This is a genomic window from Paenibacillus naphthalenovorans (assembly GCF_001465255.1).
GTDB classification, from domain to species: domain Bacteria; phylum Bacillota; class Bacilli; order Paenibacillales; family NBRC-103111; genus Paenibacillus_G; species Paenibacillus_G naphthalenovorans.
Genome location: NZ_CP013652.1, coordinates 2,756,979 through 2,987,664 on the forward strand (window position 1 = coordinate 2,756,979; position 230,686 = coordinate 2,987,664).

The 230,686-nt window shown below is 51.5% G+C and carries 205 protein-coding genes, 3 pseudogenes, 2 riboswitches and 2 other annotated features (2 of these 212 only partly in view); of the genes and pseudogenes, 30 read left to right on the forward strand and 178 right to left on the reverse strand.

Features of this window, described 5'->3' with window-relative positions:
• From IJ22_RS13640 to IJ22_RS27060, 19 genes and pseudogenes are all read right to left on the reverse strand, one after another.
• Positions 1–72, reverse strand: the 5' end (the start) of a protein-coding gene (locus tag IJ22_RS13640) for a tyrosine-type recombinase/integrase (RefSeq protein ID WP_235594129.1). It extends 1,599 nt beyond the left edge of the window; 72 of the gene's 1,671 nt are visible here — the first part of the coding sequence; it begins with the start codon at positions 70–72; the stop codon falls past the left edge of the window.
• Positions 50–2,287, reverse strand: coding sequence for a tyrosine-type recombinase/integrase (locus IJ22_RS13645; RefSeq protein ID WP_062409214.1), 2,238 nt, complete (start codon positions 2,285–2,287; stop codon positions 50–52). Before IJ22_RS13645 ends, IJ22_RS13640 begins: the two co-directional genes overlap by 23 nt.
• A 10-nt stretch (positions 2,288–2,297) precedes the next feature.
• Complete coding sequence (locus IJ22_RS13650; RefSeq protein ID WP_062409215.1) at positions 2,298–3,455, reverse strand: tyrosine-type recombinase/integrase; 1,158 nt, start codon at positions 3,453–3,455, stop codon at positions 2,298–2,300.
• A 616-nt stretch (positions 3,456–4,071) separates the two neighbouring features.
• Positions 4,072–4,416, reverse strand: a pseudogene (locus IJ22_RS13655) (AAA family ATPase); the annotation flags it as partial.
• 237 nt (positions 4,417–4,653) lie between these two features.
• Entirely contained in the window at positions 4,654–5,406 is a 753-nt protein-coding gene (locus tag IJ22_RS13660; RefSeq protein ID WP_062409217.1) for a tRNA threonylcarbamoyladenosine dehydratase, read from the reverse strand.
• Between the two features lie 31 nt (positions 5,407–5,437).
• Complete coding sequence (gene aspS / locus IJ22_RS13665; RefSeq protein ID WP_062409218.1) at positions 5,438–7,222, reverse strand: aspartate--tRNA ligase; 1,785 nt, start codon at positions 7,220–7,222, stop codon at positions 5,438–5,440.
• Positions 7,223–7,266: 44 nt separating this feature from the next.
• Positions 7,267–8,526 (reverse strand): histidine--tRNA ligase, encoded by a 1,260-nt coding sequence (gene hisS, locus IJ22_RS13670; protein ID WP_062409219.1) that lies wholly within the window; start codon positions 8,524–8,526, stop codon positions 7,267–7,269.
• Positions 8,527–9,022: 496 nt separating this feature from the next.
• Entirely contained in the window at positions 9,023–10,981 is a 1,959-nt protein-coding gene (locus tag IJ22_RS13675) for an FAD-dependent oxidoreductase (RefSeq protein ID WP_062409220.1), read from the reverse strand.
• A gap of 119 nt (positions 10,982–11,100) precedes the next feature.
• Positions 11,101–12,636, reverse strand: a complete 1,536-nt coding sequence (locus tag IJ22_RS13680; RefSeq protein WP_062409221.1) for a coproporphyrinogen III oxidase — start codon at positions 12,634–12,636, stop codon at positions 11,101–11,103.
• Positions 12,637–12,739: 103 nt separating this feature from the next.
• Positions 12,740–12,922 (reverse strand): hypothetical protein, encoded by a 183-nt coding sequence (locus IJ22_RS13685; RefSeq protein ID WP_054819007.1) that lies wholly within the window; start codon positions 12,920–12,922, stop codon positions 12,740–12,742.
• Between the two features lie 106 nt (positions 12,923–13,028).
• Complete coding sequence (dtd, locus tag IJ22_RS13690) at positions 13,029–13,475, reverse strand: D-aminoacyl-tRNA deacylase (RefSeq protein WP_062409222.1); 447 nt, start codon at positions 13,473–13,475, stop codon at positions 13,029–13,031.
• A 40-nt stretch (positions 13,476–13,515) separates the two neighbouring features.
• On the reverse strand, positions 13,516–15,708 hold the full coding sequence (locus IJ22_RS13695) for a RelA/SpoT family protein (RefSeq protein WP_062409223.1): 2,193 nt from the start codon (positions 15,706–15,708) through the stop codon (positions 13,516–13,518).
• A gap of 231 nt (positions 15,709–15,939) precedes the next feature.
• Positions 15,940–17,004 (reverse strand): CotH kinase family protein, encoded by a 1,065-nt coding sequence (locus IJ22_RS13700; protein ID WP_054819008.1) that lies wholly within the window; start codon positions 17,002–17,004, stop codon positions 15,940–15,942.
• Between the two features lie 161 nt (positions 17,005–17,165).
• On the reverse strand, positions 17,166–17,678 hold the full coding sequence (locus IJ22_RS13705) for an adenine phosphoribosyltransferase (protein ID WP_062409224.1): 513 nt from the start codon (positions 17,676–17,678) through the stop codon (positions 17,166–17,168).
• On the reverse strand, positions 17,675–20,107 hold the full coding sequence (gene recJ, locus IJ22_RS13710; protein WP_062409225.1) for a single-stranded-DNA-specific exonuclease RecJ: 2,433 nt from the start codon (positions 20,105–20,107) through the stop codon (positions 17,675–17,677). Before recJ ends, IJ22_RS13705 begins: the two co-directional genes overlap by 4 nt.
• Positions 20,108–20,124: 17 nt before the next feature.
• Entirely contained in the window at positions 20,125–21,069 is a 945-nt protein-coding gene (locus tag IJ22_RS13715) for a cation diffusion facilitator family transporter (protein WP_054819010.1), read from the reverse strand.
• A 76-nt stretch (positions 21,070–21,145) separates the two neighbouring features.
• Positions 21,146–22,057 carry a protein translocase subunit SecF gene (gene secF, locus IJ22_RS25775; protein WP_082660809.1) on the reverse strand — a complete coding sequence of 304 codons (912 nt, stop codon included), beginning with the start codon at positions 22,055–22,057 and terminating at the stop codon, positions 21,146–21,148.
• Positions 22,047–23,279: a protein translocase subunit SecD gene (gene secD / locus IJ22_RS25780; protein WP_082660810.1), complete on the reverse strand. Its 1,233-nt coding sequence runs from the start codon at positions 23,277–23,279 to the stop codon at positions 22,047–22,049. Before secD ends, secF begins: the two co-directional genes overlap by 11 nt.
• Before the next feature lie 113 nt (positions 23,280–23,392).
• A complete protein-coding gene (locus IJ22_RS27060) occupies positions 23,393–23,911 on the reverse strand; it encodes a post-transcriptional regulator (protein WP_335338475.1) in 519 nt (172 codons plus the stop codon).
• Between the two features lie 182 nt (positions 23,912–24,093).
• Between IJ22_RS27060 and spoVB the strand changes: the two genes are divergently transcribed.
• Positions 24,094–25,653, forward strand: a complete 1,560-nt coding sequence (gene spoVB / locus IJ22_RS13730; protein ID WP_062409226.1) for a stage V sporulation protein B — start codon at positions 24,094–24,096, stop codon at positions 25,651–25,653.
• 16 nt (positions 25,654–25,669) lie between these two features.
• Here the strand turns inward: spoVB and IJ22_RS13735 are convergent, their stop codons facing one another.
• Complete coding sequence (locus IJ22_RS13735) at positions 25,670–26,344, reverse strand: DUF421 domain-containing protein (protein ID WP_062409227.1); 675 nt, start codon at positions 26,342–26,344, stop codon at positions 25,670–25,672.
• A 242-nt stretch (positions 26,345–26,586) separates the two neighbouring features.
• Between IJ22_RS13735 and IJ22_RS13740 the strand changes: the two genes are divergently transcribed.
• Entirely contained in the window at positions 26,587–26,946 is a 360-nt protein-coding gene (locus tag IJ22_RS13740; protein ID WP_062409228.1) for a TIGR04086 family membrane protein, read from the forward strand.
• Between the two features lie 87 nt (positions 26,947–27,033).
• On the opposite strand, the gene yajC is transcribed toward IJ22_RS13740, so the two are convergent.
• The 10 genes from yajC to IJ22_RS13790 form a co-directional block, all read right to left on the reverse strand.
• A complete protein-coding gene (gene yajC / locus IJ22_RS13745; protein WP_062409229.1) occupies positions 27,034–27,351 on the reverse strand; it encodes a preprotein translocase subunit YajC in 318 nt (105 codons plus the stop codon).
• A gap of 39 nt (positions 27,352–27,390) precedes the next feature.
• Positions 27,391–28,524, reverse strand: a complete 1,134-nt coding sequence (tgt, locus tag IJ22_RS13750) for a tRNA guanosine(34) transglycosylase Tgt (protein ID WP_062409230.1) — start codon at positions 28,522–28,524, stop codon at positions 27,391–27,393.
• A 33-nt stretch (positions 28,525–28,557) separates the two neighbouring features.
• The gene (gene queA / locus IJ22_RS13755; RefSeq protein WP_054819013.1) at positions 28,558–29,607 is read right to left on the reverse strand and encodes a tRNA preQ1(34) S-adenosylmethionine ribosyltransferase-isomerase QueA; all 1,050 of its coding nucleotides are present in this window, start codon (positions 29,605–29,607) and stop codon (positions 28,558–28,560) included.
• 10 nt (positions 29,608–29,617) lie between these two features.
• Entirely contained in the window at positions 29,618–31,774 is a 2,157-nt protein-coding gene (locus IJ22_RS13760) for a SpoIID/LytB domain-containing protein (protein WP_235594130.1), read from the reverse strand.
• A gap of 48 nt (positions 31,775–31,822) precedes the next feature.
• Positions 31,823–32,827: a Holliday junction branch migration DNA helicase RuvB gene (ruvB, locus tag IJ22_RS13765; protein ID WP_062409231.1), complete on the reverse strand. Its 1,005-nt coding sequence runs from the start codon at positions 32,825–32,827 to the stop codon at positions 31,823–31,825.
• 61 nt (positions 32,828–32,888) lie between these two features.
• Positions 32,889–33,527, reverse strand: coding sequence for a Holliday junction branch migration protein RuvA (ruvA, locus tag IJ22_RS13770; RefSeq protein ID WP_062409232.1), 639 nt, complete (start codon positions 33,525–33,527; stop codon positions 32,889–32,891).
• A complete protein-coding gene (gene ruvC / locus IJ22_RS13775) occupies positions 33,524–34,027 on the reverse strand; it encodes a crossover junction endodeoxyribonuclease RuvC (RefSeq protein WP_062409233.1) in 504 nt (167 codons plus the stop codon). The genes ruvA and ruvC overlap by 4 nt, the downstream gene beginning before the upstream one ends.
• A 183-nt stretch (positions 34,028–34,210) precedes the next feature.
• Positions 34,211–34,879, reverse strand: a complete 669-nt coding sequence (locus IJ22_RS13780; protein WP_062409234.1) for an HNH endonuclease — start codon at positions 34,877–34,879, stop codon at positions 34,211–34,213.
• A 141-nt stretch (positions 34,880–35,020) separates the two neighbouring features.
• Complete coding sequence (locus IJ22_RS13785) at positions 35,021–35,677, reverse strand: hypothetical protein (RefSeq protein ID WP_062409235.1); 657 nt, start codon at positions 35,675–35,677, stop codon at positions 35,021–35,023.
• A gap of 117 nt (positions 35,678–35,794) precedes the next feature.
• Complete coding sequence (locus IJ22_RS13790) at positions 35,795–36,499, reverse strand: BofC C-terminal domain-containing protein (protein WP_062409236.1); 705 nt, start codon at positions 36,497–36,499, stop codon at positions 35,795–35,797.
• A gap of 133 nt (positions 36,500–36,632) precedes the next feature.
• On the opposite strand from IJ22_RS13790, the gene lepB reads away from it, so the two are divergent.
• Positions 36,633–37,181 carry a signal peptidase I gene (gene lepB / locus IJ22_RS13795; RefSeq protein WP_062409237.1) on the forward strand — a complete coding sequence of 183 codons (549 nt, stop codon included), beginning with the start codon at positions 36,633–36,635 and terminating at the stop codon, positions 37,179–37,181.
• Between the two features lie 148 nt (positions 37,182–37,329).
• Here lepB and IJ22_RS27275 read toward each other — a convergent pair.
• From IJ22_RS27275 to IJ22_RS13845, 9 genes and pseudogenes are all read right to left on the reverse strand, one after another.
• A pseudogene (locus tag IJ22_RS27275) lies at positions 37,330–37,762 on the reverse strand (transposase); the annotation flags it as partial.
• Positions 37,763–37,919: 157 nt separating this feature from the next.
• A complete protein-coding gene (locus tag IJ22_RS13810) occupies positions 37,920–38,564 on the reverse strand; it encodes a DUF6518 family protein (protein ID WP_062409239.1) in 645 nt (214 codons plus the stop codon).
• A 177-nt stretch (positions 38,565–38,741) separates the two neighbouring features.
• Positions 38,742–39,770 carry an IS1595-like element ISPana1 family transposase gene (locus IJ22_RS13815; RefSeq protein ID WP_062409240.1) on the reverse strand — a complete coding sequence of 343 codons (1,029 nt, stop codon included), beginning with the start codon at positions 39,768–39,770 and terminating at the stop codon, positions 38,742–38,744.
• A 156-nt stretch (positions 39,771–39,926) separates the two neighbouring features.
• A complete protein-coding gene (locus IJ22_RS13820; RefSeq protein WP_062409241.1) occupies positions 39,927–42,404 on the reverse strand; it encodes a LysM peptidoglycan-binding domain-containing protein in 2,478 nt (825 codons plus the stop codon).
• A gap of 204 nt (positions 42,405–42,608) precedes the next feature.
• On the reverse strand, positions 42,609–43,487 hold the full coding sequence (gene ilvE, locus IJ22_RS13825; protein ID WP_062409242.1) for a branched-chain-amino-acid transaminase: 879 nt from the start codon (positions 43,485–43,487) through the stop codon (positions 42,609–42,611).
• A gap of 6 nt (positions 43,488–43,493) precedes the next feature.
• Positions 43,494–44,378 (reverse strand): prephenate dehydratase, encoded by an 885-nt coding sequence (gene pheA / locus IJ22_RS13830; RefSeq protein WP_062409243.1) that lies wholly within the window; start codon positions 44,376–44,378, stop codon positions 43,494–43,496.
• Positions 44,375–45,355, reverse strand: coding sequence for a homoserine kinase (gene thrB / locus IJ22_RS13835; RefSeq protein ID WP_062409244.1), 981 nt, complete (start codon positions 45,353–45,355; stop codon positions 44,375–44,377). The genes pheA and thrB overlap by 4 nt, the downstream gene beginning before the upstream one ends.
• Positions 45,356–45,479: 124 nt before the next feature.
• Positions 45,480–46,766: a homoserine dehydrogenase gene (locus IJ22_RS13840; RefSeq protein ID WP_062409245.1), complete on the reverse strand. Its 1,287-nt coding sequence runs from the start codon at positions 46,764–46,766 to the stop codon at positions 45,480–45,482.
• A 17-nt stretch (positions 46,767–46,783) separates the two neighbouring features.
• Entirely contained in the window at positions 46,784–47,257 is a 474-nt protein-coding gene (locus IJ22_RS13845; protein WP_054819709.1) for an ACT domain-containing protein, read from the reverse strand.
• A 144-nt stretch (positions 47,258–47,401) separates the two neighbouring features.
• On the opposite strand from IJ22_RS13845, the gene IJ22_RS13850 reads away from it, so the two are divergent.
• Both IJ22_RS13850 and IJ22_RS13855 read left to right on the forward strand, forming a co-directional pair.
• Positions 47,402–47,905: an NUDIX domain-containing protein gene (locus IJ22_RS13850; RefSeq protein ID WP_054819708.1), complete on the forward strand. Its 504-nt coding sequence runs from the start codon at positions 47,402–47,404 to the stop codon at positions 47,903–47,905.
• Positions 47,906–48,001: 96 nt separating this feature from the next.
• On the forward strand, positions 48,002–48,787 hold the full coding sequence (locus IJ22_RS13855; RefSeq protein ID WP_062409246.1) for an ABC transporter ATP-binding protein: 786 nt from the start codon (positions 48,002–48,004) through the stop codon (positions 48,785–48,787).
• Positions 48,788–48,859: 72 nt separating this feature from the next.
• Here the strand turns inward: IJ22_RS13855 and IJ22_RS13860 are convergent, their stop codons facing one another.
• The 20 genes from IJ22_RS13860 to IJ22_RS13955 all read right to left on the reverse strand — a co-directional run bounded on the left by IJ22_RS13860 (position 48,860) and on the right by IJ22_RS13955 (position 67,477).
• A complete protein-coding gene (locus tag IJ22_RS13860; RefSeq protein WP_062409247.1) occupies positions 48,860–49,915 on the reverse strand; it encodes an anthranilate phosphoribosyltransferase in 1,056 nt (351 codons plus the stop codon).
• Positions 49,916–49,982: 67 nt separating this feature from the next.
• Entirely contained in the window at positions 49,983–52,112 is a 2,130-nt protein-coding gene (nasC, locus tag IJ22_RS13865) for an assimilatory nitrate reductase catalytic subunit NasC (RefSeq protein ID WP_062410986.1), read from the reverse strand.
• A 42-nt stretch (positions 52,113–52,154) separates the two neighbouring features.
• Complete coding sequence (locus IJ22_RS13870; protein ID WP_054819706.1) at positions 52,155–53,387, reverse strand: MFS transporter; 1,233 nt, start codon at positions 53,385–53,387, stop codon at positions 52,155–52,157.
• A 307-nt stretch (positions 53,388–53,694) separates the two neighbouring features.
• Complete coding sequence (gene obgE, locus IJ22_RS13875) at positions 53,695–54,996, reverse strand: GTPase ObgE (protein ID WP_062409248.1); 1,302 nt, start codon at positions 54,994–54,996, stop codon at positions 53,695–53,697.
• Positions 54,986–55,627: a Spo0B domain-containing protein gene (locus IJ22_RS13880; RefSeq protein WP_235594132.1), complete on the reverse strand. Its 642-nt coding sequence runs from the start codon at positions 55,625–55,627 to the stop codon at positions 54,986–54,988. Before IJ22_RS13880 ends, obgE begins: the two co-directional genes overlap by 11 nt.
• Positions 55,628–55,823: 196 nt before the next feature.
• Complete coding sequence (gene rpmA, locus IJ22_RS13885; RefSeq protein ID WP_054819705.1) at positions 55,824–56,135, reverse strand: 50S ribosomal protein L27; 312 nt, start codon at positions 56,133–56,135, stop codon at positions 55,824–55,826.
• 19 nt (positions 56,136–56,154) lie between these two features.
• Entirely contained in the window at positions 56,155–56,481 is a 327-nt protein-coding gene (locus IJ22_RS13890; protein ID WP_054819704.1) for a ribosomal-processing cysteine protease Prp, read from the reverse strand.
• Positions 56,482–56,487: 6 nt separating this feature from the next.
• On the reverse strand, positions 56,488–56,799 hold the full coding sequence (rplU, locus tag IJ22_RS13895; protein WP_054819703.1) for a 50S ribosomal protein L21: 312 nt from the start codon (positions 56,797–56,799) through the stop codon (positions 56,488–56,490).
• Positions 56,800–56,810: 11 nt separating this feature from the next.
• Positions 56,811–56,897 (reverse strand) — a sequence feature (ribosomal protein L21 leader region).
• Between the two features lie 51 nt (positions 56,898–56,948).
• Positions 56,949–58,187 carry an Rne/Rng family ribonuclease gene (locus IJ22_RS13900; protein WP_171005939.1) on the reverse strand — a complete coding sequence of 413 codons (1,239 nt, stop codon included), beginning with the start codon at positions 58,185–58,187 and terminating at the stop codon, positions 56,949–56,951.
• A gap of 36 nt (positions 58,188–58,223) precedes the next feature.
• Positions 58,224–59,129: a M50 family metallopeptidase gene (locus IJ22_RS13905; protein WP_062409249.1), complete on the reverse strand. Its 906-nt coding sequence runs from the start codon at positions 59,127–59,129 to the stop codon at positions 58,224–58,226.
• Positions 59,122–60,000, reverse strand: a complete 879-nt coding sequence (locus IJ22_RS13910; protein WP_054819700.1) for a M23 family metallopeptidase — start codon at positions 59,998–60,000, stop codon at positions 59,122–59,124. The genes IJ22_RS13905 and IJ22_RS13910 overlap by 8 nt, the downstream gene beginning before the upstream one ends.
• Before the next feature lie 258 nt (positions 60,001–60,258).
• Positions 60,259–61,410: an FtsW/RodA/SpoVE family cell cycle protein gene (locus IJ22_RS13915; RefSeq protein ID WP_054819699.1), complete on the reverse strand. Its 1,152-nt coding sequence runs from the start codon at positions 61,408–61,410 to the stop codon at positions 60,259–60,261.
• 6 nt (positions 61,411–61,416) lie between these two features.
• Positions 61,417–62,214 (reverse strand): septum site-determining protein MinD, encoded by a 798-nt coding sequence (gene minD, locus IJ22_RS13920; protein WP_062409250.1) that lies wholly within the window; start codon positions 62,212–62,214, stop codon positions 61,417–61,419.
• A 19-nt stretch (positions 62,215–62,233) separates the two neighbouring features.
• Positions 62,234–62,899 (reverse strand): septum site-determining protein MinC, encoded by a 666-nt coding sequence (gene minC, locus IJ22_RS13925; RefSeq protein ID WP_062409251.1) that lies wholly within the window; start codon positions 62,897–62,899, stop codon positions 62,234–62,236.
• Positions 62,900–62,969: 70 nt separating this feature from the next.
• A complete protein-coding gene (gene mreD / locus IJ22_RS13930) occupies positions 62,970–63,494 on the reverse strand; it encodes a rod shape-determining protein MreD (RefSeq protein WP_054819698.1) in 525 nt (174 codons plus the stop codon).
• Positions 63,491–64,348: a rod shape-determining protein MreC gene (mreC, locus tag IJ22_RS13935; RefSeq protein WP_082660814.1), complete on the reverse strand. Its 858-nt coding sequence runs from the start codon at positions 64,346–64,348 to the stop codon at positions 63,491–63,493. Before mreC ends, mreD begins: the two co-directional genes overlap by 4 nt.
• Positions 64,349–64,391: 43 nt before the next feature.
• Positions 64,392–65,426, reverse strand: coding sequence for a rod shape-determining protein (locus IJ22_RS13940; RefSeq protein ID WP_054819697.1), 1,035 nt, complete (start codon positions 65,424–65,426; stop codon positions 64,392–64,394).
• Between the two features lie 285 nt (positions 65,427–65,711).
• A complete protein-coding gene (gene radC, locus IJ22_RS13945; protein WP_054819696.1) occupies positions 65,712–66,401 on the reverse strand; it encodes a RadC family protein in 690 nt (229 codons plus the stop codon).
• Positions 66,402–66,458: 57 nt separating this feature from the next.
• Positions 66,459–67,070 (reverse strand): Maf family protein, encoded by a 612-nt coding sequence (locus tag IJ22_RS13950; protein WP_074727148.1) that lies wholly within the window; start codon positions 67,068–67,070, stop codon positions 66,459–66,461.
• Between the two features lie 164 nt (positions 67,071–67,234).
• The gene (locus tag IJ22_RS13955; protein WP_062409252.1) at positions 67,235–67,477 is read right to left on the reverse strand and encodes a DUF4321 domain-containing protein; all 243 of its coding nucleotides are present in this window, start codon (positions 67,475–67,477) and stop codon (positions 67,235–67,237) included.
• A 158-nt stretch (positions 67,478–67,635) separates the two neighbouring features.
• On the opposite strand from IJ22_RS13955, the gene IJ22_RS13960 reads away from it, so the two are divergent.
• Positions 67,636–68,934 (forward strand): N-acetylmuramoyl-L-alanine amidase, encoded by a 1,299-nt coding sequence (locus IJ22_RS13960; protein ID WP_235594134.1) that lies wholly within the window; start codon positions 67,636–67,638, stop codon positions 68,932–68,934.
• A gap of 137 nt (positions 68,935–69,071) precedes the next feature.
• On the opposite strand, the gene IJ22_RS13965 is transcribed toward IJ22_RS13960, so the two are convergent.
• From IJ22_RS13965 to IJ22_RS26360, 7 genes are all read right to left on the reverse strand, one after another.
• Positions 69,072–70,373, reverse strand: coding sequence for a hypothetical protein (locus tag IJ22_RS13965; RefSeq protein WP_062409253.1), 1,302 nt, complete (start codon positions 70,371–70,373; stop codon positions 69,072–69,074).
• 140 nt (positions 70,374–70,513) lie between these two features.
• A complete protein-coding gene (murC, locus tag IJ22_RS13970; protein ID WP_054819255.1) occupies positions 70,514–71,899 on the reverse strand; it encodes a UDP-N-acetylmuramate--L-alanine ligase in 1,386 nt (461 codons plus the stop codon).
• 8 nt (positions 71,900–71,907) lie between these two features.
• Entirely contained in the window at positions 71,908–73,287 is a 1,380-nt protein-coding gene (locus IJ22_RS13975; RefSeq protein WP_054819254.1) for a bifunctional folylpolyglutamate synthase/dihydrofolate synthase, read from the reverse strand.
• Positions 73,288–73,294: 7 nt separating this feature from the next.
• Positions 73,295–75,967: a valine--tRNA ligase gene (locus tag IJ22_RS13980; RefSeq protein WP_062409254.1), complete on the reverse strand. Its 2,673-nt coding sequence runs from the start codon at positions 75,965–75,967 to the stop codon at positions 73,295–73,297.
• Between the two features lie 107 nt (positions 75,968–76,074).
• Positions 76,075–76,330 (reverse strand) — a binding site (T-box leader).
• A gap of 154 nt (positions 76,331–76,484) precedes the next feature.
• Positions 76,485–77,594: a LysM peptidoglycan-binding domain-containing protein gene (locus IJ22_RS13985; RefSeq protein ID WP_062409255.1), complete on the reverse strand. Its 1,110-nt coding sequence runs from the start codon at positions 77,592–77,594 to the stop codon at positions 76,485–76,487.
• A 104-nt stretch (positions 77,595–77,698) separates the two neighbouring features.
• Positions 77,699–78,571: an RluA family pseudouridine synthase gene (locus IJ22_RS13990; protein WP_062409256.1), complete on the reverse strand. Its 873-nt coding sequence runs from the start codon at positions 78,569–78,571 to the stop codon at positions 77,699–77,701.
• A complete protein-coding gene (locus IJ22_RS26360; RefSeq protein ID WP_160327385.1) occupies positions 78,568–78,735 on the reverse strand; it encodes a hypothetical protein in 168 nt (55 codons plus the stop codon). Before IJ22_RS26360 ends, IJ22_RS13990 begins: the two co-directional genes overlap by 4 nt.
• 201 nt (positions 78,736–78,936) lie before the next feature.
• Here IJ22_RS26360 and IJ22_RS13995 point away from each other — a divergent pair, with 201 nt between their 5' ends.
• On the forward strand, positions 78,937–80,403 hold the full coding sequence (locus IJ22_RS13995; RefSeq protein WP_062409257.1) for a phosphodiester glycosidase family protein: 1,467 nt from the start codon (positions 78,937–78,939) through the stop codon (positions 80,401–80,403).
• 128 nt (positions 80,404–80,531) lie between these two features.
• On the opposite strand, the gene hemL is transcribed toward IJ22_RS13995, so the two are convergent.
• The 15 genes from hemL to lonB all read right to left on the reverse strand — a co-directional run bounded on the left by hemL (position 80,532) and on the right by lonB (position 99,269).
• Positions 80,532–81,833 (reverse strand): glutamate-1-semialdehyde 2,1-aminomutase, encoded by a 1,302-nt coding sequence (gene hemL, locus IJ22_RS14000; protein WP_062409258.1) that lies wholly within the window; start codon positions 81,831–81,833, stop codon positions 80,532–80,534.
• Positions 81,834–82,001: 168 nt separating this feature from the next.
• On the reverse strand, positions 82,002–83,420 hold the full coding sequence (gene hemG, locus IJ22_RS14005) for a protoporphyrinogen oxidase (RefSeq protein ID WP_062409259.1): 1,419 nt from the start codon (positions 83,418–83,420) through the stop codon (positions 82,002–82,004).
• 4 nt (positions 83,421–83,424) lie between these two features.
• Entirely contained in the window at positions 83,425–84,369 is a 945-nt protein-coding gene (gene hemH / locus IJ22_RS14010) for a ferrochelatase (protein ID WP_054819249.1), read from the reverse strand.
• Between the two features lies 1 nt (position 84,370).
• Entirely contained in the window at positions 84,371–85,444 is a 1,074-nt protein-coding gene (gene hemE, locus IJ22_RS14015) for a uroporphyrinogen decarboxylase (RefSeq protein ID WP_062409260.1), read from the reverse strand.
• A gap of 280 nt (positions 85,445–85,724) precedes the next feature.
• On the reverse strand, positions 85,725–86,720 hold the full coding sequence (gene hemB / locus IJ22_RS14025) for a porphobilinogen synthase (RefSeq protein WP_054819247.1): 996 nt from the start codon (positions 86,718–86,720) through the stop codon (positions 85,725–85,727).
• Between the two features lie 31 nt (positions 86,721–86,751).
• Positions 86,752–88,293 carry a uroporphyrinogen-III C-methyltransferase gene (cobA, locus tag IJ22_RS14030; protein ID WP_062409262.1) on the reverse strand — a complete coding sequence of 514 codons (1,542 nt, stop codon included), beginning with the start codon at positions 88,291–88,293 and terminating at the stop codon, positions 86,752–86,754.
• A 13-nt stretch (positions 88,294–88,306) separates the two neighbouring features.
• Positions 88,307–89,251 carry a hydroxymethylbilane synthase gene (hemC, locus tag IJ22_RS14035; protein WP_062410990.1) on the reverse strand — a complete coding sequence of 315 codons (945 nt, stop codon included), beginning with the start codon at positions 89,249–89,251 and terminating at the stop codon, positions 88,307–88,309.
• A 145-nt stretch (positions 89,252–89,396) separates the two neighbouring features.
• Positions 89,397–90,161, reverse strand: a complete 765-nt coding sequence (locus IJ22_RS14040; RefSeq protein WP_062409263.1) for a precorrin-2 dehydrogenase/sirohydrochlorin ferrochelatase family protein — start codon at positions 90,159–90,161, stop codon at positions 89,397–89,399.
• Positions 90,162–90,175: 14 nt separating this feature from the next.
• Complete coding sequence (gene ccsA / locus IJ22_RS14045; protein WP_062409264.1) at positions 90,176–91,000, reverse strand: cytochrome c biogenesis protein CcsA; 825 nt, start codon at positions 90,998–91,000, stop codon at positions 90,176–90,178.
• 15 nt (positions 91,001–91,015) lie between these two features.
• On the reverse strand, positions 91,016–92,416 hold the full coding sequence (gene hemA / locus IJ22_RS14050; RefSeq protein ID WP_062409265.1) for a glutamyl-tRNA reductase: 1,401 nt from the start codon (positions 92,414–92,416) through the stop codon (positions 91,016–91,018).
• A gap of 310 nt (positions 92,417–92,726) precedes the next feature.
• Complete coding sequence (gene speD, locus IJ22_RS14055; RefSeq protein WP_062409266.1) at positions 92,727–93,131, reverse strand: adenosylmethionine decarboxylase; 405 nt, start codon at positions 93,129–93,131, stop codon at positions 92,727–92,729.
• A gap of 408 nt (positions 93,132–93,539) precedes the next feature.
• Positions 93,540–94,127 carry a hypothetical protein gene (locus IJ22_RS14060; RefSeq protein WP_054819245.1) on the reverse strand — a complete coding sequence of 196 codons (588 nt, stop codon included), beginning with the start codon at positions 94,125–94,127 and terminating at the stop codon, positions 93,540–93,542.
• A 278-nt stretch (positions 94,128–94,405) separates the two neighbouring features.
• Positions 94,406–95,050: a ribosome biogenesis GTP-binding protein YihA/YsxC gene (yihA, locus tag IJ22_RS14065; protein ID WP_062409267.1), complete on the reverse strand. Its 645-nt coding sequence runs from the start codon at positions 95,048–95,050 to the stop codon at positions 94,406–94,408.
• A gap of 78 nt (positions 95,051–95,128) precedes the next feature.
• Entirely contained in the window at positions 95,129–97,459 is a 2,331-nt protein-coding gene (gene lon / locus IJ22_RS14070; protein ID WP_062409268.1) for an endopeptidase La, read from the reverse strand.
• Between the two features lie 106 nt (positions 97,460–97,565).
• Positions 97,566–99,269 carry an ATP-dependent protease LonB gene (gene lonB / locus IJ22_RS14075; RefSeq protein WP_062409269.1) on the reverse strand — a complete coding sequence of 568 codons (1,704 nt, stop codon included), beginning with the start codon at positions 99,267–99,269 and terminating at the stop codon, positions 97,566–97,568.
• Between the two features lie 195 nt (positions 99,270–99,464).
• Between lonB and IJ22_RS14080 the strand changes: the two genes are divergently transcribed.
• On the forward strand, positions 99,465–100,223 hold the full coding sequence (locus IJ22_RS14080; RefSeq protein ID WP_062409270.1) for an N-acetylmuramoyl-L-alanine amidase family protein: 759 nt from the start codon (positions 99,465–99,467) through the stop codon (positions 100,221–100,223).
• 127 nt (positions 100,224–100,350) lie between these two features.
• Here IJ22_RS14080 and ispG read toward each other — a convergent pair whose 3' ends face one another.
• The 7 genes from ispG to IJ22_RS14110 form a co-directional block, all read right to left on the reverse strand.
• A complete protein-coding gene (gene ispG / locus IJ22_RS14085; protein ID WP_054819244.1) occupies positions 100,351–101,460 on the reverse strand; it encodes a flavodoxin-dependent (E)-4-hydroxy-3-methylbut-2-enyl-diphosphate synthase in 1,110 nt (369 codons plus the stop codon).
• A 131-nt stretch (positions 101,461–101,591) separates the two neighbouring features.
• Complete coding sequence (gene clpX / locus IJ22_RS14090; protein WP_062409271.1) at positions 101,592–102,857, reverse strand: ATP-dependent protease ATP-binding subunit ClpX; 1,266 nt, start codon at positions 102,855–102,857, stop codon at positions 101,592–101,594.
• A 15-nt stretch (positions 102,858–102,872) separates the two neighbouring features.
• Positions 102,873–103,463, reverse strand: coding sequence for an ATP-dependent Clp endopeptidase proteolytic subunit ClpP (gene clpP / locus IJ22_RS14095; protein ID WP_054819243.1), 591 nt, complete (start codon positions 103,461–103,463; stop codon positions 102,873–102,875).
• A 40-nt stretch (positions 103,464–103,503) separates the two neighbouring features.
• Positions 103,504–103,635 (reverse strand): hypothetical protein, encoded by a 132-nt coding sequence (locus tag IJ22_RS27015; RefSeq protein WP_256380561.1) that lies wholly within the window; start codon positions 103,633–103,635, stop codon positions 103,504–103,506.
• Positions 103,636–103,902: 267 nt separating this feature from the next.
• Positions 103,903–105,192: a trigger factor gene (gene tig, locus IJ22_RS14100; protein ID WP_062409272.1), complete on the reverse strand. Its 1,290-nt coding sequence runs from the start codon at positions 105,190–105,192 to the stop codon at positions 103,903–103,905.
• Between the two features lie 151 nt (positions 105,193–105,343).
• Positions 105,344–106,252, reverse strand: a complete 909-nt coding sequence (locus tag IJ22_RS14105) for a hypothetical protein (protein ID WP_062409273.1) — start codon at positions 106,250–106,252, stop codon at positions 105,344–105,346.
• A 181-nt stretch (positions 106,253–106,433) separates the two neighbouring features.
• The gene (locus IJ22_RS14110; RefSeq protein ID WP_054819242.1) at positions 106,434–106,775 is read right to left on the reverse strand and encodes a hypothetical protein; all 342 of its coding nucleotides are present in this window, start codon (positions 106,773–106,775) and stop codon (positions 106,434–106,436) included.
• A 308-nt stretch (positions 106,776–107,083) separates the two neighbouring features.
• On the opposite strand from IJ22_RS14110, the gene asnB reads away from it, so the two are divergent.
• Positions 107,084–108,928: an asparagine synthase (glutamine-hydrolyzing) gene (gene asnB, locus IJ22_RS14120; protein ID WP_062409275.1), complete on the forward strand. Its 1,845-nt coding sequence runs from the start codon at positions 107,084–107,086 to the stop codon at positions 108,926–108,928.
• A gap of 80 nt (positions 108,929–109,008) precedes the next feature.
• Here asnB and IJ22_RS14125 read toward each other — a convergent pair whose 3' ends face one another.
• The 3 genes from IJ22_RS14125 to IJ22_RS14135 all read right to left on the reverse strand — a co-directional run bounded on the left by IJ22_RS14125 (position 109,009) and on the right by IJ22_RS14135 (position 111,598).
• The gene (locus tag IJ22_RS14125; RefSeq protein ID WP_062409276.1) at positions 109,009–109,647 is read right to left on the reverse strand and encodes an XTP/dITP diphosphatase; all 639 of its coding nucleotides are present in this window, start codon (positions 109,645–109,647) and stop codon (positions 109,009–109,011) included.
• Complete coding sequence (gene rph / locus IJ22_RS14130; RefSeq protein WP_062409277.1) at positions 109,628–110,389, reverse strand: ribonuclease PH; 762 nt, start codon at positions 110,387–110,389, stop codon at positions 109,628–109,630. Before rph ends, IJ22_RS14125 begins: the two co-directional genes overlap by 20 nt.
• A 174-nt stretch (positions 110,390–110,563) precedes the next feature.
• Positions 110,564–111,598: a GerMN domain-containing protein gene (locus IJ22_RS14135; RefSeq protein WP_062409278.1), complete on the reverse strand. Its 1,035-nt coding sequence runs from the start codon at positions 111,596–111,598 to the stop codon at positions 110,564–110,566.
• Positions 111,599–111,823: 225 nt separating this feature from the next.
• Between IJ22_RS14135 and IJ22_RS14140 the strand changes: the two genes are divergently transcribed.
• The gene (locus IJ22_RS14140) at positions 111,824–112,339 is read left to right on the forward strand and encodes a phosphatidylglycerophosphatase A family protein (protein WP_054818994.1); all 516 of its coding nucleotides are present in this window, start codon (positions 111,824–111,826) and stop codon (positions 112,337–112,339) included.
• A gap of 76 nt (positions 112,340–112,415) precedes the next feature.
• Here the strand turns inward: IJ22_RS14140 and IJ22_RS14145 are convergent, their stop codons facing one another.
• The 4 genes from IJ22_RS14145 to IJ22_RS14160 form a co-directional block, all read right to left on the reverse strand.
• On the reverse strand, positions 112,416–112,967 hold the full coding sequence (locus tag IJ22_RS14145) for a hypothetical protein (RefSeq protein ID WP_062409279.1): 552 nt from the start codon (positions 112,965–112,967) through the stop codon (positions 112,416–112,418).
• A gap of 3 nt (positions 112,968–112,970) precedes the next feature.
• Positions 112,971–114,053 (reverse strand): Ger(x)C family spore germination C-terminal domain-containing protein, encoded by a 1,083-nt coding sequence (locus tag IJ22_RS14150; protein WP_054818992.1) that lies wholly within the window; start codon positions 114,051–114,053, stop codon positions 112,971–112,973.
• Between the two features lie 137 nt (positions 114,054–114,190).
• Positions 114,191–115,183 (reverse strand): MBL fold metallo-hydrolase, encoded by a 993-nt coding sequence (locus tag IJ22_RS14155; RefSeq protein ID WP_062409280.1) that lies wholly within the window; start codon positions 115,181–115,183, stop codon positions 114,191–114,193.
• A 1-nt stretch (position 115,184) separates the two neighbouring features.
• A complete protein-coding gene (locus tag IJ22_RS14160; protein WP_054818991.1) occupies positions 115,185–115,922 on the reverse strand; it encodes a class I SAM-dependent methyltransferase in 738 nt (245 codons plus the stop codon).
• A gap of 168 nt (positions 115,923–116,090) precedes the next feature.
• On the opposite strand from IJ22_RS14160, the gene IJ22_RS14165 reads away from it, so the two are divergent.
• Entirely contained in the window at positions 116,091–117,302 is a 1,212-nt protein-coding gene (locus tag IJ22_RS14165) for an ROK family protein (protein WP_062409281.1), read from the forward strand.
• Between the two features lie 74 nt (positions 117,303–117,376).
• Here IJ22_RS14165 and IJ22_RS14170 read toward each other — a convergent pair whose 3' ends face one another.
• The 6 genes from IJ22_RS14170 to IJ22_RS14195 form a co-directional block, all read right to left on the reverse strand.
• Positions 117,377–118,549 carry a DNA sulfur modification protein DndB gene (locus tag IJ22_RS14170; protein ID WP_054818990.1) on the reverse strand — a complete coding sequence of 391 codons (1,173 nt, stop codon included), beginning with the start codon at positions 118,547–118,549 and terminating at the stop codon, positions 117,377–117,379.
• On the reverse strand, positions 118,549–119,724 hold the full coding sequence (locus IJ22_RS14175) for a DNA sulfur modification protein DndB (protein WP_054818989.1): 1,176 nt from the start codon (positions 119,722–119,724) through the stop codon (positions 118,549–118,551). Before IJ22_RS14175 ends, IJ22_RS14170 begins: the two co-directional genes overlap by 1 nt.
• Positions 119,725–120,094: 370 nt before the next feature.
• Positions 120,095–120,964, reverse strand: a complete 870-nt coding sequence (locus IJ22_RS14180; RefSeq protein ID WP_062409282.1) for a YitT family protein — start codon at positions 120,962–120,964, stop codon at positions 120,095–120,097.
• On the reverse strand, positions 120,961–122,196 hold the full coding sequence (locus tag IJ22_RS14185) for a cation:proton antiporter (RefSeq protein ID WP_062409283.1): 1,236 nt from the start codon (positions 122,194–122,196) through the stop codon (positions 120,961–120,963). The genes IJ22_RS14180 and IJ22_RS14185 overlap by 4 nt, the downstream gene beginning before the upstream one ends.
• Positions 122,197–122,198: 2 nt before the next feature.
• Complete coding sequence (locus IJ22_RS14190) at positions 122,199–122,696, reverse strand: cation:proton antiporter regulatory subunit (protein ID WP_062409284.1); 498 nt, start codon at positions 122,694–122,696, stop codon at positions 122,199–122,201.
• Between the two features lie 74 nt (positions 122,697–122,770).
• Positions 122,771–123,109 (reverse strand): hypothetical protein, encoded by a 339-nt coding sequence (locus tag IJ22_RS14195; protein ID WP_054818987.1) that lies wholly within the window; start codon positions 123,107–123,109, stop codon positions 122,771–122,773.
• 191 nt (positions 123,110–123,300) lie between these two features.
• On the opposite strand from IJ22_RS14195, the gene IJ22_RS14200 reads away from it, so the two are divergent.
• Positions 123,301–123,930, forward strand: a complete 630-nt coding sequence (locus IJ22_RS14200) for a C40 family peptidase (RefSeq protein WP_062409285.1) — start codon at positions 123,301–123,303, stop codon at positions 123,928–123,930.
• A 33-nt stretch (positions 123,931–123,963) separates the two neighbouring features.
• Here IJ22_RS14200 and IJ22_RS14205 read toward each other — a convergent pair whose 3' ends face one another.
• The 10 genes and pseudogenes from IJ22_RS14205 to IJ22_RS14245 form a co-directional block, all read right to left on the reverse strand.
• Positions 123,964–124,731, reverse strand: a complete 768-nt coding sequence (locus tag IJ22_RS14205) for a divergent polysaccharide deacetylase family protein (protein ID WP_235594135.1) — start codon at positions 124,729–124,731, stop codon at positions 123,964–123,966.
• 187 nt (positions 124,732–124,918) lie between these two features.
• Positions 124,919–126,604, reverse strand: coding sequence for a methyl-accepting chemotaxis protein (locus IJ22_RS14210; RefSeq protein WP_062409286.1), 1,686 nt, complete (start codon positions 126,602–126,604; stop codon positions 124,919–124,921).
• Between the two features lie 309 nt (positions 126,605–126,913).
• Positions 126,914–127,006: pseudogene (locus tag IJ22_RS26780) on the reverse strand (LuxR C-terminal-related transcriptional regulator); the annotation flags it as partial.
• Positions 127,007–127,022: 16 nt separating this feature from the next.
• Positions 127,023–128,681 (reverse strand): recombinase family protein, encoded by a 1,659-nt coding sequence (locus tag IJ22_RS14220; RefSeq protein WP_062409287.1) that lies wholly within the window; start codon positions 128,679–128,681, stop codon positions 127,023–127,025.
• Between the two features lie 85 nt (positions 128,682–128,766).
• Complete coding sequence (locus tag IJ22_RS26365; RefSeq protein ID WP_160327386.1) at positions 128,767–128,934, reverse strand: hypothetical protein; 168 nt, start codon at positions 128,932–128,934, stop codon at positions 128,767–128,769.
• A gap of 168 nt (positions 128,935–129,102) precedes the next feature.
• A complete protein-coding gene (locus IJ22_RS14225) occupies positions 129,103–129,465 on the reverse strand; it encodes a DUF779 domain-containing protein (RefSeq protein WP_054818982.1) in 363 nt (120 codons plus the stop codon).
• A 13-nt stretch (positions 129,466–129,478) separates the two neighbouring features.
• Entirely contained in the window at positions 129,479–130,999 is a 1,521-nt protein-coding gene (gene adh / locus IJ22_RS14230; protein ID WP_062409288.1) for an aldehyde dehydrogenase, read from the reverse strand.
• Positions 131,000–131,182: 183 nt separating this feature from the next.
• The gene (locus IJ22_RS14235) at positions 131,183–132,613 is read right to left on the reverse strand and encodes a sigma-54-dependent transcriptional regulator (RefSeq protein WP_062409289.1); all 1,431 of its coding nucleotides are present in this window, start codon (positions 132,611–132,613) and stop codon (positions 131,183–131,185) included.
• Positions 132,606–133,898, reverse strand: coding sequence for a sensor histidine kinase (locus IJ22_RS14240; RefSeq protein ID WP_062409290.1), 1,293 nt, complete (start codon positions 133,896–133,898; stop codon positions 132,606–132,608). Before IJ22_RS14240 ends, IJ22_RS14235 begins: the two co-directional genes overlap by 8 nt.
• The gene (locus IJ22_RS14245; protein WP_062409291.1) at positions 133,898–135,058 is read right to left on the reverse strand and encodes an iron-containing alcohol dehydrogenase; all 1,161 of its coding nucleotides are present in this window, start codon (positions 135,056–135,058) and stop codon (positions 133,898–133,900) included. Before IJ22_RS14245 ends, IJ22_RS14240 begins: the two co-directional genes overlap by 1 nt.
• A 233-nt stretch (positions 135,059–135,291) precedes the next feature.
• Here IJ22_RS14245 and adhP point away from each other — a divergent pair, with 233 nt between their 5' ends.
• Positions 135,292–136,305, forward strand: a complete 1,014-nt coding sequence (adhP, locus tag IJ22_RS14250; protein WP_062409292.1) for an alcohol dehydrogenase AdhP — start codon at positions 135,292–135,294, stop codon at positions 136,303–136,305.
• A gap of 252 nt (positions 136,306–136,557) precedes the next feature.
• A complete protein-coding gene (locus IJ22_RS14255) occupies positions 136,558–138,333 on the forward strand; it encodes a sigma-54-dependent Fis family transcriptional regulator (protein ID WP_145862537.1) in 1,776 nt (591 codons plus the stop codon).
• Here IJ22_RS14255 and IJ22_RS26785 read toward each other — a convergent pair.
• The 16 genes from IJ22_RS26785 to IJ22_RS14335 all read right to left on the reverse strand — a co-directional run bounded on the left by IJ22_RS26785 (position 138,308) and on the right by IJ22_RS14335 (position 152,865).
• Positions 138,308–138,625, reverse strand: a complete 318-nt coding sequence (locus tag IJ22_RS26785) for a helix-turn-helix domain-containing protein (RefSeq protein WP_235594349.1) — start codon at positions 138,623–138,625, stop codon at positions 138,308–138,310. The two genes, IJ22_RS14255 and IJ22_RS26785, sit on opposite strands and share 26 nt — an antisense overlap.
• A 162-nt stretch (positions 138,626–138,787) precedes the next feature.
• A complete protein-coding gene (locus tag IJ22_RS14265) occupies positions 138,788–139,636 on the reverse strand; it encodes a sugar phosphate isomerase/epimerase family protein (RefSeq protein ID WP_054818981.1) in 849 nt (282 codons plus the stop codon).
• Between the two features lie 36 nt (positions 139,637–139,672).
• The gene (locus IJ22_RS14270; protein ID WP_062409293.1) at positions 139,673–140,899 is read right to left on the reverse strand and encodes an ROK family transcriptional regulator; all 1,227 of its coding nucleotides are present in this window, start codon (positions 140,897–140,899) and stop codon (positions 139,673–139,675) included.
• Positions 140,900–140,993: 94 nt separating this feature from the next.
• Complete coding sequence (locus tag IJ22_RS14275) at positions 140,994–142,136, reverse strand: Gfo/Idh/MocA family protein (RefSeq protein WP_062409294.1); 1,143 nt, start codon at positions 142,134–142,136, stop codon at positions 140,994–140,996.
• Positions 142,137–142,185: 49 nt separating this feature from the next.
• Positions 142,186–143,016 carry a carbohydrate ABC transporter permease gene (locus IJ22_RS14280; RefSeq protein ID WP_062409295.1) on the reverse strand — a complete coding sequence of 277 codons (831 nt, stop codon included), beginning with the start codon at positions 143,014–143,016 and terminating at the stop codon, positions 142,186–142,188.
• Positions 143,013–143,897 carry a carbohydrate ABC transporter permease gene (locus IJ22_RS14285; protein WP_054818997.1) on the reverse strand — a complete coding sequence of 295 codons (885 nt, stop codon included), beginning with the start codon at positions 143,895–143,897 and terminating at the stop codon, positions 143,013–143,015. The genes IJ22_RS14280 and IJ22_RS14285 overlap by 4 nt, the downstream gene beginning before the upstream one ends.
• 63 nt (positions 143,898–143,960) lie before the next feature.
• A complete protein-coding gene (locus tag IJ22_RS14290) occupies positions 143,961–145,349 on the reverse strand; it encodes an ABC transporter substrate-binding protein (RefSeq protein WP_062409296.1) in 1,389 nt (462 codons plus the stop codon).
• Positions 145,350–145,380: 31 nt separating this feature from the next.
• On the reverse strand, positions 145,381–146,418 hold the full coding sequence (locus IJ22_RS14295) for a zinc-dependent alcohol dehydrogenase family protein (RefSeq protein ID WP_062409297.1): 1,038 nt from the start codon (positions 146,416–146,418) through the stop codon (positions 145,381–145,383).
• A 14-nt stretch (positions 146,419–146,432) separates the two neighbouring features.
• Positions 146,433–147,263, reverse strand: coding sequence for a sugar phosphate isomerase/epimerase family protein (locus IJ22_RS14300; protein ID WP_062409298.1), 831 nt, complete (start codon positions 147,261–147,263; stop codon positions 146,433–146,435).
• A 391-nt stretch (positions 147,264–147,654) separates the two neighbouring features.
• Positions 147,655–148,281, reverse strand: a complete 627-nt coding sequence (locus IJ22_RS14305; protein WP_062409299.1) for a DedA family protein — start codon at positions 148,279–148,281, stop codon at positions 147,655–147,657.
• Positions 148,278–148,862, reverse strand: a complete 585-nt coding sequence (locus IJ22_RS14310) for a class I SAM-dependent methyltransferase (protein ID WP_062409300.1) — start codon at positions 148,860–148,862, stop codon at positions 148,278–148,280. Before IJ22_RS14310 ends, IJ22_RS14305 begins: the two co-directional genes overlap by 4 nt.
• Positions 148,863–149,000: 138 nt before the next feature.
• A complete protein-coding gene (gene mscL / locus IJ22_RS14315; RefSeq protein WP_201023636.1) occupies positions 149,001–149,468 on the reverse strand; it encodes a large conductance mechanosensitive channel protein MscL in 468 nt (155 codons plus the stop codon).
• 210 nt (positions 149,469–149,678) lie between these two features.
• Complete coding sequence (locus IJ22_RS14320; RefSeq protein WP_054818970.1) at positions 149,679–150,440, reverse strand: CAP domain-containing protein; 762 nt, start codon at positions 150,438–150,440, stop codon at positions 149,679–149,681.
• Positions 150,441–150,614: 174 nt separating this feature from the next.
• Positions 150,615–151,286, reverse strand: a complete 672-nt coding sequence (locus IJ22_RS14325; protein ID WP_062410994.1) for a YcnI family copper-binding membrane protein — start codon at positions 151,284–151,286, stop codon at positions 150,615–150,617.
• A gap of 86 nt (positions 151,287–151,372) precedes the next feature.
• On the reverse strand, positions 151,373–152,041 hold the full coding sequence (locus tag IJ22_RS14330) for a response regulator (RefSeq protein WP_062409301.1): 669 nt from the start codon (positions 152,039–152,041) through the stop codon (positions 151,373–151,375).
• Positions 152,038–152,865 carry a sensor histidine kinase gene (locus tag IJ22_RS14335; protein ID WP_062410995.1) on the reverse strand — a complete coding sequence of 276 codons (828 nt, stop codon included), beginning with the start codon at positions 152,863–152,865 and terminating at the stop codon, positions 152,038–152,040. Before IJ22_RS14335 ends, IJ22_RS14330 begins: the two co-directional genes overlap by 4 nt.
• 306 nt (positions 152,866–153,171) lie before the next feature.
• Here IJ22_RS14335 and IJ22_RS14340 point away from each other — a divergent pair, with 306 nt between their 5' ends.
• The 5 genes from IJ22_RS14340 to IJ22_RS14360 all read left to right on the forward strand — a co-directional run bounded on the left by IJ22_RS14340 (position 153,172) and on the right by IJ22_RS14360 (position 156,604).
• Entirely contained in the window at positions 153,172–154,176 is a 1,005-nt protein-coding gene (locus tag IJ22_RS14340; RefSeq protein WP_062409302.1) for a ketoacyl-ACP synthase III, read from the forward strand.
• A gap of 173 nt (positions 154,177–154,349) precedes the next feature.
• Positions 154,350–154,643 carry a nucleoside-diphosphate sugar epimerase gene (locus tag IJ22_RS14345; RefSeq protein ID WP_235594136.1) on the forward strand — a complete coding sequence of 98 codons (294 nt, stop codon included), beginning with the start codon at positions 154,350–154,352 and terminating at the stop codon, positions 154,641–154,643.
• 29 nt (positions 154,644–154,672) lie between these two features.
• The gene (locus IJ22_RS14350; protein WP_054818968.1) at positions 154,673–154,981 is read left to right on the forward strand and encodes an alpha-helical endospore appendage domain-containing protein; all 309 of its coding nucleotides are present in this window, start codon (positions 154,673–154,675) and stop codon (positions 154,979–154,981) included.
• A gap of 31 nt (positions 154,982–155,012) precedes the next feature.
• Positions 155,013–155,309 carry a hypothetical protein gene (locus tag IJ22_RS14355; RefSeq protein WP_054818995.1) on the forward strand — a complete coding sequence of 99 codons (297 nt, stop codon included), beginning with the start codon at positions 155,013–155,015 and terminating at the stop codon, positions 155,307–155,309.
• A gap of 161 nt (positions 155,310–155,470) precedes the next feature.
• Complete coding sequence (locus IJ22_RS14360; RefSeq protein WP_062409303.1) at positions 155,471–156,604, forward strand: YheC/YheD family endospore coat-associated protein; 1,134 nt, start codon at positions 155,471–155,473, stop codon at positions 156,602–156,604.
• A gap of 103 nt (positions 156,605–156,707) precedes the next feature.
• On the opposite strand, the gene IJ22_RS14365 is transcribed toward IJ22_RS14360, so the two are convergent.
• Both IJ22_RS14365 and IJ22_RS14370 read right to left on the reverse strand, forming a co-directional pair.
• The gene (locus IJ22_RS14365) at positions 156,708–161,183 is read right to left on the reverse strand and encodes a WIAG-tail domain (RefSeq protein ID WP_062409304.1); all 4,476 of its coding nucleotides are present in this window, start codon (positions 161,181–161,183) and stop codon (positions 156,708–156,710) included.
• Between the two features lie 219 nt (positions 161,184–161,402).
• Entirely contained in the window at positions 161,403–161,975 is a 573-nt protein-coding gene (locus IJ22_RS14370; RefSeq protein ID WP_062409305.1) for a DNA-3-methyladenine glycosylase I, read from the reverse strand.
• Between the two features lie 86 nt (positions 161,976–162,061).
• Here IJ22_RS14370 and IJ22_RS14375 point away from each other — a divergent pair, with 86 nt between their 5' ends.
• Positions 162,062–162,886, forward strand: coding sequence for an EcsC family protein (locus IJ22_RS14375; RefSeq protein WP_082660820.1), 825 nt, complete (start codon positions 162,062–162,064; stop codon positions 162,884–162,886).
• Between the two features lie 144 nt (positions 162,887–163,030).
• Here the strand turns inward: IJ22_RS14375 and IJ22_RS14380 are convergent, their stop codons facing one another.
• The 10 genes from IJ22_RS14380 to IJ22_RS14425 form a co-directional block, all read right to left on the reverse strand.
• The gene (locus IJ22_RS14380; protein WP_062409306.1) at positions 163,031–163,987 is read right to left on the reverse strand and encodes a ComEC/Rec2 family competence protein; all 957 of its coding nucleotides are present in this window, start codon (positions 163,985–163,987) and stop codon (positions 163,031–163,033) included.
• Positions 163,984–165,105: an ABC transporter ATP-binding protein gene (locus IJ22_RS14385; protein WP_062409307.1), complete on the reverse strand. Its 1,122-nt coding sequence runs from the start codon at positions 165,103–165,105 to the stop codon at positions 163,984–163,986. The genes IJ22_RS14380 and IJ22_RS14385 overlap by 4 nt, the downstream gene beginning before the upstream one ends.
• A 3-nt stretch (positions 165,106–165,108) precedes the next feature.
• A complete protein-coding gene (locus tag IJ22_RS14390; RefSeq protein ID WP_062409308.1) occupies positions 165,109–165,975 on the reverse strand; it encodes an ABC transporter permease in 867 nt (288 codons plus the stop codon).
• Complete coding sequence (locus tag IJ22_RS14395) at positions 165,972–166,820, reverse strand: ABC transporter permease (RefSeq protein ID WP_062409309.1); 849 nt, start codon at positions 166,818–166,820, stop codon at positions 165,972–165,974. Before IJ22_RS14395 ends, IJ22_RS14390 begins: the two co-directional genes overlap by 4 nt.
• Positions 166,821–166,843: 23 nt before the next feature.
• Positions 166,844–168,052, reverse strand: coding sequence for an extracellular solute-binding protein (locus tag IJ22_RS14400; RefSeq protein WP_201023559.1), 1,209 nt, complete (start codon positions 168,050–168,052; stop codon positions 166,844–166,846).
• A 158-nt stretch (positions 168,053–168,210) separates the two neighbouring features.
• Positions 168,211–168,924, reverse strand: a complete 714-nt coding sequence (locus tag IJ22_RS14405) for a GntR family transcriptional regulator (protein WP_074727100.1) — start codon at positions 168,922–168,924, stop codon at positions 168,211–168,213.
• A 78-nt stretch (positions 168,925–169,002) separates the two neighbouring features.
• Complete coding sequence (locus IJ22_RS14410) at positions 169,003–170,355, reverse strand: hypothetical protein (protein ID WP_054819522.1); 1,353 nt, start codon at positions 170,353–170,355, stop codon at positions 169,003–169,005.
• Positions 170,356–170,569: 214 nt separating this feature from the next.
• Positions 170,570–172,219 (reverse strand): b(o/a)3-type cytochrome-c oxidase subunit 1, encoded by a 1,650-nt coding sequence (locus IJ22_RS14415; RefSeq protein ID WP_062409310.1) that lies wholly within the window; start codon positions 172,217–172,219, stop codon positions 170,570–170,572.
• A gap of 31 nt (positions 172,220–172,250) precedes the next feature.
• On the reverse strand, positions 172,251–172,721 hold the full coding sequence (locus IJ22_RS14420; RefSeq protein ID WP_062409311.1) for a cytochrome c oxidase subunit II: 471 nt from the start codon (positions 172,719–172,721) through the stop codon (positions 172,251–172,253).
• Between the two features lie 21 nt (positions 172,722–172,742).
• On the reverse strand, positions 172,743–172,913 hold the full coding sequence (locus tag IJ22_RS14425; protein WP_375256439.1) for a cytochrome c oxidase subunit 2A: 171 nt from the start codon (positions 172,911–172,913) through the stop codon (positions 172,743–172,745).
• Positions 172,914–173,152: 239 nt separating this feature from the next.
• On the opposite strand from IJ22_RS14425, the gene IJ22_RS14430 reads away from it, so the two are divergent.
• Positions 173,153–173,953, forward strand: a complete 801-nt coding sequence (locus IJ22_RS14430) for an SDR family oxidoreductase (RefSeq protein WP_062409312.1) — start codon at positions 173,153–173,155, stop codon at positions 173,951–173,953.
• Between the two features lie 44 nt (positions 173,954–173,997).
• Here the strand turns inward: IJ22_RS14430 and tenA are convergent, their stop codons facing one another.
• From tenA to IJ22_RS14450, 4 genes are read right to left on the reverse strand one after another with little or no spacing between them, the layout of a single operon-like run.
• Entirely contained in the window at positions 173,998–174,660 is a 663-nt protein-coding gene (tenA, locus tag IJ22_RS14435) for a thiaminase II (protein ID WP_062409313.1), read from the reverse strand.
• Between the two features lie 47 nt (positions 174,661–174,707).
• A complete protein-coding gene (locus IJ22_RS14440) occupies positions 174,708–175,502 on the reverse strand; it encodes an energy-coupling factor transporter transmembrane component T family protein (protein ID WP_062409314.1) in 795 nt (264 codons plus the stop codon).
• A 6-nt stretch (positions 175,503–175,508) separates the two neighbouring features.
• Positions 175,509–177,017 (reverse strand): ABC transporter ATP-binding protein, encoded by a 1,509-nt coding sequence (locus IJ22_RS14445; protein WP_062409315.1) that lies wholly within the window; start codon positions 177,015–177,017, stop codon positions 175,509–175,511.
• On the reverse strand, positions 177,014–177,607 hold the full coding sequence (locus IJ22_RS14450; RefSeq protein WP_062409316.1) for an ECF transporter S component: 594 nt from the start codon (positions 177,605–177,607) through the stop codon (positions 177,014–177,016). The genes IJ22_RS14445 and IJ22_RS14450 overlap by 4 nt, the downstream gene beginning before the upstream one ends.
• A gap of 111 nt (positions 177,608–177,718) precedes the next feature.
• Positions 177,719–177,824, reverse strand: a riboswitch (TPP riboswitch).
• Between the two features lie 173 nt (positions 177,825–177,997).
• On the opposite strand from IJ22_RS14450, the gene IJ22_RS25790 reads away from it, so the two are divergent.
• From IJ22_RS25790 to IJ22_RS14460, 3 genes are all read left to right on the forward strand, one after another.
• Positions 177,998–178,210 (forward strand): hypothetical protein, encoded by a 213-nt coding sequence (locus tag IJ22_RS25790; RefSeq protein WP_235594137.1) that lies wholly within the window; start codon positions 177,998–178,000, stop codon positions 178,208–178,210.
• A gap of 148 nt (positions 178,211–178,358) precedes the next feature.
• Positions 178,359–179,150: an archaetidylserine decarboxylase gene (asd, locus tag IJ22_RS14455; protein WP_062409317.1), complete on the forward strand. Its 792-nt coding sequence runs from the start codon at positions 178,359–178,361 to the stop codon at positions 179,148–179,150.
• Positions 179,151–179,186: 36 nt separating this feature from the next.
• A complete protein-coding gene (locus IJ22_RS14460; protein WP_062409318.1) occupies positions 179,187–180,443 on the forward strand; it encodes an MFS transporter in 1,257 nt (418 codons plus the stop codon).
• A 65-nt stretch (positions 180,444–180,508) separates the two neighbouring features.
• Here the strand turns inward: IJ22_RS14460 and IJ22_RS14465 are convergent, their stop codons facing one another.
• On the reverse strand, positions 180,509–181,318 hold the full coding sequence (locus IJ22_RS14465) for a DUF2797 domain-containing protein (RefSeq protein ID WP_062409319.1): 810 nt from the start codon (positions 181,316–181,318) through the stop codon (positions 180,509–180,511).
• 185 nt (positions 181,319–181,503) lie between these two features.
• On the opposite strand from IJ22_RS14465, the gene IJ22_RS14470 reads away from it, so the two are divergent.
• Positions 181,504–182,601 carry a PRK06851 family protein gene (locus IJ22_RS14470; RefSeq protein ID WP_062409320.1) on the forward strand — a complete coding sequence of 366 codons (1,098 nt, stop codon included), beginning with the start codon at positions 181,504–181,506 and terminating at the stop codon, positions 182,599–182,601.
• Between the two features lie 81 nt (positions 182,602–182,682).
• Here the strand turns inward: IJ22_RS14470 and IJ22_RS14475 are convergent, their stop codons facing one another.
• The 9 genes from IJ22_RS14475 to IJ22_RS14515 form a co-directional block, all read right to left on the reverse strand.
• A complete protein-coding gene (locus IJ22_RS14475) occupies positions 182,683–183,348 on the reverse strand; it encodes a class II aldolase/adducin family protein (RefSeq protein WP_062409321.1) in 666 nt (221 codons plus the stop codon).
• 126 nt (positions 183,349–183,474) lie between these two features.
• Complete coding sequence (dhaL, locus tag IJ22_RS14480; protein ID WP_062409322.1) at positions 183,475–184,131, reverse strand: dihydroxyacetone kinase subunit DhaL; 657 nt, start codon at positions 184,129–184,131, stop codon at positions 183,475–183,477.
• A 46-nt stretch (positions 184,132–184,177) separates the two neighbouring features.
• Positions 184,178–185,179: a dihydroxyacetone kinase subunit DhaK gene (locus tag IJ22_RS14485; RefSeq protein WP_062410998.1), complete on the reverse strand. Its 1,002-nt coding sequence runs from the start codon at positions 185,177–185,179 to the stop codon at positions 184,178–184,180.
• A gap of 72 nt (positions 185,180–185,251) precedes the next feature.
• Positions 185,252–186,277 (reverse strand): ABC transporter permease, encoded by a 1,026-nt coding sequence (locus tag IJ22_RS14490; RefSeq protein ID WP_082660823.1) that lies wholly within the window; start codon positions 186,275–186,277, stop codon positions 185,252–185,254.
• Entirely contained in the window at positions 186,274–187,782 is a 1,509-nt protein-coding gene (locus IJ22_RS14495) for a sugar ABC transporter ATP-binding protein (protein ID WP_062409323.1), read from the reverse strand. The genes IJ22_RS14490 and IJ22_RS14495 overlap by 4 nt, the downstream gene beginning before the upstream one ends.
• Before the next feature lie 76 nt (positions 187,783–187,858).
• Positions 187,859–188,911 carry a sugar ABC transporter substrate-binding protein gene (locus IJ22_RS14500; protein ID WP_062409324.1) on the reverse strand — a complete coding sequence of 351 codons (1,053 nt, stop codon included), beginning with the start codon at positions 188,909–188,911 and terminating at the stop codon, positions 187,859–187,861.
• Positions 188,912–189,084: 173 nt separating this feature from the next.
• Positions 189,085–190,095 (reverse strand): LacI family DNA-binding transcriptional regulator, encoded by a 1,011-nt coding sequence (locus tag IJ22_RS14505; protein ID WP_062409325.1) that lies wholly within the window; start codon positions 190,093–190,095, stop codon positions 189,085–189,087.
• Between the two features lie 202 nt (positions 190,096–190,297).
• Positions 190,298–191,587 (reverse strand): nucleobase:cation symporter-2 family protein, encoded by a 1,290-nt coding sequence (locus IJ22_RS14510; RefSeq protein WP_062409326.1) that lies wholly within the window; start codon positions 191,585–191,587, stop codon positions 190,298–190,300.
• A 1-nt stretch (position 191,588) separates the two neighbouring features.
• The gene (locus tag IJ22_RS14515) at positions 191,589–192,197 is read right to left on the reverse strand and encodes a xanthine phosphoribosyltransferase (protein WP_062409327.1); all 609 of its coding nucleotides are present in this window, start codon (positions 192,195–192,197) and stop codon (positions 191,589–191,591) included.
• Between the two features lie 170 nt (positions 192,198–192,367).
• A riboswitch (purine riboswitch) is annotated at positions 192,368–192,471 on the reverse strand.
• Between the two features lie 499 nt (positions 192,472–192,970).
• Between IJ22_RS14515 and IJ22_RS14520 the strand changes: the two genes are divergently transcribed.
• Together IJ22_RS14520 and IJ22_RS14525 are read left to right on the forward strand one after the other, a co-directional pair.
• Complete coding sequence (locus IJ22_RS14520; protein ID WP_062409328.1) at positions 192,971–194,188, forward strand: cation:proton antiporter; 1,218 nt, start codon at positions 192,971–192,973, stop codon at positions 194,186–194,188.
• Positions 194,189–194,209: 21 nt separating this feature from the next.
• The gene (locus IJ22_RS14525) at positions 194,210–194,698 is read left to right on the forward strand and encodes a cation:proton antiporter regulatory subunit (protein ID WP_054818933.1); all 489 of its coding nucleotides are present in this window, start codon (positions 194,210–194,212) and stop codon (positions 194,696–194,698) included.
• 203 nt (positions 194,699–194,901) lie between these two features.
• On the opposite strand, the gene IJ22_RS27215 is transcribed toward IJ22_RS14525, so the two are convergent.
• The 10 genes from IJ22_RS27215 to nfsA form a co-directional block, all read right to left on the reverse strand.
• Positions 194,902–195,150: an ABC transporter permease subunit gene (locus tag IJ22_RS27215; protein WP_074727087.1), complete on the reverse strand. Its 249-nt coding sequence runs from the start codon at positions 195,148–195,150 to the stop codon at positions 194,902–194,904.
• Positions 195,131–195,643, reverse strand: a complete 513-nt coding sequence (locus IJ22_RS14530; protein ID WP_082660824.1) for an amino acid ABC transporter permease — start codon at positions 195,641–195,643, stop codon at positions 195,131–195,133. Before IJ22_RS14530 ends, IJ22_RS27215 begins: the two co-directional genes overlap by 20 nt.
• Positions 195,644–195,964: 321 nt before the next feature.
• Positions 195,965–196,909, reverse strand: coding sequence for a cysteine synthase A (cysK, locus tag IJ22_RS14535; protein WP_062409330.1), 945 nt, complete (start codon positions 196,907–196,909; stop codon positions 195,965–195,967).
• A gap of 73 nt (positions 196,910–196,982) precedes the next feature.
• On the reverse strand, positions 196,983–198,776 hold the full coding sequence (locus IJ22_RS14540) for an ABC transporter ATP-binding protein (RefSeq protein WP_418007122.1): 1,794 nt from the start codon (positions 198,774–198,776) through the stop codon (positions 196,983–196,985).
• A gap of 7 nt (positions 198,777–198,783) precedes the next feature.
• Positions 198,784–200,547, reverse strand: coding sequence for an ABC transporter ATP-binding protein (locus tag IJ22_RS14545; RefSeq protein WP_062409332.1), 1,764 nt, complete (start codon positions 200,545–200,547; stop codon positions 198,784–198,786).
• A gap of 29 nt (positions 200,548–200,576) precedes the next feature.
• Entirely contained in the window at positions 200,577–202,409 is a 1,833-nt protein-coding gene (locus IJ22_RS14550) for an ABC transporter ATP-binding protein (RefSeq protein WP_082660825.1), read from the reverse strand.
• Positions 202,406–203,014, reverse strand: a complete 609-nt coding sequence (locus IJ22_RS14555) for a PadR family transcriptional regulator (RefSeq protein ID WP_062409333.1) — start codon at positions 203,012–203,014, stop codon at positions 202,406–202,408. Before IJ22_RS14555 ends, IJ22_RS14550 begins: the two co-directional genes overlap by 4 nt.
• A gap of 172 nt (positions 203,015–203,186) precedes the next feature.
• A complete protein-coding gene (locus IJ22_RS14560) occupies positions 203,187–204,161 on the reverse strand; it encodes an aldo/keto reductase family protein (protein WP_062409334.1) in 975 nt (324 codons plus the stop codon).
• 42 nt (positions 204,162–204,203) lie between these two features.
• A complete protein-coding gene (locus IJ22_RS14565) occupies positions 204,204–205,565 on the reverse strand; it encodes an LLM class flavin-dependent oxidoreductase (protein WP_062409335.1) in 1,362 nt (453 codons plus the stop codon).
• Positions 205,566–205,704: 139 nt separating this feature from the next.
• A complete protein-coding gene (gene nfsA / locus IJ22_RS14570; RefSeq protein WP_054818935.1) occupies positions 205,705–206,457 on the reverse strand; it encodes an oxygen-insensitive NADPH nitroreductase in 753 nt (250 codons plus the stop codon).
• Positions 206,458–206,690: 233 nt separating this feature from the next.
• Between nfsA and IJ22_RS14575 the strand changes: the two genes are divergently transcribed.
• Positions 206,691–207,839: an NAD(P)-binding domain-containing protein gene (locus tag IJ22_RS14575; RefSeq protein WP_062409336.1), complete on the forward strand. Its 1,149-nt coding sequence runs from the start codon at positions 206,691–206,693 to the stop codon at positions 207,837–207,839.
• Between the two features lie 23 nt (positions 207,840–207,862).
• Here the strand turns inward: IJ22_RS14575 and IJ22_RS14580 are convergent, their stop codons facing one another.
• From IJ22_RS14580 to IJ22_RS14650, 15 genes are all read right to left on the reverse strand, one after another.
• A complete protein-coding gene (locus tag IJ22_RS14580) occupies positions 207,863–209,233 on the reverse strand; it encodes an ABC transporter substrate-binding protein (protein ID WP_062409337.1) in 1,371 nt (456 codons plus the stop codon).
• 41 nt (positions 209,234–209,274) lie between these two features.
• On the reverse strand, positions 209,275–210,597 hold the full coding sequence (locus IJ22_RS14585) for an LLM class flavin-dependent oxidoreductase (RefSeq protein WP_062409338.1): 1,323 nt from the start codon (positions 210,595–210,597) through the stop codon (positions 209,275–209,277).
• Positions 210,598–210,619: 22 nt separating this feature from the next.
• Positions 210,620–211,999, reverse strand: a complete 1,380-nt coding sequence (locus IJ22_RS14590; RefSeq protein ID WP_082660826.1) for an ABC transporter substrate-binding protein — start codon at positions 211,997–211,999, stop codon at positions 210,620–210,622.
• Between the two features lie 102 nt (positions 212,000–212,101).
• The gene (locus IJ22_RS14595) at positions 212,102–213,418 is read right to left on the reverse strand and encodes an LLM class flavin-dependent oxidoreductase (protein ID WP_062409340.1); all 1,317 of its coding nucleotides are present in this window, start codon (positions 213,416–213,418) and stop codon (positions 212,102–212,104) included.
• A 24-nt stretch (positions 213,419–213,442) separates the two neighbouring features.
• Positions 213,443–214,759, reverse strand: a complete 1,317-nt coding sequence (locus tag IJ22_RS14600) for an LLM class flavin-dependent oxidoreductase (RefSeq protein ID WP_062409341.1) — start codon at positions 214,757–214,759, stop codon at positions 213,443–213,445.
• A 22-nt stretch (positions 214,760–214,781) separates the two neighbouring features.
• Positions 214,782–215,714: a carbohydrate ABC transporter permease gene (locus IJ22_RS14605; protein WP_306274332.1), complete on the reverse strand. Its 933-nt coding sequence runs from the start codon at positions 215,712–215,714 to the stop codon at positions 214,782–214,784.
• 63 nt (positions 215,715–215,777) lie between these two features.
• Positions 215,778–216,644 (reverse strand): carbohydrate ABC transporter permease, encoded by an 867-nt coding sequence (locus IJ22_RS14610; protein ID WP_054818923.1) that lies wholly within the window; start codon positions 216,642–216,644, stop codon positions 215,778–215,780.
• Positions 216,641–218,911, reverse strand: a complete 2,271-nt coding sequence (locus IJ22_RS14615) for a DUF5696 domain-containing protein (protein ID WP_062409342.1) — start codon at positions 218,909–218,911, stop codon at positions 216,641–216,643. Before IJ22_RS14615 ends, IJ22_RS14610 begins: the two co-directional genes overlap by 4 nt.
• On the reverse strand, positions 218,908–221,061 hold the full coding sequence (locus IJ22_RS14620) for a YIP1 family protein (protein ID WP_235594138.1): 2,154 nt from the start codon (positions 221,059–221,061) through the stop codon (positions 218,908–218,910). The genes IJ22_RS14615 and IJ22_RS14620 overlap by 4 nt, the downstream gene beginning before the upstream one ends.
• A 14-nt stretch (positions 221,062–221,075) precedes the next feature.
• Positions 221,076–221,879 (reverse strand): carbohydrate ABC transporter permease, encoded by an 804-nt coding sequence (locus IJ22_RS14625; RefSeq protein ID WP_082661008.1) that lies wholly within the window; start codon positions 221,877–221,879, stop codon positions 221,076–221,078.
• 48 nt (positions 221,880–221,927) lie between these two features.
• Positions 221,928–222,824 (reverse strand): carbohydrate ABC transporter permease, encoded by an 897-nt coding sequence (locus tag IJ22_RS14630; RefSeq protein ID WP_062409344.1) that lies wholly within the window; start codon positions 222,822–222,824, stop codon positions 221,928–221,930.
• Positions 222,814–225,789, reverse strand: a complete 2,976-nt coding sequence (locus IJ22_RS14635; RefSeq protein ID WP_062409345.1) for an extracellular solute-binding protein — start codon at positions 225,787–225,789, stop codon at positions 222,814–222,816. The genes IJ22_RS14630 and IJ22_RS14635 overlap by 11 nt, the downstream gene beginning before the upstream one ends.
• A 37-nt stretch (positions 225,790–225,826) precedes the next feature.
• Entirely contained in the window at positions 225,827–226,936 is a 1,110-nt protein-coding gene (locus IJ22_RS14640; protein ID WP_062409346.1) for an ABC transporter ATP-binding protein, read from the reverse strand.
• A gap of 95 nt (positions 226,937–227,031) precedes the next feature.
• A complete protein-coding gene (locus tag IJ22_RS14645; RefSeq protein WP_062409347.1) occupies positions 227,032–227,991 on the reverse strand; it encodes an aldo/keto reductase in 960 nt (319 codons plus the stop codon).
• 208 nt (positions 227,992–228,199) lie between these two features.
• Complete coding sequence (locus tag IJ22_RS14650; protein ID WP_054818916.1) at positions 228,200–228,382, reverse strand: YezD family protein; 183 nt, start codon at positions 228,380–228,382, stop codon at positions 228,200–228,202.
• A gap of 907 nt (positions 228,383–229,289) precedes the next feature.
• On the opposite strand from IJ22_RS14650, the gene IJ22_RS14655 reads away from it, so the two are divergent.
• Both IJ22_RS14655 and IJ22_RS14660 read left to right on the forward strand, forming a co-directional pair.
• Positions 229,290–230,624, forward strand: a complete 1,335-nt coding sequence (locus IJ22_RS14655) for an LLM class flavin-dependent oxidoreductase (RefSeq protein WP_062409348.1) — start codon at positions 229,290–229,292, stop codon at positions 230,622–230,624.
• Position 230,625: 1 nt separating this feature from the next.
• Positions 230,626–230,686: the start of a hypothetical protein gene (locus tag IJ22_RS14660; RefSeq protein WP_062409349.1), read on the forward strand. Its footprint extends 293 nt past the window's final position; 61 of the gene's 354 nt are visible here — the first part of the coding sequence; the start codon lies at positions 230,626–230,628; its stop codon lies beyond the right edge, outside the window.

A 230,686-nucleotide genomic window follows, 5' to 3' on the forward strand; every position in this document is an offset into this window, starting at 1 on the left:
TTTTTGCTTTAACTGTTGACGTAAGGTATCTGTATATAAAGGTGTTATTTTAGCAATCTGCTGGTTTTTCAATTTTCATCCCTACTTCCCTTGCTTTTTCTTCTGACTTTTTGATTGCAGTATCGTATAATGACAATCGTTCTTTTTGACGCTGGTACTCGATATAATTTTCATAGTCGGTAATGTTTCTTGCCTTATAATCGTTTTCCATATCCTTCAAATAATCCGCCTGTTCTTTCCGAGACCGATATAAATTTGGTAAATATTGAGGTCCAGTGGTGAGAAATCGACAGCCCATACAACTTTTCTTCACACAAGGACCAAACGAAATATGTTTGATACAAATACCGTTTTTCTCAGGCGTTTCCCGTGAACCTAGTTTAATTTCTTGTATTAACGCTTTTTTCTCTTCTGGCGAAAAAGCCTCTAATACTTCAGGTTCAGTCATATCATTGAACATAATCTCAAAGAATCCAGCGTCCAGCTCTGCGATTTTTTCTAGCTGCATATCGTTATAATGCCTTTCAGTGGTTCTTGTACTTAAATGACCAATGAAATCGGCAACTTCTTCGAGCGTAGCCCCTTTAGAAATAAGTTCAGTAGTCACCGTTTTGCGACATTGATGGTGGGTATAATGATACACATTGCCGAAATTATCTCTAATTTGGTGCTTTTCAATCAGATTATTAATATGGTTAGCAATCCACTTCGGACTGTATCGGGTAATTCGGTTGTGCTTCTCGGTAATAAATATCTCTTTAATACCGCTTTTTTGTCTCAATGCCTTCGTCTGTTCGATTTGATTTATAATACATTGAACTAAGACTTCCTTTGCAGGGATAGTATGATACTTGTCCAATCCTTTTCGCTCTCGATGTTTCAAGTTTTTAAAGGGAATGTATCTCAACATTAAATGATTTAATTCTTCGTCAAAATATAAACAATCTTCTTCAAGAGCAAGCGCTTCGGAAACTCTCATTCCAGAGTGCATCATAATAACCCAAATATTTTTAACGTGTTCTGGCAACTCGTCCAATTTACTCTGCATTGCCTCAATCACTTCTTCAGGAATATAATTTGTTTTTTCTGAAAACGAGGAAACGTTATGAAATTGAATTTTCATAAATGGATTGGATTGGGGTGAATTAGATTCTTCCAACAACCATTGATAAAACAATTTCATCTCCGTAATTGTCTCTTTAATTGTGGTAAGTCTATATTTTCGATCCCCATCTTCTTTACGAACATTTTGCAGAGCATCAAAAATATGCTGTACGTGGGCAAAGTTTAAATCTAAAAATGAATTGATTTGATAAGGCGTTTGGTTAAATACCTCCATAAATCGCCTGATGCAAAGCAGTCTAGCCCGTATGCTTTTATGCGTTTCTGATGTTTTTAATAATGACTGACAATATTGTTTAACTTCTTTTTTAAGTTGATAGTCGAAATAGGAAAAGTCCAGCGTAACCGTATTGATAATTTGTAATTGAGTCGAATACAACTTCCATTCGTCATCTTCAAAGCGATATTTCCATTTTTTTGATTCTTGATGTTGAATAGCATAAATTTCGAGTGATTTCTTTCGGAAAATATTATCGTTATTATCCAAATACTTCTTAACTCGATTATTTGAAATATAAGGCTCCATACTACCGTTAAAAACGTAGTTATATAAACCTAAATATCCAACCAAGACTCTGTGACGAATAAAATCTTTCCCACACTCGTCAATGAATGTCTCAAAGTCTTCTTTGTAGTTGGTCAAAAAATACTCACATAACTCTGCTTCCGAAATACGGTCTCCAACCGCCTCACATAATTTCCAAAAATACTCTTTTTCTTTGTTTTTCAGAGCAAGTGTCAATTTATTTAACAACTTATCTATAAAAGGTCCAACAACTTCTACAATGGTCTGGGTATAATGGCGACTAGGGAAAGCATATTGCTTTTCACCGTCTAAATGGTCCCGCAAGAAATTGTAAACATTCACATTAGAAATCCGCTTTCCGTTGCTAAACATCCATTCGCAAACTGTTTCCAGAAACTTTTTATACTCTTCTGAAAATATCTGGTAAGAAATATTGAAGATATTCGTGTCCTGAGTTGTTTTCATTAACTCTTGAAATCCCTTTATATTCAGTTCAATTAGTACAGAATGAAGCTGTTTTACCAATTGTTCTAACTCCTGAACTTCATTCAATTTCCAACATAACTTGATTTCCTTTTCGTTTATAAGAAACCAATTGGCTCCTCCTCCAACCTTTCTAAGAGCTTGTACAGTAATCATTTCTAACACCTCAACAATTTTCCGAATCTTCAGTCTTTTCATAAGACAACAATTCAACAGTTTTAAGTTTTTGCTTAGAAGATGCTTTATCTGTGTAATGTTTTAGGGTATCACTGCTCGACCAACCCATAATATCCAAGATAATTTGTTCTGAAATTTTTCCTTCATACAGCAGCTCAACTAAAGTTTGTGCTTTGGTGCTTCTGCCACTGTGAGTCCGAATTTTCTTTGTATCTAAACCACATTTATTAGCTGCGCTTTTTAGGATCCTTAAAAAGTTCCTTCTCTTTAAAGGCTTCCCTTTATAAGGACCCTGAAGATTGATAAATAAATAAGGGCTAAATTCCACATTGGCAGGAATATATTCTGCACGAATGTAATTTTCAATGTCCTCTACCAAACTATCAGAAATCGGCAGGTCACGGTCCATCGTCTTTGCCAACGACTCGTTTTCAACATTAAGATGTCGTCTAACCCTCAGTATTTTCTCAAAAGAATCGAAGTCAATTTCACGTAAGCCCAAAATCTCTCCGATGCGCATTCCTGTTTCAATGCTAATTCTGAAAATGACTTTATCCCTTTGGGTAGGTAAATGTTTGATAATCTCCTGTATTTGTTCTTGCGTATACCATTTGATATGGTCACGCTTTTCTTTATATTTTAGTTTTTTTGTCAGTTGGTTCTCGTCTATATTAAAATCCCAAATTTGTCCGTAAAGGAATTTAGTTTTGAGAAACCTTTTGTCTTGTTTATTCTTCTGATTGCCATACTTTACTGGATTGCTTTCAATTTCACCGTTATCTTCAAGCCAGTTATAAAAGTTTTTCACAACACTTATATGAAATTTTATAGAGTTAATACTTTTCTTCCCTTCAAAATCAACAACTTCTTCGCCGCTATAACCCATAAGGTATTTTACATAATGCTCAATGGTCTTTTTGTTTGTTACCTCTCTGTAATGAATATTCAGTTGTTTTAGAAAGCGTAGATAAGTAAGCATTGCATATGCATATCTCGCCCCCGTGAGATAACTATTGAAGCTGTTTAGGTCTAACCAACGATTGACTTCTGCAAGAGGGATATAATCCTCTGTGATAATGTAACGGATAACAAATTCTGTCTCAGAGTTATCTAAAGGAACTTTGGCTTTTTTAACTTGTAAACTCATTTGTTATGACCTCCCTTGTTGCAAAACCATATACAATTGGATATGCAAATTTTTGCATACTATTATTATAACAACCTAGCTATAAAATGCGTTTTGCCTATAAATTGTTTTAGTTTGGTTGGTGTTGTCATTATATAAACAAATGTAAAAAGGCGCAAATTAAACAATATATTTTTTACTTCGTGAATATACAAGAATATTCAGGTATCTATCCGTGTATACGCTATTGTTTTGTATTTTTATACTAATCACATTGGTTTTTATGCGTTATTATAGATTTGATTATTGTTAATTGGGGTACATTTATTGTGTAAAAAAATTTTTTGAAGTAAGTAACTGAATATTTATGAAGGTTATACAGAGGGTATCTTGTGGTTATCTTCGACTTTTGAGGATAGAGTTAATTAAAAAATCTACCTCCCGCCCCTTCGGTTGGGCTACGTCCACCTCCCTAAAACATACTATTTCAAATTCATTTCTCTCTTAAAATCTATTTAATAAACAAAAAAATCGTGAACAGATTAATAGACTGTTCACGATTGATAGATTTAGAGCTGATAAGGCTTGAGTTGAATAGTGTTAATGATATTAATTGTTTACATTTTGATAACAGAACGTCCAAAAACAGAATCGTTTTTTTGCCGTACAATGACCGATTACGCTTGGCCTGATCGATCACTTCACGGACATCTTTGACACTGGCATCCACTGCGTTCAGCTTGACGAAGATGCCGGAGGTACGGCGGGAAATAATATGGGCAAGTGTCGTTTTTCCCGTCCCGGGCGGACCGTAGAGCAGAATGGAAGTCACTTGATCGGCCTCGATCGCTCGGCGGAGCAGTTTGCCCGGTCCTACGATATGCTCCTGTCCGATATATTCCTCTAACGTCACCGGACGCATCCGGTCGGCAAGCAGCTTGCCGGACGAATTTTGTTCGGCCGCCATCGTAAACAAATCCATATCCATTCACAACACAACCTCTTAGCTTCATTTGCCTTATCGCATCGATAAATTCAAACTTTACCGTTTGCTGTTTATTATATCAAAAATCCCTCTCATGAGCACACCCGCCAGACCGTCACGCCCGCGACGCGCGGCGCAAACCGATGCCGCCTTGTTTATCGCATTCCAAATATTGCAAAAAAAGCAGCCCTGAGTTTGTTAGGCTCAAGGTTGCTTTTTCAGTCGAGCGATGTTTTACTTGATGCCGGCTTTCTCCAGCAGTTCCTTCACCACGACACTCACCATGATCAGTCCGACAACGGGCGGCACAAAGGAATTGCTGGCCGGAGGCTGCTTGGCTTTGCGGATATCCGGCGCATTCTCCGGAACGATTTTTTGAGTCACGTCCACTCTCGGCTTCACCGGCTCCTCCGTAGAGAAAACCACCTTTACACCTTTCTTGATGCCTTCCTTGCGCAGCTTGTGCCGGATGACACGGGCAAGCGGATCGACGGAGGTCTTGGAGATGTCGGCCACCTGAAAGCGGGTCGGGTCCATCTTGTTGGCTGCGCCCATACTGGAAATGATCGGAATCTTGCGCTGCAAGCACTGTTTGATCAAATGAATCTTATAGCTGATCGTATCCGATGCGTCAATCACATAATCAAGCGGGTACTCAAATAACTTCTCATATGTTTCTTCTGTGTAAAACATGCGCAGAGCGACAGCATCGCATTCCGGATTGATCTGAAGAATACGGTCTCTCATCAGCTCCGCCTTCGGCTGGCCAACGGTCGACATCAGCGCGTGAATTTGGCGGTTGATGTTTGTAATATCGACGACATCCTTGTCGATCATCACGACCCGGCCAATGCCGGTGCGGGCCAACGCTTCGGCGGCGATCGAACCGACGCCTCCGATACCCAGTACCGCTACCGTACTGTTCTTCATGACCTCAAGCCCTTCCGGACCGATAGCGAGCTCCGTTCGGGAAAATTGGTGCAGCATGAGGGAAGCTCACACTCCTTTTCCAATTCGTTTATTTGTTTGTCGGCGGCTTTAACGCCAATCGTATCGAAAGCTGCTCCAATTGCTTGTCGTCCACCGCTCCCGGCGCATCGGTCAGCAGATCCGTCGCGCTGGCTGTTTTCGGGAATGCGATGGTCTCACGCAGGTTGCTGCGTCCGGCAATCAGCATAACCAGGCGGTCGAAACCGAAGGCGATCCCCCCGTGCGGCGGTGTGCCGTACTCGAAAGCCTCCAGCAGGAAGCCGAATTTTTCTTGAGCGTCTTCTTTGGAAAAGCCCAGAGCCGCGAACATTTTCTCCTGCACTTCCCTTTGATAGATCCGCATGGAGCCGCCGCCCACTTCGTAGCCGTTCAGCACGAGGTCATAGGCTTGAGCGCGAATTTGGCCCGGGTCCGTATCGAAATAGTGCAGATCCTCTTCCTTCGGACGTGTAAACGGATGGTGCTCGGCCACATAGCGCTTCTCTTCTTCGTCATAGCTGAGCAGAGGGAAATCAACGACCCAAGCGAATTTGAACTGGCTGTCGTCGATCAGCCCAAGCTGGCGTCCGATTTTGAGACGCAGGTTGCCCAGCACATCCGCGACTACTTTCTTCGTATCGGCGGAGAACAGCAGCAAGTCTCCTTCTTCGGCTTCCAGACGTTCCTTCAGGGCTTCAAGCTCCTGCTCGCTGAAAAACTTAACGATCGGCCCTTTCAGCTCGCCTTCCTTGTACGTCATCCAGGCAAGGCCCTTGGCACCGTAGCGGGCCGCAAACACACCCAGATCGTCGATCTCCTTGCGGCTCCATGTTGCGCATCCCTTAGCGTTCAGCGCCTTCACCTGGCCGCCCTTCTTAATGACGCTCGCGAAGACCTGAACGCCCGAATCGGCAACAATGTCAGACACGTCCTTCAGTTCAAGTCCGAAACGGAGATCGGGCTTGTCGGAGCCGTACTTGCCGATCGCGTCCGCATAGCTGATGCGCTGGAACGGAGCGGGAATTTCCACACCGGCCGTTTCGCGGAACAGCCTTACAATCAGCTGCTCCATCAGTTCAAGCAGTTGATCCTGCGACAAGAAGGACGTCTCGATGTCCACCTGCGTAAATTCCGGCTGGCGGTCGGCGCGCAGGTCTTCGTCGCGGAAGCAGCGTGCGATCTGATAATAACGCTCCAAGCCGCCGACCATCAGCAGCTGCTTGAAAATTTGCGGCGACTGCGGCAGCGCGAAAAATTCTCCCGGATGAACGCGGCTTGGCACAAGATAGTCACGCGCTCCTTCCGGCGTGCTCTTCGTCAATATCGGCGTTTCGACGTCAATAAACCCATTCTCGTCAAGGAAGTCGCGGAATACCTTGGCCGCCTTGGAACGGAGCATTAAGGTGCGCTGCATTTCCGGACGGCGCAGATCCAGATAACGGTATTTGAGACGCAGCGATTCATCGATTTCGATGCCGTCTTCGATGAAGAACGGAGGATTTTTGGCCGCATTCATAATCTCGATCTCCGTGATCTGCACTTCGATCTCGCCTGTCGGAATATTCGGATTCACCGTCTCTGCATCCCGCTCGACGACTTTCCCGCGAACCGCCAAAACATATTCGTTGCGCACACGGTCGGCCACAGCCAAGGCATCTCCTGAAAAAGCAGGATTGAACACGATTTGCACGATACCGCTGCGGTCGCGCAGGTCGATGAAGAGCACGCCGCCCAAATCGCGGCGGCGCTGCACCCAACCGTTCAGAATGACCGTCTCTCCGACGTTTGCCTTGCTCAATGTTCCGCAATGATGCGTTTTTAACATCTGGGTCATGTTGATTTCTACCTCCAAGTTTAATAAAAAATAAGCTGATGCAACTATGATCGAATCCGGCTCTGCAGCGTTTGAACAAAGCTGGAAAGCGGCAGCGTTTCCTGTTCTCCGGTAGCCATCGTCTTCACGGTGATTTCACCGCGTGCAAGCTCGTCGTCTCCCAGAATGGCTACATAGGTCGCATGATACCGGTCGGCCGATTTCATCTTCGCCTTGATCTTGCGGCCGAGGTAATCCTTCTCCGCCGCCAGACCGGCAAGGCGCAAGCTTTGCAGCAGCTTGACACACTCCTTCTCCGCCGCATCGCCCAGACCGATGACATACACGTCCAGCGGTTTCGCCGCCGGAATGTCAATCCCCTGCGCCTGCAGCACAAGCAGGATGCGCTCTATCCCGAGACCCAACCCCACGCCAGGCTGGTCGCTTCCCCCGATCTGTCCCACGAGACCGTTGTAACGTCCTCCTCCTCCGATCGTATCGATCGCGCCGATCCCCGCCGCTTTGTATTCAAAGGCAGTATGCGTATAGTAATCCAATCCTCTGACAAGCCGCGGATTAATGCGGAACGGGATATCCATCGCCTGGAGATGGTCCTGCACCGCCTGAAAATGCGCCGAACATTCTTCATCCAGATGCTCCAGAATGGTCGGAGCGCCTTCACAGTACTTTTGATCGATTTTGCAATCGAGAATGCGCATAGGGTTGCGGTCGTAACGGGATTGGCAATCTTTGCAGAGCTGATCCTTCACCGGAGCGAAAAATCTCTGCACGTGCTCGCGGTAGACCTCCCTCACCGCAGGATTGCCGACGGAGTTGATCTCCACGGTCACGTCTTTGAGCCCCAGTTCCTTGTAAAAGGTGAACCCAAGCGCGATGACCTCCGCATCCAGCCCGGGATCCACAGAGCCGAATGCCTCGATGCCGAACTGGTGGAACTGGCGGTAGCGCCCCGCCTGCGGCTGTTCATACCGGAACATCGGCCCGATATAATACAGCTTGCTGATATCCGGTTCGCCGTAAAGCTTATTTTCGACGTAAGAGCGAACGACACCGGCCGTTCCTTCAGGACGAAGCGAGATGCTGCGGTCGCCCTTGTCCAAAAACGTATACATTTCTTTTTCGACAATATCCGTCGTTTCCCCTACCCCGCGCTTGAACAGCTCGGTATGCTCAAAAATCGGCGTACGGATTTCACGGTAATTGAAACGCAGACACAGCTCTCTGGCCTTGGACTCGATATACTGCCATTTCTCGATCTCGCCGGGGAGTAGATCTTGCGTACCTTTCGGTTTTTGAATACTCATCTATCGACCGCTCCTTTCTTTATCGACCACAAGAAAACGCCTTTCTATAATAAAAAACTCCCGCCCCTGAATTTGATTCAGGGACGAGAGATTCACCAACCGTTTGATCTCCCGCGGTGCCACCCACGATTTGAACGAATCCTGCGGCGCATGGCCTTACGGCAGCCTGGCCCACAAGCTCCATTCACACTTCAGCAGCGGATAACGCCCGCCTGCGCAAGAACGGCTACTGTCCGAATAAGATTCCTGCAGCCAAGGTACGTTTTTCCGCTGCTCTTATTCCGGTGTTCCCCGCTTGTCCTCCGGGAGGTCTGTTCGTCCGATTCGCATAAGGAAGCTTGCAGCCGCGGCTTCCCTCTCTGACTATGCAAGATTCGAAGTACTTTGTCCCTTCAACGGATCATGGAATATGACTCAATCGACTACGTTATATTCTAATCATGAAGATTTCCAAAGTCAAGCCAAAACTAACTCTGTATCGAACGAATTCGACAAGTTATTTCAAATCCTTTACGGCATTGTACACATCCCTGATCATCAAGTAAGTGTCACCGTTCGTAAGCTCCTGTTTATTCGCAATGGCCTCGACCGTTTCCGGCTTCAGGAAGCCTCTGCTTTGCAGAACTTCAACCGCGTTTTCCCGGGTGGCATCCACCTTGAGCATCAGAGCAACCATATATGCCGCTTGCTCGATGGAAACCGGCAGATTTTTCGGATCCGTGTCTTTTCCTAAAGCAGCCGAAGGGCTGCCGGACAGCGTCTCCGGCTTGAATTTGCGCATACCCTCCAGCATATTCGCCACCCTTTGCTGGTTGCTTTTGTCGTCCAGGGCAAAATTGTTATCATACCCGCCGGTAGCAAGCCCCAGCGAAACCGCAACCTTCAGTCCGTCATACGCTTTGTGCTCCATGAAGGGCTGCGGCTTGATGCTGAAAGGCTGAAGCACCATGCCTTGGTTGTTCAACGTTTCCTGCAGCAGCGTGATCGCATCTTTATTCGCAGCCATTTGCCGGAACGTGAGTCCCTTTTCTTTGGCAATCTTCACTGCGGCTCCCGCTGCTTCACCGGTAGCCATCCCGACAGGAATCACGCGGGCCGTACCGTGCGGAAGCGTATCGAAGCTTGCCGAGCGTCCGACGACCAGCAATCCGTCCACCTTGAGCGGAACGATGCTGCGGAAAGGAACGGCATACTGCTGCGGTACGGTTACCACAGCTCCGGTATCCGCAGGCGACATGCGCTGGATATCAACCGGATAGGAGCCGAAGGCGATCCGGTCCCATTGATCGCGGTTCTCCAGCACGTCAATGATGCTCAGCCTGTATTCTCCCTGAATATGCCTCGTCTCACGAACATACAGCTCAGGGGCAGTCGCGTCCAGCTCGATGCCGGCAAACTCGGGATACTTCTTTTTCATATAATCAACGATATGCGGAAGCTCTTCCTTGCCAAGTTGAAACGCTTCTTCCTTCGATTTCGGATCCGTGCCGTCGATTCCAAAAATTTGCAATGCGTTGATCAGCATCGTACCGTCGTTCTGCCTGCCGATATTGAGCCCGCGCATCGCGACCCGTTCCTTGTTCATCGGCGGGTAATCCTTCATATCCTTGTAACCCCAAGCGCTCATTTCGTTGATGCCCGTTCCGGGATCATTGTCGTTTTGCAGCCGCTGCGCCATCTTCTGCCAAACCTCAGGCGTGATATTTTTCAAACGGAACACAAGCGTAACGGCCATGCGCGACTTTTGATCGCCCAAATCCTCCCGGCCCGTGGTGTAAGGTACGCCGGCTGCCGCGGCCATATCCGCATCCTGGGTCGCATCGATCAGAGCCTTGGTCTGAACCGTTTTGACGGTGCCGTCAGCCAAGGTGATCTTCAATCCTGTGACGGTAGACGTCGATCCCGACTCGCTGACTACCGGCTCCATCTCTTTCACCTTGAGCAGCACATCCACGTTCTTCTCATTGGCCACAAGCTCATTGAAGGCGTTTGCCGCCGTAATCACATCAAAAGAATCGCCTTCGATTTTGGCATACCACTCTGCAAAAATACCTTTATTCAAAATCTCTCTTTTATGAAGCACCCCTTTATCGGGCTCATAATTCATATCAAGGCTGTTCAGCCAACCCAGGGACATCAAACCACCGAGAATTTCCCGGTTGTGCCCATCGACAAGCAGTGTTTTCAACCCGTTGCGGGATGCGGAAACCGCTGCTGCAACACCTTCAGGATCCGTGCCGGCCACAATGACGTCATAACTGTCTTTAGGAACCTCCACCGTTTTCACATCAGTAAGCTTTTGGGGTACGCCTGTACGGCCTTCGTACGCCTTCGTGCTTTCCGATTTCCACCAATACAAACCGCTGGCTCCTGCCGCAATCAACACCATCAGCGCCAGTAACAAAACATATCCTTTTGCGCTGCCGCCATTGGAAATTCTCGCTTTTACCGCCATACAACACCTCTTAATCATGTAATAAAGAAAATGTAAGTTCCAAATTATGCCTCGGAAGTCAGCCATAGGGGGACAGACAGTGCGTTTATACGTAAACGGGCGCAAATGGTTTCAAAAAATTACACCTTTTTCACCGCAACATCGTAAGCTTCATTCAAAAGTCGAATTTTTTTGCCGATATATTCCTTATAGGCCTGATTATAGACAGACGGCTCTTTCGGATTTGGGAAACGCTCGATACGCTGCTCGAAGCCGTCCTCGTGTGCTACCTTGGGAAACAACACCTTGCTTACCGCTCCGCAGCCAAGCCCGATAATGGTCTGCCGCTCTTCCATCATCAAAATATTGTACAAGCTTTCAAAGCCCTCCAAAGAATAACCTACATTTTCTTGGTTGCCGAGAATATTTTTTTGCCGATACATGTAATACGGCTTATAACCGTTACGCTCCGTCCACTCCGAAGCAGCCCGGATCATTTCAGTAATCTCGTCTCGCTTGGCCACCTCATAATCGTCCTTGTTCTTGGTCATCCGGGAAGCGCGCTTGAACGACAGCGTGTGCACCGTAAGCGACTCCGGCATCAGCTTCGCCGTTTCATCCAACGTCCGCTGCAGCTCATTCATTCCTTCATTGGGCAGCCCGATAATCAGATCCATATTGATGTTGTTCATGCCGAGCTTACGGGCCAGCTTGAAGGTGTCAATCGTTTCTGTCACGGTGTGATGACGCCCGATCGTGTCCAGTGTCGCCTGGGTGAAGCTCTGCGGGTTGATACTGATCCGGTTTACCTTCCAGCGCTTCATCACCTCGATCTTGTCCTCGGTAATCGTATCGGGACGTCCCGCCTCGACGGTCAGTTCACGCACTTTATCAATCGCGGGAAACGCTTCATGCATCGCAACGAACAACGCGTCCATCTGCTCGGCGGTAATGCTCGTCGGAGTGCCCCCGCCCCAATATATCGTAGTGATCGCAACACCGGCTTCGCGCATCCAGCGTCCCATTTCGTGAATTTCATAGTGCAGCCCCTCCAGAAAAGCTTCGACAGATCCGTTGCTGCCCCGGATGTCATAAGCCGGAAAAGTGCAGTAAGCGCATTTGGTCGGGCAAAAAGGGATGCCGATATAAATGCTCACCTCGCGTTCCAGACGGAACAAATCCGGAATCACCCTAAGCTGACGTTCGGCAATGCCTGCAAGCAGTTCCACCTTAGCCTCCGAAACCAAATATTCGTCACGCAGGATCTGCTTGCAGCTCTCGATGCTTTTGGTCATCATCATGTTGTGCATCAGCTTTGTAGGTCTAACGCCGGTAAGCGTCCCCCAGGCCTGTTCCATCCCCGTATAATCGCCAAGCACTTTCAGGAGGCCATAGCCGATGGCCCGCTTCACGGAACGTTTAACCCCTTCGTCACCGGACTTTATCGCCCGGCTGTGCCGGTTTTCATAGGTTTGTCCGCCGATTCTGTCGACCATCCGAACGTAGGCCGTCATCATCCCGTCCGACGTATCCGCTTGCACCTGGATGAGCATGTGCAGCCGCGCATCGGACGCAGGCTCGTATACCGCCTCGACTTCATCAAAGAACAGCTTACAGATATGGAATATCTCCGTCGTCTGCCCTTCAAAGCCAATCCGTTCAAATTCGATCTTCATCCATCATCCCCCTGCCATGATGAAATATTGACAAAACAAAAGCCCCATCCGGAGCCCTTTTTCGTTTGCTTTAGTTCTGGAATACGCCCGCGGTTTCGAAGGGTTAGCGGGAAGTTTTGCGCATGGTCCGCTTAAGCTGCTCGCTTACGGAAGAAAAGGCTGAGCCCGCTTCGCCATCAGCAAGCCCGGAAGGCAGCAGCGCAGCCGCTTCTTCCGTACGTCCAGAACCCAAACTCAATTGGAGCTCGGGCAATAACATCCGTTGTTCTTTTGGAGATCGGTACATGGTATGGAGTCAGCTCCTTATTAGATACGAATCGGCAACATCTACGCCATGTCCCCATTTTCCCCAAAACCTTACGGACTTATCCTTCCTGCCCGGCAAAGCGCGGTTAGGCTTGCCTGCTTTCCACAATCAAAGTCACCGGCCCGTCATTCACGAGCGATACATCCATCCTCGCTCCAAAGCGTCCTGTTTCCACCTGAAGCCCCCGCTCCCGCAGCAAATCGTTAAACCGGTCGTACAGCGGCTCGGCGTGTTCGGGACGCGCAGCTCCCATAAAATTCGGGCGGCGTCCTTTGCGGCAGTCCCCGTAAAGGGTAAATTGCGAAATCGAAAGCACCTGCCCTCCCGTCTCCAGCACGGAAAGATTCATCCTGCCGGCCTGATCGTCAAAAATACGCAATCCGGCCACTTTCTCCGCGATATAGGCGGCATCCTGTTCGGTATCGCCGTCGGCAATTCCGACGAGCAGCACCAGCCCGTGAGAAATCTTGCCCACGGTTTGGCCGTCCACGGTTACCGCGGCGTTCTTGCTGCGCTGCAATACGACTCTCATGTATCAACAATCTCCGTTTCCTATCGTAGTAGATCGCGGGTCAAGCCTGCATAATGCGCTGAACCGAGTATACATCCTTGATCCGCTTGATTTTCTCGACAACCGAATGCAAATGATCAATGTTCTTGATCAGGATCGTCATGTGGATCATCACCATCTTGTTCTTGTCCGAGCGCCCGGATACGGCGGATATCGTCGTTTTGCTCTCGGACACGACCTGCAGCACTTCGTTGAGCAAGCCGCGCCGGTCATGGCCGGTAATTTCAATCTCCACGTTATAGTTGGCTTCGACATCCTCCACCCACTCGACCTCAATCACGCGGTTTCCTTCATCGCTGAACTCGGGTGAAGGAATATTCGTACAGTCATCCCTATGGACGGAGACCCCGCGGCCGCGGGTAATATATCCGATAATCCTGTCGCCCGGAACCGGATTACAGCAGCGGGCAAAACGGACAAGCAGGTTGTCCACGCCCTTGACCCGAACTCCGTTCGTCGGACGGCCTTTGCGCTCCTTCTCCGCAGGAGCTTTCATCTCCTTGACTTCGGAGGTGAGCAGCGCTTGCTGCTGCGCTTCCTGGGCCTCTTTGCGGATCTTCTCCGTCAAGCGCGTAACGATTTGCGCCGCCGTAATCCCGCCGAAGCCGACAGCAGACAGCATATCCTCTACTTCCTGGAAGTTGAATTTGTGGGCAACCTCCAGCATCTCATCGTCTTTCATCAGCGCGGATGGCTCCAAACCAAGCCGCTTCAGCTCGCGTTCGATCATCTCCCGGCCCTTTAAGACATTTTCCTCACGCCGCTCCTTCTTAAACCATTGGCGGATTTTCGAGCGCGCATGAGACGATTGGGCCAGCTTTACCCAGTCCTGACTCGGGCCGTACGAATGCTTGGAGGTGAGAATTTCCACAATGTCGCCTGTTTTAAGCTTATGATCCAGAGGCACAATTCTTCCGTTCACCTTGGCACCGATCGTCCGGTTGCCGACCTCCGTATGGATCCGGTAAGCAAAATCCAGCGGTACGGATCCCGCGGGCAGCTCGATGACTTCCCCTTTCGGCGTGAAAACGAAAACCAAATCGGAGAAAAAGTCCATTTTGAGCGATTCTACAAACTCCTGGGCATCCTGCGTCTCGTTTTGCAGCTCAATAATCTCACGAATAAAATGCATTTTATCTTCATAGCTGCCCGACGGTACGTTTGTGCCCTCCTTATACGCCCAGTGAGCCGCAACCCCGTATTCGGACGTACGGTGCATTTCGAATGTACGGATCTGCACCTCCAACGGTTCGCCTTTGGGGCCAATGACCGTCGTGTGCAGCGACTGGTACATGTTCGGCTTCGGCATCGCGATATAGTCTTTAAACCGGCCCGGCATCGGCTTCCAGAGCGTATGAATAATGCCTAGCGTCGCATAACAGTCCTTAATATTGTCCACGATGATCCGCAGAGCAAGCAAATCGTAGATCTCGTTGAACTGCTTGTTTTTTACGGTCATTTTTTTATAAATGCTGTAGATGTGCTTCGGCCGGCCGGAAATATCTCCATCGATCCCCATCTCATGCAGTTTGTCGCGTACCGTGGAAATCACGTCATTGATATATTGTTCCCGTTCGGCCCTCTTCTTCTGCATCAGGTTGACGATCCGATAGTACTGCTGCGGATTCAAGTAGCGCAGTGCGATGTCTTCCATCTCCCACTTGATCGCCGATATGCCGAGCCGGTGCGCGATCGGGCAAAAAATCTCCAGCGTTTCGTCGGCAATGCGCCGCTGCGCTTCCTCCGACTGATGCTTCAGCGTACGCATGTTATGCAGCCTGTCCGCCAGCTTGATCAAGATGACGCGAATATCCTGAGCCATGGCGACGAACATCTTGCGATAATTTTCATTCTGATGCTCTTCCTTGCTTTTGAACTTGATCTTCTCCAGCTTGGTCAGCCCGTCAACGATCATCGCACATGTCGCGCCGAACTTCTCATGTACAACTTCCAAAGAAACGGTCGTATCCTCCACCACGTCATGAAGCAGTGCGGCAATCACCGAAGTCGTATCCATCTGCATATTGACGAGAATGTCAGCCACCGCGAGCGGATGCAAAATATAGGGCTCCCCGGATTTGCGCACCTGCCCGTAATGGGCCTGATCGGCAAACTCGTAAGCCTCGCGTATCCGGTTCAAATCATACTCTTTTAAATATGTGGATGCCTTCTCAAGAAGCTGCTCTATCCCCATCCGTCCATCCATTCCCTTAAATTGATTTTAATCCATTATGCCCTTGGAATAGGCTCTCCGTCAAGAAAATACGGGACAAACCGACATTTTGCGCGCCAAATAGAACCAGCTTAGCCGTTTTCTCTTAAACGCAAGCGATTTCAATGGCAATGAAGGCCATGCATCCTGCTTTTTTTCGGGCACAAAAAAACAGCTCACTGTCTTCTGACGGTGCGCTGTCTGCCGTTTGGGTCAAAGCTCTTTTATCGCCTCGGTCACCAGGGTACGACGCTCTTCGATATATTTGCGAATGAACTGCATTTCCCCGTCAAACACATGAATAGGCCATTTCCTTACCGGCTCCCATTTCATATAAGGCTTGATTTGGTTATGCATGGATTCGGCAGCCGGAAGAATCCGGGATACGGTAAACTCGGTTTGCAGCAGCTTGACCAACAGCCGTTTGTATTTCCTGCGTACTTCAGCATATTGCAGCAGCTTGCGTGTCAGCCGATTATAGCCCGTAATTCGTACCAAATCACTGCCGCAAGGCTTTCCGTAACAGTTGCGGCCCCATGTTCCCTCATAATCCCATGGAATCATCCTGTATTTTTGCGCAGCCCTATGACGATATATCGCATAGTTTTGTTCGAATCCGTCGTAATTCCCCGTCAGCACAGCTCCGGCAAGCCATCGCAGATAATTATCGATATCGATTCTGCGATACAGATAAGCCTTCAGTTCATGGGCGCCTTTCGTTGTATTCAGCCGATGGATGAACCTTTTCAGCTTCCGCCTGTCCGCAGGGTTGCCCATGATTTGCTGATAGCCCGAGAACAGCTCCGCCTTCCTCCGTTTCGATCCGGGCTTTAGCAGATCGAAATTCGCATGATCGTTCACCGCATAAAAGAGCGATTGAACAGAGATTCCCCGCTTGCGAAAGAACGACCGGTCCACCCCCTCGATTTCGAGGTAAACGCCTAAGCACACCCCGTTAACAAAAAGCAAGCAGTGCTTCGTCGCCGGGCCCGGAACACCAATCCAATTGAAAAACCGGAAAGAAAGCGCATTGCGAATCAGGGAGGGATCGTCATATTCCGCGTTGTAATGATACGTTTTGCCTCCGCGTATTACCTCGTACGAACGCTTCGGGTACTCCCGCGTATGTCCGCCCCGATAACGGATTTGTATGTTCGCCTTGTTCCCGCCCGCCGTCATGACCGCTTGAACATACCGGTCGCTCCATACATTCTTTTGCAGCTGCTTCAGCTGCTGACTTCCGATCACAATATGCTTTGCCGGCAATTCCCCAGCCATCCTTTAGTTCCGCCTTTCCTTGGGAAAGACAAAAAACCTATTCGTAAGGAATAGGCTTTTTGTGCTGCTTTAGGATATTCGCCCTGAAGAACTTCTGCCACGGCATCTGTCACGCCCGGCGCGATTTCAAGGATGGCGAATGGATGGACACGCTGTTTATATCAATATTGCACCAGCGAGAGCACTTCGATGCCCTCCAGCTTCTCTCTTCCCTTCAACTCCAGCAGTTCAATCAGAAAAGCCGCGCCGACAACTTCGCCGCCAAGCTGCTTGACCAGATTTATCGAAGTCGCGATTGTGCCGCCCGTAGCGAGAAGATCGTCTGCAATCAGCACTTTTTGTCCCGGCGCAATGGCATCTTTATGCATGGACAATTTGTCTTTGCCATATTCAAGTGCATAATCCGCCTCGATCGTTTCACCCGGCAGCTTTCCGCTTTTGCGGATCGGGATAAAGCCTACGCCCAGCGCCACGGCCAAAGGAGCTCCAATGACAAATCCGCGCGCTTCCGGGCCGGCAATACAATCGATCTGAACGCCTTCCAGACGTCTTGTCATTTCGGCGATCACTTCCCTGTATACCTTTCCGTCCTTTAGCAAAGTGGTAATATCCTTAAAGCTGATCCCCGGCTGAGGAAAGTCCTCAATCACTCGAATATGTTCCTTGAAATTCATATGATTCCCTCCAACATGGTTTGGGTTTGCTTATGCCGGGCAAAGAGCCTTGACAGCAGTTCCTTTGCTGACGAGTACATCAGTTCCTGCTCCACATCCTGCCGCTTCATCCGGCTTTGATAAAGTAAAGAAGCGGTCAAATCCTTCTTCTCCGTTGACTCAATGATCCTATAGCCGTCACCCAGAGATTCCATCAAGTCCAATTCTGTAAATACATCCAATATGAAACGGGTCAGCGGAAGCGGCACTCCGGAACGCCTGGCTGTCCATTCTGCGCTCGCGGGTTTCGGCTTCAATGCCATGACCGCGCCGTAAACCGATTTAAACATATCCCGGCCGGGTAAGATCCCGGATTGCTTATCTTCTTCCGTGCCGCCGAAAGCGGCGTAATACCGTTGAACCGATGCGGCCTCCGCCGCCAGAGCGTCAAGCTGCTCCATTCGTTCCGGCAGCGAATACAGCATCACATCGTGGGCCTCGGATAATGCGTTGTCCTTGGCGGCCTCATTGCACGGACGGAACTGGCCGTGCAATGAGGCACACCAGAGAGCAAAGCCGGCTCCGGACAGTTTCAGGTTAGGGGGCGGTTCCGGACCGAACACCACCACGGCCGGCGGCCGTCCAGATCCCTGAGGGTGCCGTTTAAGCCGTCCGCACAGCTCCGACAGCTTCCGGTCAGGCCTTGGCGTCCCGCGCCAATCAAACAATTGGACGCGATGAACCCCCAAGTCTTGAATCATGATCTGAGGCCGCTGCACCCCGTTCCATTCGTTGACGGACAGCTCGCCAAGAACGTCGATGGAGGCGGTTGGGGAAATCCATTCAGCCAGCCGCCCTTTGCCGAAGCCGACGGCATCTACAGCAGCGGCCGTCTCGTTTCTTGCGCACTGCAAGGACAGCTTCAAGTGCTGCTGTTCTTTCCCTATCGTACGCATATCTTTTAGCGCCAGTTCCTTGAATACGAACCGGGGTGAAGGATTGCCCATGCCAAACGGACCGAGCAGCTCCAATTGGCGGATGCTTTCCAGATCGACCTCGCTAAATTCACAAAGCATGTCCGCATGCATCACGGGAATAAAATCCTCCGGAGCGAGCCACTCCATCGCCAATGCCGACATTCGCCGCGCAAGCTCAGGCAGATGCTCCCGCGCCAGCGTCATTCCGGCAGCCATTTGGTGGCCCCCGTAATGCTCCATCAGATCCTGGCAATGGGTAAGCGCCCGGTACATATCGAACCCGGCTATCGAACGTGCAGAGCCTTTCGCCATCCCCGTTTCTTTGTCGATCCCCAGTATGATTGTCGGAAGGTAATATTTGTCGACGATTTTCGAAGCAACAATACCGATGACGCCGACATTCCAATCCTCCTGGGCAAGCACAATCGCCTTGGGGAGTTCTCCGTCCACGCTGCGCTGCTCTTCGACCATCGCAACGGCCTGTTTTGCCATCTCGTCCACGATGCGCTGCCGTTCTTTGTTCAACTGGTCCAATTCAACCGCAAGTTCTTCCGCTTCCTGCTCGCTGGTCGCCGTAAGCAGTCTTACGGACGTATCCGCACTGAGCAGACGCCCGCTTGCATTAATGCGCGGAGCAAGAGCAAAACCGATATGAGTGGAATTTACGTCCTTCAGCGGGATTCCCGCCACACGAAAAAGCGCCCGGATACCAAAATTCGCAGTCTGCCGCATCCGCTCCAGTCCTTGCTTGACAATGATGCGGTTTTCTTCCGTCAGCGGCATCAAATCAGCTACTGTCCCAATCGCCGCAAATTCCAGCAGCTCTTCCGGCCAACGTCCCAAGACCGCTTGCGCCAGCTTCAGCGCCACGCCCACGCCTGCAAGCTGCTTGAACGGATAAGGACACCCGGGCTTCTTGGGATTGATGATAGCATACGCCGGCGGCAGCACATCCGGCGGTTCGTGATGGTCGGTGACCACCACATCAAGACCAATCGAATTGGCATATGCAATTTGCTCCACAGCGCTGATCCCGGTATCCACGGTTACGATCAGCTTGACTCCCTGCTCTTTAGCCGCGTCCAACGCGGCGATATTCAGTCCATATCCTTCATAGATCCGATGGGGTATGTAATAGTCAAAGCGGCAGTTCATTTGTCGCAGCAGATGAACCATCAGTGTCGTGCTGCTTACTCCGTCCGCGTCGTAATCACCGTACACACGGATCTTCTCGCCGGACTCCATGGCCCGGCGAATACGTTTTACAGCATCGGCCATACCATCTAAAAGGAACGGATCATGGGTCTGATCCGTTCCTCCATGTAAAAATCGGGCGGCATGTCCGATATCCGTCAAGCCTCGTACCGCAAGCAGACGGGCAATGAGCGGCGAAACATTCAATGCTTGGGAAAGCGCATCTGCCGCTTTTGGATCTACGCTGCCGATACTCCATCTGGCTTTTGTTGGTAGCATGCCTTCCCTCCCATCATTTAGTGAAGCAGTGTAGGCATTTCGTCGGCCTGCAAGTCATGATTTTTGTATGGATATCCGGGATCGTACGGGCTCACATGAACAAAAACGTCAGATACATGAATAAAACGCTTCATCAGTGTAAATTTGATAATCTTCGCGATATCGTGGCCTTCCTGAATGCTGATTCGGGGGTTTACGCTGATTTTGATCTCGACGATGACGTAATGGCCGTGTTCCCTTGCGCGCAAATCATCGATCGTGATGACTCCCTTCACGCGCTGAACCGTATCAAGCATCTCCGCCGAATCCTCTTGATGCAGCTCATGGCCGTGCTTGTCATGTAACGATTCTATCAGAAGTTGATATCCCGTGCGAACGATAAGCCCCCCAATGACCAGCCCGGCCAGCGGATCAAGATAATAAAGCGCAGTATTTCCCAGGTAATAGCCAAGCAGCGCACCCGAGACACCGATAAACGCGGCAATGGAGGCATACAAATCAGAGCGGTGCTTGCTTGCGCCGGAGGTTCGTTCATGTCCGGAAAGCTTTTTGTCCCTCCGGTATTTAAATTGAAACAGTGCTTCCTTAACCGCAATAGAGATAACGATAATGATCAGAGCGAAGGCCTCAGGCGCCTTGTCGACACCGTAATAAACCGATTTTATGGAAGAAATACCCGTTTCCAGGCCCAAAATAAGCAGCAGTACCGCGATCAGGATTGACCCTTTCGATATGGCTTTGATCTGCCCGTAATCAAGGTCTCCATCCGAAAACCTTTTGGCGGCGGGGCGTAAACCCGCGATGGAGCTGAATGCATCCGATGCGGAATGGAGCGCGTCCGCAATCAACGCTTTACTTTGTGACAAATATCCTGCCGTGCCCTTCAAGACCGCCAAGGCGAGATGGCCTGCTATACCGATCCGCACGTGGGCGGCCGCTTGTTTGCTTCGTTCTTCCGTCATGGGGCCACTCCTCCATGATATTGATAGAAAGGCCGCCGAAACTCGCCGTTTCGCGCGGCCGCGCTTGCTAAACCGCTTAAGCTGCGGCTTTCTTGTTAGCACCTAACGTCTTGGATTTCAATACCAGCCAGATCGGGCTTGCGATAATGATGGAAGAATACATACCGCTTATAAGCCCGATAATCATGGCAAGCGAGAAAAGGCGAATGGATTCGCTTCCCATAACGAACAGCAGCACCGCCGCAATCAGGACGGTCAGCACCGTATTGATAGAACGAGTCATCGTTTGCCAAATACTGCGGTTAACGATCTGGGACAAATCGTCAAAGGTCTTCACCTTGGCAAACCGCATGTTTTCACGAATTCGATCGAAAATAACGATCGTATCGTTAATAGAGTAACCGATAACGGTCAGTACGGCCGCGACAAACGGCAAATTGACCTCTAACTGGAAAATGGAGAATATAGCTATGACCATAAACGCATCATGAAGCAGTGCGGCGATCGCTCCAACAGCAAAACGCCATTCAAAACGAATGCTTACATAAAGCATAATCCCCAAGCTGGCAATCAATACCGCATAAATAGCTTTCAGCGCCAGTTCTTTGGCTAATTCCGTATCCACCGTGTTTTCTTCCTTGGAAATTTGATCCCCGAATGCCGTTTTGAAGCTGGCCTCGATCTGATCGATTTCCTGGGTAGTGAGCACCTTATCGAAACGCAGCGTGACCCGGTCCCCGGCCGCTCCTCCAACAACGGGGGGTGTCGCTGTCTCCAGACCGGCGCTTCTGACGAGTTCAACAGCTTGCGACTGCTGAATCGCCTTGCCTCCCGTTGAGATATCAAGCGTCGTACCCGCTTTGAAATCGACCCCGAGGTTCAAACCGAATATCAGCATCATAACGATTCCGATGACGGTGATGGCTATTGAGATGCCAAAAAATTTCCTGCGGTGCTTCATTAAATCATATTTGGCGTTATAGAGCATTGATTTCGGACTCCTTTACCCCAAAATAAGCTGGTTTTTTTACAATGTTGCTGCGTACGAGAAGGGTTAACAGCCATCTTGAGAAGAAGACGTTCGTCAATACGCTCACCAAAATGGTAAAAATCAGTGTCAGTGCAAACCCTTGAATCGCGCCCGTTCCAAGGAAATAAAGTACAGCTCCGGCAAGAATTGTCGTAAGATTGGCATCCAGTATGGTACGGAACGAGTGACGGGAGCCCGCTTTCAGCGAGGACATAATGCTCTTGCCGCTGCGCAGTTCTTCCCTGATCCGCTCATAGGTAATAATGTTGGCGTCCACCGCCATTCCGACCCCCAGAACAAATGCGGCGATGCCCGGAAGCGTCAATGTGGCCTTCATCAGGTAGGTGACAAGCAGCATTAACCAGATAAAAGTCACGATGGTGATGGATGCAACCAATCCGGGCACCCGGTAATACACGATCATGAACAAAACGATCAATATGGATGCGATGATGCTCGCTTTAACGGTTTGCTGCAGCGACAGCTGACCAAGCGATGCCCCGACGGATTGCGTATACTTTTCCGTAAGCTTTAGCGGAAGCGCGCCGAGGTTGATCGTGTCGGCAATTTTCTTTGCTTCTTCGTACGTGTAGTTGCCGCTGATCGTGGCCGTGCCGTCCGTCAGTACCTGGCGTACGATCGGAGCCGATAGCTCCACCTCGTCCAAATAGATCGCAAGCGGCTTCCCAAGCAGCTTCTGCGTCACCTGACGAAATTTCTCGGGATCTTTTACTTTAATATTAACGAGCGGTCTGTTCGCCTCGTCGAAGCCGAGTTTGGCGGCACCGACTTCAAAGTCGCTTCCGACCATTTCCTTGGTGCCATCCGGACCGCGGAAAGACAGCTCCGCAGGCTTCTTCAATATCTCCCGGACCTCGGCTTCATTCTCAATACCGGCGAGCCGCACACGAATCCGGTCTTTTCCCTCCGTAGTCACTTCTGGCTCGCTTACCTTCTGAGCGTTTGCCCTCTGTTCGATGCTCCGGGCGGTTTCAAGCAGCGACTCCTTGGTCACCTGCTGTCCCGGTTCAACCGGTTCGGCAACGTACAGGATTTCAAAACCGCCTTTTAAGTCAAGACCCAACTTTATATTGCTTACAAGATGAGGACTCGTCCAAATGGCTGCAGCGAAGACGATCGCTACACTCACGAAAAACGCCACGATTCTTTTGATGTCCATAGCTATCTCCTTCCAAACTCAATATTCCTATTATACCTACCTGCGAAAATCGAGTCAATTTAAGGAGAGCTGTAGCAGATAGGGGGAGCAGTGCAAAAAAAGAAGCCCATTTATCATCGAAAATGGGCGTTGTCCTTATATATGCTCATCGTCATCCAATTCATAAATTGCGTCACTTTGAGAGACAGGATATCGTTCACGATCCGGTGCAGCGGCGGGATGCCGGTCTTGTTGTATTTGTCGCTTACGCATTCCCAAATTTCCTGGCCGGTCACATGCTCGTAACCGAGCATACGGAATTCCTGAGCTTTACTGCGGCATAGATCTTCAATCACCCGGTTCAATTCCTCGTCTTCCCCGGTTCCTTCTTCTCCGGTACCGGAGCTGCTCGCATCTGATTCTTCCTTTTCTGCTTCCGCGTCTTCGGACGACGGCCGTTTTGTATCGTGCTCCGCCATTTCTTGCTCCCCGGCTTCCGCTCCGGCTGCGGCCGCCATGTAATGAAGCTCCATATAAGGCACCATGCTTTCGGCCTTCCTTTCGGAAGCCGAATCCGCCGCTTCCTCCGGACCTTGTTCATCCGGTTTCGGGTCTATGCCGCTATGACCCGGCTTCCATTCGTCTTTATCCATCCAGCATCCCTCCCGCATGCGAAGCCTTGTCTTAACTACCTATTCGCTGCCGCCGTTCGTTTTCCTGCCGCCGCCGGTATTTCCGCACTCAGAAAAATTGTTGCATGCGCAAGGACAGGTTATGCATATCCATTTAGTAACACCAGGGTCCAAGCCCATGGGAAAGAAAGAAGGTCATTCCCTTGACAAAACAATCGTTTATCAAAGGTACGCTCATATTGCTTGCAGCCGGTATCATTAACCGTATCCTGGGGTTTATTCCGCGGATAGCCCTTCCCAGGGTCATAGGTCCCGAAGGCATCGGTCTCTATCAAATGGGCTGGCCATTCCTCGTGGTTATACTTACCGTCGTAACGGGCGGGATCCCGATTGCGGTGGCCAAGCTGGTCGCCGCCGCCGAAGCGGAAGGAAACGAGGCGCGTGCCAAAAGCATATTTCGCTTGGCCCTTGCCGTGGCTCTCTTACTCGGCATCCTGTTTACGGCAGTGATCTTCTTTGGCGCGCGCTGGATCACCGACCACCTGTTTACCGACCCGCGCGTATACTTTACGTTCCTGTGCATGACGCCAATCGTTCTCTTTGTCGCTGTATCCTCTGTCTTTCGCGGATATTTTCAAGGACGCCAAGATATGATTCCGACAGCGCTCTCTCAAGTCATGGAAACCATCGTTCGGATCATAACCGTTCTGGCCTTCGCTTATTGGATGCTTCCTTACGGGATCGAATACGCCGCTGCCGGAGCGATGGTCGGGGTGGTGGCGGGAGAAATTTGCGCCCTGCTCGTCCTGATCCTGTATTACCGCCAGAGCCGCAAGCAGCGCACGCCCCGCGGACAAATCGGTTCCCACCGCTCGCTTTCACGTATCGCCAATCTGAAGCAGATCTTTAAGCTGGCTGTCCCCATCACCGGGAGCAAGCTGGTGGGCTCGGGTTCATACTTTCTGGAATCAGTTCTGATCGTCCAAAGCCTGGCCATGGCCGGTATCGCCACAGGGCTCGCGACAGCGCAATACGGAGCGCTGCAAGGGATGGTCATTCCCGTACTCATGCTGCCGAGCGCCCTTACTTTCTCGCTTGCCGTATCGCTGGTGCCGTCGTTATCGGAAGCCGCCGCCAAAAACGATATGCTCACCATTCATATGCGGCTGCACCAATCGCTAAAGCTCGCTTTGGTAACGGGCGCCCCCTTCGCGGTATTAATGTACGTTCTGGCCGAACCGATATGCTTATATATGTACGGTCAGCCCGGAGTCGGTTCCATGCTGAAGATGATGGCCCCGGCTGCCCTGTTCATTTACTTCCAGGCCCCACTTCAGGCCGCCTTGCAGGCGCTCGAAAGACCCGGAAGCGCTCTAATGAATACGCTCATCGGGTCAGCAGTCAAGCTGTCGCTGATCTATTTTCTGGCCAGCCGTCCTGAATACGGAATCTTGGGTGCCGTCATTGCCATTACGGTCAATATTATGCTCGTTACAACCCTGCACTGGCACAGCATCGTACGGCTTCTGCATTTCCGGATGCAGCTTTCCGATTTCATAAAAGCAGCCTTCTGCATGGCGGGCACGGCATTCGCAAGTCACACCGTCATGCAATCGAATTGGATCTCAGATGGTTTTGCCCGCTTTTTTGCCGCATGTATCATCGGTATGATCATCTATCTGCTTTTGGCCATCCTGGTGAGGCTCATCGACCGAAATGATTTGTTCCGTGTCATCTGGCTCGGCAAAAGGTTCGTAAAGTAAAGCTGTACGCCGCATTTTATTTTTTTTTATCGATAAACCATTTGCCCCGATGATCGATCGAGCAAAAAAATACTTCTTTAAAATCCTTTACCCCTAGAGACTGCAGCTCATGCTTCAGCCAAAACCTTGTTTTTCCCAGCTTCTGAAGACTCTCGTCCTGCACTTTTCCATCCATGATCAGCGGAAGCGGCAGGCCTTCATAACGAATGGATGCCTGTCCTGTCGAGGAGCGATCCAGATGATCTTTCTTTTCCGAGATCGTCAGCTTGCCCGAAGGCTCCAGAACGGCAAATTCCACATCGGCCACGTTCATCACCTTATTCTCACGAAGCTGAAGCAGCAGATCGTCAAGATTGTAACGCTGCTTGCGCATCTCTTCACGGTTCAGCTTGCCGCCGTCAATGATGGCCGACGGCTTGCCTTCAAACCACCGGCGTAATTTCTCGCTTTTCAATGAAATATACGCAATGAGAAGCTGGACAGCCACGAGCGTCACCATGGGAAGAATCCCTTCCAGCATCGGCTTGTTCAAGTCCTCCAGCACGAACACGGCAATCTCCGCGATCATAATGGAAATGACAAGGTCGAAAACAGACAGCTTGCCTATTTCCCTTTTCCCCATAATCCGCATCATCAAGAACACGATCAGATAGACCAAGACTGTTCGAACAAATAATGTCCATATCTCCATTGGCTCTTCCTCCCGGTTACTCTTCAGGGAATATTTTGACCTTGGCCGCTGCTTGTCATGCGGGAGAATTGTTGGTAATTGCCTGAGGAACCTGTACTATTTTCTGGTACATGCCCATACAATGGGAGTGAAGCAGCGAGCTTGCGGTGCAGCGCCTCTTGTCCCGGCGAGCAGGAGCGAGCTTGCAGCCCTGAACCATACTTCAGGGGATCACGGATCGGATTAGGAGGAATGAGGTGACTATGAAAAAATCACCCTTGTTATCCGGATTAACGTATGCTGTCGGTGTTATGCTGATCGGCACGCTGATCGCCTCGCTCATCTTGCTCGCAACCGATATTCCGGAAGACTCTTGGCGCAAAACAACCTGGATGATTCATAGTTTGGCCATGCTGATCGGAGGGATGGTATCCGGAAAGCGAAGCGGCAGCAGAGGCTGGTATCAAGGCATACTGCTCGGAGCCTTGTACGTCGCCGTGGTTTGGCTGGTCGGCTTTTTGGCTTATGACTCGGGACTTACAAAGGACACGTTGATTTTGGCGGGATTGGCGGTGCCGTCCGGAGCCATCGGCGGTATGATCGGGGTGAATTTGAAACGGTGATTTAAATTAAATAAAAGCCCGTGCCTCGCGTCAATCGCGATAGAACGGGCTTTTATTTGCGGCGGGATATCCCGCTGCCAAGTTGTTTTATTCCGCCGAACCTGACGAGCTCTGTACGGTGTTCACCGCAGAACGTTCGAATGTCAGCTTTGTCACGTCATTGACGCGCAGGATGACCGTATCGTCCGTCAGTTCGATAATCGTACCATGCAAACCTCCGATGGTAACGACCTTGTCCCCTTTTTTCAAATTGCTCAGCATCATATTGCGTGCCTTCTGGCGTTTTTGCTGAGGACGAATAAGTAAAAAGTACAGGACGACAAACATCAAAACAAGCGGACCGTAAGTAACCAAGTATCCCTCGATTCCCGGTGCCGCTGCAGCATCACTTGCCGCTAACCACATTAACTTTTCCCCTTTCTTGTAATATCTATGTAATATTGGTTAAAACCCTTTGCTGTTTTCGTCGATTCCGTATCGGGCGAAGAACTCGTCGCGAAAATCAAGCAGCCGGTCCTCGCGAATCGCCTGGCGCACCCCACGCATCAACTCTAATAAAAAATGGAGGTTATGATACGTCGTAAGCCGGATACCGAACGTTTCATCGGCCTTAATCAAGTGACGGACGTAGGCGCGGGAATAGTTGCGGCAGGTGTAACAGGAACATTCCGGATCAAGCGGGCCGAAATCTTCCGCAAATTTGGCATTTCGGATCACAAGCCTTCCAGAGCTGGTCATCACGGTCCCGTTACGGGCAATGCGCGTCGGAAGAACGCAATCGAACATATCGATGCCGCGAATGGCGCCTTCTATCAGCGCATCCGGGGAACCTACACCCATCAAATAACGGGGCTTGCCGAAAGGCAGCAGAGGAACAGTATAATCCAGCACCTCAAACATCAGATGCTTCGGTTCGCCCACACTCAGCCCTCCAATAGCATACCCCGGGAAATCCATGGAAGTCAACTCGGCGGCGCTTTGTTTGCGTAAATCTTCGTACATGCCCCCTTGAACGATAGCAAAAAGCCCTTGCTCCTCCGGCTGGCTGTGCGCTTTCAAGCAGCGTTCCGCCCAACGGGTCGTCCGTTCCAGCGATTGTTTGGCATAGCTGTGATCCGCCGGATACGGCGGGCATTCATCGAAAGCCATAATAATATCGGCGCCGAGCGCATTCTGGATTTCAATCGATTTTTCCGGAGAAATAAACAGCTTGTCCCCGTTCAGATGCGAGCGGAACTGCACGCCTTCTTCGCTGATTTTGCGCATTTCGCTAAGACTGAACACTTGAAATCCGCCGCTGTCGGTCAGTATCGGCCTGTCCCAGTTCATAAACCGGTGCAGCCCTCCCGCCGCTTTCACGATGTCGTGTCCGGGACGGAGAAACAAGTGATACGTATTGCTGAGAACGATGTGCGCATCCATCTCCTTGAGTTCTTCGGGACTCATCGTTTTTACGGTGGCCTGTGTGCCTACCGGCATGAAGGCCGGGGTCTCCACGATCCCGTGCGGGGTATGAACCCGGCCGAGTCTGGCTCCGGATTGTTTGCACGTTTTGATATGTTCATAGGTGATAGCCATTAAAAATCACTTCTTTCCGGGCATTGCCTCGATCTAATAAATGAACATGGCGTCGCCGAAGCTGAAAAAGCGGTATTCCCGCTCCACGGCTTCTTTGTAAGCGGCCAGTACACGTTCTCTTCCTGCAAGGGCGCTGATCAGCATCAACAATGTCGATTTGGGCAAATGAAAGTTGGTAAGCAGCGCATCGACAATACGAAATGGGTAGCCGGGGTATATAAAAATACCTGTCCACCCCTTTCCGGACACCAAAGTACCGTCTTCTCGCGCGGCCGATTCCAGCGTTCTGGCCGAGGTCGTGCCTACAGCGACAACCCGTCCTCCCTTTTGCCTGGCCGCATTGACTACTTCGGCCGTCTTTTCGGAAACCTCATAATACTCTTTATGCATTTCATGCTCTTCCACGTTTTCGACGGAGACCGGCCGAAAGGTGCCCAGCCCGACATGCAGCGTAACATAGGCTAATTGTATACCTTTTTGTTCCAGCCTATGCAAATATTCCTCTGTAAAATGAAGCCCTGCCGTCGGCGCTGCGGCTGACCCCCGGTGTTTGGCGTACACCGTCTGGTAGCGCTCCTTCTCGGGAAGCTGTTCTTTAATGTAAGGCGGCAGCGGCATATGACCGAGCCTGTCCAAAATTTCATTAAAAATGCCTTTGTAGCTAAATTGAAGCACCCGGCTGCCCATATCCCCTTCGGATTCAACCGTGGCCGTCAGCAGCGGCGCAGAGTCTTGTTCGCCGGTTTCGCCGCCAAAATGAAGGCGTGCGCCCACTTTCAGCCGTTTGGCGGGACGGACCAGCGCTTCCCAGCGGTCCCCTTCCAACGGCTTCAGCAGCAGTACCTCCGCCTTTGCGCCCGTATCCGCCTTCACGCCAAAAAGCCGGGCTGGAATGACCCTTGTGTCGTTTAACACCAGCACATCCCCGGCTTGCAAATATTGCTCCAATTGTTCAAACCTGTGGTGGCCGATCCGTCCGGTGCGCTTATCGAGCGTCAGAAGCCGCGATGCCGTGCGATCGGCAAGCGGCGTCTGCGCAATCAGCGACTCGGGGAGATCGTAATCGAACAAATCTACCTGCATCGTTATCGTTTCATCCCTTGGAAATCGAGACCCCTATATAGTAAGTCTGGAGTATTTTGTGGTAATCGTAGCCGAGCTCCGCATACCCTTTGGCCCCCCATTGGGACATGCCCAAACCATGGCCAAAGCCGGTTCCCCGAAAAACAAACTGCGGGCTCCGGGTTGCAACCCGAACCGTTCCGTCCGCGTTCAGCAAGAACAGCTCCTCATCGCGGTGCTCCTGCACCGTCTGACCCCCTCCTGAAGTATAAACCGGCTGTGCGGAGGAGGATTGGGTACGAACGGTTCCGTCCGCTCCCAATATAGTATACCGTCCTGTTTCTTCAATTTCAAACTTCGTGCTGGGCAATCCTCCCAGAAGCGTCCGAAGCGCATCGGGATATGCGGCAGCCAGCGGCTGCCCGTTCGCCGCAACCTCAAGCGCCCTTCCGGAAACGCCGCGCTTCGTTACTTCCAGCCGTTGCAGCTCCCCGCCCGCGGTCATCGCGGAACCTAACCGCTTTTTCATCTCCGATGCCTCATAAGGCCCGCGAATCCAGGCATAGGCGTTGGATTCCGTTTCCTCGCCGATCACAACGAAACGGTCACGGACATCGACCTTAAACACCGCTGCATTGCCTGCATTATCCACATAAGGAGCCGGGCGGACATTCACCCCGTCCTGCACGGATTCGTAATAAGGCAGGCCTGCCGGGTTTTTCAGTCCCGTATCCCGTGCATAATCGGAATGAATATACCCGGACATGCCATTGGGAAGCACGATACGGTACCACTTCTTTTTGCCCTCTTCGGCTCCCTTATCCTGAGAAGAAACGCTTTTCAGGTAAGCTACTTCATTGCCCCATACCTCGGTGGAGTCTGCCGTTTGCCCGCCTGCATTGGAATAGTAAAGCGGATCGATCAGAGCATTGTTATAAGTCAGCACCTCTCCGGCCGTTGAATCGACCGCCTGGAGCGCAGCCGGAAATTCCACAGCCATGCCTTTGTAGGATTGATCCAGTGTCGTATCCGAAACATGGGCGATCTGATACTTCACGCCTTGCTTCAGCGCATAGGTGCGAGCGGCGACCGCCTGAGCCTTCAGCGCTTCTATAGGCCAAGCCGGGTTGAGCTCGGAGCCGAGAACCGCATACAAATACTGCTGGAAAGGCAGCTCATTGATCACGGCCAGCCTATGGTTGTGAAGAGACAGTTCGAGGCCGCCGCGGTACATCCGCCCAAAGCGCTCTTTGACATAGACTGCACCCTGAGGATCGTTGGAAGCCGCCCACAGCTTTGCGTTTCCGCCAAAGACCATTGCGGTCAGCGGCTGCGCTGCACTATCGGCATCGGCGGCAAGCTCCGTGCGCAGAAGCACATAGCCCTGAGCGGCATCCATCGGCGTCAATACTACCGCAGGCAGCGCCGCAGCGATTTGGGCCCTTAATGCTTCAAGCCCCGCGCTGTCTGCGGCGCCGCCGACCAGCACGGCATAGCTTCCTGCGCTCAGCTGCGCTACGTTGGCGTCGAACCCGGCCTGCGCGATAGCTGCCGCCTGCGCCTGTGCTTCCGCGGCTGCGGCATACGTGCCCGCATTCCAGCGCAGCGGGCCCGCGAGTACCGCGCCCGGCCTCGCTGCCGCGGCTGCGGCCGCCTCTTCCTTGGTCGCGAAAGGACCAAGATATACGCGATAGGCCTGCTTGCCCCGCGCTGTGTTCTGCACGATGCCGGCATCGGCTCCGCCAGCTGCGGCCTGTTGCGCTTGTGTCCGGGCTTCAGCGGCGCTGGCCGTTTCCGGTAGCAGCGCATAATAGCCGTCCGCGGACACACGGACCTGTTCCTTCGCCGCCGCCTGATAGGCAGGCGTGACGCCCGCGGCTCCCCGCAGGCTCAGCGTCAGTCCGGCATCGGCGGACAGCGTCACGGCTGACGCACGGCTGACGTATTTGCCCGTATCAATAAACAGCGCGACACGGATCGTATCCAGCTTCGGTACGGCCGCTTGTGCTGCCGGAATGGCCGGCGCCGCAGCCAGAGCGGCTTCCGGCGCACCGATGCTTCCGGACAGCAGCAGCGCCGCCGCAGCCGTCATTTTCAATACGATGCCGCAAAGCGGTCGTACGGCCTGATTGGAAGCTCCCGAAGACGCTTCCTCCGACAAGAACGGCCGTTTGATACCTTTCATCATGAATATTCCCCTTTCCAACCGTACGGTTACTCGTCCCTCTCCGTCAGGTCAGGAACGGCTGGGCATAGGCAGCCCCAGATGCTTGCATGCGCTGGCCGTTACCATGCGGCCGCGCGGGGTGCGTTGAAGAAAGCCGATTTGCAGCAAATACGGCTCGTATACATCTTCGATCGTTTGGCTTTCTTCACCGATCGAAGCGGCTATCGTATCCAGTCCGACCGGGCCGCCCTGAAAGCCGAGAATAATGGCGCGGAGCATTTTATGGTCGATTTCGTCCAAACCGAGCGCGTCGACTTGAATGCTGGCAAGGGCCGCCCGGGTGATCTCCAGCGTGATGATGCCGTCCCCCTTGACTTGTGCGAAATCGCGGACGCGCTTCAGCAGCCGGTTGGCGATCCGTGGCGTACCGCGGGAACGCATCCCGATCTCACGGGAGGCTTCGCCGATGATCTCAACCTGCAAAATGTCAGCGGTCCGGCTGACGATGTAAGAAAGTTCATCCACCGTATAGTACTCCAAGCGGCTTACGACGCCGAAGCGGTCCCTCAGAGGCGCCGACAGCAGCCCCACGCGGGTCGTGGCGCCCACAAGCGTAAACGGCGGCAGATCCAGCCTCACCGAACGGGCGCTGGGCCCTTTGCCGATGATAATATCGAGCGCGTAATCCTCCATTGCAGGATAGAGCACCTCTTCCACCGTCCGGTGAAGCCGGTGAATCTCATCGATGAACAGCACGTCGCCTTCCTGTAAATTCGTCAGAATGGCGGCCAAATCGCCAGGACGCTCAATCGCAGGTCCCGATGTCGTGCGCAGATTGACGCCCAGCTCATTGGCGATAATGTTTGACAGCGTCGTCTTGCCCAGGCCGGGAGGGCCGTACAGCAGCACATGGTCAAGCGCCTCTTTGCGCATTTTGGCCGCCTCTATGTATACCTTCAAATTTTCCTTCGCCTGCGATTGGCCGATATATTCCGCCAAGTACCTTGGCCGTAGACTGAACTCCATCCCCTGGTCTTCCATCATCAGGTTTGCCGAAATGATGCGGTCTTCCATCTTGCAGCTCCTTTCTCCGGGTTCAAGCCTGCCTGGCGGGCAAGCCCTTATCCGGGTGTTCTCATTTCATCAGGGATTGCTGATACAGCGCCTGCAGGGCCAGCTTCGTTACGGCATCCGCCGTTTCATCACCCTTGAGCTTCGGCTTGACGATTTGGCCGGCCCGGTCCGCTTCCGCTTCGGTGTATCCGAGCGCCAGCAGCGCCGCTTTGGCCTCGGCCCAAGCCCCGCCGCCTGCCAGGGCAGCCGCCGCAACCTCTATGCCGTGAACGGCAGAGCTTTCATCGGCAGAGGATAATGCCCCAAGCTTGTCCTTGAGATCAAGCACCATCCGCTGCGCCGTTTTCTTCCCGATTCCCGGAAGCTTCGTGAGAAACGCAAGGTTTTCCTGCCGTATGGCCGAAGCAATCACTTCCGGACGTCCGCCGGCAAGCACGCCGATGGCCACCTTCGGACCGATGCCGTTGACATCCAGCAGGAGGCGAAAGAGCGACTGCTCCTCCCGGGACGTAAACCCGAAAAGCAGGTGCGCGTCCTCCCGCACATGATAATGGATGTACATCGTGACTTCGCCGCCGTCCTTTCCAGAGGCTACGGCATAAGGATTGGCGCAAAAAACACGGTACCCCACGCCTTGCACGTCCAGCACGACGTAATCTGCTTCCCGGTGGGCTACCGTTCCTCTCAAAAAGTCAATCATCGTTTATAGGCTCCGTTCAATTTTTGTTGTAAAGCTGAGGAATGAGCGTGGCAGATCGCGACGGCCAGGGCATCGGCCACGTCATCGGGCTTGGGCACTGCGGTTAGATGCAGAAACATCCGCACCATCTCCTGCACCTGCTTCTTTTCCGCCTTTCCATAACCGACAATCGCCTGCTTCACTTGAAGCGGAGTATATTCTCCAATCGGCAGGCTCTTCTGCTCCGCAGCCAGCATCAGCACGCCGCGCGCCTGACCAACGGTTAAAGCCGTCGTAACATTGCGGTTGAAAAACAACTTCTCTATCGCCACCGCATCAGGCTTGTATTTATCTATCAGTTGAACTGCCGCTTCATAGATTTGCTTCAGGCGCTGGGCGTCAGCCGTATGGGCTTCCGTTTGGATCGAGCCGTATTGGACCGGCACCAGCCTATGTCCTTGTTTATCTATAAATCCGAAACCGACAATGGCGATCCCGGGATCAATGCCTAAAATCCGCACCTTTGCGCAACTCCCCTGCTCTGCTCTTTTCGCCGCTTTTCCAATAAGCGAACATATGTATTCCATTGCCATTATATCAGATAATGAGAGGGATGAATACGCCGTGCGGCAAAACGTTCAGTAAGCCGAAAAAGTTCTGGAGGCTTGAATGAAACCGGCGGATTAGCAACAAATAAACGAAGATTATTCTCTTCTTCCTTCCGAAACGCGCCCTCCGATAAAGCGGTCCGCGTCTTGGTCGGCTTTGCTCTGATTACAGTCGTAGCAGGAACAAACGCAGTTGACAGGCGTGGTATGGCCGCCCTTGGATTTCGGCACGATGTGATCGATCGTATCGCCGATTTCACCGCAGTAGTAGCAGGTGTATCTATCCCGCTGCAGGATCATTTTGCGGAAATCGTCGTTGCTGTACAGTCTCCGGATCATGTAGGGATTCAAGACAACTGCAGCCCGCTGCTCCACGAGCAGCACCGCCAAGCTCCAATCGATGTCCTGAATCCACCGCTTGCCGTTATTGCTTTTTCCTCTCATCCGGATGATGCCCTGCCGGTCCCGCCGAAGCAGCTTTGCCGCGCCTTCTTTGCTTGAAGGAGGCGGAGCAGGAGGGGCTAACCGTCTCGCCGGCGTCTCCATCGTTTCCGCAGCACCGGCATGCGTCGGCTCCTTCACGCCAAGCGCTTCGATATCCGAAAGCTTCGGCTTTGCTTTCTTTCTCGCACACTTGCGGCAAATATTTTTTCTTGCCCCGTTCCGAGATCTTCTGGAGCCTTTGGTGGGAAACTGAAGATAATATTTCGTTTGTCCGCACCGGCTGCAAGGCTTGTGCAGCAGGCAATGCGCGCCCGGTTGCATAGCCGCCCTCCTCTCCTTTGGATCGCCTTCTTCCCTAATCCTGACATTTTTCAATTATATCAGATTTGCTTCCGGAGCAACCACAGCTTTCATAAAGATCTCCGCACAGCAAAAAAAGGGCGGCCACAGCCATCCCTCCGGTTATATAGTCCACTGGTCGTGAATGATCCCGACCAATTGCCAAATGTTATTGTTTTTTTCAAAAACGAGCCGCAGACTCCTCCAGTCAAGGCCCTCAAACTGCGCCTCGAAGCCCTCAAAATGGAACTCGACAAACGAGTACCGGTCCGGGGGATACACTTCCGTGAGATTGGAACGCGTCGTGCCTTGCCCGATCTGCCGATTGACAGCGGTTTGGTGCGCTTTTGCAAAATCCGCGTCATAAATAAATTTGGCATAGTAATCAGCAAAAGTCAGTCGGATCGGTTCGCCCGATCCGTCGTAAACGCCCCACTCATAAACGGTTTTGACGGTAAATAGCTCCTTGAGCTGCTCCGGCTTGAACACAAGATCATTCCGGGTGTCGACAAACCCGTAAGGCGAAAACCGGATTCCCTTGTCCGGGAGCGCCAAACCGGACAAGAGCTTCAGATTCTTTTCCTTCAGCGCTTGAACGGCTTTGCGGGCTTGTTCCGCCACATCCGATGCTTGCCCCTCTTTATTTGGAGCATCGGCATCAGTCGGCTGCGCTGCCGGGTTTTCCGGGGAAGGCGGGACATGGCCAGGCGCTTTCGGAGTGCAGGCCGAAAGAACAAGCAGACCGGCCGCAAGCAGACCAAGTAATACGGCTCGTTTCATCACGCCATCCCCTTCCGATCCAAGTGTCGGATGAAGCGTCTCATCCTTACCTAAATAAACGCAACTTCCCGTGGAAAGGTTGCAGCACGGCATTGATTTGCAGTCCTGCCCGACCGGCTAACGATTGGATGATTTTTGCAGCACATTCTCCGTCTCTTCCATCGCGTAATCGCTCAAAGTCGAGAGCACGCTGTTGTAATCATCCAGATCTCTTACCCGGATTCCGCGATACAGCTGCTTCACCGTTTCCCGCGGAAGACTGCTTTCCAAGTGCTCAATGTTTAGCTGGAAAAACGTCCTGATTATACTTTCCCCGCCGGATCCAGGCACGCCCTCGAACAGAGAAAGATTCCCTTTTGTATCCAGTCCGAAGTAGGCGTTTTCTTTACACTGTGGAGACAAGTCGTCCACCGTTTCCGTAAAATAGACTTTGTTTCCTTCATCCAGGCTGACCTTATAGGACGGATGTGTCCGGTGATAGGCCAATATATCCGTCGAACTCATCATACCGAGCCGTTGAAACTCCTCGCCGCATACATAAGCTTTTTTCATGTAGGCCTCCCTTTGGCCGTCCATTCCCGCCACCATCTTAAGGACCTCATCCTCCGGCTGCCTAAATTCCTTCATGTTCCGGCCGAATACTGCTTGTTCCTGCTCTTTCCAAGCCGCAGGTCCCGCCAACCGGTCACTGAACAGCCAGATACCGGCGGCAAGTGTGCCTGCCACAAACAGAAAACCCGCCAAATTCATCCAACGGCGCCTGACACGCAGCTTTTTTTTCAATTGTTTTTTAAACTGGTTCCAGAAGCTGAGCAAATTCATTCGATCCCCTTCTGTCTTTAAATGCTGGATTGTTTTTACTATTTTTCCCGTAAGGATCGACTCTTATACTATTTGGATGTATACTTAGGACGAAACCAGCAACTAACACACTGAAAGGAAGGATCCGTTCCCGATGCAACCGGTCATGAAAGAAATTTGGGCCTGGGTTCGCTCTCTTGCCGCCGCATTCGTGCTGACGATTTTGATCGGTTTGTTTGTATTCCAACCGACGAAAGTACTGGGCCATTCCATGGATCCCACTCTGCATAACGAACAGCGTATTTATGTATCCAAGCTGTCGCATACGTTTGGTTACCAGCCCGATTACGGCGACATTGTTATCATAGACAGCAGGGTCGACCGCGTGCGTTCCTTCAAGGACGATGTGCTCGAGCATCCGCTGCTTCGTTGGATTCGCGGGGATAACGATCCGAACATGTATGTGAAGCGTGTCATCGGTAAGCCCGGAGACGTGCTCGAGCTCAAAAACAGCAAGCTGTACCGAAACGGCGAGTTGCTGGAAGAGCCGTATTTGAAAGAAGCCATGCAGCCTGAGCCCAATCGGAAGTGGACTGTACCGGAAGGAAATATTTTCGTGATGGGAGACAATCGCAATCACAGTAAGGACAGCCGCGAGATCGGCTTCATTCCGTTCAGTCATATTTTGGGCATAAAAATCTGAATCTGGCCCCCAGCGGATGACGGCTGTTCAGATCATTGAACAGGGATTCAAAACAAGGGGCCGTCCCATAAGTAGTTTTTAACTACGCAGGGACGGCCCTGTTTTCTTAACTTCTCGTTTCCATACAGAAAAAAAGGTCAGTAGGGGGCTATACGTACTCTCTTACTCGACCTTTTTGGTTCATCGCCGCCCACTTTAATAAATTATGGGCAAGGGAAAGCCACCCGACCTCCAGGCTCACTTTGGGCAAGCCGCGAAGCAGGAAACGCCGGAAGTTCCGGTTGTTTTTCATTTGTCCAAACACACTCTCCGGTTCGATCATACGTCGAACCGACAACGCGTAGCCTTCCTCACTTCGCAGCTTTTCCCGCGTGCTCTCATAACGAAAGTCCAGCGTTTGTCCGCCTGGACATTGTCCACGTATCGGTTTCGTCGTCGTAGTGCCAGTTGTCGATTTTGCTGATGTCCGTTTGCCATTTCTTCAACTTCTCTTTGTGGTAGGTGCTGTATTTGACAATGGCCTGAACTTCTTCTTGTTCCAAATAGGCGTAGTTTTCTTCTCCACCATATCCTGCATCGGCATCCATGTTATATTGAATGTACATAAGAAGCCCTCCTTTGAATGGTTGCTCGTCACTTCTATTTTACCAAGGTTTGGCTTCTTTTTGTTTTGGCTCTGTTATATTTCAATGTTGATAATTATATCAAAATAAAGGAAACCCCAAGGCATTAGGTTTCCTACAACATTCCCCAGAATAAATTTGTTTGAGCAGTTACAAAGTAAAGAAGCAATCCTATGGTAGTCACTTTGCTTATCTGTTTTGGAGACTGATATAAAACAAAAATCGTGGCTATCCAGAGCAACAATTCCAAAGTGTTTAAAATATCAAAATACCAAAACCCAAATGCAAAAGTCTGTCTTGAAATAAACATAATTATTATAGATGAAATAGAAATAGCAATTATACCTTTCCCTTTTGCATACCAACATACAAAAGCCAAAAATGGCGAGATAATAGTCATGATAATCCAAATCATCATATATGATTTAGGAAAAAAACCAGCTATCAAAATAGTATAAAGATAATAGCTACCTACCATGCCTACAAAAAACAAAAAAACATTTATAGCAGACCTAATAGGTGATTTGCAATACACAGATATTAGCACCGCAAGGAAAATCCAAACCCCCATACGAGAAAAGAAGTTCCTTAAATCCAACGTTTCAAGAAAATATGGTAATAAATTACTGGCGGTTTCATCAAGTAACTTTGAAATTATGCCTAAAATAATCCCTGCGATAAATATTAAAGTCGAATATAAAAATTTTCTTGATAGCGATATATTTATTGGTCTTCGAATTTCATTCAAGAAGTCTTTCATTTATACCCTCCCAAATATAAATAATCATTATTCACATTTATCTGCTAATGGATATTAATCCTCTGATTTTTGTTTTATTTTCTGGAACATTAATACGTCTAATTATATTTTACAGCAGGAGAACATTCCTATTGTGACTTCTTGTTGAGCAAATCCGCTTCGTTAATTGAATAAGGATTACACATTGAATTTTGATAGCCTCAAACTGTCATAAGTGTCAGTCATTTCATATACAAATGATGTTAATAGAAATTCTTTAATATGCTGATTAGTGCTTTCGTTACTACGACTATCTACAAACAAGAACCACGCAAGGTAGTTGTCAAGATACTTTGTAGCCACACCTTTAAAGCGGTCTATCCATTGTTTCATACGAGAATGGAGACCATTTACATTCTGGATGTGATACAAACCTTTAATAACGTGCTTACCGTCATTTGATTTAATTCGGTAATGCTCTAAACCTTTTTCTTTTGCATAGGTTTTGTAAGCTCTCCAAGCATCAGTAACGAGTACATTATCAGAAGTTAGTTTAGAACCAATCATATTATCAACCTTAGTTTTCACAACCCGACCCATACAAGCAACTTTGGAGACAGTTGCTTTTGTACGGTCTCTGGCAACAAGAACACAAACCTGTTCGTGGCTAATCCCTCTATGCTTGGATTTACCGACACGTTTGCGAGGTTTACGGTCAGTAATGCCACGTTGCCCCTTTTGAGAGTACAGGAAATAGGTCTCGTCAATTTCAACGATACCTTCAAAATGGTCAAAATCCATTTGTTTCAAGGCGTTTAACAGTTTGTGTCTCCAATAAAAAAGTGTAACCCAAGTAACTCCTACGACTTCAGCCGATTTTCGCAGGGAATATCCTTTGAACATACAATCAACAAATGTAATCCATTCGTTGCCTTTTCGGGTACGGTACAAGACGGTATTGGTTGTGTCAGTGAAGGTTTTGCCACAACATTTACAGCGATACCGTTGTCGACCATTATATTTTCCGAACCGAACAACGTGTTCTGATGAACAATGAGGACATTCAAATCCTTCCTTGAAGCGAGTTTCTCTTATTTCATTGATTAAACGACCACCAGCAGAGGAAGAAGGCTCGACATAGCATTTAACCCATTGATAGACTTGCTCTTTTTGGGTGTGTGGTAATTTGTCGATATATTTTAACAAGTTTCTAAACGCTTTGCTCACCTATAACCCCCCGAATACTTGTTCCTATGTTAATTATATAAAGATTTGGGCAGGTATCAAATATCAACATGTACCTTTAACAGAGCCTTTGTTTTACAAAAATGAAAAAGGGGTACCCCCGTCACCTCGGTGACTTATGGGACACCCCCTTGCATTTTAATTATTTATCCAAGGAGACGCCTTTCTCACTGTTTCCGTTTTCCGTGTTCTTCGGTTATGGCGTTTGATCAGACTGCTGATCGAAACGCGCGGCGATTTCCGTTTCGCAGAGGCTTTGGACTGCCTGGGAACCGGCTGAGGTCCCGTTTGAGAAACCTCCGCCTTCTCCTCCCGGGATTTTTCCTTATCCCCTTTGGATTGGTCATGGTAACCGTAAGCCTCCTGCCCGCCCCAGTCCTGCCCGCCCCAGGGATAGGGTACATTAAGGGGGGATCCCGGACCGGCCGTGTCCGCGTACGGCGAAATTCCCGGATAAGCGTTGACTGCCGCTAACGGCTCGAATGAAGAATAACCACCGGTTCCGTAAGGCGCTATCGGCACGCCATAAGGATGAATCGGATACGATAAGAACGGATCTCCCGCCGTAGGAATACCGGGATAGCCTGCCGCCAAAGGCAACGCGTAGGGAAGTTGAGGCTGACCCTTGCCGCATCCGCAACCTCCTCCCAAATGCGGTCCTTCCACGTAAGGAAATGAAGGAAGAGGCGCATGGGGAGTATAATACGGGATCTCCGAGCTTGAAGGCAGATTCGGCAGCGCAGGAAGCGATTCGGCCGTCGGCATTGTATGCACGGGCGGCAACGGCAGGTGCTCCGGCTGCTTCCATTCTTCTTCTTTTCCTTTGCTTTTGGACGATTCCGTATCGTGAGCCATGACTTCCGTCGCCGGCACATGATATTGCTGAAACAAATCGGAAGAAGGCGGCAGGTTCCCCGCTCCCGAATGAATCCCCGTCTGCCAATCCGATTGCGGCACCGTGTAATGAGGCAAGACAGCCTCATGTAACCCGAACGGCTCATTACTCTCCACTGCCGTCAGTGCATGCGCCGTATTCGGCCACTGCGGAACCCCATAAGAGGGCGAGATATTGGAAAGCTCTATGGCTGGCGCTTGCTGGACGCCCAAGTAAGGGATTTGCGGAATGGCGTCAAATGGAGAAACATTCGGCTGCTCGTTTGAAGGCTCCTGCTGTATGCCTACGTTCGGCCACTGCGGGGCCGACTGGATGTACGGCACATTCGGCTGCTCCTTGGAAGGCTCCTGCTGTATACCTACGTTCGGCCACTGCGGGGCCGACTGGATGTACGGCACATTCGGCTGCTCCTTGGAAGGCTCCTGCTGTATGCCTGCGTTCGGCCACTGCGGGGCCGACTGGATGTACGGCACATTCGGCTGCACCTTGGAAGACTCCTGCTGTATGCCTGCGTTCGGCCACTGCGGGGCCGACTGGATGTACGGCACATTCGGCTGCTCCTTGGAAGGCTCCTGCTGTATGCCTACGTTCGGCCACTGCGGGGCCGACTGGATGTACGGCACATTCGGCTGCTCATACGAGGACACCTGCTGTATACCCACATTCGGCCACTGCGGAATCGCCTGGATGTACGGCACATTCGGCTGCTCATACGAGGGCACCTGCTGTATACCCACATTCGGCCACTGCGGAATCGCCTGGAGGTACGGCACATTCGGCTGCTCATACGAGGGCACCTGCTGTATACCTACGTTCGGCCACTGCGGAACCGACTGGATGTGCGGCACACTCGGCTGTTCTTTCGCAGGCTCCTGCTGTATTCCCACGTTAGGCCACTGCGGGACCGACTGGATGTGCTGTATATTCGGCTGCTCTTTCGAAGGCTCTTGCAATATCCCTACGTTAGGCCACTGCGGAACCGACTGGATGTGCGGCACACTCGGCTGTTCTTTCGCAGGCTCCTGCTGTATTCCCACGTTCGGTATCTGCGGGATCGCCTGGATGTGCGGTACATTCGGCTGCTCTTTCGAAGGCTCCTTCTGTTTCTCCACATAAGGCCACTGCGGGGCCGACTGAATGTGCGGCACATTCGGCTGCTCCTTGGAAGACTGCTGCTGTATCTCTACGTTAGGCTGTTCGGGAGTCTTTTCCGCCTGGAGCACATTCGGCTGCTCCTTGGAAGGCTCATGCTGAATCTCTATGCTCGGCTTTTCTGCCTCCTGCTCCGCTGCCGGCGGTTCTTCCACCGGAAGCGGAGCTTCGGGAATAATCTGAGACGTGTCCGCTTTCGGTTTGACGCCCGTACTCAGCTTCTGTGACGGGGCCGCACTCAGCTTCGGAATATAAATGGCTTCGCCTGTCATCAAAACATTAGGGTTTTTGAGCTGCGGGTTGGCGGCGATCATATCTGCCAGCGGAATACCCCACGCTTTACCCAACTTCCAGAGCGAATCCCCCTGCACGGCGATGTGTTTATACAAATAATCCGTCGGCGGCGTAATCGATTTCGGCGAAGCAGGGATTTTCACCTTCGTGCCGATGTCAAGCACGTTCGGGTCAGGGATGTGCGGATTGGCCGCAATCAGCTTGTCGAGCTCGACATGGTACTTTTGAGCGATCTCATAGAGAGAGTCGCCTTTTTTTACGATATGAATCTTCACTGCATAAACCTCCTTCAAATTTTGCGGAAGTATGATCGTTCGGGTAACGTCCGCTGTGTCTCGCCGCACGCAAACGATGCGAAACAAAATGATATTACAGTTTATGCAGCAAAGTGGGCATTTGACCATCGAATTCCAGAAAAAATCGCGGCTTTTTCCGGGATAACAAAAAGAACCCGTCTTAGACGGGTCCTCGCTTATCCATTATTCGTAAACCTTCAGGCCGTCAATCTCGACCAGCTTGCGGAATTCCTTCAGCAGGTGGGTGGTGATTGGACCGGCTTTGCCTTCGCCGATGATGCGGGCATCGACTTCGCGAACCGCGATGACCTCCGCCGCTGTACCGGTAAAGAACACCTCGTCCGCCACATAGACGTCATGCAGGGTGAACGGCTCTTCTTTGACCGTATACCCCAATTTGCCGCAAATTTCGATAATGGCGCCACGCGTAATGCCTTCAAGCGCACCGCAATAGCAAGGCGGAGTATATACAACGCCGCGCTTCACGATGAAGATATTGTCCGATGAACCTTCGGCCACATAACCTTGGGAATTGAGCATGATCGCTTCGCCTACGCCGGCCAGGTTCGCCTGGATTTTGACCAAAATGTTGTTCAGGTAGTTCAGCGATTTGATCTTCGGGTTAAGCGCATCCGGAACGTTGCGCCGTGTCGAGACGGATACCGTTTTCAGACCGTTCACATAAGCTTCTTCCGGATAAATCGACAGCTGTTCCACAATGATGATTACATTCGCTTTGGGCGAGCGTCTCGGGTCAAGTCCCAGGTCCCCGGGACCCCGGGAAACCACCAGACGAATATATCCGTCCCGCAGCCCGTTGCGGCGAATCGTTTCCGCGAGAACGGCCTGCATCTCGTCCTGCTTCAAAGGAATGTCGAGCATGATCGATTTGGCCGAGTCATACAACCGGTCCAGATGCTCCTTGCATTTAAAAATGTTCCCGTTGTAAATCCGAATCCCTTCAAAAATGCCGTCGCCATACAAAAAACCATGATCATAAACCGATACTTTCGCGTCTTCTTTGTTGACGTATTCCCCATTTAGGTAGATGACTTGCGCCACGTCTGATTACACCTCCGAAGTTTCGGACTCATAGGAGTAAGTCGGGTAACAACCCAGGATGCGCACCTGACAGCCGATCGCTTCAATTTCTTGAAGCGCTGCCGGGAGCAATACGGAGTCCATAGAAGCCTCAATGTCGATATAAAAAAAATAATTCCCCAGCTTTTTCTTGGTTGGACGCGACTCGATTTTGGACAAGTTGATCCGTCTCCAGGCAAACGCGGACAGCACCTGGTGCAGTGCGCCCGGGTAATCCTCGGGCAGCGTCACGAGGATTGTCGTTTTGCAGCCGGCCGATGTTTTCATGACCGGCTTCTCGCGGCCGATCAGTACGAACCGGGTGTAGTTGTTCTGATGATCCTGTACGCCTGCGGCAAGCGTCTGCAAACGGTACAGCTCGCCCGCGGCCTGAGGAGCCAGCGCCGCTATAGCCGGGTCATTCAGTTCCCTCACCAGTCTGGCGGCTTCGCCGTTACTGCCGACCTGCTCCAGCTCCACATGCGGCAGATGCTCACGCAAAAACTTTTGACACTGGGCCAGCGTCACACCGTGTGAATAGATTTTGCGGATCCGGCCGCAGCTCTTCTCGAATGCGTCAGGCTCATTCTCCACAGCAGGAATGGAAAGCAGATTAATGGATATCGGGTATACCCATTCCGCTTGAATTGGCAGGTCCACATCATGGACCAGCCAATCCACATGCAGGCTGACCGAGCCCTCGAAGGTATTCTCGATCGGAATGACGCTGAAATCGGTCGTTCCGTCCACGGTCGCGCGGAATACATCGGCGATCAACTTGCAGTTCACATATTCAAACCCGTCTTTGCCGAGAAAGTAATGGGCGGATTCCTCGGTGAACGTGCCTGGACCCAGGAGGGATACTCGCTTCATGCACGAACCTCTCCTTTTATCTTTTCCAGTAATGTACACCTTTCATCTTCAGGTGTCAACGGGTGCACTTGTACACCGTGCTTGTCCGGGTTCAGCCACATGGTCGTGGCGTCGATCCCCTCCTTCCTCAGCGTGTCCACCATGAACCGCTCCAGCTCCGCTTTGCGGGAGCTTCTCCGGTCAACGAGCGCGAGGATCGTCGGACCCGCGCCGCTAAGAGCCACGCCCAAGGCACCGCGGTCCGTCGCTTCGGCGAGAATTTGACCCAGACCGGGCACAAGGGCCGCCCGGTAAGGCTGATGCAGCGCGTCCTTCATGGCGCATGCGATCATATCGAGCCGCCCGGTGCACAGGGCGGCGACAAGCAGCGACGAATGGCCGACGTTGAAAACGGCATTCTCGAGGCTCTGCTCGCGCGGCAGTACGCCCCGCGCCTTTTCCGTCGACAGTTGGAAGTGAGGGATGGCGACCAGCACTTCCAGCTGTCCGTGCGGTTCCACGCGAATGTGCTCCGCCCGCGTGCCGTCCCAGAACGCGACGACAAGTCCGCCGAACAGCGACGCCCCGACGTTGTCGGGGTGCTGCTCCAAGCCCGTCGCCATTTGGAACAGCTCGTCATCGGACAGCGGACTGCCGATGAGCGCGTTGGCCGCGGCGAGCGCCCCCACAATGGCCGATGCGCTGCTGCCGAGGCCGCGTGTCAACGGAATTTCGCTGTACATGCCGATGTACAGCTCCGGGTGGCTTACACCGGCCCGCTCGAACACCATCTGCGCCACCTTATAGATAAGGTTGCTCTTATCCGCCGGCACACCCTTGACCTGATCACCGAAGAACTCAATGACGGTTTGTTCGGCAAAGCCCATCTCAATCCATGCATACAAGTCCAGCGCCATGCCCAGCGTATCGAAGCCGGGGCCCAGATTCGCCGTGCTGGCCGGCACCTTAACGAGTACTTTCCTGCTGCTGTTCTCCATTTCTTAATCGCTCCTACCCTTTCGGCTTCCGAATCGCTTCCATCCGCCGCTTCAAAAGCCTTTGCTGATCATCGGCTCTCCCGCGCTATACTTTCGCAGCAGTCCAACGTATCTTAAAAATTGATTAGCCTTCAACCCGATATACGCTCTTGATCGCTTGAACGACGTCCATCGACTCGAACCGCTTCAGCACTTTAGTCATAGCGGCTTTGTTGGCGTCGTGGGTAATGACAATAATTTCAGCCAGCGAATTCGTGCGATTCGGGTGCTGCAGCACCGACTCCAAGCTGACTTCGTATTCGGCGAACACCTGGGTAATTTGCGCCAATACGCCCGCCTTATCCTCTACATGGAGCAGGATAAAGTTTTTCGAGACGATCTGTTCGTCGGTTTTGAGCTTCTTTTCTTTGTAAGGGACGAATCCGCGGCGGCCGTTGATCCCGAGATTCAAATTCCGGACGACCGCCACAAGATCGGCCACCACCGAAGTCGCCGTCGGCATTTCGCCTGCGCCCGGGCCGTAAAACATTGTTTCGCCTACCGCTTCACCGTACACGTATACGGCGTTAAATACGCCATTAACCGATGCGAGCGGATGCGAATGCTTGACCATGGTCGGTTGCACGCTGATGCTGATAGCGTCGTCCTGACGCTCGGCAATGCCGAGCAGCTTCACTTCATAACCGAGACGTTTGCCATAGGCAATATCTTCCTTGCTTACCTTCGAAATGCCTCTTACTTCTACATCGGAGAGCGCCACGTTTGCCCGGAAGCCGAGTGTGCTCAGAATGGTCATTTTCCTTGCGGCATCGAATCCTTCCACGTCGGAGGTCGGGTCAGCCTCGGCATACCCGAGCTGCTGTGCCTCCTTAAGCACATCCTCATAAGCCGCGCCTTCCTGGCTCATTTTCGTTAAAATATAGTTGGTCGTACCGTTGACAATTCCCATGATCTTCGTAATCCGGTCGGACGTAAAGCCCTCGACCAGCGTACGGATAATCGGAATGCCTCCGGCTACGCTCGCTTCATAGAACACGTCGCATCGTTTTTCCGCCGCCCTCGCCAAGATCTCCGGCCCGTGCAGCGCCATCAAATCCTTATTGGCCGTAACGATATGCTTGCCGTGATCAAGGGCGGTCAGAATAAGCTTCTTCGACAGCTCAATGCCGCCCATGACTTCAACAATGACGTCGATTTCCGGGTTTTCGACCACATCCCACGGATTTTCCGTCAGTATATCCGAAGACACGCTGATATTGCGGGTCTTGTTTTTATTCTGCACCAATATTTTGGCGATTTCAATCGGAGACCCTGACTGGCTGAGCAAATCGTGCTGATGGTTTTCTACAATGCGAACGACCCCGGTTCCTACGGTACCGAGACCAAGTAATCCTACTTTGATCGGTTTCATACGCTTCCTCCTTATCATTAGCCCTGCCCGACAACCGCGGCGCGGCTGACGCCTTCCTGGCTCCGCAGCTTGTCAAGCAGAAAAGCGACATTCTCGCCCATCATGGACGTTTCCACGGAAATGACCACATTGGCCACTCCTTGAAGCGGAATCGTCTGGTGAATCGTCAGCACATTGCCCTCGAGTCCCGCAATTAGGGCAAGAACCCGGGACAAAATACCCGAACGGTGTTCCAAATCCATGGAGATCGTGACGATCCGCTCACGGTCGAGCTTGCTTAACGGGTAAATGCCATCCTTGTATTTATAGAAGGCGCTCCGGCTCAGCTCGACCTGCTCCACCGCTTCGTGAATCGTCTTCACTTCTCCGCGGGCCAGAAGCTCCTTGGCTTGCACCGTCTTGATCAGCGCCTCCGGCAAAATATCCTCGCGCACCAAGAAATAACGCTCGACGCCATCCGTCTTTTCCTCTGCGACATGTTTGTCCGGCACGGTAACAGTCCTCTCTATAAAGACGATTGTTTTTACCTAGTGGACATTATAACGTAAAAAGCAGTGTTCGGGCAATAGGCTTTCCCATGCAAAATATGATAAATTGGTAAAGAAGCATAAATGCGCCAAAAGGAGAGAGCCGGATTGATTCGAGCCCGCATGATCGCTACTGCGCTTCTTTTTCACGATAATGATTTGCTGATGATGAAAAGGTCACTGACACGCACCCTTTCACCAGGTCTGTGGGCCGCAGTCGGAGGACATTTGGAGCCGGAGGAAATCAATGACCCTCAAGCCGCCATCCTCAGAGAAATTCACGAGGAGACGGGACTGCTTCCCGAAGATATCGCCGACCTCAGGCTGCAGTACATCCTGATTCGGCTGAACCAGAAGGAGGTCCGGCAGCAGTTTATTTATACAGCCAGCGCCCTGCGGCGCGACGTGGGCCTGACGGAAGAAGGGGAGCTCCATTGGATCCCCCGCGAACAGGTGCTGAACCGAGAAATCCCTTTTATTTTTCATCGTTTGCTGGAGCATTATTTAGAACGGGGTCCAAGCCGTCATGTGTGGGTTGGAACGGCCGGTTATGACGGAGACGGAAAGGCAACGGTTCACTGGACCGAACTTGCGGACCCGCAGCAGGTGTGAGCAGGCGGCGGCTTGAAAAAGAGCCCGGCCGCTGCTTGAATAAAGTAAAAGCGCTTGAGGGAGAACATCGGACAAGAAGAGAGGAGAAAAACAGTTGTGAATACGGCCTATACGATTGAAGTGAAAAATCTCAGCTACCGCCGGGACGACAAAACGCTGCTGAGCGGCATCGAATGGAAGGTCCGCAAAGGAGAGCATTGGGCTTTGCTCGGGCTCAACGGCTCCGGTAAAACAACGCTGCTGAATATGATTACAGGCTATTTGTGGCCAACCACAGGCGTCATCAGCGTTCTTGGGGAAACGTACGGGTCCGTCGATCTGCGGGAGATGCGCAAATCGATCGGCTGGGTCAGTTCCTCGCTCCAGGAAAAACTATACGCCAGCGATAAAGCGCAGGTCGTTGTACTGAGCGGCAAATACGCCACCATCGGTTTATACGATAAACCCGACGAGAAGGACTATGAACAAGCCTCGGAGCTGATGAAGCGGCTGGGCTGCTCACATCTGTGGGACCGGACATACCAAACGTGCTCCCAAGGGGAGAAGCAGAAGCTGTTGATCGCCCGTGCATTGATGGCCAATCCACGGCTGCTGATTCTCGACGAACCCTGCAACGGACTCGATCTCTTTGCACGGGAGCAGCTACTGTCGAGCATTGCGGGCCTGGCGGAGCGGCCTGATGCCCCTACCATGCTCTATGTCACGCATCATACGGAGGAAATTCTGCCCGTCTTCACCCACGTCCTCTTGCTGCGCCGCGGTGAGATGTTCGCAGCCGGAGAAACCGGGAAGCTGCTTACCGACGGTACGCTATCCGACTTCTACGAGATGCCGGTGGAGGTGCGCTTCCGAAACGGCCGGGCTTGGCTTGCCGTAGTGTAAGCCTCTTGACAAAGCCGGGCCGCAGGCCCGGCAAATCAAGCACTACAGCGTCCGATTCACAATTCACTTTATTCATCCTTCCGCCTGAAGCCGTCCTCCATAGTCGCTTCGGCTGCTTAAATCGCGCCATTTGTCCAGCAGCTTCTGCGCTTCCTTGCGCTGCAGCAGCGATCGTGCGAGCTGAAAGCCTTCCTCATACGATCCCACCTTATCGAACCAATACAAACGAAGTCCGGCATTAAAGATCACATGATCCCGCTCATTGGCAATTTCCGGGGAATCGTCTCCTTGTACGATTCGGGTCAACAGCTGAAGCTGCCGCTCTTTGCCGCATTTTTCAAGCGGGACCCCGTGAAAGCCGAAGGTGGCCGGATCGATCGTGCTCGCTTCATCGCCCCAAGGCGTTACTTTACGGATGGAGCTGTTCTTGTAGATGGGCAAATCCTCGGATCCCTCCATACCTTGCACAATGTAGGCGGTCTCGAAGCCCGATTTCGGCAGCAGATGGATCAGATGATCAATCGCCGTCTTATGATTGACTCCGATAATGATATTGAGCGAATGCACCGGATTGATCACTTTCTCCACTGTATTGAAAAAGGTTCTGAGCCCCATCTGCTCCCTCACATGCCTTACGCGGCCAAAGGGCGGACAGATCAGGTCGGTCCATATAAATCCGATATTGATGCTCATAAAAATCATTTCCCACTCCTTCGCCTGCAGTCCGACCCGAATCCCCAAGCCTTCAAGAAGCTCTTTCAACGATTGCCCGAGCTTCGGAGGGAGTGAATCGCTGCCGTGCAGCACCTGCGGGAACCCGACGGATGCCAGCAGCAGACTGACAGGGATCGTCACGGGAAAGTACACCCTTCCATCGTAAGGTCCGGCACAGTTCAACGAATGCGAAAAAGAACGGTACGGCAGGGAATATTTGCGAAACACATCGATGAAACCCATCATCTCCTCATCCGCCTCGCCCTTCATCCGCATGGCCATCAGGAAGGCCGCCGTTTGCGCATCCGTAGACTCGCCGCGGGCGATGGCATGAGCAGCGGCTACCGCCTCGTCGTAGGTTAAATGCCTTGAACCCGTTTTTCCGGTGCCTACCGTTTTAATCCATTGCTTCATGATGGTCTCCTCCCCCGGGAAAGTCTAAACAAAAATGGAAAAGAGCGCGTGAAGACGCGCCTACAAATTAACCCGGCATAATGTTTACCGCGCATACTTTGAACTCCGGCATGCGGCAGGCCGGATCAAGCGCCGGATTAGTCAGCCGATTAATGCTCAGATCATCACCCCAATGAAAAGCGACAAACACGGTGTCCTGACGGATTTTGGCGGAATATTTCACTTTGAGCCGGATCTCCCCCCGCTTCGAGGCTACCTTGGCATGGCCGCCATTGATCAGTCCGATCTCCCCCGCCGTTTGGGGATGAATCTCCAGCAGCGGCTCGGGATATCTGGAGTTCAGCTCCGGCGTGCTGCGGGTCTGTACACCGGATAAATAATGCTGCAGCACCCGGCCTGTCGTCAGCAGAAAAGGATATTTTCTGCTGGCTGGTTCTTTCGGGCTCTGATGCGCTATGGGTGCAAGCCGCGCCCGGCCGTCTTCATGTGCAAAGCGCCGTTCGAACAACCGGGGCGTCCCCGGATGCGCTTTCTCCGGACACGGCCAGAATATCCCGCTTTCCTTCTCGATCCGATCGTAGGTCATCCCGTAATAATCCGCTTTTCCTCCTTTGGAGGCCAGTCTCAGCTCGTTAAAAATATCCTCGACACTTGCGTACCGGAAATATGGCCCCTTACCGAGAACCTCCGCGATGTCACAAAGAATTTTCCAATCCAGCCGCGCTTCGCCGGGCAGCGGCCTGATCGCCCGACGCACCATGACCCTGCCCTCCAACTGTGTGATGGTGCCTTCATCCTCCAGATAGGAAGAACCCGGCAGCAGCATATGCGCATGCCTTGCCGTTTCCGTTTCGAACAGATCGATAACAAGCAAAAATTTGAGCTTTTTCAGCGCCCGTTCGACCAAATGACTGTTCGGATTCGATACGACCGGATTGGACGCAAGAACAATCAGGCCCTTGATCTCTCCCCGGTCAATCGCCTCCATCATTTCATAGGCGGACACCCCTTGACGGGGCAGCTCTTCTTCCGGGATTCCCCAAACCTTGGCAATGTAAGCCCGGTGTTCGGGATTTTCTATCATGCGGTAGCCCGGAAGCTGGTCCGCCTTCTGACCATGCTCGCGTCCTCCTTGTCCGTTGGCCTGACCTGTAATCGCTCCATACCCGCAGCCGGGCTTTCCGATTTTTCCCGTCAGCAGCACCAGGTTGAGGAAATTTCTGACGTTGGCGACTCCGCTGGCATGCTGCTCTACGCCCCGCGCCGTGAAAACCATCCCCGTCTCCGCCTGCCCGTACATCCGGGCCGCTTCGACAATCAGCCGGGAAGGAATCCCGGTAAGCTCGGCAACCTCGTCCAGGGAAACCTGCATCAAATGATCCGCGAGCTCCGCAAACCCGTTCGTCCGCTCCTTTACAAAAGCATGATCGACATACCCTTCCTCCACAATGACCTTGAGCAGCCCGTTCACAAGGGCCGCATCGTAGCCGGGTTTGATCTTGAGATGAAGATCCGCAATGGAGCAGGTTGCCGTTTCCCGCGGATCGATCACGATGATTTTACAGCCCTCCTGCCTTGCCTTGCGAAAATACGGCATAATCGTCGGTTGGCATTCGGCAATGTTCGTGCCCGCCAGAATAATGCATTTGGCTAACGGCACCTCCGACAGCGGATTCGTCAGCCCGCGATCCACACCAAAGGTGAGGTTCGACGCCCCGGCGGCCGCCGACATGCAGAAGCGGCCGTTGTAATCGATATATTTGGTCTGCAATGCGACCCGCGCGAATTTCCCCAGCAAATAGCTTTCTTCATTTGATAATGAACCGCCGCCATAGACGCCAATGGCATCGTTACCGTACTGTTGTCTTATGCCTTCGATTTCCGCTTTCACCCTCTCCAGCGCCTGATCCCAGGATACAGGACTGAGCGTACCGCCGATCCGGATCATCGGGTATCGCAGCCTCCGGTCGTGGGTCGCATGCACATGCGCGTTCAACCCCTTGACGCAGAGCCTGCCGTCCGTAACCGGATCCTCCTTGTTCGGGGTGACCGAATAGCGGCTTACCATGATCGACTTTTCCTCATGCAGATTCATCGTGCATTGCACACTGCAGTAAGGGCATTCGGTTTTGACCGTTTTTTCTCTGGATGCCAAAGCAGCCTGCCTCTTTTGAAAATGCCTCAGAAATTCGCTCATCGTTCTTTCACGCACCTTATCGTTCACCTAAGTAGCTTTCGATTAAAAATTGACGCCCGAGTCCGTCGTAGCCCAGGACTTCCTCCAGCTGCGGGTCACCGTGTAAAACACAAGCGTAACGACCAGTACGATGGAAGCCACCACGATAAAGCCGGTCACGTGTGTTCCCGTCGCCTGCTTTAACGGACCCAATATGTTGTTGGGCAGCAAGAATCCGCCCAAACCGCCCGCTGCCCCTATGATCCCCGTCACCACTCCGATTTCTTTAGGAAAGCGTTGAGGCACGATCTGGAACAGCGAGCCGTTGCCCATGCCCAGGCATGCCATCATAATACTTGTCAATACCAGCATAACCATAAAGGAGCCCGGCATTGTCGAGATGGCGAAAGCGCAGAGCGCCACGGCCGAATACAACCCCAGCATGAAGCGCATGCCGCCGATACGGTCGGCGATATAGCCTCCGATCGGCCGGAAGAAGCTGCCGGCAATGACCGTAATCGTCACAAGATAGCCGACTTCCACCCGGGTAATTCCGCCCTGTACCGTTTGATCCCCGTACACATCGTAAAAGAAAATGCTGAAATAACTGGAAAATCCGACGAATCCTCCGAACGTAACGGCATAGAATACGCAAAACCACCAGGTGTCGGCATATTTGAAGGCGGCTAAATAATCCTTAAGCTTTTTGGGTTCCGGCTGATTCGGACTGTCCTTTGCCATCAGGGTAAATGCGATCAGTACGAGAACAAGCGGAATGATCGCCATTCCGAATACGTTGTGCCAACCGTACGAGGCCGCCAGCTGCGGTCCAAAGAAGGTTGCCAGTGCCGTACCGCTGTTGCCTGCTCCGGCGATTCCCATCGCAAGCCCTTGATACTGCGGCGGATACCAGCGGCTGGCCAGAGAGAGGGATACGGCGAAGCTTGCTCCCGCAATACCCAGAAGAAAGCCCAGAGCTTGCAGCTGGCTGAAGCTTGTGCCGCCAAGCCAACCCCACAGAAGCGGAATGATCGTCAGCACCATCCCGATGATGCCTGCTTTCCGGGAGCCGATCCGATCGGCCAGAATCCCCATCGGAATCCGGAACAGGGAGCCGCCGAGCGTCGGAATGGCGACCATTGTCGCTTTCTGGGCATCCGTCAGGTTAAAATCCTTAGTAATGTACAGCGAAAGCGCCCCGCAAAGAACCCAAATCATAAAACTGACATCAAAATAGAGGAATGATGACAATAAACTTGGGAAATGACCTGCCTTGCGAAAGTTTTTTAGATCCACTCCACTCTACCTCCCATAATTTTACCTTGTTTTCTCTCTTTTTGTCTAGTTTATGTAAAGATTAATTACATGGTTATACTATACAATCGGAAACCAGAAAGTTCAATAGGTTTCCCGAAAAAAAGTTCATGTTTTTCTTGATGAATATTTTAATGATTCATATTTTACTACTTATTTCTGTTTATTGACGAACATTAGATTCAATTCTAAATATTAATGTACGTGTTTATTCACAATAAAAAACACCAACCTAACATGTTTGTGACATGAAAGGTTGGTGTTGGCGGCAAGTTCGCTATCGGTCATCCTATTCCTGCTCCACGAACTCAAATTCATAATCACCGATTCGGATCGTTTGACCATCCTTGGCGCCGCGTTCGCGAAGTGCTGCGTCGATCCCTTTCTTTCTTAAAATACGGGCAAATCGCATAACGGATTCATGAGTGCTGAAGTTGGTCCGTTTGATCAGTTTCTCTATACTTGGACTTTCAATAACAAAAGCCTCGTTATCCCGGCGAATGGTAAAGTCTTCCCCTTCTTCCCTTTCCAGCCGATATACCTTACGTTCCGATAAGTCAGCCAATTCTTCCACCAGAGGCATTTCAGGAATCGTTTCCAGCTGGTCGGCCACTTTATACAGCAATTCCTGCACACCGCTTTTCGCTATAGCCGAGATCGGGCATATCGTCACATCACGGCCCGTTTCGGCAAGCCGCCGCTTAAACTCGGACAAATGCTCCTCCGCACCGGGCATATCCATTTTATTGGCTGCAATGATCTGAGGGCGTTCTTCCAGCTTGGCGTTATAAAGTTTCAGCTCACCGTTGATTTTTTCCCAATCCTCGAAAGGATCGCGACCTTCCGTACCCGCCATATCCACGACATGGACGATGATGCGGGTGCGCTCGACATGACGCAAAAATTCGTGCCCCAGGCCGACGCCTTCGTGCGCCCCTTCGATAAGGCCCGGAAGATCGGCCATCACAAAGCTGCGTCCGTCCCCGACCTCGACAACGCCCAAATTTGGCGTAAGCGTCGTAAAATGGTAAGCCCCGATCTTCGGCTTGGCCCCGGATACAACGGATAACAGGGTCGATTTCCCCACGCTCGGAAAGCCTACCAGGCCCACGTCGGCCATTACCTTGAGCTCCAGCACCACCCAGCGCTCTTCGCCTTCCTCACCGTTCTCAGCGATTTCGGGAGCCGTATTGTTCGCCGTCGCAAAGCGGGTATTCCCACGGCCGCCGCGTCCTCCTTTGGCAACAACGACCTCTTGGTTGTGCCGCGTCAGATCGGCGATGATTTCCTGCGTATCATCATCGATAACAACGGTGCCCGGAGGCACTCGTACAATCAGATCCTCCGCATTCGCTCCGTGCTGGCTTTTGTTGCGGCCTTTTTCGCCGCGCTGCGCTTTAAAATGCTTTTGATAGCGAAAATCAACCAAGGTACGAAGTCCCTCATCAACACGAAAAATGACGTCGCCTCCGTCGCCTCCGTCGCCTCCTGCGGGACCGCCTTCCGGAACGTACTTTTCCCTCCGGAAAGCAACCAAGCCGTCGCCTCCGTCGCCGCCCTTCACATAAATCTTGGCCTTATCAACAAACATCACAGTCACCCTCTTTATGTATCACATCCGCGTAGGTCCAATAAAGCTTCCATACGATCTTACGTTCCCCATTTTGCGCCTCGAGCTTTGAACCGCCTTCAGCCAGCCGCTTGGCGTTTAGCTGCGCTTCCTTTTGTGCTATGCGCTCATTGATGTAAGCTCCTTCATATACAGCCGTCAGCAGCAGCCGCTGCCCTTCGCGGCTTAGACGAAGAACAAGAAAGCTTTCATCTTCCATTGAAACTGTCGCCTCTTCTTTAAATGCATCAAGCACCGCAATAATCTCTTCGGCGGATGCCTCCGGATTCTCCAACTCCGAAAGGTGAACTTCTTCTTCTAACCGGATGTCAAGCGCAAGCTCCTTCACCTCGGCTTGAAACGTCAGCAGATGCAGGATCAGATGGGGAATTCCCAGCTTGGAAATATAGCTTTCCTGTTGTACTTTCGCTTTTATTTTCTCCATTAACGGTGATAATTTATCATACTTTTTTAACTGCACGTATCCCATGAGAATTTGAATATCGTTCATCCAATCGTGACGGTAGTGGTTAAACAAACGAAGTATACGCTGGTCCGGATCGTCATTCAAGGGATCGGTTATAGAGGTACGGCCTTGAGGTTCCAATGTCATGCCTTTATCTCTCCGTTTCCGGTTCATCCTTCATCCATACAGTATATCATTTCGGCCATCAAAACTCATCCTATTGTCCAAACCGTTCAAACCGGACCTTCATCCGACGACTCAGTCCCCGGCAACAAATCCGTTTCAGAAGCAGAAAAACCCCGGCGAACATCGATCGCCAGGGTTTTGGTCGTTGACGGGTAATTTACACTTCTACCGCGGCGGCTACCGGAGCAGTCGTCACAGGGTAGACGCTCACTTTCTTGCGGTCGCGGCCATAACGCTCGAATTTCACAATGCCTTCAACCTTTGCAAAAAGCGTATCGTCGGAGCCGATACCCACATTGTTGCCCGGGTGAATTTTCGTTCCGCGTTGACGCACCAGGATGCTGCCTGCCGTTACCTTTTGCCCGTCGGCACGCTTCACGCCAAGACGCTTCGCAATACTGTCACGGCCGTTCTTCGTGGAACCTACACCCTTCTTGGATGCGAACAACTGAAGATTTAATTGCAACATGTCTGACTACCTCCTTACTTCAATGATATGTTATTGCTATATATGCGCCATACGATTGTTCTATGGTTTGCAGCATGACTACCATACCTTCCAGCAGTAGCTGCATCTTTGCGTCAATTTCCGCTTCCAGCTCTTTGGGAATGGTCACCAGAAGCAAACCATGCTCCATATCGGTGCCCAGCACGTGTCCCGTTAAAGCTTCAACGGCATTTACCGCCCCGACAGTAACGGCAGAGACACCGGCACAGACAATATCCTTACCGGGTTCGTCATACTCTGCATGACCTTCCACGCTAAAGCGTTCGATCCGTCCGTCCTGTCCACGATAAATCTCGATCCGAATCACGGTTTCTTACGCCTCGATCTTCTCGATGACAACTTTCGTGTAAGGTTGACGATGACCTTGCTTGCGGCGATAGTTTTTCTTCGCTTTATACTTGTAAACGATGATTTTCTCGCCTTTGCCGTGCTTCTCCACTTTCCCGGAAACCGAAGCGCCGGAAACCAGCGGAGCGCCAACCACCAAACCGCTATCTTTGGAAACGGCCAGCACACGGTCAAATTTCACCGCTTCGCCTTCGCCTGCGTTCAGCTTCTCGACGTATACAACATCGCCTTCCTGAACCTTGTACTGCTTTCCACCTGTTTCAATAATTGCGTACATTGTTGCACCTCCCCATGTCTCAGACTCGCCTAAAGCCAGGTGATAAGACCTTTAAGGCCTTATGCTTCATGACCCGCTTCGCGCGGTTACAGCATGCTATAGCAACACACTAAAATATCTTATCACATAACGGTCTTTCAATGCAACGCCTATTTTATGAAATCGGCAAAGCCGCTGCCGCCGCAAGCCGAACACGGCTCCGGCGCTGTCGTTTCCATGCTGTCGCGGACCTTTTTGCGAGTCAGTTCAACAAGACCAAGCCTAGTCCAGCCGACAACCACCGTTTTGGTGCGGTCCTTCCTCGTTTCCCGAATGAGCTCTTCAAGCACCGCTTGCCGGTAATCGTCCGTTTCCATATCGATAAAATCAATGATGATCAGTCCCCCGATATCTCTCAGCCGCAGGAGCCGGGCAATTTCCCGCGCCGCCTCCATGTTCGTATCGAACACCGTGCGCTCCAAATCGATCGTTCCGGTATATTTCCCCGTATTCACATCAAATACGGTCAGCGCTTCTGTCCGGTCTATAATCAAATACCCCCCGTTATCCAGCCATACCTTGCGTTTCAACCCGTTCTCCAGCTGCCTGGCAACCGATTCCCCGATGGACCGATCCGTTGCTGACTGCAGCTTCACTCTTTCCGCAAGCCCTGAAGAACCAGCGGGAATCAGTCCGCGAATTTCCTGCAGCGTTCGTTCGGAGGTCACAATGAGCTCCTGAACATCGTCCCGGAACAAATCGCGAATGAGTCTGGGAAGCATCTCCAAATCGCTGTATAGCAAACGCGGCGCCGGCGCGTCCAGCTTGGCGGCTTCCTCCAGCTGGCGGTAGCGTCCGCGCAGCTCGATCAGATCGGCGGCAAGCGCTTCTTCCGATTCCCTGAGAGCCGCCGTCCGTACGACAAAGCCTTCGCCAGGTTGTAAATGCCGCTCCGCTATCCGTTTCAGCCGGTCCCTGTCCGCCGGGTTCTCAATCTTGCGTGAGACGCCGATATAATCGGCATGCGGCATGTACACCCCGTAACGGCCCGGGATGGAATAGTGCGTCGTCACCTTGGCACCTTTATTTCCGACAGGTTCCTTGACGACTTGTACCATAATTTGCTGTCCTTCCTTGACCAAATCATGAATGGACGGCTTTTCCTTCGGCTGCCTGTCCATATGGGCCGGCAATACATCGTCGATATACAGGAATCCGTTCTTCTCAAGGCCGACATCGACAAAGGCCGACTGCATGCCCTGCAGCACCCGGACGACCAGCCCGATATAAATGTTGCCGGCCAGCTGGCCCTGATTCCGCTTTCCTTTATAATATTCCATCAGCTTGCCGCTCTCCAGAACGGCGACCTCGGTATGCTCATCATCGCTATTGACCCATATCCGTTTCATGTCCAGCAACACCTCGGCCTTATTGTACCATATTCCTCAGACGAAAAGCTCGGAAACCGCCCTTCCTCTTTTTGTCTCGTCAAAATAAGAATCGAGCAGCGTACGTTCGGGTAAAACATGGCTGATATACCCGTGATCGTCAAGCACATAAATCAAATGATAGCGATCCCGCATAAACAACCGCACCACGTCCGCCACTTTGCGCCGGCCGTGAACCACAATCGGTCCGGCGGGGGCCCCCTGCACCCATGCTTTTTTGAGCCGCGACTCCCTGTGAACCAAAAAACGCATGAACCGGTAAGGAAGTCCCCGTAACTCGTACCAATTCGAGAAGCATAAAAATAAACCAATCATCAGCCAATTGAGCTGAATGCCGCCCTGCTCCGTCGACAAATGAAAGGCGGATGCGGCGATCAGCAGAACACTGAGAAGCAGGCTGGCTACGACGGCAACCTGCAGCGTCTTTTGGTAGGGCAGCCATAATCCGACCAGTGTCTGCATGACCTTCCCGCCGTCCAGCGGCAGCACCGGCAGAAGATTAAAAAGCGCAATAAGCAGATTCGCTTTGACAAAATAGGCTCCCCATTCCGCCGGGAGCAGGCCATAAGCCGTAAGCACAACCGCGACCAGCATCATCCAAAGGTTCTGCAGAGGTCCGGCCAAGGCAACAACCAGATCCTGGACGGCGGGTACGCCGCCCGGCTCCTCTACTACCGCCACCCCGCCGAAAGGCAGAAGCTGTACTTCCTTCACACGCCAGCCGAAGCTTTTGGCGGCAACGACATGGCCCATTTCATGAATAAATACGATGCCGAATAAGGTAACTGTTTCGATAAAATATCCCGTCAGCACGGAGATCAGCAGCATGATGGAAAAGAGCGGGTGAAAACGGTATTTGACCCCGTACCAGACATTCCAGGACAGCCTTTTTCCCCTAATCAAAAGGGACCACGTCCGTCGGATCGACAGGATTGCCGTCTTTTGAAACGGCAAAATAAAGCGATCCGGACGATTGTCCTTGCCGCGGCGGGGATACCGTTCCGATCGTTTCTCCCCCTTTGATCCAATCCCCGACTTTCACTTTCCCCTGCTCCAGCTGCCCATAGACCGATTCCATGCCTGACGAGTGGCGAAGAACGACCGTAAACCCCGTATCCTCCCTCAGCCCCGCAAAGGTAACGAGCCCCGTGTCCAGAGCCGATACCGGGGTTCCCGTCTTTGCCTCTACAAGTACTCCTCCTTGAACGGGAGTAAAGGCAGCGATCAATTTCCCCTGGACAGGAGGGAAATAATGTCTGGAGCCAGCGGACACTTTCTGCGCATCCTGATGCTTTGACGAATCGAATACGGGCAGGAAGGACGGTACGCTGCCGAACGTAACCTCATACCAAGCGGAGAGGAAGGCTGTGTCGAACGACTCCGTCAGCGCGCCCGTTACCACTTCTTTTCCTTTATTAGCCAACGGGTGCTCCACTTGAAACATGCCCCACACCAAAGCAAATAAAACACCGCTCAGCATGATTCGGACGGCCAAACGGTTTGTCCGAGGCTCTGACGGGCCTCCGCCGTTTTCATCGTAGGAATGCTCATACCGCGACCACTCCCGCTGCAGCTTGCGCTTCCATTCCACCTCGGGATCATGCCGATGTTCTATCGCCCTGCCCCAATCCATTTCCGGCCCATTTAAGCTCCTCTCAGCCGGAAATTCCATATGAGAAGGTTCCGGCCCCCCATACCTACGGCGCGGACCGCCTTCCTGAAGCTTACGGATTTTTTCCATCCGCCGCTCGCGAACGTTTTTCCTCGTCTCCATCCCAATACTCCCCCTTGCCGCAAGAGCTTGCCTATTCCATCCTATGAGCTTGTACCCGCAAATATACGAGTTCCAACGGCACTCGGCAGCAAGAAGGTTTGCGGTCCTTTTCCGCACCCTATAATGAAAAAGGATGAGGCGCCGTGAACACGGCTCCCCACCCTGCTTTTAGAATTAGCGATGATGACGGCATGCCAAAAGGACTTGGCGGACCACTTGCCGCAAAGTCCCTTTACTTCCGAATTTGCCGATGCCGCATCATTCCTCATCGAGCAGTTTATCGTCATGCAGACGGACGCTCATCACCAATCCCATCGCGACCATATTAATCAGCAGCGAGGTGCCTCCGTAGCTGATGAAGGGAAGCGTAATTCCCGTGAGCGGCATAATGCCGATCATCATTCCGACATTCTGGAACACTTGATAGACCAGCATGGAGACAATGCCGATAATCATGTATGAGCCGGTATAATTATTACAATAAAGAGAAATCAGAATCATGCGGTAAATCAGGACAAAATACATAAGCAGCAAAATCGAAGAGCCGACAAAACCGAACTCTTCTCCTACCACTACAAAGATGGAATCCGTATAGGCAACGGGAATAAACCCGCTGTGGATGGATGTTCCCTGCAGATAGCTTTCCCCTAGCAAGGATCCGGAGCCAATGGCGCGAATCGCATTGTCCACATGATATTTCGCATCGTTGGTCGCGGCGGAAGGATCGATTAAGGTAAGAATCCTTGGCATCCAGTGCGTGGATATGCCTTTGGCCACAAGGAATTCCTTCAGGGGATCGTGGTACAGCTTGAATAAATATAAAAACAGATAAGCGAACCCGACAATCAAGCCCCCGCCAATAACACCGTGCGTCCAACGGATGTTGCCGATCCAAATCATGCCAAGCAGGATGACGCCCAATATTATCGCATTACCCAGGTCCGGCTGAATGACGACCAAGCCAATGGGCAGTATGCCGAGCAGGAGGATCGGGAGGACATCCTGAGTCAATCCCAGCGTCTCCCCCTTGTTGCGAGCCATAAAAGCCGCTAAACTAATGATCAAAATGATCTTCACGAGCTCGACCGGCTGAAAATCAAGTCCAAACGGCAGCTTGAACCAGCCTCTTGCTCCGTTAATTCTGGCGCCGAAGAAATAAACGGCAACCAACAGAAAAATTCCGATACCATATAAATAATACCAGATTTTCGCCAACACTCTGTAATCCAAAAGGGTCGTAACGAAAAAGGCGGTAAGCGAAATAATATAGATCACCGTCAGCTTCACAGGGTCAAATACTTCGGAGTGATTATATCTCGTCGCGCTATAAAGCAGAAGCGTACTGATCACCATGAAAGAAATAAGGATAAGCACGATGGTGAAGTCGATTTTTTTTAGTTTATGCAGCACCTTGCGTCATCCTATCCCAAGAAACTTTTTCATTCGAGTGAAGACACCGGTTTTTTCTTCCATAGGCATCAGCGGAACGGAATCTCCAAGAATACGGCGTGCAATGTTCCGGTAGGCAATAGCGGCGCGCGAGTTCGGGTTCATGACCGTAGGCTCTCCGATATTCGCCGTTTTAATGACATATTCATCGTCAGGCACGATGCCCAACAGGTCGATGGCCAGCACGGAACAGATCTCATCGATATCGAGCATTTCCCCTTTTTTGACCATGTTCGGGCGAATCCGGTTGATGACGAGCTTCGGCGACTCCACATTCGGCTCTTTCTCAAGCAGCCCGATAATCCGGTCTGCGTCCCGTACGGCGGCGTTTTCCGGCGTAGTCACGACGATCGCTTTGTCGGCCCCTGCCACTGCGTTCTTGAAGCCCTGCTCGATACCTGCCGGACAGTCGATAATCACATAATCGAAATCGCGTTTGAGCTCCAGTACAATTTGTCTCACCGCGTCGGGTGATACCGCATGCTTGTCCTTTGTCTGTGCCGCAGGCAGCATATAAAGCTCGTCAAACCGCTTGTCTTTCACCAAAGCTTGCGGCAGACGGCAACGGCCTTCGGCCACGTCGATCAAATCATAAATGATCCGGTTTTCGAGACCCATGACCACATCGAGGTTGCGGAGACCGATGTCCGTATCCACCATCACGACCTTCTTCCCCTGCAGCGCCAAAGCCGTCCCGATATTGGCGGACGTCGTCGTTTTGCCAACGCCCCCCTTGCCTGAAGTAATGACGATTGCGTCTCCCATAGGTTCCTCTCCTTATCCTTCAAGTGCGCCCAAATAACCCAAACTTGTACAAGTGATGGATTTTGTCGATCTCCATTTTACCGTCTTTTACATAAGCGAACTCCATATAAGTATCGAAGCTGTCGCTAAGATCCCACTCATCCGGGGGACGGCTGATAATTCCTGCAATTCTAAGCTGCGTAGGCCGCATATGAGAAGCTGCGATGACAGCCTTCTCATCCCCGTCCACGCCCGCATGCGCCATACCGCGCAGCGAGCCCATAATATAGATGCTTCCCGAGCTGAGAATGGTTCCGCCCGGGTTCACGTCTCCTAAGAATAAAATATTCCCTTCATGCGAAAGCGTCTGTCCCGATCGTACCATTCCCCTTACCAATTTGACGTTCCCCGGGTCCGGTTCCGTTCTTTCCAGCGACGGGTCCTGCGTTTCGACCGATTGGACCAGCAGGTTGCCTCTGCAGCTGATGATGCTGCGTACCTGTTCTTTCTGCTCTTCCGTTACCGCGCGGCTTCCCAGCTTCACATGCACATGAATGATCGGCCCGGTCAAAATCTGTTGATGCGTTTTTTCCAGCTTGTGTTTTAATTCCGCTAGGACATCAGAGAACTCGCAGGTATCGTCAAGCAAAAATACGAGTCCGTCTTTTACGCCTTTTATCGTCACATGATGCTTATTTGCAGACATAACCGCTCTTACCCCCTAAGCCTATACAATTCGGCTTGGCGACGGCGTTCTCCTGCTCCTCCACAGAAAATTATTCTTCTTTCCTCTGCTTTAAAGAAAGTCCCTCAAACAGCTTCCGCATCGGAACATAAACAGCAAGCGCAAACAGCAGGTTAATCAGCATGCTCGGCAGCATTTGATAAAAGAATACCCACTGGAACTCCGTATGAATAACGCGAAACAAACGATACAAACCGAATATGACCGAATCGTAAAACAAATTTCCCATACCGATCACAAGCATGCTGATCACGATGCTGGAATACACCCGGCCCTGCAGGAGACCGGCCAAATAACCGGAGAGACCAAGTCCGAACGAAACCGGGCCGAGCATGGGTGAATAATGAATGAAATCCTGCAGCATACCGAAAATAAGTCCGAACATAAGTGCCGTATGACGATGAACATACAGCCCGATATATAGAACAATGACCAGCAGGAGGTGCGGAACGACATATACCTTCGTTTGCCAGGCTGTTGGAATCAACCAAGGCACCAGGCTGCTCTCAAGTAAAAACAGACCGCCCAAAATCAACCAAAGCTTCGTATGATTCATGACGACTCACCCAGCTCGGGCACTTCTACGACGAACACTTCGCGAAGATGGTTAAACGAAGCGAAAGGCTGAATGTTGGCCACGTAGGTGATGCCGAATTCGCCTTGCTTTTTCTCGACCACCTTTCCTACTTCGATGCCGCTCGGGAATACCAGACCTCTTCCCGAAGTAATGACCGTATCGCCGGGCTGAATCGGATCCTTCGGATCAATCTTGGTCATCAGCAGCGTCTGCGAATCAGTATCGAACGTCTCAATGAAGCCGAACGATTCGTTCTCCTTGCCCTTCACCGTTACGGAGATCGCTTTGGACTCCAACGCCGCTTTGTCGTCAATTCCGGTAAGCAGCTGTACGTCGGAATAAAAAGAAGATACGCCGACCACCCTTCCGATCAGGCCCTCCACCGACATGACGGCCATATTGGGCCGGATTCCGTCCTTTTCGCCCAGATTGACCGTCATCATCTTATTGCCCTGATTGAAATAAACGACCTCGGCTATCCGGAATTTATAATCGTTCATTTGCTTCTGCCGTTCGGTAAAACCCAGAGCATCCTGCAGCCGTTTGTTCTGCTGCTCGAGGTCGTTCAATCGGGTCGTATCGCGGGCATACTTGGTCAACGTCTGACGCAGCACCTGATTTTCTTCATAGATGGTACGCAGCTGTCCGATATTTTGAAAAAACCCGACGATGGCGCCGACAGGCTTGTACACCAGTCCCTGGGTCCAAGAAATGGTATCCTTCAGAAACTTTTCCGGCCATGTATTATAATTTCGCTGCCCGGACGTAAGACCCATCAGCACAATAAAGCAAATCAGGCCCAGCATCAGCAAGAGCAGCCTCTTATTCCCCATTAATCTCAATGCTTACACCTTCCAATACGAGAGGCTGTAATTTTTAACGCCGGGCTTTGACGGCAGGACCGGACCTCGTCTTGAACAAGTGAATGTTGTCAAGCGCTCTCCCTGTGCCGATCGCAACGCAATCGAGCGGATTGTCGGCCACCAGCACAGGCATCCCCGTTTCACGGGAAAGCAGCTTGTCCAGATTGCGAAGCAAGCCTCCGCCGCCCGTGAGCACAATACCCCGATCCATGATGTCGGCCGCAAGCTCCGGAGGACATTTCTCAAGGGTTATCTTTACGGCATCCACAATGCTGTTCACCGTATCTGCAAGAGCTTCGGTAATTTCATCCGAGGTCACGGACATCGTTTTGGGCAGCCCCGTCACCAGATCCCGGCCCCGGATTTCAAATCTCTGCGGCGGGTCCAACGGCAGCGCGGAACCGATCTCCACCTTGATTTGCTCCGACGTCCTCTCACCGATCATCAAATTGTAGGTGCGTTTGATATATTGAATAATCGCCTCGTCCATCTCATCGCCGGCTACACGAATGGAACGGCTTGTGACAATACCTCCGAGGGAAATGACGGCCACCTCGGTCGTACCGCCGCCAATATCGACCACCATGCTGCCGGTCGGCTCCCATACCGGCAAATCGGCGCCGATCGCCGCTGCGAACGGCTCCTCGATCGTATAGGCGTCCCGGGCCCCGGCCTGCCGCGTCGCATCCTCCACCGCGCGTTTTTCCACTGCAGTGATCCCGGACGGAACACACACCATCACGCTGGGGTGACGCTGAAACAAAAAGCGCTGCTTTTGCGCTTGACGTATAAAATATTTGATCATCGTCGCCGTTGTGTCAAAATCGGCAATCACACCGTCTTTCATCGGACGGATGGCCCGAATGTTGCCCGGTGTGCGCCCGATCATTTTCTTTGCGTCGTTGCCTACCGCTTCGATGGTTTTCGTATCGGTGCGAAGTGCAACGACGGAAGGCTCGCGAACGACGATACCTTTGCCTTTGACATAAACCAATGTGTTGGCCGTCCCCAGGTCAATCCCCAGATCTTTTGTAAATCCTCCGAACATGGTTGGTGCTCCCTTCTCTATTAAAAGACGCGCATTCCGCGGAATTAGTTTTCAATTTTGATTAAAAAAACGGATTTTCAGCCGCTTATTTCAGGTACCGCCTTAAGTATGAAGCGTCATTCCCAACATAAGCCCATCCAATTCCGTGATTTGGCATTATAAACCTCTGACCGTCAAAAGAAGATTCGGAGGGATTCGCTTTCTGATGCTTTCAGAAAAGCCCCCGCCGCAACCTCCGTGCAGCTTTGCCGAATCGTCTTTGATCAAGAAGCCTTACTTATTATATTACATCAATCCAAGCTCCTTCAAACTTACGAAGCGTTGATCGCCGATCACGATGTGATCCAGCACATCGATCCCTACGATGTCGCCTGCTTGCACAAGCCGCTTCGTAATTTGGACATCTTCCGGACTCGGAGTCGGATCGCCGCTCGGGTGATTATGAGCGCAAACAATGGAAGCGCTGCTGCGCTTAATGGCTGCGCGGAACACCTCGCGGGGATGAACGATGGACGCATTCAGACTGCCCATCGATACGGTCTCCTGACCGATCACATGATTTTTGGTATTCAGAAACAGACAAACAAAATGCTCTTTTTGCAAATAACGCATGTCCTCCATCAAAAGTGACGCCACATCCTGCGGAGATCGAATCGTAACCGTTTCGTTCATGGCGCTTCGGGCAAGCCTGCGGCCCAGCTCGATGCCCGCTTGAATCTGCAGCGCTTTGGCCGCGCCGATCCCTTTGATTTGGGTAAACTGCTCGATGCTCATGTCGGTCAGGCTCCTCAGCCCGCCGCTTTCCTTCAATAACCGATGCGCGACATGGACGGCCGATTCCTGAAACGTGCCCGTTCTGAGCAAAATCGCAAGCAGCTCCGCGTTGCTTAATGCTTGAGCCCCATACTGTATCATGCGTTCTCTAGGTCGTTCTTCGTTTGGGACATCGCGCAATGTATAATTGAGCGATTCCATGCATTCCCCTCTTTCATATAGTCTTTGTTCGAGCATCCATTATATCATGACACCCTCTCAAAAAACAGCCACAGAAAAACGTTCGAGCATATCGGAAAGCAGCGACATCGGAAGACCCACGACGGTAAAATAATCGCCCTCGATTCTCTCCACAAGGGTTGCGCCGAGTCCTTGAATGCCATAGGCTCCGGCTTTGTCCTTTGGCTCTCCCGTTGCGATATAACGACGAATTCGTTCATCCGTGAGTGCCTTCATCCAAACGGACGTCCGCTGATGGTCTACATGCCTCTCCCCGGTCTGCAAATCGATGCAGGCCACGCCGCTGTAGACATGGTGCTCCCTTCCCTGCAGGGACTTCAGCATGCGGAAAGCGTCTTCTTCGTCCTTTGGCTTGCCGAGCGTTTCACCGTTCAAAACGACGATCGTATCCGAACCGATGATAATGCCGTCCCTGACCCCCGAACGATCCGCTTTACAACGTTCGTATACAGCCGACGCTTTGCGACCGGATAGCCGCTCCACAATGTGTTCCGGCGCAAGTCCCGCTTCTATCGTTTCGTCCGCGTCGCTGGCGATGATTTGATAGGGCAGCTGCAAGGAGCGGATCAGCTCCTGCCGCCGCGGGGATGAGGAAGCCAGAATCAGCGTTTTGGTTGTGGTTATCGACATAAAACGTTCCCTCGTTTCGAAATTTTATATGGTGGTTTGTCCCCGAAAATCCCCGGCTGTCCGGACATGACGGATGAAGGAAAAACGAATGAAGCCTGATGAATCCTCTATGTGAAACGCGCATGCCGATCCGCTTCCTTCACCGGAAGCGGACAGCTCCTTGTCTACAGCCTGCGATGCACCCAGAATCCGAGCGCCAAGCCCGCAATGCTGATCAGATTCAGACGGATCTGAAGATCCAGATCGTATTGGATCACAATCAGATCGGCTTTAGGCTGCCAGCTCAGCGGCACCGACTTGGTCAGGAACGACAATCCCGGATATGGGGCAAGAAGCTGGCCGACCAGCGTTCCGGCAACCAATCCGACAATCAGGAAGAGAATGAGCGTAAGCATATTCTTTTTCAAGTGTAGGATACCTCTTTCGGGAAAAAATTACTAATCTGATTTTCTATGTATGCCACTGGCTATTATATCACACTTGTCCGTGGCGACGAACGAGTATTGTCTGGAAAGGAATTATGAGGAATGCTATCTGCTTACGGAAGAAAAGGTGAACTTGGATCATGGTAAGAAAAAAAGGCAAGCCGTTGCGAAAACCGTGGATGCGCACCGCTATTTTGGCGCTGGGTCTTCTGGTTCTGCCCGGCCAGGCGATGGCCGCGAAAATTGTCGTCGATGCCGGTCACGGAGGCCGTGACCCCGGCGCCATTGGCGTAAACGGTCTTCAGGAGAAAACGGTCAATCTGGACATATCCCGCAAGCTGAGAGATCTCCTGATACAGCGGGGATACGAGGTTACGATGACAAGGGATTCCGATGTGTATCTCACCCTGAAGGAACGGGTCGACTTTACGAAGGCGCAGCATGCGGATTTGTTTGTTTCCATCCACGCGAATTCGATCTCCAGTCCTGGAACGCGCGGTGCGATGGTGCTTTATTATGACGATGCGTATCCTCAATCGAGCTATCCTGCAAGTCCAGAGATGAGGGCCCTTACGCCTCAAAGCCGGGAGCTGGCGACCAAGGTGCTGAACTCCCTCGTCCAAACGGCGGGGCTGGAAAACCGGGGCATTGTACCGAGCGCGGTCTATGTCGTACGTATGGGCAACATCCCGAGCATCCTCGTGGAGACGGCGTTCCTGTCGAACCCTGAGGATGCGGCTCTCCTGGCATCGAATCAGATGCGCCAAATCATGGCTCAGGGCATTGCCAGCGGCATTGAAGCTTATTTGCCGCCGAATATACAGTTCCCCGACACCCGGGGACACTGGGCACGCGAAGCCATCCTGCGGTTGAATGCGCAGGGCGTGGTGGAGGGCGTCGGCAAGAACTTCGAGCCGGACCGCATGCTGACGAGAGCGGAATGGATGACGCTGCTCGGACGCATATTCGACCTGCCGGCGGCGAAGCCGGCAGGGGGCGCTTGCGGCGACGGCAGCAAGGACACGGTCGCCGGCGCCGTCTACCGCGACGGCGGATGCGACGCCGCGCAGGGGGCTGCCGCGTTCCGCGACGTGAACGCGGGGCACTGGGCCTTCGCCGACCTGGACAGGGCGGTGAAGGCCGGCGTGCTGGAGGGCTACCCCGACGGCACGCTGCGGCCCGACCAGCCCGTGACCCGGGCGGAGGTAGCCGCGCTGTTCCAGCGGCTCGCGAAGCTGCCGCTGATTGAGCTTGCGCCGGGCTCGCAGCGGCCGTTCAAAGACATACCAGCAGGTTACTGGGCGGAGGGAGAGGTAGCCGCGTTGAAGCAGGCCGGCTGGATTGACGGTGTAACGGCAGAGCGATTTGAGCCTGAACGCTCCATGACACGGGCCGAATCCGCCGCACTGATCGACCGCTACATAGCAAGCCGCAAGTAACCTATCAGGGACGCCAGTGCCTTGTATCTGCTTGGGGTTACGGTAAAAAGGGCGGTAAATCGGCTCTTCATATCGTACATGAATAAAACAAGCTCACCTTTCATTCGTCAAGGCGAATCAGAGGTGAGCTTGCTTTTTTATTGTACCGAAGCGCTGCTCAGCAGCGCCTTCTCGGCCACGAGATACTGCATTAAAGCGGACTGAGCTTCCCAAAGGAGAGCCTGCGACGGATTCTTATTATATTCCTCAAGCGAAACTACGGCGGTATTGAGCGCGCTGTTCATTTTGGGAAGCGACGCCCGGCCAACCTCCCCTAAACCGTCGCTGACGGCCGAAGCCGTGCCAGCCCAGGTCTGGTGGGTCGCTTTGATGGACTGCAGCGCCTTCGGATCGAGCGCCTCCGGTTTTTCTTTGCCCAGCTGGACGACCGTCTGCGATGCAATCTGCTGTACCAGCTCATTTCCCTGGCTCATATAGCTTTCAAACAAATGGATCTGATTGCCTTTCCATTTGATTTTGGCTGCGGCCGGAATGTCAAATGGCTTGACCATCACCTCAAGCTGTCTCTGCTGAAACGTCCGGGTAAGCTCAAGCGCTTCATCCCGGCTCAGAGCCATGCCTACGTATACAGGGAACTTTTCCCCCGCATCGCTGACCGCAGCAAGCCCCTTCTGGCGAAAATCGGTTACAGCCGAATCTGCACTCTGGGAGCTACTGAAGACGCCACCCTGCAGAAAAGAATATGTTTTGGCAGGAAGGTTGACAGCCAAGTCGGCCACGGCTTCATTCACGGCCGCATTCGGCGCTTTCGCTGCACCGCTGTTGCCATCCTGTACAGCGGCATTATCCTGCTGCTGCGGCGCTGTCGTCCCGCCCACGGGTTGTACCTTCCCGTAGTCGGAGACGTCTCCGGAGAACATAGAGAGAACCAAAAAACCGAAAGCGACGCCCGTCACGACAGCCCCCGTTACCGAGGCGGCGATTTTCAACCATGAGTTTCCGCCGGACGGGTTCGGATAGTAGAATGAGTCTTTGGTCTTATAAGCCCTGTACTCCCGCGTCTGCCCCCGCCCCCGATTCCATTCCCGTTCCACGTATCCCGATTCCGGATCGGCCCTCAACTTCTCCGATGGCGGGATACTCTCTTCAATCCGGTAGGTGTCCGTATCGAATGAGCTGTGCCAGCCGCCAAAATCGGTGGTATATTCGTTCAAAGGTCTGACCTCGACAGATTTGCGTTCCTCATTGCCCATTGCCGGCCCTTGCCCGGGTCGTTCTTCTATAACACGGTATTCCTCTGTACTCATCGGAATCCCCTTTGTCTGTTCCTTATTCTCCCGCTCCGTATGCTGATCGTGCCGACCGCTCTGTTCACTTTGCTCCTGCTTCTCACGCGGCTTTTGGTCATTGAAACGAAACGTCATCCTGGCTTTGTTCACCGGCGTCAACTCTCCCTTGTCCATGATCTTATTACTAGACTATGAGAGTTAAAGAGGAAATAGAACTGTACATAAAGAAGCCTCCGGCACCATACCGTCCTGCACGCGGCAGGATGGACCGAAGGCTTCGCTTTGCAAATTTAGTTTTGCTTTGCACGCTCCATAAGAGATTTGGCCAAACCGTCGGCCGCTTTCCAAATATCGCCTGCCCCCATGGTCAGCACCAGGTCTCCCGGATTTACGGTATCGAACAAATAGCTTTGCACCTGTTCCTTTGTCGGTATATACCGCACGTTCGGGTTGCTGTTCTTACGGATCAGTTCCACCAGATTGGCGGAGCTGATCCCTTCGATCTGCTTTTCCCCCGCCGGGGAATAGATGTCCGTGATGATCACTTCGTCGGCATTCGGAAACGCCCGGCTGAACTGCTCAAACAGGAAATACGTACGAGTGTATCTCTGTGGCTGAAAAACGGCGATAATGCGTTTCCCCGTCGCTTTGGCCGCTTGAATCGTGGCTTCGATTTCAGTTGGATGATGCGCATAATCATCGATGACCAGAATGCCGTCTACTTCCCCAAGCACCTGAAACCGCCGCTTGGCTCCGCGGAATTCCGTAATCGCTTCGGCTACCTGTTCGAACGTCAGACCCGCTTCCATGCAGGTAATGATCGTAGCCATCGCATTATACACATTATGCTTGCCGGGCACGGATAAACGAACCGTACCAAGCACGTTCCCCTCCCGCACCAATTCAAACGTAACCTTCCTGTCGCCAAGACAGATGTTCCGTGCCATCACATCGGCTTCCGTTTCGATCGCATAGGTGATGACCTTGCTCTTGATTTGCGGAATCATATCGCGCAAATAGACATCATCCTTGCAAACAACCGCTTTGCCGTCTTTCTTCACCTGGCTTAAGAACCGGGCATAGGCATATTTCAGATTTTCAAAGTTGCCGTCATAGTTTTCAAGATGGTCCGCCTCGATATTGTTGACCAAAGCGATGGAAGGCTGATACTGCAGGAATGAACCGTCGCTTTCATCGGCTTCCGCGACAACCCATTCACCCTTGCCCGCTTTGGCGTTGCTTCCGACGTTCATGATTTCCCCGCCGATGATGAAGGTCGGGTCCTGTCCGCAACGTTCCAGCACCAGGGCTATCATGGATGACGTCGTTGTCTTTCCGTGCGCTCCCGCTACCGCAATGCCCTTCTTGGCATTCATCAGTCTCGCCAGCATTTGAGCCCGGTGCAAAATCGGGATGTTCAGCTCTTCAGCCGCGACCATTTCTACGTTATCTTTGGACAGCGCCGTAGAGTATACGACGACGTCCGCTCCCTTCACGTTCTGCGCTTCGTGTCCAATGAACACCTGCGCCCCCTTGGCCGCCAGCTTCTCTGTAAGCTCCTGCTGAGCCAAATCGGATCCCGAAACTTGGTAGCCCATTTCCAGCATCACTTTGGCAATGGCGCTCATGCCGTAGCCTCCGATGCCGATAAAATGGATGTGCTCCGATGTATTCACTCGCGTTCTCACCAGCCTTTTTCAGAATCGGATTTATGCTTGATCCAGGAACGAACATCCCCTATCAAATATAACGTGCCCGAGACGACGGTAAGGTCGTCCTCTTCCGCCAAGCCCTTGGCTCGCTCGAGCGCCGCCCTCCAGTCAGGCTCCACGATCACTTCCACGTCACTTCGGCCATGCTCTTGCAGCATAGTTCTAGCCAGTCCGGCAAGCGATTCCGCCGAGGCCTTCTTATGCCAATCCGGCTCGGTAAGGATGAGAGTATCCACTATTGGCAGTATATGCCTAAAATAGCCGGAATGATTCTTGTTATCGAGCATTCCCATGACAAAATGGAGGTTTTTAAAAGAATATGTCTCTTTCAGCGTTTTTACCAGCGATTCGGCTCCCTCCGGATTGTGCGCGCCGTCGATCAAAATCCTCGGTTTCGCAGATATCATTTCAAGACGTCCGGCCCACTGCGTCCGTTTCATAGCGAGATACAGAGCCTCATCGTCTACAATGAAAGCATAATATTGACGCAGGACTTCAATCGTCATCAGAGTGACGGATGCATTCTCGATTTGATGCAACCCGTTCAAAGAGATCTTCACGTCCGGTATGTCCCGGAACAATCCCCGGAAGTGAAACGTCTGTTCATCTTCTTTTGACGAGACCGTATCATAGCGGAATTCCCGCCCCAGCAAATACAGCTTGCTGTTCTTTTCTTTGGCCTTCCGCTCAATGACATCTACAACCTCCGGCTGCTTCACCGCACTTACGACCGGAACGCCGGACTTGATGATGCCCGCTTTCTCCGCTGCGATTTGTTCCAGCGTTTCTCCCAAATAATCCATGTGATCATAACCGATGTTGGTGATCACCGAAACCAGCGGAGTAACGATATTGGTCGAATCCAATCGTCCGCCCAGGCCCGTTTCCCAAACGACGAAGTCGGGATAGGCCATACGCGCAAAATATTCAATCGCCGCAACGGTGGAAATCTCGAACATCGAGGGCTGCCCGTACTCTGCCGCCACTTGGTCGACCACGGGCTTGATTTTATTGATGACCTGAAGCAGATCTTCGTCGGATATGTTCTGCCCATTGATTCGGATGCGCTCGTTATAGCTCTCGATATAAGGGGACGTGAAGGTCCCCACATCGTATCCGCACTGGCGAATCACTTCCGACAGATAGGCGCATACCGAGCCTTTGCCGTTCGTTCCGGCCACATGGATAAATTTTAACCGGCGATGCGGATAATCGAGCAGCTCCATGAGCTTCTCCATCCGTTCCAAACCCGGCTTGATGCCCGCCAGCGGAATGTATCTTACGAGCCAGTCCACCGCTTCCTTAGCCGTCTGGAACGATCCTGCCGGAGCAGATTGCCTGTCTTCGCTCATCGCAAGTTCACCCTTTCAGCTCCGCCAGACGGGCATTCACTTTATCCCGTTTATCGGCGTAATCGGCAAGCTTTGCCTTTTCTTCTTCGATCACTTTAGCCGGAGCCTTCGCTATAAAGCCTTGGTTTGACAGCTTTTTCTCGATGCGGGCCACCTCGTTATGAAGCGTCCCGAGTTCTTTTTCCAGCCGCGCGATTTCCTGAGCGATATCGATCAGGCCCGCCAGCGGCAAGTACAGCTCCGCTCCGGTTACAATTCCTGTCATCGCTTTGTCCGGAGACGTTAACTCCAAATTGATTTCCAGAGATGACGTATTGCAGAACCGGCGCACATATTCTTCGTTGCGCTGCAGGATGGCAAGGAATTCGGCGCCGGCCGGCTTCACAAGCAAATCCACCTTCTTGCTCATCGGCACGTTCACTTCGGCGCGGATGTTGCGGACGGTACGGATGATATCCATCAGCAGCTCCATTTCGCGAACAGCCTCCGGAGCCTCAAAGCGCGCTTCGAATGCCGGCCAGGCAGCCAGCGTGATGGTCTCGCCTTCATGCGGCAAATGCTGCCAGATCTCTTCGCTGATGAACGGCATGAACGGGTGGATCAGGCGCTGAGTCCGGTCAAGCACATAAGCGAGTACGGATTTCGTCGTCTTCTTGGCCGCCTCATCGTTTCCGTACAAGGACAGCTTGCTGAATTCGATATACCAGTCGCACAGATCATCCCAAATGAAGTTGTACAGCAGACGTCCCGTTTCGCCGAACTCATATGCATCAATCAGTCTCGTCACATCCCGCACGGTTTCGTTCAAACGGTGCAGTATCCACCGATCCGCCGTACTCAGTTCTCCGCTCAAATCGATATCGGAAACTTTGAAATCTCCGAGATTCATCAGCGCAAAACGCGATGCGTTCCAAATTTTATTCGCAAAGTTACGTGCCTGCTCTACCTTCTCCCAACGGAAGCGAAGATCCTGCCCCGGCGTAGAGCCTGTTGAAATCATAAAGCGCATCGCATCGGCGCCGTATTTCTCAATGACTTCAAGCGGGTCAACGCCGTTGCCGAGCGATTTGGACATTTTACGCCCTTCCGCATCGCGCACCAAACCGTGAATGAGCACATCCTTGAAAGGTATGCTGTCCGTGAACTCCAGTCCGCTGAAAATCATGCGGGCGACCCAGAAATAAATAATATCGTAGCCCGTTACCAGCAGGTCCGTCGGGTAATAACGCTTCATGTCTTCCGTTTGTTCCGGCCAGCCGAGAGTAGAAAACGGCCACAGCGCGGAGCTGAACCAGGTATCAAGCACATCGTCATCCTGCTTTAGGTGTGTGCCGCCGCACTTCGGACACACGGTCGCATCTTCGCGGGAGACGATGATCTCGCTGCAGTCGCCGCAGTACCACGCCGGAATCCGGTGGCCCCACCAAAGTTGGCGCGAAATGCACCAGTCGCGCACGTTCTCGATCCAGTGCAAATAGATTTTTTCAAACCGGTCCGGCACAAAATGGACGCCTTGTGCGGATTTCTGGGCCTCTACGGCACGCTCCGCCAGCGGCTTCATTTTCACAAACCACTGCGTCGACAAATATGGCTCCACGACGGCGCCGCTGCGTTCGCTGTGGCCGACCTGATGCACATGCTCTTCGATTTTGATCAGCACACCCAGCTCTTTCATATCGGCAACGATTTGCTTGCGGCAATCGAAGCGGTCGAGCCCCTGATATTTTCCCGCGTTCGCATTCATGGAGCCGGATTCGTCCATCACGAGCACCTGCGGCAAATCGTGGCGCTTGCCCACCTCAAAATCGTTCGGGTCATGCGCCGGCGTAATCTTGACGGCGCCGCTTCCGAATTCTTTTTCCACATACTCGTCGGCGATAATCGGAATTTCTCTTCCGATGATCGGCAGGACAAGCGTTTTTCCGATCAGGTGCTTGTAACGCTCATCCTCCGGATGCACCGCCACCGCGGTATCGCCCAGCATGGTTTCCGGACGCGTCGTCGCCACGACGATATATTCATCGCTGTCTTTGACCGGATATTTTAAATGGTAGAGCGCACCCTGCACTTCTTTGTACTCCACTTCAATATCCGATAGCGCCGTACGGGCGGCCGGGTCCCAGTTGATGATATATTTGCCGCGATAGATCAGGCCCTTTTCATATAGACGCACGAATACTTCGCGCACCGCCTTGGACAATCCTGCGTCCAGCGTAAACCGTTCTCTGGAATAGTCCAGCGAGAAGCCCATTTTGGCCCACTGCTCACGGATCGTACCGGCATAATGCTCCTTCCATTCCCATACTTTCTCCAGGAATTTCTCCCGGCCGAGATCGTAACGCGTCACGCCTTCCTCGCGAAGCTTTTGTTCCACCTTCGTTTGGGTAGCGATTCCCGCATGATCGGAGCCCGGAAGCCATAACGCGTCATAGCCCTGCATCCGTTTGGTCCGAATCATGATGTCCTGCAGTGTAAAATCCAGCGCATGGCCGATATGCAGCATACCGGTCACGTTCGGCGGCGGAATGACGATCGTGTAAGGCTTCGCGTCCTTACGCTGTCCCGCTTGAAAATAGCCGCCCTTCAGCCAGTAATCATACCATTTTTTCTCGGATTCTTTGGGATCGTACGTTGTCGGCATCGACGTAGCCGGCGCCGCCGCTTGTTTTGTTTCATCCATAACCAGCAATACCTCCATATGCTTTCGAATTCAGTTGGGGCTATATGTCGCAGGGACGCATCTTTCGCATAAACGCATCACCGCAGCACATCAAAAAACCTTTCGCCGCAAAGGACGAAAGGCTCTCGCTTCCGTGGTACCACCTTTATTCCGTACTTAGGCATAAATTCTCGCGGAGTCCTCTCCGGTCAAAATACGGCACTCAAACAGATAACGGCTGTAACCGGCCGAATCTAGGGTTCGCTTTCAATTCGGCAACTCCGGGGCGACTTCAACAGGTACGTCCTGCGGAACCTTCCAGCCTCTTGCCGGCTCCGCTCTCTGAAGGGTTCGCTGTCTACTATTCCCTTTCAACGTTATTACTGCATCTATGCGTACTATGATAAACAATCATCAGGTGAGAGTCAATACAAGAACCGTTTTTACTCCCGCCTATTCTGAGACTGGCCTTATGACAAGTATAACCAAAAAAATCCCCGTTCAAGCCTGTTTAGGCCGGATCGGGGATTTTTGAGCCTTATTTTGGTATGTAGACAATTTGTCCTTCCGTTAATTCGCCTTCTCCGAGCCGGTTGTAGAGCGCGATTTCTCTCGGATTCAGATCATAGCGTTTGGCAATCGTTTCAAGCGTTTCTTCCTTTTGCACAATGCACATCCGAAGCTTCTTGAATTGCTGCTGCTCGCGATCGGAATGAAGGAGCAAATTTTTCCATTCTGCTTTTTCGGAAGGCGACAGCTCCTGCTGCGTCGGCTGTCCATCCTCCGGCGGCCTTGAATCCGATTTTTTGGAAGCAAAATTCAACAGCGACGCCAGCCCAAAGGATTTGTAGACCGGCTCCGTGGAGGATTCGGGTGCTTCAGACGTTTTTTTGCTGCCCACGGCGACTTTCAATTCTTTTTTCTCATCCGTATCGGTCTCCGCTTCAGCGGCAAAGTCTTCCGTCTTGGCGTCCTCCGCAGCTTTGAGATCCTGCACCGGCTTTTCTTCCGGCTTGGCGGTGTCCGCAGCTTTGGGCTCCTGTACCGGCTTTTCTTCCTTTACCGGTTCACTGGTTTTGGCAACCGGTTCGTGCCGGTTGATTGGCTCATCCGCCTCCTGCCGCACCTCCGATGCCGGAGCTTGTTCCCTTTGAGGGATGGCCTCTGCAGCGGAATTTATGGCCGACGGCCATTCATCCTGTACTCCCGAACGGTGCTCCGAGACCTCGTGAATAAACACGACCTCTTCTTCGGCTTCCCTCCAGGGTTCGGATTCCGATCTCGAAACGATCTCGATGCCTCCAAGCGACAATACCCCCGTCACATTCAAGCTTCGCTCCGACAGCAAATCCACGTCGAAATTTTCGATTTCAACGGCAATGTCCTCGACATGCTGTACACGATTCAGCGGCAGCGTAATTTCTACCGGAATTAAATGCTGCAGCGTCTGTTCCGGCCGATCATGCTCATCGACGTACGTCCCCGTCAAAAGCAAATTGCCGCGAAGCACGGCTTGTTCTCCTTGTGGAAGCACTTGAATGTGAGGAGTCAGCTCTACCCCTTCCAGTTCCTTGATACCCAGCACACCTTCGGATAAATGCACACGCTCGTAAATGTCAAACCTAATCCCGTTATGCTGATTCGTCAAAGTAACTTCCTCCCTTCCCTATTGCACCTTTCCGTAAAAAAGAAAAGATCGTCAGCGCATTGGTCTTTACAATTTATATGGCTGCTGCGGGAGGAGCATGACTACTATTTTTTCAATTGTTCATAAAGAGCCGCAAAGTCTTCGGGCCAAGGCGCGCGCACCTGCACCCTTTCGCCCGTGAGCGGCTCCGGAAACATCAGCACATCCCCGTGCAGCGCTTGCCTGGCCATGCCCGCCGCCCGGCCGCCGTAAAGCAGGTCTCCCAACAGGGGATGTCCCAAATGGCTCATGTGAACGCGGATTTGGTGCGTTCTGCCCGTCTCCAGCCTTAATCGTACAAGCGAGGCAGAACGCAACCTTTCCAAAACCTCGTAACGTGTCACTGCCGCATCCCCCGTTCGGGATACCCGTCTTCTTGTCGCATGGTGCCTGTCGCGTCCGATCGGCGCGTCGATCATGCCGCTGTTGTCGGAAGGATGTCCTTGAACCAGAGCGACGTATATCCGCTCTACGCGTTTGTCCCGCATCGCTTCATCCAACCGATATTGCGCCCATTCGTTCTTGGCCGCCAGCACCGGTCCTGTCGTATCCTCGTCCAGCCGGTGAATAGGTCGCGGACGGCAGCGCTGTCCCGTCGATTCCAGATGCCAACCCAGCGCGTGAAGCAGCGTACCGGACTCCCCCTCCCGCGTAGGATGCACCTTCATACCCGGCGGCTTGTTTACCACAAGGCTGAAATCGTCCTCATACAGCACTTCGATGTCCGCCCATTCCGGCTCATATTGGAGCGTTTCCTCGGGAAACAAGCGGAGCATCACCCTGCGTCCTTTCCATTGAATACCGCCGGAACGGTTCAGCTTTGAAAGAAATCGGCCGCCTATCGTTTCAACCAGTTCCTCGCGGATATCTTCTATGGAATGCACGTCCCGTTTGACAGTCCATTCAAGCCACTCCCCTTTGCGGCGTCGCGCATTCATCTCGGGGAATCCTCCTTGGCACCGTCGGCAGCAAGATGCTTTCGGCGGCGTTTCCGCTCCATCCCCGCCGCCGCCATGATGACCAAAAGCAGGACAAAGAACAGCCCCATGACGATGATCATTTCCAGGGTAATTCCATAAAAACTGTATTTTTTCAAGAGCACGTAACTTCCTCCATCCGTTGACCTATCGTCAATTTTACCAAAACGCAGCTTTTTCTCAAAGCAGTTATACTTCCGGGACTTCCTCTATTTTGCTATATCAAATCTCTATTCATGGTTTCTTTATTATGATAGAATGTGAGAAAAATATATGATTTGACCTATGTTCATTTTCCATTACATCAATAACAGGAGAGACTTCGATTGGTTACTGTCTTGCGGACCATTCGTAACTGGGGCAGGCTGAAGAGAACGCTGTTTGGGGTCGCTCTGTTCGCCTTTGGGGTCTCCAGTTTTTTATTTTTAACCAAGCCGGGAAGCGAAATAAGGGAACGGCTCGCAGAAACGGTCATTACCACGCAGCACCGGAGCTGGGCCTGGATTTTTGTCGGAGCCGAGCGGCGGGACTTACTGGTTCAAAAAATGCAGAACGCGATTGAGGATGCCGCCAGGGAAAAGCAGGATCTGAGCATGGTGAACATCGGAAACCGCCGCTCCGCAGACGAACTGATTAAAGTAGAGGATATTTCGGGACCGTTATGGAAAGGAAAAAAGATGTACGTATACGATCCCAAATCGATCCGCGTCATGACCCCATCCAAGCCTGGGGAAGGGGAACGAATCACGTCCATGGTTACCCGTACCGGTGCTGTAGCCGGCGTCAACGGAGGTAGCTTCGATGATCCGGAGGGACTGGGCAACGGCTTTGCGGCCATCGGTGTCATCATTTCGGGCGGCGATATCGTCTTCACGGATCAAGACGGAAGTATTCCGCAGCATATTGTCGGCTTTACCAGGGAAGGGAAGCTAGTCGTCGGCAAATATAATATTTTCGAGCTGAGGGATATGGGGGTATCCGAAGCCGTTTCGTTTTATCCAAGGCTGATTGCTAACGGCAAGCCGCTTATTACAAGCGGCGACGGCGGATGGGGCCGTGCGCCGCGGACAGCCGTCGGGCAAAGAACCGACGGAACCGTCATCTTCATCGTCATCGACGGCCGCCAGGCGAACAGCGTAGGAGCCACCTTGAAGGAGGTTCAAGATTTGCTTCTCAACGAAGGGGCTGTCAACGCCGGAAATCTGGATGGCGGAGCCTCCTCCGAGATGGTAGTCGGGGGCGAGCTGATTACCCATCCGTCCAGCCGCTATGGCGAGCGCAGACTGCCGTCCGCGTTTCTCGTTTATGACAATCCGTCATCCGTTGTCGCCAACCGTGTCTGGGACGGCATCGATAAAATCGATCCGGGCGGCTCCCATGACCATCCCGAATATTTGCGGGAGCAGGCGGAGAAGAAAGCCCGCCAACAGCAAACCCGTGCTGCCGTACCTGCCAAATCCCCGGGCGGTGAAAAAGCGAAAAGCGAGCCCGCATCAGCAGAGACCAAGCCCGCAGCGGGCGGAAATCAGCGGGACGACAGCGGCAAAGCCCGCACCGCCGCCGGAACGGCGCCGCCAAAGCAAAGCGGTGCCCATGAGGGAGACGCTTCCTCCCCTTCGCCTGCCCCTGCAGGACAGAAAGAAACGGAAAACACGGATGGCGGCGGCGTCCCTGTGGATAAAACCGGGCCTCCCCCGGTTTCCGGTCCGGCTCCGGCGCCTGTTGTTGTCGGGGACTCCAACGGCAAAGTTCCCGCCGGAACCGTGACGGAAACCGTTCCTGCAGCAAAATAACAGCAACCGCCGAACTCTGCAGCCGTTCCAGGCTGACGATAATCAAAGCCGCCCCGTATTCCTCAATGCAGAAAGAATACGGGGCGGCTTCATTGGGTTGCGTCTCTTGACCAAAACGGTTTGAAGGTTCACAAGCGCTTCAAAGCCTGGTAATGCGCTTCAATCGTCGCATCGATATCCGCGTCGGTATGAGCGGCGGACACGAACATCCCTTCGAACTGCGAAGGGGCTATGCTGACTCCTTCATCAAGCAGTGAGGCAAAATAACGGTTAAACCGTTCCAGATCGGAACGTTTCGCCGTCTCATAATTGATCACTTTCGTGTCTGTAAAAAACGGGCATATCATGGAGCCTACGCGATTGATGGTAGACGGGATTCCCAGCTCGGCCGCGTTTTTCCTGAAGCCCTGCTCCAATTTGGCGGACTTCCGCTCCAGCTCCTCATAAACGCCCGGCTCTCCCAGCAGCTTGAGCGTCGTGTAACCGGCTGCCATCGCAAGCGGATTACCCGACAGCGTACCCGCCTGATAAATCGGTCCGGCCGGAGCAATATGCTCCATGATCTCCCGTTTGCCGCCGTACGCGCCTACCGGAAGACCCCCGCCGATGATTTTGCCGAGACAGGTAAGATCCGGCGTGATGCCGTAGAGCCCTTGAGCGCTGTGTAAGCCGACGCGAAAACCGGTCATGACCTCGTCGAAGATCAACAGGCTGCCGTAGGAGGAGGTCGTTTGACGCAGACCTTCAAGAAAGCCCGGCTGCGGCGGAACGACGCCCATGTTACCGGCAACCGGTTCGACGATGACCGCGGCGATTTCTTCACCGAATTTTTCAAACGCGAGCTGCACCGACGCCAGATCGTTATATGGAACCGTTATCGTATTGACCGCTACGGATTCCGGTACGCCCGGACTATCCGGAAGGCTCAGCGTGGCAACACCTGAACCCGCCTTAATCAGCAGAGAGTCCGCATGACCGTGGTAGCAGCCCTCGAACTTGAGGATTTTACTGCGGCCTGTGTAGCCTCTCGCCAGCCGAAGCGCGCTCATCGTTGCCTCCGTACCGGAATTCACCATCCGGACAACCTCGATCGAAGGAATCCGTTCAACCACCAGCTTGGCCATTTCCGTCTCCAGCTCTGTTGGCGCTCCAAAGCTCGTTCCGAGCTCCGCCGTGCGTTTTACGGCCTCGATCACTTCCGGATGAGCATGTCCCAGAATAAGCGGACCCCAGGATCCGATGTAATCAATGAACTCGTTGCCGTCCACATCATAGACACGCGAACCGGCTCCTTTAACCACAAACAGCGGTGTGAGACCGACCGATTTGAAGGCGCGGACCGGGCTGTTCACCCCGCCAGGTATGTATTTTTTGGCTTCCGCAAAAGCTTCAGCGGAACGCGTGTCGGAACGTTTGCGCTTTTCGTTCATTTAGGCCCCACCTTTTTCTATAATTGTACTTAAACCCATCTTAAAACCGGTATCCCGGTAATCGGACAATCTCACAGCCATTATACCATTCCCTTTGCAGGCCGCCATATCTTTTCTTCCCTTTAATCGAAAAATGTAAAGCCCGATGAGGTCGGGCTTTTTCCAATGCTACTGAAGCTGTGCCGCCATTTGCTGCGCAGCTTCCTTTCCCTGACGAATACAATCCGGCAGCCCTACGCCTTGGAACGCCGCTCCCGTCACCAGCACACCGGGCATGCGCTCGGACAACCCTTGGCGAACGCGGCCGATTAGCTCGAGATGGCCGACAGGGTATTGCGGCATCGAACGCATCAGCTTCGTCATTTCCATAAATAACGGCTCGGCTGTAATGCCCATCGTTTCTCTCAAATCTTTACGTACCTCACGGAAAACTTCGTCCTCCGTCATATGAAGCCAACGGTCGTCTCCGAAACGTCCGACATAGCAGCGCAGAAGCACTTTGCCGCTAGGCGCGGTATGCAGCCATTTCTTGGACGTCCAGGTGCAAGCCGTAATAAACCGCCCTTCCCGCCTTGGCACGACAAATCCCGAACCGTCGAGCTTCCGTACCATGTCCTCGGCATTGAATGCCAGGATAACGTTCGCGACGGAGACATATTCGATCCTGTCCAGCTCCCGTATTTCAGGAACCCCGGAACCGAGCACTTCGCTTATGCCGTAGGCAGGGAGCGCTATAATGACACCAGCCGCATCCTCTATCTCTCCGTCTTCCCGAATGACGCGGTAACCTCCCTCCGCCTTCTCCACCTGCGAAACACCGCAATGCTTTAGAAGACGCACATCATCGAGCGCATCCAGCAGTCCGTCAACCAGTGTCTCCAGTCCATCCCTGTAGGTGAGGAACATCGTATTACGTGCGGCCTCGGGCAGCGTCCGGCTTTCCTCGCCGCCCGCTTTCCGGTTTTGCATCATGCCCAGGATCAGACTGCGGTGCTTCTGCTCAATCGAGTGAAATTGCGGGAAGGTCGCTCTTAAGCTCAAATTGTACGTGTCGCCTGCATAGATGCCGGCAAGCAGGGGTTCGGCGATTTGCGCAAGCACCTCCGCCCCCAGCCGCCGCTCTAAAAAGTGCCCGAGCGACTCGTCTTCCGGCGATGTTCGTTTGGGCAGCGCCAAATCCAGTGCGGCACGCGCCTTGCCGGACAGCGACAGAAGACCCGTCCGCATGAAAGGAACCAGCCGAGTAGGAATTCCCAGCATAAGGCCGTCAGGTATCCGGTGAAGCTTCCCGCCCGATAGAATGTACGTTCTTTTTGCGTTGGGATTCGTACCTGTCAGCTTGTCCTCCAGCCCTAGCTCCCGGGTTAAATCAATGATCGCCTGCTTTCGCGCCAGGAACGAATCCGGGCCTTTCTCTATAACGAAGCCGTCCCGCTTTAATGTGACGATTTTCCCCCCGAACGCCCCGCCTTTTTCCATCACCGTAATCCGCAAGGGGGCGGCCGTACTTTTCTTCAAATAATAAGCGGCGCTAAGCCCTGTTATGCCTCCGCCAACAATAACGACGTGTCTGGCGTTGCCGTCCATACCATCAATTCCTCTCCAACTGCGCGTAAACGACGTCGCTTAACGCATCCATGTACAGCGGGTCGGTATTCAAGGAACGGGTACGTTCCAGATGCAGTCCGAGCTCGCGAGCCGTTAGCTGCGCTTCAATATCGAGGTCGTATAAAATTTCAAGATGATCGGAAACAAATCCGACCGGGCAGATCAGTACATGCTCCGCCTGCTTTTCCTGCTTGATGGTGCGCAGCACGTCCAGGACATCGGGACCAAGCCATGGCTCTCCGGTCTGTCCCGCACTCTGCCAGCCGAACTGCCAATTCGTCAGACCCGTCTTAGCGGCGACCGCTCTGGACGTTTCCAGCAGCTGCTCAGGGTACGGATCTTTCATCTCGAGTATTTTTTCCGGCAGGCTGTGTGCGGTAAAAATCACCTTGATCCGGTCCTTCTCCACCCCTTCGAATCGGTTCAAGGCTTCTTCCACCCGCTCCGCCAAAGCTTCGATCAGCTTGGGATGCAAATGGTAGCTGCGAACGAACCGGATGTTTAAACCAAGCTCATCCGCCTTCGCTTGCGCCCGTTTCATATACCCCCCAACGCTCATCGAGGAATAATGCGGAGCCAGCACCACGCCGACCGCTTCCGTAAGTCCGTCCTGAACGATTTGCTCTACGCCGTCCTCTATAAAAGGGGCCGCGTGCTTTAAGCCTTGATAGCAAATAAACGTGGTGTCCGGATATTTCTCGTTCAACCGGTCCTCCAGAGCCTTCACTTGTTTGTCGGTGTTCTCCCTAAGCGGGAATACGCCTCCCACAATCGCTTCATAGCGATTTTTCAAATCCTGCAGCTGCTCCGGCGTCGGAGGATGCCCTCTCCGGATATGCGTATAATAGGCTTCAATGTCATCGATGCTTTTGGGCGTTCCGTAAGACAAGACAAGAACACCAATCCGTTTGATCTCCGTCGCACTCATGTTATACACCGCTTTCCTGTTTGAAAGTTCCCTGCGCTTTCAGCGCCTGACGGGAGTACGTATGGATAAACGCTGTGAGCTCCCTCAGCTTTTCCAAGGAAGCCTCCGGGAACAAGCCGTGCCCTAGATTGAACACGTACCCCGGCTTTTGAATACCTTCATCGATAATGGCCTTGGCCTGTGCCTCAATGACGGACATGGGAGCTGTCAGCACATAAGGGTCCAAATTGCCCTGCACCGCAAACCGGCTGCCTACGCGCCGACGTCCTTCTGCAATCGGAACACGCCAATCCAGTCCGATAACGTCAGCCTGGACATCCCGTAGATAAGGCAGCAGCTCTCCGGAGCTGACGCCCGGGAAATAAATTTTCGGCTCCTCATAAGATTCCATCTCGGCAAAAATACGGCGGATCGTCGGCAGCACATAGGTTTGATAATCGGCCGGAGACAGCGCCCCGACCCAGCTGTCGAACAATTGCACCGCTTTGGCGCCGGAAGCGATATGGGCTTTCAGATATGTAATGACCATGTCTCCCAATTTGTCCATCAGCTCAAACCAAATCTTCGGTTCACCGTACATCAGCCCTTTGGTGCGGATGTAGCTCTTGGAGGGCTTGCCTTCGATCAAATAGCTGGCAATGGTAAACGGCGCACCCGCAAACGTAATGAGCGGAACCTGCAGCTCTCCAACCAGAATTTCAATCGTCTTCAGGACGTGTGATAAATCCTGCTCCACCTGAATCGGCTTCAGCCTTTGCACATCCGCAGACGTGCGAATCGGGTTATGAATCACCGGACCGATATTTTTGACAATATCAAAATCGATTCCGATCGAAGCGACGGGATTCATGATATCCGAATACAAAATCGCCGCATCGACGCCAAGCTTTTTCACCGGCATCATGGTCACTTCCGCCGCCAGCTCCGGCTGCCTACAAATTTCAAGAAGGCTGTATTTTTCCTTGATTTTGCGATAATCCGGGTCATACCGTCCCGCCTGCCGCATATACCACACCGGCAGCGTATCCACTTCCTGCTTTTTACAAGCACGGATAAACAAATCATTATAGCTCATATTGGATTCCTCTTTTCCGCATTCCCGTTGTATACTTTCCATTATGCCCTATTTGAAAGCAGGTAACAACGTATGTCAGCCGCCGTTTTCCGACAAATGTATGACAGCTGATTTCAAGGGAAATATCTCGCTCATCCCGGGAACGGAGAGCCGCCATGGCAGTCATCCCATTGGCCAGCGTCCGGACCCTTCGATGAAGGCGGCAAATCTAATGAAAAAAACGTTTGTCCTGCAGCTGAGCTGGAAGACAAACGTTTGATTACACGATAAACCGATTCGGTTATTCCTCTTTCAGCCAACGGGCAATGTCCTTGGCGAAATAAGTAATGATCAGATCCGCGCCCGCCCGCTTAAAGCCGACCATAGTTTCCATCACGATAGCCTTCTCATCGATCCAGCCCTGTGCGGCCGCGGCTTTGACCATGGAATACTCCGCGCTGACGTTGTAAGCGACAATCGGAAGATCATAACGGTCGCGCAGCATCCGAATCATATCCATATAAGCGAGCGCCGGCTTCACCATGAGAAAATCGGCGCCCTCCGCGACATCGGCATCCGCTTCACGCAGCGCTTCGCGGGAATTGGCGGGATCCATCTGATACGTCTTCCGGTCGCCAAACTGCGGCGCCGAATGGGCTGCATCACGGAACGGTCCGTAGAATGAAGAAGAATATTTGACGGAATAAGACATGATCGGCACGTGCTCATAGCCGGCTTCATCCAACCCTTGACGGATCGCATACACGAAACCATCCATCATGTTCGACGGTGCAATGATATCCGCACCGGCTTCGGCTTGAGACACCGCCGTTTTGACGAGCAGCTCCAGCGTAGGGTCGTTCAACACCTCGGCACGCCCTTTGGCTTCATCAAAATGAACGATGCCGCAGTGGCCGTGGTCCGTGAATTGGCACAGACAGGTATCCGCAATGACTAAAAGCTGGGGATTCCATTCTTTGATCCGGCGGGCAGCCTGCTGAACGATGCCGTTTGCGTCATAAGCCGAGCTTCCGTGAGCATCTTTATGCTCCGGTACGCCAAACAAGAGAATGGCTTGAATACCAAGAGCCGTCACTTCACGAATTTCTTCTTCCAACCGGTCTATTGACAGATGGTATACGCCCGGCATTGAGCTGATTTCTTCTTTAATTCCGGAACCATGGGTCACAAATATCGGATAAATCAAATCATACGTGGAAACAGCGTGCTCTCTTACCAGATTACGTATTGCGTGGGACGTACGCAGTCTGCGATTTCGAACGAGCGGGAAACTCATAAGTTCTCCTCCTAGCTGCGGTTAGTCGGCTTTATTCGCCGCTATCCTGTTGATATAAGCTGGCCACAAGCGACGAAACCGTCGCTTCTTTGGCCATATAGTCTACATTCAGTCCTGCATCCAAAGCAGTTTGGGCGGTTAACGGACCGATACAAGCAATGTTGCAGCCCCGGAGCAATTCAACCGGCTCATGCTCGCCAAGCTCCTTTAATGCGCGAAGCAGATTTGTTACTGTAGATGAGCTTGTAAACGTGACAATATGAATTTTACCCTGCTTGAGCAGCTCGATGATTTCATCACCGTGATCGGTTTCCAGCACCGTCTCATACATATCGATTTTGGTTACATGCAAACCGAGTTCCTTGAGCTTATGAGGCAGCGCGTCCCTGGCGATATTCGCTGTAGGAAGAAGCACACGCTGATTCGGCTGCAGCTCGGCAGCCAATGCTTCGGGCAGCGCATCCCCTTGATACCGTGAAGGGATCGTTTCAATCATCAAGCCTCGCTCCTCCAACGCTTCCGCTGTTTTCGGACCGACGGCCGCAATACGCGCCTTCGCAAGAGAGCGTATATCCTTACGCAGCTCCCGCATTCTTTGAAAGAAAAACTCCACACCGTTTACGCTTGTAAACATAATCCAGTCAAATTGTTCCACAGAGCTTATGGCGTCATCCCGCAGCGCTTGAGCAGCGGGATCGGTTGTCTGCTGTGTACGAATCACCGGAAACTCCACCGCTTCTCCGCCCAGTTCATCGATTTGGTTGGCTAAATCACTGGCTTGACTGCGCGCACGGGTGACCAGGATTCGCCGTCCGAAGAGCGGCTTCTTCTCGAACCAGGAGAGCTTGTCTCTTAGCTTCACGACTTCGCCAACGATCGTAACCGCCGGCGATTGAAAATTGGCTGCTCTCACCTTTTCCGCGATATCCGTCAATGTTCCCGTCAATGTTTCCTGCTCCATCCAAGTTCCCCATCGAATGAGCGCCACAGGAGTCTCCGGAGATTTGCCGCCATGAATCAGCCGGTTGCATATTTGCTCTAGGTTAGCCACACCCATTAAAAAAATAAGTGTGCCGGACGCTTGCGACAAGTTATCCCAATTCACGCTGGAGTATGTTTTATTTTTATATTCATGCCCCGTCACGATGGAAAAGGAAGAAGTAAAATCGCGATGCGTTACCGGGATTCCGGCATAAGCCGGCACGGCGATGGCAGAAGTAATGCCGGGAACAATTTCAAACTTGATCCCGTTGTCCGCGAGCAGCTCAGCTTCCTCTCCCACACGTCCGAACACGCTCGGATCTCCGCCCTTGAGCCGGGTCACGATCTTTCCTTGAAGCGCAAGGTCGACCAGCAGCCGGTTAATTTCCTCCTGCTTCATCATATGCTTGTCGGGCAGCTTGCCCACAAAAATTTTCTCCGCACCGGCCTTCATATGCTTCAGTAGACGCGGGCTGGCAAGTCTGTCGTAAACAACCACATCGGCCCGCTGTATTGCCTCCAAGCCTCTCAACGTAATCAGCTTCGGATCCCCTGGTCCGGCACCGACAAGATAAACGACACCCTTATTCACAACCGTTTCTCCCCTATTCCCCAGCTATGGACAGCAGCTCTGCAGCTCCTTTGGCGATTAGTGCCTCGGCTAAAGCTAATCCCAGCTTTTCCGGATCTGTTCCGTTCATTGTTTCTTTTAACATCCGTTTGCCGTCCGGCGATCCCACCATGCCGGTCAGCGTGATTTCCGGTTTACCGTCGGCGTTCACTTCGCCCAATTGGGCATAAGCCCCGATCGGAACCTGGCAGCCGCCGTTCAAGCGGCCCAGGAAGCTTCGTTCCGCGCTTACCGCAATCGCTGTAGGCTCATGTCGGTACCTGGCCAGGAGATCCAGCACGAATTCGTTATCGCCGCGGCACTCGATACATAACGCTCCCTGTCCTACGGCCGGGAGACACAACTCGGGAGGCAGGTATGCGCTGATCCGATCCTCCCAGCCAATACGACGCAAACCGGCAGCGGCTAACACGATGGCATCGAAGCCTTCTGTCTCCAGCTTGCCCAGCCTTGAATCGATGTTGCCTCTTACCGGTTCGATCCGGAAGTCCGGCCGATAGTTTTGCAATTGGCTTGAGCGGCGCAAGCTGCTTGTCCCGATCTTTGCCCCCTCGGGGAGGTCGTCCAACCCCCGACCCCCGATCGTAATCAACCCGTCGCGAGGGTCTTCCCGTTCAGGTATAGCGCCGATCACCAAGCCTTCCGGAAGCTCGAAGGGCATGTCCTTCATGCTATGTACCGCCAGATCGATTTCGCCATCGAGCAGCGCTTGTTCAATTTCTTTTACGAATAAGCCTTTACCGCCTACCTTGGAAAGCGTTACATCGAGAATCCGATCGCCTTTGGTCACGATTTTTTTCAATTCGAACTCCACTTCGATGCCGTTCCGCTCACACAGCTCCTTAAGATGATCGATCACCTGTCCGGTTTGTGTCAGAGCGAGCGCGCTCTGTCTGGTACCTACAACGATTTTACGCATGCGTTCGGTCAACCCCTTGTCCACTCAATCAGCCTCTATAGCTAATCATCTGATATAAATTAAGAAAGCTTCTGAGCGAAGCCCGCTTGAATAACCCTTTGTGATCAGACAGTATTTAACCATCCGTCTGGTCTTCTTTTTCTTTTCATTCATGCCCATTCCAAGCGTTTTGTAGACTCAGCAGCCAATCTCCGATGCTGCAGATCCCGTCGATTGTCGGGTCTTCCGCCACGCGGCGCAGCAGCTCCGACCGGAAATGATCATATGGCAGTCTCCCTGACTTAAACAAAGGAAGCAGCTTCCACTCCAGCATGGCCCGAAACAACTCCTGGCGTTCAGACGTATCGGACACGACAGTCTGGACGGTCATGCGCAGTTCATGCATCAGCTCCAGATACGGCGCGTACTCTTCTCCAAACATGTCTTCAAGCTGCCTGCGCACTTTGGCGGCCAGCGAAGGGCTTGCGCCTGCCGTCGATACCGCCAGCGTCAACCGGCCGCGCCTCAGGGTCGCCGGTACAATAAACCCTCCGGCCTCCGCATCATCGGCCGAATTCACAAGCTTACCGAGGGCTTCCGCTTCGGCACATACCTGCGCATTCACCTCGGCATCGCCGGTAGCGGCGAACACGAGAAACGCTTGCGCCAGTACGGGAAGACCGGCGGTATATTCCTCACGCCGCGTCCGTATAAGCCCTTGCTCCGCCCACGCTTCCAATTGCGGGGTAAGCCGCGGGCTGACCACTGTCACGCTCGCCCCGGCTTCCATGAGGGTACAAGTCTTACGCTCGGCGACCCTTCCGCCGCCGACAACAAGGCACGGCTTGTCCTCAAGATCAAGCAGCACCGGGTACCATATTTTGGCTCGGTCTTTCCGTCCCGCAGCCGGTCCATTGGATTTGGCCGCCATCCGCACTTCCTCCCTTACGACCATTGGTGAAAGCCGGAATAGTAATTCGCCAGCAAGAAATTAAGCAGGGTGATCACGAATGCCGCCAAATTCCAAAGCGCCAGCCGGTTGCCCGGTGCTTTCAACAGCATCCGTTGAAATAAATAAAAAACATAAGCCAAAAGAACAAACCATGAATTCACTACTTTAGAGTCGAAAAAGAGTGTAAAATCACCCTCAAGCGCAATCCATACAATACCAAGGGAAATACTCAGCAGCAGCAGCGGAGCACCGATCACCGCAGCCACAAACGCATAGCGATCCGTCTTCTCCAAGCTTGGAAGCCGCAGCATCTGCTGGGACCACTTCTTTTCCTTCAGCATGCGATGTAAAAACAAGTACATGCCGGAAAATACCGCCGAGACGACGAAGGCTGCATAGCCTCCCACCGCCAACGTAATATGAATGAATAAAAGCTCGTCATTAATATTCCAATGCGACAGTGTAGGAGAAATTCCCGGCCTGCTGAAAAAGTTGGCCGCCAGCACAGCAAATCCCAGCACATTAACCAAAAAGACAAACAATTCGATCCGAAAAAAACGATTGATAAGAATGGACACAGTCACCAGCAGCCAAGAAAAAATAAACAGCGTTTCGAACATCGAAAAGGTCGATAAATTTCTATGTTCTACCAGGCTGTAAACCAAGTATGCCGTTTGCAACACCCATACAAAAGAAAGCAACCCTGTACCCATCCGTTTTGCACTTCGGTTCGAACCGACAAAGTCCGAGAAGTAAAACAGGAGGCTCAGGGCATAGATATAAATAATGGCATCATACAACCAAGTTTGCGTAACCATGGCCTCCCTTTCCGGTTAGGCTTTGGCCAGAACATCAGCAGGCGTGGCGGATGCCCTTACCTTGGAAAGAAGCTCCTCTTTCATCCGCTCCTGCGCAGCTTCCTCTTCTTGCTTCTGCGCCGCTTGCTCCATCCGCTTTTGCTCGGCCAACTGCTCTTCCAAGGCAAAAATTTTCGTGAACATTTCGAGCGCATCATCCCCATGACGCTCGGCTGCCATTTCTTTAATACGGACAATGGGATCGCGCAGTATTTGATTGACAATGCTTTTGGTTAATTTGCGAATCACTTTCAATTCGCGTTCATCCAATTCGGGCAGCTTCTTCAGCAAGCTGTCCATGGTTTCCTCATGAATGGAGGCCGCTTTCGTTTGCAGCGCCTGAATGACAGGACTGACACCCAACGTCTTCGTCCACTGTTCAAAAGCCGCGATCTCCATCCCTATCATCTCTTCAATCTGTACCGCCGCTTTCCGGCGTTCTTCCAAATGGGAATTGACGATGGATTGAAGATTGTCAATGTCATATAAGAAAACATTCGGCATTTCACCCAAACGCGGATCCAGGTCGCGCGGAACGGCGATGTCGATCATAAACAGAGGTCTGGAGCGGCGGCGCTGCAATATGGAAGACACCTGCCCGGCAGTTAATACATAACCGGACGCCCCTGTGGAACTGATGACGATGTCCGCCTCCTCGAGATGAGCCATCAAACGGTCCATCGTGCTTGCGACGCCGCTAAACTTATCTGCAAGCTCCCGAGCCCGGCTTAGCGTACGATTCACAACGATGACTTTATCCGCTCCGTTGGCGTACAGATGCTTTACCGTCAGCTCGCTCATCTTCCCGGCGCCGATAATCAGCACTTTCTTGCGATGGTAGCTCCCGAAGATGCGTTTGCCGAGTTCCACCGCCGCATAGCTGACAGATACCGGATTTTCCCCGATTCCCGTCTCGGTGTGCGCTCGTTTAGCCATGGTAACAGCCTGCTTGAACAGCGTGTTAAACAAGACACCCGTCGTCTTCTCCTGCTGTGCCAAAAGGAAAGCATCACGAACCTGGCCTAAAATTTGCGTCTCACCGATCACCATCGAATCCAGTCCGCTCGCCACCCGGAACAAATGCTCAATGGCTTTCTCATTCTCCAAAACGTAAAGATGTTTATTGAACTGCTCTTTCGGCACATCGAACCATTTTTCAATAAATCCCCGTAAAAGATGTCCGCACAAATGCTGGCTGTCAACCACAACGTATAATTCCGTCCGGTTGCAGGTGGCCACAATGACGCATTCCATCACGCTTTTGATGTTCTTCAGCTCTTTCAGCGCCAGCGGCAAATCCTTCTCGGCGAATGCAAATTTTTCTCTGATCGATACCGGCGCTGTTCGATAATTTAAACCTGCCACGACGATATGCATCTGGTTCACCTGCCTCCTCCTTTTAAATTGAATTTATTATAGCATAGTTGTCCGAGCTTCTTCGACATAATTTATGAACTTTTTTTCACATTCACGGCTTATTTTCAAAATTTTCTTGTTCAAGACCGCATTTCTATTTTCCTCCGGAATACCGGGACGTATACTTGCCGGCTCCATTTTTTTCTTGGCCTCCGGATGACTGCCTGCATGCAGCCGAATCCCCTCTCAACCAAGCAATTACTTGATATGTATGGGAGGGAATGAAAAGAAATAACCACGGAAACGATTCCGTGGTTATGATATGTTCAATTCATGATTTAATCAATTCCGCTTGCTTCAATACCGGTGTTTCGACTTGCAGTTCACCCACACCGCGAACCAGTTTTTTAGCGTGTGCAACCTCCGGCTTCAGAACGGAGAGCATATGTTCAATCGCTAGCTGAGGATCGACCGTCTCGCCACAGGTATAACAATCGAGCGCTGCGAAGCCTTTCTCAGGATACGTATGAATGGAGAGATGACTTTCTGACAGTAATACAAGAACCGTTGCGCCTTGTGGTTCAAATTGCTTGGACTGCACCGACAAAACGGTCGCCCCGCAAACCTCGGCAGCTTCTACCATTTGTGCTTGTAACCATTCAGCATTATTGAGAAGTTCGAAATCGACTCCCCATGTATCTACAGCTACGTGTCTTCCGAAAGTTGAGTATTCCATCTTCCGGTTCCCCCTTCCTAGGAATAAAATGTTTTGAAAATTTCATCCGCTAGGACCTACGTCATTCACTTCTCGAGGGAATAATCTCTCGCAACATTACATGTCCTGAGTGAATCCTGGTTCCTATTATTTTTTCAACGAAAATAAAAATAACATCTATTGACCAGAAATGCAATACTTTTTTTTGCAAATTCGTTTTTCCCTATCATCCGTGAACACCCAACAACAAAATATGTACATAACATGTCCCATGTGAATTGAGGATGGCCTTCATCCCAAGCCCATTAGCGGCTGTAACGGCGATATCCGAAACCGGTATAAACAAAGGTGTATAAAAATGCAAATGGAACCCTTCCCCGGCACAGCAAAGCCGAACCGGAAAGAGTTCCTATGAATAAACGCATTATCTTAAGCTTCAAGTACAAACAAACGATGCGTCAGTTTGCGAAGTCGGACATCGATCTGGTCGCGAACGTAATTTTCCGTGATCTCATTGCGAAGGTCAAGCAGGCTGTTCACTTGCTCCTTGAGCCACCTGATCTCTTGCTCCACCTCATTCTTATGGAACAAATGCTCCAATTGACCGAGCGTATCCTTAAATTCATAAACCACTTTTTCGGCATTCTTCGCCTTCTCCACAATCTTGACGACTGCGCCTTGTTTATATGTGTAGACCATGGTGTAAGCATGATAAATCCGGTGAACGACAGCATCCCCTTTAAAGACGGATACTGCTTTTCGCATGGCGTTAACCAGATTTCTATTTTTCATCCGGCAAGTGCCTTGACATACATACAAATTCATTTGCCGCTCAAACGGCAGGACGATTTCTTCACCAGCGTCGTCTTGCAGCACAACCTCTTGATTTCCATTTTCAAGAACTTTGACTTGCAAAGAAGCCCCCTGGTCGACAAACATTTGAATGAATTGGGTCATCTCGGCTTCCGTTAACTTTAGGCAGGTTTTGACGTATTCAGTCGCTAACCTATTTGCCATAAAAATCCCTCGATTCATTTTTTTCGAACCTAAGCTTGAGCCTATTTTCAGTTGTTCTCTATACATTATACTACATAATTATTTAATATTCCTGCTCCCAAGGTTTTGTATTTCGCCGGAAATTAGAAAAATTCGCTTTTTCCCCTCAGAAGACCGGGGGAACGGGTAAATAACTCTTTCTCCCTCCCTTTGTTTCGCAGTTCCCCGTACCAATGCCGTAAAAAGGCAAAAAGAAGCAGCCCGCAGTCTTTCCTGTGTTCAAGACCAGGGCTCTTCTTTTATCGGCTTTCATTTTCTTTGGCGTTAGTTATTGCATCTTCAGGCTCCGATATTGCGCCGTCTACGATCCGCTGCTCGATGACGGACCACAATTCGTCTTTACCGAGTCCCGTTTCGGAAGAGAACAGCACAAGCGGGTCGGACTTGTCCGCACCCAGCGTCTCTCTAACGATCTTCATGTGCTTCTGCCATTTGCCCTTCGGGATTTTGTCCGCCTTAGTGGCTACGAGGCACACCGGAACCCCGTTATGCTTGAGCCAGGCATACATCGCCTGATCGTCCTTCGAAGGCGGGTGACGAAGATCAATAACCTGCAGCACAAGCTGCAAATATTCCCGCTTCAGCAGGTACTCCTCGATGAACTTCCCCCACTTTTCCCGTTCGGTTTTGGACACCTGCGCATAGCCGTAACCGGGCAAATCGACAAAAAATAAATCGGTATTAATCCGGTAATAGTTAAGCTGCTGCGTTTTGCCGGGCTTCGAGCTGGTGCGGGCCAGATTTTTACGGTTGATCATACGGTTGATTAATGAAGATTTGCCGACATTAGAACGCCCTGCCAGAGCAATTTCCGGCAAGGCATCGGAAGGATATTGGCTTGGACCGACGGCACTGATCACAAATTCAGCCTGATTTACTTTCATGCCATTTCACTCATTTCTAACGGATGCCGATTAATCCGAACGGATCTCCGCGCAGCGGATTCAATCGGCGCATATATATTAGACTCCTACAGGTTTGACTAAAGCATGTTCAAGAACTTCGTCCATGTGGGAAACAGGGATAAAGTTCAAATCGCTGCGCACACTTTCGGGTATTTCTTCAATGTCCTTTTCATTATCTTTGGGCAAGATGACCGTACGGATGCCTGCCCGGTGGGCAGCCAAGCACTTTTCCTTCAATCCGCCGATCGGAAGCACGCGGCCGCGAAGCGTAATCTCTCCTGTCATGGCCACATGGCGGGAGACAGGTATACCGGTAAGCGCCGAGACCAACGCCGTGCCCATCGTAATTCCGGCAGAGGGCCCATCCTTCGGGATGGCTCCTTCCGGAATGTGTATATGAATATCAAATTTTTCATGAAAATCGGCTTGAATATGGAACTGCTCAACCCGCGAACGTGTGTAACTGAATGCGGCCTGAGCGGACTCTTTCATCACATCGCCGAGCTTGCCCGTCAAAGTCAGCTTGCCGTTGCCGGGCATGACCGTCACTTCGATCACCAGCGTGTCTCCGCCGACTTCTGTCCAGGCAAGTCCCGTGACGGCTCCGACTTGGTCTTTTTCTTCCGCCATCCCAAAACGGAATTTGGGTTGACCCAGGAACTCTTTAAGATTGTCCTCCTGTACGTGCACGCTTTCTGTTCCGCCGACGACCTGCTTGGCGGCCTTTCGGCAAATCGATGAAATTTGCTGCTCCAAGTTGCGGACGCCGGCTTCCCTTGTGTACTCGCGAACCGTTTTCATCAGCGCCGCTTCATCTACGATCAGCTGCTCATCCGTCAGCCCGTGATCCTCCCGCTGCTTCGGAAGCAAATAATTTTGCGCGATATGCAGCTTCTCGATCTCGGTATAGCCCGGGATATACAGCACTTCCATTCGGTCCAGCAGCGGTCTCGGAATATTGTGCACGCCATTGGCCGTCGTAATGAACATCACCTTGGATAGATCGAAAGGAACTTCCACATAGTGATCGCTGAACGTGCTGTTCTGTTCCGGATCGAGGACCTCCAGCAGCGCCGATGCCGGATCGCCGCGAAAATCCATCGCCATCTTGTCGATTTCATCCAGCAGGAAAACAGGGTTGTTGGTCCCGGCCGTTTTCATCCCCTGAATGATCCGTCCCGGCATGGCGCCGACATAAGTGCGGCGGTGTCCCCGAATCTCAGCCTCGTCCCGCACTCCGCCCAAAGAAATTCGAACGAATTCGCGTTCCAAAGAGCGTGCGATGGAGCGGGCAATCGACGTTTTCCCGACGCCCGGAGGCCCTACGAGACACAGAATCGGGCCTTTCATTTTTTTGACCAGCTTCTGTACGGCCAAATATTCAAGAACACGTTCCTTGGGCTTCTCCAAGCCATAATGGTCCTGATTAAGGATTTCCTCCGCTTTGCGGATATCCAGATCGTCTTCTGTCGAATGTGACCAGGGAAGGGCAAGCAGCCAATCGATGTAATTGCGGATCACCGAGCCTTCCGCCGATGTAGCCGGCATTTTCTCAAGCCGATCGATTTCTTTTTCGATCTTCTCTTTTACTTTCTCCGGCACTTCGCTTTGCGCCAGCTGGCTGCGCAGCTCCTCCGCTTCACCAGCACGGCCTTCCTTGTCCCCCAGCTCCTTCTGGATAGCCTTCATCTGTTCGCGCAAGTAATATTCCTTCTGCGTCTTCTCCATTTGTTTTTTGACGCGTTGGCTGATTTTGCGCTCGAGCTCCAGCACTTCCCGTTCGTTGTTCAGAATGTTCAACAGCTTTTCCAGCCGCAAACGCACATCCACGGTTTCCAGGATTTCTTGTTTATCTTTAATTTTTAAAGATAGATGACTGCAAATGACGTCCGCCAGTCTTCCCGCCTCATCAATATCGGAGACGGCGGCCAGCGTCTCCGGGGTCACTTTCTTTGAAAGATTAATATAATGCTCGAATTGATTTAATACGGTACGCATCAATGCATCGATTTCCGGATCGGACACTTCCTGTTCGGGCAGTTCCTTGACGTGAACCTCATAATATTCGTCATTGACCAGAAACTCGGTGATTTCCGCGCGCACGACGCCTTCCACAAGAACCCTGATCGTACCGTTGGGTAGCTTGAGCATTTGACGTACTTTGGCAATGGTACCGATCCGGTAAATGTCTTCGTTCTTCGGTTCTTCAATATTTACTTCGGATTGCGAGCACAGCAGGATCATGCTGTCCTCGACCATCGCTTTCTCGAGCGCACGCACCGACTTCTCTCTGCCTACGTCCAAATGCAGAACCATGCTCGGATAGACGAGCAATCCCCGCAGCGGAAGCAGCGGCAAACGACGCACCTTCTGTTTGCTCGGTCCCATTGGCGAGCACCTCCAGACTTAACATACATGCTGTGATTTACATTTTATCAAAATTGTTTTCAAAACACCAATCAGCGCCTTTATCCAAAAAGAGACGCCAATCGCCCTATTCGAGCGCATCGGCGTGCAGTATTGTTACAGAAGCGGGAGAGGCGGGCTCCTGAACCAAATCCAGGGATTCGGATGAAACGTGGAGTTCCATGCCCAATGCATGATACAGCGCCTCTTCAATGCAATCGACGGGGATGACCTCCAGACCGTTTAAACCTGCAAAAATTTCCTGCCAGTTCTCCTTGGGAATGATGACCCTGTTTGCTCCTGCCTGGAAAGCGGCTTCCACCTTGGCAATAACCCCTCCCACAGGCTTTATTTTCCCGTGAATGCTGATTTCGCCAGTCATGGCGATATGGTTGTCCACCGGAATTTGTTTAATGGCCGATGTGATGGCAACAGCCATCGAAATTCCCGCAGAGGGTCCGTCAATCGGAATGCCTCCCGGAAAATTGATGTGCAGATCGAAATCATGCGGCCTGATGTTGAGTCTTCGAAGAACGGTTAGTACATTCTCTACGGAGCCGCGAGCCATACTCTTGCGCCGCAGCGTCCGCGCGCCCCCTCCCATCTCTTCCTCATCCACGACACCCGTAATCGTAAATTGTCCGCCGCCCGGCTGTGCCGCGGGCATTGCCGTTACCTCGATGTCCATTAGCGTTCCCATATTGGGGCCATAGACGGCCAATCCGTTCACCAAACCGATTTCAGGCTGCGAATGAATTTTTTTCTCCGGACGCGGAGAAAGCTGAGAACTGTTGACCACCCATTCAATATCGGCCGCCGACACTTCGCGGCGCTGTTCCGTCAATGCCATGCCCGCCGCCAACTGAATCACATTAACGGCTTCCCGTCCGTTGGTCGCATACTTTTTCACCACATCGATCGCTGCGCTGTTTTCGGGAAACCCGATTTTTTTGAGCGCTTTGGCGGCAATCATGCCAATCTCATCGGGCAGCAGCGGGCGAAAATAAATTTCCATGCAACGGGAACGGATGGCGGGAGGAAGCTCCTGTGGATTGCGCGTCGTAGCACCGACAAGCCGAAAATCGGCCGGCAGCCCGTTCTGAAACACGTCATGAATGTAGCTCGGCACATTCGTGTCTTCCGAATTATAATATGCGCTCTCAAGAAATACTTTACGATCTTCAAGTACCTTTAATAATTTATTCATCTGATGTGGATGTAATTCTCCGATTTCATCTATGAACAATATTCCTCCGTGCGCCTTGGTCACCGCACCCGGCTTGGGCTGGGGAATACCGGCAACCCCCATGGCTCCGGCTCCCTGATAAATCGGATCATGAACGGAGCCGATCAAAGGATCGGCAATGCCGCGTTCGTCAAATCTTGCCGTGGTCGCATCGATTTCCGTAAATTTGGCGTCGGGACGAAACGGGGATTCCGGATTCTTCTTCGCTTCTTCCAGCACTACACGGGCAGCTGCCGTCTTTCCTACTCCCGGCGGCCCGTAAATGATGACATGCTGCGGGTTAGCCCCGCATAAAGCGGCCTTCAGCGCGCGCAGACCTTCTTTTTGTCCAACGATATCTTCCATCGATGACGGGCGTGTTTTCTCTACAAGGGGCTTATTGAGCGAGATGGAACGAAGCTTGCGCAGCTTCTCCAGTTCCTTCTTGGATTCTTTGTCTACGGCCGTACGGTTCGTTTGCTGATTGCGCAGCAAATTCCAAAAGTACATCCCGATTACAATGGCAAAAAACAACTGGATCACCATTAAAACTACACTGATGTTCATAGCGTTTTGACCTCCATATGATTTCAGCTGACCGGGCTTTGTTTGCGGATATTTCCGGGGTCAGTTGCAGTTTCATTGATAACATATATGGTATTATTGCCCAGTCGTGGTAGCATTAATCGCTAAAGCTCGAGAAACTTTTTGGGGGATGCTAAAGAAGGCAGCACATTTCATTGGACGACAGGGGTGAGTTTTATGGCCACACGAATCATCATTAAACGTATGGCATCACTCGGATTAGCGCTATCGATCTTACTTATGCCCAAGTTGCCAGGACTTTTGGTGCAGGTGCAGCAGGTGCAGGCATCAGCTCCCGATTCCATTTTGCAGCCTAATGCAATAAGCGAACATCCGGCTATATCGAATGTGGATGTCATTATCGATGCAGGCCATGGAGGAATCGACGGCGGAACTTCGTATGGTGAGCTGTTGGAGAAGGACATTAATTTGGCCATTGCCGAAAAAACCTACGAGGCTTTACGGAAAAAAGGCTATATTGTTCTTCTCAACCGTTCGGGAGACTATGCGCTCAGCGGCGAAAATCTGTGGTTGAGAAGCAGATCGAGACATTTGAAGGATTTAGCGCAGCGGAGTCATTTGGCCAATGAAATCAAACCTAAGGCGATGATCAGCTTACACGTCAATTCGGCCAGAAATTCGTCCAAAAGAGGAGCCATTCTTCTTCATCAAAAAAATGAGCAGAGCAAACAGTTGGCCCGGCATCTTCAGCATTCGCTGAATCATTTGTACGGCATTCACGAAAAACCCTTTTATGGAAAGACTTACTATCTGCTTAAGCACTGCCGGATACCTACCGTTATTGTGGAGATGGGTTTTATTACGAATCATCAAGACCGCGAAATGCTGGTCCGGCCGGATTGGCAGCAAGCCATCGCCGATCATATTGCCATAGGGCTGGAACAATATTTAAAGACGTCATCCAATCCCTCCTAGACTTTGGTTTATTTTGTTATTGGTCTTTATCCCCGCTTTTATACGTTTTATGTAAGCAGGGTGCAAAAAAAGCCTCGTATCCGTCTCGCAAAAGACAGATCCAAGGCATTCTCGTTTAAAGCCGTTGTTATGCATTGGCATGATGCTTTCTGCCGGGAATTTCACCGGTTTTATTAAAATGATCGACAATATGATCGATTTCCTTCTTCAGTTCGGAAAGGAGTTCGGCTTCAGGGACTTTGCGGATCATTTCGCCGTAGCGGAACAGCAAGCCTTCTCCACGGGCTCCGGCAATTCCGATATCGGCTTCCCGAGCTTCGCCGGGGCCATTGACGGCGCAACCCAGCACGGAAACTTTAATCGGTACCTTCAGTTTGGAAATATATTCTTCAACTTCATTGGCAATGGAGAAAAGATCAATGTCAAGACGTCCGCAAGTCGGACAAGAAACAAGCGTGGCCGCATTCGTGATCAAACCGAATGATTTGAGAAGCTCGCGACATACTTTGACTTCTTCCACCGGATCCGCGCTAAGCGAGATACGGATGGTGGAACCGATCCCCATACTGAGCAGCGCCCCTAGACCCGCGGCACTTTTTACCGTTCCGGAGAATAATGTTCCTGCTTCCGTGATACCCAGATGCAGCGGGTAGCGGAATGCAGCCGCCGCTTTCGTGTAAGCGGCTATGGCCATAGGTACATCGGAGGCTTTAAGAGATACGATGATATCATGGAAATCAAGCTCTTCCAAAATTTGAATATGGTACAAGGCACTCTCAACCATGGCTTCAGGAGTCGGGTAGCCATATTTTTCTAAAAGATGATTCTCCAGGGATCCGGCATTCACACCGATGCGAATCGGAATTCCCCGCTCCTTGCAAGCCCTGACCACGGCTTCCACTTTCTCGCGGCGGCCAATGTTCCCCGGGTTGATTCTCACCTTATCAATACCGTTCTCAATCGCCAGCAACGCCAGACGATAGTCGAAATGGATATCGGCTACAAGCGGAATAGAGATTTGCTTTTTGATCTCTTTAATGGCTTCCGCCGCTTCTTTATTGTTTACTGTCACGCGCACGATCTGGCAGCCGGCTTCCTCGAGCCGATGAATCTCCGCTACCGTCGCCTTCACATCCGCCGTCTTGGTCGTGCACATGCTTTGGATAATCACGTCGTTGCTGCCGCCAATGGTCAGATTTCCAACTTTGACCGGAATTGTTTCCGTTCTATGAAACATCTGTTTTCTTCTCTCCCATGATACCAAACATCCTCCGCTCCGAAGCGCGTGTTCCTTGGCCCCTGAACGGGTGAAACAAGGAATTTTCGGCAGCGGATTGGAGGTGTTTGATTTTATTGTATATCCTGCGCTTACGCGCTTTCTTCTTTTTTCTTCACCGTTTGGCCGTCGAGGGCTGTAATCTGCGGAGCGATCTTGGCTTGGACCACTTCCTTCGTTACAACGCATTTGGACGATTCGGTACGGGAAGGCGCTTCATACATCACGTCGAGCATAATGCCTTCAATGATGGCTCTTAAGCCCCGTGCCCCGGTGTTGCGCTTGATCGCCTCTTTGGCAATCTCTTCCAACGCCTCGTCCTCGAACTCGAGCGTAACATTATCCATCTCAAGCAGCTTTTGATATTGTTTGACGAGCGCATTCTTCGGTTCAGTCAAGATCCGGATCAACGCCGCTTCATCGAGCGGCTCCAGTGTGGAGATAACCGGAATACGGCCTACAAATTCTGGAATTAACCCGAACTTCAGCAAATCCTCAGGCAGCACAAGCGACAAATACTCGCCCGGCTTCAGATCGACTTTGTGTCCATCCGTACCAAACCCGATGACTTTTTTGCCGATCCGGCGTTTAATAATCTGTTCCAAACCATCAAACGCTCCTCCGCAAATGAACAGGATATTCGTTGTGTCGATTTGGATGAATTCCTGATGCGGATGCTTGCGCCCGCCCTGCGGCGGAACGGAAGCGACCGTACCCTCAAGAATTTTGAGGAGCGCCTGCTGCACACCCTCGCCCGATACATCGCGTGTGATGGACGGGTTTTCGGATTTGCGCGCCACTTTGTCGATCTCGTCGATATAGATAATGCCGCGTTCGGCTTTTTCGACGTCGTAATCCGCAGCCTGGATCAGCTTCAAAAGAATGTTTTCCACATCTTCCCCTACATACCCGGCTTCGGTGAGTGAAGTGGCATCTGCAATCGCAAACGGCACATTCAATATTTTGGCCAGTGTTTGCGCCAGCAGCGTTTTTCCGCTCCCGGTCGGACCCACTAGCGCAATATTGGATTTTTGCAGCTCCACATCATCCAGCTTGCCCTGCTGCGTATTGATCCGTTTGTAATGGTTGTAAACCGCAACGGAGAGCGATTTTTTGGCCTGCTCCTGCCCGATAACATAGGAATCCAAAATAGCCCGGATTTCCATCGGCTTGGGTACATCCTTCAGATCGAGCTCTTCTTCATGGCCCAATTCTTCCTCAACGATTTCCGTACAAAGCTCAATACATTCATCGCATATATAAACGCCCGGTCCGGCAACCAGCTTGCGCACCTGCTCTTGCGATTTGCCGCAAAAGGAGCATTTCAGCTGGCCTTTTTCGTCGTTAAATTTAAACATGGGATCACTCCTTTTCTATGTCAAATCACTGCGAGTGATAACCGCATCAATGAGCCCGTATGCTTTAGCTTCCTCCGCACTCATGAAATTATCACGGTCTGTGTCGCGTTCGATTTTTTCGTATGGCTGTCCTGTACGTTCCACATAGATTTGATTCAGCTTCTGCTTGGTCTTGATAATCCAGTCGGCATGAATTTTAATGTCCGATGCCTGACCGCGAACTCCTCCAAGCGGTTGATGAATCATAACCTCGCTGTTCGGCAAAGCAAAGCGTTTGCCCGGCGCCCCGGCGGTTAACAATAACGAGCCCATACTTGCAGCCATCCCGACGCAAATGGTCGAAACGTCCGGCTTGATATATTGCATTGTATCATATATACCCATTCCTGCGGTAACGGAACCGCCAGGGGAGTTAATGTACAAGTGGATATCCTTCTCGGAATCCGTTGCAGCCAAAAATAACAATTGGGCTATAACCAGGTTGGCGACATCGTCATCGATCGCACTGCCCAAGAAAATAATGCGATCCTTTAACAAACGCGAGTAAATATCGTAAGAGCGTTCGCCGCGGCCTTCCTGTTCTACAACCATAGGTACCAGAGTCATCGTCTCAACCCCTCTACTTCGTTAATGCAATACAAAGAACTTACAAAATCATTGTAGCACGTTTAATGGCTAAAGTCATTCTCATGCAAATGACCCGCCCTCGTCTCACGCCTGCAACCATCACGGCCGTTTCCATCGCCATGCTGAACGACGGCAACCGCCTACTGCTCATTATGCGCTCTCCGTGAGCTTACTATGTACCAAAAGCAAAGCCGTTCTTATGTCGGTTTAAACGTTTGCGGCTAAATACCGCTATGTACGCAACTACGCAACGTTCATATGTACGGCGTAGGCAAAGCTATGTACTTCTTATTGTACTGCTATGTCATTCTTATGTGCATTCATCAGCCGGCAGAAACGCAATTTTTGGGTAAAACAAAGGCACGCATGGAAGTACACGTGCCTTTGAATGTATGTGACGCGGTATGAGCGTTACTCGTTACGCCGTTTTGCTGTTGTCGAGCAGGAATTTAACCGTTTTACGGTTCACAATGTCCTGAACCAGGGAAGGCATGTTTCCGTTGGACGTGAAGATGCTGCGGATCTCGTCTGCGGAACGGCCGTACAATTTGGACAAATTCTCCAGCTCGGCATTGATTTCCTCTTCTGTTGCTTCCAGGTTCTCAGCCTTGGCAATGGCTTCGAGCACCAGGTTATTCCGTACGCGCTTCTCGGCGTCGGCGCGCATTTGACCTTTCAGGTCCTCGACGCTTTGTCCGGTAAACTGGTAGTACATCTCGATGTTCATGCCTTGCGTACGCAGACGGGCTTCAAATTCTTTAACCATTTGCTCGGCCTCGTCATTGATCATGACTTCAGGAATTTCAACTTCAGCCGCTGCAGCAGCTTTCTCCACCACTTGAGCTTCTCTCTTTGCGTTGATCTCGTTTTGCTTGCGCTCTTTCAGCTTACTTTCGAGATCAGCCTTGAACTCTTCAAGCGTTTCGAACTCGCTGACGTCTTTAGCGAATTCGTCGTCAAGCTCCGGCAGGTTTTTGCGCTTGATGTCGTGCAGCTTGATTTTGAATACGGCTTCTTTGCCCTGCAGCTCTTCCGCCTGGTAGTTTTCGGGGAAGGTAACCGTAATGTCCTTCTCGCCGCCTTTCTCCAAACCGACCAGCTGCTCTTCAAAACCAGGAATAAAGCTGTTCGATCCGAGCTCCAGGGAATATCTTTCGGCTTTGCCGCCTTCAAATGCAGCGCCGTCTACAAAGCCCTCGAAATCGATCACGACAATGTCGCCATTTTGCGCAGCACCTTCTTCTACCGGAATCAGCTCCGCATGACGCTTTTGCAGTCTTTCCAGCTCTTCGTTGACTTCTTCCGCCGTTACGGAAGCTTCTTCCGCTTCGAGCTCGATGCCCTTGTATTCGCCAAGCTCTACTTCCGGCTTTACGGCAACCTTGGCTTTGAACTTCAAACTTTGTCCTTTGCCGAACTGCTCGACGTCTACTTCAGGACGGTCTATGGGCTCGATGCCTGTTTCTTGCACGGCTGCAACATAGGCGTCCGGCAAAATAATATCAAGCGCGTCCTGATACAAGCTCTCCACACCGAATTTGGATTCAAAAATGGCGCGGGGCACTTTGCCCTTGCGGAAACCCGGGACATTCACCTTTTGTACGACTTTCTTGAATGCCTTGTCCAGGGCGGCGGCCACCTGTTCCGCTTCGACTTCAATATCAAGAACGGCTACGTTCTTCTCTATTTTTTCCCAGCTTGCTTTCATTTTATGCTTTCCCCTTCCAAAAATGTTCCATCCATGATTTGTTACCGCAACGAACTGAGGACAAGCCTCTCGATATAACCATTATATTATAACTAGAATGAGTGACGTTTTCAAGGTATAAATGAATGTTGCAAAACGATAGAGACGCCGATCAAACCCTTCGGGTAAATACATTCGAGGCAAACTGCTGCATCAACCGGTACGCCTGCTCCCATTGAAACGCCAATTCGGACGTAATGCCGTACTGCTCCAGAATTTCCGCTTTGTCTCCGCCCTCAAACAGATGCTCCAACAGCGTCAAGTGCAGCGCTGCGGCCCAAACATCCACACAATCGGTTTCCTGCTTCAGCATTTGGTCATAAAACGAGGTGCCGTAAATAAACGCGAGGAATTCGTTCCAGGTTTCCCCTGCAAAATAGGATAAAGCCGGGTGCTGCGTTTCGCTGATTTCCTGCACCCGATGGATAATATCTTGAATTTGCGAAGGGAACTGGTCGAAACCCGCAGGCGTATCCTCGATATCGACCTCCGCCGTTTCCCCGTTCTTATGGAGCGCCACAACACCGGTGACACCGCGCTTTTTTAACGTTTGGAGCGTTTTGAATTGAACAATGGGATGAAGCGGCATCTGCGTAAGCCAATCGAGCAGGGCTTGATCAATATCCGGATGATCCAAAAAAGCGAGCTGATCCAGCGCCAGCATCAGCTTGTCCACGTCCTTGTGTTCCTTCAGGCTTTCCAGCAGCTTTTGGGCATACTCTAAGCTCTGTTCACCTTTTGCGCTCAGATGCTCGCGCAGCAAATCCGTCTCGCTCAGATCCTGCTCCAAGTCGCTTTCGGGTTTGAATATGAGATCGGGAAACATCATATACAGCCAATCCAGAAGCGATTGCCATTCTTCCCTCGCCCTTGCGTCGCCGGACTGGCAGGCAAGGAGGAAACGCAGCAGCCTGATCGCTTCGCCGTATTGTTCCGACTCCAAAAGACGGGTCAGTTCATATTGATAGTACTCGACGGTTTTGGGAAATAGAATTACATTATCGTTCGATTGTCCGTTCATGTGACACCGCCTTTCCTTAAGCGACTTTCTTATGAATGCCAGTGTACCCGAAAAAGAAGCCGAAAGCAAAATTTGCCTGCTGCGGCTGCTGATCACAAAAAAGCCCCTGATGGCATCCATCCGGGCTGCATGTAATTTCAACTGGTTCGTTGGTATGGGGTTTGACATTCGTCCGCAGATCTTAGTCCATTTTCATGGCGGCTTGAATCAATTGAGCCTTGATGTGCGGATTTTTGTCGATGAAGGCGTACATTCTGTCGACAGCTTCCTTGTTTTGCAAGTAGTCGCGTTCATTTTGAATCATCTGGTGAGACCAGTTCAAAAGCGCAGCTTCCGCCGCTCCAAGACGGTTCAGGGCCGTGTGCAATCCGGTATCTTCAACAAGCCGCTCCATGACTTCCTGGTTTACGGTACCCAGCTTCTTCGTGGTAGCCAGCTTTTGCTCGAACTCTTTGTTGACTTTCTCAAAATGCTCCTTGGCTTCCTTATATTCCTTTTGCTGCTCCGATAAAGTCTTTTTCATACTTATGACCACCTTTCATGTTGATTCTCTGCCTTCCTGTCCTGCGCCGTGATGAAAAAAGGGAACCAAAACTCCGCTTTTTTGTTTCATAGGCCGCGCAAGGCAGAACTTACCCAATGGTTTTATACGCTTTAGTGTAACTTTTATTCGATCGTTTGTCCAATTGTTCGTCAAGTTTATGAGCCGTCCGCCCGCTACGGACAGACATGAATCGCGTTTTTCCCGCATAACCTTTAACATCTTGCTGTCGCTCCTTGGATAGGCTTGTTAGCCTGGAGGAATTCCAGAGATCAGAAAGGATGAAGACTATGTGTGGAATTACGGGATGGATTGATTGGCACAAAGACTTGACGCAGTATCCGTCCATTCTTGAAAATATGACGGATACGCTGGCCCCCCGCGGTCCGGACGCTTCCGGCACCTGGATCACGCCCCGCTGCGCCCTCGGCCACCGCCGTCTGAGCGTCATGGACCCGGAGAACGGCGTACAGCCGATGACGCGGAGAGCAGGCGACAATACGTACAGCCTTGTATACAACGGTGAGCTGTATAATGCCCCCGAGCTGAAAAAGGAACTGGAGCTGTGCGGTCACCGTTTTCTAACCGCATGCGACACCGAGGTGCTCCTCGTGGCGTTTATCGAATGGGGCCGGGCCTGCGTGGATCGGTTTAACGGCATTTTTGCTTTCGCCGTTTGGGATGATGAAGAGCAAACTCTGTTTGCAGCCCGCGACCGGCTCGGCGTCAAGCCGTTTTTTTATTCCTACACGGACGGACGGCTTCTGTTCGGTTCGGAGCCTAAAGCCATTCTCGCACATCCCGATTTTCCCGCCCAAATCAGCGGGGAGGGGCTGGCCGAGATCTTCGCTTTAGGACCGGCGCGTACCCCCGGGCACGGCGTATACAAAAATATGCACGAGCTGAAGCCCGGCCACTGCATGGTCCTGGATGCGAACGGCATTCGCATCCGCGCTTACTGGAAGCTGGAAAGCAAGCCTCACGAGGATACCGTCGAAGCCACTGCCGGGAAGGTGCGTGAGCTTCTGGAGGATACGGTTCAACGCCAGCTTGCTTCCGACGTGCCGGTCTGCACACTGCTCTCGGGCGGACTGGATTCCAGCGCGCTTACGTCTTTTGCTTCCCGTCATTATCATGCGCAAGGGCTCGGCACACTGCATACCTACTCGATCGATTACGTGGATAATGACAAGCATTTCAAAACGAGCGCCTTCCAGCCGAACGCCGATGCGCCCTGGATCCAACGGATGACGGATTACTTGGGCACCGTTCATCACGCGCTGGAATTTGATACGCCGGAGCTTGTAGATTCCCTGAAAAATGTAGTGTACGCCCGTGATTTGCCGGGGATGGCCGATGTCGACGGCTCGCTGTACTTGTTCTGCCGGGAAATTAAAAAGGGCGCTACGGTGGCGATTTCCGGCGAGGCCGCGGATGAAATATTCGGCGGCTATCCCTGGTTTCATCGTGACGATGCCCTGAACGCGCAAACCTTCCCCTGGTCGCTCGCCACTCCGGAGCGCATCGCTTTGCTGTCGCCTGATTTTGTCGATTGGGTGAAGCCGGAGCAGTATGTTCAGGAACGGTACCGCCAGGCGTTATCCGAAGTTCCGCGGCTTGCCGGCGAGAACCGGCAGCAAAACCGGATGCGCGAGATGTCGTATCTCAATATCACCCGGTTCATGCCGACCCTGCTCGACCGGAAGGACCGGATGAGCATGGCGGTGGGACTTGAGGTTCGCGTACCTTTTTGCGATCACCGGCTCGTTGAATACGTCTGGAACATTCCCTGGGAAGTCAAGACGGCGGGCGACCGTGAAAAAGGCATTTTGCGGAAAGCGCTCAAGGGCTCCTTGCCCGACGACGTGCTGACCCGTAAAAAAAGCCCGTATCCGAAAACACACAATCCAAATTACTTGTCGGCCGTCCGTTCCTGGGTTCTGGACATTTTACACGATTCCTCCTCGCCGCTGCTGCAATTTATCGATGTTGCCAAAATCCGCGCGTTAGCCGAGGACGACGGCAGCCGGTTCGACCTTCCCTGGTTCGGACAGCTGATGACAGGACCCCAGCTCTTGGCCTACCTTGCCCAAGTGGACACCTGGCTTCGCGCCTACAAAGTGGGCATTCGCTGACGGCGTACGGAAATCGGCCTCTAAATAAAATGACGGGACGAACTGCCGGAATGTTTCACCGTGCAGGCTTGTCCCGTCATTTATTTGCGGTCAAGCATGTCCCACAGCTTTCGCAGCGCACGGCCACGGTGGCTCAAGGCGTTTTTCTCCTCCATCGTAAGCTCGGCAAGCGTACGGCCAAGCTCCGGCACATAGAAGAGGGGGTCGTATCCGAAGCCCCGTTCTCCCCTCGGCGAATCGATGATGACTCCTTCGCATTCCCCTTCAACCTCGGCTACAGGCTCGCCATGCTTGTCCACAAGCGCTATGGCGCACACGAACCGGGCCGGGCTGAGATATACAGGCCCGCCCGGCGCGGGGCCTTGAGCAGGCGCTGCGCGCTTACCCAGTTCATCCAGCAGCTTGCGGTTGTTCGCCGCATCATCCGGCGGCTCTCCGGCGTAACGCGCGGAATACACTCCGGGAGCGCCGTCCAGCCGATCTACGCATAATCCGGAATCGTCGGCAGCGACCGCGACTCCGAACCGCAGGGCGATCGCCCTCGCTTTAATCAGCGCGTTGGCCGCGAACGTTTCCCCATCCTCCGGGATGTCCGGAATGTCCGGGTAATCCCGCAGGCTGCGAACCGTCAAGCCTTTGTCCCGAAAGAGGGATTCGAACTCTTTTACCTTTCCCGCGTTCTTCGTTGCAATAAGGATTTCAGACCCGGGAAGCAGCATGGGCAGCCCCCCTGATCCGTTCAGAGATCACTCCGAGCACTTTTTCCTGTTCACTGATCATGGATTGGATGCCAAGCTCAGCTAACAACAGCAGCTCATCGAGCTCTTTGCGGGAGAACGGCGATTCCTCTCCTGTCCCTTGAACCTCTACAAATTTGCCGCTGCCGGTCATTACCACATTCATATCCACCTTGGCCTTGGAATCTTCGTCGTAATTCAAATCAAGAAGCGCTTGTTCCTGGATAACGCCCACACTGACCGAGCCAAGAAAATCAATGATCGGAAAACGGCTTAATTTTTTGTCGGTTGCCAGTTTATCGATCGCAATGGCCATCGCTACGAACGCCCCCGTGATCGACGTCGTACGGGTTCCGCCATCCGCTTGAATCACGTCGCAGTCGAGTGTGACGGACCGTTCTCCAAGCGCATCCAGTTGAACGACAGAACGCAGCGCACGGCCAATCAACCGCTGAATTTCCATGGTTCGGCCGCCCAGCTTGCCTCTGGCCGATTCCCTCTGGTTTCGGACCGAGGTCGCGCGGGGCAGCATCGAATATTCCGCCGTTACCCAGCCCTTGCCCTGCCCTTTCATAAACGGGGGCACCCGCTCTTCTATCGTCGCGGTACAGATCACCTTGGTATCGCCCACTTCGATGAGCACGGAGCCTTCCGCATGTTTATTATAATTCGCCGTGATTTTTACCGGCCTGGTTTCATCGGCTCTTCGGCCGTCGCTTCTCATCAAGTGCTTCTTCCTCCTTTTGCTCTGACGCTCCTTATTGTACCAGAGCAAATCCGGAAAACCAACCGGCACCGATTTCCGTTAGGACGCCCTTGTTCATCAATAGAATTGGTTAAAATTCCCCCTTTATCGGACACCGCCGCATAAAGGGGGAAATATTCGTGAGTATAAGACTTACAATTTGATCTGATTGACCGCCTGCGGTCTGGACACCGGCTTCGCGTAGCTTTGGTTGTCCGTCGTGCTCACATCCGCTTTCCCGTTGACCAAAATTTGCACTTTGGTGGCCGCTCCCGCATTCTCCGTCAAGGAAAGCACAACGGCTCTCAACGCTTCGGCCGGAGCTTTATGATCCGGTCCGAGCATCTTGTCGGAGAAATTGACCGTGATGATATCCTCCGCTTTGCTAACCTTGAGCAGCTCCGCGCCGGGCGTCATCACGGCGCTCAAGCCTGTCTTCTCATTCGGACCGGCTATAAGCTGCTGCACAACCGCTTCAGCGACCTCGTCGGTCCGCTTGATCAATCGGGTCACCGGCACATAGTAGCTGTATTCTTCCTGATTTTGATTCAGGAAATAAAGGGTCACAGGAGTCGTCTGCCCGTATTCCACGTGTTCCGATTTCTCCAGGTTGATGCCCATCTCCCGAGTCAGCGCTTCGTCCAACGGCGTTTCGCCGACGGGCATTTCTTTCAGCGCCTTACCCTCTACGCGAATTTGCACTTTGTCCACGGTCGGAAAGCTCGTAAGCGTCCAAGTAATGCCCTCCAATATTTTCCTTTCGTCCTGCAGGTTATAATCTGTGAAGGAATTGGAGAAATCTACGATAGCGAGCTTATCTTTAATATTGATGCCTTTAATTTCGGTTCCTTTGGGCAGCAGACTCGTGAAGCCCGCCGGAAGCCGGCCTTGTGACGGCCCGCCTTCCACCATATATTCCAGAGCTCTCTTGGCCGTGCCTTCTGTCTTCTCGACCTGTATGGCAATAGGTGCGACAAAACCTTTCTCATCCTTTGCATATACCGTAATCTGCATCGGATTGGCAATGGCAGCCAAGACGGCTTTGGCCCCCGCGGCCCCGGCATCCGTCCCGGTCTGTGGAGGATCGATCGGCTGGGATTGTTCCTTTGTCGCTTCCGAGCAGCCGGAAGCCAGCAGCACCACAATGCCGGTAACGGCGGCCCACCGTGTCCATTTGTACTGTTTCATTGCTTTTCCTCCTTGATTGTCGGGGTGTTGTCCTTTTTTTACTCTATGTATACGAGACAGAGACAAGTTTATGACAATAATTTATCTGCCGCATTCGGATCTGCCTTTCTAGCTCTTAGAGCGGAAGAATCCTTGATTTTCCTGTCCTTGGAAGCCTATAATAAAAAATGTGTTTTCCCAAAAAGAAGCGAATCGCCAGATCGAAAATACGAAGGAGGCGTCCTCATGAAATACACTTTGAACAGCAAGGAAGTGGCTGAAGCCTCCCGTGAATGGCTTATGAAACGCGGGGTCCGGACTGAGGATATTGCAGAACTGACGTATTTTCTGCAAAAAGATTATTATGATAACCTGACGATGGAAGAATGCCTGTCCAGCGTGGAACAGGTGTTGTCCAAGCGGGAAGTGCAAAATGCCATTCTGACAGGCATTCAGCTGGATATCTTGTCGGAGCAGGGCAAACTGATGTCTCCCCTGCAGGAAATGATCGAGAACGATGAAGGGCTTTACGGCTGCGATGAAATCCTGGCGCTCTCCATCGTTAACGTATACGGCAGCATCGGTCTGACGAATTTCGGCTATATCGACAAGCTCAAACCGGGTATTGTAAAAGAACTTAACGATAAAAACGGCGAGCGCAAGCATACGTTTTTGGACGATATCGTCGGAGCTATCGCCGCATCGGCCAGCAGTCGGATTGCACACCGCAAACAGGAAGAAAAAGAGAAAGGAATGCGGTAATACCGCTCCGTAAAAACAAGGGCGATGCCTCTCATGGATGAGAAGCATCGCCCTCTTTGTTTACGGGTCAGGCTGTTTATTCGAGCGGCGCCAGCGTTTCGGCAATGGCTTCTATGGCTTCCGGAGCAGTGCCTTGGAGAGGCTGGATGGCGATAAACGTGTCCCCCTGCTTCAGATAGAGCGCGCGCTGTCCGTTTACCGTTAACCAGTCGGCTGTACCAATGCTTAGCTTCACTTCTTTCTCGGACTCCTGCCCCGGCGGCCTGAGCTCTTCAGGCGATTCCAGGACAGCCATATGTTTATATTTCACCGTCATCACCTTCCCGTTGCCCTGCACTTGGTCGATCTTGTCATCGGGAACCGCTTTTTGCGGTACATAAATGGAAGCGACGCCGGTGAACTTGGCAGTATTTCGAATATTCTCCTTGTCCGCCTCCGTGTAGCTGATCGGCACAAGCTCCACCTGAGCCGCCGGCGGGTTGGCAGCCTGGTCTCCTTGATTTTGATTTTGCCCCTGCGGGGGCGTAGTCTGATCCTTCTGGCAGGCCGTTAAGGCAAACAGAGATGACGCGAGGAGCAGTACAAAGAACCATACCGTTCCCCGTTTCCACGGATATCGTGCATTCATTGTTTACGTACCTCCATGTAAATTGACGTCAACGTCCAATTTGATTTCCGCCCGAGACAGCGCTTCTCTCCATCGTTCTTGCGTCCATAAGCCGCTGTACTGCTTACGGACGGCTTCCCCCAGACGCAGCGGGTCGGTCCGAAGCTCCTGCAGAGAACGGATAAGCTCCGCCCCCTGCTGCTTCAGCCTTTCTTTCCACTGCCCGGCGGTTGACCGTCCGTCCGAAAGCGCCGATACCGTCAAAACCACCCTCAGCTTCGGCTGCTTTAAATCGCCATTGGCGGCTATATCCACCCTGCAGGAGACCTGCCGAAGCGTTGTGGATCTGCCGGCGGCGGATTCTGCCTGATCCGTCCCCGGCCAAACAAGCCGAGGCAGATCGCTGCCCCGCAAGCAGGAAAGCAGTTCGCTTTGACCGGCGGAAAGCACGGTGACAAGCTTTTGATTTTTAAACAGCAGGGCCTGAGGAGTTGTCTTCCGGCTGCCCTCGCCCGACCGGGATAACGCCTCCGCAGGCAGATAAGGCAGGACAAGGTCGTCGCCATACCGGGAATCATAGGCGCCCAGCGTGTCTAAGGCCCAGCCGCTTTGGCCGAGCAGCGCCATACCGCCTTCCGCTCCGCCGGGGCTGCGCACCCATCGCTCGGCCGAGCCTTCCACAACGGCAAGCAAGGGCTTGCGTCCTTGCCTCACACCAAGCCGCTGCAGCTGCTTGGCCCAGGATGCCGGGAAGCCGTGAGTACGCACCCAGGCTTCACCGACGGCAATAAATTGCGGAGACGCTTTTTGCTCCCACTGCCAAGCTGCGTCCGCGAAGGTGGCAAAGGATTGCGAGCGCGGCTCCGCCGCCGCATAAGTCTGCAGCTTCCCGCCCGCCAAGCGGGTGAAGTGCTCCGAAGTCGTTACGCGCAGTCCTCCCGGACCATCGTCAACTCCGGCCATCGTCAGCCGCGCCCCTTCGTACGGAAGCGGCCTCATCGATTCGTTATCAGATGCCCTGCAGCCGGTTGCCGCAACAAGGCATGCGATGACCGGAAGCAGCAGCCGGAGCGGTGCGCCTTTCGGCGGCATGCCGTCTTTTGTCATTGAGCCTTCCCCTTCCTTTGCGCATGGCAGAGAGCAAGAGCTCTGCATTTCTTACTGGTCTCATATTTCCCATTTTGCAGTAAAATATGCAGAAAGCACCGGATCTCGCTTATCGCGCCGGAACAGGCACGCTCGGCTTATTGCTGCTCATAGCGGATGATGCCGTCCCGCTCTGTACACCGCGCCGCCCCTTGTTCGCGCAGCCAGATCAGGTGCGCCACCGTCTCCGACAGAGCGAACCGGAGCTGGTGCGTGCTCAGCTTCTCTCCGAAGGCGGCGCGGCATACGTCATAAGCCGTACGCGGCTGCGTCAGGAGAACACGCATTGATTCAAGCCTCTGACGGTGATGAGCGATCAGTTCCTTCGCCCGCTGCTGCAAATGAGCGAACGGCTCCCGGTGGCCCGGAAACGCCAGGCGCACCTCGTAGCGGCTGATCAACTCCAAGCTCGCCATATAACTTGCAAGCGGGTTCTCGTCGATACCGGGCAAATAGCTGACATTAGGCGAAATTTGCGGCAGCACATGGTCGCCGCAAAACATCGTTGCCGTCTCCGCACGATAAAAGATCAGGTGCCCGGAAGCATGCCCCGGCGTATGTATAGGCTCGTAGTCGTCCTTGCCCAGCCTTACTTTTTGCGCTTCATCAATAATGGTGACTTGCGGCTGCGGCGATACGGCCTGTACGAAGCTGTCCATATTCTCCCGCACCGTCTTCTCCAGCTCCGAGGGCAGCCCGTTGGTTCGAAACAGCGCCATCAGCTTTTCCGTCATAGGCTGACCCTCGCCCCACAGGAGACGGGTTTGCTCCCAGGCCGTCTGCGACATCAAGACGGGAGCGCCTCCCGAGCGTTCCTGAAACCATCCTGCCAGGCCATAATGGTCGGGATGATGATGAGTGAGCACGATTCGCTCGATGTGGTCAAAACGAATCCCCCGTTCGGCGAGCACCGACTCCCACAGCAATTCGGCCGCTTCCGTCCGGAGGCCCGGATCGATCAATGTCCAGCCGCCGGGCCCGGGCAGCAGATAGCTGTTGACAAAGCGCAAAGGAAACGGAAGCGGAACTTTCACCTGCAGAACATCGCCGTGCTCCGTAACCGTAGTGGATAACGACAATCGACTTGACATCCTACGCTTCCCTCCTGCCTACAAAAATCATCCGTTGGGAGTCATCGGGCTCATATGGAGAAGCATCGTAGCCGCCGTACACGGCATCTGCAGCCAATCCCGCCCTGCTCAGCATCTGAAGAAAGGTTTCCCGATCAATTAGCCTCACCTGCTCATCATAAACCCGTTCTTCCCGGTTCTTTTCATCCTGCAGCACAATCGTTTTCCGGACGAACCCATCCTCGATCCGACGCCGTTCGTCGATGGTAATCCCGCCTTCCGTACGCACCGAATGCGGGACGAGGTGAGCGGCCACATAAGACGGATTCAAATAGTCGATAATGAAACGTCCTTCCGGTTTAAGCAGTCTTTGAATTTCCCTTAATACCCTTTCATTGTCAGAAGGCTCGGTAAAATAACCGAAGGACGTAAACAAATTAACAACCGCATCAAACTGCTCCGTCAAAGGCACGCTGCGCATATCTCCTTGAATCCATCGCACTTCACCCTTCCTGTCCAGCTTCTTCGCCTCTGCCAAAAGCACCTCAGAAAGGTCGACTCCCGTGACCTGAAAGCCAAAGTCATGAAGCGCCATCGAATGGCGGCCCATTCCACAGCATAAATCAAGCACTCTCGCTCCTTCCGGCAGCTCTAGCCAGTCCATCATCCGATGAACCTCTTCATAAGCCCCTTGTAAATCACGATGTTTATATACCAACAAATAATCTTGTCCAAAGCTCTTTTCAAACCACTCCGCCATCTCTCCATCGTCCCTTCCCGCATATCTCATACAGCCGATTGAATATTACAAACTACACCCTATTTTACCAGAACACGGCCGCAAAAATCACGTTATTGTTTCCGACCCGTCACGAGTATAGTATAATTATATTTTAATCAGCAATGATTCTGGCATCGGAGGAAGATCATGGAACATGATAGCCTGGAACGAAGAATTTCCGGCCGGAAAGCAAAAGATATTTTTGAACAAATACGAAAAGTGGGAACCGTATCCAAAATCGACCTCCTCGATAAGAGCGGCCTGACCGGCAGCACCCTGACCCGAACCCTTGAAGAGCTAACGGCGCAAGGGCTGATCCTGGAGGCGGGCTTTGGAGAATCGACAGGCGGCAGAAGGCCGATTCTATACACCATTAATCCCAACTATGCCTATGTGTTCGGACTGGATATATCCAGAATGTACTCCAAGCTGATGCTCTTCGACCTGCAAATGAACAAGCTGGAGTCGAAAACCTGGGTGATGACCGAGAGCCTTAGTCCGGATGTACTGTTTGATGAGATTGTCTTGACGGCGCAGAAGATGATGTCCGGGCGCGGCATTTCCTCAAATAAAGTGCTTGGCATGGGTGTCGGGGCGGTAGGACCGGTCGATCGAGCCTCGGGCACCATCCTGGAACCCTTATATTTCCCTTCCGAGGGCTGGAACCAGGTGCACGTGACCGACGTTCTGGGGCAGAGGCTCGGGTTTCCCGTTCTCCTCGACAACGGGGCCAATACCGCCCTGATCGGAGAGTCCTGGTCCGACCGCGGGCGGGATTATCGGCATCTGCTGTATATTCATGTCGGCGTCGGCCTGCGCTCGGCCATGATGACGAACGGGCAGGTCGTTTACGGGGCAGTGGACATGGAAGGAGCCGTCGGGCAGATGATTATTCAAACCGACGGGACCCGGCTGTGGGATGAAGGCAATTTCGGCGCCTGGGAATCGTACGCCTCCATTCATGCGCTGGAGCGGCAGGCTCAGCGCCGGCTTAAGCAGGGGCGTGACAGCCTATTGCTCCGTATGGAGCCGGATCCGGAGAAAATCACGTTTGCTCATCTGGGACAGGCTTTGCGCGAGAATGATCCTCTAACCGTCGAATTGTTCACTCAGGCCGCCACTTATTTTGGCATCGGATTATCCAATTTGCTCAATATTCTGCATCCCGAGAAAGTCATTCTCGGCGGTGCTTTGATCGGCAGCCATCCCGGTTTTTTCCATACCGCCACTCGCGTCGCCATCCAAAGAACCTACTACTATCCGAAGTACCAGGTCGTGTTCAGCCAGGGCTCCTTGGGGGAAGATGCGCTTGCCACCGGTGCGGCAATTATGGTCATCAACAAACTGACCGGCGTTTAAGTTTACATCGCTCCGGAAACCAAAAAAGCTCCACAGAAACCTATGGGTCGCCGTGGAGCTTTTCTCATTTTCGATTATGCTGATGCTTCATCTTCATTGACCGGGTCGCCATGCATTTCCTGGAACAATTCAACCAGTTTGGCGTGTTTGCGCAGCGATTTCTCATGAATGAGGTTCAGCTTCCCATTGTCAAGCAGCCCGAAACGTTCGATCAGCTGCTCGTTTTCATGGGTCCAGTCGAAGCCTTCAAAAATGTTCAAACAGGTCGTCCAGTTTCTCACATATTTGCCGTCCGCAAACAAATAACGGTTCGCATAAAGCGCGATACTCTCCTGCATGGCACGCGAAGACGAACTGTACTGAGGCAGACCAGGCTGTTCCGGCATCAACGGAATGAGCGTGGTAAAGAACTGGTGCAAAATCTCGATATACGTGGAAGGATCCTGCTTGATCTTACGCGCCAGCTCATAAGACGGCTGCATCTTCCCGGTAAACAACATGGTGGCCGTAGAATACAACCAGCTGAACGAAGTGAAATTTTTGTTGTATGCGGTCAGGTTGGCCCTGCGTTCCACGCCCGCGCCCTTCAAGAACACGTTATGATCCACTACCTGCTGAATAACAACGTTGAGCGGGTCGATGGAGTCGAACGAATGGCCGAGCTCCTTGCTTACCAGCTGCACCTTGGAGTTAATGTCTCCAAACAGCTGCTTTTCTTCTTCTTCGCTAAGGCCGATATAAATCTGAACCGCCAGCTCGCTTTCCATAAGCTCCAGACGGCGGCGCTCCAACTGCTCTACCTGCCCTTCAAGCTGTTCCAGCTCGGCGGCAATTTCCGCATTGTCCGGCGTCTTGCGATGCTTGATTTTCAAAGCGGCAACCTTCTTTTCCAGGCTGCGGGCTTCTTTGAGCATTTGCTCGCCTACATACCCCAGCGCAAGAATACGGTGCTGTCCGTCGAGTATGCTCAGCTTGGAACCCGGGCGCAGGAACAAACCGTTATCCGCCTTAGCCAAGCTGCTGACATCCCGCAGGCTGAGCGTAACCGGGCCAAAAAACACGCGGTCAAGATCGCGTTCTTGCAAATAGTTCGCAATTTTGCGGCGCTGACCTGCGCTCAGCTTCCTCTGCACCATCGGGTCGATCGTTGTATAGTTCAACAAATCCTGTACTTGAATGGCTACCGTTGCAAGTCCGAAACGATCACAAAACGGATGGATCGTCATTTGTAGGTTTAAGCCGTCCATTAGCCAACGTCCTCCTTAGTGTTATCCGTTTGGAAAACTTGTTCAGCAAGCGAGTCTTCACGAATCAGGAACATATGGTGCTCCTGATAAAAATCTTTAATATATTGGTATGCTTTCATAATGCGGGAGCGTCTGGGCAAACGGTCTTTCTCATCCCCAGTGTAAATGGCATCCCAATCGATGTGAGGCAAAATTTTAAGCGCATAGTCAAGCGCATATTTGTTAAACGTGCCGGTTTTGGTCACTTCATCATGGAAGAACATGGACAGAGCGATTTGCAGGTTCTCCGACCAGCACAATTCGCCTTTTTCCGGCGCAGGCAAATACTTCAGCAGGCTCTCAAAGTAATGGACGGCCAGCTTCATGTGCTCCTCCACCTGTTGATCCTCGAAGTAATACCCGTTGTTCCGGGCGGCTGACTTCAAACGCCCTTCAAACAAACCAATCATTATCTCGATCAGCAGGTGATAAGAGAACAGGTACTCCGGCCCTTTGCCCCGCTCGGTAAACATATCGACCGGAATTTGTTTCATCACCTCTGTCTCCAGTGCCAGACGGGAAGCAAGGACATGATAAAATCTGCGCTGCTCTCTCAAAACCGCCAAATTCCCGCCGATCTTGCGCGGGAGCTTATTGATATCCGAGAACAGCTGGCGCTCTTGACGCGCATTGATATCAAGATAAATCATCGTGGACATCGGGAACGTGTACAGCTTGCTCAGCTTCGCCGAAATCTCTTCCATACGATCGTACTCTCTGCGGTCTTTGGCCCGCGCCATAGCGCTTTGCAGCGTTTCCATCAAACGCCGGAATGCCGCCAAGCGATGCTGCCCGTCGACCACGTACAGTTTCTCGATGGCTTGAAGTCTGTACAAGCGTGAATCCGGATCATATTCACCGGCACCGCGGGCAGACAAAATAATCCCCGGAAAATAAATCCCTTGTCCGTGATCCAGATAGAGCATGATATAGTCCATCATTTTGGACAAGTTTTGCGGGACGATGGAGCGCTGAACCTCCAAATCCACTTCATAGATGGCGAAAAGCTTGCTCATGGGCAATGTTGTAGAAAGCGTCGTTTGGCCGAATGTTCTGGAGACGACCCCTGGAATTTCTATATACGACGACGCCTTCTGCTCTGCCAGCAATTCCGACAGAGATGTGATGTTATCCATATCCGTTTCCTCCTTGGATACCTTGCAGTCAGGCATATAAGTATATTTTACTATAATAGGTTGATATAATTCCATTATACACCGAAAATGCCCAAAACATTCAGGTTTCCGGCAGATTACGCAGGTTTTTCACAAAAAAAACCATTTGACAACAGAAAACCCTTGGAAAAAGCTCGATCCGCGCCTTTCAACGGTCTCAGCCCGGTACTGCAAAGTTATAGTTAGGCATATAAAATTAATCGTATATTCTTTTCAAAGGGTTGTCAATTCATACGGCCTGAAAGTCATGGCTGCTTTTTGATAAAAATATGAACGTTTTCAAAAAGAAATAAATGACAAAGAGGCATCCCATGAGGGTGCCTCTTTGTCGCTATCGTCGCGTATATTCCGCCGCTTCCGATGGTTTGATCGGAGTGAAAATCACGGAGACCTCAGGGTCCGCACTCGACAGAACCGGCTGGATCCGGGTCATAAGTTCACGCGGTATAATGAGAAACAGTTCATTCGGGGATGTGTTGGAATAAGCCGGTGAAGATACCCATACCGCTTGATCGCCGTATGCCTCGGACACCTTTTCTTTCACGGCGGATGCATGATTGGTCCTGATCCACACCATCATCAGATCAAAATGGTCCCTTAGCATGAACTGCAGCGAGCAGTAAGCCAGGAAATAAGAAATAATGGAGTACAAAGCTTGTTCCCAACCAAAGAGGAACCCGGCCAAAGCCAGAATGCCGATATGAATCAGAGTCACGAGCTCAGCGGTGGAAAGCCTCGTTTTTTTCCTTAACCATACTGCCGTTTCCCTTACTCCGTCCGCGTGCGCACCATATTTGACCATCATTCCGGTACCGATCCCGAGCATCAGTCCTCCGGCAACCGATGCAGCGAGCGGATGCTCGGTCACCGGCGGTACGGGGTGCAGCAGCAGCGTAGCGAAAGTAAGCAGCAGCAGGCCGATCCAAGCCATCCAGGCGGAAATGTCCTTTCGCCTCACTCCCGTGAGAAGAACAAACGGAAGGTGAAGCAGAAAAAGAAACAACCCCATATGCATTTCGGTGATATACGCCAGCATGATCGAGAGGCCTTGAACACCGCCAGGCACGATCCAATTGGGTCTCAGAAACAGCTCCAATCCTACGGATACGAGAACGATACCGGCTGCGAACAAGCCATACCGGAGCAGCATGTGCAGGTACGGATGCCTGCCTTTATCTTTCATCTGCATTTTTATTTTCAAGATTCATCGATCTGCCGAGCAGGAGTCTTCTGCTCTTTTTTTGTATTCTCAAGCGGAATAATGCGGTTCAGCATGGTGTAGACCCACTTGGATTCTTTAGTCAGCAGCGGTCCCAGGATCGCCAGAATCAAAACATAGAGCGCAGCAAACGGCTGCAGAATCGCAAGCAATCCGCCCGCTTTGCCGATGTTCGCCATAATGATGGAAAACTCGCCACGTGACACAATCGTAAGCCCGATGTTCGCCGACGCTTTGGATGACAAGCCGGCGTATTTCCCCGCGAGCATGCCTGCAATGAAGTTTCCGATCAATGTAACGACGACGGCCGCCAGAGAGTACCACACGGCTCCGCCTAAAGTAAGCGGATCAATCGACAAGCCGAAACTGAAGAAGAACACGGCTCCGAAGAAATCCCGAAAAGGAAGGATGAGGTGCTCGATCCGCTTCATATGCTCTGTCTCCGCCAGAACCAGCCCGGTCAGCAGCGCGCCGATGGCCTCGGCAACGTGAATTGTTTCACCAATGCCTGCAATCAAAAACAAAGTGCCAAAAATCACAAGCGCGAAGAGCTCATTGGATCGAATATTTAATGCACGGTTTAAGAATGGTACGGCCTTTCGGCCAAGGATGATAAAGAAGAGCATGAATCCCAAAGCCATTAAAGCGGAAAGCAATACGCCGCCAAGCGAGGAAGCGCCGCTTAGGACAAGTCCGGAGAGGATCGAGATATAGACAGCCAGAAATACGTCTTCGAACATGATAATGCCAAGAATCATCTCGGTTTCGGGGTTAGCTGTTCTTTTTAAATCTACCAAAACCTTAGCAACAATGGCACTTGAAGAAATCGTGGTTATCCCTGCAACGACTAATATTTCCTTTACAGGAAGGGCCAGCATCCAGCCGAGCAGAAGGCCCAAAGTAAAGTTAATCGCGATGTATATCGTGCCGCCGACGGCGATGGATTTGCCTGATTTAATCAAACGGCCGACAGAGAATTCCAGTCCCAGATAAAAGAGGAGGAAAAGAACTCCGAGACGGCCCATGAATTCGATCAATGGCGCGCTCTCAATGAAGCGGAAATCGAAAAATCCGATTTTGGGGGCGTGAGGACCTACCGCCATACCGACCAAAATGTAAAACGGGATAACGGAAAAGCGCAGTTTAGCTGATAACAAGCCCGCGATAGCAATGAGTGAAATAGCAAGACCTACCTCCAGAACGATATGATCCATGCTTATTCACTCCCGCTAACCAAAATCTGTTTGAGGAGTTTTAAATGTTTCCGTTCTCCGGCAACAATCAGCATGGAATCGGCTTTAAACACGTAATCCGGACCCGGATTGATTTTCTTGCTGTGATCTTTCTCAACCACCGCAATAATGCTGGTGCCCGTCTTTTGCCTGATTTCCAACTGCCCGATGGACAGGCCGACACATTTGTAGTTCGGCTCGACCTTGTACCATTCAATGGTCAAATCATCCAGTTCCACTTCAATGGTCTCCAGCGCTTTGGGCTTATAATTCATTCCGCCGATGATGCTGCCTATGATGCGTGCTTCGTCGTCGTCGAGAGTTACCATAGAAATGCTGTCATCCGGATCTTCATGTTCAAAATGATAAAGTTCTCTTCTTCCGTCGTCGTGGATAATGATGACCAGTTTGTCTCCTCCACGGGTAATAAGTTGAAATTTCCGGCCGATGCCGGGCAAATCGATTTCTCTGATATTTGGCATAATTCAATGACCTCCTGAAAGCTCACTTTGTATCCGAATCGGTTATTGTAATGTATCGATCAAACATGCAGGCTTCAAAACGCCACAAAATGTGAAGTAAACTTGATCGGGTACAGCAGAACCTTCCTCATCCGCTTAGGAACCGTACAATCAAAACGATTGATCGGCATTCGGAACAGCAAGAATTTCAGCAGGTCCCGACAGCAAGCCAGAGAAAAAGCTGCGATCAGGTATGTCATCATGACCTGCTGGAAAACCATCGTACCTGAGGAATACGTTGAATGTCCCAAGGATGACGACAACCCTCTGGATATAGGATCGATAGTAATGAAGGGACTGACCGAAGCCACTGCCAGCGCAAGCAGAATGAACAGCAAAAAAAACAACCGTATGCCTTTATTCTTGATACGCATGGTTATCCCTCCCTTAACCCTTATCCATTCATTATATAGAATTTTGCTAATGAAATCCATTATCTCATCCAAACCGTGTGAAAACGCTCATTTGTTTCCTTTTTCCGATTCCAGAATTTACCCCTTTATTCGATTTCTTCATCCTTGATAGAATGGTTAGTGCAACTAGAATAACATACAGGAGGTAACAAATGAAAAATATGATCGTTTCATCCGTATTGGCCGGAACCTTTTTATTTAGCGGAGTCGCTGCTGCAAACGCTCCCAATCAATACATAGCCACGGACTCTGATACGCTCTGGACCGTTTCGCAAAAGCTGAATATTAAACTGTCCGATCTGGTAGCGGCCAACCCTAACCTGGACCCGCAAAACATTTATGCAGGCGTGGTGATCCATCTTCCCCGCTCCACCGCTCAAAAACAGAGCTGGGAAGCCAAAGCCGATGCCGTCATTGCAACGGGGTTGAAACAGCTTGGAACACCATATGTATTTGGCGGAGATACGCCATATGTTGCTTTTGACTGCTCGGGATTTGTCCAATATTCCTTTAATCAAAACGGATTCAACCTTCCTCATTCTGCAGCATTGATCAGCCAAATGGGGACGCCTGTAAATAAATCCGATCTTCGCAAAGGCGATCTGGTATTTCTGTACGGAACCTATACCAGAGGAGTTTCTCACGTGGCCATCTATCTTGGGAACAATAAAATACTCCATGCAAGCACCTACGGAGGGACCAAAGAAGTCAAAATCACTCCCCTTTTCGGTACGCCTTATTATGATGCGCATTATTGGGGTGCTCGCCGTTTGATCCACTAGCAGACAACAAGCGGATGACCCTCGGCTTGCTGCTTATAAGGGCGGCTGTTTTTTGACCAGTGCGGATACAGGCAAAAATTGAATTTCCTTCTTTAATTTAGGGATGACATCTCCCAAAACCGCTGCCGTTTTCTTTCGGGTTCCAACATGCCCTATCGCTACGCATTGGTCATGGTCCTTCAAATGCTCCTGAAGCAATGTAATTTGCTTGTAAATATGCTCCCTCGTGTTGATATCATCCAGGAAAATATGGTTTTCAATACAAGGGACTCCGACTTTTGACGCCGTTTTGGAAACAATGCTCCGGTAATTCGTATGGCTGTCCAGAAAATACATCCCTCTTTTTTGGCATTCTTCCAGTATGATGCGAATGATGCGAGCATCGGCCGTCACTTTTGAACCCATGTGATTATTGATGCCGACAGCATGGGGAACATCATCAATCGCGGCGTTAATACGCCGCCTGATTTCCTCTTCGGCGAGGTCGGTCGTAATCGCCCCGGGTCCAAGCCATTTGTCTTTGTTCCCTGACTTGGGCTCCATCGGCATATGGACTATCACTTCATGACCGGCTTGGTGCGCCCATTCCGCATCCCTTTTGGTCGTTGGCAAAAATGGCATAACCGCAACGGTAATCGGAAAAGGCAGGTTCATCATCTCTTTGGTTCCGAACATGTTGTTACCAAAATCGTCAATAACAATAGCAGCCTGTTTGGTCGGAATTGCAATTTCTTGCGCTTCAGCAACCAAGACGGAACCAAGAATCAGCATCACCGCTATACATCCAGTCCAAAATTTCATAACAAACTTCCTTCCCAAGACCATTCATTTACCAATAATATGTTGATTTTCGGTTTGCAATATGCATATTTGCAATATGCATAGGAAATGACTTTTTAAGGAAACGTTTAACAAAAAAAAGCCCCCGTCTTACGATCCCTCCACTTAGAGGCAGCGTAAAAAGAAAGCTTTTGAGGATTCATAGATATTACACTTTGAATTTGCTTATCATTTCCTGCAGATCTTGAGCCATCTTGCTTAAGGATTCCGCAGAGGCTGATATTTCTTCCATGGAGGCATTTTGTTCTTCTGCTGAAGCAGCCACGTTCTGTGTATTTCCTGCCGATTGTTCAGCGATATGTGCCACGCCTTCCATCATTTCCGCCATACTTTGTGAGCTTGAATTCACTTGTTCTATGATAGCAGATACCTCTTGAGATTCGGCAGCAACTTGTTCGATCGCCTTGACGATGTCTCTGAAAGCTTCACCGCTTTGATGAACCATTTGAATACCCTCAAGTATAACATTAGCCCCTTCGTCCATCGATTGAACAGCCTTGTCCGCTTCCGCTTGAACCTCGCCGATCAGTTGACGAATTTGGCCCGCCGCGTCTCCGGATTGTTCTGCTAATTTTCGTACTTCATCGGCAACTACAGCAAAACCTCTTCCATGTTCCCCGGCCCGCGCAGCTTCTATCGCAGCATTAAGAGCTAACAGGTTGGTCTGATTGGATATTTCGGTAATCAACTGAACAATATGACCGATTTCTTTTGACTTTTCGCCAAGCGCATTTATCACCTCTGCGGTGTGTCCCACTGAACGCTGCATAACATTCATTTGTTCCATAGCCTGCGTCACCACTTTATTTCCAGCGGTTGCTTTTTCGTTAGCTGTTGTAGTCAGATCAGCAACAGATTGAATGGACAAGGCCGCCTGATTCATCCCTCTTAAAATTTCAGCGGCCGCCTGATTCGCTTCCGCGGCGCTGTGAACCTGTTTTTCAGAGCCCAATGCCACCTCTTGAATGGCAATCGATATTTGCTCCGTAGCTTTGCTGGTCTGTTCAGCACTTTCAAATAAATCGTGTGAAGTGGCACTAACCTGCTTGGCATTATTACTTACCTGACCAATCAAATGCCGGAGGTTCATCTTCATTTGATTGAAGGAGTTTGCCAGATCCGCAATTTCATCGCGGTTTTTCACCTTAATATCGTCCCCGGTAAGAATCCCTGATGAAATTTCCTTTGCACTGGCGGCTATAGTTAAAATAGGTTTTTTGATGATTCGAGTAATATATACCCCTATCAATACGGCCAAAATACAAGCAAAAACACTCAGAAAAAGAACGGTAGTCACAACCGAGTCAACTAACTGACGGTTAGCCGCACTTGCTTCTTCCATCAATTTTGCTTGTTCATTGGCGATTTGGTCTGACATGTCCCTTATTTCTCTAGCTAATGGAAATAAAACTTGGTTTGATTGACGTACAGCTTGTTCGGGATTGCTTCTCGCCGAAGCGATTATCGCATCGGATTGCGATTTGAAATCGGCGTTCAATATTTGCAGCTTTTGTAATTTAGCCTTGAGTTCTTCACGTTGGACTATTTGGATGGTAGCATTGATCTTCTCGCTCAGATCATTAATAGCGGTTGCTACTATCTCCGATGAACCTTCTTCTTGCATCAACACCCCTCGCATACCGGAAATTTGCCGCGAAGCACTGATTTGCATATCCTTGGCATTGGATAAAATGATGACCCGGCGCTCAACCAAATCGGAATAGGATTCGTCTACCTTCTTGATGTTGTAATACGATATAAAACTAATGATTCCAAGAAGTAAAGAAACACTAAGAAATCCACCCAACATTTTTTTGCCAATCGTAAGCTTCATTCATTACACCTCATGATACATTTGTTTTATTATCTCATGCTTAATAGGTATTTCTTACTATACATATCTATATAAAGGGTTCTCAAAAATAGTCCTAAATGCGGTTCCTCCTTACTTTCGTCAGGTTTTCCTGCTGGCATATTTTAGAACTTTAGTCCTGTACTAATATATCACATAATGGGTAAGATGTTGAAGGAAAATTTTAAAATTTATATCAAATTTTCTCCCCAAACCAAAAAGCCCTCGTCTCACGATCCTCTATGCAGAGGAACCGCAAAAAGAAGGCTTTGTTAGGGTCAATGAAATTTTTCAGATCTGCAACTCCCCAAGCTTGATCAGCTCGACAACCGCCTGCGAACGTCCCTTTACGTTGAGTTTTTGCATTACATTCGTGATGTGGTTTGAAAGTGGCATCATTTTAGTATGAGTGCTTCCCACCGGCAGCTTCATCCTCCTGAGCAGCAAGATCTTTCCATTGGGGTCCGAATGTTGTCTTAACAGAAATGTTTCCTTTGCGGTCAACGGTAATCCGCTCAATTAATTTCAAAATAATCAACCGGAGTTCTTCAAATTCATCTTCGTCATCGAAATTCAATGTCACCAAATCGTCCAATGAATCCATGACTTCCTCATATAACTCATTCAAGTTGTTTTTCTTTTCATGGTTATTCCTGAGTTCTTCCAGCTTTTTTTCCAATGCAAAGATATCGGCTTCGTATTGCTGTTTCTCAAATTCATATTGCTTTTCGTTCAAAGTCCCCTGCATTTTTTCTTTTCGAAGTTTAAATAATAGCTTGCGTTGATTTTCAAGCTGCTTTTCAGCATATTGGATTTGTTTACCGCTATCGTCATTATTGATGTTCAATAAGTCTTTATATTTTTCAAATAAATCTTCTGCCAAGCTGCTTTGCGCAACATGATCGGAGATGATGTCAAGCAAATCCTTTTTAAACGGATGATAAGGAAGCCAATAATCATTATGGCATCCTGCAGCTCCTTGCCTCCTCCGTTTGGAACAAATCAAGTATCGATATTCTTTGCCTTCGCGATGGATTTGCCGGCCTTTTGACCGCAGGGTGACCATGGCCGCCCCGCAGTGGGAGCATTGTATAATACCTGCAAACAAATTTTTATTGTTTCGTATTCCGCCACGTTTCCCGCCACCGCGCTGCAGCCGGATCTCTTGAGCCAGTTTGAACAGCTCTGTATCGATGATCGCTTCGTGAGTCACAGGATGAATTGCCCGTTCCCATTTTTCTTGATCCCGTTTGACCAGTTTCTTTGTTCTGTCCGAGAGATCCTCCGTATTATTATAAATCAGTTTGGACTCATACTTGCCGAATACGTTAACTCCTGTATAGGCTTCATTTTGTAATATCCGCTGCACGGAAGAAAGCCCCCAAACACCGCCTTTGGGTGAAGCAATTTTCTTCTCTTCGTTCAGATATTTAACGATTTGTTTCTCTCCCATTTTGTAAGCGGTGTATAGTTGAAATATTAATTGGACAATTCCTTTGGTCTGATCGTCCGGTAATAATGTCTTCTTATTATCTATCATCACTTTTTTATATCCATAAGGAGCCACGCTTCCGATAAAATTTCCTTTCAGAGCGGACTGTCTTATTCCCCGACGGGAGCTGAAGCTGATTTGTTCGCTTAATTTCTGATTGACTGCGGATAGGATCTGAAATTTTAACTCGTCCAAGTCGATAAGAGAATCGAATCCTTCATCCAGTGAAATCAATCTGATCCCAAGCGTATCGACCAATATTCGTTTAAGCGATAAGGAATCCAGGGAATCTCTTGAAAAACGCGATAATGAGGCAAAAATGACATTTCGAAATTCCCCTCTTTTCGCATCCAGGATCAGTTGTTGTATGGCAGGGCGATGAACAATAGTCGTACCCGTATCCCTGTCTTCATAGATGAATTGTTCCAAAACTTCCAATTCCATTTGACGCGCTTTTTCCCGGCAAACGGCTTCTTGATGCTCGGGACTGTCTTTTTGGCTTTCCTTCGTCGTACTGACCCTCACGTAAATGGCCGTCTTATTTCCTTTCTCATTCGCAACCCTCATTGCGGAACCTCCAGAATATATCAAACGGATCTCTCGGAGCGAACCGGAAAAGGCCGGTAAATGATACTCCTCTTCCCGTCATCCGCTACACAGCTCGTCTAAACGTCCGGCTTTTTTTTACTCCCCGGCAGACAAAATCTCCCGCGTTTTTCCGGACCGTTTGTTTGGCCAAATCATCAATGATCCGATTCAAATCCGATTCGCCATAAAAAATATTCAAGCGATATGTTTTGGCATCCTGTCGGTTGATCATTTGGAATCTCTCCCTTCGCGCATGACATCATAATGTATTCGTTTCTAAACTTGTACTATGCATGTAAAATAGCGACGCAAGGGGCAGGAGGAAAATCCCCCTGCCCCTTGCGTACCTTATTCATTGCCTCAAATGGCCATTAGACTATAGTATTGTATTTACCCCTGCTTATAATTGAAGCGCCTTTAATTCTTCGTCCGTGAAAACGCGGGAGCGTGTCAGGAACCGGCGTCCTTCCGGTCCCTCCAGCGAGAACATGCCTCCCCTGCCGGGAACGACATCAATGATTAACTGCGTAAACTTCCAGTATTCATATTGGGCCCGGCTCATATAAAAGCGGGCTCCGCCGATTTCCCCCAATAACACGTCATATTCGCCGATCAGAAATTCGCCTTCGCGGTAGCACATCGGAGAGCTGCCGTCGCAGCACCCTCCCGATTGATGAAACATGACAGGACCGTATTTGGCTTTCAAAAACTCGATCAGTTCCAGGGCGGCGTCAGTGGCCAGAACTTTTCGGACTTCTTCCATGACGATGACCTTCTTAGAAGAATCCTAAAGCGTCAGGGCTGTAGCTGACAAGCAGGTTTTTCGTCTGCTGGTAATGGGAAAGCATCATTTTGTGCGTTTCACGGCCAATCCCGGAAACCTTGTAGCCCCCGAATGCCGCGTGCGCCGGATAAGCGTGGTAGCAGTTGGTCCATACGCGGCCGGCCTGTATGCCTCTTCCGAAACGGTAAGCTGTATTGATATCGCGGGTCCATACCCCTGCCCCCAGCCCGTACAGGGTGTCATTGGCGATGGATAACGCTTCCTCCTGATCTTTGAACGTCGTTACGGAAACGACCGGCCCGAAAATCTCTTCTTGGAAAATACGCATTTTGTTGTGCCCTTTGAACACGGTCGGCTCAATATAATACCCGCCTTCCAGGTCGCCTTTCAACGACGATCTGTTTCCGCCGATCAGACATTCCGCACCTTCCTGTTTGCCAATGCTGATATAGGACAAAATTTTCTCCACCTGTTCCGAAGATGCCTGAGCTCCGATCATCGTTTCGGTATCGAGCGGATTGCCCTGCTTGATCGCAGCCACGCGCTTTAATGCCCGTTCGATGAATGGTTCGTAAATCGATTCCTGAATCAGGGCGCGGGACGGGCAGGTGCAAATCTCGCCTTGGTTCAGAGCGAACAGCACAAACCCTTCGATAGCCTTATTCAAGAACGCGTCGTCTTTGGCGAAAACGTCTTCAAAAAAGAGATTGGGAGACTTGCCGCCCAATTCCAGCGTAACCGGAATAATGTTTTGTGATGCGTATTGCATAATTAAGCGGCCTGTCGTCGTTTCTCCTGTAAAAGCGATCTTGGCGATGCGGTTATTTGAAGCAAGAGGCTTGCCTGCTTCCAGCCCGAAGCCGTTGACGATATTCAATACTCCTGGAGGCAGCAAATCGCCGATCAGCTCCGCCAGGACCAGGATGGAAGCTGGCGTTTGCTCCGCTGGCTTCAGCACGATGCAGTTGCCCGCAGCGAGCGCCGGCGCAATCTTCCATGTAGCCATCAACAGCGGGAAATTCCATGGGATGATTTGCCCGACGACGCCTAACGGTTCATGGAAATGATAGGCAACCGTATCGCCGTCCACTTCTCCGAGCGTTCCCTCCTGGGCGCGAATGCAGCCCGCAAAATACCGGAAATGGTCGATTGCCAAAGGAAGGTCGGCAGCCAGCGTTTCCCGGACGGGCTTTCCGTTATCCCAGGTTTCGGCTACGGCAAGCTGCTCCAGATTGGCTTCCATGCGGTCGGCGATTTTTTGCAGAATCAAGGCACGCTGGGCCGCCGATGTGCGCCCCCAGGCGTCCTTGGCGGCATGGGCAGCATCCAGCGCCAATTCGATATCTTCCGCTGTCGAACGGGCCACTTCGCAAAAAATCTGGCCTGTTACCGGCGTGATGTTCTCAAAATATTCCCCTTTGACAGGCGCAACCCATTTTCCCCCGATATAATTGTCGTAGCGCTTTTTAAAAGTAACTTTGGAGCCGGCTTGCCCCGGTTGTGCATAAATCATTTGTACAGCCTCCTTTATATCCATTGATTTTTTGACAATAAAAACTAGAGCAAAAGTCGTGCCAATGGAAAATAAACGGCTGTGCCAGCTTTTTTTGTAAGCGCTTATATCGCTTTGCATAGAAATGGAACAGATCGGGTGTTTCATCTTGTTCAAAATAGAACAATCGCATTGAGACTTTCGTTACTTCTCATTTAGAATATATCGGAGCGTCCTCATGGAGATATTTAATTTTTTGCTTAACAACTGCCTGTCTCTATTGGTCTCGGACAATTTTCTTTCAATCACTTTTCTCCCGATTTCCCCTTCCATCTTTCTGATCCTGTCCAATACTTTTTTTAAATGGAGCTGCTCGGCTTGGCTCAGGCCATTGACCAGACTTTGCACAAATTGCTTGGCTTCCCGTTCTATAAAATCTTCGATTTGCCGGTCAATCGGCATGGGGTTGTCGGGATGCTCCGCTCTTTGCAGCAAATATGGCGGAAGATGGTCTGGCTTTAAACACTTGCATTCGTGAATGGCATGCGTCTGATTGAGCACATTGAGGAGCTGTCTCACGTTCCCGGGCCAATCGTACATTTTTAACATCTCCGCTGCATCCGGATCAAGCCGGCACTCGCCTCCATATTTTTTGTCCAGATAGGACTGCGCTATCAACGGAATATCCCCGGGTCTATCCCGCAACGGAGGAATCGACAATTTCACTCCCTCCAGCCGGTATAAGAGGTCAGCGCGAAATTGTTTGTTTTGGACCTCGGTTTCCAAATTTCGATTGGTGGCCGAGATGAACCGCACATTGCTCTTTTGGATCTCCTCACTGCCCACCCTCATGAACTCTCCCGTCTCTAGCACACGCAGCAATTTTACCTGAATCGAAGTCGGCGCCTCTCCAATCTCATCCAGGAAGAGCGTTCCGTTATTAGCAAGCTCGAAATACCCCTTTCTGGTCCTGATCGCTCCGGAAAACGCCCCTTTTTCATGACCGAACAATTCACTCTCCAGCAGACTTTCCGGCACGGCCCCGCAATTGATGCCGACAAACGGATAGGGGGCTCTCAGACTGGAGCCGTGAATGAATCGGGCCAACAATTCCTTGCCGGTCCCCGTCTCTCCCTCGATCAAAATGTTGATGGCTTTCTTGGCCAGCTTTTCCGCTACGGCTATGACCTTCTGCAGCGGACTTGAATTTGAAAAAATAATTCCGTATTGCGCAGCTTCCATGTTCAGTTTTTCCGTATTGCCGACCGGGTTCAGCAATACGGAATTGATGATGTTTTCCAGGCTTTCCAGGTCATCAAACGGCTTTTCCAAATAGTCTTTGGCCCCCGCTTGTAAGGCCAGCACAGCTGATTTGACGGTGCTGTAACCGGTCATGATCATGACTTCGCAGTCGGGGTACCTGGTTTTAATTTTGGCCAACAAATCCAATCCATTGGCATCAGGCAGCTTCAGATCCACAAGAGCCAGATGAAACGGAGACGGATGCCGGTGAAGCAGCTCATCGACCTCCCTTCCTGAATTCGCAATCGTCACGTCACATCTTTTATCTTCCAAAAAATATCGAAAAAAAGAGGTCACTTCCATTTCATCATCAATGACGAGCACCCTACTCATAGGATTCCCCTCCTTCATTTTCTTGAATCGGCAGCAGAAGGGAAAACTGGGTGTATTCGTTGACCCTGCTGTCTACCAGAAGCTTTCCTCCATGGGACTCGGCAATGCCCAGACTTACGGAAAGTCCCAGACCGGTACCCTTCATGCTTTCCTTCGTTGTGAAAAAAGGATTGAATATTTGAGAGACGTTATCTTCTTCAATGCCGACTCCGTTGTCGCGCACATAGATCGAAACGAATTGCCGGTCCTCCAAATCGACGAGGCATGTTCCAATGATCACTTCCGGGTTGCTTTTTCCTTGCACCGCGTCTCTCGCATTCAGAAAAAGGTTAATCAGCACCTGTTCGATTTGATTGCGGCTCCCTCTGACGGCCGGGAGTGTCGGATCGATTTCCTTCTGTATGGAAATACCGGAAACAGCCAGCTGATATCCCACCAGCCCTAATACGTCATCGATCAAGCCGGAGAGGTGCATGGTTTCCAGCTGATATTCTTCCTGTCTTGAGAATGTCAATAAATTTTGTATGATTTTTTTGCTGCGCAGGCCGCACTGGTAAATATCCTCCAGCATTTTGCCCGGACGCCCGTCTTTCATGTCGCGCATCAGCAGCTGGACATTCCCGAGAATGGCGGTTAACGGACTGTTCAATTCATGGGCGATTCCCGCAGCCATCTCTCCCAAAGCGGCCATTTTTGCAGACTGGATCAGCTGCGCTTCAATGTGGACTTTCTCGCTCACGTCTTTAAACAGGAGGATGTTTTCAATGGAGATCCGCACATGCTCTCCCATACGCCTGTAAAGCTCAAGCTCTTCCCGGGGATACTCCACTTTCTCCCGATTCAAAAGAGTAAGAAATCCGTAGATGTTTCCGGCTTGATATTGCAAACAAACGGACGTGCCATGATGATCCGGTATTTCCTTTTTAAGCAGCTTTTTGAATTCTTCAATCGACATGGCCGTCTTCGTCACCATTCGCCTTTTGACAAAACGGCAGGACCAGCCCGCCGCTTCCGGCTCCGAAATATAAAACAGCAGATCGGAATGGTCGAGAAGCGTCAGGACAAACCGGTCGAAAGAAAGAATTTGTGATAATTGGGCGGCCAGATAGCTGCTGACTTCCTCCCATGATTTGTCCACATGGATCTGTGTTAACCGGTTAATGACTTCCAGCTGCTTGTTCTTTTTCTTCATTTCTTCAACGATAGCGTTTAGTTCGCTGTAATAACTTTTTCTTGAAGATTTAATCCCTGTTAACTTGTCGATCAACTCTTGTTTGCCCGACATCAGATGTCACTCCCCAAAGCATGGCGGAACAGCATTTTCACATCCGACACCTTCATATCCCGCGGGTTCGTCGTCATGCAGGCATCATGAACCGCATTATGGCTCATAAAATCGATCTGTTCTTCCTTCAGGTTCAAACCGGACAAAGAATCGGAGATGCCGAGATCGCCGGCCAATTCCTTAACGGCTCCAATCGCCTTTCTGGCGGCCGCAGTCAGGCTGAGGCCTTCGACGTTTTCACCGAAAGCCTCGGAAATGTTTTTGAATTTCTCGGGACAAGAGATCAAATTATACTCCAATACATAAGGCAGCAAAATCGAATTGACCTCCCCGTGCGGCAGATCCAGCAAACCGCCTAATTGATGTGACATGGCATGAACCGCTCCCAAAATCGAGTTGGAAAAAGCGATCCCTGCCTGAAGGCTGGCCATGGCCATCGCTTCTTTCGCTTCGCGATTGTGCTGGCTTGCCACGGAAGGCCGAAGGTAATTGGCAACCAAGCGAATCGCTTGCAATGAATACCCTTCCGTCATCGGGGTAGCCGCCAGAGAGATATAAGATTCAATGGCATGCGATAAAACGTCCATACCCGTATGTGCCGTTAATCGCGCATCTTTCGTCATCAGGGTCTGCGGGTCAATGATAGCAATATCGGGAATCAGCGATTTGGAAATAATGGTCATTTTCACCTTATGTTTGGAATTGCGGATAATGGAGAACTGGGAAACTTCCGATCCCGACCCTGCCGTCGTCGGCACCATGACCATTGGCGGAAGCGGCCTGGTTACCAGATCGACTCCTTCATATTGTTGGATCGTTCCACTGTTGGTTGCAAGTAAGGCAACGGATTTGGCAGCGTCAATTGCACTTCCTCCCCCGATCCCGACAACCGAATTGCAACCGCTCTCAACATAGGTTCGAACACCTTTTTCCACTTCATAATCCTTGGGGTTGGAGGTGAGTTCCGTCCATAAGCAGTAGTCCAGTTTGCAATCTTTCAAATAGCGGACGGCAAGTTCCACCCAACCGGAATTCAGAACGCCTTTATCGGAGACAACAAAAACCTTTTTCGCTCCCAGTCGAAGCAGGCTTTCCCCGATTTGACTCAGAGCATTCGTACCGAAAATAATTTCCGGTGTCATGAATTTGAAAATACCCATGGCTATTCCTCCTTCATTGCTATTGTACTGTGTAATTTACTTTTTGGTAAACATTTTATAAAAAGCCGAAAAATTGATAGGATAGCCGTTTTTTCGGCTTTACGGCCGAATTTTCGTCATTTCAATGCAAAAAAACATAACGTTTCTGCGTTTTTTAGGATTGGCACAGGTTTTGCGTTTGTATGAAAGTGTTGCATGCAACCCTATAACGTTCATCTTAAAGGAGGATACAAATGAAAGCTGCTATTGTAAATCAATTTCATCAAAAGCTGGAAATCAAGGAAGTGCCGACACCGGAGGTCGGACAAGGGGAAGTACTGGTAAGAATCACGGCTTGCGGAGTTTGCCATACCGACCTGCATGCCGCTCATGGGGATTGGCCCGTGAAACCTAAGCTGCCTTTGATCCCCGGTCATGAAGGCGTTGGCTATGTGGAAAAAGTCGGTCCGGGAGTAAGCTCCCTCAACATCGGGGACAGGGTTGGAATTCCGTGGCTGTTCTCCGCCTGCGGCGAATGCGAGTACTGCTTGACCGGTTGGGAAACGCTATGCAAAAGCCAGTTAAACGGCGGCTATTCGGCCGATGGAGGATACGCGGAATATTGCGTCGCACCCGCCGCCTATGTCGCGAGAATCCCGGACGGCGTATCGGATGAAGAAATTGCCCCGATCCTATGCGCAGGCGTAACCACATATAAAGCCCTGAAGGTTACCGATGCAAAACCGGGAGAATGGGTGGCGATCTATGGCATTGGAGGTCTCGGACATATTGCGCTCCAATATGCGAAGGCGATGGGATTTAACGTCATTGCCGTCGATATCAGCGACGATAAATTGGAACTTGCCAAGCAGTTGGGAGCCGATCTTACCATTAACGGCAAGTCTGTAAATCCTGTAGAAGAAATCGAGAACAAAGTCGGAGGCGCTCATGCCGCCGTGAGCGTGGCCGTCACTCCAAAAGCGTTTGAGCAAGCATACCGTTCCGTAAGACGCGGCGGTACACTGGTGGTCGTCGGTCTTCCGAGCGGCGAGCTGCCGATCCCGATTTTCGATACGGTTCTCAATGGCGTTACAGTAAAAGGTTCGATTGTCGGCACAAGAAAAGACATGCAGGAAGCTTTGGATTTCGCCGCCCGCGGCAAAGTGAAAGCGATCATCGAAACACAGCCTCTGGAAAAGATCAATGAAATTTTTGAACGTATGGAAAAAGGAAACATTAATGGACGGATCGTCTTGACATTCAAATAATGTAAGCGCTTGCCGACGAGTCCATGGTGCCAGAGCCACACAAACACCGTTACGTTATTGGCTTTAGCGGAATCACCATTCCGCTCGGATCCAATGCGTAATGGTGTTTTTTTCCGACGACGGATTCAATTATATCTCTTTTGCGTTAAGCTGTAACATTTTGAAACATTCTTGTTCAAAAGAGCACATCTGAATTTCAAGTATGTTATACTACAATCAATATCTCACAAGTGGTTTGTGGAGGTGTTTACGTTGCCGTCTCTGAAAGCAAGGAAACATTCTGAAGTTGTAGCAACCTCTTGGAAGCGCTGTCAGCAATATGGATTGAAACGGACGGATCTTGTGGACGACCAGTTGATGACAGGCAGGCAAATTCATGAAATCCTTCATCAGAATGAAGTTCTGCTCAAGCACGTCTCGCATATATTCGGGAAAATGGAGCTCTTCATCAAACAAGCGAAACAGGCGGCCCTTCTAATCGATGCTCAAGGCAATATCATTTATTCGGTCGGCGACCCCGATTTCTCCAAACGCGCGGCAGCGGTTCAACTCCAGGTAGGGGCCAATTGGGCGGAAAACAGAAAGGGAACCAATGCCATCGGGGTAGCCATTACGGAACGGCTCCCTGTCCGTATCCATGCCGATGAGCATTACTATCAGTTGAATCATTTCCTCACCTGCGCATCGTCGCCTGTGTTCAGTCCGACCGGGGAATTGTTGGGCGTCATCAATTTCAGCAGCAAACAGGAAAATTACAATGCCCACAGCCTGGCTCTTGCCACGATGGCCGCGGATTCGCTGCAGAACCGGCTTCTCATCGAAGATTCCAAGAAGGAGCATCTCATCACTTTAAAGGAACTGGAATTCTCGATGAAAAATAATCCGCTTCCGCTTCTGTCGCTGGATAACGACAACAGAATTATTCGTGCCAACCAAGCCGCTCTCCGGATTATAGGCAAGGATGCCATCGGCAAGGAATTCTCGGGCATCGAGGGCTTTTCCATCGAAACAATCCACGATCATCATCAAAAGGTTTGGCGTTCCATAGCGATTCAAAAAAAAGTGATCGGTGTAACTCGCTTGTATACATTCTCCGATATCGCCGGATCGTGCCCCAGCATCATACAGAAAAAAGAACTGGCCTACAAAGCGGCTCTCACCGACTTTCCGGTTCTGCTGCTGGGAGAAAGCGGCACTGGAAAAGAATTGTTTGCGCAATCCATTCATACGGCCAGCTTACGTTCGAATCAACCCTTCATAGCCGTGAATTGCAGCGCAATACCCGACAACCTGGTGGAAAGCGAATTGTTCGGTTATGAGCGGGGCGCTTTTACGGGGGCCAATCGGGAAGGAAATAAGGGGAAATTCGAGGCGGCTCATAAGGGAACGATTTTTTTGGATGAAATCGGCGACATGTCTCTGCGCGCGCAGGCGGCTCTGCTCAGGGTTTTGCAGGAACGGACGATCACCCCCGTCGGAAGCGCCAGAAGCAAGTCCATCGATATAAGAATCATCGCGGCAACCCATCGAAACTTGCAAAATGAAATCAAGGAAGGACGGTTTCGCGCCGATCTTTATTACCGCTTGAAAGGCATTCAAATTACATTGCCTTCCCTTCGTGAAAGAAGCGATATCGTCGAGCTTGCCAAACATTTGCTGCAAAGCCATAACTATCCGAACGCTTATTTGTCGGAAGCAGCGGAAAACTTGCTCCTGCGGCATGCCTGGCCCGGAAACATCCGCGAATTAAACAGCGCCCTTATGCAAGCCGCTTTTCTGGCCGAGGGAGGGCCCATACTTCCCGAACATCTGCAGATTGCAGACGATTGTCAAAGCGGACCGGAGGCTCAGGCTGCCGATGATGCCGTCCCGTCGCTTCAAGAGGCGGAAATCGAGGCCATCAAAAAGGCGCTGCATGCAACGGGCTGGAATTTAAGCAAGGCTGCGGCCCTTTTGAAAATAGGAAGAACGACCTTGTACAGAAAAATTGAAGAATACAATATTACATGCCTGAGAAGCTCCCGGTGATCCGATCCCGGCTATGCACGGTTGTCCCGGCATGCGGTCGGAGGGGCTTGAACCCTCGCCGCCGTCCCCCTCCAGAAAGCGGCTTTGTATGAATTTCAAACCACATCACATTCGAGATATGGTTGCGCACGGTCTTCTCACTGATAAACAGTTGCTGCGCGATATCTTTCGTCGTTTTATCCTGCACCAGTAGTTCAAACACTTCTCGTTCGCGATTGGTTAGCAAAAATTTACTTTTATTATTGTCGTTGCCCTTCAATGTCACCCCTCCTTGCCCGGGTTTTGGTATCATTACAAGGTCTAGGGATACAGTCAAATTCAGTTTATGTAGGACAGCATAGCGTTGTGATTGGCTGGGGAAAAATGGGCTCTTAACGGCTTTCGCTGCGCCGAGGCAAAAAAAATCCATGGCGGCGATCCATGGATTTTGGGGCTGATGATCCGATACGGCCGATTATGCAGACGCCGTTCCCGTAATTTTTTGGACTATACGTTTCATCTCTTGAATGGAACGTTCGGTATACAAATCGAACACTTCGCTGGAACCGGTCTTCGATGCCGCTAAATACGGATTAGCGACCGGCGGCAAAAATTCCATTGTAATCGGTCCTTGGTAGTTCAGCTCAATCAATGTTCTTATCACAGGCTCGAAATCGGTCTGTCCCATGCCTGCGGCTTCACGGGTATTATCGGCGATATGAACATGAACGAGGTACGGAGCGATGGTCTTCAAGGCTTGAACATGGCTGCGCTCCTCAATATTCATATGGAACAAATCGGCCATGATCTTCACGCTGTCCACGTTAACTTCCTTGGCTAAGGCTAACGCTGTTTCCAGGTTATTCACAAGATAGGTTTCAAACCGGTTCAATGCTTCAATCGCCAGATTGATTTGTTTGGAGGCAGCATACTCGCCCGCTTCTTTCAGGCTGTTTACCGCATTGGCCCATTCCTCGCTGCTCGTCGTCTCCGGACGGCTCTTGCCTACCGGGGACGGTACGACGATGACATGGGCAGCTCCCAGGCTGCTGGCCATGTCTACGCAATCCTTCACATATTGAACCGCTTTTTGGCGGACTTCCGGTCTGGAAGACGAAAGGTCGCGCTCCGCCGTATAAATGCCGCAAATGGAAGTACAGATCAGACCGTACTGCTTCAGCAGTCGTTTGGTATGCTCGATATCGATGGAATAAGGTTCTCCGGCAAGTTCTACACCATCGTATCCGTATTTTTGCAGCCTTTTCAGGCTGGCTTCGATTCCTTCATCTCCAAAAATCCATTGCGTAGCGCTATAACGAAACATACGCTTTCCTCCCGAACAGCATAAATTTAGTAGTCACTACCAGCTTTTCATCCTCAAATCAAGAAGGGTATCCGATTTTTCAATGCTGTTGATGATCAGCTGATCGATCGTCATAAATGCGCCGCCTACGAGTCCTGCGGCCTTTCCCAAATTAGACTTGTTAATTAACAAATTGCGCGTAGACAGAGGCAGGGATCGCTGATAAACTCCTTGTCTGATCGCGGCCAGCAAAATATCGCCGATCTCCGCAACTCCCCCGCCAATCGAAATCAGGGAAGGGTTCGCAAAGTTAACCAGTGAAGAGATCACTTGGCCTATCAGGGCGCCGCTCTCGCGAATCAATTCAACAGACGCGGAGTCAAAGCTGTGAATTCCCATGCGTACATCCTTGATGGTGATCTCGCCATTGGATTTCAATCTTTCCAACAAAAACTCGCTTTTGCCGGCCAAAGCCATATCCTTGGCTTTGGCGGCAATGGCTTTACCGCCCGCCAGGGCCTCCAGACAGCCGCGGTTGCCGCACCAGCAGACGACATCTTTGCCGACATCGATATGGCCGATATCGCCCGCACTGCCGCTTACGCCACGATAAAGCTTGCCGTTATAAATGATTCCGGCGCCGATCCCTGTCCCTATTTTAATGTAAATCAAATTGTCTACTTCAAACTGCAAGCCTTTGGCATATTCCCCAACGGCCATGATGTTCACATCATTGTCAACATAGCAAGGGCAATCAAAATGCCGGGACCAGAAATCTCTGATCGGGTATCGATCCCATCCCGGCATAATCGGCGGAGAGACAGGAAGACCGGAGGCAAACTCGACCGGTCCCGGTATTCCGATGCCGATGCCTTTGATTTCGCTTTTTCCGATTTGAGCCTTGTCCAGAATCTCGCTGACGATGCTGTGAATATAGGATAGAACTTTCTCCGGACCCTCGCCGATATCTACCGGGGCGCCATGAGAGACGAGAATATTGCAGTCAAAATCAGTAATCCCCACACGTACGGCGCTTGTGCCTAGTTCAATGGATATGATATATCCGGCATGTTGATTGATAGAGTACAGCTTGGGCTTTCTGCCGCCGCTGGAATTGCCAATATTGGAAATTTGAATTAATTTTTCATTCATCAACCGTTCGACATGTTCAGATACAGCGGAAACGGATAAACCGGTAGCCGCCGCAATATCCGTTTTGGACAAAGGCTGCTTAGCTCTTCTTATGATTTGCAGTACATGGGCGGTCATCGAGAGCAATTTCATGGATTACACCACTTTCTCTAAAATAAATAACCTTATCTAGTCCATAATATAACACCCCCGGGACGATGAGAAGGCATGACTTCAATCTTTTTGACTATTCCGCCAAACTTACCCATCTTTTTTCTCTATGACTTTTCAGTATAGCATCGATTAATCTCATGATCCGGTGTCCATCGGAGAAGGTGGCAAATGAACTTTCATGATCCCGGTTTCGCACTTTTTGATAAAAATCGATGCACAGATTTTTCAAACCGTCGGGCCAGCCTTCTTGATGGCCTCCCGGATAATGGGCTAATGATACGGATTTGGGTGATAATAAATCCGGATCCCTGAGCCATTCTTCGTTGGAATGGTCGCGTTTTCCTACCCACAGCCGGTTGGGGTTCTCCTGATCCCATGCAAACGAAGACCGTTCCGCGGAAATTTCAAAATACAATCGGTTTTTTCTTCCTGCTGTCACCTGAGATACCGTAAATACGCCCTGAACGCCATCTTCAAAGTGAACCAGCACGCTTCCGTAATCCTCTGTCGTGATTTTCACTTCTTCTCTTTCCACATCATTGGACGATTCGAATGTATTAACTTTCCCTTTCGGTTTTTTCCGGATCGGATGCACGATCTTCAGGTCGGCAAAGACTTCGGTAATTTTTTTGTTTAATACATATTGAACGGTGTCGCACCAATGGGAACCGATATCCGCGATCGCACGGGAAGGACCGTTTTTATCTTCCTCAAGCCTCCAGCTGTAATCCGTATCGTTGCTTAACCAATCTTGAATATAGCCGCCGTAAACGAGATTCGGTTTTCCGTTGTTTCCGGATTCCAGCATCTCTTTGACTTGAGAAACCATAGGATAATGTCTGTAATTGAACGAAACCCCGCTAACCACTCCGCTTTCCCCGGCGAGCCTCAGCAATTCTCCGGATTGTTCGCTGTTTACGGCCAGCGGCTTTTCCGATAAGAGATGTTTGCCGGCAAGGAGCACCTTTTTATTGATTTCAAAATGCAAGGAATTGGGGGTGCAATTATGAACGGCTTGTACCTCCGGATCCCGAATCAACTCGTCCGCATCTCCATATGCCTTGGGTATGCACATTTTTTTGGAGAACTCTATGCTTTTTTCCTTGGAACTGGAAGATACGGCGATAACCTCCACAAAAGGAACTCTTCTTAATGCTTCGATATGAGCCATCGCGGAAAAGCCCGTCCCTATGATTCCTACTTTTATTCTCTCCATCTTACCCTCCAAAACGCGCTTAATATCTATCTGCTTATTGTCGTAACCATTACCCTTTTACAGCTCCCATAGTAAGTCCGCTGACCATTTTACGCTGCAAGACTAACGTGATGATGGCGATAGGGACAATAATCATCGTTCCCGCTGCCGCAATTTGTCCCCATAATACACTTACCGGCGTTGCATATTCATTGAGTCCTACAGGGGCCGTACGAACATTCGGGCCTGACAAAATATTGGCGAACAAAAATTCGTTCCAGGCAAAGATAAACGACAACAATCCAGCCGATACAAGCCCAGGGCCGATGATAGGGAAAATGACTCTGAAAAATGCGGTAAATCGGTTACAGCCATCCACCAGCGCAGATTCTTCGATTTCTCCCGGCACGTCCTTGAAAAAGCCGTACAGCAGCCAAGTCACGAGCGGAAGATTCATAAATGTATACATTAAGATCAATGCCGTATACGTATCAAGCATATTCATGTTGGAAAACAACAAATAGATAGGCAGTACCGATACAATCGGGGGAACGATTCTTAAAGTCAAAATCCACGTTAAGATGTCTTTGGCTCCCTTGATGTTATACCTTGCGAACGGGTAGGCAATGCCGCTTCCCAGGATGACCGCCAACACGGTGGAGAAAACCGAAACATACAAACTGTTCCAAAGGTACTTTTGAAAATCCCTTTCAAATAAAACGGTTTGGTAATTATCAAAAGTAACGGTAAAAATCCATTTCGGAATCGCCGTAAATGCATCGTTTTGGCTTTTTAAAGAAGTGAGAAACATCCAAGCGATAGGAAATATAAAAACAATCGTAGCAAGAATGACTATGAGATATAGCAGTAACGTAAACGATTTACTTTTGGATTCGCTCATGACTTGCCCTCCACATTAAACAAATCAACCTTCCGCAAGAACAACATCAGCAGGGTCACGACCAGGATCAGCATGACCACGGATAGTGCCGCGCCATAACCAAAATCGAGGAATTTAAAGCCCTTGTCGTACACAATCCAGCTTAAGGTTGAAGTTACATTGATCGGTCCGCCTTTGGTCATCATATAAATGGTATCGTAAATCCGGAATGCATCAATCGTTCTTAACAACAGTGCTATATATATAATCTTGGACAACAGCGGAATGGTGACATAGAAGAAGGTTTGCGATGCCGTTGCCCCGTCTATTTTAGCCGCTTCATAAGGATCACTCGGTATACCTTTAAGTCCGGCAAGCAGGATAATCATCATAAATGGCGTCCACTGCCAGACATCCGTCAAGATCAAAGCCGGTAAAGCCAGCTGGGGATCGGAAAGCCAGGATATCCTTGAAAAACCAAGACTTTCAGCAAAATAATTAAATACGCCATACTGATCGTTCATCATAAAACGGAACATGAGCCCTACAATCGTAGGCGCCATAGCGATGGGAAGCAAGATCAGCGATTGAAATATCTTCTGCCCTTTGCCAAGCTGGTGCAAAACGATGGACAAAAACAAACCAATAAAAAACTCCAGTGAAACCGTACTAAGAACAAAAATAATTGTAATTTTCAGAGAATTCCAGAAACTTTGATCCTGAAACACTTGGATATAATTGCTCAGCCCGACGAATGGTTTCTCTATACTGATCGGACTATATTCCTGAAAACTGATCTTAAACAGGAAAATTGTAGGATATATGGCAAATAACAGCAGGAGTATCATTCCGGGGGCCATGACCAAATAAGGACCGCTCCGGCTTAACTTAAATTTGTTCATCTCCAACTCTCCCGATTGCATAATTGAGGGGGAGAGTCCCCCTCCTTCATCTAGATCAAGCGACTATTTTTTCAGCATTTTGTTGACGGCTTCATCAGCCTTTTTCAATGCGTCTTCTACAGACATGGTTTTCAATTGTGCGGCGCTCAAATATTCGGAAACAAAACTCTCCCACTTTTCTTCCTGCGGGAAGAACGGACGGGCCTTGGCCGTTTTCATCGCTTCTTGAAGTGCTTCATAACGGCGGTACTTCTTCACATCGGTACCTTCGATCAGTTCGTTGGTTAACGCCGGGTCGGAATAAGATTCTTCTCGAACCGGGTCTCCTCCACCCATGGTCGCCTGACGCACATCATTCTGCTTATTCTCGAGCCAAATCATAAATTTAACCGCTTCATCCGGATTTTTCGTTGATTTCGGAGCTACGATCGACCATCCGCCGATATGCGGCGTAGAGCTTTTCATAGCCGGCACTTGCACGAAATCCCATTTGCCGACCGTTTTGGACGTTTGGGGATTGTCTACTTCAAAAGCGCTCCAGGACCAGTGAATCGCCATAGCCAATTTCCCTTGAGCCGCATCCGTCGCTACTTCGGCAAAGGTATAGTCGTTAATTCCCGGAGGCGAGTACTGCAGTAAATCTACCCACGTTTTGGTTGCTTCAATCGCCTGAGGAGTGGATAAGGACGAAGTCATCGTATTCCAATCAATCACGTCCGCACCGTTCGAGTACATAAAGGTCAGCCAGGTATGCACATTCCCGAATCCTTTACTTGCCTGGGCGGCCCATCCGTACAATTTTTGCCCGTTATATTCTTTACCGTTAAAGAATTCAGCCGCATCCCTGAACTGCTTCATATCCTTTGGAGGTACCAGGTCGTAACCGTATTTCGCTTTAAATTCCTCTTTTATTTGCGGGTCATTGAATAAATCGGAACGATACCACAGCAATTGAGGATGGATCGATTGCGGCAGTCCATAGATCGTTCCTCCTTCGCCAAAGGATCCGTTTTTGTCATTCCACTGCGATAAAGCCAAAGCTCTCGGCAGGTATTTCGAAGTGTCCACGTTATTCTTTTTCAGATAGTCATCCAAAGGCAGCAGGCTTCCTGTCGAAGCAAATTCCGGAATCCAGTTATAATCGACGTTAAACAAATCGTAATTGGCTTGACCGGCGATGGACAGCGCCAGCTTCTGATAAATGACATCCCGGCCTACCAATTCGACGTTGACTTTAACACCCGTTTCTTTTTCGTATTCTTTAGCCAATTCTTGAGTGGCTTGTCCCCAGGAAGAGCCGAGAAATACCGTATTTAATGTGACTTGCTTGCCGTCACTGCCATTGCTGCCGGAAGCCTGTCCGGCTTGATCGCCGGAATTGGAAGAGCATGCGGAAAGCAGCAGAGCACCGGAAAGCATCGCAAGCGCCAGTGGCTTAGACTTCAATTTCATATCCTCATTCTCCTGTCTATGATATGGAATATTATTTCGAGATTTCGACGATAATTTTAATGGTGTCTTTATTGTTTGCCGCTTCCTGGATGCCGTCGACGACTTGCTCCAGAGGAATCGTTTTGGAAATAATATCGTTCGGGTTGAAGCGTTTGCTGGAGATCATGTTGATCGCTTTGGTCCATGTGTTGTATGTTCCCGCATAGGATGCTACAATCGTAAGCTCCTTGCTGTAAATTTCAAACGGTTTAATTTCCATCGTCGCATGTGCAGGAGCTGCACCGTACACAACCAGTACGCCGCCACGGCGAACCATTTGAAACGCTTGCTGATAGGTCGGAATAGCACCTACGGCTTCAATAACAAAATCCGCTCCCCGGCCTTCCGTCAAATCAAACACCGCTTGAACCGGGTCCTGCTTGGAAGCGTCGATGACATGATCGGCACCCAGCTGCTTCGCTTTTTCGATCCGGGTCGGGTTCATTTCACTGATGATGACCTTCGTTGCTCCGTTCAATTTGGCCAGCTGCGAGTGTACCAATCCCATCGGCCCCGCACCGATAATCGCCACCGTGCTGCCCATTGTAATTTTCGCCTGTTCCTGGCCCCGGATGGCGCAGGCCAACGGCTCGATGTATGCGGCTTCTTCCCAGGTCATGCTGTCAGGAATGAGATAGACGTTAGATGCAGGCGCCTTCACATATTCGGCGAAAGCACCGTTGGTATGCACGCCAAGCTGCACAATTTCATTGCAAAACAGTTTTTGGCCGGCCCTGCAGAAAAAGCAGGTTCCGCAGCTGATGTTAATATCCGCTGTCACGCGATCGCCAACCTTGACGTTTTTTACGGCGGAGCCTACTTGTACTACTTCACCCGAAAATTCATGTCCCTGGATCAGCGGGGTCGGCACCGGGAAGTGACCGCGGAAAATATGAGGGTCCGTACCACAAATCCCGCAGCGCTTTGTCGCAATCAATACTTCGTGGTCTGCAATCTCAGGTACAGGCACTTCTTCAATTCTCATGTCTTGCGGCTGATGGAGCACAGCAGCCTGCATTGTCTTTTTCATGTTCTAGTCCTCCTTTAATCAATCGAGCTAAACAGTTTTTTCAAATAATCAATCGATTCTTTGGTATATTGATCGTAAAATTCCTCGCAGCGGATGCCGCTGAACGGATCGGCAAAGGGCGGAAGCAGCTCCATCGAAATGTAGCCTTCATATCCGATGTCTACCAGAGCTTGCGCAATCGGCTTGAAATCGATGTGTCCTCTGCCCGGGGCCGCCCTGTTGCTGTCGGCAAAATGAACATAGAATAATTTATCGCCAACTTGACGGAAGGCATCAGCGATATTCACTTCCTCGATGTTCATGTGATACGTATCGCCCATGCAGCCTACGTTAGGCAGGTTCACTTCGTTCACCAAAGCCAGGGATTGCTCCAAACGGTTAATCAGATAAGTTTCATAACGGTTCCAAGGCTCGACCGTCAGACGAATTCCATGCTCGCCGGCATACAGTCCCGCTTCTCTGATGCTTTCCGCCGCCCATTTCAGCTCGGTTTCGATATCCGCTTCAGCGTGGATTTTCATATTGGCCGTCGGGGTAACAGAAATACCTTTAGCCCCGATCAATTTGGCATAGTCAACACACTCTTTTACATAATTCACCGCGTTTTTCCTGATTGATTCGTTGCTTGAAACCAAATCTCTCTCCGGTGTATAAATGGCGCAAATAGAGGAAGCCTCGACATTGTACTTCTCAAGCAAGCTTTTAATCTCTGAACCGTTTACATTTTCCGGCTCTCCGACAAACTCAACCGCGTCATACCCAAAACCCGCGATTCTTTTTATGCTCTGTTCGATTTCTTCTCCTGCATAGACCAGTACGTTATAGGCATACTTTATTTTAGGCATCTGGTTTACCCTCCCCTTAATGATTCAGAAGTGATAAGGTCGTTTCCCATGGTTTACTTCCCCATGTCATCCCTCCTTGATAAGGTATCGCTTACATGCAACGCTTTCATATAGCGTTTACATGAAACCTCTCGCATCCTGATGGTGTTGAATGCACTTTCATAGAACTTTCTTAGTACTTTCATCGTACCAATTGGAGAAATATCGTATTTATTCGACATGTTTCAACTATAAATCATATACTTTTAACTGTCAACGTTAAAAGTATAACTTTTAATTTAGTAATAACGACTTTTGATCCATTTTTTATAATCAAAATAAAAAAATCCCTTTTCATGGACAGTTTGGTCTATCCATAAAAAGGGATGGGTTATTCGTGCGTTTCCATTTTTTATTCTTTCTCTACCATCGTGCTGCCTCTCTCTCGTTTTTTGCGAAGGAACAGCCGGAAGACGACATAGATAAGACAGGCCGCAAAAGGCACCCACAACAGATTCAATCCGTACCGGTAAATCGTCATTCCCACTTCAGCGGCATGGTCGACCGTTAAACGTCCCGCCGTGAAAAAAATCAAGGTCCACAAAAGCCCTGTCGTATAAGAAAACAGAGCATACCTGCTAAACGGCATTTTGTTCAGTCCTACAATGTAAGGCATCACGTGCCGGATGACAGGAAAAAAATAGCTGATCACAAGCGCCAGACTACCATACTTGCTGCTCCACCGTTGAGACATTTCGATATATTGATTCATGTTTTTCTTTCGTCTGAGTTTATCCAGTACGGGTGTCCCGATATAGCGCCCCAGAACATAGCCCAAGGTAAGACCGGAAACGACTCCGAGATAAGTCAGGACGAAGGCTGGAATGGTGTGCAGCAGGCCTCCCGCCGTTACCGCACCGCCGGTCATCACAATGACCTCATCGGGAATCGGCATTCCCACAATTCCCAGCCATAAGGCAAAGAATAAGGCTGCATATCCGTATTGTCCGATCAAATCAAGCAATGTATCGTATGTCATGAAGTCGGATCCGCTTTCTTTCGGCACACATATACGAATGCAGGCGGAAGGTTGAAAGGTACGAACCGGATGGTTTCGATATCAAAATAGTGCCTTAATTGCGGCTTCATTTGCAGTGAATATTGAAAAGCAATGAAGCTTCCGCCCGGTTTCAAGGACGAGATAATTTGTTTGATCAATCGATCGCGTACTTCTTGCGGGAAATTAAAGAACGGCAGCCCGCTGATGACAACGTCCAAACCGTCCAGTTTTTCGCGGCGCACCGCCTTTTGAATGCCGCAGGCATCCGCATAGCAAGCGAACGCAGGGTATTTTTGCGCCAGCTTATAGCGAAGCACCGGCTCTTTCTCGAACAGCAGCACTTTGACCCGGCCTGAGGCAGCCTGCTCAATATATTTGGTCAGCGCTCCCGTCCCCGCCCCCAGTTCCGCCACGCTTTCGATTTTGTCCCAAGCCACCGGCCTGGTCATCGCCTTAGCCAGAAACCCGGAGCTCGGGGTTACGCTCCCTACCTCTTTGGGAGATTGAATAAACTTGTTTAGAAATAAGAATTTTTCCAGAACGATCGAACCGAGATTCATTTGCACGAAACCCTCCCTGCACAGATAACACTAGGCTAACGAAAACACCTTTAGAACATGTGAAGGATTTTCTGAATAATTTCTTAAGATGCAAATTACTCCTTGCCCCCACCTCATGGAAATCCTTAGACTGTCATCTTAGTTGGACGGTTTCAATTCATTTTCCCCTTCAAGGATTGCAGTACAATATTTGCAGCGAACTGCTTTCAAGGGAATGTCGGAGAGGCATTCCGGACATTCCTTGGTATTTGCTTCAGGTTCCGGCTTGCTCTCTTCCTTTCTGCGCAAACGATTGAGCTGCTTCACGGCTATAAAGATCACAAAAGCAACAATCAAAAAGTCAAGCAGATTGTTGATAAATAGTCCGTAATTCAGCGTAGGCGCGCCTGCTTCTTGAGCCTGCTTGAGCGATGTATACGACACTCTGTCCAGACTGATGAACAAATCTGAAAAATTGACCCGGCCAAGCAGCAATCCGATCGGAGGCATGATCACGTCATTGACGATCGATGTGACGACCTTGCCGAAAGCCGCGCCGACAATGACCCCGATGGCCAGCTCGATCATATTTCCTTTGATGGCGAATTCCTTGAATTCCTTCAGCAGCCTTGATGCCAAAACAGAACAACCTCTCTTCTCCAAATTCGGTTTATCATCCTATTTTACACTAATCAACCTCTTTATGGAAATGCCTCCATGCAAAATTCATCACCTCTTGCATTACAGAATAATTCGAACCGAATGATGCGGCTTGTGTCAGTCTAACAAAACCGTCCTGAAGCATCGCACGCTTCAGGACGGTTGGGCTTGCCGGCGTTATTTGGCTGTAAACTGCTGAGTAAACATCTTGCCGCAAGGGCCTCCCTCCACGATACCGATGCCGATATGAGTGAAGTCCCTGCTTAGTATATTGGCACGGTGTCCTTCGGAATTCATCAGCGCTTGATGGGCTGACTCCGCATTTTGATTGCAGGCAATATTCTCCCCCGCCGTCCGGTACCGGATTCCGAATCGTTTCATCATGTCGAAAGGCGAGCCATACGTAGGAGAATCGTGGGAAAAATAATCTTTGTCCGTCATATCCTGACTTTTCAGCCGTGCCACTTTGGACAGCTCCAAATCGACGGCAAGCGGAGACAACCCGGCTTCGGACCGGGCCTTGTTGATCAGGTCGATCATCTGCTGCTCCTCAGGCATAAGCCCGGGCGGCTTCTCCTGAGGCGGCGGACCCGGCTTGGGCGGCATCGGACCCGGGGCGGGAGCGGGTTTCTTCGGAATTTTCAGGTTTCCGTATGCCCAGAGGATTGCTTGCAAGGTTTGGTCATCCACCGCCCCTGTAGGGGGAAGTCCGTTAGCCTTCTGAAACACCCTGACGCCGTTGGCTGTATCGGGTCCGTAATAACCGTTGATCTGACCCTGAAAATAGCCAAGCGATTTTAACATCCCTTGAACCGCATAAACGTCCGGACCTTGTGCGCCTTCGCCGAACGCAAGAACCTTGCCTGCGATGGTCAGGCTCATGAACAGGCAGACGAGCCATATCAAAGCGTTTTTCTTGTTGCGCCAACGCTGCAGCATCTTCGCAAATCCCCCCTGAACTGGTTAAATAATCAAGTCTACAACCAGCATCCCCTTCCGGCCGCATTTTTATGATTTGGTTTGCAGATAAGAATTCCTCAATATGTAAATGACCTGCGCTACAACACAAAAAAGCCCGTTTCCCATGCTGGAAACGGACCGGTTCATACGATATCAGCGTTTTCTTCGCGACAAGGACACGACGAAAGATAACGCACCAAGAATGAGGGCGGCAATGGATAAGTACAGCGGCGCTCCGGAGGCTGCCGGTGCTCCGGCCGCCGGTTCCCCGGACGCTGAAGGCGCTGCGGCAGAATCAGCTTTGCCGGCATTTGCGGCAGGAGCGGTATGGCCGTGGCTGTCTGTGGCTGCCCCTGCCGGTTTGGCATTGACCTTGGTTACGGAAGCCGGCTTGTCCGAGCCTTCCGCGCCTACCCACTCGACGACACTGCCGTCCTTGTAGGTTTGATAAGCCTTCCATTGGATCGCTGTAGCGTTGTCGGCTACTTTACCCTGCATATAAAATTCTCCGAACTCTGTAGGACCGAGACCTTCTCCCGTTGCGGTCCAAATCACACCGGTAATTTTTCCGTTGTCGTCTTTGGTCAGTTCATAGCTCCAACCCGGCTTCGGCTCGAAACGGGAGATGGAGACGGCATCCAGCGGAAATTTCACTTCCACCTTCACTGTCGGCACATCTTTCTCCGTCGGGACCCGGACGGCAAATTTCTCGTAAGATCCTTGCGTCGTTTCTTTTGGCAGCACGGTGACATGCGCGCTGGCCAGTCCTCCGGTCATAAGCGATAAGAACAGGCTCAATACCAGCATAATATGCCATTTTTTCATCATATGGAATCCCTTCTTTCTTAGCGATCAGTATATCCATGTGTAATGTATAACAAACCGCCGCTTGAAAGAATGACTCGATTGGGCTATTTTCGCCCGTTTTTTTGTCCGATCTGTGTCAAACCGTGCCGTACGGCATACGCTGTCAGCTGCACCCGGTTGTCAAGGGACAGCTTGGCCAAAATGTTCTTGATATGATTTTTCACCGTATTTTCCGTGATGACGAGCGTTTCTGCAATTTGCCGGTTGCTTTGGCCGCTGGCCACGCAGCTTAAAATTTCACACTCCCGCTGAGACAGCACACCGGGCTGTACATCGCTCACATTCGCGTCCGCCGAACGAAACGAATGGAACAGCCGATCCGCCATACCGCGGGAGATTTCGCTGTCATCATCAAGCAGCCCGTGCAGGTAGGCGATCCAATCGTCCGGATCCATATTTTTGAGCAGATATCCTTGCGCGCCATAGCGGATGGCGGTGAACAAATCCGCCACGTCATCGGATACCGTAAGCATGACCACGCGGATATGGGGATAGAGCTGTTTAATCCGTTTGGTTGCTTCCAGCCCCCCCATCACCGGCATTTGAATATCCATCAGTACGAGATCCGGCAGCAGCTCGCCGCAAAGCTCGACGGCTTCCTGCCCGTTGCGCGCTTCACCGATCCACTCGAAGCCGCTCTCGCCCTCGATCAGGGTACGGACGGCCTTCCGCGCAAGCGGATGGTCGTCCGCGATCAGTACGCGGTAATTCATGACGTTCTCCCTCCCAGTTCCTCACGCAGCGGCCCGGTAACCAGCAGTTCCATTCCTTGACCCGGCGCTGTTCTGATTTCCAGCTTTGCCCCCAGTTCCTTCGCCCGCTTTCGCATGATGGAAATCCCGTAACGTTGAGGCTGCTCCGGCGCTTCACGATCCGTTCCTTTACCGTTATCTCCAATCCTCAAGCTCCAGTTTGCCCCGTCCTCCTGCAGGACAAACTCAATGTAAGCATGGTCTGCCCGGGAATGCTTGCGGATGTTCGTAAACGCCTCGCGGATGATCGAGAACAGAGGCACCTCCGCAGACGGCGGAATGCGATCCTCAGGCACGCTGATATGCTGATCGACGGCAATGCCGCTCATGCCGCTCCACTCCTCCAGCCATGTCTGCAGTCTGGCAGTAAAGCTCGCCCCTTCTTCCGGCGCCGTTCTCAAATTAAAGATCGCTTGCCGCAAATGATGATCGATCTCCGATATGGCGGAGCGGGCCTCATCCAGCTGCCCTTTTTTTAACTGCACGTTCATAAAAAACAGAATCTGCGCAATGTTGTCGTGCAGCTCCTGCGCCAGCCTTTCCCGCTCCTCATATACCGCCCGTTTGGCCTGTTCTTCCGCCAGCTTCACGTTCATGCTTTGAATGCGTCCGAACATCCATGTTCCGAACAAATAAGAAAGCAAAAGTGTGAGCAGGGTCATATAGAAGTTGCCTGCTTCCATAGAAAGCACATCTAACAAAAAATCATGCCGGATGTACTCAAAGCCTCCAATGATAAGCGGCGGCAGTAAAATCGTCAATATTTTATAGCTTCTCATGGACATATTCATCTGCTTCACCTCACAGCTCGCGCATGGATTGGATTCCATTCTATACGGATATACGAACCTGCATAGAAATCGGGCGTCCCTTCTCTAAGACACAGCCGTATGGCCCTCTGAATTTTGCCGGTATGATATCGACGAACGAATGATACCCCTATTCTAACATAATAAAACAAGCTGTAACTCCTTATCGTATTAAACGCATTGACAGAATGCAAAAGCCCATGTATCATTTTGGTACCAAGTACTAATATCAGGTTATAATTTTTTTTGAGCGTGAATATAATAAACTGAGGTGATGTGATCATGAATCAATTCGTTCCAAGAATAACGGCGGTTGGCAGCTACACGCCCGAACGCCGGCTGACGAATGCGGACCTGGAGCGTATGGTGGAAACCGACGACGAATGGATCGTTCAGCGAACGGGCATCCGCGAAAGACGCATATCGGCGCCCGAAGAGTATACCAGCCACTTGTGCATTGAAGCGGTCAAGGATCTCGTGAACCGGTACGGAGCCGTATTGGATGACGTGGATCTGCTCATCGTTTCGACCAGCACCCCGGACTTCACTTTCCCTTCGACCGCCAGCCTGGTCCAAGCCCACTTCGGCATTCCGCAGACACTCGCGTTCGATCTCAGCGCCGCGTGCGCCGGGTTTATCTACAGCCTGCATACGGCCAGAAGCATGCTTGCGTCAGGGCTGCACCGCAAGGCGCTCGTGATCGGCGCCGACGCCTTATCCAAAATAACAGATTACACGGACCGCACGACATGCATTTTGTTCGGCGACGGAGCAGGAGCCGTGCTGCTGGAACGGGATGCCGAAGGGGCGGAAGCGAGTTGGCTCGCCTCCACCTTCGGCTCCGACGGCACCGGGGGCGTGCACCTGTACCGGACCGGCATCGCCTCCTCCTTGAACGGGGTACCCGTAAACGCCGGCGGCAAGCTGGTGCAGAACGGCCGGGAGGTATATAAGTTCGCCGTACAGACCGTGCCCAAAGGTGTAGCCGAACTGCTTAAACAAGCCGGTCTGTCCAGCGGCAGTGTGGATTGGTTCATCCCTCACAGCGCCAATCTCCGGATCATCGAGTCCGTATGCGAGAGAACGGGGATTCCGTTGGAAAAAACTCTGCATACCATCGAGCATTTTGGCAACACCTCGGCCGCGACCATCCCTCTCGCTTTACATCAGGGGATCAAGCAGGGCTTGCTGAAAGAAGGCGACAAGGTGCTTATGTACGGCTTCGGAGGAGGTTTTGTACATGGAGGTTTGCTCCTGAAATGGAAGGAACCGTTGAGCAAAAGATAAACACTGCCATATGATATACAAATAGCGTCCCTTCCCCCGCGAAGGGACCTTCATTTGGAACATTCTCCTTTACAAAATGGACGAAAGCTGCGATTCCGCTGGGCCAATGCCAATGTTCCCGTTTACCGAAGCAGCATATATTATGGCATAATTTTGTTTATAAGGGAGGATGAATGATGCATCAGCAAGCAACCAGCATTATCGAACATATGGCCTCCTCGCATTGGGAAATGTCGAAAATTCTGGAGTCGGAGAGGCATGTCGCCGTACGGATGGCCGAGCTCGTTCATGAAATTCCCGAGTATAACCCGACTTTTGATGATATTCCGGCATTGATGGAAGGTTCGCTGCTTGTCACCAAAAACGTTGCGGCCTATCTGAACAGCCTTGCCGATCTGTCCGACGCCATTGGGGATAATTTGAATTTGATCATGAAAGAACAGCGAAGCTCCGACGGGGAAGAATAACGTATGTTGATAATGGAAAGAGGGTAACCATGAGCAGAGAGGACTCTTATTACAGAATCTTGCAATCCGTTTCCCGATTACAGTTCAATATATCGCTAATTCTTGAAGCAAAAGCTATCGAAGCCTCCCGTTCAAGCCAATGGCTTTGCCATCACATATCCTCCATGCAATTTGAAAATCAAGGTGAGCAGGTTGCAAAAACCGTGGAAATCCACGATCATCTGCTGGAAGTCATTGACGGTTTGACCAAAATGGAGCTGGCGCTTTCGAAGAACCTTCAGGCTCTTTTAGGGGACCAAGAGGGCGGCGGCGCCAATGATCCGGGGATCACAGGTTGATCAATCCAATATCGTTCGGAGGAAATTCAAAGTGAACTGGCATGAGGAAGAAGCGCGAACAAAGCTTCATATTCTAATTTCGCTTGCCCGAAGTCAGCGTGCGCTGTCCAGAATTTTGGAAAGCGTAGCGGACGTTGCGGAAAAAACGGAGCCGGCCGGAGAGAGGCTTGTTGAGCAAATGGAAGCGCTCAGCAAGTACCAAAGGCAGATTGCAGTCAAAATGATTGGAATCAAAATACGAAAAAAAACCAGCGGAATCCCTCAAAAACCGTGGATCAACCAAACGCTGGTTCATTACCGTCCTCAAACTATTTCTGCGAAGGAATAGTTTTTTTATTGCCTCTCTGTACTTTACTTCACGTCAATCCGCATGCTCAATGTACGATCCCATTAAATGCCTACGATACCTGTCCAAACCCCCTTTCCCCCGGTCACATATGCTGTATGGTCAAGTATTAGTCCGAATCCGGGGACAAAGGAGTGATAGCCATGCTGCCTCCCTACGTAGGCATCCTCGTCAACGATGTGATGTACGCTGGAATACCTTTAGGAAAAACCAAATACGAGAGGATCGATTATTACCTAGAGGCGGGCAAGAAATTCGGGATTACGCCATGCTTTTTTCGAATCCGTGATTATAAGGCAGGAAAGGCTTGGATTAAAGCTTATGTACAAACGGACGACGACCAATTTGTATTGGCTGTCGTCCCTATGCCTCAAGTCATTCATAATCGCGCCATTTATAACGGTATAAAGGAATTCCGCACACTTCGAAGCTGGTCCGATGAAGGAAGGGTGCTCTTTAACTCTTGGAACCGTTACGGCAAGCTCTTCATTCACAATGTGCTGATGAAAAACCCCGGCTTGCAGCCCTACTTGCCGCGGACCCGCAAAGCCACCCCCGCCAATGTAAAATCGATGATGAAACAATTTGATTCCATCATTATTAAACCTGACCGAAGCAGCAAGGGACGCGGAGTCATGAAATTATCCCGCACGCAAAAAAAGTGGAAATTGCTTTATCCGTCCACACTTCATGTGCGCAATACCAAATGGCATTCGATTGTATTCAACGGCCTCAAACTGCCCCCCGTCCTGCGCCGCAGATTGCAAAACGGAAAATATATCGTTCAGCAGTGTGTCGCCCTGGCAACCTATAAGAAACGTCCGTTCGACCTCAGGGTTGCCGTCCAACGAGGAGCTGCGGGCGAATGGAAAATTACAGGAATCGTCGCCAAAGTGGCTTCAGACCGGATATTTTTGACCAATGTATCCCAGGGCAGCACGATTCACCGGTTGGAGGAGATTTTGCAGCAGGAATATCCCCACCTGACACACGAAGAAGTGATACGGAGTATCCATCATTTGGCCCTAAGCGTGGCTGATCAGCTGGGACAAAGCCTCCCCTGCATGGCCGACCTGGGACTGGATATCGGTTTGACCACAGACGGTGTCCCTATGTTCATTGAATGCAACGGGAAGGACCAGCGATACAGCTTCCTTAACGCCGGTATGCTGAAAGAGTGGAAAGCCTCCTACGAGAATCCGATGGCTTTCGCCAAACATCTTCTTACCTCCGGCAAGGAAGTCGATCGCCCTCACGCCGGCAAAGCGGATCGTTGACTGAGTTTAGCGAAATGCCGGAACAAGCGGAATTCCACCCAGAGGCCGGGAGGCACGAGACGTATAAAAGGCTTGCTCCTGCCGGGAACAAGCCTGTATTGATTTATTCATACACGCTTCCGATGGCAATCCAGTTGACAACCCCTTGGAACTCGCCGGAAACATTGCATCGTACGACTTCGATAACCGCACCGCTATCCTGTTTGCTCTGGATCACGGCGTAGCAGCCGGGGTGGCTCGTTGTTCCGACAAGAACATAGTTATCGTCAGCGTACGGCCGATCAAAAATGACGGGAATGGCCGCACTTTCCGTTTCACTGGAGAAAGAGAAGCTGCTCAGACCGAACTGCTGCGAAGTGGTCAGCAGCTTTCTTTCCGGTGCGGGGAAAAACAACGGATGCTGCCGTTCGTTCTTATCGTCCAGGATCGCATTTTCCTTATCGTTCTCCGTCTCTATATCGATCGCATGCAAATATATTTTGTCGCTCTTCGGCTTTTCCGTTCCTTCTGCCGCAGGCTCTTTGGTATGCTCCTTTTCGGACTTTTCGTTTGATTCCTTTGCCGGAGCCTCCGCTTTGTTCTCGGCCGGATTCGGGGCCAAACGTTCCTCCTCCGGACGAATTTCAGCAGCAGGCTTCTTATCCGCAAGCCCCTTCGTCTCCCGCTTTCCTTCTCTAACGGAAAGTCCGTTCAGCAGCGTTTGAAGCTTAGGTTCCAAATGAAGCAGAGAGATCGTTCCCGGGATCAGATGATATCCGGATATAGTTTCCTGCTTAATATGGAATCCATCCACCGTTTCATCGCCCAAATGCTTCGACGTGACGGCCCCGTCGGCCAGCCGGCTGCTGTCCACCGCGCCCAGCGCGATCTTCTCCATCGTCACCGCATACGGCCTCAAATTGGCTTCACCCACGGCATCGACTGCCAGATGCTTCGATTTAACCGAACCGGACGTCAGATGCTTCGATTTAACGGAACCGGACGTCAGATGCTCCGAGCCGACAGAGCCTTCAGCCAGCCTGCTGCCGTTCACCGCTCCCGGCGCCAGCTTCTCCGTCGTCACCGCCTCCGTACCCAGTTGGGCTTCACCGACCGATCCTGCAGCCAGGTGCTCCAATCTGACGCACTCCAAGGTCAAATGCTCCGGACCAACGGAGCCTTCAGCCAACCGGCTGCCGTCTACCGCGCCGGGTGCCAGCTTCTCCGTCGTCACCGCCTCCGTACCCAGCTGGGCTGCACCGACCGCTTCTTCGGTCAGGTGCTCCGAGCCGACAGAGCCCGACGTCAAATGCTTGAAACTGACGGAGCCTTCAGCCAACCGGCTGCCGTCCACCGCGCCAGGCGCCAGCTTCTCCAAGGTGACGGCCTGCGGTCCGATTTGTGCTTCGCCGACCGCTTCAGGAGCCAGGTGCTCCGAACCGACAGAGCCCGCAGCCAACCGGCTGCCGACGACCGACCCGGGCGCCAGCTTCTCCGCGGTGACGGCCTGTGGTCCGATTTGTGCTTCGCCGACCGCTTCAGGAGCCAGGTGCTCCGGACCGACAGAGCCCAATGCCAAATGCTCCGGACCAACGGAGCCTTCAGCCAACCGGCTGCCGTCCACCGCGCCGGGCGCCAGCTTCTCCGTCGTCACCGCCTCCGCACCCAGCTGGGCTGCACCAACCGCTTCTTCGGCCAGGTGCTCCGGACCGACAGAGCCCAGGGTCAGATGCTTCGCCGTGATCGAGCCTTCGGCCAACCGGCTGCCGACCACCGCGCCATGCGCCAGCTTCTCCGTGGTCACGGCATACGGCCTTATCTGCGCTTCGCCAACCGCATCGACGGCGAGATGCTTCAAAGCAACGGCGCCCGGGGTCAGATGCTCGGATGTTACCGAGCCCGCGGCAAGACGACTGCCGACCACCGCTCCCGGCGCCAGCTTCTCCGCCGTTACGGCCTGCGGCTGAAGCTGCTCTTCACCTACCGACTCCGAAGCGAGGTGCAGGGGACCGACGCTTCCGGGTGTCAGGTGTTGAGAGCCGACCGAACCCTCGGCCAGACGGCTCCCGTCCACCGCGCCGGGCGCCAGCTTCTCCAAGGTCACGGCCTCCGGCATCAAATGCACCTCACCGACGGCATAGAAAGTAAGGTGTTCCGAGCCGACGGAATACGAGGTCAGATGCTCCGAGGAAACGGCGCCCGCAGCCAGACGGCTTCCGTCCACCGCTCCCGGCGCCAGCTTCTCCGTCGTCACAGCTTGCAGTTGCAGCTGTTCTTCGCCTACCGACCCTTCGGCGAGCTGAAGCGAGCCGACGGCACCGGGGGCCAGATGCTCCGAGCCGACAGAGCCTTCAGCCAGACGGCTTCCGTCCACCGCTCCCGGCGCCAGCTTCTCCGTCGTCACCGCTTCCGCCTCCAACTGCGCTTCGCCTACCGCTCCGGCGGCAAGCTGGACCGAGCCGACGGCACCGGAAGCCAGATGCTCCGATACGACGGCACCCGCGGCCAGACGGCTCCCGTCCACCGCTCCCGGCGCCAGCTTCTCCCTGGTCACCGCCTGCGGACTCAGCTGATCTTCACCTACCGACTCAGGCTCGAGCTGTGTTGGGCCGACAGCCCCCGGGGTCAGGTGCTCCCTTGCAACAGCTCCCCAAGCCAGACGACTGCCGTTTACTGCGCCGTATGCCAGCTTTTCCGTCGTTACCGCATTGGACATCAAATGCTCTTCACCTACGGCTTCGGCAGTGAGATGTTCCTGTCCTACGGAGCGTTCAGCCAGATGTTCCGATGTCACAGCGCCTGCAGCGATTCTCCGGCCGTCGACGGCGCCTTCGGCCAGATGTGAGGCGCTCACGGCTCCATCTGCGATTTGAAGTCCCGTCACGGCGCCTTCGGCCAGCTTCTCCGTCCTCACCGCGCCATCCTCCAAGTGCTGCGCCTTCACGGATCCTGTCCCAAGGTGCACATGCTGAACCGATCCGGGGGACAGATGATCCGCCTGCACCGCTTCCTTGGCAAGCTTTTCCGAAGTCACACTGGCATGCGCCAGCTTTGCCGTTGTGACTGCCAGATTCGTAAGCTTATCCGTGGATACCGATTCGCTGGATATTTTGGAGGTCGTTACGCTATGATTCGAGAGATGTCCGGTATGAACGGCTCCCTCTTGCAAATGCTGCTGCTGCACCGCACCGTTGCTCAGCTTCTCGGAAGTGATGGAGCGGTCGTGCAGCTTCTCCGTTGTCACAGCACGGTCCTGAAGGTGTTCCGCTGCGACGGTTTTTTCCGCCAGATGCCCCGAAATCACCGCTTTATCGGCAATATGCGCCGATCCTACCGTCCCGGGCGTCAAATGCTCGCCTTTTACCGAAGCCTTCGCCAGTTTACGGGAGTTGACCGATTGCTCGGCAAGCTTCTCGGCAGTCACGGCCCCGTCGATCAGTTGGGATACGCCGACGCTGGAGGCTGCCAATTTATCACCGGTGACCACACGCGGAGACAAATGCCGGTTCTCAATCACCCCTTGCTGGATATGCTTAGCCTCAATGACCGCCTCCTGCAGATGAATTCCTTGTACAGTCCCTTTGGACAGCTTCGCGGAAGTCACCCCACCGTCCTTGAGATGGACGCTTTGCACCGCTCCGTCCGAAATGTGATTGGGTTGAATCTGCTTATCGGCAATGTGTTCGCTTCGAACAAGCCCTGCCGTCAAATGCTCGTTAACAATCGAGTGCATCTTCAAATGCTCGGACGAAACGCTCCATGGCGCTAATTTCTCCTCCGTCACCGCCCCCTCCGCCAGCTTGCTGGAGGTGATTTCCCCGTCCACCAGCTTGGCGGACGTCACGGACTGGTCCCTCAGCTTTTCTGTGGTCACCGCCTCATCAGCCAATTTGGATACATTGATGGCCCCGTTGGCCATATGAATCGTTTGAATCGCGCCGCTTTTGATTTTATCGGATGTGATGGATTGATTCTGAATCAGCTCTTCCGTTATGACTTCGTCCGCCAAGTGCTTGGTGTGTATCGAATGCTCGGCGATCTTCATGGCATCGATCGTTTTATCCGCCAATTTGTCTGACGTGATGCTGTTATTTTGAAGCTTCGAACCGCTGATCGCACGGTCCTGGATCTTATCCGAGGTAACCGCGCCGGCCGCCAGATGCTCTTCTGTTACCGCTCCGGGGGCCAGCTTTTGTTGGGTTACACTGCCATTAGACAATTTCGTACCGTCTACCGCATAATCTGAAATATGGTCCTTTGCAATGCTGCCGCGTTTAATTTTGGATCCGTCCACGGCATAGCGGGCTATTTTTTCCGATGTTACCGACTCGTCGGCCAGATCGTCCGTATAAATGATAGCGCCTGATGATAGCGGGGATGAAAGCTTCAAGGAAGGGCGCCTCGAGACGGGCGGCAACGTTTTCGGTTGAGCGGACTCCGATTCCCTGACGCGTCCAGGTGCAGAAGAGCTCAAGCCGGCTTCTTCCTTCCGTGCCGTTTCTCCCGAATCCAACCAGCTCAATTCATTCGTAAGCGCATCAACCCGTTTTCCTTGTGTCGGCCTGACTTTGCCGGAACTCCGGCGGCTCACTTTTTTCATATGTGTCCTCCTATATTCCGTAATGACCTTTCATGCTACGATGAAACCTTCGCAATTAGTCATTGCTAACATATGCATTCACCTAGAAGGACGTCATACAAACTGTTAAAAATAGGCAACTATACAGGAAATGCGCGCAGACGAGCACTGTCTGACCGACGGAGAGAGAAAGCCCTGGGCTTTTCTTGCCGAAGAAGCCCGGGGCTGCAAGAAACCAAGCTACACGCCCCGCTCCCCCTCTTCATAACGGAAGCAGTCCGTCGTATGATCCATCACCATGCCGACAGCCTGCATGAACGCATAACAAATCGTCGACCCTACAAAAGTAAAGCCCCGCTTCTTCAAATCCTTGCTCATCGCATCGGATTCGGGCGTGCTGGCGGGCACCTCCTGAAGCGAACGCCAAGCGTTGCGTATCGTCTTTCCGCCGACCAAGCTCCAAATATAACGGTCGAAGCTGCCGAATTCCTCCTGCACCTTGAGGAACGACTGCGCATTGGTAACGGCGGCCCGCATCTTGAGGCGGTTGCGAATCAAACCGGGGTCGGCAAGCAGCTCGTCCAGCTTCGCTTCATCATAGCGGGCTACGATGGCCGGGTCGAAGCCGTCGAACGCTTCGCGGTACCGTTCTCTTTTTTTCAGCATCGTATACCAGCTTAGCCCCGCCTGCATCCCTTCCAATATCAGCATTTCAAACAGCTTCCGGTCGTCGTGAACAGGCACTCCCCATTCTTCATCATGGTATTGGATATAAAGCGGATCTTCATTGACCCAGCGGCAGCGGCAAACCATCCGATGACCAACTCCTTTTTTTCTCTATTATAGCGTATAATTAATAACGGGTATTGCTATATTCCTACCTCAAGCGGGGGATTGCCATGAAACATGAGTTGACGGTTTACGAACAACAGATGGAAAAACAGCTGATCCGTTGGGAAAAGGAACTGCTCAAGCCTCCGGGGATGCTGGAAAAGACGTCCAGGGCGGTCCAATCGCGCGTAAATCAGGTCATTCCGGAAAAAGTCCATACAACGCTCACTACTGCGGTGAAGGGCATTGTCCAAACCGCTCTCTTCAGTATGGATTACATTCCGAAGAATGAACCGCTGTCGTTCATGTCTCTGGCCATGCGCGACCACCAGGCCGAAGAGAAGATTTCCTTTTACAAAAAGCTGGCGGCCGCAGAAGGCGCCGGCGCCGGTGCAGGCGGTATCCTGCTGGGAATCGCCGATTTTCCTATCCTCATCGGCATCAAGATGAAATTTCTGTTCGAGCTCGCTCATATCTACGGACATTCGACGCTGGATTACCGGGAGCGGCTCTTTATCCTTTATGTGTTTCAGATCGCTTTTTCCAGCCAAAATAAAAAACCGGCCCTCTTCCGAACGATTCTGGAATGGCCGGAGACCGTGAAATCACTGCCCCCCGAAGCTTCCTACGCCCAGTACATTAATTGGCGGCAGCTGCAGCAGGAGTACCGGGATACGCTCGACTTTCGCAAAATGCTTCAGCTGGTTCCCGGTATCGGCGCTTTCGTAGGAGCATGGGCCAACTATGGTCTGCTGGATGAGCTCGGGCAAGTAGGCATGAACTGCTACCGCTTGCGATGGCTGCAGGAAGCGAAGCGGCGCAAGCATGACGCCGATCAGCAGAGCCAGGACGACGACGGGGTAAAACCGTTTCAAACGGGCAGCCCTGAGTGACAAACGAACGGTGAGGAAGCCGCAGGATGAACCATAGGATATTTGCCGGCATATAAGCCCCCTTGCAGTCTCCGTCATCCGGACGAGGCAGCAAGGGGGCTGTGATATGGGAGGGCCACCCGTTAGGAAGGTTCCCTGATGGGTTTAACCTATATATACAAGAATATCCCCATCCGTGATGAGCTTCGACGTCCCCGGAGGTACATCTCCCGTGATCCGCAGCTGCACATCCTGACCCAGTTCCTCCGATGCCAAGCTGGTCCATTGGGCTTGAAGCGCCTGGGCGCGTTCGGAACAAATCGGAATAATGGCGACCTCCGGACGGGTCAAGCGAAGCGTTGCGGCGTTGAAGGCATCGTTTACACCGTGGTGTGGAGCCTTCCATACCCTGCAGCGGAGCTGCAGCCGCTGTGCCAGCCTTTTCCAGCCTTCTTCCAGCAAATCCCCGCCGAAGAGAACGCCGCCGTCCCCGGACGCTTCATCACGCGTCAAGAGATAGACGGAGCTGTCGTGGTTGGACAGTTGATGAAAACGTTCCAGCCAACCTGCCCCGGCCGCGCCGATCTCATCGCGGCATGCAAGCAAAGCTTCGGTCAAGGCGGCCCAAGCCGGAAGAGGGTCATCCTGCCGCGGATGCAGCTGCTCAAACGTATAGCCCTCCCGATGCCAAATGGCCGCCTGGTCCTTTTGACCATATCCGTCCCGCCATATCAGCCGCGTTCCATTCTCCTGAAGCAAAGCGACCAGCTCCAGGTAACGGGCCAGCAAGCGGCAGACAAGCCCGGTCTGGTCTTCCCGCTCCCGGCCCGCCAAAATCGATTCCGGCAGCACGAAAGGCTTGTAGGGCAGGACGGCTTCCAATACGCGCTTGCGCCTGGCCACCTCCAACAGACCGTTCAAATGATCGTCATGCAAATGCGTAAGGATCATACAATCAAGCCGTTCCTCTCCGCAACGATCCATCCAGCCGGCAGCCGTATCCCCCCCAGGTACATTCTCCGGCAAGTCCCCGCCGTCCACTAAGGTCAAATGGCCCGACGGCAGACGAATGAAATGCGCATCTCCCCATCCGACCTGGATGCAATGCACTTCAGCCTTCATGCCGAACGCACCTCCTTATCCTCATCTCCCTGCGCATTCTCCTTGCCTCCCGTTTCGTTTCTCTCCTCTGTTTCTTCAAACCAATAGGCTTTGTCGTCCGGTATACGAATCCAATAGGTTCCCTCCGGCTGCGCAGCTTCATCGTCAACGAATACGGTCTGTCCGTTAACCGTTACCATGTGCCGGTAAGCGGAGCCGACAAACAATCGGCTCTTTACTTCACCGAGGAACAATACGCCGCCATCCTCCCGGCGGACCTGCGGCAGTCCGCCGGATGCCGGAAGATGAGCTTCAGCGCCGGTTGCTCCCCGTTCCTCATGGCTGTTCACCGGTATCAGCTTCGCATCATCCGAACGCAGCACCAGCCTGCTGCGCTTCCCGTCCCGCATCACCTGAAGCGTATGGCTCTCTCCCAGAAATTGAGCGGTAAAATAGGTCGCCGGCTTGCGGTATACCTCTTCCGGCGTACCCGCCTGTTCGATCCGTCCTTCATTCATCACGACCACATAATCCGCCATAGACAACGCTTCTTCCTGATCATGCGTCACATACAGCGCCGTTATGCCGAAGGCTTGTTGGATGCTGCGGATTTCCACGCGAAGCCGCTGCCTCACCTTCGCATCCAGATTGGACAACGGTTCATCCATCAGCAGCAGATCCGGCTGCACAACGAGGGCCCGAGCCAGGGCGATCCGCTGCTGCTGCCCTCCCGAATACTGCTGAGGCTTTCTCTTGCGGACCTCCGTCAGATCAATCTCCACCCGGCGCAAGACGTCAAATACCTTTTCCTCCCGCTCCTTGGGGGGAATCTTTCGCAGCTTCAAGCCGTAAGCCACGTTGTCGAACACCGACATGTGCGGCCACAGCGCGTAGTTTTGAAACACCATCGCGGCCCCCCGCTCCTGCGGGGTTGCCCTCGTCACATCCCTTTCGCCGAAATGGATGCTTCCGCTATCCGGTTGAAGGAACCCGGCCAATGTGCGCAAAAGCGTTGTTTTGCCGCAGCCGCTCGGACCCACGATAGCGGTCAATCCCCGCTGCGGCAGCAGCAGATCGATACCTGTGATGCCGCGGCTTTTGGCATAGTTTTTGGTCAAGCCCTGAATATGGATCTGCATAGGTCATACCCTCCCGAAAGCACTCAAATATTCCGATTTCATAAATCGTTGCAGCAGCAGGAGCAATACGATGCCGGGAAGCATCAGCAGAATGGCCGTCACGGACGCCACCTGCATCTCGTATCCGTTCGCCGCATTGTACATAAATATAGGCATGGTCACCATGAACGGCGCGCCGATCAGCAGACTGCCCGTAAATTCATCAAGCGAATACAGGAAGACGAGCAAGGAGGAAGCGATCATGCCCGGCAGGGAAAGCGGAAGCGCGATATGAAAAAAAGTATACAGCCGCGACGCTCCCAGCATGATGGACGCCTCCTCAAGAGCAGGCGAGATCGACTGGAACACCGATACCATGGTCCACACCGAAAAGACAACGGCGCCTACCAGATGAATCAATATGACGCCCGTCAGCGTTCCTACAAGATCCCATTTGTACATGAGCACCATGGTGTTCGTAAATACCGGGAGCTGGGGAAACGCCTGCGGCAGCAAAAACAGCAGCAAAAGAAGGGTTCGTCCCGGAATCCGGCAGCGTGCGATGATGTAGGAGAGCGGTACCGACACCAGAAGACACAGCAAAGTGACGAGCAGCGCCGTTTCAAAGCTGAGTATAAGGGACTGCAGCATCTTTCCTTCGAATACTTTCCGCCAATAGAGCAGGCCCCATTGGTTCGGCAGCGGATGAGGCCAAAACCATTTTTCCGCCAACGACCACAGAAGAAGGCTTGTCAGCGGCCCCAATATCACGAACAATGCGGCTGCATAGGCGACCAGCCTGAGAGCGATTTGCAGCAGACCATAGCCGGAAACGAGCCGGGAAGCGCCGGAAGACGACGGCAGAGCTCCGGGTTGAACAGTCGAATTCATACTTTGGCCACTCTCCTGACGTAATAGATGGCGGCACCCATGGAAACAAGATAAGACAGCACGCCGAGCGCATTCGCTACTCCGTTGTTGTGCTGATATACCATTTGATAATAAAGATCGATCATGAGCATTTGGCTGCCGCTGCCCATCATCGCCGGAATGGAGAAGCTGCCCATCATCGAGGTGAACGTCAGAACGGCAACGACGCCGATCGAGCCCGTGCTCATAGGCACCAGAATATCTTTTATCAATCGAAGGCCCCCCGCCCCTACAATGCGGGCCGCTTCCAAATAGCTCGGATTTACGGCACGGAACGCACCCATGACGAGCAGCAGAGAGAACCCGATATTTTTCCAGACTAAGGCCAGAATTAAGCCGGCGGTATTGAAAGCGATGGAAGGAAGGGAATCCGGATTGAACAACCCGAGCGACATGAACATCGAATTCAGCGTTCCGTGCGGAGCCAGAAAAACGCGCATTGCATGGCCCACCACCACAAAGGGAACAAACAGCGGAATTTTGAACAAAAACTCGATAAACGGACTGGCATGCAAACGCAATACGCCTCCGAGAAGTACGGATACCAGCAGGAGCAAAAGCAAGCTGACCGCACAGACCCATAACGTATACCACAAATCTCCTGTGTATAAAGCGAAGGCTTCCCGATAATGGGCTGTCGTCCATTCCCCCTGGTCTGTCCTCAGGCTCGCCGCCACGGAGAGAACAAAAGGATAGACGAACAGCACAGCTACAAGACCGACGGCAGGAGCGGCAAGCGCCGCCCCCGCCAACCGGTGAATGATAGCAGGGCTAAACCAAGATGGCGTGCTGCTTTCAAGTTTCATCCATTGCACCCCTGATTTCCGTCTCAATTCTTTTCGTAAGCCGACTGCAAGTTCGTAAAGAACTGCGAGATCGGAAACGATTGGCCTCGTTTGCTGAGATCCTCCGCCGTGACGTCTTTAAACAGCTTTTGCTTTCCCTGCTCGCTCACGTTGGCCATGACGGCATTCGCGTCGATACCGGGGTACCAGCTGTTTTTATCCACAATATATTTTGCCTGAATTTCGGGAGATGTAAGGAAATCGGCGAAGGCCAATGCCGCTTCCTTGTTTTTGGCGTTCTTCGTGATCACAACGTACATCGGCTGGCCAGGCAGACCCGGTTCAATCACCTTAAGCCTCAGGTTCGGATTCAAACGTCCTTCGTCTATCCAGGTATAGAACATGTCGACCCAAACCGGGCCCATATCGATTTCGCCCCGGTTCAGCATATCCAGCGTACCGTTATTGCCGTTGGTGATGGTCGCGGGCAGCGATTTGAGCTCCTTCATGATATCCGGCCATTTTTTCTCCAGCTCCGCATTGTAAGGACCCTCGGATAACGTTTTGTAATCGCCTGTTTTCCAGTAGACGTAAGCGGTCGTGAACGCTACTCCGCTCATGCCGTTCTTGATACCGTTGTAGCCGAAGCGCTTGGGATTCGCCTGGATCCAGGCGGCCAATTCCTCAAAACTGGCCGGAGGCTGCTTCACCTTGTCCGGATTGTAAGCAATCGCCACTTGGCTGTGGAACATCGGGATCACATATCCCTCCACATTCGTACCGAGGCTGTTTTTGCTGTCCGAAGAGGTCACGTACTGCTTATTGGCGGATTGCGGCACCCATTTGTCCAGCAAATCATTATCTATCATTTGCTTCATCAGGTTTTGGTGTACGATGGCTACATCGATATCCCATTCTTTTTTGCCTGCGTCTTTTTGCGCCTTCAGCTTTTCCACAATTTTTTGCGATCCCGCATCTCCGGGACCTGTTCCGACCACCGCCACTTCGGCTCCCTCATATTTCTTTTTGAAATCGGGGGCGACAGCTTTTTCCATCAGATCCGTCATAACGGTGTCGCCCGCAACCGCCAAGCTGACTTGAAGCGGTTTGTTTTCCGCCTGTTTGGGCGTATCCGCCGGTTTCGTTTCCGTACCGGAAGTGGTTGTCGACGCCGCAGGCGCCGTTTGTCCGCAGCCGGACAGCATGGCCGCAGTGAGCAAGCATACAACTGATAGGCTTCGAATTTTTCTCATTTTCCCCATCCTTAGACCTTTTTTAATGGATTGTTGTCTAGACACCCACTAATCACATTATGCTCAGAGATTATTAGCAGAGTGTCAAATAGATGTGAAGAATTAGTAAAAGTACCCAAACCGTACGGCTTTTGTGACGCAACCAAAAAAAGCGCCCCTTACCGGGTGCGCTTGATCCAAAACTTGAACACGTCGTTGCGGAAATAATCGTACGAAAACAAGACAGGCAGAAAATCCTCGTCGTAGTGCGTTTGCTTCAGCAGAAGTACGGGCGTTTCTTCCGTTAGCCTGAGCTTGGCCGCATGGACGTCGGATGGCGCCGGTACGATCAGCTCGGTATTGGCGCTGACAATACGAATGCCGCACTCCTCTTCGAGAAAACGCATTAAGGAGCCGTGCAATCGCCTTCGCTTGAATGCCTCCCCTGAAATGGCGTAAGGCAAAATATTGATATTGAACGATACCGGCTCTCCACCGGCCGTCCGTATTCTCTCGCTGACGACAACCGGGTCGCCGGACTCGATATGAAGAAAGCCGGCCCACTCCGGTTCGCATGGAACCGTTCGAATCGATTCCTGATACTCGCCTTCCCCTAAACCGGAAGAACGGATCATCTCCGATGTGGAGCTCAAACGGTCCAAGCTGCTGGGGATCGAATCCTGCGGCCGCGTGACGAAGCGGCCGATCCCCTTGCTGACGCGAAGCTTCCCTTCCCGTTCCAACTGCTTTACTGCGGAACGGAACGTTTCACGGCTTACACCGAATCTGCGGGCCATTTCCGGCTCCGAAGGCAGTTTCTCTCCTGCGACAAGCTCACCGGACTCCATTTGTCTCTCCAATTCTTCCTTTATTCGGATATACTCGTGTGCCATATCGTTTCTCTTCGCTTTCGTTTTTTTAAATCGTAACAAACCGTAACGAAAAAAGGAAGCCTTTCGGCCTCCCTGGATTTATCTTACCGCTTGTATCTCTGCCGTTACTCTCGCCTGGCCGTTTGAAGTATCGGCGTTGTTCCAGTTGACGGTTTGACCCACACCGGGCAAAGCGCTCAGGAACCCCATTTCGTCGTCTCCGCTCGTACCGTCCGAGTCGTTGACGAGCAGTTTCATCTCCGTACCTGCCGGCTCGGTGACATAGCGGTCGTTATAAGCGGAACTATACTGGCCGCCGAGTACGGCATCCACCGTTCCCCAAAGCACTTGATAAACCGAGCCAATCGGTGCATCGTTCTTTTTCCATAGCCGGTCATCGCTTACACTGTTGCCGTTTGCTTGCCACTTCACATAGATATCGCTTTTGCCCCCAAACGGGTCCCGGTCAGCCTGACTGGTTACGCTGGAGACCTGAAGCCTGTGCGTATAATAAGAATGATTCACATATTGATGGGAGAAATCCCCCAATCCGTTTACATGCGTATCGACCATATGAGCCGGGTCGCTTAAAAAATCGCCTTTGAATGTCGGACCGTCGTCTGCATCATCCCACACCCACGGCATGGCGGCGGCGTCCGTGCCGTATGTATCCCCGTCCAGTTTCCCCCACGCGCCGAACGTTTTCCCGTCGCCAATGTCGGTGCGCCGGTCCCAGAAATCATTAAAGGACAGCAGAGCATATTCGTATTTGTTGGTATAATTGCCTGTTGCATCCGTTACTACATCCGCTGTCGTGCCGGGTTGATATACGATTCCGTCGCCTCCGGGCGCAGAGCTCCCGTCGTAGGCATAAACCCCGTGTCCGCCCAATGGGCTTTGCCCGTTGGATTGAATAAACACTTTCGGATGCGAGCCGTTAAACAGCACGCCTCCGTCCACATTATCCGTACCCGTCGTAATGGAAGGATCGTTGGTGTACTGATAAAACTGGTTGTGCGCGCAGGTTTCCATCAATTGAAACGCACCGTAGGATGAGCCATCCTTGCGAATGACCAGCAGCACGCCTTCCAGATCGTTTTCATGCCGGTCCAGCGTCAACGGTCCGTCATCGCGGGGATGGTACACATAGTAGCCGATAAAATAATGCGTTACGGTTTCCACCACGGAATAGTAGGCATAGGCTTTCAACGGATATGAATAAAGATTTTCCCAGTTGTTATTGCCCTTCCAATCCCCGTCATAATTAAAATTGGTGATGTAGTCCGCTTCATAGCCGTAGGTTGCGTTTACATCCTGATAAAACTCCGGCGCCCAATGTGCAGCGAGCTCGGCGGCGGAAGCCGCCTGTACGGCCGGAGGCCATGCGCTTCCCGCCACTCCCAGCGTGATGACGAGGGCCAACAGCCAGCTTCGGATCCTTTTCTTTCCCATACCAATCCCATCCTCCCCTAATATAGCCAACGCTTGGAAGCGTCAGCTGTGGTCAGCGGGTGTCTAGACATCATTATCATAATCGAATTGGATTAGCGGAGTGTAAAAGCGATATAAAGATTTTATTAATTCCGCTCAACAGAAAAAAAGCCTCCGCCGGGGCAAAAGCCATGGGCGAAAGCTTTAGAAGTAATGCTATTCGGTATACCGAACATCACCAGGTGACGAAGCCTTTGGCGCCGACTCCGGGATTGGTGATCATCTCTGTTACCGGAATCGCGTAAGCCACGAGAATCAAGACGACCAGCACGCCGATCCACACGCCCCAGCGTTCGAAGACGGCCGGTGTTTTTTCCGCCTGCTCGCTGACCTCGGCAATCGGAAATTCGGTCTCCCCCTTCGGCGCGCTGAGCAGCATGACGATGTTGATGATCATCAACACGACGCCGACGAACAAAATCGTTCCACCAATCGCCATCACCACATGATAAGGAATCCACATGATGGCATCCGGATGATCCTGATAGGTAGTGAATGCCGTACGCCGGGGCGATCCGAGCAAACCGACGGAGTGCATCGAGCCTGACATGAAGAACATGCCTACTGCCCAAATCACGGTTTGAATGATGCCGAGACGATGCATGAGCGGTGTCATCTGGCGGCCAAGAATCGCCGGTATCAACCAATAAGTAATGCCGAAGAAGGTCAATGCGACGCTGGAAGCTACCGTCAAATGAAAGTGTCCTGTAACCCAGAGCGTGTTGTGGATGACCGCATTCAGCTGATGGCTTGCATTAATCAAGCCGCCGGCCCCCGCCGGAATAAAGATCAGCATGCCCATGAACGGGGCGAAAAAGCGCACGTCCTTCCATGGCAGCTTCTTAAACCAGCCGAACAGCCCTTTGGCGCCGACGGAGCGTCCGTGCAATTCGAAGGTGGCAAACAGCGAGAACGCCGTCATCAAGGAAGGAATAACCACCATAAACGTCAGAATCACCTGCACAAACTTCCAGATGTTAGAAACCCCCGGTTCCATCAGCTGATGGTGGAACCCGACCGGAATAGAGAATATCAAAAACATAATGAAGGATAGTCTGGCCAAGGCATCGCTGAATATTTTGCCGCCGATGACCTTGGGGATGACGCAATACCAGCACATATATGCCGGCAGCAGCCAGAAGTAAACAAGCGGGTGGCCGAAATACCAGAACAATGTACGGCTGAGCACCACATTGACGGTGTCCACCCATCCGAACGACCACGGAATGAGCTGGAACAGCACCTCAACGGCAACCCCCAGCGTAGCGATAATCCACAAGAGCATCGTGATGACGGCCATATAAGCGAACAGCGGCGTCGTTTGGCCGCGATGCGTCTTTTTCCAATAGCGGTAGTTGATAAAAATGCCGAGGCCGCTCATCCAGCTGCCGACCACAACGAAAACCAGCGCGATGTAGAACCAGGGCGATGCTTTCATCGGGGCGTAAAAGGTGTAAAGCACGGTCGCCTTATTCAACAAAATCAGAATGGTGGCCAGGATCGTGCCGAACGTCATCAGTCCGTAGCCCAGCCAGCCCAGCTTACGGGCAATCGGCAGCAGGTGCCCTCCCAGCGTCCGTGCAATCCCTGCAAGCATAAAGCCGATAATGAAATAGGTGGTGAACACTAACGCCATCAGTAGACCATGCGCCGTAAGCAGTTGATAGTAGCCGATCTCCATCGGAAGATGGATCATTCCCCCGCGCACCAGTCCTTGAAGCACGCCCGCTACACCGCCCAGAAACAGGGCGAAAAAGGCGAACAAAATATGAGCAAGCACCAGCGCGGAATCCCGGCTGTCAAAACGCTTGATATCGTTAATCATCGTATACACTCCTTCATGTCGGCCGGCTGTCTTATTTAACAACGATTTTCATCATCATCACTTCATGCGCCGCCCCGCAGTATTCATTGCAAAGCACCAAATATTCCCCGGGCTTGGTGAACGTGTAGGTTAGCCGGTTCACTTCCCCGGGCACCACCATCATGTTGATGTTCGTTCCATTGACTTGAAATCCGTGTACGACGTCCTGGCTGGTGATTTGAAAATGAACCTTCGCCCCGAGCGGTATTTCCATTTGATCAGGCGAGTATCCGAAGGCAAACGCCACGAGATTGGCTTCGTACTCCTGATCCCCGATTTGCTTTAAACCCGGCTTGTCGAACGGTGCGGTCGTGCTGAGCTTCTCCGGATCTACGGTATGACGATGATCGCCGGGAGGCTCCATCCCCAGCGCGAAAGCGCCAACCCCCACAACGGTCAAAAACAGGCCAAGCATGGATATGCCGAATATCAGCCAAATTTTTTCCAATCGATGAATGTGCATGTAAGTTCGACTCCTTCTCCTCTAGTGTCTTGCCATGAACAACAGAAACACACCGACCCAAGACAGCACCAAGAACAATCCGAGCAGCATCACGGATACAAAGGTGCCTTTTAACGATTCTTCACTATGCTTCCCTTGAGATGGCGTCATTTGGTAATGTTCATGCTTCGTCACGTTTTGCGGCTTTGTCATCGTCTTTTCCTCCTTCTTCCCGGAAGTATTTGATGTATACATTGTAAAATTTGCTTTTCATCCCCAACTATGATTTAAGTCACATTAGATGTTAAGCATTCGTGAACGATTAATAAGGCGAAGAACTGGCCCCGCCCTTTGGATGTATCATACTTTCAAATTTTCAACTGCCGGAAGCAGGCATATGTTGTAAAATAGAAGGAAGCAAGAAGCCCCAGCCAATAAAGGAGGAGAATGGGATGGAATTAGGACTTGGCGGGAAAATAGCCATTGTTACGGGAGCAAGCGCCGGAATCGGATGGGCCTGCTCTAAAGCGTTGTTTGATGAGGGCGCTTCCATTGTCATGGTCGCGAGGGACCCGGAGCGCATGGAGCAAGCCGCTGCCGCAATTCTTGAAGGTGATCCGGAGAAGGACGCTTCGCGCATCGTCACAGTGAAGGGAGATTTACGCGAGCCGGAGACCGTGAAGCAAACGGTGTCCGCCGCGATGGAGCGTTTTGGCCGCATCGATATTTTGATCAACAATGCCGGATCGGCTAAGGCCGGATCGTTTTTTGAGATGCCTGAGGAAGCCTTCCTGGAAGCGTGGAATTTGAAGCTGCTCGGCTACATCCGCATGGTCAAGGAAACCGCCCCGCACATGATCCGTCAAGGTGACGGGCGCATCGTCAACATTGTCGGAGCAGCGGGACGTACACCGGGCCCTACGTTTCTTGCCGGCAGTACCGCCAACGCGGCTCTGCTGAACTTTACAAGAGGGATCTCCAAGGAACTGGCCCGATCCAATGTCAGAATTAACGCGATTTCGCCCGGCATCACGGCTACGGAACGCATGCACAGGATGGCGGAGCAGCATGCGAAGGCCAAGGGAATCACGGTAGATGCTCAAATCGCGGAGCAGAGCGCCAACATTCCGCTGGGCCATGTCGTAAATCCCGCAGAAATCGCGGCAATGGCGCTACTGCTGGTGTCCGATCGCGTCCCGTCGATAACGGGTACGGAAATCGTTATCGATGGCGGACAGCAGCCAGGCGTTTAGACAAAACGATAAAAAACCGCAGCGCTAACCGCTGCGGTTTCGTATTATACCGGCCAGGCTTCTTTGCGGTAAGCCATATCCCAGAACATATATTCATATCGGCTGCTGATCACAAAATGGTTGCACATCCGCTCCCGATCCTGCGGCGTCACCTGCTCCGCGATGTCATCGATTCTTGCGATTTGCTCCTCCACCAGCTCGCGGAACCATTCACCGCCGTACGCGGCGATCCATTCCCGGTAAATCGGCTCCTCCGGCGTGCAGCCTGCAAGTCTCTCTCCAATCTCGTAATAGAGCCAGTAGCACGGCAGAATGGCGGCAATAATATCGCCCAGCTGTCCGGTGTACGCCGCCCGGAGCATATGCGACGTATACGCATAAGACGTCGGCGCCGGCTCGAACGCTTTTTGTTCCTCTTCGGTGATTCCGAGAAGCTTCGCAAACTTTTCATGCAGCGCCAGCTCTGCACTATATGTACCCTGTGCATGTACAGCCATGCGGTTCACCGTGTATAAATCGTTTGCCTTGGCAGCCCCTAAAGCCTGAATCCTTGCAAACTGGGACAAATAATAGGCGTCGTTCAGAACATAATGACGAAAGCAGTCCAACGGCAGCGTACCGTCGCCGATTCCGCGAATGAACGGATGCTCGAAGCTGGCCTGCCAGCTGGCATCTGCCGCCTGGCGAAGGTGTTCGGAAAATTTCATAAGTAATCCTCTCCATTTCTTCCCGTAAGATTCGTTAATCGCCTTACCTATCCCGTTCTAACATCCCCTATGTTGAAATACGGGAAATCCCGTCCGAGCCAGAACGCCGCGAGGCAGATCAGCAGCATTACACCGGCCAGAAGCCCGTCCCGCGCCGACCATCCGATCAGGTAATAATAGGACCGCCGCTTGGCCGAGGAGAAACGCTTGGCCTCCATAGCCACCGCGATTCTCTGGGCCCGGCGAATGCTTTGAGCCAACAGCGGTATGGCATACCTGTTCAGTGATTCCATCCAGCCCCGGATCCCTTTGGCTCTCTTCACACCGCGGACCTTGAGCGCCATCTGAAGCGTCCGGTACTCGCTGGCCACCATCGGCAAAAGCCGCATTGCGGCCATAAAGCTGTAAGCATACTTGGCCGGCAGCCGCACCTGCTGCATAAGGGAATAAAACAACCGGACGGGGCTTGTCGTCAGTCCGAACAACAGGCCGATCAGCGCCATATTAACCGATTTCAGCCCGATGTGCATGCCGCGATAAAAGCTTTCCTCCGTAATATGGATGAGACCCCAGCGCAACCAGGTTGTTTCCCCTTTGCCAAAAAATACCATGGACGTCGCGGAGGAGACGAACATCAGTGCAAAGGGCAGCGTCAAAAGCAGCAGCCGGCGCACCGGGTGGCCGGCTGCTGAAAAGAACAAAAGCGCAAGCATCCAGGTCACATGGATCAGAACATTCAAATGATGTGTCAGCAGTACGACCATAAACATGCCGACGGAGACGATCAGCTTAAAGGCGGGGTTGACGCGGTGCAGCCACGTTTCCCTGTAAGACCATGACAAAGCCCCTCAACTCCTTAGTTCTGCGGTGAGCGGCGGGCATGCCGCAGCGAATCGGCTTGCATATTCTTTGGGACTGAGCTCGGCGGCAAGACGACCCTGCCGTACCTCCCATACCCGGGTGGCAAGCCTTCTTACAATTTCCAGATCATGCGTGACCATGACGATGGCGATCCCTTCCCGGCGCCATGATTCCAGCATCTCCAGCAGCGCGAACGTATTTGCGGCATCCTGGCCGAAGGTGGGCTCGTCAAGCAGGACAAGCCGCTGGGCTTTCACCGTCGCCGCCGCTACACTGAGTCGGCGCTTCTGCCCGAGCGACAGCTGATACGGATGCAGATTGCGGTGCTGATCGAGGCCGAACCGCTGCAGAAGCTCCTCCGTTTTCACCCGGATCGTTTCTTCGGAATCCCTGTCACGCCTGAAATTAAAGGCCAACTCATCATAAACGCTGTGGGTCACAAACTGCATCTCCGGGTTTTGAAAAACATAAGCCGCCATGTCGGAGACGTCGTCGAAGCCTCGAACCGGCCCTCCTGCAAGCACATAGTCGCCGCGCGTTGGAATCAACTGCATTAGGGACTGAAGCAGTGTGCTTTTGCCCGCGCCGTTCTCCCCCACCACGGCAACCCAATCCCCGGGATACAGGGCTGCCGAGGCGGCTTCGATTTTCGGCGCCTTCCCGTGGTAACCGGTAAATCCGCGGAGCCGGACCAACGGCTCCATCTCCCCGGGTGTACCGCTTATGAATCGGTCGTTATCTTTTGGGAACCGGTCCTCTTCGTCTTCCCACACGCCAGGATACCAAATTCCGTATTCCTTGAGCTTCGGCTTAAAATCCCGGAAAACCTGCTCCGGCCTTCCGTCTGCCGCAATGCGCCCGTGAGCGTCAAAGAGGATCACCCGGTCGACGAAATCTACAATCTCGTCAATTTTGTGCTCTACGATAATGACCGTCTTATCATGAGCGACTTGTTTCACGGCTTGCCATACCTCCGCCGTCCCTTCCGGGTCGAGCAGCGACGTTGGCTCGTCGAGAAACCAGACGTCCGGCTCGAGCGCCAGCAGCGAAGCGATAGCCAGCCGCTGCTTCATTCCCCCGGAAAGCGAAGCAATCGGCACATGCGGATCATCCAGCACCAGCCCGACCTGCTCCAGGCATCGCCTGATTGTCTCCGGCATCCGTTCGTGAGGCACCCCGATATTCTCAAGCACAAATGCAATCTCTTCATCTGCATAGGGCATGCAGAACTGGGCGTCGGGGTCCTGGAACAAATATCCCCACGAATGCGGAATACCGATGTCTTCATATTTGAGCGGCACCTCCAGCGCATCCGGGATCAGCCCGCTCCAAACCTGCAGAAGCGTGGATTTGCCGCAGCCGCTTGGGCCAAGCAGCAGCACCTTTTGCCCTGCGGGCACGCCCGCCGTCAAATCGTCGAACAAAAGCGACGAACTGCCGGGAAATTTCAGCCTAAGCCGCGAAACCCAGGCGACAGCGCAGTCCGCCCCGTTCAATGCACGTTCTTCCTGTCCAGAGCCTGATAATCTTCGGCGGTTGCCGGGCGCACAAGCTGGGTGACTCCGGTTTTCTCCAATGCCTTCACCAGCAGGTAGGCCAGAGGCCCGCAGAAGAGATAGCCGCCGATAAACCGCATGACGATGTAAAGAATAAGATTCCAGGTTTGCAATTCGATGAGATAGCCTTTGAAAAAATCGAGCGCCAGCGCGCCTGCGCCAGCCGCAACCCCGGCCAGACCGGCTGCGGCCGCGGAGTATCGTTGATACAGGAATGCAGCGAAAACCAGCTCGGCGCCAATCCCCTGCAGCACTCCGTAGGTAAGCAGTTCGACTCCGTATGGCGAACCGGTGATCAGCTCGCCAGAGGCTGCGGCCACTTCCGCCAGAAATGCCACCCCGGGCTTGCGGATGATCAGGAACGCAACGGTCGCCGCCATAAACCACATACCGTACATCAATTGATCAAGCTGAATACCCGGAAGCTTGGCCAGATTGTAGATGTCGGTCCATACCCGATAAATGATGCTGAACACAACCGCAATGACGACCGTGACCAAAATATCCGTCAGTTTCAATTGTTTGGACATGGTATCCCCTCTCCTTTTCTATTATTTCACGGGAGCCTTGGGGAGAATGACGCCAAAAAGGCCGCTCCCCAATGAAGGAAGCGGCCATATAGGCACAAATAAAGGCGTGTGCGCCAATGATCTCCACTTTCCTACGCTGGTATAACCCAGATCAGGTTCAGAGGGTCTAGGATCTATTGATCCAATCTCAGCCTATTCGGCTCCCCTAGTGATATACATCATATTATCACGATTGAAATATTTGTCAATACCGAGATATCGCAAAAACTCTATAGCCAATACTTACCTCTTCTGCTACAATAATCCTTGCCTAGCGTTTTAAATTTTTATTCGGAGACGCCTTTTATTGGAAGCGCTATCTTTACGGAAGGGTGAGAAGGAATGGATGGAATGATTTCAATGGAACGGGAAGCAGAAAGCTTGATCACTGCAGAGATGGTATCCGACTGCTCTTACTGCACCATGGTTTCTCCCGACCCTCTGTACAAAACACCCGTGTACTGCACCAAATACTCCGGTTCATGCCAACCGATTCAGGTGAACCTGGCCGCTTGCCTCACCTGCGGAGAATACAAAAAAACGCCTATTAGGCTTAATCTGTAGTTATAAGTTGACAAGGGAGCTCCTTTAGGAGCTTTTCTTCCTTTTTAAGGGTCGATTTATGTTTGCTTTGTGCTTCGTTCTGTGTCAAGATAAGCGTTAGATTCGCTTACTTAACATTATGAAGAGAAAACAGGTGAACCTTTCGATTATGAAGATTTCGCTATTCCGGCTTCTGACCGAGCTTTCTTCGCGCAAGACCGTATCAAAGCTGACAGGGGCATTCGCCAAATCCAGAGCCAGCAAAGCATTGATTCCACGCTTTATTCGTACTTATGGCATTCGCGAACAGGATGCGGAAAAAGCGGTTCATGAGTATGCTTCTTTAAATGATTTTTTTACCCGCAGGTTAAAAAGCGGATTGCGTCCGATCGATGAAACGCCGGATACGGTGGTCAGTCCCGTCGATGCCCTGATTACAGGAATGGGCGGCGTTCAGGAGGGGTTGATCGTCAATGTCAAAGGCCAGGACTATACGATTGATGAGCTGCTTAATCAAAGTCCCCGCACGATCAATTACAAACACGGATTCTATTTTGTCTTGTATTTGAGTCCTACCGACTATCACCGGATCCATTCGCCCGTAACAGGGACGATTCTGGAGAAGGAGCATGTCGCAGGCAAGGTATATCCGGTGAACGATTTCGGACTCAAGCATATGCGCCGGGTTCTCAGCCGCAATGAGCGGTTGATTACGTATATTCAGCATGAAACCGGGGAAGTCGCCGTCGTGAAGGTAGGGGCGCTGAATGTGAGCAGCATCCAATACGTTACCCCGCTTCCGGCAGAGCTAAACCGCGGCGACGAGTTAGCCTACTTCGAATTTGGATCCACCGTCGTGCTGCTGACCGAATCGGGCACCTTTAACCCGCGCCAGGATTTGAAGGTCGGCAGCAGGGTTGCCATGGGAGAAGCGCTCGGAACAACGAAACGGAAGGATTAGGCCGTTAGCACCTAATCGGGAAAGGAGCTTCCTGCCATGCAGGTACAAACCGGAGCAGCGGCTTCAGGACCGGTCTTTCAGAAGGCCCCGGAGTCCAACGTGAAACCAACCGTATTCCGCATACTGCTTGCCATCAGTTTAGTTCATTTGTTCAACGATTCGATTCAATCGATTATACCGGCGATTCTGCCTATTTTGAAGGATTCCATGAATTTGACCTACATGCAGACTGGTCTTATTGTGTTTGCGTTAAACATGACCGCTTCGGTCATGCAGCCGGTCATCGGCCTTTATTCGGATCGCCGCCCTTCTCCCTACATGCTGCCCCTGGGAATGGGGTTCACCTTCATCGGGGTATTGGGATTGGCTCTGGCGCCGACGTATTGGATGGTTCTGCTGTCCGTGCTGTTCGTCGGACTCGGCTCCGCCGTTTTCCACCCGGAAGGCTCGCGCGTGGCATACATGGCCGGGGGCTCTAGGCGCGGACTAGCGCAATCGATCTTTCAGGTCGGCGGCAACTCGGGCCAATCCTTGGCTCCGATCATGACTGCCCTTATCTTCGTACCGCTCGGACAATTCGGAGCGATCTGGTTCACAGCCGTAGCCGGAATGGCCATTCTTGTCCAGCTCTTCATTTCCCGCTGGTACAGCGGGTATATCGCGGCTCATCGGCCCGCCGCAAAAAAGAACGGCGTACGGGTGATGAGTCCTCTGCGCAAAAAACAAATCACTTTCGCCGTCGTGACATTGATTTTTCTCGTGTTCGCCCGGTCTTGGTATCATGCGGGCGTGACCATTTATTATCCGTTTTACTTGATGGAAAAGTTCGGCTTTCCTTTGGAAAAGGCCCAAATCTACATCTTCCTGTTCGCCGCGGCGGGCGCGCTCGGCACCTTCATGGGCGGTCCGCTGTCCGATAGATTCGGACGGCGCAACCTGATCTTCTTCTCCATGGTAGGCTCCGCGCCGCTGGCTGTGCTTTTGCCTTATGCCAATGCATTCTGGGCGTACGTCATTCTGCTCATCAATGGGTTTATCCTCTTGTCGAGCTTCTCCGTCACAGTCGTTTACGCCCAGGAACTGATCCCGGGCAAGATTGGCACCGTATCCGGACTCATCACGGGTTTGGCCTTCGGTCTCGGGGCACTGGGAGCCGTGGCGCTCGGCGGACTGATCGACATCCTGCACCTTCCCGCGGTCATGCAGATGGTCAGCTGCCTTCCGCTGATCGGCCTGCTGACCTTCTTCCTTCCGCGTGACCGCATCCTCAAGGAATGGGCGCAGGAAGGATAATGAAAAGCACGATACAACCAGGTTCAGGTGTATCGTGCTTTTGGCTTTCGGGAGTATCCGGAACATTACTGCGCCGCCTGCTCAACGCCGCGCGATATGGATACTCTGTATCCGCTGAACTTTTTTACATTCATGACCGCCTGCCCGAACATGAGGTAGCTGCCCTTGATGCCGATCAGACGATCCGTAATGACCGGTGATTTGTCCAGGTCATACGTCTTGATTTTCTGAACCGGCTCCAATTGCGGATAGAGGAATTCAAATACCTTCGTGTCGTCGAGCAGATACGGCTTAAAGGCTTCCGGAACGTGAGCGAGAATTTCATCTCTGCTTTGAAGCAGTTCAATCTCGCTGACTTCGCCCTTCAGCATTTTGCGCCAGTCCGTTTTGTCCATCACATGCTTGCTGAGCTCAAATTCCAGCTCTCCCGCAAGCTTTCTTGTCGGCAGCTCGGCAATCGGAATCGCCTGTACGGCTCCTTGATCCGTCCAGCGCTTCATTTGGTTGCCCTTTCGGGTCAGACCCACCTTGAGACCGCTGCTTACCGCCAGATAAACATAGTGCGGAACCATGCAATGGGTTTGGGCGAAAGCTTCATCCCTGCATGTTCCTTGATCAAAGTGGCATTCATGCGGTTTTACGATGCACAGGTCATTTTCGGCTAAAGCGATAAAGCATGGATAGCAGTAGCCGGAATTATATGTTTTTTTTATTTTTCTGCTGCAATGAATGCATCGGATTTCATGTAAAAACCGGATTTCAAGCTGCTCTCCAATCCAGTCATTCAGTTGAACTTCGTTTTCATCCAGCCGCAATATATATTGAACCGGAGATTCGTGCCGGTGCATAAAGCCTCTCAAAAAACCGCTATACATACGCTAGACCACTCCTGTATTATGTAGTATTGGAAATCTATCACTCTATTATCATTATATCTCCCCCGGTTGAAAAAGGATACTCAGGCTCCATGGATAACGCTGAGTTCTCCTGCACCCTTTTGACAGGGTTGTCATACGATAAACTATGCGCCATGACATTAGCCCGGAAAGGTGTGACGGTGATGAGTGGAATCGTCGAAAACTTCTATGCGAGCGGAAATACCGCTCGCGGCTTTGCCAACCTGTTCGATTCATCCATACAAGGTCTGGAGCGGCTTTTTATTTTAAAAGGGGGGCCGGTGACAGGAAAATCGAGTTTGATTCGGACGATAGGAAGCCGCTTGGCTGAGGAGGGCTATGATATCTGGCTGATTCATAGCCCTTCGGACAATGACGCGCTGGACGGTTTGATTATCCCCGCTCTAAAGGCGGGAGTCATCGATGGGACGGCCCTGCGTGAAATAGAACCCCTGGAGCCGGGGACGGTTGTGCGATACGTGAACTTGGAAGAGACCGTGGATGCGGCACGGCTTACCGCCCGGCAAACGGAGATCGAACTCCTGCATGAGACCATTCAGCAGGCCCATGAACGCGCATATGCCGGGTTTGCGGAAGCGCTGCGCATTCATGATGAATGGGAAACGGTTTATATCGCCAACATGAATTTTCAAGCAGCCGATGAACTGACGAATGAGTATATACAGCTCCTCTACGGCGATCGGAGATTGGAGAAGCGGAGCCGGGTAGACCACCGTTTTTTGGGAGCGGCCACTCCGAAAGGCGCGGTCGATTTTGTTCCGAATCTGACCGAAAATCTGAAAAGGTACTTCATTAAAGGCCGGGCCGGTTCAGGTAAGTCCACCCTGCTGAAAAAGCTCGCGGCCGCAGGGATGGAACGCGGCTTCGATGTGGAAATCTACCACTGCGGCTTCGACCCGAACAGTCTGGATATGGTCATCGTGCGGGAGTTGGGCTTCGCCATTTTTGACAGCACGGCGCCGCATGAGTATGATCCCGACCGCGCTTCCGACGAGATCGTGGATATGTATAAGCGCTGCATCCAACCGGGTACGGACGAAGCCCATGCGGATGCGTTAAGCGGCATCAAAGCGCGGTACGCCGCACAAATGAAAGCATCCATACAGCACCTGGCGCAGGCCAAATCGCTTCAGGATGAACTGGAGCAAATCTATGCCCAGTCCACGGATTTCCGCCGGATAGATCAGATCAAGGATGCTATTTTTCGGGAAATCTCCGGCTTGGCTGCGGTTCGTGACTGAGACGGCATTGACAGCAATAAGCATCTTCCCTCGTCAAGCTGAAGGAAGATGCTTTTCGCTGTTCCCGGTTTGATTTCCGAATTATACGGTTGACTTGGGCTGTCTGCCATGAATGCCGTACTTCTGTCTCATCCCTTCAAGCACCCGGACCTTGTCCTGCGGGATTTCATCCATCTTCCCCAGGCTCGATGCATAGTTCATGATTTTTGCCAAATGTTCTAACGATTCCATCTTATAATAAGCCGTCATCAGATCGATCCCCATCGTTGTCGCTCCATGATTTTTCAATAGAAAGCAATCATGCTCTGAAAGCAAATCGACGAAAGAGTCCGTTAATTCATCCGTGGAAGGCGTAGCATAGGGAGCAATCGGAACCTTCCCCAGCTCAAATACCGCTTCGGCCAGAATATATCGGTCTAAGGGTATGCCTGCAACGGCAAATGAGGTGGCGAATGGAGGATGGGCATGCACGACAGCGTTGACATCCGGACGCATTTCGTAAATTTTAAGATGCATCTTTAACTCTGAAGTGGGCTGATAGGTACCCTCGAGGACATGCCCCTGCCGATCGACAATGGATAGCATCCCAGCGGTCATATAGCCCTTGCTTTGCCGGGTAGGGGTAACCAATACCCGGTCGGCGTCCAATTTTACGCTGATGTTCCCGTCGTTGGACGCCACCCACTCTTTGCTGTACATTCGTTGTCCAATATCAAGAATCATGGCTTTGGCCTCATCCGGATTCATTCGGGACATTCACCTCCAAACCGGTTTTTCATTCAGGAGAGCGCCTTTCGGTGCCGAAACGATAACGGCAGTGAAATTCACCTTCATTTTACGGGTGTGCATGAGCGGCAGTGTGAACCCGCACCTCTATGCTGAAGTAAATGTCCCGGCATTGACATAGTTTGAAAATCCTTTAAAGAAGAGTGCGCCGACCGTAGCTCCCGGATCCTGAAGCCCGATGGAACGTTCGAGATACCTCCCGGCCCTGCCGTGTCTGGCCTGCATTTCAATGGTGTGCCTGGCACCCTTGTCTGCCGCAGCATAAGCCTCGTTAATCGTCTCCTTCAAAGACTTGCCTTCTTTCGCAGCCGCCTCTAATGCCTCCATCGCCGGAATAATCGAATCCAAAACCGTTTTTTCGCCAGCCTTCGCTTTACCGCGCTCCACTAAAGCGTGAACCATCGCTCTGGTCATTGTCAGCAAATCCTCGGCAGTCAATTCCGATTTGCCCTGAGTCACTTTCCCGCCACGGATGATGGCGGAAGCCATTAAGGTTCCCATCGTTGAAGCTACCGTTTCCCCCATCACCACAGCGCTATTCATCAATACGACACCGATATTCTCGTTGGAGGTATTCGGCAGGTTTTCAACCACGGCCCGAAATCCTTTCGACATCGTCAATCCGATATCGCCGTCTCCTAAAGCGCCATCCAGCTTACACAGGTAATCTTTGTTTTCATCCATAATTCTGCTGATCTCTTGTAAAATGTTTTTGATGTCTTGGACATTCAGTGTTTCTTTCATATGATCTCTCCTTGTCGCCAGCCTTTGTATCTTTGCAGGAAGTGATTTAATTCTGAATTCGAAACGGAGTGGCAAATGGGGCGTCCAGCAGTTCGCGCAATTCATCGTCAAGACGCAGGATGGATATGGAGAGACCCGCCATCTCCAAGGATGTGGCATACTCGCCGATATAACGGTTATAGATATGGATCCCTTTCTCCTCTAATTGCTTATGAACAGACCGGTAAAAAATATATAGCTCTTCTAACGGCGTAGCGCCCAGTCCATTAATCAGAACAGACACATCGCAGCCCTTATCGATCGGCATATCCTGAAGAATGGCTGTGACCAGGGTTTGCGCCACTTCATCGGCGGTTTGAAGTTTTCCGCGTTGAATGCCCGGCTCCCCATGAATTCCCATCCCGATTTCCATTTCTCCCTCTCCGATTTCGAACGTAGGGCGGCCGACGGCAGGCAGAATGCAAGGGGTAAGGGCAACCCCCATGGTACGCACGTTTGAATTTGCTTTCTCGGCGATTCGTTTCACCTCATCGAGGCTGGCAAACTGCTCCGCTTTGGCAGCGGCTAATTTGTACAGGTAGAACATCCCCGCTACGCCTCGGCGTTGGTGTTCATATCCCTTCGGCATCGAGGCCGCATCATCGGTGGCCACGACCGTCTCCACACGAATACCGTCCAAATCGGCTAATTCAGCGGCCATATCAAAATTCATGACATCTCCGCCATAATTCCCGTAAATATATAAGACGCCTTCTCCGCCATGGATCGAACGGGTGACATCCAGCATTTGCTGCGAGCTTGGAGAAGCAAAAATGTCTCCTACCGCTACGCCGTCAAGCATTCCTTTGCCGACATAACCAAGAAATAAAGGAAGATGCCCGGAGCCCCCGCCGGTAGCGATAGCCACTTTCCCCTGGATAGGGGAATCAGCTCTAACCAGGGCGCGGTTATCGCTTCGGATGCTCTTCAATTGATCGGAATGGGCAATAAGCAAGCCTTCCAGCATATCATCCACTACGGTTTCAGGATCGTTAATAAATTTTTTCATCCCATTGGTTTTTTGCTCCATAATTGATCTTCCTCCAATAATTAAATGTTATAAAAATAGCAGCACATCCATTTATTTGGATTTTTTATTGCTTACAGAATCAATCAGCGCAGCTAAGAGGATAACCGCACCCATGATTAATCCCTGGTAGTGGGAAGATATATTCATGAGGTTCATGCCTGTATTTAATACGTTAATGAGCAGAACCCCGATCAGCGTGCCAAAAATAGTTCCCCTTCCGCCGGAAAGACTCGTTCCGCCAATCACCACAGCGGCGATGGCCATTAACTCCAGGTTTACTCCGGCGAGAGGCGTCCCGGACCCCAGCCTCGCTGTCATCATGAGTCCGCCGACCGCAGCCAATGTGCCGGCAATCACATATACCATCATTTCGATCCGTTTTACAGGAATACCGGAAACTTCAGCCGCCTTTTTGTTGCTTCCAATCGCATATACATGACGGCCGAATACCGTATTAGACAGCACATAGCCGGCGATCAGGAACAATACCGCGGTAATCAGGATCATCACCGGAATACCCGCGATTTTGCCCATTCGGAGATATTGCAGGAACGGGTCCTTATATACCGAGATCGTTTGTGCATCGGAATATACAAGGGTAACCGAACGGGCCGCAGCCATCATTCCCAAAGTGACAATGAACGGCGCCATATGAAATCTGGTAATGAAGAATCCGTTGATGATGCCGCTTATCATCCCGATCAACAGCCCCGCCAGGATGGCTGCGATGATCGGTACGCCGGAATTAATCATACCTGCAATGACCATTCCGGTGACTGCAACAATCGAACCGACTCCCAGATCGATGCCGGCTGTAATAATGACATAAGTCATGCCGATGGCAACAATTCCCATGATGGCGCTTTGCAAAAAGATATTTTGAATGTTATCCATCCTTAAAAATTGTTCTGTAGATATGGAAAAAAATACGCAAAGCAGCAATAACGCGATAAGCACTTTATTTTTCGATAACCAGGCAAGCATCTGATTCTGTTGGTTCGCGTATAGTGCCTTCTTGCCGGCAATACCTATTTTGTCTGTGGAGGACTGATTGGCTGCCAAGTTTTCTTCGTTCATGTGTACCCCCCTCTTGTAGCGCAAAGCATAATTTTTTCAGGCGCGGCTTCCTCCCGATGGAATTCGCCGGTGATTCTTCCGCCGGCCATCACCAGAATCCGATCGCTCAGGCCAATCACCTCCGGCAATTCAGAAGAAATAAGAATAATAGCCGTACCTTGGGCGGCAAGCTCATGGATGATGTGATAAATTTCGGCTTTAGCCCCGATATCAATGCCTCGCGTAGGTTCATCCAGAATGAGAATCCTTGGTTGGGACTCCAGCCATTTCGCGATGATAACCTTCTGTTGATTGCCTCCGCTCAGGTTGGAAATCACGGTTTCCCCGCTGGGGGTCTTGATGCGGAGTTGGGCAATATACCGATCGGCAATTTCCCTTTCTTTCTTAAAATTGATTTTTTGAAGAAATCCGGATATATTTTTCAGGGTCGCGATCGTTACGTTTTGAATCACGGTAAAATGACCGATCAAGCCATGCTTTCGGCGATCTTCCGGAACCAGGGCGAACCCCTTTGCAATCGCATCCTGAGTCGATCGGATGTTGACCCGGCTCCCGTGAACCATGAATTCCCCACCGGTAACCGGCTCCATTCCAAAAACAGATTCCATTAACTCGGTTCGGCCGGAGCCCATTAATCCGGAGAAGCCGAGAATTTCCCCTTTATGCAGCCGAAAAGAGATATTCTTAAATACGCCCTTTCGAGTGAAGTCCTTTACTTCCATCACCACTTCCCCGCCAGGCCGTCCCTTTCGTTGGGGAAAGATTTGCGTCATTTCCCTTCCGACCAGCATCCTCACAATCTGCTCCGGCTTCAGGTCGGCAGATAACCCTTCTCCGGCATTGCAGCCATCGCGAAGAACGACAATCCGATCGCAGATTTCGTAAATTTCCTCCATGCGGTGGGAGATGTAGATCGTCGCAATTCCTTTTGCCTTTAAAGAACGTATGATTTCAAACAGCTTTGCCGTTTCTTGTTCCGTAATCGCTGATGTGGGCTCATCCATAATGATCACTTTCGATTGAAAGGATAAGGCTTTCGCAATCTCTACCATCTGTTGGGCGCCCACGGTGAGTTCACCGACAAGGGTCTTCGGATGAATATAGAATCCAAGCTCATCAAGAAGCTGCTGGGCATCCTGGAACAGCTTTTTCTTATCCAATGCGATTCCTTTTTGCGGCAAGGATTGAATAAAAATATTTTCCGCTACGGTCAAATGAGGCAATAAATTGAGCTCCTGATGAATGATGCTGATTCCTGCGCTTTGGGAGTGCCTGGGACCCCGCAGAGATAATTTCTGATTTTCTAACCAGATCTCGCCGGTATCCGGTGTGTAGATGCCGCTTAATATTTTCATTAATGTCGATTTTCCGGCTCCGTTTTCCCCGAGAAGACCGATGACTTCACCTTTGTTCAATTCTAAATGAACTTGATCCAAGGCTTTGACCCCGGCAAAGGATTTGGAGATCCCCGTCATCTTCAATAAGGTTGCTGACTCAGCCACCATTGGCCCCCCTTATCTTGGTTTTGAAGAGTACGAATGGCGAAGCTGTACCCCTTTAAATTTCAATTTCGCGAATGGCTCAGTTCTTCAGTTCCGTTGCCCACAATTTTTCTTTATCTACATTCTCCTTGGTGACAAGGAAGTTACGGGTAAAGGTATGCTTTTCTACCGTTTTTTGATCCACCAGAGCCTGCTTCGCATATTCTACCGCCATTTCCCCCATCTCGATGGGAACTTGAGAAATCGTGGCATCGATTCGTCCGTCTTTAATGGCCTGGATCGCTTGGCGGGTGCCGTCAATCCCAATAATGACGATATGCTCCTTATCTCCGATCGGCTTAAATCGTCCGGCTTGATCAATCGCATTGGCAGCGCCTACCGTATTGTCGTCATTATGTCCAAAGATCGCATCGATTTGGGCGTTGGCCTGGAGAATATTCGTCGTCACATTCAGCGCCTTCTCCTGGTTAAAGTCCGCCGCTTGGCGTGCAACGATTTTGATGTCCGGGTATTTCTGCTGCATCTGATCATTAAATCCCTTGCCTCGGTCGCGGGCTGCAGTCGTTCCTAACAGCCCTTGCAATTCCACCACATTTCCTATGTAATCCCCATTCTTTTCTTTCAATTTTTCCGCAATATAATCTGCTGCTTTACGTCCCATTTCCACGTTATCCGTTTCAAGGAAGGACAGCAATTCACCGGCCGAGGCACCCCGGTCCAAGGCGATCACGGGGATTTTCGCCTGATTCGCTTTTTCAATCGCAGGAACAATAGCATCGACATCCTGCGGGTTTACGATAATCGCGTCCACGCCTTTTTGAATCATATCCTCAATGTCGGCAACTTGCTTGGCTGCATCACCGTTGGCATTAGTATTAATGACTTGGTACCCGTTTTTAGCGGCCCCCTGCTCAACACCCTGCTTGAGCGCAACGAAAAAATCTATGCTTAAAATGGAGTTCGACATCCCGATGGTCAGCTTTCCATGATCCGGCTTGTTTTCCGCATTAGTGCCGGGCTCCGGAGTATTTTTAGCGGAAGAATTACCCGTTTCATTACTACTGTTCGATCCGCAAGCAGCCAGCAAAACCACCATGGTTACTGCAAAAAGCAAACTAAACATTTTTTTCATCGACATCACCCTCCATAATGTTGTAATGAGAACCGTCTTTTTACCATGCCTGAATCCAACCGAACCAGTACTTTGATTTTTATACCCTGCATCACTCCCAACCTTGATGTAATCGCTTTCAATTAGAGTGAAACGTTTTACTGCATGCCTTAAATAAAACTTCTTGTGGTACTTTATGGTCTGACGTGAGTACCGCAAGAAGTCCCGATCGTTATTTTAGGCGTTACAAGAAACTCTTTAGGCTGGTCAACTTGCTTATCGAATTCGATCCTTTCAAAAAGGAGCTCGGAAGCGATTTTCCCTACTTCGCAGGGGTCTTCCTTCGCTAAAGTGAAGCTTGGACGCAACAGGCCATAGGTATCAATATCACCGAAGCCCGCCACCGATACTTCTTCCGGCACCTGAACGCCCATATCCCATAAAGCTCTAACCGTTCCGGCTAAAGCCAAGTGATTCGTCGCATATATGCCCTCCGGCAATCCCGAATGCTCCAGATATTTTCGCACTTCTGCCGAAATGTGTCCGAGCGCCGCTCCGACTTCTAGAAACACTTGTGCGCTCATATCGAGCCCCAGAAGATGAATCGCTTTTTTGATACCGTTAACTCTTTCGATCTCGACCGAATGACGGAGGGCCCCATGGATAAAAAGAAATTTGCGGCGGCCATGCAAATACAAATGCTGAACCAGCGTGATTGAAGTATTGATGTTCTCATGGACTACCGTATCGAAGCGGGCATTTTCAACCTTTCTGTCAACCAAGATCACGGGAATGTTATTCGGCATATTGAGTTCATCCAAGTTGCTTCCTGTAGGCACCATGATAATACCGTCCACGCGCTTTTCCATCAGCCGCTGGAGCGCCTTCCTTTCTTCCTCCGGCCGGTTATTGTGAGAGCAGGAAATGAGATTGTACTCCATTTCCGTCGCCAGATTCTCGACTGATTTTATGATTTTCATCATGTACAGGTTGGAAATATCATCGACAATGATGCCGATCAAATGCGTCTTGGATTGTTTCAAGCTCCTGGCCACCGCATTCGGTTTATAATTTAATAGTGTAATTGCAAGCAGGACTCTTTCTCTGATCTTCTCGCTGACAAAGCCCGATTTGTTAATCACCTTCGAAACCGTACCGATGGAAACTCCCGCGGCGGCGGCTACATCTTTTATAGTCGGCGTCATGATCCACTCCTTAATGAAACGTTATTAATAAATGAATAAAATGGGTCCGTTTGTCAATAAAACGTTTCATTGAACTCATTATAAAACGATAGCGCTTTCATTTCAATAATAAATTTTAAAATTTTTCCTTTTTTGTTACTTTCCCGGCTTCATAAAAAAATCGCCCCCAAAACCAGGTACGGGAGCGATTGGCAACGATGTATTAAGCTTCCTGAACAACCTCCGCGGCGGCGGCATTTCGCTTGGACAGGAACAGATTCAAAAGAATGGCGGTCAAGGAACCGGACACGATGCCGTTTTGCATTAACATTTTGGCGAAGCCCGGAAGCTGGTCGAACATCTGGGGAAGGGTGGCCGAGCCCAGACCGACAGCGATGCTGCAGGCGGCAATCAGCAGATTGTCTCCCTGGCGCAGGTCAACACCCGACAAAATCGATATCCCTGCGGCAGCGACCGATCCGAACATGACGATCATCGCACCCCCAAGCACCGCATTGGGAATGACGGTCGTTAAGGCCGCCAGCTTAGGCAGCAAGCCCAGAACAACCATGATGCCTCCCGCAGCAAAAATGACATCCCGGGATTTCACGCGAGTGAGCGTAATCAAGCCGACATTTTGAGAGAAAGCGGTATAAGGAAACGCATTGAAAATCCCGCCCAGCATAATGGCAAGACCTTCGGAACGCAGCCCGTTGACGATCTGCTTGTTCTCGACTTTTTGATCGGTGGCTTTGCCGACGGCAAAATAAACGCCTGTGGACTCCACCATGCTGACGATATTTACGATGATCATGGTAATAATCGCGGTGATGCTGATTTCAGGAATGCCGAAGTAAAAAGGCTGGGCAACGCTAATCCATGATGCTGACGAAACGGACGAGAAGCTGACGATACCCATGGCATAGCCTGCGGCCGTTCCGGCAATCAACCCGACAAGCACGGAAATGGCCCGTAAAAATCCGGTAGCCAACCGGTTCACTACAAGAATAACCAGCAGCGTGAACAGCGCGAGCAGCAAATGGCCCGGCTGGCCAAAATCGGGGCTCCCTTGACCGCCAGCGGCGTTGTTCATCGCTACCGGAATCAGGGAAAGCCCGATAATCGTCACGACCGAACCGGTCACAACGGTAGGGAAAAATTTAAGCATCTTTCCATACAGCGGGGCGGCTAAAATAACGAATAAACCGGACAGGATAATGGCTCCGTACGCTGTCGCCAAATTCGACGTAGAGGCGATGGCAATGATCGGACCGACTGCCGTAAAGGTACATCCCAAAATAACGGGCAGCCCGCTGCCAAAATATTTTGTTCCCATCACCTGCAGGATCGTGGCGATGCCGCATGTAAATAAATCGGCCGCGATCAGATATGCGATTTGCGAGCTGGTCAGATTGAGCGCTCCCCCGACAATCAGCGGTACGATAACAGCCCCGGCATACATGGCCAGCACATGCTGAAAACCCAGGGTAATGACTTTTTGTTTGCTTAACATGCTACATTCTCCCTTGACCTTGATGGCATAAACGATGGTCTTGCACAAAATGAATCTCACCCGGCGACATCGAAGCAATCCGGGCCAAGGAATGTACAAGGACACCCTTTTTTTCCAGCAGACTGCGGCCTTCCTGAAAGCTTTTTTCGATCACGCAGCCTACCCCTACCAGCTCGGCTCCCGATTCTCTTACGATATCGACCAGCCCCGCCAGCGCCGCGCCTGTAGCCAGGAAATCATCTATAATCAGCACTTTATCGCCCGGGCTCAGGTATTTCTGCGAAACGCTAACCTGGTACGTTTCTTGCCGGGTAAACGAATATACGGGTGCCGAATACACCTTCTCGGAAAGCGTGACGGCCTTCTTCTTTTTTGCATAAATAAAGGGGACATTCAGCGCAATTCCCGTCGCCATCGCAAACTGAATGCCGCTGGCCTCGATGGTCAGCACCTTGGTTACGGACTTATCGCCGAACAACCGCGCAAACTCCCGTCCAATCTCCAATGCGAGCTGAGTATCCACCTGATGATTCAAAAACGAATCCACCTTCAGCACCGTGTCGGACAGAATCAATCCCTCTTGACGAATACGTTCCATCAATAATTCCATTCTGCGTTTATCGCTCCTTTTCCAACTGAAAAAGGACAGGCTCCTTGAGCAGTTCCTCTCAAGTGAAGCCTGTCCTTCTGGGTTTTTATCCCTTTTGGTGTAACACAAAAGTGTCCGCATCGCTTGGTCCAGCCTTTCTTTCTTTGTAAAATCAAAAAAAGAAACGGAACCCTAGATGCGCTTTCACTCATAGTCGGCCGATTATAGTGGTCGGCCGGTAGAAACTTATGGGCCATATTCCCAAAATTATACGAGTTGTTGTATGAGGTTTTACCTTGTATATAGTACACACTCTTCTCCATCGTTTCAAGAGAAAATTTCACAACATCTGACACATTTCGCCGGTTTGAACATGATAGAACCATCTTGTGGCTTTCTTTAAACGTTGTCGCTTTGAAAACCTCTTTCAATAAGGCTTGTATAAGAGATTGGAAGGACGTGCGATATGGAATTGAACTGGACAAAAGCAGGGAATTTGTTATGATGTTGGTAAGCCCCGAATAGGGGTTATTTTATCGTATGGAGGGATTAGTCATGAGAAAAATAGCGTTTTCGAATCAAGCTTTCGTGTGTGCCATCAGCGGAAACGGGGGTGCTGCCTTTTTTGAACCCTAGGCGTTGCGATGAAGCGCGAAATGGATATTTTTACTGATATTACAACTACTGACGGGTCATACTAAGGCTGTGTCTATACCGGGACAGAATATTTTATGCAGAAGGGGTGAAGACTTTCTTTCAGGTTACCAAGTAAGAAACAACAGGGGGGATAAACATTGGATCATATGATTTTTGAGGTTGGAACCGCATTAATGTTAATTGCAATTGCTTCCGTCATTGCCGGCAAACTAAAGTTCTCCATCATACCCTTTTTAATTATTCTCGGCATGGTCGTCGGCCCGCATGCGCCGACACTCGGTATATTTGACTTTACATTTATAGAAAGCCAGGAAGTGATTTCATTCCTCGGGCGAATCGGGGTTCTCTTTCTTCTATTTTACATAGGACTGGAGTTCTCTGTTTCCAAATTGATCAAATCCGGCCGTAACATTGTTTTTGGAGGAACAGTATACGTTCTATTGAACTTCTCGATTGGGTTAGCTTATGGTTTTTTGGTCAATTTCCCATTGTATGAAACTTTAATCATCGCTGGCATGCTGTCCGTATCCTCTACGGCGATCGTGGCTAAAGTTCTGGTTGACCTCAGACGTACCGGGAACTCCGAAACCGAGTTAATCCTGGGTATGATTTTGTTCGATGACCTTTTTCTTGCCGTATTCCTGTCGGTCATGTCAGGCCTGCTTCTGGGAGGCGCGACATCCATCGGAGGAATCCTTCTTTCTGTAGGGATCTCCATCGGGTATATGCTTTTGTTTTTCCTGATTGCCAGAAAAGGAACTCCTGTATTAAACAAATTGTTAAATATCACCTCAAATGAAATCTTTATTATTGTCGTATTTTCTACGTTATTTTTCATTGCCGGATTCTCAGAAACCTTACATGTAGCCGAAGCGATCGGCGCATTGTTGTTTGGCTTGGCTTTATCCGAAACGGAGCATAGCAAGAGGATTGAGCATCTGGTTATTCCATTCCGGGATTTCTTCGGTGCCGTGTTCTTCTTTAGCTTTGGTTTAAGTATTGATCCTCTAACCCTTGGCAATGCTGCATGGTTAGCTATTGGAGCCGTGCTGCTGACCATCCTGGGAAATATGATTTCCGGAATGATAGCCGGTCGCAAGGCAGGTCTGTCCCATAAGGCTTCTATGAATATCGGGCTTACCGTTATGGCGCGTGGGGAATTTACCATCATTGTAGCTAACTTAGGCGTAGCCGGAGGGCTAATGCCGCTGCTTAAACCATTTTCCGCTCTTTATGTCTTGGTATTGGCAATTGTTGGACCCCTGTTGGCAAAAGAGTCGAAACACATTTATAATGGCTTAAATAAAATATTCAAATGGAGCAAGTCACAAGAAAAGCTTAAAAATATGGGGTAATCCGAACGGAGGATATTGATAATGAGTACGATAAGAGAATGCGATCTGCCGGGGATCGGAAAAAAATTCCAGTTAGAAGCGAGATCGGGGGATAAAATGGTGATTGTCATTCATGACGACGGCAGAAGGGAACTATACCATTTCGAAGATGACGACCCGGACAAGACCATCTCCCAGGTCACCCTGGATGACGATGAAGCCAGACAGATCGCGGCTATCATCGGCGGAATGAACTATAAACCCCAAGCGTTGGAAACGATTGAGGTATCCCTAGACGAATTGGTTATTGAATGGTGCAAAGTCGAGTCGCACTTTAAATGCATTAATCAATCTATCGCTGAATTGCAAGTTCGTCAAAGGACCGGAGCCACGATCCTTGCCATTGTGGAGAAGCATCGACAGAAAATCAATCCCGGCCCGGATGACCGGCTGTCGGCGGATATGACGCTTGTTATAGCTGGAGAAAGAAAGCAAATTAAGCTGCTTAAAGATCTCTTAGTGAACGGATAATCAAAGAAGATCAAGTAAATACCAAAAATGGGAAGTACATCCGATTCATGGATGCACTTCTTTTTTCTTTGTTAGGTAAATATTTATAGTTTTCCGCCTTCAACAACAATATCATCCGGATTGATTTCAGGACCAAATTCTTTTTTCAGGTATTCGATCATAAAGTTTATGCAAAAGAACGGCTGCCAGCATACCGGGGACTTCTATCCCCCACAGAATGGGAAGTCCGAAAAAAAGAAAAACATAAATACAAGAACGGGTACTGCCCGAAATATTTCTACATAGGTTCTCATTTGAATTCCCCGGATAGAGGACATTCTGAAAATTCCAAATACAATACCGCAGACTGTACTTATACATAAAGAATAAACAGCAATCCATAAAGTTTGAATAACTCCGTTAAACAATAACGGAAGGGATGTAAACAATAAACTAATTACCGAATTGTCCATAGGTTAACTTCCTTTCGAAAAAGGATAAACACAGGGACAACGGAAGAATGAGGATAAGGTAAAATGCCGCAAGCATGATAAACATCTCAAACGTTTTATAATAAGTCGCGATCAGATCCGTTGTTGTATAAAGCAGTTCGGGAATAGCGATGGCGGAGACGACCGATGTCTCCTTAAGCAGAAAAATGAAATTCCCTATGAACGCAGGAATAGAAATTCGGACGGCCTGCGGAAGCAAAATAAATCTTAGAAGTTGTCCCTTAGACAGTCCTATGGCTAGTCCAGCCTCGACCTTACTCTTCTGTACCGCCTCCAACCCCGAACGGAACACTTCTGTCATGTAGCCCCCTCCGAGAAAAGTCATGGCAATAATCGCCGTTGTATAACCCGGAATCTTTATGCCCAGGCTTGGCAAAGCAAAGTACAGAAAAAATAGCTGAATTAACAAAGGTGTGTTGCGAGCTATTTGCCCGATACATAATACGTTGTAAATATTTGGGCTTTATCAGACAGATAGGATGCGATTTTATCCCAGTTCCCTTTGCATAAAAAAACATACAGGAAACAAAGGTAGAGCGAGGAATATATAGAAGTTCGGCCGGATCTCAACCAAATGGCTTTCGTGACAACGCAATCCGTACAGAACCGGCATAAACCATAAAAAATACCACCCGATGAAAGGTGGTATTTGCTATGATATTGCGCTTGCTTATGCTGTGAAAAGCCTGTAAGCGGGATACCTTTTGTACTACGGGATAATCCCCGGCGCCCCGGTGTTTGTTTCACTAAAACAGAGGGCTTGAATTCTGTTCGATTATATCTGTTGTTCCTCCGCATACAGCACTGTAGAGAGGTAACGTTCTCCATTGCTTGGAATAATCGTGACGATTCGCTTGCCGCTTCCAAGTCTGGCCGCCAGCTGCAGTGCCGCATGTATAGCCGCTCCTGAAGATATGCCGCCCAGTATGCCTTCTTCCTTCGCCACTCGCCGTGCAGTTTCGAACGCCTCTTCATTCGTCACCTGGATAATTTCGTCATAGATGCTCGTGTCCAGTATTCCCGGCACGAAACCCGCTCCAATCCCTTGTATCTTGTGCGAGCCCGGATTGCCGCCCGATAGCACCGCAGATGCCGCAGGCTCGACCGCCGCGATATGGATGGACGGATAATGCTTGCGCAGTACCTCTCCAGCGCCCGTAATCGTTCCGCCGGTGCCGATGCCGGCAACGAATCCGTCCAGCGTGCCGCCAAGCGACTCGATCGCTTTGACGATCTCCGGCCCCGTCGTCTCCCTGTGGATTTTCACATTGGCGGGGTTGTCAAACTGCCGGGCGGGAAAGTAGTCCGGGTGGCGGTCAACCAGTTCCTTGGCCACGCGTATCGCGCCCTTCATCCCCTCGGCTCCGGGCGTCAGCACAAGGCTGGCACCGTAGGCGCGCAGCAGATTGCGCCGCTCCAGGCTCATCGTTTCCGGCATAACCAGAAGCGCCTTGTACCCTCTGGCTGCCGCAACCATCGCAAGCCCGATTCCGGTATTGCCGCTTGTCGCCTCCACAATCGTATCTCCCGGCTTCAGCTTGCCTTCCCGCTCAGCCTCCTCGACGATGCTGATCGCGATGCGGTCCTTGATGCTGCTGCCGGGGTTAAAAAACTCCAGCTTGAGATAAATGTCCGCACTTCCCTCAGGAACCACTTTGTTCAAATGGACCAGCGGGGTTCTGCCGATTAAATCGGTAATATTGTTGACAACCAAACTCATGTCTCCAGCCTCCTCTATGATCAAATGACCTCGCGGCATGTGCCGATATAATTTGGAAGCAGCGGCAATGACGCTAAACCGCGACATGCCCCTGCGAATGCTCATACAGCTCCCGGTAATGGCCGCCGCACGCCAGCAGCTGCTTGTGGCTGCCCTGCTCCACAATTTCGCCGCGGCTCATCACGATAATCCGGTCGGCCTGCATAATCGTTGACAGCCGGTGCGCGATCACGATCGTCGTCCGGTTCTGCGAGACGACATGAAGTGCGTTCTGGATCAGCTTCTCCGTATGCGAATCCAGATTGGCGCTTGCCTCATCCAGAATGAGAATCTTTGGTTTGAACACGATAATTCTGGCGAAGGAGATCATCTGCCGCTCCCCGGCGGACAAGCCGCTGCCCCGCTCCGACAGCAGAGTATCATAGCCGTTGCGCAGCTTTTGAATGATGGAATCCGCGCCCACAAACTCGCAAGCCTGAATAACCTCCTCGCGGGTGATCGATTCGTCGAACATTCGGACGTTATCGATGATGCTGCCCGAGTATAGAAACGGCTCCTGCTGGACCAGGCCGACGACCCTGTGAAGCGTAGACTGCGGAATATCGCGCACATCCGTCCCGTCAATCCGGATACGGCCTTCCTTCACATCATAGAAGCGGCACAGCAGGCTGATGAGCGAGCTTTTACCCGCGCCGGTCGTCCCAACCACGCCGATCAGCTCGCCCGGCTCAATATGCAAATCCAGCTTGCGGATAATCGGAATGCCCTCTTCATAAGAGAAAGAAATGTCGTCAAAGTCGATGCGCCCCTTCACCTTCTCCGGAAGCAGGACCTCCCGCTGCTCCGCACGATCGGTAATGTCCGGCTTGCTGTCGAACACCGTCCATATCCGGGAAACGGCGACGGTAGCCGATTGCAGCGTATTCCACTGCTGGGTAATCGTATTGATCGGCTGGAAAAACTGCCGGATGTAAGTAATAAACGCATAGAGGACGCCAAATTCCAGATTGTGATCCAGTACGGCGCTTCCCCCGATCCAAGTGACGAACGCAATCGAGAGATTGCTCAAAATATCAAACGTCCGGCCAAACACGACATTGGTCCGAATTTCTCTGATATTGGCTTTGAAGTACGATCCGTTTCGTTCATTAAACTGCTTCTCCTGCTCCATTTGCTGGTGGAACACCTGGATCAGATTCATGCCGGACAGATTTTCCGCTACGAACGCCACCATTCGGGACAACCTCGTTCTTGCAAGCTGATAGGTCGTTCTCATAAAGGAGCGGAAAGCGATGGCCACCAGCGATATAATCGGCAATAAGATCAGGCAGTAAAGCGCCAGCGTCGTATCAAGCTGGAACATCATCACGATAATAAAGATCAGCGTAAGGCCATCCCGGAACAAACTGAGCAGCACCTGGTTGAAAAACTGGTTCAACGCTTCCGTATCGCTCGATACATGGGTGATCAGACTGCCGCTGGACATCCGGTCGAAGTAACGCATCGATTGTTTCATGATATGGCCGAACAGCTGGTTGCGAATGCGCGCGACAATGCTTTGGCCGATATGCTGGAGCAAATTGCTTTGCAGATAAGTGAACACAAAGCTGGACAGGGACAAGGCCAGGTAAATGGCGCAAATCACAAGCAAGCCCTTGTAGTCGTTTTTGCCCGCCAGCAGATTGTCGTCAATCGCGATTTTCATTAAGAAAGGCTGCAGCAGTTCGGATAAAATCGCAATGAGCGTACAGCAAAAAACGCCGATAAATGCCCATAGATGCAGCCTGATATACCCTGACAAAGCCCGAAAGGCCGAGATATATTGCGGCTTTTGCTCCGTCTGGTTAAGATCGGCCTTCTGATCCATCTGCCAATTATGAATGGCTTGTGGCGGTCGCATGCTGGCTCCCCTCCTCCTGTATGGCATGAAGCTCAGCATAAAACCCTTGTTCCTGCAGCAGTTCCGAATGCGTCCCGCGCTGTACGATCACGCCTTCATCGAGCACTATGATTTCATCCGCGTGTTTGATCGCGCTGATGCGATGCGCAATAATAATCGTAGTTTTCCCTCTTCTCTCTTTTTGGATCGAATCGATAATATCCTTCTCCGTCACGGCGTCTACCGCGCTGACGCTATCGTCCAGAATCATAACCGGAGCGTTCTTGATCAGCCCGCGGGCCAGACTGGTCCGCTGCCGCTGTCCACCGGACAACGTCAATCCCCTCTCACCCAGCCTGGTTTCGAACCGGTCCGGCAAATCGACGATATGGTTGTAAATTTGGGCTTGGCGCGCGGCGGATTCTACATTTTCAAACTCCGTATCGCGCTGATAGAAAGCAATATTTTCCCTAATCGTCGTACTGAACAAAAAACCGTCTTGGGGAACGTACGCGACTTGGCTGCGCAAGCTCTCAAGCGACATCTCCCTGACATCCGTATTTCCGTACCATATCGTTCCCGTCGGCGGATCGTAGGTGCGCAGCAGCAGCTTCATCAGGGTCGTCTTTCCGCTGCCCGTACGGCCGATGATGCCGAGCGTCTTCCCGGGCCTGATATGCAAATTGATATTTTTCAGCACCTGATGAGAGGATGCGCCGTATGCAAACGAAAGATTCTCCACCCTTATGCCCGCCGCAGACAGATCGATGGACTTCGCATTCTCCGGCTCCACGATATCCGATTGCTGCGAGAGCAGCTCATTCAGCCTTTCGAGCGAAGCCCGGGAGCGCTGGATGGTATTGATGACGTTGCCGATCTGCTGCAGCGGATTCATCAGCATGCGGACATAGAGCGTCAAGGCAACGAAATTACCGAGCGTAATGTGCTTCGTAACCGTCAGATAACCGCCAAAAGCAAGCGCGGTAATCAGCGCGATCGTACCGAGAAACGGAATAAGCGCCTGAAAGAAGGACGATACCCGCACGAGCCGCAGTTGGTTTTGGCGAATACGCTCCACCGTTTTGCCGAAGCGCCGCTCCATAATGTCTTCCACCGCAAATTTCTTCGTGACGCGGATGCCGCCGAACTGTTCCTCCGCCGTTTCGGTCATTCGGCCAAGCGCCTCCTGCACCTCCAGGGATCGCTTCCTTATAATGGGTCCCAAATAAACGACGATTAACGGAATAAGCAGCAGCGGGAATACGGAGACGGCAATCAAATAATAGGGAATGCCGCTGACGATCATCATGGTGACAGCCGCCACCAGCAGCATGATTGCGTTGGCCGTTGAATTGAATCCCATCGAGATCGATTCCCGGACAGCCGTCACGTCATTCATAAAGTAGCTGAGCAGTTTGCCGACGCCGTTTTTGGAATAAAACCGCTCGCTCATTTGCGTAAAATGCCGGAACAAGCGGCCCCGGACAAGATATTCGAACTTTCTGCCGACATACATGACCAAATAGAGGGCCGTTCCGTGGAAAAGCACATGACCTATGCCGACCAGCAAAAGCAGCAAGCTGTAATCGACAATCATGCCGCGGGTCAGCTCGCCCAACTGCAGCTTGTCGGTGAATTGCCCCAGCAGCTTGGGAAAATAAACATGGATCAGGTTGGAAATCAGATGAAATATCAACGAGAACAAGTAGATGTACCACGTTTTCCGAAAAAAATCGGCCAGTATTCGTTGGGATTTCAAAAAACGATCACTTCCTGTCTGAAGGTTCGTTATCTCACCGCTTTCGTTTGCGGAAATTGCAATGCATAGAGCCGGCTGTAGCGGCCTTGCAGGCGCAGCAGCTCTTCGTGCGTCCCGCTCTCAACGATGCGGCCTTGCTCCAGCACATGAATGCGGTCCGCCTGCTGGATCGTCGATAGCCGGTGGGCGATCACCAGACAGGTGCGCCCTTTCAGCAGCCGCGCCAACGCTTCCTGGATATGCTGCTCCGATTCGGTATCGAGCGAAGCCGTCGCTTCATCGAGAATAATGACGCGCGGATTTTTCAGGATGGCCCTTGCGATGGATATCCGCTGCTTTTGCCCGCCCGACAGCTTGACGCCGCGTTCGCCGATTGGCGTATCGTATCCCTGCGGGAAAGCCTCGATAAATCCGCTGGCGCTGGCCGCCCCCGCTGCCGCCCTGACCTCCTCTTCCGTCGCATGGCTGTTGCTGTAACGGATGTTTTCGATGATCGTCCCGTTGAACAATACAATATCCTGCGATACGATGCCGATCTGCTCTCTAAGGGAGGAGAGAGTCACATCCTTCAGGGAGTAACCGTCTATCGTAATGTCCCCGGCTTGCGGATCGTAGAAGCGGGGAATCAGATGCGCGATCGTCGTCTTGCCGGAGCCCGATGAACCGACCAAAGCCGTAACCTTGCCGGCCTCCAGCTCCAGATTGAATCCGGACAGCACTTCCAACTCGCGCGAATAAGCAAAATTCACGTTCCGGAATACGATATGCCCGCGCACGGGAGGCAGCGCAATCGCGTCCTCCTTCTCCCAAATATCCGCCTTCGTATTCATTACTTCCATAATGCGTTCATACGCGGCCGCCGATTGCTGGATCGTATGGATCACCCGGCTGAAATGGCGAATCGGATTTTGCAGCAGGCGCAAATAAGCGGTAAAAGCGACGATGGTGCCTACCGTCATCTGTCCCTTCATCGAAAGCCAGGCCCCGAACACAAGCACGATAGCCAATCCCGTAAAATTAAGAAAATCGATAATCGGCTCGTACGCGGCCCGCAAGCGGACGACCTGAATATTGGCGTCCATGTTTTCCCTGGTGCGATGGGAGAATCGTTCGGACTCGTAGTTTTCGGCCGTAAACGATTTGATCAGCCGGATGCCGGTCAGCGTATTTTGCAGATGGTCGCTCACATCGGCAATCGATTCCTGCACCTTGCGAAACGAAGCGCGAATTCTTTTCCCGAACAGCTTCGTCGTCAGAATCATAACCGGGAAGATCGCAAGCAGGAGCAGCGTCAGCCTCCAATCAATCCAGAGCATATACACCGCGATAGCTGTAAACGTGAAAAAATCGGTAAACAATTGCATCATGCTGGAAGAGATCAACTGCTGTAAGATGCTGACGTCATGGGTTACGCGGGACATCAGATCCCCGGTGCGGTTGCGGTCAAAAAATGAGACATCAAGGCTCTGCATATGGCGATACAGATCATTGCGGAGCTTGTAGAGCACCTTCTGCCCGATGGAGGCCATCAGCGACGTGCTTATATAACGCAGTACGCCCAGCATGACGGCCGCGCCGAGAACGCCGGCGCCAATCAGAACCAGCCCGTCGAAACGCTTGCCGGGAATCAGATGGTCGATCGTGTAGCGCGTAAGCTGGGGGACGACAAATTCAAGCAGTGAAACGGCGATCACGCACACGACCGCCGTAATGATAGCCGGCCATTCCAGCCTCGCATGCGTAAAGATTCGCGCGAACATACCGTAGATGCTGGCCGGCTTGGCTTTCTCGCCGCTGCCGAATCTTCTCATGCCTCCCAATCCGCCGCCGGCCCGGAAGGCTCCCGCCGGATGGTCACTCATGGACGCCCGCCCTCTCCGCCGCTTCTGCCCGAATCCGCTACGATCCGGCGCAGCGAATCTCGCAGGTTATCGAGCAGCTCGCGCAGTTCAACGGCTTTGTCCGCATCGGACAGCGCGGCGCGTTCCGCAGCCTTCAGCAGATGCAGCAGTTCCTTTCCCTTAGGAGTCAGTCTCCGGTTTCTTCGCACGCCCTTCCAGTGTCCGTTGTCTTCTTCCGGGAGGCTTTGCTCCCGCGCCTCCCAGCCTTGTTCCCCGGCATCGGACGGCTCGGGACGGTCCTTCTCCTCCTGTAAATAAGCGCGGCCTTCATCCGTGATATGAAAAATTTTTTTGCCGTCCACCTTGTAGGCTTCGACAAACCCCTGATCTCTGAGCATCTGCAGCGTAGGGTAGATGGAGCCCGCGCTTGGCTTATACGTACCTCCCGATTGCTCCTCCAGCGCCTTCATCATTTGGTAGCCGTGCATATTCTCCTGCTGCAGCAGCTCCAGCAGCGCATACTTCACGCCGCCGCGGCTAAAATACCGCCTGCCTGAACCAAAGGCCTCCCGTTCATGACCGTGAAACAAAAATAAACGTTCCTCTTGCTGCCATTCCTTTTTCATGCTGTGCTGCCTCCATTAACGATATATCGTATTAATTAGAATTTTATGCGATATATCGTTAATTGGCAATCCTTTTTTCCAAATTCCGCATCTATAACTGCTTTTCCCCAAAACAAACTCCAGTAAATCAAGTGCATTTACTGGAGTTTGTCGCATTACAGCTGACAACAGATTAGAATGAGCCTCTCGATGCTGCAGGTTCAAGATCGATAACTTTGGCAATACGCTCAAGGACCGCATCGTCAAGCACGATGCCAGACGCCTTCACGTTCTCCTCTACCTGCTCCGGACGGCTGGCGCCGATCAGCGCGCTGGATACATTCGGCTGGCGCAATATCCAGGCGAGCGAAAGCTGGGCGACCGTAATATTCAGCTCGGAAGCGATGCCTTTCAACTGATCGACCTTAGCCAGCCTTTCTTCCGTAATTTTGTTTTTGAAATTTTCATGCTTGGCGGCCCGGGAGTCCTCCGGCACCTTTCCGTTCGACGAATATTTGCCGGTCAGCAGGCCTTGAGCCAGCGGCGAGAACACAACCTGACCGAAGCCTTTCTTCTGCCCGAGCGGGATAATCTCTCTCTCAATGTACCGCTCGAACAGATTATAGATCGGCTGGTTAACCACGATGCGGTCCAGCAAATACTTATCGGCAATCGCGAAAGCTTCCGTAATCTGCGCCGCCGTCCACTCGCTAACCCCGATGTACAGCACCTTGCCCTGCCGCACCAAATCGTCAAACGCCCGCAGCGTCTCTTCCAGCGGCGTATCACTGTCGAATCGGTGGCTGTAGAAGATATCCACATACTCCAGCCCCAGCCGCTTCAGGCTGGCATTCGCCGATTCGATCACATGCTTGCGGGATAAGCCTCGGTCATTCGGGCCATCCCCGATTTTGCCGTAAACCTTGGTAGCCAGAACATAAGATTCGCGCGGATAGGCGCGAAGCGTCTCACCCACCACCTTCTCCGCCTCTCCCTTGGCGTACACATTCGCCGTATCGAAGAAGTTTACACCGAGACTGTAAGCCTTTTGAATCGATTTGACCGCGTTTTCGCGCTCTACGTAGCCTCCGTAGGTTAACCAGCTTCCCAGACTGATCTCGCTTACTTTAAGACCGCTTGCTCCTAATTGACGATATTGTACAGACATACCTTTATTCCTCCTCTGATCGTTATAAGTTATCGTTTCGCTTTAACCGTTTTGAGCTTTCAAAGCTGTCCTTTCCAATGCACATATCGCCTTGTTCTTGTTTTCCGGCCGGGCAAGGCCGAGATTTTCACGAAGCGTCTTTCCCTCGTAGGCCGTACGGAACAGCCCCCGATTTTGCAGCTCCGGAATCACCTTGTCGACAAACGTTTCCAGCCCGCTGTAATAGATATGCGGCAAAATGTTGAAACCGTCCGCCCCATTCTCGCGAATCCACGTCTCGATAAAATCCGCCGTTTGCAGGACGGACCCGGTAAAGGACACATGCCCGTGTCCCGCCGCGCTTCTGGCGATGAACTGCCGGATGGTCATCCTGTCGCGGCGGGCGGCGTCAACGACCACCTCCTGGCGGCTCGTAATGCCGGTCGTAATCGACCCGTAAGGTTTTGCTTTGTCAACCGGAACGAGGCTGTCCAGCGAGTAATCCGACAGATCTACCGTAAAATAGTTCGATAGCTTGTGCAGCATCTGTTTCGTATTCAGCAGTGCGTTAAATTCATCTTCGATATCTTTGGCCTCCGCCTCGGTATCCGCGACAATGGGACTGAGCCCCGGCATGATCAGAAGCTGATCCGGCGTCCGGCCGTACTTCTTCAGGCGGGACTTCACGTCCGTATAAAACTCCTGAGCCGCACCCAGCGTCTGTTGCGCCGTGAATATGACTTCCGCTGTCTTCGCCGCAAGCTCCTTTCCGCTTTCGGACGAGCCCGCCTGCACCAGCACCGGATAGCCTTGCGGCGGCCTTGGAATATTGAGCGGCCCCGTCACGGCATAATATGTTCCTTTAAAATTGATCTCGTGCACCTTGCTCGTATCGACGGCCACTTCGTTTTCCCGATCATACACAAGAGCGTCCTCTTCCCAACTGTCCCAAAGCTGCTTCGTCACCTCCACGAATTCGTCTCCGATCTCATAGCGCCGCGACACCTCGGGATGCTCCGGTTTGCTGAAATTGCCCGCGTCCGCCTGCGAATGACCGGTCACAATATTCCATCCGGCCCTTCCTTTGCTGATATGATCAAGCGAAGCAAACTTCCTCGCCACATGGTAAGGTTCGTTGTAGGTCGTGCTGACCGTGGCGATCAGACCGACATGCTTTGTCAGCGCCGCCAGCGCGGACAGCAGCGTAAACGGCTCCAACCTTCTGCCAAGACCGGAGTAGTTGTCCGCCATAAACAGCGAATCGAACAAGCCGCGCTCCGCTATTCTTGCGATATTGGCGTAATACTCCAGATCCAGATCTTCCTTGGGCCTCGAAGCCGGATGCTTCCAGGCTGCGGCATGATGTCCGGACCCCCGCAGGAACACGTTGAAATGCGCTTTCTTGTCCAAGGATGAATCACTCATGTTCAACACCTCGTTAATGTAGGTTTAAGATCAGCGAAACGCGAAGATGGGTTAACCCGCATTCGCCGGCCTTTTCGTATTGCCGCTGTGTCTCATGCGAAACGCATCGATTCTATATCGTCATGGATGTGTGTGCCTTTTACTTCAACTCAAAGCCCCGGCCTAACAGGAAATCGTGCATATGACCGCGGAGACGTTCCCCGTTGAATCTTCTCAGCATTTCCTTCGACCACTTGGTTTCCTGCTCTCCGCCCCTGCCGCCGCCTTTGCGCGTGGCGTAATAATGCCGTGTAATTTCGTCATAAGCTTTAATTTCATCTTCCAGCCCTTCCTTGCTGTATACCTCCTGATGATAGACGGCCGCCAGCGGCAATCTTGGGCGGATATCCGGTTCTTGATCCGGTACGCCCAGACACATGCCGAACACCGGATATACCAGCTGCGGAAGCTCAAGCAAGTCCGTCACGTCCTGCGGGTTGTTGCGGATGCCGCCGATATAGACCATGCCGTAGCCGAGCGATTCCGCCGCGACGGTGGCATTCTGGGCCGCCAGGGTCGCATCGATCGTGCCGAGCAGGAAGAGCTCCACGTTCTGCTTGAGCTCCACGTCCTCGTGCAGGCGAATCGCCGTTCTGATTTTGTTTAGGTCGGCACACCATACGAGGAATACCGGACTCTCCACGATTTGCTGCTGATTGCCGGCCAATCCGGCGAACCGCCGTTTCCTCTCAGGGTCCTTGACGGCAATGACGCTGTAGGCTTGAATATTCGAGGAGGTCGATGCAGCTTGTGCAGCCAGTATGATTTCAGTCAGATGCTCCTCGGGTATCGCCGTTTCCTTGAATTTTCGAATAGAGCGATGCTTTTTTAACAATTCGATGGTTTGATTCATCAGGATCCCTCTCCATTTCTTGTCAAAAAAAACCGGAGACACATGAGGCTGGTGTCTCCGGTTGACCGGTAGATAATAATTTCCAATTATTCCAATTTATTTAATATGAAAAAATTTATCATGGAATAATTCAGCTGTCAATCATTAAAATATCAAATTAAAACTTGTCGTTAATAGTAAATATAGTATAATTTTGGGTATCATTTCGAACTTGATGAACAGGAGGCTTCCACATGATTGACTTGATCATTATCGGGGCCGGTCCCTACGGGATCTCCCTCGCTGCTCATGCGAAAGCGAGCGGCTTATCCTATGTGTTGCTTGGCCTGCCTATGCAGTTCTGGAAAGATCAAATGCCGCAAAACATGTTCATCCGCACGAATCCGCGTTATATCAGCTTCTCCGACAAAGAGAATTCGCTGACCATCGATCGCTTCTGCGCAGAGACGGGAACCCCGCTCGAATCGCCCTTCCCCCGTCCGGCTTTCGTGGAGTATGCCTTCTGGTTCGCGCGTCATGCCAACGTCGAATTTACTCCGGAGCTTGTGGTGCGGCTGGACTATGCCGCTTCCGCCATCACGGTCACAACGGAATCGGGAACCCGGTTCACCGGCGCGCATGCAATCGTCGCTACGGGTCTGCAGCACTTCAGCTACATCCCGGATGTACTGTCCGGATTGCCTCCTTCTCTCCGTACGCATACCTTCGGCCAAACCGAATTCAACCGCTTCAAAGGGCAGAAGGTCGCCGTCATCGGCAGCGGTCAGAGCGCCTGGGAGGCTGCGGCGCTGCTGCATCTCGCAGGCTGCGAAGCGGAACTGCTGTTCCGCAGGGATGCCGTTCGTTACGCCGAGGAAGATAACACGGCGTCCGGCCTGAGGCTGATTGAATCCGCCGAACAGTTCTACCGGCTTCCGCTGGAGCAAAAGCAAGAGCGGTGGAACACTCCGCGCCAGGGAACCGTCGCCTTATTTCTAAAGCCCTACGTGGAAGGCAAAGTTCCGGCTACCGGAGGAGCTTCTATCGAACAAGCCGAGGCCGGCCCGGACGGCAAGGTTCGACTGACGCTTTCCAGCGGCGATACGCGTATTGTCGATCATGTCATATGCGCAACCGGCTATCGCATCGACCTCGACCTGCTCCCTTTCCTGCCATCCGGTTTGCTTGCAGCGATTCGGAGAGAAGACGGCCCGTTCCGACGGTTCCCGCTTCTTAGCCAGCATTTCGAAAGCAGCGTACCCGGACTGTTCTTTGTCGGATCTCTGGCGAGCCATACCCATGGACCCGCATTCGGCTTCATAGCCGGTCTTCGCCAAGCGTGCCGCACCATCATTCCTTATTTGGCGCATACTAGAGAGCAAAGCACAAGGAAAGGGTTCTAAAGTCTTTCCTTTACTTACCGTGCTTACGGCGTGCCAAGGGTCGTTTTCAGCGTCTCCACGTCCTTGTTGATCGCATCGGTCGCCTTGCGGATCGCGGAGTTTACGTCCAGCCCGTTAACGGCCAGATCCTCGGCGGCCTCCGTAAGCCTTGGCGTAATTTCCAGCTCATACGGATGGATATAATGCTCCTGCAACGGTTCGCCGATAAATACGTTCTGCACCGATTTGCCCTGCAGAACCGGAATGTCCAGTCCATACTCCTTTTCCAGCTCTGGATTAATGATTGCCGGCACACGGCCGTTTCTGGACAATATACGCTGTCCCTCGTCGGACAGGATTTCGGCGATAATCTGGAACGCCTCGTCCTTATGCTTGCTTTGGCTGTTAACCGACAGCGAATGGATTTGCGCTTCTCTCGTCTTGCCCAGTTGGTCCTCAAAGTTCGGGGCAGGAGCGATGTCCCAATTGAATTCAACGCCCTGCTGGCGCAGCTCCTCCAATGGACCGACCATATTGGCAAGCCAGGTAACCCGCATGGCAATCACCTGGTCCTTCATGAACTGGTCGCGCCCCCAGTTCCACGTACCGTCCGGCGTCACATAACCCGGAATTTCAAAAATACGCTTGTTAAGCTCGAATATACGCCGCCATTCCGGCGTATCCAGCGCAGCCTTGCCCGTCTTGCGGTCCACATAAGGAAGGCCGAGCCCCTTCGCCAACCCTGTCAAATTGTCTACCGACAATCCGATATAATGAATTCCGTTTTCGGTTCGGGTCAGCTTCGCCGCAATGTCCAGCACTTGATCCCATGTCAACTGTTTGTCGGTCGGATACTCGACGCCGAATTTATCAAATATGTCTTTGTTGTAATACAAAACGTGCTGATTGGCATTGAACGGAATCGCATAAATCTCGCCGCCCGTATCCTTTGTGATATCCTTAATATAATCCCATAGAATCGGCTTGATGCGGCTCACGTCAAAGTTATGGCGTTTGATCAGTTCCCGCAAGTCCTCATAGGCGCCCGTGCGGATAATTCTCTGATGCGACGATGAAGAAGAATAGATAATGTCCGGCACATGCGTGGATAACACTTCCTCGTTCGTGGTGGAGGCGGCCGGTTTAATGCGCTCAATCGTTACATTCGGGTATTTCTTCTTGATGGGATCGGCGATCAGCGTCTGAAATTCGACATCCGGAAACGTTCCGCTTGTACTAAAAAACGTTAACGTAACCGGCTCGTCTCCCAGCTTTTTGAACTCCGCCTCCGCTTTGGCAGGAGAATCCGTCCCGGCCGAATTTGACGATTGGCCTTCGTTTTTTCCGCTGCTTGTGCATGCCGTCAATATAGCCAGCAGCAATAGCACCGTCATGCCCAGTGTGAGCTTCTTCATGATTACATTCTCTCCTTAAATCAAAATGCTTGGTTTGGAGCTTACCGTGCCGCCTTAAACGAAAAACGTGTATTGGCCGGTCTGGAGAGCCCAAGGTTTTCTCTGAGCGTCCTGCCTTCGTATGACGTTCGGAACAATCCGCGATTTTGCAATTCGGGGATGACCTTGTCCACGAAAATGTCCAACCCGGCCGGATAAATTTGCGGCATCACATTGAAGCCGTCCGCTGCGCCGTTTAAAAACCAAGTCTCGATGACATCGGCCAGTTGAAGCGGAGTCCCGGTAAAGGTAAAATGTCCTCTCGCGCCGGCCAATCGGTTAATAAGCTGTTTCAACGTCAGATTCTCGTTGCGGATCAGGTCGAGAATGAGCTGATGGCGGCTCTTGTTGCCGTTAACCTCCCCGGTTTCGCGCACGCCTTCAAGCGAAAGCGGCTCGTCCAACGGTTGATTGGACAGGTCGAGACCAAGCCGCTCCGATAGCCGTCTTACAGCTTCATCCTTGTTGACGTAATCGAACAGCCGGTTTTCAATTTCTTTCGCCTCTTCCGCCGTTTCCGCCAGAATCGGGCTGATGCCCGGCAATATTTTAAGCTGCTCGGGGGTTCTGCCGTATTTCGGCAGCCTCGATTTCACGTCCTTGTAGAACTCCTGCGCGCTCTCAATGCTTTGGTGGGCGGTAAATATAACCTCCGCAACCTTGGCTGCGAATTCCTTGCCGCTCTCAGACGAGCCCGCCTGCACCAGCACAGGGTAGCCCTGCGGCGGGCGAGCGATGTTAAGCGGACCTTTGACCCGATAATATTTCCCGCTGTGATCGATCGTATGGACTTTGTCCTGCACGATGCGTACACCGGAGGCTTTGTCGTTGATAACCGCATCGTCCTCCCAACTGTCCCACAGCTTCTTCACGACCTCCACGAACTCATCGGCCTCCTCGTAGCGGAGTGAATGCTCGGGATGCTCCTCTCTGCCGAAGTTGTGTGCGGCCGATGCGGATCCCGTCACAATGTTCCAGCCCGCCCGTCCTTTGCTGATATGATCCAGCGAAGCGAATTTGCGGGCAACATGGAACGGCTCGTTATAGGTCGTTCCCACAGTGGCGATCAAGCCGATATGCTTCGTCCGGCTGGCCAGCGCAGCCAGTTCCGTGAACGGTTCCAGCTTGTTGGAGCGGCCTGTGTACCCGTCCGCAAGAAAGACGGAATCCATTAAGCCCCGCTCGGCCGTATGCACAATTTGCAGCACATGGTTAAAGTCCAGATTCAGCTCCGGTCGGGCTTCGGGAAGCCGCCATGAAGCCTCATGGTGGCCGGTCCCGTACAAGAAGGCGTTCAAATGCAGTTGACGGTGCTTTTGGCTCATACGGTTTCACTCCCTTGAATCATTAATATTGTCCAATTGTTGTTTTTAACGTTTCGACATCCTTGTTGATGGCTTCCGTCGCTTTGCGAATCGCCGAGTTCACATCGAGGCCCTTGACGGCCAGATCTTCCGCCGCCTCGAGGAGCCTTTTGCTGATTTCCGATTCGTAAGGGTGAATATAATGCTCCTGAAGCGGCTCGCCGACAAAGACGTTTTGCACCGTTTTTCCTTGCAGCACAGGAATATCCGCTCCGTAATCTTTTTCTAGCTCAGGATTGATAATGGCAGGCACGCGCCCGTTCTTCGCAATGATGCGCTGCCCTTCATCCGACAAGATTTCGGCGATGACCTGGAAGGCTTCATCCTTGTGCTGACTTTGGCTGTTAATCGCTATGGCGTGAATTTGCGCTTCTCTTGTCTTGCCCAACTGATCGCTGAAATTGGGAGCCGGCGCAATGTCCCAGTTAAATTCAACGCCCTGCTGGCGCAGCTCTTCCAGCGGTCCGACCATATTGGCAAGCCAGGATACGCGTATCGCGATATTCTGATCCTTCATAAAATGGTCGCGCGTCCAGTTCCACGTGCCTTCCGGCGTGATATACCCCGGAATTTCAAATATTCTCTTCTGCAGTTCGAATACGCGCAGCCAATCCGGCGTATCGAGCGCAGCTTGACCCGTCTGGCGATCGAGATACGGCAGCCTTAACGATTTGGCCAAGCCGGTCAGGTTATCGACGACAAGACCGATGTAATGCACGCCGTTTTCCGTTCGCGTCAGCTTCGTCCCCAGCTCGACGGCTTCATCCCATGTCAGCTGCTTCTCCGTCGGATAAGGCACTCCAAACTTGTCGAAGATGTCCTTGTTATAGTACATCACGTGCTGATTGATATTGAAAGGAAGCGCCAGAACCGCATCTCCCTTCCCTTTCGTTATTTCTTTGATATAGTTGTAGCCGATCGGCTTTAGCCGGCTCTCATCGAAGTTATGCTTCTTGATCAGCTCGCGCAGATCCTGATAAGCCCCCGTACGGATAACCCGCTGCTGTACGCTGCCGAATATGATATCCGGCACATGGGTGGACAGTACCTCCTCCGGCGTAGTCGTTGCCGCCGGCGTAATGCGCTCGATCGTGACATTCGGATATTTGGCCCGAATCGGCCCTGCAATCATGACTTCAAATTCCACGTCCGTGAAGGTGGCTCCCGTACTATAGAATTTCAATGTTAGGGGTTTCTCCCCAAGCTTCTTAAAATCCCCCGAGGAAGCGCCGTCTGCCTGGGCAGAGCCGTCTCCTCCGCTGCCTGAATCTGCGGGGGCCTTGTTTCCGCCATTGCATGCGGCAACGATGGCTAAGATCAATAATACGATAAAAATGGTTCCTGTTCTCTTCATTCTCTTCATTCTCTTCCTCTCATTCCTGTCAATTTGGAATCCTGTACCTCTTCAGGCGTAGGCGTAGTGGCGGCTGCCTGCTTTTTCATCCTGCAGCCCTTTGTTCCGCCGTTAAATATTTTGAAGATGGCGCGTATTCGCCCGGCGTTTCAGCCCGAGGCTTTCACGCAGCGTCGTGCCCTCGTACTCGGTGCGGAACAGACCGCGGTTCTGCAGCTCGGGAATCACTTTGTCGACGAACGTTTCCAGTCCCGTAGGAAACAATTGCGGCAGGACGTTAAAGCCATCCGCAGCATGATTTCTGAACCACTTTTCAATCAGGTCCGCCGTTTGGAGCACCGAGCCCGTAAAGGTAATATGACCGTGCCCGCCGTTGCTGCGATACAGCAGCTGGCGTATCGTGAAGTTTTCGCGCCGGGCTGCGTCGATGATGACCTCCTGGCGGCTTCGGATGCCGTTGAACTCTTCTGCCGGCTTTGCTTTATCGAGCGGCACCGGCGCATCCAGATCGTAATCGTTCAGGTCTACCGTAAAACGCTCCGACAAGCTCCTGAGCGCTTCCTTCGTATCGACCAGGGCATGCAGCTCCGCTTCGATATCGCGCGCCTCCGCTTCCGTATCCGCCACGATCGGCGCAAGCCCCGGCAATATAACGAGCTCATCGGCCGTTCTGCCGTACTTGGCCAGCCGGGATTTCACATCGCTGTAAAACTCCCGCCCCGCATCAAACGTCTGCTGGGCCGTGAAGATGACCTCCGCCGTCTTGGCCGCCAGCTCCTTGCCCTGCTCCGAGGAGCCAGCCTGCACAAGCACCGGATAGCCCTGCGGCGGACGAGGAATGTTAAGCGGCCCCTTCACGGAATAGGTATGCCCCTTGAAATGAATCTCGTGCACTTTATTCGGATCGACCAGCCTGCCTCCTTCTTTATCGAACAGAAGGGCGTCGTCCTCCCAGCTATCCCACAGCTGCTTCACCACCTCCACAAACTCCTCGCCGGTTTCATACCGCTCCGCATGCTCGGGATGCTTCTCCCTGCTGAAGTTATGAGCCGCCGATCCGGCGCCCGTGACAATATTCCATCCGGCTCTGCCTCCGCTTATATAGTCCAAAGAGGCAAATTGTCTCGCAACATGAAACGGATCATTATAGACCGTTCCCACCGTTGCGATTAAACCGATATGTTCTGTAACGGCAGCGAGCGCGGACAGCTGCGTGAACGGCTCCAGCTTGCTTCCTCCGCCCGCATAGCCGTCAGCGAGAAAGACGGAATCCAGCAGGCCCCTCTCGGCGATTCTCGCCAGCTTCGCCAAGTAATCGATGTCCAGCTCGAGATCCGGGCGGGAATCGCGATGCCGCCAGGCCCCCGCATGATGACCCGTTGCCCGTAAAAAGACGTTCAAATGAACTTTACGATTCGTTTCGCTCATTGTAAAAACACCTCGTTTTCCGTTTTATTTATGGACATGCCTTGTATTTTCGGGACGCGCCAGTCCCAAATGGTCTCTTAGCGTCGTTCCTTCATAAGCTGTACGAAACAATCCACGATTTTGCAATTCGGGAATGACCTTATCGACGAACCGCTCCAGTCCGCCGGGATAAAGCTGCGGCATCACATTGAAGCCGTCCGCCGCCCCGTTCCGGAACCAGCGCTCTATCAAATCCGCCAACTGGAGCGGCGTTCCCGTGAAGGTGAAATGTCCTCTTGCCCCTGCCAGTCGATGAATCAACTGCCTGAGCGTCGGTCTCTCCCGCTCAACCAAATCCAGAATCAACTGGTGACGGCTTTTCATTCCGTTGACCTGCCCGGTTGTTAGGGCGCCTTCAAGCGAAACCGGCTGATCAAGCGGGTGACCGGTCAGGTCGATACCCAGTCGGGACGATAATTGATCGATGGTCCGATCCAAGTCAATCAGATCGAACAGCTCCTGCTCAATATCCCGGGCTTCTGCTTCCGTATCGGCCAGAATCGGACTCAACCCCGGCAAAATTTTCAACTGCCCGGGCACACGGCCATATTTCGCAAGCCTTCCTTTGACATCCTGGTAAAAGGCTTGCGCCTCCTCATAAGTCTGCTGCGCGGTGAAGATCGCCTCCGCCACCTTGGCGGCGAATTCCTTGCCCGTCTCGGAGGAGCCGGCCTGCACAAGCACCGGATAGCCTTGCGGCGGGCGCGCAATGTTTAACGGCCCCTTCACGGTATACCTTTGGCCGACATAATCGATCGTATGGACCTTGCTCTCGTCGATCCGTACGCCGCCGTGCTTATCGTTGCGGACTGCATCGTCCTCCCAACTGTCCCACAGACGCTTGACGATCTCGACGAATTCCTCAGCCGATGCATAGCGTTCATGGTGCTCGGGATGGCGCTCCCTGCTGAACTGCTCCGACGCCGGACCGGCGCCGGTTACGATGTTCCAGCCCGCTCTGCCCTTGCTGATGTGATCGAGGGAAGCAAACTTTCTGGCAACGTGGAACGGCTCGTTATAGGTTGTTTCCACTGTTGCGATCAGGCCGATATGCTTCGTCCCCGCCGCCAGCGCCGACAGCATTGTGAATGGCTCCAGCGTTCCGGCGTTAGCCCAATACCCGTCAGCCAGGAAGACGGAATCCAGCAAGCCGCGTTCGGCAATTCGGGCTAGCTTCAAATAATGCTTAATGTCCAGGCCCTTCTCCGGATGTGCATCTGGATGCCGCCAGGACGCCTGATGATGTCCCGAAGCCGCAAGAAAAGCATTGAGGTTGAGCTTTCGTTCCGATTGACTCTTCATCCTTTTCCTCCCGTTTCCATTCTCACTCCACCAACCCCGTACGTTCCACGCCTTCGATGAACCAGCGCTGTGCAAACAGATAGACGACCAGCAGCGGCATAATAATCAGGAAAGAAGCGGCCATCTTGATCGCCTCGGCATAAACGGTAATTTCTCCCGCTCCCTCCGCGACGGCCATTTCCCCGGCCATACGCGCCAACGTAATCGACAGAGGCACATTCTCGGCGGTGAACATAAAGAGCGACGGGAAATAAAAATCGTTCCAGTTCCATACAAACGAGAACAACATGACGACGACCGTCGCCGACCTGGAAATTGGAAACATCACGCGGAAAAACATGCGGAAGGGTCCTGCCCCGTCGATTCGCGCAGCCTCGTCAAGCTCCTTGGGCAGCGTGGAATAAAAGGCTCGATAAATAATGACGAACATCGCCCCCTTCAGTCCGTGCCCGAATAAAGCCGGAACGACCATAGGCAAAAAGGTGTTGAGCCAGCCAAACTCCTTGAAGAGCATGATCGACGGCAAAATCGTAACTTGCGGCGGCATGATAAAGGTAAACAGCAGCAGCGCTTCCCACAGCTTTTTCAACGGAAAATCGAGTCTTGCGAAGGCATAACCCGCTACGGCGCAGGAAAATACCTGCAGTACGGCCACCGAAGACGCAAGCGACAGGCTGATAAGGAAGCTGCTACCGTAACTGAGCATTTCGCTCGCTTCCTTCAGATGGCCCAAAAATATCGATCGTGGAACCCAGATAACCGAAGGGTCGAGAATGTTTTTCGCATCCTTGACCATCGTCGTCATCATATACAGAATCGGCTTGATGTAAATAAAAGCGACATTGATCAGAATAATGTATACCGTCGCTTTGAAGAGCAGCCCCTTGTCGATCTCCGTGCCTAAAGTCCGATAGCGAAGCGCCTGAAGCCCGGTGCGCAGCTTATCCTCCGACAACCATTTTGCCGCCGTTCCGCTCTCTCTTCTGACTATTTTCACGTAACCTTCACCTCCTCGCGTTTATCGTTTGCCCGAAATCGATTTGTCCACTCGGCTGTAAAGCCATAAAGTAAGCAGAACAAACGTCAAAATAATGGAAAAATAAATCCATGCCAACGCGCTTGAGCTGCCGTAGTTGCTTGTGTTTACCCGGCTGACGATTGGATTGGACGGGAAGGTGAACAAGTCGACGACCGTATACATCAGATTCAGGAAAATATACGGCACGAGTCCCGGCAGCGTGATTTTCCAGAAGGTATTCCACGGACTCGAGCCGTCGATCCGGGAAGCTTCGTAGACGGCGGGCGGCAAGGTCTGTCTTCCTGCCAGAAAAATCAGAATCTGGACGCCGGAATACCAGAGCACCAGCACGAAGGAGTTCATTACCTTCTGAATCGGCCCCACCCATGCGGACGGCATATATTGCTGCAAATAATAATCGATGCGCAGCGTTTCCATGATGCTGAGCGAGCCTTCGCCTTGGGCGATAAACTCCTGAACAATCTGCCCCGAGGAGAAAATAACGGGCAGAAAAAATATCACCCGGAACAGCGTTCGCCCCGGAAACCGCATATTCAGCAAAATCGCGACAAGCAAGGAAAATACCAGAATAATCGGGATCATCATCGCCGATTCCCTCAGGAAAGGCAGCAGCTCTTCATACAGTAGGCTTCCGTTGGCGATAAGAATCTCCCTGTAATGCTGAAAGCCGATAAAGGTATAATTGACGCTGTTGACTGTAATTTTGACCTGATGAAAGCTCATATAGAGCGAATAGCCGAGCGGAAAGGCGACAAAGGTTAAGAATCCGAACACCCAAGGCGCGATAAACAGGGAACCTTCGATCTTGCGAAGCGTATTCGTCTCCAATCCGCGATTCCATTTCATGGCGTATTTTCTCCTTTCATGACTACGAAGTCTCTTGCCGGAACGGTGACGCCGTCCTTGCGGAATTCCGTATGGTTGTAATTGACGATAATCCGGTAATTTCCGCCGTATTCCGTTTCCTTAACACCCGGCGCAAGCGTGCGGTGTCCCGTAATAAACTTATCCTGGACCTCCGCCAACGCTTCGTTGCTTCTTTGGTATTCCTGGGCGATCTGTTGGATCCAGTCCTTGTAATTCAGACTGTAGTGCCATAACGAATACGATCTCTTCAAATTATCGGCGCGGTCTCCGCTCAAGACATACGCCGGATAAGCGCCGTATTCGACGCTGCGCAGAAATTCGTTTTCCCACTCGTCCCGCACATTCGACCATTCCAGCGAATACGTGCGAAGTCCATGCAGAACGATCTGGGCGAACGGAATGGCCTCGCTTATGAACACGTCATACGAATAGTCGCTGGTCAGGCGATGCACATGACGGATCTGGTCCAGCGCATAAAAATTCACGTTGTTGGCAATGACGGAGCCAAGCTCCTCCTTCGATCGCGTTAAGATTCGGCGTTGGATATCCACGACATCGGCACGGCTGGACAGGTAGCGGGTGTTGAAATCGGTATTCACCTGCTGGCCGATGCCATCCTCGAAATAAATGCCGTCCGCACCCAGCTTCTTGAATTCGTCCAAATCCGAATAAACGACCTTCTCGTAAAATCCGGGGCTTACAAAAATACTTTCATCCTGATCCGGATGTTTCTGATTTTCCAGCACCGTACCCGCCAAATTGCGCAGCCCGTCCCTTCTCCACCAGAAACCGTCATCCCCGTTCGTATTGATCGTATAGTTCGCCGTTAAGTAGACGGGAATATCCAGCGAATGCGCGAAAGAGATAAACTGCTTCATGCCGTTGTTGCCGCCAATCCGCTTGTCAACCGGGAAATACCCTCCATGCGTGCTGTAACCGTCCTGCTGCCAGCCCGCATAGTTAATGTTCAGATGCCGGATGCCAAGATCGTAAATGTGCCGGACGAGTTCAGCCGCTTCCTCCGTCGTGGTCGCCTTCAAATAGGAGTCGAAAAATAAGCCTTGCTCAATATCCGCACCTACGATATCCAGATACAACGGAATGTCCTGCCTGGCCGGCGTCACAGGGTTCACGCCCTGCTCCTCAATCAAATACTGCCGATACACCTCCGCCATGCCGACATAATCGCTTTTGTCGGGAGCAAGCGGGTAATATCTCGTAGCCCGGCTGTCCGTCAGAAATTTGTCACCGCTGTAAGTATAGAAGCCTTCGCCCGTACTTCTGCTGACGCTCTGGAAGAATCGCTTTCGATACTTCCATTCGGTCGTTACCCAGTTGGAAAGGCCGACTGCGCCCGAAGGCGCCGCATAAATATTGGCAAATTCCTCTCCTTGCGCAATAATGGCGACGAAGGCCTGATCACCCGATTTCAACCCGTATACCGGCATCGCGATGCGCTGCCTGCCCGTATTCTCGTTGTAATACGACAAATCGTGACCATATACGCTTTCGTTATAGGTGAGCTGCGGCATAATGCGATCCTGTTGGAAATGAATGAGCGAACCGGAGCCGTCCGGCAGCAGAATATACCCCTCCTGGCCGTTCGACGGCTGCGCTCCGAACAGCGGGTACAACTTCACATTCAACAAGCTCAGTTCACCTTCTACGAGGCCGGAATCTATCAGCTTCGTCTCGACATAGTTCTGATGGAGCGTCACTTCGACCGGAATTTTAAACTGCACCTTGGGAAAGGCAAACGTCACGGTAAACCCGTTTCCGGTCGTTTGAAACTGCTCCAGGTAACCCTGGTTTTCGATTAATCCCGCTGTAACCGACGACGATTTGTAATTTTTGGCGTTTACATATTCGATCATAATCGGGGAAGACAAATGATTTTTCCAGATTCCCGGAATGGTTTCATTTCGCCAATGCTCGGGATCCGGATAAGAGCGCCACAGCTTGCCGGTCGACTTATCGACGATCTGGAAGTGAGCCGTCGTTGCATCCGCAAGCAGCCTGAAGGCGTCGTTCTCCGCGATCACCTTAAAGTTCCGCTCGTCGGGCAAGCCCGCCCGATAAGGACTTGCCCTTTGCTTCTCGAATAAAGCCGAGACATCAACGAATGCCGTTTCCTCCTTGCTCCATGGATTCCAAAGCTGTAAGGCGAGCCATCCTATGAAAGCCAGCAACGCTGCAGCGAATGTGATTTTAATTATAGGAACATAAGCGATTCTGCGGCCTGTCAACGGATGAACACCTCCTGATATAACGAATAGATGAAGTTAACCAGCTCGATGCTGAGGCTGATAAAAATAAAGATCAGAATAATGATGATCACAAGAGTCAGGAGCGATAGTAAAATGATGAACAGCGCTTCGATAAAGGTGTAATTGTGTATGCCCTGAACCATCCAAATCGTCAGCAGCGCAATCCAAACGAAGATCGTCAGCTTCAGGAAATTGAAAATCGCTAGCTCGTTTAAAGTCAATGTGTTTGACAGCAGCGTCACTGGTATTCCGATGAGAATAATTGGAAATAGAGCGTAAGAACTGCTGAAAAATACGTCCCGGAACCGCCCTTCGCCTCTGAGCAGCGAGCTGATCAAATAATTGGATATGACCCAGCCCAGCCATATGCCTACAAATTGCACCGTTAAAGGCAGCAAATCGACACCGACATGGATGGCGGGATTAAACATGAAGCTGGTGCCGGACTGCATATACCCAAAGGCTGCAACGGCCAGGGCAAGAAGGATCAGACTGCTGGCGAAACCGGCCTTTCCCTCGTATCGGATGGCATAAAATCCGTCAATCGGATGCTTCATCAAATAAAAAACATGCTTGAGGCGTTCAACCAGGGAGCTCTTCAGACGAAAGCGGAAGCCCCAGCCCTTCTTGGGACGCAGCCTGCGGGACACTCTGGCCCAAATAAGATAAAGGATGCCGAACCCGATCGCTATGTTCATCAGCAGCCCGAACCGTTTTTGAAACCATATCAATCGGTTTTGCCAGAATGATTCAGAATAGCCTCCGACTACGCCCGCCTGGTAGAACAGTTCCTCCGCACGTTTGTAGTCTTCTTTCTTGTAAGCCGCCTTGGCCAGACCGATCAGGGCCGGCGAGTACTGCGCATTCAAACGGCGCACCTCGTTCCATAGCGGTTCGCTCTCCTCGTATCGCCCTTCCTGGGTCAATGCATTCGCCTTATGCACCAGCTCGCCGAACTCGGACGGCCTTAGCGCCTGAATCAGATTGTTTGTGCTGTCCAGCACCAGCAGCTCGCCCTTCGAATTGCCCGCAATGGCCGCCGGCGTCTTGACGACCCCTGTCTTGGAGGTGGCCGTAATGACGTCGCCCCCCCAGAAAAACAATAAATTGCCATTCGTATCGTATTGGCTAATGATGTTCCATACCGTATCGACAACGGTTATATTGCCGGCCGCATCGACCGTGATATCGCTTAATTGCGGACTTACGTCTCTCTGCCAGTAATGAATATATTCTCCATAGGAGCGGTCCGTCTGCAGCTCCGCAAAATCGCTTTTCCCTTCCAACTGGTCGAGACCTACGATATTCAGCTTCTTGATCTGGCCGGTCTGGATTTCCTTCGTTACGGTATAAATAAAGCCGTTGTCGTCAATCGTAGCGTTCGCAATGGCCCCCGGAAGCTTCTTCAGCTCCCGCTGGTACATTTCCCTCGTATATACGAACCGCTTAAACGCGTCAAACAATGAAAACGCCACTTGATTGGGACCAAAAAAGCTTACAAAATTGCCTTCCGGATCAAGCTGCACCAGTCCCTGATACGCTCCGAGCGTCGTAACATAAAGAAAGCCTCGCTTATCGACGACCAGATTAATCGGATCGTACTTGAAGGACTCCGGAATATAAGCCGATTCCGGCCGGCCGAACGACTTCAGCAGCTTGCCGTCCGCATCGAGACGGACGATCCGGTTATTGCCCGTATCCGCGACATAAATAACGCCGTTCTTATCGACAAAAACCCCGCTCGGTCTTTTAAGCGGACTTTCGCTTACCGTAATCTCGCGAATATAGGCTCCTTCATCATCGAGATGCACGATTCGGTTATTGCCTGTGTCGGCGATATAAATGTGATCCTGCTTATCCACAAATATATCCTTGGGCTGATTCAGCTGCAGCTTGGCGGGCCTTCCGGAATCGGCATTTTCGTCCTGTACGGGAATGTCTTCGTTGTAACCGATAATTCTTCCGGGAATATACGCCGCTTGCGTCTTCACTAGTTGGCCGAAGCCGTCCTTATAGAAGGTTTCATAAGGCAACTGCGAGGCTAATGCCTGCAAGCCCGGCAGCGTGAAGCCTATCGCGAACGAGATGACAAGCATGAACGGAAGAATCCGCAGCGTCCTGTTCTTCAAACGGTTCCCCCCATTTATTTAATACCCGAATGGGCCATCGTTGAAATGACCTTGCTTTGAAGAATGACAAAAAAGATTAAGTTCGGCACGAGCATAATCAGCGCAGCAACCGCTGCAGCGCCCTGTCTCGCCACGTTGTTGGCCAGATTATTGGTCAGCGTGGACAGGAAGAACGGGAAGTTCTTCATCTCGTCATCCTGCATGAACAGCATCGACGTCTCCACATTTCCCCAAGAATTCTGAAACGACAGAATCGCTACGGTAGCGACAGCCGGCATACACATCGGAATGACGATGCGCACAAATACGATCAGCTCGTTTGCCCCATCGATTCTGGAAGCCTCCAGCAGCGTATCCGGAATTTGGTCCATGAATTGTTTAAGCAGAAACACGCCCACCGGCAAGGCAAGCACCGGTAATAGATGGCCGAGATACGTATTCATAATCCCCAGATAGCTGACGACCAGATAGCGGGGAATTTGAATCACTTCCGGCGTAAACATCAGCATCAGGATAATGGTCGAGAATATCATATTTTTCCCCGGAAAAGGATGCTTCGACAGCGGATAAGCGCATAGCGCGCTTACCACCGTTATGCCGATGACGCTCAGAAACGATATAAACAGACTGTTGAACAGATACCGCGATACCGGAACAATGGAATTCGACGTTACCCAGAACAGCTCCACGAAGTTCTGAAAATTCGGCTCCTTAACCAAAAAGTTGGGCGGGTACACGAACAATTCATGATATGGCTTGAAGGCATGATTGAATACATAAACAATAGGCAGGATCATGATGACAGATAACGCCAGCATAAAAACGTTAAAGCTGATTCTTGCAGCGAGGTTCGACTTTTTCAAATGTCATTCCTCCTTGGTGCCGAACAATCCCCAGCTAAGCTTGTTCGCAAAGTACATTAATATAAGCAGAAATACGGAAACCGTCGCTGCATACCCCATTTCAAACCGGATAAAGCCGTAATCGTTAATATGGTTGACGATCAAATGTCCGGCATATTCCGGCGTCGGATTTTGCCCGGACAGTTCGACGCCGATGGCGCCCGTCTTAAAGGTCGTCACAATCGCCATGACGGCGCCGAACAGCATTTGCGGCTTCATAGAAGGAATGGTAATATACCACAGCTCCTGCAAATTATTTTTGATGCCGTCGATTCTTCCCGCCTCATACAGCGTGGTATCCACATTGAGAATGCCTGCGAGCATCGCCAGGAATCCTACGCCCATACTGGACCATAACGTCACCACGATCATCGAATTCATCAGCAGTTCCGGATGGGTCACCCAAAGCTTAGGCACGTCGATCAGGCCCAGCCTTAGCAGGAAGCTGTTCAAATATCCAATGCGGTCTCCGGACAGCAATGGCAGCCATATGATGGTCATTGCAATCCCGATCGTCAGCGACGGCGTATACATAGCAAGCGCAACCCACTTTTGGTACCTTCCGCGTAGACGCGAAATAAGCCAGGCAAGGAGGAACGCCGCCGCATAGCCGCCCGGTCCGACAATGACCGCGAACTTAAACGTATTCGGCAGCGCATATTTCAGAAACAGCAGGTCCTGTGCAATCAGATATTGATAGTTGCTCCATCCAATAAATCGCGGTGGCTCGATCCCGTTATAATAGGTGAAGCTCAGGCCAATCGCCGCAACGATCGGAATGACAATAAAAAGAGCAAAGCAAATCAAGAAAGGTGCAATAAAAAGATACGATGTCCGATATGCCCACACTCTATTCCACATAACGGTCAATCCCTTCCCAAGGCCGATCGACGATTGGAATGTCCAATTCCTTTACCCGGTTGCCCTGCTCGTCTATAAAGCCGAATTCCTGCTGTTTTCTTAGAAGCTCCCGGTTAACATCTCTAACGGTCTGCTCCAGGGACGACATGTAGTTGGCTTTCCTAACCACAGTTCGAACCCAGGCGTTATGGATTTCGCGTTCGAGGAAATAACCGCCCGGCACGTTAGGGATGTCCTTATACCACATCCACTGCTTGAGAATGACCTCGGCATCCTCCTTTTTCCACGGCAAGTTGCGGAGTGCTTCCACATTGGACGTATTCCAGCGGAAGGCTACGCCGTTAACCGCCTCCAGATCGGAGCCGTATTGCTCCTGCACCTCGGCGGAAAGCCACCACTTCAGAAAGGCCCAGGCCTCTTCCTTTTTGTTGGATTGGTCAAATATAACGCCCGTTCTTTGTCCGCCGCCCGCCCACCGGCTGATCGTACCGTCGGACTGCCTCGTGCCGGGTATCAATGCAATCCCCCACCGGCCGTTCAGCTCCGGAGCTGCCGCCAACAACTGAACGTACATATTGTAATCCGATATGCCGATCGGCATCGTTCCGCTGCGGAAATGCTGATAGAAGCTGGGCACCTCGCGCTCCACCGCATACGTATTGAACAAGTCGGTCCACTGTTTGTAGGCCTTGTACGCTTCCGGCCGATCCAGTCCCAGCTTTACACCGCCTGGTTCATAAAATTCCACGCCGTTCTGATAGAAATAGTAAGTGAATTCATTGGGATTGACATAAAAATTCATGAAATTTTGCTGCAAAGTCGGCAGCAATTCGTAGACGTCCTCCCAGGTGTCCGGTATGCCGACCTTCAACCGCTCCAATATATCCTTCCGGTAAAAAAGCACCTGGAACGATTGGGTTTCCGGCACGCCGTAATAGCCGCCGTCATAATAAAGCGGAAGCCAGGAGCCGGGACTGAATTTCGCATGCAGTTCCTCAAAGCCTTCAAGCTTCGACAGATCCTGCAGCGTGCCTCTGATCGCATAATTGACCGGCAAATCCTGCGTCAGGCCAAGCGCGATATCCGGCTGGACACCTGCGGCGTTCGACATGAGCAAAAGCTCGGGATTCGGCAGCAAATTCACCTTTACCTCGATGCCCGTATCCGGCGTAAACGACTCGTCGGCCAATTGCTGCAATTGATCGACGTAGTCCCGTCCCCTCTGAACCCATATGTTCAGCTTGGTATCATCCAGATTTCTCAGACTGTCTCTCGGATCGAACGAGTAAACGAAGTTGGCCGCACTGCCCCATATGCGTTCGAAGAAGCCCGCTTCCATGGAGGGAGCATCGGCTTTTTCCGGAATGATATACACTTCGTCAAGCTGCAGCGATTGCTTGGACAAGGTATCAATGAACGTGGCGAATTTCTCCCGCATCGATGATATTTCATCGATGTTATAAGGAATTTCTTCCGGCTTCTCCAGCAGTGACCGTAAATCCTTCGCCGACGTTTCCAGCCCCTGGCTGATGGAGTCTTTGTTTCCGTTGGCCTCGACCACCCGCCTGGACAGCGACTCCATGACCGCTGCCGCAAGCTCGATCCGGTCCGTCAGACCGGGAAAGTCCTGGTCCATTGACCAGGTCCGGTTGCGGTCCAGCGTCCCTTTGCGGTCCAGCGATCCTGTGTTTTTCGTGCCCGTTATCGTACGCAAATCCCAATCGATGGAATCGAGATGGGCGATCGTCTTTTCGATGTCCACAATGATGGATTTGACCGGAGCCTGCGTCACGGCCATCGACAGCGTATGCGCCCCTTTTTCAAGCTTCACCAAATATGGATTCCGGTCGTCATCCTGCAAGATGACGCCTCTCCAAGACGCGGAATACGGAAATCCGTAAGCCAAAAACTCCCGGAACGGCACCTGCCCGTCAATCCGGATCGTCCGGAAGGACGTTTTCTGCGCGATCGTGTTTTGCAGTGCGCGGAAGCCGATTTTGTACAGGCCGGTCTCCGGCACCTCGAACGACCAGGTAATTTCCTGATTTTGCTCCAGCCACCTTAGACCGCCAACGGTATTGTAGATGATCCGACCGGTATATCGCGGTACGGTTCTGGCATTTTTATCCGAAAAAAGCTTAATGGCCGTATCATTCTTGTAAGCGAAATCCTCCGCTTGCAGCGTCAACGCCTCTCCATCTATGGGGGGCACATCCGCATGTTTGGCCGCAACCTCCCCGTAAGCAGGTACCGGTTGGCTCGGCGCAAGCTCGATGCGTTCAATCGCGACAGGAGTATAACCCGTAAGGCGAATCGTGTGCGTTCCCGCCGTAAAGTGCCATTGTAAAGGCTGCGTGTATGCTCCTCCCGAATCGATCAGCGGCCTTATGCTCCAGTCCGATACATCGATCGACCGGGGGCGAATCTCGTCGCCGTCCGAGTTTTTCAGGATAGGACGGACATCCTCCCAAGTGCGGTACAGGACGGTTGAGGACGCTTCGCGAAAAGCTCTTTCGCCGTCAATCGTCACATCCCATTGGACCGGCCCCTTGTGCCCCCCCTCCTTGAGCGGATAATACGATACATGGATTTCATACAGCGCATTCTCTGCAACGTCAACTTGATATTCAACCCATCCGGTATTTTCCGTTTTCCATATCAGCACATTCGGTTTGCCGGCATATTCTCCGGCATAGATCGCTTGCCCGTCCGAAACGGCGGATGGCTTCGCCCCTTCTGCGTAAACGCTGGTTGTCGCGTCCCTGACCCCCTGCTCCCGCCACTTCGCCAGCGCCGAGCTGAAATACGGATCGGTCTCATATTCGAATGTGGAAACCAAGTCATCGTAACGGACCGTCTCATCGCCGGTCTGAAATGCGGTTTCAACCGCTCCGAAGAACAATAGCAGCAATCCTGCGGTCATCATCGTACTGCCAAGCAGAAACCTGTTGCGTTTCTTTCTCAAAACAAGAATTCACCTCGCCCCCTATACAGAAATCCGCTCATTCCGCAAATCTTTCCCCTGTGTCATTATGGAAAAAATGTGCCTTGGAAAGATGAAGTTCAACCTTCACTTTCTCATTCTCCGCAAACTGAATGTCCGGATCGACGCGAGCGATCAGCGGTTTTTCCTGCCCGATATCCAGATACAGAAACCGGTCTGCGCCCATCAATTCGTTCTCCTTGTAAATTCCGGTTATCACCGTCTCCGAGTACAAGCCTTCCAGCCTGACATGCTCCGGTCTGATCCCCAATATAACTGATTTGTTTACTTGGTTATTTTTGCGCAAAATTTCCTCTTCCATGTCCTGAATCTTCAGTTGAAAGCGATTCGTCTGAAACTCCAGCTTCCCTTGCGGATTTTCTACAATTTTGCCGTGGATGAAATTAATCTGTGGGGATCCGATAAAGCCCGCCACAAACGTATTAGCCGGTTTGGAATAAATCAGCTCCGGCGTATCGCACTGCTGAATAACGCCGCCCTTCATGACAACGATCCGATCCGCCATCGTCATCGCTTCCACCTGATCGTGCGTCACAAATATAAACGTTGTTCCCAATTTTTTATGAAGCTTCGTGATTTCCATCCTCATCGTTGCGCGCAGCTTCGCATCCAGGTTGGACAGCGGCTCATCCATCAGAAACAGCTTGGGTTTGCGGACAATCGCCCTCCCAAGCGCCACCCGCTGCCGTTGTCCTCCCGACAGTTCCTTGGGCTTGCGGTACAGGTAAGACTCGATTTCCAATATCCGGCTGGCGTTTTTTACCGCCAAATCAATTTCATGCTTGGGCAGCTTGCGCATTCTGAGGCCAAACGCAATATTCTCGTATACGGTAAGGTTCGGATACAGAGCGTAGTTTTGAAACACCATAGAAATATCCCGATCCTTGGGCGGAAGCTTGTTGACCAATTGATCGCCAATATAAATTTCGCCTTCGGAAATATCCTCAAGTCCGGCTATCATTCTTAACGTCGTCGATTTGCCGCAGCCGGACGGCCCGACGAACACGATAAATTCCTTGTCCTTGATCTCTAACTGGAAATCTTTTACAACCGCATGTTTGTCTTTGCCATACCTCTTGTACAAATGATGAATACGAACGCTTGCCATGGTGCCCTCCCATCAGATCTTTGCATAATAAAACGAGGAAATCACGGCTTGCTCTGATAACCTCTATTTGATTCGGCTGCGGCAAAAATATCCGGTCAGCCGGGCACCGCTTCCTTGGCCTGAATATTCGCCGTGGCTTCGTCCGCCTTGGCAAGCTCCTCACTGCTTAATCTTTCGTTCCACGTTTTCGCGGCTTCTGTAATATGCTCCGGCTTCGAAGCTCCCAGAATAGCCGAGGTAATGCCGGGACGGCTCAGTACCCAAACAAGCGCATATTGCGCGCGCGTCAGGCCCCGTTCTTCAGCCAGCGGCTTGATCGCCTCCGCAATTTGGAGCGCATTTTTCTGCAGCAGCTGCTCCAGCCTTTGTTCGCCGGCCGCCAGACGCGACCCCTCCGGAGGCGCTTCTCCGGCGCGGTACTTGCCTGACAAGATCCCTCTTCCGAGCGGGCTGTAAACAATCACGCCCACATTTTCCGATTGCACGAACGGGATAATCTCCTTCTCGATTTCCCGCGAGATCAGGCTGTACTCCGGCTGCAGGCTTTCGAAGCGGTGCAGGCCGTGCAGCGCGCTTATTCCATGAGCCTTCGCGAGCTGCCATGCCGCAAAATTGGAAGCCCCAATGTATCTGACCTTGCCTTGGTGCACCAGATCGTCCAGCGCGCGCAGCGTTTCCTCCAGCGGAGTATTCGGATCGAAGCGATGAACCTGATACAGATCCAGATAGTCCGTTTTCAGCCTTCTCAAACTGTCTTCCACCGCCTTGAAGATATGATAGCGGCTTTGCCCCCCGTCATTCACCCCTTCGCCAACCCGGCCATGCACCTTGGTGGCCAGTACGATATCATGTCTTCTTTCCTTCAGCAAGTTGCCCAGAATCCGTTCGGCGCCCCCGTACACATTCGCCGTATCCACCAGATTGATGCCGTGATCCAGCGCGAGATTCAGTATCGTTGCCGAAGCCTGCTCGTCGATCCAGCGCCCGAACGCCATCGTCCCCAGACTCACTGCCGATATCTTTAACCCCGTTCTTCCCAATTTGCGATATTCCATTCTTTGCTCCTCCTGATTAGATTGAATTGATTACAACTGCATCTGCGATCCGGAAAGGCCGGAATCATCCTCCGCCTATCAAAAAACAATGAACGCCGCTTCTTCGCCCAACCGAGACGATGCGCTGTTCGGACGGTCGGCGGTCTCCTCCGGCAAGCGGAAGACAAAATAACGATTTTTGAGCGCAGTCGATCTCCTCCTTTTTCGGCTATCTTTGTCTTCTAACGGCGGCCGGCGCTTTCGCCACATCGTAGCGGCTGCGTTCCGTACGATCGATTTGAACGATCTGACCGTTATGTATGGTAATCTGAACGGTTCCGTATTGGATGCCCGTTACCTGTTCTTTAATACGTTCCAACCATTCATCAGTTACCTTAGCAACTTGCAACATAGTTCAACATCCTCTCCAAAAGTTTTGAATTTTGTCCCCATTCAAAGAGGCGCATGATAACCGAATCCTGATTCGGACATCATGCGCCTCCAGTTTTCTAGCGAGCGCCGTATTTTCCTTATTCCTAACATATTGGAGCTTCCATACGCCTTTCAAGCTTTCCCCCTTGACTTGTACGACCGGCAGTATCCTGTCTGAATGGACTGCACCTCCCTTCCATCCTTTCAAAATGTTGAACCTATCATACAACGTTTTTCACTGGTTAGCATAAAAGAAACCGCTATTGTTATCCAGTAAAAAAAGATGTATCCTTCGATTTCGCCGGTAAACGCACTGTCGCAAGTGACCGTAACGAAACTGAAATATACATCTCCATTTGAATGGTCAATGGTGATTTAACTGTTTCAAATTATCACACACAATTCCAATCGACTTGGTTCGATTTTTGTTGATACCAATCTTAGCATCCTCCATTTTGTATGTCAACATACTTACCAAACTAATTTCCATTTATGCGAAAATCCATTTTTTAGTAAAAAAACGGGTTTGACAAGCTCAAAACAAGGTTGTTATGATAGATGAACAGAATCCTTATTTATTAACTAGGAATAATAAGCTTTCGACCGGATAGCCGGAGATTTGAGCAGCAAGCTCGTCTCCGGCTTTTGTTATTACTCCGCAGATCTTTGTTATGCCGATCGTCAAGGCAGCCGACCTGACCGGGAACCTGTCCGCCTCCCATCATTGCGACATCATTTCATCCTGTTTTTCAGCATAACCATGGCGGCTGTCGGACATTGCCGGCCCGGTGCCCGTAGGCAGAACGTTTCTTCGTCATATCGACCGGTTAACCGGAGACAGGTCATCAGACTTGTCTTTTATCAAAAAAACGTCTGGAGGAAATGCCATGAGTACACAGGAACGCAAGCTGCATCTTAATGCTTTTATTACGGGAACGGGGCATCATGAAGCCGCCTGGCGCTATCCCGCCAGCACGCCGGAGCTTGGACTTGACATTCGCCATTATCAGAAAATCGCCCAAATCGCGGAACGGGGATTGCTGGACTCCCTATTCGTAGCGGACGGCTATTCAGGCCGCTCGTCCGGCAAGCTGGAGCCGTTTACCCAGCTCGCGGCGCTGGCTGCCGTAACAGAGCATATCGGCTTGATCGCGACAGTCGGCACCACCTATTACGAGCCGTTCCACGTAACGCGGAAATTCGCGTCACTGGACCATATCAGCAACGGCCGGGCGGGCTGGAACATCGTGACGACCGGAACGGAGTCCACAGCCTACAACTTCGGCCTCGATGCGCATCCGGAGCATTCGCTTCGTTATGACTACGCCGAAGAATTCGTAGAGCTGACCAAGCAGTTGTGGGACAGCTGGGAGGATGATGCGGTCAAGTACGACAAGGCAGGCGGCGTTCAGGTGGACGACAGCAAGGTTCATGAAATCAACTTCAAAGGAAAATATTACTCCGTCAAAGGGCCGCTTAATATTCCGCGCCCTCCTCAGGGCTATCCCGTGCTTGTCCAGGCCGGCTCCTCGGAGAAGGGCAAGGAACTTGCAGCCAGGACAGCCGAGGTTGTATTCACCGCGCAGCAGACGTTGGAAGAGGCTCAGGCTTTTTACAGCGATGTCAAATCCAGATTGGCGAAGTACGGACGAACGCCGGATCAGCTTCATATCCTTCCTGGTCTCAGCCCGATTATTGCCGATACGGAGGCAGAGGCCAGGGAAATCGAGGAAGAGCTGAACGGATTTATTAATCTGGACTCTGCGGTAAAAAGATTGTCCGAGCGGGTCGGCATCGACCTGTCCTCTTATCCGCTTGACGGTCCGCTGCCGATCGACGAGCTGCCGGGAGTAGATGCGATAAATGGACGGAAAGGCCGTTACCAGCTTGTAGTCGATCTTGCCGTTCGCGAGAATCTGACCATCCTCGAATTGACGCACCGGCTGGCCGGAGCCCGCGGACATATCACCTTCACGGGGACGCCGATTCAATTGGCCGACCTCATCGAGCGCTGGTTCAAGAACGGAGGAGCCGACGGCTTCAACATTATGCCGCAGCTTTATCCGAGCGGACTTGAAGCATTCGTCGACAAGGTGGTGCCGGAACTTCAGAACCGCGGATTATTCCGCACGGCTTACGAAGGAAAGACGCTTCGCGACCATTACGGACTGGCTCGCCCCGCCAACACCCGTTATCGGCAAAGCATAGAGGCGGGAAATTAACATGAGGTTAAGATGCAAGAGTCGGGCATTGAAGCTGTTGTCCTCGCTGCTTACCGTCATGG

Excerpts from the sequence above, each read along its gene's own strand:
- IJ22_RS13645 (WP_062409214.1), bottom strand. The coding sequence starts at position 2,287 with ATGATTACTGTACAAGCTCTTAGAAAGGTTGGAGGAGGAGCCAATTGG.
- IJ22_RS13650 (WP_062409215.1), bottom strand. The coding sequence starts at position 3,455 with ATGAGTTTACAAGTTAAAAAAGCCAAAGTTCCTTTAGATAACTCTGAG.
- IJ22_RS13660 (WP_062409217.1), bottom strand. The coding sequence starts at position 5,406 with ATGCTGCACCAATTTTCCCGAACGGAGCTCGCTATCGGTCCGGAAGGG.
- aspS (WP_062409218.1), bottom strand. The coding sequence starts at position 7,222 with ATGACCCAGATGTTAAAAACGCATCATTGCGGAACATTGAGCAAGGCA.
- hisS (WP_062409219.1), bottom strand. The coding sequence starts at position 8,526 with ATGAGTATTCAAAAACCGAAAGGTACGCAAGATCTACTCCCCGGCGAG.
- IJ22_RS13675 (WP_062409220.1), bottom strand. The coding sequence starts at position 10,981 with ATGGCGGTAAAAGCGAGAATTTCCAATGGCGGCAGCGCAAAAGGATAT.
- IJ22_RS13680 (WP_062409221.1), bottom strand. The coding sequence starts at position 12,636 with ATGAAGATCGAATTTGAACGGATTGGCTTTGAAGGGCAGACGACGGAG.
- IJ22_RS13685 (WP_054819007.1), bottom strand. The coding sequence starts at position 12,922 with ATGTACCGATCTCCAAAAGAACAACGGATGTTATTGCCCGAGCTCCAA.
- dtd (WP_062409222.1), bottom strand. The coding sequence starts at position 13,475 with ATGAGAGTCGTATTGCAGCGCAGCAAGAACGCCGCGGTAACCGTGGAC.
- IJ22_RS13695 (WP_062409223.1), bottom strand. The coding sequence starts at position 15,708 with ATGGGGATAGAGCAGCTTCTTGAGAAGGCATCCACATATTTAAAAGAG.
- IJ22_RS13700 (WP_054819008.1), bottom strand. The coding sequence starts at position 17,004 with ATGGCTGGGGAATTGCCGGCAAAGCATATTGTGATCGGAAGTCAGCAG.
- IJ22_RS13705 (WP_062409224.1), bottom strand. The coding sequence starts at position 17,678 with ATGAATTTCAAGGAACATATTCGAGTGATTGAGGACTTTCCTCAGCCG.
- recJ (WP_062409225.1), bottom strand. The coding sequence starts at position 20,107 with ATGCTACCAACAAAAGCCAGATGGAGTATCGGCAGCGTAGATCCAAAA.
- IJ22_RS13715 (WP_054819010.1), bottom strand. The coding sequence starts at position 21,069 with ATGACGGAAGAACGAAGCAAACAAGCGGCCGCCCACGTGCGGATCGGT.
- secF (WP_082660809.1), bottom strand. The coding sequence starts at position 22,057 with ATGCTCTATAACGCCAAATATGATTTAATGAAGCACCGCAGGAAATTT.
- secD (WP_082660810.1), bottom strand. The coding sequence starts at position 23,279 with ATGGACATCAAAAGAATCGTGGCGTTTTTCGTGAGTGTAGCGATCGTC.
- IJ22_RS27060 (WP_335338475.1), bottom strand. The coding sequence starts at position 23,911 with ATGGATAAAGACGAATGGAAGCCGGGTCATAGCGGCATAGACCCGAAA.
- IJ22_RS13735 (WP_062409227.1), bottom strand. The coding sequence starts at position 26,344 with ATGGAGATATGGACATTATTTGTTCGAACAGTCTTGGTCTATCTGATC.
- IJ22_RS13740 (WP_062409228.1), top strand. The coding sequence starts at position 26,587 with ATGAAAAAATCACCCTTGTTATCCGGATTAACGTATGCTGTCGGTGTT.
- yajC (WP_062409229.1), bottom strand. The coding sequence starts at position 27,351 with ATGTGGTTAGCGGCAAGTGATGCTGCAGCGGCACCGGGAATCGAGGGA.
- tgt (WP_062409230.1), bottom strand. The coding sequence starts at position 28,524 with ATGGCTATCACCTATGAACATATCAAAACGTGCAAACAATCCGGAGCC.
- queA (WP_054819013.1), bottom strand. The coding sequence starts at position 29,607 with ATGCAGGTAGATTTGTTCGATTACGATCTCCCCGAGTCGCTGATTGCG.
- IJ22_RS13760 (WP_235594130.1), bottom strand. The coding sequence starts at position 31,774 with ATGATGAAAGGTATCAAACGGCCGTTCTTGTCGGAGGAAGCGTCTTCG.
- ruvB (WP_062409231.1), bottom strand. The coding sequence starts at position 32,827 with ATGGAAGACCGCATCATTTCGGCAAACCTGATGATGGAAGACCAGGGG.
- ruvA (WP_062409232.1), bottom strand. The coding sequence starts at position 33,527 with ATGATTGACTTTTTGAGAGGAACGGTAGCCCACCGGGAAGCAGATTAC.
- IJ22_RS13780 (WP_062409234.1), bottom strand. The coding sequence starts at position 34,879 with ATGCAACCGGGCGCGCATTGCCTGCTGCACAAGCCTTGCAGCCGGTGC.
- IJ22_RS13785 (WP_062409235.1), bottom strand. The coding sequence starts at position 35,677 with ATGAAACGAGCCGTATTACTTGGTCTGCTTGCGGCCGGTCTGCTTGTT.
- IJ22_RS13790 (WP_062409236.1), bottom strand. The coding sequence starts at position 36,499 with ATGAATTTGCTCAGCTTCTGGAACCAGTTTAAAAAACAATTGAAAAAA.
- lepB (WP_062409237.1), top strand. The coding sequence starts at position 36,633 with ATGCAACCGGTCATGAAAGAAATTTGGGCCTGGGTTCGCTCTCTTGCC.
- IJ22_RS13810 (WP_062409239.1), bottom strand. The coding sequence starts at position 38,564 with ATGAAAGACTTCTTGAATGAAATTCGAAGACCAATAAATATATCGCTA.
- pheA (WP_062409243.1), bottom strand. The coding sequence starts at position 44,378 with ATGAAGCGAGTATCCCTCCTGGGTCCAGGCACGTTCACCGAGGAATCC.
- thrB (WP_062409244.1), bottom strand. The coding sequence starts at position 45,355 with ATGGAGAACAGCAGCAGGAAAGTACTCGTTAAGGTGCCGGCCAGCACG.
- IJ22_RS13840 (WP_062409245.1), bottom strand. The coding sequence starts at position 46,766 with ATGAAACCGATCAAAGTAGGATTACTTGGTCTCGGTACCGTAGGAACC.
- IJ22_RS13860 (WP_062409247.1), bottom strand. The coding sequence starts at position 49,915 with ATGAAGCAATGGATTAAAACGGTAGGCACCGGAAAAACGGGTTCAAGG.
- nasC (WP_062410986.1), bottom strand. The coding sequence starts at position 52,112 with ATGAGCGAATTTCTGAGGCATTTTCAAAAGAGGCAGGCTGCTTTGGCA.
- obgE (WP_062409248.1), bottom strand. The coding sequence starts at position 54,996 with ATGTTTGTTGATAAGGCCAAGATTTATGTGAAGGGCGGCGACGGAGGC.
- IJ22_RS13880 (WP_235594132.1), bottom strand. The coding sequence starts at position 55,627 with ATGACATTGGAACCTCAAGGCCGTACCTCTATAACCGATCCCTTGAAT.
- rpmA (WP_054819705.1), bottom strand. The coding sequence starts at position 56,135 with ATGTTGCAATTAAATCTTCAGTTGTTCGCATCCAAGAAGGGTGTAGGT.
- rplU (WP_054819703.1), bottom strand. The coding sequence starts at position 56,799 with ATGTACGCAATTATTGAAACAGGTGGAAAGCAGTACAAGGTTCAGGAA.
- IJ22_RS13900 (WP_171005939.1), bottom strand. The coding sequence starts at position 58,187 with ATGAAACGGATATGGGTCAATAGCGATGATGAGCATACCGAGGTCGCC.
- IJ22_RS13910 (WP_054819700.1), bottom strand. The coding sequence starts at position 60,000 with ATGGAGACGAGGAAAAACGTTCGCGAGCGGCGGATGGAAAAAATCCGT.
- minD (WP_062409250.1), bottom strand. The coding sequence starts at position 62,214 with ATGGGAGACGCAATCGTCATTACTTCAGGCAAGGGGGGCGTTGGCAAA.
- minC (WP_062409251.1), bottom strand. The coding sequence starts at position 62,899 with ATGTCTGCAAATAAGCATCATGTGACGATAAAAGGCGTAAAAGACGGA.
- mreD (WP_054819698.1), bottom strand. The coding sequence starts at position 63,494 with ATGAATCATACGAAGCTTTGGTTGATTTTGGGCGGTCTGTTTTTACTT.
- mreC (WP_082660814.1), bottom strand. The coding sequence starts at position 64,348 with ATGGGGAATAAGAGGCTGCTCTTGCTGATGCTGGGCCTGATTTGCTTT.
- IJ22_RS13940 (WP_054819697.1), bottom strand. The coding sequence starts at position 65,426 with ATGTTCGGAGGATTTACAAAAGATCTGGGGATTGACCTGGGGACGGCC.
- radC (WP_054819696.1), bottom strand. The coding sequence starts at position 66,401 with ATGGAATCGCTCAATTATACATTGCGCGATGTCCCAAACGAAGAACGA.
- IJ22_RS13950 (WP_074727148.1), bottom strand. The coding sequence starts at position 67,070 with ATGTCGATAACCACAACCAAAACGCTGATTCTGGCTTCCTCATCCCCG.
- IJ22_RS13960 (WP_235594134.1), top strand. The coding sequence starts at position 67,636 with ATGGTAAGAAAAAAAGGCAAGCCGTTGCGAAAACCGTGGATGCGCACC.
- IJ22_RS13975 (WP_054819254.1), bottom strand. The coding sequence starts at position 73,287 with ATGAGCGAAGACAGGCAATCTGCTCCGGCAGGATCGTTCCAGACGGCT.
- IJ22_RS13980 (WP_062409254.1), bottom strand. The coding sequence starts at position 75,967 with ATGGATGAAACAAAACAAGCGGCGGCGCCGGCTACGTCGATGCCGACA.
- IJ22_RS13990 (WP_062409256.1), bottom strand. The coding sequence starts at position 78,571 with ATGAATGCGCGACGCCGCAAAGGGGAGTGGCTTGAATGGACTGTCAAA.
- hemL (WP_062409258.1), bottom strand. The coding sequence starts at position 81,833 with ATGAACGAAAAGCGCAAACGTTCCGACACGCGTTCCGCTGAAGCTTTT.
- hemG (WP_062409259.1), bottom strand. The coding sequence starts at position 83,420 with ATGGACGGCAACGCCAGACACGTCGTTATTGTTGGCGGAGGCATAACA.
- hemH (WP_054819249.1), bottom strand. The coding sequence starts at position 84,369 with ATGAGTGCGACGGAGATCAAACGGATTGGTGTTCTTGTCTTGTCTTAC.
- hemE (WP_062409260.1), bottom strand. The coding sequence starts at position 85,444 with ATGAGCTATAATGATTTGTTTATCCGTGCTTGTAAAAAGCAGGAAGTG.
- hemB (WP_054819247.1), bottom strand. The coding sequence starts at position 86,720 with ATGAGTTTCCCGCTCGTTCGAAATCGCAGACTGCGTACGTCCCACGCA.
- hemC (WP_062410990.1), bottom strand. The coding sequence starts at position 89,251 with ATGCGTAAAATCGTTGTAGGTACCAGACAGAGCGCGCTCGCTCTGACA.
- IJ22_RS14040 (WP_062409263.1), bottom strand. The coding sequence starts at position 90,161 with ATGGCGGCCAAATCCAATGGACCGGCTGCGGGACGGAAAGACCGAGCC.
- ccsA (WP_062409264.1), bottom strand. The coding sequence starts at position 91,000 with ATGGTTACGCAAACTTGGTTGTATGATGCCATTATTTATATCTATGCC.
- hemA (WP_062409265.1), bottom strand. The coding sequence starts at position 92,416 with ATGCATATCGTCGTGGCAGGTTTAAATTATCGAACAGCGCCGGTATCG.
- speD (WP_062409266.1), bottom strand. The coding sequence starts at position 93,131 with ATGGAATACTCAACTTTCGGAAGACACGTAGCTGTAGATACATGGGGA.
- IJ22_RS14060 (WP_054819245.1), bottom strand. The coding sequence starts at position 94,127 with ATGGCAAATAGGTTAGCGACTGAATACGTCAAAACCTGCCTAAAGTTA.
- yihA (WP_062409267.1), bottom strand. The coding sequence starts at position 95,050 with ATGAAAGTAAATCAGGCTGAATTTGTGATCAGTGCCGTCGGTCCAAGC.
- lon (WP_062409268.1), bottom strand. The coding sequence starts at position 97,459 with ATGGGACCGAGCAAACAGAAGGTGCGTCGTTTGCCGCTGCTTCCGCTG.
- lonB (WP_062409269.1), bottom strand. The coding sequence starts at position 99,269 with ATGAACATCAGTGTAGTTTTAATGGTGATCCAGTTGTTTTTTGCCATT.
- IJ22_RS14080 (WP_062409270.1), top strand. The coding sequence starts at position 99,465 with ATGGCCACACGAATCATCATTAAACGTATGGCATCACTCGGATTAGCG.
- ispG (WP_054819244.1), bottom strand. The coding sequence starts at position 101,460 with ATGTTTCATAGAACGGAAACAATTCCGGTCAAAGTTGGAAATCTGACC.
- clpX (WP_062409271.1), bottom strand. The coding sequence starts at position 102,857 with ATGTTTAAATTTAACGACGAAAAAGGCCAGCTGAAATGCTCCTTTTGC.
- clpP (WP_054819243.1), bottom strand. The coding sequence starts at position 103,463 with ATGACTCTGGTACCTATGGTTGTAGAACAGGAAGGCCGCGGCGAACGC.
- IJ22_RS27015 (WP_256380561.1), bottom strand. The coding sequence starts at position 103,635 with ATGAGCAGTAGGCGGTTGCCGTCGTTCAGCATGGCGATGGAAACGGCC.
- tig (WP_062409272.1), bottom strand. The coding sequence starts at position 105,192 with ATGAAAGCAAGCTGGGAAAAAATAGAGAAGAACGTAGCCGTTCTTGAT.
- IJ22_RS14105 (WP_062409273.1), bottom strand. The coding sequence starts at position 106,252 with ATGAACGGACAATCGAACGATAATGTAATTCTATTTCCCAAAACCGTC.
- IJ22_RS14110 (WP_054819242.1), bottom strand. The coding sequence starts at position 106,775 with ATGAAAAAGACTTTATCGGAGCAGCAAAAGGAATATAAGGAAGCCAAG.
- asnB (WP_062409275.1), top strand. The coding sequence starts at position 107,084 with ATGTGTGGAATTACGGGATGGATTGATTGGCACAAAGACTTGACGCAG.
- IJ22_RS14125 (WP_062409276.1), bottom strand. The coding sequence starts at position 109,647 with ATGCTGCTTCCCGGGTCTGAAATCCTTATTGCAACGAAGAACGCGGGA.
- rph (WP_062409277.1), bottom strand. The coding sequence starts at position 110,389 with ATGAGAAGCGACGGCCGAAGAGCCGATGAAACCAGGCCGGTAAAAATC.
- IJ22_RS14135 (WP_062409278.1), bottom strand. The coding sequence starts at position 111,598 with ATGAAACAGTACAAATGGACACGGTGGGCCGCCGTTACCGGCATTGTG.
- IJ22_RS14140 (WP_054818994.1), top strand. The coding sequence starts at position 111,824 with ATGAAATACACTTTGAACAGCAAGGAAGTGGCTGAAGCCTCCCGTGAA.
- IJ22_RS14145 (WP_062409279.1), bottom strand. The coding sequence starts at position 112,967 with ATGAATGCACGATATCCGTGGAAACGGGGAACGGTATGGTTCTTTGTA.
- IJ22_RS14150 (WP_054818992.1), bottom strand. The coding sequence starts at position 114,053 with ATGACAAAAGACGGCATGCCGCCGAAAGGCGCACCGCTCCGGCTGCTG.
- IJ22_RS14155 (WP_062409280.1), bottom strand. The coding sequence starts at position 115,183 with ATGTCAAGTCGATTGTCGTTATCCACTACGGTTACGGAGCACGGCGAT.
- IJ22_RS14160 (WP_054818991.1), bottom strand. The coding sequence starts at position 115,922 with ATGGCGGAGTGGTTTGAAAAGAGCTTTGGACAAGATTATTTGTTGGTA.
- IJ22_RS14165 (WP_062409281.1), top strand. The coding sequence starts at position 116,091 with ATGGAACATGATAGCCTGGAACGAAGAATTTCCGGCCGGAAAGCAAAA.
- IJ22_RS14170 (WP_054818990.1), bottom strand. The coding sequence starts at position 118,549 with ATGGACGGCTTAAACCTACAAATGACGATCCATCCGTTTTGTGATCGT.
- IJ22_RS14175 (WP_054818989.1), bottom strand. The coding sequence starts at position 119,724 with ATGGATAACATCACATCTCTGTCGGAATTGCTGGCAGAGCAGAAGGCG.
- IJ22_RS14185 (WP_062409283.1), bottom strand. The coding sequence starts at position 122,196 with ATGGATCATATCGTTCTGGAGGTAGGTCTTGCTATTTCACTCATTGCT.
- IJ22_RS14190 (WP_062409284.1), bottom strand. The coding sequence starts at position 122,696 with ATGCCAAATATCAGAGAAATCGATTTGCCCGGCATCGGCCGGAAATTT.
- IJ22_RS14195 (WP_054818987.1), bottom strand. The coding sequence starts at position 123,109 with ATGCGTATCAAGAATAAAGGCATACGGTTGTTTTTTTTGCTGTTCATT.
- IJ22_RS14200 (WP_062409285.1), top strand. The coding sequence starts at position 123,301 with ATGAAAAATATGATCGTTTCATCCGTATTGGCCGGAACCTTTTTATTT.
- IJ22_RS14205 (WP_235594135.1), bottom strand. The coding sequence starts at position 124,731 with ATGAAATTTTGGACTGGATGTATAGCGGTGATGCTGATTCTTGGTTCC.
- IJ22_RS14210 (WP_062409286.1), bottom strand. The coding sequence starts at position 126,604 with ATGAAGCTTACGATTGGCAAAAAAATGTTGGGTGGATTTCTTAGTGTT.
- IJ22_RS14220 (WP_062409287.1), bottom strand. The coding sequence starts at position 128,681 with ATGAGGGTTGCGAATGAGAAAGGAAATAAGACGGCCATTTACGTGAGG.
- IJ22_RS26365 (WP_160327386.1), bottom strand. The coding sequence starts at position 128,934 with ATGATCAACCGACAGGATGCCAAAACATATCGCTTGAATATTTTTTAT.
- IJ22_RS14225 (WP_054818982.1), bottom strand. The coding sequence starts at position 129,465 with ATGGAAGAAGTCCGAAAAGTTCTGGCCACTGACGCCGCCCTGGAACTG.
- adh (WP_062409288.1), bottom strand. The coding sequence starts at position 130,999 with ATGATTTATGCACAACCGGGGCAAGCCGGCTCCAAAGTTACTTTTAAA.
- IJ22_RS14235 (WP_062409289.1), bottom strand. The coding sequence starts at position 132,613 with ATGAGTAGGGTGCTCGTCATTGATGATGAAATGGAAGTGACCTCTTTT.
- IJ22_RS14240 (WP_062409290.1), bottom strand. The coding sequence starts at position 133,898 with ATGTCGGGCAAACAAGAGTTGATCGACAAGTTAACAGGGATTAAATCT.
- IJ22_RS14245 (WP_062409291.1), bottom strand. The coding sequence starts at position 135,058 with ATGGGTATTTTCAAATTCATGACACCGGAAATTATTTTCGGTACGAAT.
- adhP (WP_062409292.1), top strand. The coding sequence starts at position 135,292 with ATGAAAGCTGCTATTGTAAATCAATTTCATCAAAAGCTGGAAATCAAG.
- IJ22_RS26785 (WP_235594349.1), bottom strand. The coding sequence starts at position 138,625 with ATGATACCAAAACCCGGGCAAGGAGGGGTGACATTGAAGGGCAACGAC.
- IJ22_RS14265 (WP_054818981.1), bottom strand. The coding sequence starts at position 139,636 with ATGTTTCGTTATAGCGCTACGCAATGGATTTTTGGAGATGAAGGAATC.
- IJ22_RS14270 (WP_062409293.1), bottom strand. The coding sequence starts at position 140,899 with ATGAAATTGCTCTCGATGACCGCCCATGTACTGCAAATCATAAGAAGA.
- IJ22_RS14275 (WP_062409294.1), bottom strand. The coding sequence starts at position 142,136 with ATGGAGAGAATAAAAGTAGGAATCATAGGGACGGGCTTTTCCGCGATG.
- IJ22_RS14280 (WP_062409295.1), bottom strand. The coding sequence starts at position 143,016 with ATGAGCGAATCCAAAAGTAAATCGTTTACGTTACTGCTATATCTCATA.
- IJ22_RS14285 (WP_054818997.1), bottom strand. The coding sequence starts at position 143,897 with ATGAACAAATTTAAGTTAAGCCGGAGCGGTCCTTATTTGGTCATGGCC.
- IJ22_RS14290 (WP_062409296.1), bottom strand. The coding sequence starts at position 145,349 with ATGAAATTGAAGTCTAAGCCACTGGCGCTTGCGATGCTTTCCGGTGCT.
- IJ22_RS14295 (WP_062409297.1), bottom strand. The coding sequence starts at position 146,418 with ATGAAAAAGACAATGCAGGCTGCTGTGCTCCATCAGCCGCAAGACATG.
- IJ22_RS14300 (WP_062409298.1), bottom strand. The coding sequence starts at position 147,263 with ATGCCTAAAATAAAGTATGCCTATAACGTACTGGTCTATGCAGGAGAA.
- IJ22_RS14305 (WP_062409299.1), bottom strand. The coding sequence starts at position 148,281 with ATGACATACGATACATTGCTTGATTTGATCGGACAATACGGATATGCA.
- IJ22_RS14310 (WP_062409300.1), bottom strand. The coding sequence starts at position 148,862 with ATGAATCTCGGTTCGATCGTTCTGGAAAAATTCTTATTTCTAAACAAG.
- IJ22_RS14320 (WP_054818970.1), bottom strand. The coding sequence starts at position 150,440 with ATGCTGCAGCGTTGGCGCAACAAGAAAAACGCTTTGATATGGCTCGTC.
- IJ22_RS14325 (WP_062410994.1), bottom strand. The coding sequence starts at position 151,286 with ATGAAAAAATGGCATATTATGCTGGTATTGAGCCTGTTCTTATCGCTT.
- IJ22_RS14330 (WP_062409301.1), bottom strand. The coding sequence starts at position 152,041 with ATGAATTACCGCGTACTGATCGCGGACGACCATCCGCTTGCGCGGAAG.
- IJ22_RS14335 (WP_062410995.1), bottom strand. The coding sequence starts at position 152,865 with ATGTCCATGAGAAGCTATAAAATATTGACGATTTTACTGCCGCCGCTT.
- IJ22_RS14340 (WP_062409302.1), top strand. The coding sequence starts at position 153,172 with ATGAATCAATTCGTTCCAAGAATAACGGCGGTTGGCAGCTACACGCCC.
- IJ22_RS14345 (WP_235594136.1), top strand. The coding sequence starts at position 154,350 with ATGATGCATCAGCAAGCAACCAGCATTATCGAACATATGGCCTCCTCG.
- IJ22_RS14350 (WP_054818968.1), top strand. The coding sequence starts at position 154,673 with ATGAGCAGAGAGGACTCTTATTACAGAATCTTGCAATCCGTTTCCCGA.
- IJ22_RS14360 (WP_062409303.1), top strand. The coding sequence starts at position 155,471 with ATGCTGCCTCCCTACGTAGGCATCCTCGTCAACGATGTGATGTACGCT.
- IJ22_RS14365 (WP_062409304.1), bottom strand. The coding sequence starts at position 161,183 with ATGAAAAAAGTGAGCCGCCGGAGTTCCGGCAAAGTCAGGCCGACACAA.
- IJ22_RS14370 (WP_062409305.1), bottom strand. The coding sequence starts at position 161,975 with ATGGTTTGCCGCTGCCGCTGGGTCAATGAAGATCCGCTTTATATCCAA.
- IJ22_RS14375 (WP_082660820.1), top strand. The coding sequence starts at position 162,062 with ATGAAACATGAGTTGACGGTTTACGAACAACAGATGGAAAAACAGCTG.
- IJ22_RS14380 (WP_062409306.1), bottom strand. The coding sequence starts at position 163,987 with ATGAAGGCTGAAGTGCATTGCATCCAGGTCGGATGGGGAGATGCGCAT.
- IJ22_RS14385 (WP_062409307.1), bottom strand. The coding sequence starts at position 165,105 with ATGCAGATCCATATTCAGGGCTTGACCAAAAACTATGCCAAAAGCCGC.
- IJ22_RS14390 (WP_062409308.1), bottom strand. The coding sequence starts at position 165,975 with ATGAATTCGACTGTTCAACCCGGAGCTCTGCCGTCGTCTTCCGGCGCT.
- IJ22_RS14395 (WP_062409309.1), bottom strand. The coding sequence starts at position 166,820 with ATGAAACTTGAAAGCAGCACGCCATCTTGGTTTAGCCCTGCTATCATT.
- IJ22_RS14400 (WP_201023559.1), bottom strand. The coding sequence starts at position 168,052 with ATGAGAAAAATTCGAAGCCTATCAGTTGTATGCTTGCTCACTGCGGCC.
- IJ22_RS14405 (WP_074727100.1), bottom strand. The coding sequence starts at position 168,924 with ATGGCACACGAGTATATCCGAATAAAGGAAGAATTGGAGAGACAAATG.
- IJ22_RS14410 (WP_054819522.1), bottom strand. The coding sequence starts at position 170,355 with ATGGGAAAGAAAAGGATCCGAAGCTGGCTGTTGGCCCTCGTCATCACG.
- IJ22_RS14415 (WP_062409310.1), bottom strand. The coding sequence starts at position 172,219 with ATGATTAACGATATCAAGCGTTTTGACAGCCGGGATTCCGCGCTGGTG.
- IJ22_RS14420 (WP_062409311.1), bottom strand. The coding sequence starts at position 172,721 with ATGCACATTCATCGATTGGAAAAAATTTGGCTGATATTCGGCATATCC.
- IJ22_RS14425 (WP_375256439.1), bottom strand. The coding sequence starts at position 172,913 with ATGACAAAGCCGCAAAACGTGACGAAGCATGAACATTACCAAATGACG.
- IJ22_RS14430 (WP_062409312.1), top strand. The coding sequence starts at position 173,153 with ATGGAATTAGGACTTGGCGGGAAAATAGCCATTGTTACGGGAGCAAGC.
- tenA (WP_062409313.1), bottom strand. The coding sequence starts at position 174,660 with ATGAAATTTTCCGAACACCTTCGCCAGGCGGCAGATGCCAGCTGGCAG.
- IJ22_RS14450 (WP_062409316.1), bottom strand. The coding sequence starts at position 177,607 with ATGTCCAAACAATTGAAACTGACGGATATTTTGGTCACGGTCGTCATT.
- IJ22_RS25790 (WP_235594137.1), top strand. The coding sequence starts at position 177,998 with ATGATTTCAATGGAACGGGAAGCAGAAAGCTTGATCACTGCAGAGATG.
- asd (WP_062409317.1), top strand. The coding sequence starts at position 178,359 with ATGAAGATTTCGCTATTCCGGCTTCTGACCGAGCTTTCTTCGCGCAAG.
- IJ22_RS14460 (WP_062409318.1), top strand. The coding sequence starts at position 179,187 with ATGCAGGTACAAACCGGAGCAGCGGCTTCAGGACCGGTCTTTCAGAAG.
- IJ22_RS14465 (WP_062409319.1), bottom strand. The coding sequence starts at position 181,318 with ATGTATAGCGGTTTTTTGAGAGGCTTTATGCACCGGCACGAATCTCCG.
- IJ22_RS14470 (WP_062409320.1), top strand. The coding sequence starts at position 181,504 with ATGAGTGGAATCGTCGAAAACTTCTATGCGAGCGGAAATACCGCTCGC.
- IJ22_RS14475 (WP_062409321.1), bottom strand. The coding sequence starts at position 183,348 with ATGAATCCGGATGAGGCCAAAGCCATGATTCTTGATATTGGACAACGA.
- dhaL (WP_062409322.1), bottom strand. The coding sequence starts at position 184,131 with ATGAAAGAAACACTGAATGTCCAAGACATCAAAAACATTTTACAAGAG.
- IJ22_RS14485 (WP_062410998.1), bottom strand. The coding sequence starts at position 185,179 with ATGAAAAAATTTATTAACGATCCTGAAACCGTAGTGGATGATATGCTG.
- IJ22_RS14490 (WP_082660823.1), bottom strand. The coding sequence starts at position 186,277 with ATGAACGAAGAAAACTTGGCAGCCAATCAGTCCTCCACAGACAAAATA.
- IJ22_RS14495 (WP_062409323.1), bottom strand. The coding sequence starts at position 187,782 with ATGGTGGCTGAGTCAGCAACCTTATTGAAGATGACGGGGATCTCCAAA.
- IJ22_RS14500 (WP_062409324.1), bottom strand. The coding sequence starts at position 188,911 with ATGAAAAAAATGTTTAGTTTGCTTTTTGCAGTAACCATGGTGGTTTTG.
- IJ22_RS14505 (WP_062409325.1), bottom strand. The coding sequence starts at position 190,095 with ATGACGCCGACTATAAAAGATGTAGCCGCCGCCGCGGGAGTTTCCATC.
- IJ22_RS14510 (WP_062409326.1), bottom strand. The coding sequence starts at position 191,587 with ATGTTAAGCAAACAAAAAGTCATTACCCTGGGTTTTCAGCATGTGCTG.
- IJ22_RS14515 (WP_062409327.1), bottom strand. The coding sequence starts at position 192,197 with ATGGAATTATTGATGGAACGTATTCGTCAAGAGGGATTGATTCTGTCC.
- IJ22_RS14525 (WP_054818933.1), top strand. The coding sequence starts at position 194,210 with ATGAGTACGATAAGAGAATGCGATCTGCCGGGGATCGGAAAAAAATTC.
- IJ22_RS27215 (WP_074727087.1), bottom strand. The coding sequence starts at position 195,150 with ATGGACAATTCGGTAATTAGTTTATTGTTTACATCCCTTCCGTTATTG.
- cysK (WP_062409330.1), bottom strand. The coding sequence starts at position 196,909 with ATGAGTTTGGTTGTCAACAATATTACCGATTTAATCGGCAGAACCCCG.
- IJ22_RS14540 (WP_418007122.1), bottom strand. The coding sequence starts at position 198,776 with ATGGATCAGAAGGCCGATCTTAACCAGACGGAGCAAAAGCCGCAATAT.
- IJ22_RS14550 (WP_082660825.1), bottom strand. The coding sequence starts at position 202,409 with ATGAGTGACCATCCGGCGGGAGCCTTCCGGGCCGGCGGCGGATTGGGA.
- IJ22_RS14555 (WP_062409333.1), bottom strand. The coding sequence starts at position 203,014 with ATGAAAAAGGAATGGCAGCAAGAGGAACGTTTATTTTTGTTTCACGGT.
- IJ22_RS14560 (WP_062409334.1), bottom strand. The coding sequence starts at position 204,161 with ATGTCTGTACAATATCGTCAATTAGGAGCAAGCGGTCTTAAAGTAAGC.
- IJ22_RS14565 (WP_062409335.1), bottom strand. The coding sequence starts at position 205,565 with ATGAGTGATTCATCCTTGGACAAGAAAGCGCATTTCAACGTGTTCCTG.
- nfsA (WP_054818935.1), bottom strand. The coding sequence starts at position 206,457 with ATGAATCAAACCATCGAATTGTTAAAAAAGCATCGCTCTATTCGAAAA.
- IJ22_RS14575 (WP_062409336.1), top strand. The coding sequence starts at position 206,691 with ATGATTGACTTGATCATTATCGGGGCCGGTCCCTACGGGATCTCCCTC.
- IJ22_RS14580 (WP_062409337.1), bottom strand. The coding sequence starts at position 209,233 with ATGAAGAAGCTCACACTGGGCATGACGGTGCTATTGCTGCTGGCTATA.
- IJ22_RS14585 (WP_062409338.1), bottom strand. The coding sequence starts at position 210,597 with ATGAGCCAAAAGCACCGTCAACTGCATTTGAACGCCTTCTTGTACGGG.
- IJ22_RS14590 (WP_082660826.1), bottom strand. The coding sequence starts at position 211,999 with ATGAAGAGAATGAAGAGAACAGGAACCATTTTTATCGTATTATTGATC.
- IJ22_RS14595 (WP_062409340.1), bottom strand. The coding sequence starts at position 213,418 with ATGAGCGAAACGAATCGTAAAGTTCATTTGAACGTCTTTTTACGGGCA.
- IJ22_RS14600 (WP_062409341.1), bottom strand. The coding sequence starts at position 214,759 with ATGAAGAGTCAATCGGAACGAAAGCTCAACCTCAATGCTTTTCTTGCG.
- IJ22_RS14610 (WP_054818923.1), bottom strand. The coding sequence starts at position 216,644 with ATGAAATGGAATCGCGGATTGGAGACGAATACGCTTCGCAAGATCGAA.
- IJ22_RS14625 (WP_082661008.1), bottom strand. The coding sequence starts at position 221,879 with ATGCTGGCGTTATCTGTCATCATGATCCTGCCTATTGTTTATGTATTC.
- IJ22_RS14630 (WP_062409344.1), bottom strand. The coding sequence starts at position 222,824 with ATGTGGAATAGAGTGTGGGCATATCGGACATCGTATCTTTTTATTGCA.
- IJ22_RS14640 (WP_062409346.1), bottom strand. The coding sequence starts at position 226,936 with ATGGCAAGCGTTCGTATTCATCATTTGTACAAGAGGTATGGCAAAGAC.
- IJ22_RS14645 (WP_062409347.1), bottom strand. The coding sequence starts at position 227,991 with ATGGAATATCGCAAATTGGGAAGAACGGGGTTAAAGATATCGGCAGTG.
- IJ22_RS14650 (WP_054818916.1), bottom strand. The coding sequence starts at position 228,382 with ATGTTGCAAGTTGCTAAGGTAACTGATGAATGGTTGGAACGTATTAAA.
- IJ22_RS14655 (WP_062409348.1), top strand. The coding sequence starts at position 229,290 with ATGAGTACACAGGAACGCAAGCTGCATCTTAATGCTTTTATTACGGGA.